Raw genomic sequence first — 225056 nt, forward strand, 5'->3', positions numbered from 1 at the left:
GGCTCGACGGGCAAGCCCAAGGGCGTCGTGATCCCGCACGCCGGGCTGGTGAACCTGTTCCACAGCCACCGCGAGACGCTCTACCGCCCGGCGGTCGCCGCGGCGGGCGGGCGGCGGCTGCGGGTCGGGCACGCGTGGGCGTTCTTCTTCGACGCGTCCTGGCAGCCGCAGCTGTGGCTGCTCGACGGGCACGAGGTGCACGTCGTCGACGACGAAACCCGCCGCGACCCTTCGCGGCTGGCGGCGGTGGTGCGCGAGCGCGGGCTCGACTTCCTCGAGCTGACGCCGTCGCACTTCACGCAGCTGGCCGAGGCGGGCGTGGTCGAGGACGGGCAGTGCGCCCTCGGCGTCGTCGGCGTCGGCGGGGAAGCCGTGTCCCAGACGCTGTGGGAGACGCTGCGGTCGATGCCGGGCACGGCGGCGTACAACCTCTACGGGCCGACCGAGGCCACGGTGGACGCACTGGTCGGCCGGTTCGCCGACGCGGAGTGCCCGGTGGTCGGCCGCCCGGTGCACAACGCCCGCGCGTACGTCCTCGACGGCGGCCTGACGCCGGTCCCGGCCGGGGTGCCCGGCGAGCTCTACCTGGCCGGCGCCGGGCTGGCCCGCGGCTACCACGACCGTCCCGCGCTCACCGCGGACCGGTTCGTCGCCGACCCGTTCGGCCCGCCCGGGGAACGCATGTACCGCACCGGCGACCTCGTGCGCTGGCGGCCGGACGGGCAGCTCGAATACCTCGGGCGCACCGACGACCAGGTCAAGATCCGCGGCTTCCGGATCGAACCCGCGGAGATCGAGACGGCGCTGACCCGGCACGAAGACGTCGCGCAGGCGTTGGTCGTCATGCGTGAGGACCGGGACAAGCGGCTGGTCGCGTACACGACGCCGTCGACCGCGGACCCGGTGCGGCTGCGGGAGTTCGTGGCGCGCTCGCTGCCGGAGTACATGGTGCCCGCGGCGATCGTCCCGCTCGACGCGTTCCCGGTGACGCCCAACGGGAAGCTCGACAAGGCCGCGCTGCCGGTGCCCGAGTACGGAACCCGGGGCCGGGCCCCGGAAACACCCCTGGAGAAGTCCCTCTGCGAGATCTTCGCGGAGGTCCTGGACGTCGCCGCCGTCGGCCCCGACGACGACCTGTTCACCCTCGGGGGGCACTCGATGCTGCTCGTGGTCCTGCGCAACCGGATCACCGAGCGGCTCGGGACGGAACTCCCGATCGCCGAGTTCTTCCGCACCCCCACCGCGGCGGGCCTCGCCGCGCTGCTGACCCGAGACACGGAGTAGACGTGCACCGCACCCTGATGAACGCCAAGATCCACCGCGCCACCGTGACGCAGGCCGACCTGCACTACGTCGGTTCGCTGACCATCGACGCGGACCTGATGGCCGCCGCGGACATCGTCGAAGGCGAGCGGGTCCAGGTCGTCGACATCACCAACGGCGCCCGGCTGGAGACCTACGCCATCACCGGCGAGGCGGGCTCCGGCGTGATCGGCGTCAACGGCGCGGCCGCGCACCTCGTGCATCCCGGCGACCTGGTCATCATCATCACCTACGTCCAGGTCCACGAGGCCGAGCGCGCCGCGCACCGGCCGCGGGTGGTGCACGTGGACGCCGACAACCGGCAGGTCCACCTGGGACACGACCCGGCCGAGCCCGTCCCGGGCGCGGAAGCCCAGTTGTCCGGCCGGAATTGACGCAGGTGGGCGTGGACACAGGTCGGTCGAGGCGGTTGCTTTTGCCAGGCTTCCCTAAATAAGGTGTGCCTATCCTAAAAGCTGGTGAGAGGTTCACATGTCCGTGTTTCAAGGCACTGCCGGGCTCAGCCGGCGTGGATTCCTGATCGGCGCGGGCGGCGTCGCCGCCGCGGCGGCCCTGACCGCGTGCGGCAGCGGCGGCGGCGACGGCAAGCAGGCCGCGTCCGGTCCGTGGGAGTTCACCGACGACCGCGGTCAGAAGGCGGCGCGCGACCAGCGTCCGACGCGGGTGGTGGCCTACGCCAGCTCGGCCGCCGCGCTGTGGGACTACGGCGTCCGCCCGGTCGGCGTGTTCGGCCCGCAGAAGACCGCCGACGGCAAGAAGGAGATCCAGGCCGGCAACATCGACCTGAACTCCGTCACGTCGATCGGCAACGCCTGGGACGACTTCAGCATGGAGAAGTTCGCCGCGCTCAAGCCCGACCTGGTCGTCACCGGCCTGACCGGCACCAAGCCGACGGACCTGTGGGTGCTCAAGGACGACCTCGGCCCCAAGGTGCAGCAGATCGCCCCGATCGTCGCGATCTCCGAGTACAAGGTCACGCTGCCCAAGGTCATCGAGCGCTTCGAGCAGCTCGCCGTCGCCCTCGGCGGCGACGCGAACACCGACGCGATCAGGAAGGGCAAGGACGACTTCAAGAAGGCGTCCGACGACCTCAAGACCGCGATCCAGGGCAAGCCGGGCCTCAAGGTGCTCGTGGTGTCCAGCGACAAGGACAACCTGTACGTCTGCAAGCCGGAGTACTTCGCCGACCTCGCCTACTACCGCGAGCTCGGCCTGGACATCGTCGCCGGCGGCGGCTCGGACGACTACTTCGAGACGCTCAGCTGGGAGCAGGCGGGCAAGTACCCGGCCGACCTGATCCTCACCGACAGCCGCACGTACGCGCTGACGCGCCAGCAGATGGCGCAGTTCCCGACGTGGGCGCAGCTGCCCGCGGTGAAGGCGAACCAGCTCGCCGACTGGTCGACCGAACCCCGGTTCAACCCGGTGCTCGCGGCCCCGGTCCTGCAGCAGCTGACCGAGGTCGTCAAGGGCGCCCGCACGGACATCACCGCCTGAGGAGGCCTGGCATGACCAACCCGTTCGAAGACCCCGACGGCACGTACCTGGTGCTGGTCAACGCGGAGAACCAGCACAGCCTCTGGCCGGCGTCCGCCGACGTCCCGGCGGGCTGGACGGTGGCCTTCGGGCCGTCCGGCCGCCAGGCGTGCCTCGACCACGTGGAAGCGAACTGGACGGACATGCGGCCGAAGTCCCTGGCCGACGCCATGGACGACTGACCCTTCCGGGAAGACGAAGGCGCCGGGAGCCCCTGCGGCTCCCGGCGCTTTTGCTGTGTCGCGGCCAGGGCGCGCGATGCGAGGGACGAGTCTTCGTGAGCGGAGCCGGGCGCGACCGCTGGTCAGGACATCCGCCACCGCGGTGAACGCCTTCCCCACCGCCAGCCGGGTAAATCCGCTGATGTCACGCTCACGGACACCCGGTCCAGGGCCCGGCAAAGTCGGATCGGCACGGCGGTCCGACGGTCCGCACCGTCATGAACGACCCTTTCACCTCGCCAGACGCGGTGAAAGGGTCTTTCATGACGTCCGGTCCCGGGAATCATGGTCGGGTGTCCGGCGACTTGCCGGGACCTTGGACGCCCGGTCCGTCAACGTGGCATTCACGGCCCTCAGGCACGCTGGCCGGACCAGGCCGTCCAGAGCTTCGCGTACTGGCCGCCCGCCGCGACCAGTTCGTCGTGGCTGCCGGTCTCCACGACGGCGCCCGCGTCCAGCACCACGATCCGGTCCGACGCCGCCGCCTGCGTGAGGCGGTGCGCCACCACCAGCGCCGTCCGGCCCTCCAGCGCCGCCGCGGCCGCCGACTCCAGGACCTTCGAACCCGCGCTGCCGGCTTCCGCCGTGGCCTCGTCGAGGATCGCGATCGGCGGGTCGGCCAGCACCAGCCGGACCAGGGCCAGCTGCTGCGCCTGCGTCACCGTCAGCTGGTGGCCGCCTTCGCCGACGACCGTCGCGAGACCGTCCGGAAGCGACGATACCCAGGTCAGCGCGCCCACCTTCGCCAGCGCCTCCCGCAGTTCGGCGTCGGTCGCCGCCGGGCGCGCGAGCCGGAGGTCGTCGGCCAGCGGCCCGGCGAAGACGTGGACTTCCTGGCTGATCAGCGCGACCGTCCGCCGGGTGGCCTCGGGGCCCAGCTCGTCGAGCGGGACGCCGCCGAGGGTGATCGAACCCGTGCCGGGGCGGTGGATGCCGGCGATCAGCTTGGCCAGCGTCGTCTTCCCGGCGCCACTCGCGCCGACCAGCGCCACCCGTTCGCCCGGGGCGACGGCGAGGTCGACGTCGCCGAGCACCGGGTGACCGTCCACATAGGAGTACCCGATGCCCGCCGTCTTCACCGACGCGTCGACCGGCCGGGCCGGCTGCGCGGGCTGGGCTTCGGCGGGCAGGTCGGCGACGCCGATCAGCCGCGCCAGGCTCGCCGCGGCCGCCTGCGCGTCGTCGACGAGCGCGAGCGCGGTCGTGATCGGGCCGAACAGGCTGTGGAAGTACAGCGCCGCCGCGGTCGCCACGCCGACCGTCACCGCGTCCGCGCCGACCAGCAGAAACCCCATCGCCAGCACGGCGGACAGCCCGAGGAACTCGGCGAGGTTGAGCCGCGCGTAGAACCTCGTCACCAGCCGGATTCCGCGCAGGGCCAGCTCGACGGCGCCGTCGGACCGCTGCCGCACCCGCTCCAGGTGCGCATCGGCGAGCCGGAACGCGCGGACGGTCTTCGCGCCGCCGATGGTGTCCAGCAGTTGCTGCTGCTGCGCGCCGACGGCCTCGCGCTGGCTGGCGTACAACGGCTTCGCGCGCGGCACGTACCAGCGCACGGTCCACAGCTGGACCGGCACGGCGACCAGCGCGGCCAGCAGGAACCGCCAGTCGAGCACGGCCAGCGCGCCCAGCGTCAGGACGACCGTCAGCACCGACCGGCCCAGCTCGGGCAGCGCCTGCCGGACGCCTTCGGCGACCACCGAGACGTCGTTGGTCACGCGGGCGGTCAGGTCGCCGGAACCGGCGCGCTCGAGCTGTTCCAGCGGCAGGCCGAGCGCGCGCTCGACGAAGCGTTCGCGCAGCTCGGCCAGGATCGTCTCGCCGAGGCGCGCCACCATCGACACCCCGATGGCGGTCGCGACCGCCTGGGCGAGCGCGACCAGCACCAGGCCGACGACCGGCGTGACGAGGTCGGTGCCCGGGTGGCGCGTCGCGACCAGGTCGACGACCCGGCCGAGCAGGGGAGCGGTGAGCAGACCGATCGCGGTCGCCGCGACGAGCACCGCGGCCGCCGCGGCCGTGCGGCCCTTGGCGCGGCCGAGCAGTTCGCCGACGACGGCGCGGATCCGGCGGCCGTCGGCCACGGGGAGGAGTTCACGGGTCACGAGAGCACCGCCGCCCGGTAGTCGGCCCGGCCCGCCAGGTCGGCGTGGCTGCCTTCACCCGTCACGCGCCCGTCGTCGAGCAGGACGACGCGGTCGGTCGCGGCGAGCAGCGCCGGGCTGGTGGTCACGAGGATGGTCGTGCGGCCGCGCCGCAGCTCCGCCAGTCCCGCGGCGATCCGCGCCTCGGTGACGGTGTCGACCGCGGTCGTCGGGTCGTGCAGCACCAGCACCGGCGCGTCCGCGGCGAGCGCGCGGGCGAGGGCGACCCGCTGGCGCTGGCCGCCGGACAGCGACCGCCCGCGTTCGGTGACGGCGGTCGCGACGCCGTCGGGCAGCGCGCTGGCCACCTCGTCGACGGCGGCCGCGGTCATCGCTTCGGCCGTCCTGGGCCCGGTTTCCACGTTTTCGGCGACGGTTCCGGCGAACAGGTCGGCGTCGTGCGCGGCCACCAGCACCACCTCCCTGACCCGGCTCGGGTCCACAGTGGACAGATCGACGGCGTCGACCGACACCGAGCCGCTCGCGGGGTCGGCGGCGCGGCCGAGGCAGTCGAGGAGGTCCGTCGCGGCGGCCGGGTCGGTGGCGACCACGCCGAGCAGTTCGCCGGGCCGGGCTTCGAACCCGACGTCCCGCAGCGCGCCGCGGGTCAGCGCGGAGAGCTTGACGTGCCCGGCGGCCGGGACCGGCAGCGTGGCGTCCCCGGCGCCGACCGCGGGCGGCGCGTTGAGGACGTCGGCGATGCGCGCGGCCGACGCCCGGCCCTGCGCGAGTTCGCCGTTGACCCACGAGAAGATCGAGAACGGCGTGATCAGGTACTGCGCGAGCCCGACCGCGGCGACCAGGTCGCCGACGCTGATTTCGCCCGCCGCGGCGAGGGTGCCGCCGACGAGCGCGACCAGCGCGATGAAGACGCCGGTCAGCGCGAGCAGCGCGCCGTTGTGCCAGGCCTGCGCGCGGGCCGCCCGGAGGGTCGCCTTGAGCGAGTCCTGGCTGGTCCGGCGGTAGCGGTCGACGGCGGCGCGCTCGGCGCCGACACCCTTGAGCACGCGCAGCCCGGCGACGAGGTCGGTCGCGATGCCCGAGGCGAACGCGGAGCGCTCCTGCTCGGCCTCGCTGCGGCGCTCCAGCGGCTTGCCGATCAGGTGGGCCAAGTAGAGCATCGGCGGCGTGCCGAGCAGTACGAGCAGCCCGAGCGGCAGTGACATGGTGAGCAGCACGACGGCGCTGACCAGCAGCCCGGCCAGCCCGGCGACGGCGAACGGCAGGACGCCGTTGACCGTGCCGACCCGCTTCGCGTCCGAGGTCCCGATGCTGACCAGTTCGCCGGCCAGCGCACTGGAACCCGCGACGCCGCCGGGGTGCAGCACCCGGCGTCCGACGTCGAGCCGGAGTTCGTGGGCCGCGCGCTCCGCGGCGCGCTCGCCGAAGCGGGCGCCGAGGCGGTAGCTGGTCGACAGCGCGGCGAAGAGGACTCCGAGCACTGCGAGCCAGAGCAGGAGCGTGCCCACCGAACCGCCCGCGACGGCCTGGTCGATGACCACGCCGATCACCACCGGCACCAGTGCTTCGCCGCCCTGGTGGCCCGCTGTCAGCAGGGCCGCGAGGGTCACCGATCGTCGTTGCCCGGCGATCGACCGGCGGAGGACTTCCCGTCCCGTCGTGCTCACCCGCGCCTCCCTGTCCGCGTCGTGGATAGGTAAGGCTAGTCTAAGTAAAGAAGTTACGGGAACACGGTCGGCTTCGTCTCATTCCGCGGCTCGGTGGCCGGTTCCCCGAACCGCGCGAGCGCGAGCGCGGCGGCCACGGCGAGCACGAACCCGGCCACGGCGACGACCGCGAACCCCGGCCGCGTGCGGTCGCCGAGCGCGAAGACGCCGATCAGCGACGGGAAGACCGTCTCGCCGAGCACCATCATCGCGGTGGACGTGGTGACGCTCCCGCGTTGCAGCGCGGTGGCGTAGAACAGCATGGCCATCCCGCCCGCGACCGCGACCGTGTAGGTCGCCGGGTCGGTCAGCAGGGCGAGCGGCGCGAGGCTCGGGATGATCCGCCCGGAGATGGCGACGACCCCGAAGCTCAGCCCGGCGACGAGCCCGAGCGCCGGCGTCCGCACCCGGCGGTTCGCCTTCCCCGCTGCGATCCCGGCGCCGGCCAGCACGACGACCGCGCCGATCAGGACCAGCCGGAACCCGAGCCCGACGGGATCGGACCCCTCGCTTTCCGCGGCGGCGCCCAGCAGGGCGAGCCCGGCACAAACGACGGCGACGGCGGCCCATTCGCGCCGCCCGAGCCGCACCCCGAGGAACCGCGCGGCTACGGCGGTGACGGCGAGGCTGGCGGCGAGCGCGGCCTGCACGACGAACAGCGGAAGGACGTGCAGGGCGGCGATCTGCGCGACGAACCCCAGGATGTCCAGTGCGAGCCCCAGCACGAACTTCCACTGGCCGAGCACGCGCACGAGCAGTCTCGGATCGACGCCGCCGTCGCCTCCGGTGTCGGTCGCCCGCGCGGCGACCGCCTGCATCACCGAAGCCACGCCGTACGCGATCGCCGCGCCGAGGGCGCAAAGCAGTCCCCACCACATGGCGATCACTCTATTTTGTCGGACCCGTGGGGTACGTTGCGGTCATGTCGAACACAAGTTCGAAGACGCACCGCCGCTGGCCCGCGAGGCTCGCGGCCGACGAACTGCGCCTCCAGCTGGACTTCCTGCAGTTCCTCCGCGCGACGGCGGTCAACAAGCTGGCGGGCCTGCCTCGTGAGCTGGCGGCGGCGGCCCCGTTGCCCACTTCGCCGCGGCTGAGCGCGTTGGGGGTGGTGAAGCACCTGACGGCGGTGGAGCGCTGGTGGCTGTGCATCGAGGCAGGTGGGGCGGACCTGCCGTCGTTGTGGGCCGGGTCGCCGGACCCGAGCTGGGACGTGGCGGAGTCGGACACACCGGAGTCCGTGGTGGCGGCGTACCGGGCGGAGTGGGGCCGGGCGGAGAAGGCGTTGCGGCGGCTGGGCCCGGACGACCGGACGCGGCGGCGGTCGGAGTTCACGGTCCGCTGGGTGGTGGCCCACGTCGTGCAGGAGACGGCGCGGCACGTGGGGCACCTGGACTTGCTGCGGGAGCTGGCGGACGGGGAGGTGGGTGAGTGAGGGAGGGATGAGCGGACGACAGGGGCGGTGAGGGCCTGGCTGCGGTAGACGAAGGCGGGATCGGCGAGCGCGCCCGCCGATGGGGGTGTGTCCGCCCCTCGGAGGCCGGCCAGTGCGCGGGCGGACGGGGAGCACGTTGAGTGGAGGTCCCTCCCGGGCTTGGTCGTAGCCGGCGCGTGCGATGGCCGGCCGGCGTGCGGGACCGGTCGGTGATGAGCTTGGTCGCCGGTGTACCCGCGGCGGCTGACGTGGTGAACCCTGCCGCGACCCGGAAATCCGCGTGACGGCGTCCCTATCCTGGGTGCGTGGGCGTCGTTGCGGAGTACCGCCGATTTACCGGCCCCCTGGCCCTTCGCGGGTGCCAGCGGGGTTCCGGTGCCACGTCCGCCGTCAGCTCGACCTGACAGCGCGCGGCCGCGAGCAGCGGCCGCCGGAACGCACTGACCTCGCCGGGTGCCCGGGCCAGGGGGAGCCGTCCCTCCACCGAACCCGCTCACCACGGAGGTCCGTCATGCCCGAACCACTCACCCCCGCGCAGCTCGTGCGCGATCTCGCCGTCCGGGATCTCACCGATCCGCGGGCCGGCGCGCACGCCGTTCAGCTCGTCGTCAGCCAGGCCGTCGAGGCCCTCGCCGATCTCTGGCCGACCGCCGTCCGGTGGTGGCCCGGCGATCGCGTCGTCACCATCGCCGACAACTACGACAACCTCGGCTACGACCCCGCCGACGTCACCCGCGACGCCCGCTACACCCGGTACGTCGACCAGGACCACGTCCTCCGCAGCCACTCCAGCGCCATGATCCCCGCCGCGCTCCGGGCGCTGGCCGCGAATCCGGCCGATGACGTCCTGCTCGTCTGCCCGGGTGTCGTCTACCGGCGCGACAGCATCGACCGGCTGCACAGCGGCACCCCGCACCAGCTCGACCTGTGGCGGATCACCCGCGCCCGTGTCACCCGAGCCGATCTCGATTACATGGTCGCCGCGCTCGTCCCGGAGCGGGAGTGGCGGCTCGAACCCCGCCGCCACCCGTACACAGTGGACGGTGCGCAGCTGGACGTCGAGCACGACGGGCGCTGGGTCGAAGTCGCCGAGTGCGGGCTCGCGCACCCCGCCGTGCTCGCGCGGGCGGGGCTCGGGGCCGGGTGGTCCGGGCTCGCGCTCGGCATGGGTCTCGACCGGATGCTGATGCTGCGCAAGGGCATCCCCGACATCCGCCTCCTCCGCTCGGCCGAACCGGCCGTCGCCGCGCAGCTGACCGACCTCACGCCCTACCGGCCGGTGTCCGCGCTGCCGTCCGTGCGCCGGGACCTGTCGATCGCCGTCGACGCCGGCGACCGGGCCGAAGACCTCGGCGATCGCGTCCGCGACGCGCTCGGTGACGACGCCGACATCGTCGAGTCGGTCGAGATCCGGCAGGAGACGCCGTGCGCGCAACTGCCGCCGGCCGCGCTCGCCCGGCTCGGGGCCCACGCCGGGCAGAAGAACCTGCTCGTCCGACTGGTGCTCCGCCCGCTCGGCGCCACCCTGTCCGGCCACGAGGCCAACGTTCTCAGGGACCGCGCGTACGCCGCCCTCCACCAGGGGAGCGGCCACCAGTGGGCGTCAGGCCCGGAGGCCCCGGATGGCAAGGGCGGCGAAGCGCCGTGAAGCCGCGACGTGCGCCGCCGGTGACGTGGCCTGGATGCCGCCGTTCGCCATGAGGACCAGGATCACGTCGTCGAGTTCGACGTCGGGGCGCAGGTAGCCGGCCTCCCGCGCGCGGCGGGTCAGCTCGGCGATGGACTTCACCGCGCGTTCGCGGGCCGCGGCGAAGTCCATCGCGTGCGGGAACACCGCCGTGAAGGCCGCGGTGAAACCCCGGTCGCGGGCGTGCAGCTCGCACAGCTTCGTGAGCACCGAAGTGAAGCCGCGCGCCGGGTCGGGGTCGGCGAGCCCGTCGTCGACGATCGCGTAGCACACGTGCATCTGGTCGGCGAACGCTTCGGTGGCCAGCGCTTCCTTGGTCGGGAAGTGGCGGTACAGGGTCGCCGGGCCGACGTCGGCGCGCCGGGCGATCTCGCGCATCGGCACCGCCAGGCCCTCGGCCGCGAAGATCGCGCGGGCGGCCTCGAGGATGCGTTCGCGGTTGTCCCGGGCGTCGGAGCGCAGGACCTGAGACAAAGCTTCGGTCACTCCCTCACTTTAGCGAACCGGACGGGGGCGTCCGTTAACGTCCGGCGTCGATCATCGACCCCGGAACGACGGAGAAGAACAGTGAAAGCAGTCGCGGTGCAGGCGTTCGGCGAACCCGGCGGGATGGCGGTCGTCGACCTCCCGGTCCCGAGCCCGGCCGGTGGCCAGGTGCTGATCACCACCGAGGCGATCGGCGTCGGCGGCGTCGACGTCCTGATCCGCCGGGGCGCGCTCGCCGCCTACGGCTTCCGGGAAGGGCACGTCCTCGGCGGCGAGATCGCCGGCACGGTGGCCGCGGTCGGCGACGGCGTCGACCAGGCCTGGCTGGGACGCCGAGTCTGGGCGTTCGCCGGCGCCGGCACCGGCGGCGGTTACGCCGAGCAGGCGCTCGCCCCCGCCGAGACGCTCGTCCCGCTGCCGGAGGGGGTGTCGCCCGTCGACGCCGTGACGCTCGGCAGCTCCGGCACGGTCGCGCACTTCGCCCTGCGCCACGCCCAGTTCGCCCCGGGCGAGTCGGTGCTGGTGCGCGGCGCGGCCGGCGGCATCGGGGTCATGGCGGTCCAGCTCGCGGCGCGCGGCGGCGCCGGCGCGATCGCCGTGACGACGTCGTCGCCCGAGCGCGGCGACCGCCTGCGCCAGCTGGGGGCGACCCACGTGTTCGGCCGCGACGGCGAAGGCGCCGAGGGGTACGACGTCATCGTCGACATCGTGGCCGGCCCGGGCCTGCCGTCGTTCTTCGCCAAGCTCAACCCCAACGGGCGCCTGGTGACCGTCGGCGTGATGGGCGGCGACCCACCCGCCGACTTCGGGAAGGAACTGCTGGCGGGGTTCCGGCGGTCGCTGTCCTTCGCGACTTTCAGCGCGGACACCGTGCCGATGGCCGACCGCACCGCCGTCACCGCCGATCTTTTCGCCGGCCGCCTGCGCGCGGTCGTGCACGGGGTGCTGCCGCTGGCGGAAGCAGCGTCGGCGCACCGGACGCTGGACGCCGGCGAGGTATTCGGCCGGTTCGTGCTCACCACGGCGAGCTTCAGCGGCGCACGCGATACCGCAGGTGCGTGACCGACGGCGTCGAGCGCGCGTCGAGCTGATCGAGGCTCAGCGCGGGCACGCCGTCGAACAGCCGGACGCCGGCGCCGAGCGTGTACGGCGAGACGTGCAGCCGCAGCTCGTCGATCAGGCCCGCGGCGAGGTACTGGTTGACGGTCGTCGCGCCGCCGTGGACGGAAATACCGCCGTCGCCGGCGGCTTCCCGCGCCCGATCCATCGCGGCCTCGATGCCGTCGGTGACGAAGTGGAAGGTGGTGCCGCCGGCCATCGGCTGCGGGTCGCGCGGGTGGTGGGTGAGGACGAACACCGGCGCGTGGTACGGCGGTTCGTCGCCCCACCAGCCGGTCCACGGCCGGTCCCACGCGCCCCGCACCGGGCCGAACATGTTGCGCCCCATGATGAACGCCTTGGCGGTGAGCATCCGGTGGAACTCGGCCGGGTGCTCGTCGCGGCCCTCGCCGTACCAGGCGTGCAGCCGGTCGCCCCAGCCGTCGCCGCCGTCGTCGCCGAACGGCCGCTCCTCGCTCTGGCCGTGCCCGGCCGCGTAGCCGTCGACCGTGATCGTGAGGTCGCAGGTCACCAAACCCTGGGTCATCGTCGTGCCTCCCTCGTCGGATGGACACCAGGATGTCCCGGACGTCGCATGCCGTCCAATGCCAATTCCGGCGGCGAAGCATTGATATCGTCGATGAATGCTCAGCCTGGTCCAGCTCAAGGTCCTGGCCGCGGTGGCCCGCCACGGCTCGGTGACCGACGCGGCCCGCGAACTGCACTATTCGCAGCCGTCGGTGAGCCACCACCTGTCCCGCCTGGAGGCGGCGACGGGCGCCCAGCTGCTGCAGCGCGTCGGCCGCGGCATCCGCCTGACGCCGGAAGGCCGCCTGCTGGCCGACCGCGCCGCGGAGATCCTCGGCCGCGTCGACGCGGCGGCCACCGAGCTGGCCGCCCAGGTGGGCCTGCGAACCGGCCGCGTCCGGCTGGCGGCGAACGCGTCGGCGCTGAGCACGCTCGTCCCGAAAGCGGCCGCCACCCTGGCGCGGGACCACCCGGGCCTGGAACTGAGCCTCGTCGACGAGCACCCGGTGGCGGCCCTGGACCTGCTGCGCCGCGGCGACATCGACGTCGCGCTGGTCTTCCAGCACGCCGGTTCGCGGCTCGAGGAGGAGGGTTTCCGCTTCCGCCACCTCACCGACGACCCGATCCACCTGATCAGCCGCCACCCGGCCGACACCCTGGCGAACCACCGCGGCTCCACCTGGATCGGCGGCTGCGAACGCTGCCGAGCCGAACTGGACGCCCTCTGCGCCGCGGCGGGCTTCACCCCGCGCATCGGTTCCCTGAGTGACGACATGGTGGTGGTCCAGTCCCTGGTGGCGGCGGGCCTGGGCGTCGCGACGCTGCCCGGGCTCGCGCTGGAGGCCCACCGCCGCCCGGACATCCACGCGACCGAACTGCCGGGCGTCCACCGCCGCATCCACGCCGCCACGTACGGCGACCCACCGGACCCACCGGCGGTGACGGCGGTCCTGACGGCACTTACCCAGGCGGCGACCGGCGGACCGTAGGGTGTCCGGCATGACTGATCGGCTCTACTTCCGGCAGCTGCTCGCCGGGCGCGACTTCGCCGTTGGCGACCCCGTTGCCACGCAGATGCTGAACTTCGCCTACCTCGTCGGCGATCGCGAAACCGGGGATGCGGTGGTCGTCGATCCCGCCTACGCCGTGCAGGATCTGCTGGACGTGCTCGAGAACGACGGCATGCGGCTGACCGGGGTGCTCGCCACGCACCACCACCCCGACCACGTCGGGGGCGAAATGCTCGGCTTCTCACTCCCCGGGATCGCCGAGCTGCTCGCGATCCGGCAGGTGCCGATCCACGTCAACGGGGCCGAGAGCGAGTGGGTCAAGCGGGTCACCGGGGTGTCCGGGACCGACCTGCGCACGCACGACCACGACGACGTCCTCGAAGTCGGCTCGATCCCGATCCGGTTGCTGCACACGCCCGGGCACACGCCGGGCAGCCAGTGCTTCCTCGTCGAGGACAAGCTCGTCTCCGGGGACACGCTGTTCCTCGAAGGCTGTGGCCGCACCGATTTCCCGGGTGGGGACACCGAAGAGATCTACCGCAGCCTGCAGGCGCTCGCCGGGCTGGCCGGGGATCCCGTCGTCTACCCCGGGCACCGGTACTCCGCCGAGCCGTCGGCCGCGCTGTCCGAAGTGAAGCGCAGCAACTTCGTCTACCGGCCGCGGTCGCTGGACGAATGGAAGGTCATGTTCGGCGGCTGAGCCAAGTCGTTCCACGGGCTGAAACACCGGGCGTTCACGGAGTGGGCGCGGATTGACTTCGCTTCCCGAGGACCGGAAAGTCGGGACCACGCAACCCCGATGTCCCCGTCCCCGGGAGAAATCCGTGTCGATTTCCACCACGGGCGTGCTCCCGCGCGCCCGGCCGGCCGCCGAGCGGCCATCTCGCAAGTCGCGGCGCTTCGACCTGCGGCGCTGGATCAGCCCGGTGGTGCTCGTGGCCGCCTGGCAGCTCGCGAGCGCCACCGGCGTCCTGCCCCCCGACAAGCTCAGTTCACCGTGGACGGTCGTGCAGGCCGGCGTCGAAGTCGCGCGCAGCGGCGAACTCGGTGACGCCTTCGCCGTTTCGCTCGGCCGGGTGGGCGCCGGGTTCGCGCTCGGCGCGATCGCCGGCGTGCTGCTCGGCATCGTGTCCGGGCTGTCCCGCTGGGGCGAAGCGCTGGTCGACCCGCCCGTCCAGATGCTGCGCACGCTGCCCTTCCTCGGCCTGATCCCGCTGTTCATCCTGTGGTTCGGCATCGGCGAGGAAACCAAGATCGTGCTGGTCGCCCTCGGCGTGGCCTTCCCGCTCTACCTGAACGTCCACTCGGGAATCCGCGGCGCCGACCCGAACCTCGTCGAAGCCTCGCGCGCGCTGGGTTTCAGCCGCGCCGAACGGCTCTGGCACGTCATCGTCCCCGGCGCGCTGCCGCAGGCGCTCGTCGGGTTGCGCCAGTCGCTCGGCCTCGCCTGGCTCGCGCTGATCGTCGGCGAGACGGTCAACGCCGACGCCGGCGTCGGCTACCTCATCAACAACGCGCGCGAGTTCCTGCGCACCGACGTCGTGGTCGTCGGTCTCGTCCTGTACGCCCTGCTCGGCCTGGTCACCGACGCGCTGGTCCGGCTGCTCGAACGGAAGGTGCTGCGGTGGCGAACCCGGTAGCCGAGGTCCGCGACCTCACCAAGCGGTTCGGGGACCGGACCGTCCTCAGTGGACTCGACCTGACCGTGGAACGCGGCGAGTTCGTCGCCCTGCTGGGCCGCAGCGGCTCCGGCAAGTCGACGCTCCTGCGCGTCCTCGCCGGACTCGACGGCGACGTCGAGGGCGGAGCGGACGTGACCGGGACCGTCTCGGTCGCGTTCCAGCAGCCGAGACTGCTGCCGTGGCGGAAGGTCTGGCGCAACGTCGTCCTCGGGCTGCGCCAAGACGGCGTCTCGAAATCCCGCAACCGGGCGCTGGCCGAGAAGGCCCTCGCCGAGGTCCAGCTGACCGAGCACGCCGACGACTGGCCGCTCACGCTCTCCGGCGGCGAGGCGCAGCGCGTGTCGCTGGCCCGCGCGCTGGTGCGCGAACCCGACCTGCTGCTGCTCGACGAACCCTTCGGCGCCCTCGACGCGCTCACCCGGATCGCGATGCACGGCCTGGTGCTGGACCTCTGGCGGCGCCACCGCCCGGGCGTGCTGCTGGTGACCCACGACGTCGACGAGGCCCTGCGCCTCGCGGACCGGGTTCTGGTGCTCGACGGTGGCCGGATCGTGGCCACCCACCGCCCGCGCGAGACCGATGACCACGACGACCTCCGCCGCCGTGTGCTGACAGACCTGGGAGTGACCGAAGATGCTGTGGCGTAGGGGAGTCGCGGTCGTCGCGGCCGCGTTCGCGCTGGCCGGGTGCGGCTCGGCGGCCGGTACCGACCAAGCGGCCGTGCCGGGTCCGGTGAGCGCGGCGGACCTGGCGAAGGTGACGCTCAAGGTCGGTGACCAGAAGGGCGGCGTCAAGTCGCTGCTCACCGCGGCCGGGCTGCTGGAGGGGACGCCGTACAAGATCGAATGGGCCACCTTCACCTCGGGCCCGCCGCTGCTGGAGGCCGCGTCGGCCGGCGCGATCGACACCGGCCGCGTCGGCAACACGCCGCCGATCTTCGCGGCCGCGGCGAGGGCGAAGATCAAGGTGATCAGCGTTTCGCGCAGCAACGTCGAGCGGGAAGCCGTCCTCGTCCCGCCGGACTCGGCGCTGCGCGGCGTCGCCGAGCTGAAGGGCAAGACGATCGGCGTCGCCAAGGGCACCTCGGCCCACGGCCAGCTGCTGAACACGCTGCACAACAACGGTCTGTCCACAAAGGACGTCAAGCTGAACTTCCTGCAGCCGGCCGAGGCCTACGCCGCGTTCACCCAGCACACGATCGACGCCTGGGCGATCTGGGACCCCTACACCGCGCAGGCGCAGATCGAGGCGCACGCCCGCGTGCTGGCCGACGGCCGCGGGGCCTCGAACGGCCTCGGGTTCCTGACCGCGGGCACGGCCGCGCTGTCCGACCCCGGCAAGAACTCGGCGCTTCGCGACTTCGCCGTCCGGGTGGTCAAGGCGCAGAAGTGGGCCGACACGCACCGGCGGGAGTGGGCGGCGGCCTGGGCCGAGGAGACCGGGCTGAAGCCCGAAGTGGCGCAGAAGGCCGTCGACGCCGGGCGGGACCTGCCCATCCCGCTGGACGACTCGGTGGTGGCTTCCGAACAACAGCTCGCGGACGCCTTCACCGAGGAGAAGACTCTGCCGGGCAAGGTGGACTTCGCCGCGTTCGCGGACCGGCGGTTCGCCCCTGACCTGGACCAGGCGAGGAGCAACGGATGAGCATCGGTCTGCACTGGTTCCTGCCCACCAGCGGCGACGGCCGCACGATCGTGGAACGCTTCCACGCCAACCGGTCCCAGGGCCCGTCGGCGCAGCGCCAACCGGATCTCGACTACCTCGCGCAGGTCGCCCGCGCCGCCGAGCGGCAGGGCTTCGAAGGGGTGCTGACCCCGACCGGTACGTGGTGCGAGGACGCGTGGCTCACGACGGCCGCGCTGATCCGCGAGACGACCCGGCTGAAGTTCCTGGTCGCGTTCCGCCCCGGCGTCATCTCGCCGACGCTCGCGGCCCAGATGGCGGGGACGTTCCAGCGCCTGTCGGAAGGGCGGGTGCTGCTCAACATCGTCACCGGCGGCGACGCCGTGGAGCAGCGGCGTTTCGGCGACTGGCACGACCACGACGCCCGGTACGCGCGCACCGACGAGTTCCTCACCATCGTGCGCGGGGTCTGGTCCGGGCAGCCGTTCACCTTCGAAGGCGAGCACCTGAAGGTCGAAGGCGCGACGACGCTGGCCGCACCGGACCCGGCGCCGCCGATCTACTTCGGGGGCTCCTCGCCGGCCGCGCTGCCGGTCGCGGCCCGGCACGCCGACGTCTACCTGACCTGGGGTGAGCCGCCCGCGCAGGTCGCGGAGAAGATCGGCAAGGTCCGCGCGCTGGCCGGCGACCGGGCGATCCGGTTCGGCGTCCGGCTGCACACGATCTCGCGCGACACCTCGGCCGAGGCCTGGGCGGAGGCGCAGAAGCTCCTGGACGCGCTGAGCCCGGAGCAGGTCGCCAAGGCGCAGGCGCAGCTGGCCGCGAGCGAGTCGGTCGGGCAGCAGCGGATGGTCGCGCTGCACGGCGGCCGCACCGACGGCGGGGTCCGCGGGCTGGAGATCCACCCGAACCTCTGGGCCGGCGTCGGCCTGGTCCGCGGCGGCGCCGGGACCGCGCTCGTCGGCAGCCACGCCGAGGTCGCGGACCTGATCGAGGAGTACCACAGCGTCGGCGTGAGCGAGTTCGTGCTGTCGGGCTACCCCCACCTCGAGGAGGCGTACTGGTTCGGCGACGGCGTCCGGCCCGAGCTGGCGCGGCGCGGGCTGCTGAAGGAGTACTAGCCCCACCGCGTCGAGGCGTAGACGACGATGTTGTCGCGGTACGAGCGTTTCGCCGCGTCGAAGCTGCCGCCGCAGGTGATGAGCCGCAGTGCGCTGCCCGGCGCGGGGCCGTACACCGCGTCGGTCGGGAACGCGTCCTTCGGGTAGCGCTCGACGGCGTCCACGACGAACCGGGTCTCCTGGCCGTCGGAGCGCGCGACGAACACCTGATCGCCGCCGTGCAGGTCGCGCAGCCGGAAGAACGGTGCCGGGCCGGAGCGGGAGTCGACGTGCGCGGCGATCACCGCCGGGCCGGCGTCACCCGGGACCGGCCCGGCGGCGTACCAGCCGACGTCCTCGAAGCGCGCGGGTGCTTCGAGCTGGTGGTCGGCGCCGAGCCCGAGCGGCACGAGCGCGGGCGCGTCGACGCCGATGGCGGGGATCCGCAGCCGCACCGGGCGGACGTCGGCGGCCGCGGGCAGCGGCAGGGGCCCGGTCGCCGACGGCGACGCGGGTGTGGTCGCGGCCGGGACGACGGGTGGTGGTGCGGCCGGGGCCGTCGAGCAGCCCGCGGCCAGCAGCGCCACGACGAGCAGCGCGCCGAGGTCAGCGCGCACGAGCCGCCCGGCGTCCCCACAGCAGCGCGGCCAGCAACCCGGCCGCCGCCAGCGCCGGCCAGAGCGGGGTGCCGGACGACGGCGCGGTGCCACCGCCCCCGGTCTCGACCCCGAGCTTCGGCGGTTCGGGCAGCGACGCGCCGTCGGAGATGGGGTTCGCCTTCAGCGCCCCGGCGTTCTCGGTGACCAGCAGCGTCGTCGACGAGCCCGCCTTGACGTCGACGTCCGCGGCCGACTTCACCGCGCCGCCGGAGAGCTGCAGCGGCCAGCGCCCTTCCGGAACGTCCACATAGGACGACGTCTGGCCGTAGGCCGCGTCCTTGGCGAGCGTGACGCCCTGCGGCCCGGCCACGGTGACCGGCGCGATCGCCGCCGACCCTTCGACGACCCGGACGCGGCCCTTGCCCGCGGCGGGCGCGCTGAGGTCGTCGTTCACCAGGTCGCCCTTGAGCGTGCCGTCCGGTCCGTTCGCGAACACCAGCAGCGAGTAGGCGCTGCGTTCGGCCACCTCGATGGTCGCCGACAGCGCGGGTGGGGTGCTCGACGCCGCGTCGGCGGGTCGCATCGAGAGCGTGTACTTGCCGGGGTCGAGCGAGGAGTACGGCGTCACGGCGCCGTAGCCCGCCTTGCGGATGACGACCTTCTCGGCCTGCCCGAAGGGGGCGAAGTAGATGTCCACCGGGGGCACCTTAGGCGAGAGGTGACCGACCCGGATCCAGCCGACGCCCGGGCCGGGGGCGGTCGCCGCCCCGGCCGTCACCGGCGTCAGCGCGACGAGCAGGAGGGCCGCGGCGATCAGCCCGCCGGGTCTGAGCGTTCTGGACGTGAGCGTGCGCATGAGTGGTCCTTTCGCCGTCAGGGGGAGGAGAACGGGACCAGCAGCCCCGGGGGTGCGAACAGCGGGTACGTGACGAGCACGCCGTCGGTGGTCTCGGCGACCGAGGACGGGCGGAACAGGTCGCGCTGGCCGGTGTAGAACGCCGCCACGGCGTCCTTGCCCGCCGTCAGGAGGACCCGGCGGCGCGGCTGGCCGGCGGGGTCTTCGCCGGGGACGGCGGGGAACGCCCCCACGCTGACCGGCCGGATCGCGGCGAGCGCGGCCAGCGTGGCGATCAGCCGCGGGTCGACGTGGCCCTCGCGCAGGACCGCGGTGGCGTCCGGGGGCAGGGTGATCCGGGTCGACGCGGCCAGCGCCTCGCCCGCGTGGGTGCGGGCGGACTCCTCCGACGGCGCGGCCGGGTCGGCGGCGGGCAGGCCGAGGCGGGAGACGGTGACCGCGCGGTCGCCGTCACCGAACACCGCCGTCACGTCGGCTTCGGCCAGGGTGATGCCGAGGGCCGGGTAGCGGCCGCGGGGATCGGTCGTGCCGTCCGCGAAGACCGCCCACTCGACCGGCGGGCAGCCGGCCGCGCACGCGGCGGGCGGGACGAGCAGGCCGGTCGGCCAGCCCGCCTTGGCGAGCTCCGCCCAGGCGCCGTCGTCGACCAGCACCCGGGCGCCGGAAGCGTTGGCCCGCAACCACTGCTGGGCTTCGGCGAGTGGCCCGCCGCGGTCGGTCGTCGGCCGCAGCGCCGGGTAGCCGTAGACCCAGCCGGCCGCGACCACGGCGACCAGGACGAGCGACACCAGCGCCGTCCCGGGACCGCGGCCGGGGTTCCAGCGGTGGGCCGGGGCGCGTTGCCACGACGCGGTTTGGACGACCGCGGCCAGCAGCAGCGGGGTCAGCGGCAGCAGCAGCGCGAGCACGCCGGTGTCCGGCACGCCGGGCACGAACAGGGTCGTGACGAGGAGCAGGCCGGACACCGCGAACGGCCGCAACGCGGTCACGGCCAGCGCGGCCACCAGCGCCACGGTCGAGAGCACCGCCCACGCCGGGTCGAGGGCGACCCAGTCGACGATGGCCGGACGGCCGCCGTCGGCGAGGTGCGGCCGGAGGACGGCGGCCGCCGGGCCGAACGCGATGCCCAGCCCGAGGTTGAGCAGCACCGCCACCAGCGCCGCGCGGACGGGCGCGCGCCGCACCAGCAGCCAGCCCGCCGCGGGGAGGAAGACCAGCGCGAGCGGCGAAGTGAGCACGGCCGCGAGCAGGCAGACCGCGGCCAGCGCGTCGTGCCGGATCCGGGCGCCGGGCTTGGTGATGAGCACCAGCGCGCCCAGCGCCCAGACCGCCGCGAGGTGCTCGACGACGACCAGCCGCTGCAGGCCGAGCGCGAGCGGGGACGCCGCGAGCAGCACCACCGCGGCCGCCGCCGCCCACCGCGTCAGGCCGAGCCGGCGCGCCAGGAACCACAGCAGCAGGGCGCCGAGCACCGCGGCGATGAGCACGGCTTCGCGGACCGCCGCGAGCGCCGTCGCCGAGCGCCCGAAGGCGTCGGTGACCATCGTGTAGGCCGAGAGCTGCCACCACCCGAACGGGCTCACCCCGGCGCCGCCCGCGTCGGTGAACGGCGTCAGGTGGCCCAGCGCGTAGGCGTGCGCGATGTTCGCGCCCTCGGCGGCCAGGGCCGGTGCGGGCGCGGCGAGGTACAGCACCCGCAGGCCGCCGGCCAGCGCCAGCAGCGCGAGCACGATGTCGAGCGACAACAACCGGTGCGCGGCGGAGGAACCGGCGGCGGCCGGTCCGGGAAGCGTCGCGGGGGAGCGGCCCGGGTCCGTCGTCCCCCGGCTGTGCTGGGCCATTGGACGGATCGTAGCCGCTTCCGATCACCGGTCCAGCTCGGGACGATTACGTCAGCCGGACGGCCTAGACACGGAGAAAGCGTTGTCCCGCAAGATTATTTCCGACTGTCCCGAGTGGATCCGGAGAGTGTCCGGGTCAACGCGAGTGCGACCGTCCGGACGGCGGGCGCGACCCGTTCGGTCCGCATCCGGTTGGCCCACCCCGAAATCGAAACGGCGGCGACCGCGATCCCGTGCGCGTCCAGCAGCGGGCTGGCCGCGCACACGACGCCGACGCCGGATTCTTCGCGCTCCAGCGCGATGCCGTCCTCGTGGATCCGCGTGAGCTGACGCCGGAGCAGGCCGGGCGCGGTGATCGTCTTGGGGCTCATCCGGGGTAATCCGGCGTCGATCACCTGGTTCACCACGGATTCCGGAGAAAACGCGAGGATCGCCTTGCCGACCCCGGTGGCGTGCGCGGGGAACCGGCCGCCGATGCGCGAGGGCAGGGTCGGCGCGTCCGGGCCGCGCAGGACGTCGAGGTAGACGACTTCGGTGCCTTCGAGGATGGCGAGGTGGACGGTGTTGCGCGTCGCCTCGCGCAGGTCGGCGAGGTACGGGCGGGCCGCCTCGACCAGTCCCCGGCGGGGCGAGGCCAGTTGGCCGATTTCGAACAGCCGCAGCCCGAGCCGCACCGCGCCGTCCTCGCGCTCGAGGAGGCCGGTGCCGGTGAGGTGCCCGACGAGCCGGTGCACCGTCGTCTTCGCCAGCCCGGTCCGGCGGGCCAGTTCGGAGACGCCGAGGGTCTCGTCGCCGGGCCGGAAGGCTTCCAGGAGCGCGGCGAGCCGGGCCGCGACGAGGCCGTCGCCGCTCGCGCCGTCGTTCCGCCCAGCGGTACGCATGGGTTGAGTGTGCCCGATCAGCCGCGCGACTGTCACCAGGTCGGAGGTGAGGTCAGTGGTCGTCGGCGCCGAGCACGAGTTTCACGCAGTGGGCGACGAGCCGCTCGCGCGAGACCTTCAGCGAGCCGTCGAGGTAGGCGATGAAGACGTTGCTCAGCGCGCCGACCAGCCCGACGGCGACCATCTGGCGTTCGGTCTCGTCGCCGTGGGACAGCTGCTCCCCGACGAGCGCGGCGAAGACGGGCAGCAGGTGCAGGCCCCGGCGGGTCAGCGCGGGGTCGGTCAGCGGGGCGAGCAGCAGCACGCGGCCCTGGCGCGGGTCGTCGACGATCAGCTCGACGAACGCGCGCACGGCGTTCTCGGCCCGCAGGACCGGGCTCGGCGCGTCCCGCACCGCGGCCACGAGCGCCAGCCGCGCCTGCTCGCCGACGTGCTCGTACACCGCCGCGACCAGCTCTTCGCGGTCGGCGAAGCTCTCGTAGAAGTAGCGCTCGGTCAGCTTCGCGTGCCGGCACACCGCGCGGACGCTCGTCGCGGCCGATCCCTCGGTGCCCAGCAGCTCGAGACCGGCGGCCACGAGCTGCGCGCGCCGCTGCGCCTTCCGGTCGTCCAGCGTCGTGCCCGCCCAGGTGCGGCCCGGCATGATCACTCCTCGGTTGACTACGTGTGTTGTCAGATCCTAGCCTGACAACAGCCGTAGTCAGTTCGACTCGACGAGGAGTGTGCCGATGACACCGGAACGCTTTGAGGGGGCCCGGGTGGCGAAGCCCCCGGCCCGGGGCGGAGCCCCGGATGTCACGGAGCCACTGGGTCCCGACTCGCTGACGTGGAAGTACTTCGGCGACTGGCGCGGCCTGCTCATCGCCCTGTGGGCCGGGTCGATGCAGAACATGCACCCGGGCCTCGGCGCCGGCGTCGAGCAGCACTCGCGGTTCTTCGAGGAGCGCTGGCAGCGGCTCTTCCGGTCGCTCTACCCGATCGGCGGCGTCGTCTACGACGGCCCGCGCGCCCACGCCACCGCGCTGCAGGTCCGCGGCTACCACGACCGGATCAAGGGCGTCGACGCCCGGGGACGCCGCTACCACGCCCTCGACCCGGACACCTACTACTGGGCGCACTCGACGTTCTTCGTCAGCACCATCCTCATCGCCGACCACTTCATGGGCGGGATCGGCGAGGCCGAGAAGCGGCGGCTGTTCGACGAGCACGTCACGTGGTGGCGGATGTACGACATGACCCTGCGGCCGGTGCCGGAGAGCTGGGAGGACTTCCAGCGCTACTGGAAGCACATGTGCGCCGAGGTCCTGGAGGACAACAAGGCCACGCGGGACGTCCTCGACCTGCGCGGGATCGCGAAACCGCCGTTCCTGCCGTGGCTGCCGGACCCGCTCTGGCGGCCGCTGAGCGCACTGATCGCGCGCAATTTCGTGTGGCTGACCACCGGGCTGTACGACCGCGAGATCCGCGACCTGCTCGGCCTGCGCTGGTCCGAGCGCGACGCGCGCCGGCACCGGCGGGCCGGGAAGCTGATCAACGCCGTGTTCAAGCTCGTCCCGCACGACCGCCGCTACCACCCGCGGGCCCGGGCCGGCTGGCGGCGCGTGCGCGGCGAGGTGGCTCCGGGCGCGCCGGTGGTCGAGACTCCACGGAGGAACCTGCCCCCGCTGTCCGAGCGGGGCAAGCCCGAGCACTACGCGCCGAACGTCTAGGAGGCATTCGTGAAGCTGGGATTCCACGTCGGGTACTGGGGCAGCGGCCCGACCCCGGGCGCGCTGGAGGCCGTGCTCAAGGCCGAGGAGCTCGGCTTCGACTCGGTGTGGACGGCGGAGGCGTACGGCTCGGACGCGTTCACGCCGCTGGCCTGGTACGGCGCCTCGACCAGCCGGATCCGCCTGGGCACGAACATCGTGCAGATGGCCGCGCGCACGCCGACGGCCACGGCGATGAGCGCGATGACGCTCGACCACTTGTCGGGTGGCCGGATGGTGCTCGGGCTCGGCGCGTCCGGCCCGCAGGTCGTCGAAGGCTGGTACGGCCAGCCGTACCCCAAGCCGCTCGCGCGGACCCGGGAGTACGTGGACATCGTCCGGCAGGTGATCGCCCGCGAGGCACCGGTGACCCTGGACGGCGCCCACTTCCAGCTGCCGCTGCGGGGCGGGACGGGCCTCGGCAAGGCGTTGAAGCCGACGGTGCACCCGCTGCGCAAGGAGATCCCGATCCACCTGGCCGCGGAGGGCCCGAAGAACGTCGCGCTGGCGGCGGAGATCGGCGACGGCTGGCTGCCGTTGTTCTTCTCGCCCAAGAGCGACGCCTTCTACCGCGCCGCCCTGGAAGAGGGCTTCGCACGGCCGGGCGCGCGGCACACCCTCGAGACGTTCGAGGTGCCGTGCTCGATCCCGGTGATCGTGCACGACGACGTCGAGGAAGCGGCGTCGTGGATCAAGCCGTCGCTGGCGCTGTACATCGGGGGGATGGGCGCGAAGAGCGTGAACTTCCACCACGACGTCTTCGCGCGGCTGGGCTACGAGGACGTGGCGGACAAGGTGCAGGAGCTGTACCTGGCCGGCCGCAAGGACGAGGCGACGGCCGCGATCCCGACGTCGCTGGTGGAGGACACGTCGCTGATCGGCCCGCCGGCGAAGATCCGCGACGAGCTGCAGGCGTGGGAGGACACGGTGGTGACGCAGCTGCTGCTGCGCGGGGACGCGGCGACCCTGGCGAAGATCGCCGGCGCGCTGGGCTGAACGCCATGGAGGGCACCCGCGTGGCTCTGAAAGCCAGGGCCCCTGCAAGGTCGTGCGCGGTCTGCCCGGCGTCGCGGGTCGTCATGAACGGGTCGTTCGTGTCGCCTGGCGAGGTGAACGACTCGTTCATGACCTTGCGAGCCGTTGTCACCGAAGCAGGAACGCCGCCTTGACTTCGCCGGTGCCCTGCCATGCGGGTGCCCTCCCCTCCACGGCGTTCGGGGTCGGTACTTTCGCCGGGTTGCCCGGTGCACCGGGCTCACGTACGGTCCCCGACTAACGCGAAAGTCGTTCACGTTAGTCGGGAGACCGCATGCGGGTGAGCCGTCGTCACGTCCTGGCCGGAGCTGCCGCGCTCCCGTTCGCCGCCGCGCTCGGCGGGAGAACAGCCGAAGCGGCCACGGCGCTGAAGGTCGGCGTCGGGATCGGGGACGTCACCGGGCCCGCCGCCGAGAACGGCATGATGGGCTACTCCATGCCGCAGCAGCAGACCGCCGGCATCCACCTGCGCACCCGGGCCCGCGCGTTCATCGTCGACGACGGCGCGAACCGGATCGTCTTCGTCACCGCCGAGCTGGGTGCGCTGTTCCAGTCCGTGCACCAGGGCGTCCTGCGGGAGCTCGCGAGGAAGTACGGCGACCGCTACACCGAGCAGAACGTCCTGCTCAACGCCACCCACACCCACTCGGCCTGCGGCGGCGACTCGCACTACGCGGCTTACGACCTGTCGATCCTCGGCTTCCAGCAGCAGACCTACGACGCCGTCGTCGCCGGGATCGTCGACGCCGTCGGCCGGGCCCACGACGACCTCAAGCCCGGCGAGCTGTCCCTCGGCCGCACCGAGCTGACCGACGCCAGCGCCAACCGCTCCCGGGTCGCCTTCGAGCGCAACCCGGACAAGGACCACTTCCCGCTCTCGATCGACCCCGCGGTCACCGTGCTGCGGTTCCGCCAGGGCGGCCGGGACGTCGGCGCGATCACCTGGTTCGCCACCCACGGCACGTCGATGAGCAACGGCAACCACCTGATCAGCAGCGACAACAAGGGCTACGCCGCCTACGCGTGGGAGCACGACCACGCCGGCGTCCGCTACCTCGACGGCCCGCCCGGGTTCGTCGCCGCCTTCGCGCAGACCAACTCCGGCGACATGACGCCGAACCTGAACCTCCGGCCCGGCACGCCCGAGACGGAGTTCGAGAACACCCGCCGGATCGGCGAACTCCAGTTCCAGGCGGCGAAACGCGCGTTCGACGCGGCGGACGAGAAGATCACCGGCGGCGTCGACCACCGGCTGACCTACGTGGACATGTCCGCCGTCGACGTGGCCCCGGAATTGACCCCGGACGGCCGCCCGCACCGCACCTGCACCGCCGCCATCGGCGTTTCGATGCTGGCCGGCAGCACCGAGGACGGCCCCGGCCTGCCGCTGCCCGAAGGCGTCAAGAACCCCTTCGTCGACTGGCTCGGCGGCATCGACGCGCCGATCCCGCGGGCGCTGGCCGACGCGCAGGCGCCGAAGGTCGTCGCCGTGCCGTTCGGCGCGATGAAGCCGTACCCGTGGGCGCCGGAGGTGCTGCCGCTGCAGATCGTCCGGATCGGGCAGCTGCACCTGGTCGCCGGACCCGCCGAGTACACGATCGTCGCCGGGCTGCGGATCCGGAAGACCGTCGCTTCGACGCTCGGCGTGCCGCTCGAGAACGTCCTCATGCAGGGCTACTCGAACGCCTACAGCCAGTACGTGACGACGCCGGAGGAGTACGACTCGCAGCAGTACGAAGGCGCGTCGACGCTCTTCGGCCGCTACACGCTCCCGGCGTACCAGCAGGAGTTCGGGAAGCTCGCCGCCGCGCTGAAGACCGGCGCGCCTGCGCCGCACGGGCCGGTCCCGCGTGACCTGCGCGGCAAGCTCGTCAACTTCCAGCCCGGCGTCGTCTTCGACAGCGCGCCCCTGCTCAAGAGCTTCGGCGACGTCGTGACCGACGCGAAGAGCAGCTACCGGCGGGGCGAGCAGGTCTCGGTCGCGTTCGTGACCGGCCACCCGAAGAACGACCTGCGCCGCGACGGCACGTTCCTGGAGGTCCAGCAGTACGTCGACGGCCGCTGGGTCCGCTACGCCGACGACGGCGACTGGGCCACGAAGTTCCGCTGGACCCGGACCTTCGTAAGCGAGTCCCGCGCCGAAGTCACCTGGGACATCCCCGCGAACACCCCCGTCGGCAAGTACCGGGTGGTCCACTTCGGAGCCTGGAAACACGGGCTCACCGGCGCCATCGCCCAGCTCAGCGGGACCTCCCGCGCCTTCGTCGTCTCCTGAAAGGACCCCGCGTGCGCAGGACCGCCATTCTCGCCGCCGTCGTCATCGCCGCTTTCACCGCCGCACCCGCCCAGGCCGCGGACGCCGCCGTGAGCGTGCTGAGCTTCAACCTCTGGCAGCTCCCGTGGATCGCCAACCCGAACACAGCCGACAAGGAAGCCCGGGCGCAGGCCGCCGAACGGGTCATCCGTGCCGAGGACACCGACGTCGTCGTGCTCGAAGAAGCCTTCAGCGCCCAAGCCGAGGACCTGCGCGGCCGGCTCGTGGACGCCTACCCCTTCCAGACGCCGCTGGTCGGCCAGTCCTGCTCGACGTCGCCGGGCTGGACGTCGGTGAGCGGGAACTGCTCGAACTCGCCGTTCGTCGTCAACGGCGGGGTCACCGTGCTCAGCAAGTACCCGATCACCGAGAAGCACCAGCTCGTCTACCGGAACTCCTACTCCGGCACGGCGGACCACCTGGCGAACAAGGGTGCCGCGCTGGTCCGGATCTTCGCGCACGGCAAGGCGCTCTGGCTCGCGGGCACCCACCTGCAGGCCGACGAAGGACCCGAGACGCTGCCCAAGGCGCACGCCGTCCGGATGGCTCAGCTCGGCGAACTCCGCGACCTGACGGCGGCCCGCGTCCCGGCCGGGGACGCCGTGGCCGTCGCCGGCGACCTCAACATCGAGTACCGGGCCGGGCAGGGCCGCCGCGACGCCGCCGGCCGCACCCAGGCCGAGCAGGGCGAGGCGGCGCTCGGCGGCACGCTGCGGACCACCGGCGCGGGGGAGTACACCTTCGACCCCGCGACCAACCCGGCCGCGGCGAAGTCCGTCCCGGCGACCTACCGCGATTCGCTGGACTACGTCGGCTCGGTGCGACGCGCCGAGGTCGGCCCGGTACGGCTGGTGCATTACGACGGTGGCACGATTCCCTCCGACCACTACCCGGTGCGGGCCGAGATCCACTACTGATCGCAGCATCGGGATCCGCTCTGCGAGGAGGACCATGGCGACGCTGTCCGGCCGGACGAGGTTCCGCTATTCGCTCGGCTCGTTCGTCACGGGGTCCTTCGGCACGGTCCCCGGTCTGGTCCTGGTCAAGTACCTGACCGACACGATGGCCGTGCCCGCGGGCTGGGCCGCCGCGATCGTGTTCGTCCCCAAGGCCTGGGACGTGCTGTTCAACCCGATCGCCGGCCGGCTGTCCGACGCGGACCTGATCAAGACCGGCAGCCGGCGGCGCTTCCTGCTGATCGGCGGCATCGGCGTCGCGATCCTGTTCGCCGCGATGTTCGCCCACCCCGGGTTCGGCAGCCCGCTGCCGGACGCGCTGTACGTGGCGATCGCCTTCGCCGCTTGCGCCACGGCGTACGCGCTGTTCCAGGTGCCGTTCAACGCGCTGCCCGCCGAGCTGACCGAGTCGGCGACCGAACGCACGAAGCTCACCAGCGTCCGGATCGGCGTGCTGGCCGTGACGATCCTGATCTGCGGCGGCGGCGCCCCCGCGATCAGCGCCGGCATCGGCGGGGTCACCGGCTACCGCGTGATGGCCGTGGTGATCGGGCTGATCGTGCTGGCCGCGACGCTGCTGGTGTACTTCGGGCTCAAGGACGCGCCGGTCGGCTCGCTGCGGCCCAACACGGTGAACCTGAGGGAGCTCGTGCGGACGCTGGCCGGCTGGCGGCCGTTCCGCTGGCTGCTCGGCACCTACTTCATCCAGGCGCTGGGCATCGGTACGGTGCTCGCCGCGATCCCGTTCTTCGCCCAGCGCATCCTCGGCAGCGAGGGCTACGGCACGATCCTGTTCGTCATCTTCGTCGGCCCGGCGCTGGTCACCATGCCGCTGTGGCCGCGCCTGGGCGACCGGGTCGGCAAGCTCAACGGCTTCCGCCTGGCCACCGCGGCGTTCGCGATCGGCCTGCTGGGCCTGGTGTTCGCGCAGTCGATCCCGCTGGTCGTGTCGTTCGTGTTCGTGGCGCTCTGCGGGGTCGGGTACGCCGGGATTTCGGTGTTCCCGCTGGCGATCCTGCCCGACCTGATCACCGCCGAGGAGGAGCGCACCGGCGAGACCCGCGCGGGGATCGCGGCCGGCGTGTGGACCGCGGGGGAGACGCTCGGGCTGGCCTTCGGCGGCGGGCTGTGGGCGCTCATCCTGGCGTTCGGCGGGTACGTGTCGAGCACGGACGCGACGACGGCCCAGCCGCACAGCGCGATCGTGGCGATCCTCGTCGGCGCGTCGATCATCCCGGGCGTGCTGATCGCGCTGGCTCTGCCGCTGCTGCGGCGCAAGGTCCTGGAGCCGCGCCATGAACTCGCCTGAGGACGTCCTGGCGGCGCTGCGGGAGCTGCGCGCGGGCGACCTGCCGACGCACGGCGGCCGGACGCTCGCCTACGTCTACGACAGCGGGCTGTCCGAAGTGGACTCCCTCGGTGCGGCCGCGCACGCGCTGGCGTCGTCGGCCAACGGTCTCGACCCGACGGCGTTCCCGAGCCTGCTGCGGATGGAGAACGACCTCGTCGCGGAGGCCGCCGCGTTGCTCGGCGCCGTTCCGGGCGTGGTCGGTTCGGTGACTTCCGGCGGCACGGAGTCGTGCTTGCTGGCGGTTTTGGCGGCCCGCGACGCCCACCCTGAGATCGCTTCGCCGTCTCTGGTGATCCCGACGACCGCGCACGCGGCGTTCCACAAGGCGGCGCACCTGTTCGGGCTGCGCCGGATCGACGTCCCGGTCGACCCGGTGACGTTCCGCGCGGACCCGGCCGCGATGGCGGCGGCGATCGACGACTCGACGGTGCTGGTGGTGGCGAGCGCGCCTTCGTACGCGCACGGCGTCCTGGACCCGATCGCTCCGATCGCCGCGGCGGCTCTGGAACGCGGCGTCCGGATGCACGTCGACGCGTGCATCGGCGGCTGGGTGCTGCCGTACTTCGCCCGCCTCGGCGCGGACGTCCCGCCGTTCGACTTCTGCGTCCCCGGCGTCACGAGCATCTCGGTGGACCTGCACAAGTACGCGTACTGCCCGAAGGGCACGTCCGTGCTGCTGCACGCTTCGGCGGAACTGCGGCGCTCGCACTACTTCGCGAGCGCGTCCTGGCCCGGCTACACGATGCTGAACACGACGATCCAGAGCACGCGTTCGGGCGGCCCGCTGGCAGCGGCGTGGGCGGTGGTCCGCCACCTCGGTCCGGAGGGCTACCTTTCGCTGGCGGCTTCGACGCGTACCGCCGTTTCGCGCATCCGCGAGGGGATCACCGACATCGACGGCCTGCGGATCCTGGGCGACCCGGTGTCGACGCTGATCGCGTTCACCGGCGACGACGGCTTCGACCTGTTCACGGTGGCGGACGAGATGAAGGCCCGCGGCTGGTACGTCCAGCCGCAGTTCGCTCATCTGTCGTCCCCGGCGAACCTGCACCTCACGGTGACGGCGGCGAACCACGGCAGCGAGAAGGAGTTCCTGACCGACCTCGCGGCTTCGGTGGCCGCGGCCCGCGCGGCCGGCCCGGTGCTCGTCGACGCCGCCGTGGCGGAGTTCGTGGCCGCGCTCGACCCGGCAACGCTGACGTCGGAACAGTTCGCGGGCCTCCTGGCGGCGGCGGGCCTCGGCGGCGAGTCGGGCCTGCCGGACCGGATGGCCCCGATCAACGCACTCCTCGCAACGGCACCGGCGCCACTGCGGGAGCGATTGCTGCTGGAATTCCTGGGCGCGCTGTACACACCGTGAGTCACAGATCGAACTTCGATCTCGTCGAGCGAGCACTTCTCGGGAAACCGACAGTACAGGCTCATCGCGGCGAGGCGTTCGAGTGCGTCTTGCTCACGGAGTTCCGCGGGATCGTGAGTTGCCTGGTTCCGAATGCACTGGAAGATGCCGGCACCGAACCCTCGGAGGCCGGCTTGCATGCTCTTGAACTCCTCGTCTTCAGAGTCACCAGGCCACCGCAGGCGTGGCTTCTTGAGCTCCGGTTGCTTTTCGGAGAAGAGTTCCGTTGCGAGCTTGTAGTCGGACAGGTCGCGTCGGCCGACTCTGGCTTGTAGATGCGCGTTGATGCTCGTGGCTGCCGCCTGAACGGCTTCACGGTAGTGGCGGGTGCCCCAAAGGCCGGCTGCCGCATGCCAAACCCACGGGTGAAGCTCACCTGCTGCCAGTTGAGGTCCGGGCACGCCGAGATTGGCTTCAATCTCTTCGGCTTCATCCAGCAAGGCGATAGTCTGAATTGTCAAGGTGAAAGCTTTGTCGTGGGCACTCTGGACGAAATCGTACTCTTGATAGTCCGGGGTTGACGTGCTTCATGATTGCCTTCGCTGCCGGCTCCAGCTTGATGACGGCTTCGTAGGCGTCTTGGTCAAAGCCATGGCCGCTTCGGATAGCGGCTTGATAATTCCTCACGGCTCCCAGGTAGATCTCCAGGCGCTCACGGGCCCAAATCTTGTTCACTGGATGAGCGTAGCAAGCTGCTCTGTCGTATGAGTGAGTGTGAGCGGCATGTCGACGAGAATCGTCAGCTCGGCCGAGGGGAGTGCGTGCCCGCGATATCCCCTCGGCCGAGCCGAATCCCGGAAGATCAGGAGTACCCAACAGAAATCAACGGCATAGCGGCGTTCTACGGCCAGCAACGCAAGCGCAACAGGTCAAATCTCACTGGTTCCGCGAAGCCAGCCCCGCGGGCGCCGATTTCACCGCCGCGTGGATCGCGTCCGCCAGGGCCAGCGCGTCTTCCTCGGTGAGCTCCAGGGCGACCCGGGCCGAAGCGCCCAGCTCGGGGTTGCGGAAGTCGATGTTCACCGTGTGCGCGTACGGCGCGTGGACCGGGTGGTCCACGTACACGGTTCCCTCGCTCAGCCGGAACCAGCCGCGGGCGCCCTTGCCGCTGCCTTCGAGGGCGAACTTCTCGGTCAGGTAAGTGCACATGCGCGGGTCCTCTCAGGCGGTCAGCGTGCGGGAGTAGAAGTCGAGGATGCGTTCCCAGCCGTCCTTCGCGGCTTCCGGGCGGTAGCTCGGGCGGTCGACCGCGAAGAACGCGTGGCCCGCGCCCGCGTACGTGTGGAACTCGTGTTCCTTGCCCAGCTTCTCCAGCTCCGCCGCCAGCACGGCGACCTCGTCCGGGCTCGGGAACTGGTCGTCCGCGCCGAAGATGCCCAGCAGCGGGCACGACAGCTGCGAGGACAGGCCGAGCAGCGGCTTCATCTGCTTCATGGCCTCCGGCGGGTCGTTGACGACGAACGCGCCGTAGCAGTCGACCGCCGCGTCGACGTCCAGCGAACACCCGACGAGGAACGCCTGGCGGCCGCCGGAGCAGTGGCCGATGACGCCGACGCGGCCGTTCGAGTTCTCCAGGGCGCGGAGGTAGTCCGCCGCGCCGGAGACGTCGCCGACCAGGCGGTCGTCCGGGACGCCGCCGGAAGCGCGGACGGCCGCCGCCGCGTCGTCCGGGTCCGCGCACGGGGCTTCGCGCGTGTACAGGTTGGGGCAGAGCGCGTTGTAGCCCTCGACGGCGAAGCGGCGGACCATCTCCTTCGTCGCCGCGTCGTAGCCGGGCATGTGGTGGATCACCACGACCCCGCCGCGCGGGGTGTCGTCGGTCGGTTTGGCCAGGTACGCCTCGAGCTCGTCCCCGCCGTGGCCGGTGATGGTGACGGTCCCGGCGACGATCTCGTCGGTCATCGGTTCTCCTTCGATCCCTCGGGGGTGTGGAAGTAGCGCTTGCCGCGCGAAGCGGAGGCCACGGCGGCGACGACGGCCATCACCGCGGCCGCGGTGAACACGACCACCAGGCCGTGGTGGAACGGGCCGGACACCAGCTGCGGGAAGAACTCCCCGCCGGTGAGGGCCGACCGGTCGGCCGGGGAAAGCCCGGCCAGGACGTCCGGGCCGAGCAGGTGCCCGACCGGGTTGCTGCCGAGGAACGCCGCGAACAGCGTGCTCACCGGCGGCAGCCGGGCGACGCTTTCGGCGACGTTCGCCGGGACGCCGTGGGCCTGCAACCCGCTGGTCAGCGTCTGCGGCAGCGACGACGCGAGCCCGGCGATCATCAGCGAGAAGAACACGCCGATGGACAGCGACGTTCCCGAGTTCTGGAACGTCGCCCGCATGCCGGAGGCGACGCCGCGCTGCTCGGTCGGGACGCTGCTCATGATCGCCGACGTGTTCGGCGCGGAGAACATGCCCTGGCCGATCCCGCTGAGCACGAGCAGCGCGGCGAACAGGGGGTAGGGGAAGTCCACCGGCAACGCCAGGAGCCCGAGGAACGCGGCCGCGACCAGCAGCAGCCCGCCGGTCGAGAACAGCCGGGCCCCGAACCGGTCGGACAGGTAGCCCGACACCGGGCCCGCGATCAGGAACCCGACGGTCAGCGGCAGCATGGAGATGCCCGCCCACAACGGCGTGCGCTCGTAGTCGAAGCCGTGCAGGGGCAGCCAGATCCCCTGCAGCCAGATGATGAGCATGAACTGCATGCCACCACGCGCGACCGAAGTCAGCAACGCGGCGATGTTGCCCGCGGCGAACGCGCGGATCTTGAACAGCCCGAGGTGGAACATCGGCGCCGCCACGCGCGTCTCGATGACGCCGAACAGCAGGAGCAGCAGCACCCCGGCGCCGATTCCGCCGAGCACCCACGGGCTGCCCCAGCCGGTCGCCGCGCCGCCGTAGGGCTGGATGCCGTACGTGATCGCGGCCAGCAGCAACGCGGTCCCGGCGGCGAAGGTGACGTTGCCGCCCCAGTCGACCTTGGCGCGCTGGGGCGTGCCGGCCTCGCGGAGGCTGCGGATCGACCAGATCGTGCCGAGCAGCCCGAACGGGACGCTGACCCAGAACACCGCGCGCCAGTCGATTTCGGCGAGCAGCCCGCCGACGACCAGCCCGAGGAACTGCCCGGCCAGCGCGGTGATCTGGTTGACGCCCAACGCCATCCCGCGCTGCTCGGCCGGGAAGGCGTCGGTGAGGATCGCCGCCGAGTTCGCCGTCAGCATCGACCCGCCGACGGCCTGCACGACCCGCCAGCCGATCAGCCACAGCGCACCGCCGCCGGCGTGGAACGGGTCGAACGACAGCGCCACCGACGCGGCGCTGAACACGACGAAGCCGAGGTTGTACATCTTGACCCGGCCGAACATGTCGCCGAGCCGCCCGAGCGTCACCACCAGCACGGCCTGCACGAGCAGGTAGCCGAGGATCATCCAGAGCAGGTAACCGATGTTGCCCGGCGCGAGCGGGTCGAGGCCGATGCCGCGGAAGATGGCCGGCAAGGAGATGATGACGATCGAGCCGTCGAGCGCCGACATCAGCACGCCGAGCGTGGTGTTCGACAGCGCGACCCACTTGTAGCTCACAGGTGGTCCGCCAGCCGCTCGATGAGGGGGATGGCCGCGATCAGCTCGCGCCGTTCGGCGTCGGTGAACTGCTCGGCCAGCGCGGCCGCCATCTTCCCGGTCGTCGCCGAGCGGCGGTCGGTGAGCAGCTTGACCCCGGCTTCGGTCACCGACATCAGCACCTTGCGGCCGTCGGAGTCGTCCTTGCGCCGTCCGACGAGCCCGCGCTCGACCAGCCCGGCGAGGGTGACGCCCATGGCCTGCGGCTTGACGCGCTCGAGGTCGGCGAGGCAGCCCGGGGTGGCCGGTCCTTCGCGGTCGAGGCGGGACAGCACCGAGCGCTCGGGGAGCGTCAATTCGCCGACGACGTAACCCTGCCGCAGCCGCCGGACCAGCCGCCCGAGGGCGACGCGCAGGTCGGTGCTCGCCTGGAGGAGGTCCTCGTCCGTCACGATCGTCAACCTAAACTGATAAACCTGAGTTGATCAACTCGGACGGAGCGGCCGCTATCGGGTGAGCCGGGAGCTTTCGCCCGGCCTGCCGCGAACGCCCGGGTTAGCGTCCGAAGTGGACACCACCCGGGAGGGGAAGCCGATGTCGATCCCGCACGTCGCACACGCCGGCCACGACCACGTGCACCGCGAGGGCTGCGGCCACCCGGCGCTGCCGCACGGCGACCACGTGGACTACGCCCACGACGGCCACCTGCACCGCGCGCACGACGGCCACTTCGACGAGTGCGAGATCCACGGCCACGTCCCGCACACCGGCCACGAGCACGCCCACGGCGAAGGCTGCGGCCACGTGGCGGTGCCCCACGGCGACCACGTGGACTACCTCCACGACGGGCACCGCCACGCGCCCCACGAAGACCACTACGACGACCACTGAGCCCGGGCCGGCAGACTGCTTACGCTTGGTGCTCGTGGACGTGGACCGGGTCCCACCCCGGGAACGGGTCGGGGCCGGTCGCCTCGCCGAGGCAGTCGCGCAGGGCCGCCAGGAGCGCGTCGCCGGCCAGGCCGACGCCGATGAACACCAGCTCCTGCCGCGGTGCCGCCGCCACGCCCTGCGGCTCGAACCGCGCCACCGCGCCCGCCTGCGACCACAGCCCGGTCACCCCCGGCCGGGACGCCAGCGTGAAGAACCCCTTGGACCGCAGCACGGTCCCGAACTCGCCCGAGTCGAACCGGCGCGTCACGAAGTCCCACAGCGCCGCCGGGTCGAACGCCTCCGAAGCGCGGAAGACCACGCTGGAAATGCCGTACTCCTCGGTCTCCGGCACGTGGTCGCCGTTCAGCTCGGCCACCCAGCCCGGCGCCTCCCGGGCCCGCTCGGCGTCGTACCGCCCGGTCCCGAACACCCGCTCCGGCGGCACCCGCCCGAACTGGCCGGTGACGACGTCCGCGGCGGGGTTGAGCCGCCGCAACGTCGCCACCAGCCGGTCCAGCTCGGTGGCCGGAACCAGGTCGGTCTTGTTCAGCAGCAGGACGTCGGCGAACTCCACCTGGTCGACCAGCAGGTCGCTGACCGTCCGCTCGTCCCCGGAGTACTGGTCCAGCCGGCGCTCCACGAGCGAGTCGCCGGCCGCCAGTTCGCGGGCGAAGTTCGCCGCGTCCACCACCGTCACCATCGTGTCGAGGTGGGCGACGTCCTCCAGGAACGTGAACGTCGCCGCCACCGGCATCGGCTCGGAGATCCCGCTCGACTCGATGAGCACGTGGTCGAAGCGGCCGTCCGCGCACAGCGCCGACACCTCCTCGAGGAGGTCCTCCCGCAGGGTGCAGCAGATGCACCCGTTGGTCAGCTCCACGAGACGCTCCTGCGAGCGCACGAGGCTCGCATCGATGTTGACCTCGCTCATGTCGTTGACGATCACCGCGACCCGCGGCCCCGCCCGGCCGGCGAGGATGCGGTTGAGCAGCGTCGTCTTGCCGGCCCCGAGGAAGCCGGAGAGCACCGTGACCGGAACGCTCACGAGTGGAAGTGCCGCATCAGCCGGCGGGGGACCAGCCGGACCTCGCCGCCGACCTTGATCGGCACCAGGTCCGGCACGGCGGCCTTCCACTGCGCGCGCCGCGATCGCGTGGTGCTGCGGGACTTCTTGCGCTTCGGGACGGCCATCAGCGCGTACCCCGCTTCCCGTAACGGCGGTGGAACTTCTCGACCTGCCCGGCGCTGTCCATGATCCGCTGGGTGCCGGTCCAGAACGGGTGCGACCACGAGCTGATGTCGACCACGACGAGCGGGTAGGTCGCGCCGTCGGTCCACTCGATGGTCTTGTCGGAGGTGATGGTGGAGCGGGTCAGGAACGCGTCGCCGGTGGACGAGTCCTTGAACACCACGGGGTGGTAATCGGGGTGGATACCGGTCTTCATCGGTCTTCCTTTCGGTTCGCCGCGGTCGCGTCGTGGCGCGCCGGGTCGGGTTCGGTGTCCTCGCAAGGCTCTTCGTGCCAGTCGCCGAACGGGTCCGGGTAGTGCTGCCACTCCCCGGGTCCGGCGGCCAGTTCGTCGTCGGTCAGTAGAGCGCCGCGCAGGGCCGCGTCGATCTCGTCGGGCGTTGTCTGGTCCGTCACCACGACGAGCTCCTGCGCCCGGTCGCCGTGCACCGGGTGCCAGCGCAACGACGCCAGGGTGCGGCGCTCGGGGGAGACGTCCGTCCACCCGGGACCGTTCGGCGCCGCGAGCCACGGCCCGGCGTGGCCGATGCCCAGCCCGCCGCCCGCCGACTCGATCCAGAACGCGACGTCGGGCCGGCTGGCCACCCACGCGCGGCCGCGGGTGCGGACGACGCCGTCCAGGAGGACGTCGAGGGCGTCGTGCAGGCGTTCGGGGTGGAACGGCCGCTGCGCGGTGAAGGTGACCAGGCCGATGCCGCAGTCGGCGTGCAACGGCGGCTGGCCGCGCAGCAGCGCCCCGTGCATGTCGGTGACTTCGCCGCGGCGCGCGTCCGAAGGCACGGCGTCGAGGACGCTGTGCCCGTCGATGCGCGAGAGCTCGACGCGCGGGACCGACGGCGCGACCCGGTCGAGCACCGCGGATGCCTTCGCCGCGCTCCACGCGTCGGTGGCCGCGCCGGCCAGCACGAGGACGTCGGCGAACTCGACCTGCGAGAGCGCCACCTGGGCGACCGTGCGCTCGTCTTCCGGGCTGGCCTGCAGGTTCCGCTCGGCCAGGACGTCGTCGCCCGTCGCGTCGGCCAGGAAGGTCGCGCAGTCGACGACCGTGAGCACCGCGCGCAGCTCGACGTCGTCGCTGACCGGGTGGTCGCCGACCAGGACGCTGCGGATCGCCCAGCTGACCGGCTCCGGCTCCATGGCTTCGTCGAGCCGGACGACGATCCGGCGGACCTGCGGCAGCCGCGAGAGGTGGCGCAGCAGCGGGAGCAGGTCCTCGCGCAGCGTGCAGGACACGCAGCCGTGGGCCAGTTCGAGGACGGTCAGCTGGTCGCGCTGCTCCAGCCGCAGCCGGCGGCGGACGACGCCGGAGTGGATCTCACGCAGGTCGTGGTGGACGACGGCCGTGCCGGGCCCGGCCACGCGCAGCAGCTCGGCGAGCTCGGCGTTCGGGCCCGGGGCGAGGCCGCTCACGAGGACGAGCGGGACGCGGGGGTGTGGGGTCACTGGTGCTCCAGGAATACGGGCGGGGTACGGTGCGTAGAGTAGATGAAAACGACAACCACTATCAACTCGGGAGGGTCCGTGTCCGCCGTGTGCCAGGTCACCGGCCGCAAGCCGGGCTACGGCAAGCAGGTTTCGCACTCGCACCGCCGCACTTCGCGGCGCTGGGAGCCGAACCTGCAGAACCGTCGCTACTTCGTGCCCAGTCAAGGCCGCTGGGTGCGGCTGCGCGTCTCCGCCAAGGGCATGAAGACGATCGACAAGCGCGGCATCGAGGCCGTCGTCGCCGAACTGAAGGCAAAGGGAGTGAAGCTGTAATGGCGAAGAGCACCGACGTCCGCCCGATCATCAAGCTGCGGTCCACGGCGGGCACCGGCTACACGTACGTGACCAAGAAGAACCGCCGGAACGACCCCGACCGGATGGTCCTGCGCAAGTACGACCCCGTCGCGCGCAAGCACGTCGAGTTCAAGGAAGAGCGCTGATGGCCAAGAAGTCGAAGATCGCGAAGAACGAGCAGCGGAAGGTGATCGCGGCGCGCTACGTCGAACGCCGCCGCGCGCTCAAGGCCGTCATCGCCTCGCCGTCGGCGTCCCCGGAAGCGAAGGGCGAAGCCGTCGTCGCGCTGCAGAAGCTGCCGCGCGACGCGAGCCCGACGCGCATCCGCAACCGCGACGCCGCCGACGGACGCCCGCGCGGGTACCTGCGGAAGTTCGGGCTGTCGCGGGTGAAGGTGCGCCAGGCCGCGCACAACGGCGAGCTGCCCGGCGTCACGAAGTCGAGCTGGTGAGCCGGATGCCGAAGCCGGAGCGGGGCCGCCCCGCCAAGCGCAAGGTGAACCTGTTGCGCGCCAACCGGGTCACGCACGTCGACTGGAAGGACGTCGACCTGCTGCGGAAGTTCATCTCCGACCGCGGCAAGATCCGCGCCCGCCGGGTGACGGGATTGACGCCGCAGCAACAGAAACAGGTCGCCACGGCGATCAAGAACGCGCGTGAGATGGCCCTGCTGCCGTACCCGGCATCGGGCCGCGCGAGCTGAAATTCGGGTGCGCCCGCCGGGCGGGCGCGCGATCATGGGCGCACGAAAGGGGGCGTCGCACGAGGATGTCCTGACCAGGAGGTCCACGCTTGCACGCCCAGCTCACGGTCACGCCCGCCCGGCTGCCCGAAGTCCTGCTCACCACCGCCGTCGTCCGGCCGGTGTTCCTCTGGGGCGCCCCCGGCATCGGGAAGTCCTCGCTCGTCCGGGATTTCGCCGCCTCGCTCGGGCTCGACTGCGTGTCGCTGCTCGGCACCCAGCTCGCGCCCGAGGACCTCATCGGCGTCCCGCAGATCGTCGACGGCCGCAGCCGCTTCTGCCCGCCGGAGCAGATCGCGCGCGACGAGCCGTACTGCCTGTTCCTCGACGAGCTGAACGCCGCCGCGCCCGACGTCCAGAAGGCGTTCTACTCGCTCATCCTCGACCGCCGGATCGGCTCGTACGAGCTGCCGGCCGGCTCGGTCGTGATCGGCGCCGGCAACCGGGCGACCGACCAGGCACTGGCCCGGCCGATGGCCTCGGCGCTGGTGAACCGCCTGGTGCACGTCCACCTGCGCGCCGCGCCGGGTGACTGGCTCGCGTGGGCGGCGGGCCACGACATCCACCCGTGGGTGATCGAGTACCTCACACAGCGCCCGGACCACCTGTGGAGCCCGCCGCCGAAGACCGAGGAGCCGTTCTCGACGCCGCGGTCGTGGCACATGCTCTCGGACCTGCTCCGCTCCGCCGGCGATCCGGCCGACGACGAGACGATCGCCCTGCTGGCGTACGCGACGCTCACCCCGGCGCACGCGGGCGCGTTCCGCGCGTACCTCAAGGTGGCCCGGCACGCCTTCGACCTGGAGGCGATCCTCAAGGGCGACGCCCGCTGGCCCGCCGAACCCGGCGACCGCGACCTGCTGTACTTCCTCGCCGAGACGTTCCGCGCCCGGCTGGTCAAGGACCTGCCCGCGGACAAACGGCACGCGTCGGCCTCGGTGCGCCAGTTCGCCTTCCGCGCCAAGGGCCTGCTCGTCGAGCTGGCCGAGATCTCGCTCGAAATGGCGCAGCTGGTCATCGCCGACGACGAAGCCGGGCAGCCGCGGCTGCCATCGTGGTTCCTCGTCGAAGCCGCCCGCGACCTCCCGCGGCTGGTCGCGGCCCGGGCATGAGCACCGCTCGCGTCGAAGCCCAGCGCCGTGAGCGCCGCGCCAAGGCGATCGCCGACGGCTGGGCCCTGGCCCGGTCGCACACCGTCCTGGACCACCTCGTGCGGGGAGCGAGCCTCAGCCCGGCGAGCGGCACCGGGGGCTGGGCCGTGGTCACCGACCGCGGTCTCGTCACGCCGAACCGCGGCCGCGACGCCGAACCGGCCGAGTGGGCCTGGGTGTTCGCGCACCTGCTGCTGCACCTCGGCCTCGGCCACCTCGACGAGAACCAGCTCACCGAGGCGGCGGCCGTCAAGCCGGGCCGCGAGGTCGAACCGGTCTACGCCGCCGCGTGCTGCGTGGCCGTGCACCGGTTCGCCGAAGCCGTCCACGTCGGGACGCCGGTGCTGGACCTGCCCGAGCTGCCCGGCACCGACGAGCTCGCGCTGACCCGCGCCTGGCGCGAAACGGGCGTGCCGGCGCCGTTCGCCGATCTGGGCACCGGCCGGCCGTGCCTGGTGCTCGCGGAGCCGATGAGCCGCTGGCAGCTGCAGTACCACGGGAAGCCGGAGCCGTGGACCGAACGGTTCGCCCGCGGCCTGATCGCGTCGGCGACCGAGGCGATGGAACGCGCCGCCGACGCGCGCGGGCAGACCCGGCACCGGCGCGCGCTGGGGGAGTGGGACCGCGCGCTGTCGTGGTTCGTCTCGTCGTTCCCGCTGCTCGGCGCGATGGCCGCCGGGTTCACCCTCGTCGTGGACACCGAAGTCGTGCGTGCCTGGGACATCGCCGTGGCCGCGGTCGACGCCGAGCACGGCGAGATCTACGTCAACCCGAACGCGGCCCTGACCGCCGAGGAGTGGCGGTTCGTGCTCGCCCACGAGATGCTGCACGCCGCGCTGCGGCACGACCGGCGGGCGCTGGGCCGCGAGCCCTACCTGTGGAACGTCGCCTGCGACTACGTGATCAACGGCTGGCTGGTCGCCATGGGCGTCGGCGAACTGCCCGGCGACGGCCTGCACGACCAGCAGCTGACCGGGATGTCGGCGGAGTCGGTGTACGACACGCTGACCACCGACCTCCGCCGGGCCCGCAAACTCCTGACGCTGGGGTCGCGCGAGGCGGGCGACGTGCTGGGCGACTGGCTGTCCGAGCCGGAGGCGGCACAGCGCCGGTCGTCCAAGCGGGGCGCGCGGCCGGTGCCGTGGGGTGACCGCGTCCAGGGCGTCGACCTCGACGAGTTCTACCGCCGGGCGCTCACGCAGGGGCTGGAGTACCACCACGCCCAGGGCCGCGGCCTGCTGCCGCTCGGCCTGGAACAGGAGATCCGCGCGCTCGACCACCCGCCGCTGCCGTGGGACGCGCAGCTCGCCCGCTGGTTCGACGAGCACGTGCGCGCGGAGCTGCCGGTGCGCAGCTACGCGCGGGCGTCCCGCCGCCAGTCGGCGACGCCGGACATCCCGCGCCCGGGTCGTATCCGCCCGGAACGGCTCGACCGGCGCGCGACCTTCGGCGTCGTGCTGGACACGTCCGGGTCGATGAACGCGGAGCTGCTGGGCAAGGCGCTGGGCGCGATCGCGTCGTACGCGCTGGCGAGGGACGTCCCGGCGGCCCGGGTGGTGTTCTGCGACGCGGTCGCCTACGACGCCGGGTACCTCGCCGTGGCGGACATCGCGGGCCGGGTGAAGGTCCGCGGTCGTGGCGGCACGATCCTGCAGCCGGGCGTCGACCTGCTGCAGCGGGCTCCGGACTTCCCGGCCGACGGCCCGATCCTGATCATCACCGACGCCCAGTGCGATCACGTCCGGCCCCGGCGGGAGCACACGTACCTGGTGCCGCGGGGCGCGCGGCTGCCGTTCGTGGCCCGCGGGCCGGTGTTCCGCGTGGCATGACCCACGCCGGGCTGGCGCTGAGGTGAACCGCCAATAAACTCCCGCGCATGGACGACCCGCACTACCTCTCCGGCCTCCAGCTGACCGGCCGCCGCGTTGTCATGTTCGGCGGCGGGTCGGTGGCCCAGCGACGGCTGCCCCGGCTGATCAGCGCGGGTGCCCGCGTCGAACTGGTGTCGCCGCACACGACGCCGTCGGTGCAGGGGATGGTGGACGCGGGCGAGCTGGTCTGGCACGAGCGCCGCTACACCGAGGGCGACCTGCGCGCCGCCTGGTACGCGCTGGCCTGCACCGACGACCCGGAGGTGAACGCGGCGATCTGCGCCGAAGCCGAGCGTGAGCGCGTGTTCTGCGTGCGTGCCGACGAGGGCGAGTCCGGTTCCGCGGTGACGCCGGCGTCCGGCCGCCACGGCGGCCTGCTGTTCGGCGTCCTCTCCGGCGGCGAGCCGCTGCGCTCGGCGGCCGTGCGCGACTCGATGCTCGATGGCCTCCACAACGGCACGATCGAGGACGGCCGTCAGCCCCACCCGGAGGGCACGCTGCCCGGCGTGGCCCTGGTCGGCGGCGGTCCCGGCGACCCCGAGCTGATCACGGTCCGCGGCCGCCGGCTGCTCTCGCGCGCGGACGTCGTGGTGGTCGACCGGCTGGCGCCGCGCGAACTGCTCGACGAACTGGCGCCGGAGGTGGAGATCGTCGACGCGGCGAAGATCCCCTACGGCCGCGCCGCGAGCCAGGACGTCATCAACCGGACGCTCATCGAGAAGGCCAAGGAAGGCAAGTTCGTCGTCCGCCTCAAGGGCGGCGACCCGTACCTGTTCGGCCGCGGCTTCGAAGAGGTCCTCGCCTGCGCGGAGGCCGGCGTCCCGGTCACGATGGTCCCGGGCATCACGAGCGCGTTCGCGGTCCCGGCGGTGGCGGACGTCCCGGTCACCCACCGCGGCGTGGCGCACGAGGTGGTGGTGGTCTCGGGCCACGTGGCCCCGGGCGACGACCGGTCGCTGGTCGACTGGGAGCTGCTGGCCCGCATGCGCGGCACGATCGTGCTGATGATGGGCGTGGAGCGCCTCCCGCAGTTCGCCAAGGCCCTGCTGGACGGCGGCCGCCCGTCGGACACCCCGGTGGCGATCGTCGAGGACGGCACGATGCGGACCCAGCGCACGCTGCGCTCCACATTGGACACGGTGGTCACGGACGCGGCGGCGTCGGGGGTGCGCCCGCCCGCGGTGATCGTGATCGGCCCGGTGGCGGGTCTGGCGCCGGTTCAGTCCGCGTAGCAGCTCGCCGCGAAGTCCCGGATCGCGTCCGACAGCCTGGTCGGGTCGAGCCTCAGCTCGACCGGGCTGCGCGCCTGGACGAACTCCGCCGCCGGCATGTCCACCGCCAGCGTGTCCGCGTCGCCGAAGGGGTGGATCGGGTCGCCCTGGTGGCCGATCACCAGCGCCCGCGTCGTGATCCGGCGGCGGACCGACTTCGGCGGGGCGATCCGGCCGAACAGCACGCCGTGCAGGAGGGCCGCCATCGGGGCCGGGCGTTGCGAGAGCGTGTCCGTCACGACGTCGACCCACTGGTTGCCGTGCGGGACCAGGGAGGCCACCAGCGCCACCGCCTGGACCGTGACCGGCAGGAAGCGGGCCGCCATCAGCAGCGGGGCGAACGTGAACAGGCCCGCGACGATCGCGTTGTCCAGCACCGGCATCTCGACGATCAGGCCGCGGGCGCGCCCGGGCGCCTGCACCGCCACCTCCAGCGAGACGTTCGCGCCGAGGGACGTCCCGCCGATCACCGCCGACTCGACTTCGAGGTGGTCGAGCAGCGCCAGGGTCTGCTCGGCGAACGACGGCATCGAGTACAGCCACGACTCGGTCGGGCGGTCGGAGTCGCCGTGGCCGAGGAGGTCGAGCGTCACCACCCGGAAGCCCGCGCGGGCCAGCCGGCGCGCCAGCGGGGCGTGCATGCGGCGGGTCAGCATGATGCCGTGGGTGAGCACGACGACGCGGTCGCCGCTGCCGAACTCCGTGTACCAGAGCCGGTGGCCCTCGTGGTCGAACGAGCCGGTCAGCTCGATCGGCCGGGACGCGCGCCGCGCGGGCGGGGCCGGGGGCTCGGGCTCGATCAAGGTCGCGCTGCTGGCCGGGCTCATGTCCCACCGTCCTCCCCGCGTCGTGGTCGCCTACGTCCAGGAAAACATCCCCTGACCACGTTGGCACAGTGACTCGCGCGTCAATTGACAACGTGCCAATGGCGGCTCGTCGCGGGCATGGGTCAAGATGACCCCATGACCGCTACTGCTGACAGTCTGCCCGACCTCGTCTCCCTCAAGGTCGACGTCGACGGCCACGTGGCCGAAGTGACGCTCCTCGGTCCGTCCAAGGGCAACGCGATGGGTCCCGACTTCTGGCGCGAGCTGCCGCTGGTGTTCCGCGCGCTCGACGCCGACCCGCAGGTCAGGGCCGTCGTGCTGACCGGCAGTGGCCGGCACTTCTCCTACGGCCTCGACCTGCCGGCGATGATGGGCGACTGGGCGCCGATGCTCGGCGGCGACAGCCTCGCGGGCCCGCGGACGGCCTTCCTCGACCAGGTCCGGTCGCTGCAGGCGGCGGTCAGCTCGATCGCGGAATGCCGCAAACCGGTCGTAGCGGCCGTTTCGGGCTGGTGCATCGGGGGCGGGGTGGACGTCGTCGCCGCCGCGGACATCCGGCTGGCCAGCTCCGACGCCAAGTTCAGCGTCCGCGAAGTGCGCGTCGCGATCGTCGCGGACCTCGGCAGCCTCCAGCGCCTCGCCTCGATCATCGGCGAAGGACACCTGCGGGAGCTGGCCCTGACCGGCAAGGACGTCGACGCCGCACGCGCCGAGAAGATCGGTCTCGTCAACGACGTGTACGAAGACCAGGACGCGCTGCTGAAGGCCGCGCGGGAACTCGCCGCCGAGATCGCTGCGAACCCGCCGCTCGTGGTGCAGGGTACGAAGCAGGTACTGGCGACGAACACCGAGCGCCAGGTCGCCGACGGCCTCCGGTACGTCGCGGCCTGGAACTCGGCGTTCCTGCCCAGCAAGGACCTCGGCGAAGCGGTCCAGGCGTTCATGGAGCGACGCGCGCCGGAGTTCACGGGCGAGTAACTAGGAGGCAGCGTGACCGCTTCGGAAGTCCACCACGCGTTTCGCGTGGCGCGTGACTACCTGCAGGCCCACCGCGAGGACTACGACACGGCCTACCGCGACTTCGCCTGGCCGGAGTTCGACGAGTTCAACTGGGCCATCGACTGGTTCGACGTGGTCGCGCACGACCCCGGCAACTCGCAGCGGTACGCGCTCTGGATCGTCGAGGAGGACGGCACCGAGAACCAGTGGACCTACCCGGAGCTGTCCGGCCGGTCCAACCAGGTCGCGAACTGGCTGCGGAGCCTCGGTGTCCGGCGCGGCGACCGGCTGATCCTCATGCTGGGCAACCAGGGCGAGCTGTGGGAGACCATCCTCGCGGCGATCAAGCTCGGCGCCGTCATCATCCCGGCCTCGACGCTGCTCGGCCCGGCCGACCTGACCGACCGGGGTGGAGCGCGGCGCGGCCAGGCACGTCGTGGTCCGCTCGGCCGACGCGCCGAAGTTCGCGGACGTCGAAGGGGACTACACGCGCATCGCCGTCGGGGAGCCGGTCGAGGGCTGGCAGCAGTACTCGGCCGCGTTCGCCGAGTCGCCGGAGTTCGCCCCGGACGCGCCCACGAAGGCCACCGACCCGCTGCTGCTCTACTTCACCTCCGGCACCACGGCGAAGCCGAAGCTGGTGCAGCACACGCACGTCTCCTACCCCGTCGGGCACCTGTCGACGATGTACTGGATCGGGCTGGAGCCGGGCGACGTCCACCTCAACATCTCCTCGCCGGGGTGGGCGAAGCACGCGTGGAGCAACTTCTTCGCGCCGTTCAACGCCGAGGCGACGGTCTTCCTCTACAACTACAACCGCTTCGACGCGGGCGCGCTGATGGCCCAGATGGACCGCTGCGGCGTGACGAGCTTCTGCGCGCCGCCGACGGTGTGGCGGATGCTCATCCAGGCCGACCTGACGGCGTTGAAGACGCCGCCGAAGAAGGTCGTCGGGGCGGGGGAGCCGCTCAACCCCGAGGTGATCGAGCAGGTCCAGAAGTCGTGGGGCGTCACCATCCGCGACGGCTTCGGGCAGACGGAGAGCAGCGTCCAGATCGCGAACACGCCGGGCCAGGACGTCGTGCCGGGCTCGATGGGCCGCCCGCTGCCGGGGTTCGTGGTGGCGCTGGTCGACCCGGTCAGCGGCGAGCGGGCTTCGGAAGGCGAGATCTGCCTCGACCTGCAGCACCGCCCGGTCGGCCTGATGACCGGCTACGCCGGCGACGACGAGCGCACGTCGGCAGCCTTCGGAGGCGGCTTCTACCACACCGGTGACGTCGGTTCGGTCGACGAACGCGGCTACATCACCTACGTCGGGCGCACGGACGACGTGTTCAAGGCGTCGGACTACCGGATCTCGCCGTTCGAGCTGGAGAGCGTGCTGATCGAGCACGAGGCGGTGGCGGAGGCGGCGGTCGTCCCGGCCCCGGACCCGATCCGGCTCGCGGTGCCGAAGGCGTACGTCGTGCTGGCCACGGGCTTCTCACCGGACGCCGGAACGGCGCGGTCGATCCTGGCCTACTGCCGCGAGCACCTGGCGCCGTACAAGCGGATCCGGCGGCTCGAGTTCGCGGAGCTGCCGAAGACGATCTCGGGCAAGATCCGCCGCGTCGAGCTGCGCGGCCGCGAAAGCGACCCCGCTCGGGGCGCGGGCACCGAGTTCCGCGAAGAGGACTTCCCGGACCTCAAGGCGTGACCGGGAGGGCCCCGGGGCTGGTCGCCCCGGGGCGCTTTCGTCAGCTGCGGGTGCCCTCGACCTGGCGGCCGTCTTCGGTCGAGCACGCCGTCACGGGGTCGTTCGCGCCGCTGCCGCAGGTCCAGTCGTCGAGCACGACCGGGCCGGGGCCGTCGGGCGAGCTCGCCTCGGCCGGGGTCAGCTTCGCGAAGTAGTCGGTCAGCAGCTGGGTGGCCGCGGCGCAGTCGACCTTGCCGTGGGCCACGACCGCCGTCTTCGCGCCGCCGGCACCGGTGACGTCGCCGCACGGGACGCCGGGCGCGGTGGACTCCGCCGCCGCGGCGGCCGCGGGAGCGGGGGACGGCGCCGCGGGGGCCGGGTCACCGCCACCGCACCCGGCCAGTGCGGCGGACGCGGCGACGAGCAGCAAGGGGTACGCGAAAGTCTTCATGGGCCCTTCAGGAGCGGGACGGGTCGACGGGGATCACTCGGACGGCACGACGGCGGCGAAGACCGTCTGCTCGCCCTTGGTGCAGGTGGTGCCGCCTTGCGCGGCGGGCGGCCCGGAGGTGCACAGCCAGCCGTCGACGGTCTCGTTCACCGCGTCGTTCGAGCCCGCGCCCTGGCGGCCGGCGATCTTGCGGTGGAAGTCGCCGACGAGCTCCGTCGCCGCGGCGCAGCTGACGCCGGCGGAGCCGCTGTCGAACACGTAGAGCGTCAACCCGCTGGCGGCGGTCACCGTCCCGCAGGCCCCGGGCACCGACGGCGGCGCCCCGGACGGCTTGGGCGCGGACGGCGCGGCGGAAGAGCTCCCCGCGGCGGGCGGCGGCGGGGGAGTACCGGTGGACGTCGTCGCCGGCGCGGTGCTCGACACCGAGGGTGACGGCGCCGGGGCGGGGGCCGCCTGTTCGGCGGAGCAGGCGGCGAGCACGGGCAGCGCGAGGCAGGCCACGAGCCACGTCTTCGTGGTGGTCGGGTGGGGCACCGCGATCCTTCCTCCCCGGCTGGCTGGCCCGGTCATTCTGGCCCATCCGGGCGAGGCCCCGAGGGGCGACGCGCCCAAGGGTGTGCCGGAGATTACTCCAGCCGGGTGGCGCCCCGGTCCGGTGGCCGTCGGAAGAATGTCCACAATGGACGATTAACATTCCGTTCACGCTCCGAAACCTCAGGCTGCCATCTCGAATCGATCGGTCTAATTCGCGCCGCGCCGGTTAACAAACCGGCCCCGCGTGCCGAAGATCTTGGTGGGAGGCAAGAAGAGCTCCCGTCCCCGATACCCGCCCCGAGCCCGTAGAGAGCCATGAACGCCGACGCTGTGACCAGCACCGAAGATCCGTCCAGTCCGCCGACCGCCCCGTGCACCGTCGTCTGGTGCTGCGGCCGCCCGTACGTCCTCGAGGGACGAGCCGGCCGAGCCCGCTGGATGGGCACCGACTACCGCGGCCGCCCCGAGTCGCTGACCAGCGCGGAGCTGCAGCGCCGCGGCTGGAGCCACCGCCGCGCGAGCTGACCCCCGGCCGGGCCGCCGCGACCGCGGCGGCCCGGCTTCGGAGCCCGGGGTCGCACGGAACGCGGCCGGATCCCGCCGCGGGCCCGCGGGAACGTCATGAACGAGTCGTTCACTACGTCCGGCGCCAGAGGCCACGGCAAAGTCAGGTCAGCGCAGCAGATCCGGTCGCCCGCACGTCGTGAAAGGGCCGTTCACCTCGTCAGACGCCATGAAAGACCCTTTCATGGCATCGCCGCGGCGCCGCACAGACCGCGCGGCCACGACTTTGCCGGAGCCCTGGCGTCCGGCGCGGTGAACGACTCGTTTACGACATCGGGCCCGGCGGGCGCTCGGCGACTCACCACGTCCGCCCGGCCTGGCCGGCACCCGACCGGCACCGCACCACCCGGCGCCGTCACCCCGCCCCGCTGTTTAATGGCCCGGTGAGCACAGCCGCGCCCGAACCCGCCGCTCCGGCGGGCGCCCCCGAGCCGTCCCTGCTGCGGCAGGCGATGAACGTTCCCAACATCCTGTCCCTGCTGCGGCTGGCCGGCGTGCCGGTGTTCCTCTGGCTGCTGCTCGGCCCCGAAGAGGACGGCTGGGCGCTCGCCCTCCTCGTCTTCAGCGCGCTCACCGACTGGCTGGACGGGAAGCTCGCCCGCTGGCTCAACCAGATGTCGCGGCTCGGGCAGCTGCTCGACCCCGCCGCCGACCGGCTGTACATCCTCGCCACCCTCATCGCGTTCCTCGCCCGCGAGATCATCCCCTGGTGGGTGGTCGTGCCGCTGCTGCTGCGCGAAGCCGTCCTCGGCGTGTGCGTCCTGACGCTGCGCCGCCGCGGGTTCGCGCCGCCGGAGGTCACCTACATCGGCAAGGGCGCCACCTTCGTGCTGATGTACGCCTTCCCGTTCCTGCTGCTCGCGCAGGGCGGCTCGGACGTCGCCGCGATCGCTCGGCCGATCGGGTACGCCTTCACGATCTGGGGTGGCGTCCTCTACGTCTGGTCCGGCGTGCTCTACGTCCTCCAGGCGCGCAACGCCCTCCGCGGGGCACGGGAAGCCTGAGCCGGGCCCGGGCCCGGCGGTTGCGCCGTGTGGGTGTAAGACTTCGCCCAGCACGTTTCGCCAGTGAGGGCATGAAAGGGGACCGGCGGTGTCCGCTCCTGAAGAGCTTCGCTACACCGAGGAACACGAGTGGGTCGCCACCCGCGAGGAGACGCTCGTCCGCGTGGGTATCACCGAGTACGCGCAGGACCAGCTCGGTGACGTCGTGTTCGTCGACCTGCCCGAGGTCGGCCGCCAGCTCAGCACGGGCGACGTCTTCGGCGAGGTCGAGTCGACCAAGAGCGTCTCCGAGCTGTTCGCGCCGGTCGACGGCGAGATCGTCGCGGTGAACGACTCGGTCGCCGACTCGCCCGAGCTGATCAACAGCGACCCCTACGGCGAAGGCTGGCTGATCGAGATCCGGCTCGACGACCCGGCGGGTCTGGAAGCGCTGCTCGAAGCCGAGGCCTACGACGCCCTGACCAAGGGCTGAAGCCCGCTCCCACCCGGTCGGACCAGCACTGCGCCGGTTCGGGGAGCCGGGGCTCGGAGAATCGATCAGGCACGGTACGTTGGCAGCTACACGTTCTTGAGTACTAGGCAACACAGCATGTGTGGAGGAGAGCTCAGGTGAGCACGAACGACGGGCCCGGCGGCGTTCCCCCGGAGCAGTCTCCGGAGCGGACCTCTGTCTTCCGGGCCGACTTCCTGGCCGAAGTCGAAGGTCACGAGCCCGCCCCCGCCGCGGAGGCGCCCGTCCAGGGGGTCGACGCCCTCCCGGCGGGTTCGGCGCTGCTGGTCGTGAAGCGCGGGCCCAACGCGGGTTCGCGGTTCCTGCTCGACCGCGACACCACCAGCGCCGGGCGGCACCCGGACAGCGACATCTTCCTGGACGACGTCACGGTCTCCCGCCGGCACGCCGAATTCCGGCGTGAGGGCGGCGAGTTCGTCGTCATCGACGTCGGCAGCCTCAACGGCACCTACGTCAACCGCGAGCCGGTCGACCAGGCCGTCCTCGCCGGGGGCGACGAAGTGCAGATCGGGAAGTTCCGCCTGGTCTTCCTGACCGGCCCGGGGCACGGGGGCCAGGGGGCGCAGTGACGGCGGCCGGACGGCCACAACGCGACGGGTTGAGCATCGGGGCCGTTCTCGCGCAGCTGCGCGGCGACTTCCCCGATGTCACCATCTCCAAGATCCGGTTCCTCGAAGCGGAAGGCCTGGTCACCCCGGGCCGGACGCCTTCGGGCTACCGGCAGTTCGCCGCGGCGGACGTGGAGCGTCTCAGGTTCGTCCTGGCCGCCCAGCGGGACCACTACCTCCCGTTGAAGGTCATCAAGGAACAGCTGGACGCGGCGGACTCGGGTGCCGGGCCCGTCGCGGACCTGCCCCGCCCGCCGCGCCGGCTGGTGCCGATCGACGCACCGGCCGAGAACGTCGGCCTGCCCGTGGCGGACGACTTCACCGCGGGCAGGGAGCTGCGCCTGACCCAGGAGGAACTCCTGGAGCAGGCGGGCATCGACGCCGCCGCGCTGGCCGAGCTGCAGCAGTACGGCCTGGTCCGGCCCGGTCCCGCCGGGTTCTTCGACCCGGACGCGGTGCTGGTGGCGCGGACGGTGCGGGCGATGACCGAATTCGGTATCGAGCCGAGACACCTGCGTGCCTTTCGCGCCGCGGCCGACCGCGAGGTCGGGTTGCTGGAGCAGATCGTGACCCCGGTGTACCGGCATCGTGACCCGGAGGCCAAATCGAGGGCCGACGAAGTGGTGCGCGAGCTGGCGGCACTGTCCGTGACGCTGCACACGCTCCTCGTCAAGGCCGGAATCCGTGGCGTCGCCGGGTGTTGATCACCATCAAGACCGCAACGGGGGAGTGAGATCCTCTTTGCGGTCCCATGTCAATGACTGAATGTTCGGCACCGCATGCCGTACCGTGAAGGCACGGGTTTGCGGCAGGCGAACCGAGAGAGTCCGGACAGCGAGCACAGCGCGCGGATGACGGGTAGCGTCGACAGTGGCGGCGCGAAGCCGTTCCACCGCTGAAGCCCGTGCACGAGAGGGAGGCGAAATCCGATGAGCGAGATGCGCGTCGTCGGGGTGCGGGTCGAGCTGCCCGCGAATCAGCCGATCTTGTTGCTGCGGGAAACCGAGGGCGAACGGTACCTGCCGATCTGGATCGGCTCGGTCGAAGCCACCGCCATCGCTTTGGAGCAGCAGGGAGTCCGCCCGGCCCGCCCGCTCACGCATGACCTGCTGAAAGAGGTCATCGGAGCGCTCGGCCGGGAACTCGAGCAGGTCGTCATCACCGACCTCAAGGAAGGCACGTTCTTCGCGGAACTGGTCTTCGACGGCGACATCCGGGTGTCCGCCCGGCCGAGCGACTCGGTCGCGCTGGCCCTGCGGATCGGGGTCCCCATCCACGCCGTGGACTCGGTGCTGGAAGAGGCCGGCCTGATCATCCCGGACGAGCAGGAGGACGAGGTCGAGAAGTTCCGCGAGTTCCTCGACTCCGTGTCGCCGGAAGACTTCCGCGGAGCGGACACCTGAGTACTTGCCTTGACGCGGACGTCAACGTCTAGCGTCGGGGTATGCGGATCGGAGAGCTTGCGCAGCGCACGGGTGTCACCACCCGTGCGCTGCGTTTTTACGAGGACCAGGGCCTCCTCGCGGCCCGTCGCTCGGCGAACGGCTACCGCGAATACGACGAGGACGACCTCCAGCTGGTCAAGGAGATCCAGACCCTGCAGACGGTCGGGCTGACCCTGGAGGAGACGCGTCCCTTCGTCGAGTGCCTGCGCAGCGGCCACGAAACCGGCGACTCCTGCGCGAATTCGATCGAGGTCTACCGCCGCAAGCTCGAAGAAGCCGACGCGCTCCTGGCCCGCCTCGGCGGCATCCGCGGCGAACTGGCCGCGAAGCTCGCCGGCGCGCTCGCCCGGCAAGCGCCCGACCCGTGTGTCGTGCCCGAATCCCCGCGCCCGTGAAGGAGACCGCTGTGTCCGAAGACGCCACCGTCAGTGCTGTCACCGATGCGACCTTCGCCGAGGTCCTCGGCAGCGACGTTCCCGTGCTCGTCGAGTTCTGGGCCACCTGGTGCGGCCCGTGCCGGATGGTCGGCCCGGTGCTGGCGCAGCTGGCCACCGAGCGGGCCGGCGGACTCGTCGTCCGCAAGATCAACGCGGACGAGAATCCCGAGACGACCCGCTCCTACCAGGTCATGTCGCTGCCGACGATGATGTTGTTCCGGAACGGCGAGCCGGTCGAGACGATCGTCGGCGCGTTCCCGAAGGCCCGCATCGAAGAGCGGCTCGACCGCGTGCTCAAGGCGCCGTCGCTTTGACGAAGGTGTCGGCCACCTCGCGGCCGTACTTCTCCAGGTCCAGCTCCGGGTCGGCGGCGTAGGCCGCGGCGACGCCGTCGATGGCCTGCGCGATCGACATCGCCATCACCTCGGGCGTGAACTCGCCGAACGCGCCTTCGGCCTGGCCCTGCTTGAGCTGGCGGGCCAGGCCGTGCACGCGCAGGTCGTCGACCAGCACCTTCGTCATCACCCAGCCGTCGACGTCGTCGGTGTTGGCGGCCAGCTCGGTCAGCACCCGGACGCATTCCGGGTACGTGCGCAGGAACGCGATCGACGTCTCGATGTGCGCCCGCAGGTAGCCGGGCCGGTCGGCGGGGTCGAGCCCGCCGCCGGTGCGCTCCTTCAGGTAGCCGTTCCTGGTCTCGACGACCGTGCTGAGCACGGCCTGCATCAGGCCGGCCTTGTTCGTGAAGTGGTAGGAGATCAGCCGGGTGCTGCTGAGCCCGGCCCGCTCCTTGATCTTGGCGAACGTGGTCCGGCGGTACCCGAGGTCGGCGAGGACGCCGATGGTCGCGCCGATGATCTGCGCGCGGCGTGCGGCCTCGGTGGGGCTGAGCCCCATCTCGGCCATGATGTCGGTGTTTACTTGCATGAGTAAAAAGTTACTCGGCTGAGTAAAACGCGTCAAGGAGTTTGAACCTGCGCGTACGGGGTACGGCGAACGGCGCAAAGGCTCATCCGACCGTTGAGGCTTGCCGCGCGTCGCGTTGACCGGTGTTCTCCTGACGCTTACCGTCGAAGGAGGTAAATCGCCACGATGTGATTCACGGTCTGGGGCCGGATCGTGGCGGTTGATCTCCGGTGGGTCCCGCTCCTGGGACTCCCCGGCTGTCATTCGCCGGCCGTCCGGTCGGGCGAGGGGAGGCTTGCGTGGTCGAGGCTGGTTCCGAGAAGCAGCCTGTTGGGGTCGCGGGTGGCGAGCAGGGTGAGCTGTTCCCCGACGACTCGCTGCCGGACGAGCTGGTGGGTTACCGCGGCCCGGCCGCGTGCCAGATCGCCGGGATCACCTACCGCCAGCTCGACTACTGGGCCCGGACGAAGCTGGTCGCACCCAGCATCCGCACGGCGCACGGCTCCGGCTCGCAGCGGCTGTACTCGTTCAAGGACATCCTGGTCCTCAAGGTCGTCAAGCGGCTGCTGGACACCGGGGTCTCGCTCCAGAACATCCGGGTCGCCGTCGACCACCTGCGCCTGCGCGGGGTCCGCGACCTGGCCAAGGTGACGCTGTTCTCCGACGGCACCACGGTCTACGAATGCACCTCGCCGGAGGAGATCGTCGATCTGCTCCAAGGCGGCCAAGGCGTCTTCGGCATCGCGGTCAGCGGCGCGATGCAGGAAATCAGCGGGACCATCCACGAATTCCCGGCCGAGCGCGCGGACGGCGGCGTCGTCGAGACGCACGAGCCGGACGAGCTCACCCAGCGCCGCAACGCACGCAAGACCGGTTGATCACCGCTGCGGCGGACGGAGTAAGGTTCTCCCTGCGGTCGACGAATCCGCGCGGGAGAGTCCGAGCCTCATATTGAGCTCGGCGCCGAAGGAGCAAGTCCTCCCCGGAACCTCTCAGGCACCCTGGACCGCGCGGACGAGACGCCTCTGGAAAGCGGGTCGTCAGGACACCACCTGATGGCCCCGCCGACGGTGCAAGCCCGGTTCAACCACGCGGGCGAAACTCTCAGGCGCCCCTCGGGGTACGGACAGAGTGGGGAGGGCCAGGACACCGTCGTCCCGGCCCCGCCCCGCCGTCCCCAGGAGGCCTTCGTGAATCCGTCACTCGCCTCCCTGGAGCAGGGGATCCCGTTCGCCGAGCGGCACCTCGGGTCTGGTCCGGATCAGCTGCGCACGATCCTCGACGTCATCGGCGTCGCCTCCCTCGACGAACTCGCCGAGCACGCCGTTCCCGAGTCGCTGCGCGCGTCCGCCGAACCCCTCGAACTGCCCCCGGCGGCCTCCGAAGCCCAGGCGCTGGCCGAACTGCGCGAGCTGGCCGCCCGCAACCGGCCGACCGCCGCGATGATCGGGCTCGGCTACCACGACACCGTCACCCCGCCCGTGATCCGGCGGAACGTCCTCGAGAACCCGGCCTGGTACACCGCTTACACGCCCTACCAGCCGGAGATTTCCCAAGGGCGGCTCGAAGCGCTGCTCAACTTCCAGACCATGATCGCGGACCTGACCGCGCTCCCGGTCGCGAACGCCTCCCTGCTCGACGAAGCCACCGCGGCCGCCGAAGCGATGACGCTCGTTCGCCGGGCGGGCCGGGCGAAGTCGAACCGGTTCGTCGTCGACCAGGACACCCTGCCCCAGACCCTCGCCGTGCTGCGGACGCGAGCCGAACCGCTGGGCATCGAGCTGGTCGTGGAAGACCTGTCGCAAGGACTCACCGGGCTGGGGCTCGGCGGTGACTTCTTCGGCGTGCTGCTCGCCTACCCCGGCGCGTCGGGTGCCGTGCACGAACTCGACCTGACCATCGCGGAAGCCAAGAAGCACGGCGCCGCGGTGGTCGTCGCCGCGGACCCCCTCGCCTTGACGCTGCTGCGGCCGCCCGGCGAGCTCGGCGCCGACGTCGCCGTCGGGTCGACGCAGCGGTTCGGCGTCCCGCTCGGCTTCGGCGGCCCGCACGCCGCTTACCTCGCGGTGCGGAAGGGGCTGGAGCGACAGCTGCCCGGGCGCCTGGTCGGCGTCGCGAAGGACGCGGATGGCGCGCCCGCGTACCGGCTGGCGCTGCAGACGCGCGAGCAGCACATCCGCCGGGAGAAGGCGACGTCGAACATCTGCACCGCGCAGGTCCTGCTGGCCGTCATGGCATCGATGTACGCCGTGTACCACGGGCCCGACGGCCTGCGCGCGATCGCGTTGCGGGCCCACCGGATGGCCACCGTGCTGGCCGCCGGCCTGGCCGAAGGCGGGGTCGAGGTCGTGCACGGCGAGTTCTTCGACACCCTGACCGCGGCGGTGCCCGGCCGGGCGGACACGGTCGTCGCGGCGGCCCGCGACCTCGGCGTCACGCTGCGCCGGATCGACGGCGACCACGTCGGCGTCGCCTGCGACGAAACGACCACCCGGGAGCGGCTTTCGTTCGTGTGGAAGGCGTTCGGCGTCTCGGTGTCCGATGTGGACGGCCTGGACGCGGACACGGCCGACGCGCTGCCGGCCCCGCTGCGGCGCACGAGCGCGTTCCTCACCCACCCGGTGTTCCACGAGCACCGGTCGGAAACCGCGATGCTGCGGTACCTGCGCCGGCTGTCCGATCAGGACTACGCGCTCGACCGCGGCATGATCCCGCTCGGCTCGTGCACGATGAAGCTCAACGCCACCGCGGAGATGGAGCCGGTCACCTGGCCGGAGTTCGCCGGGTTGCACCCGTTCGCGCCCGCCGAGGACGCCGCCGGCCTCCTCGAGGTCGTCGCCGACCTGAGCGCCTGGCTCGCGCGGATCACCGGCTACGACGCGGTTTCGCTGCAGCCCAACGCCGGGAGCCAGGGCGAGTTCGCGGGCCTGCTGGCGATCCGCGCCTACCACCGCTCGCGCGGCGAGGACGCGCGAGACGTCTGCCTGATCCCGGCCAGCGCGCACGGCACGAACGCGGCGAGCGCGGTGATGGCGGGCATGCGGGTGGTCGTCGTCCGCTGTGACGACGACGGCAACATCGACCTCTCGCACCTCAAGTCCACTGTGGACGAGCACCGCGGCGACCTGGCGGCCATCATGCTGACCTACCCGTCGACGCACGGGGTGTACGAGGACACCGTCGGCGAGGTGTGCGCGGCGGTGCACGACGCGGGTGGGCAGGTGTACGTCGACGGCGCCAACCTGAACGCGCTGATCGGCGTCGCCCAGTACGGCCGGTTCGGCGCCGACGTCTCGCACCTGAACCTGCACAAGACGTTCTGCATCCCGCACGGCGGTGGCGGCCCCGGCGTCGGCCCGATCGGCGTCCGCGCGCACCTGGCGCCCTTCCTGCCGAACCACCCGCTGCAGCCGGCGGCCGGGCCCGGGTCCGGTGTCGGCCCGGTCAGCGCGGCGCCGTGGGGGAGCGCGTCGATCCTGCCCATCTCGTGGGCCTACGTCCGGATGATGGGTGCCGAGGGCCTGCGCCGGGCGACGCTCGTGGCGGTCGCCAACGCGAACTACATCGCCCGCCGGCTCGGCGAGCACTACCCGGTGCTGTACGCGGGCCGCTCGGGTTTCGTGGCCCACGAATGCATCCTGGACCTGCGGCCGCTGACGAAGGCCACGGGCGTGACCGTGGACGACGTCGCGAAGCGGCTGGCGGACTACGGGCTGCACGCGCCGACGATGTCGTTCCCGGTCGCGGGCACGCTGATGGTCGAGCCGACCGAAAGCGAGGACCTGGCCGAGCTGGACCGCTTCTGCGCGGCGATGATCGCGATCCGCGCGGAGATCGACCGCGTGGCGTCGGGGGAGTGGCCGCTGGCGGAGTCCCCGCTGCGGCTGGCCCCGCACACGGCGGGCTGCCTGGCCGGCGACTGGAACCGCCGCTACAGCCGCGAGACGGCGGCGTTCCCGGCGGGCCGGACGACGGCGAAGATCTGGCCCCCGGTCCGCCGCATCGACGGCGCCTCCGGCGACCGCAACCTGATCTGCTCCTGCCCGCCCCCGGAAGCCTTCGCGTGAGTGGTCCCGGACAGGTGGAGCAGCAGCTCGGCGCGGCTGGTGAGGCCGAGCTTGCGGTAGATCTGCTGCAGGTGCTTCTGGACCGTCCGCGGGCTGATGCCGAGCCGCCGGGCGATCTCGCGGTCGGACGCCGCCCGCGCGACCAGAGTGGCCACCTCGTGCTCGCGGGCCGTCAGCTCCGGGGCCGTCCCGGCGACCGGCCGGACCGCCGGCCGCTCGTGGCGGGCGAACGCCTGGGCCAGGTGCGGCGTGAGCAGCTCGACCAGGTCGTGGTCGCGGGCGGAGAACCCGGGCCGCGACCGGCTGAGCGTGAGGACGCATCCGTGCCGGTCGTCGACCTGGACCACGCACAGCAGCTGGTCGACCGTGCCGCGCGGGCGGTGGAAGTCGGTGTAGAACGGCAGCCCGCGCAGCGTCCGGAGGTCGGCCAGCTCGGTCAGCGCGGCCGCCGTACCCAGCCGCAGCGCTCCCGAGCGGTGGGCCGCGAACCCCGGGTGCTGGTGCGCCAGCGCCCGGAACTCCGCGTGGCGCATCAGGTTGTGCTCCGGCCGGTCGGTCACCGTGCCGGTCAGGCGGCGGGTCGTGTGCTCGGTGCTCGTGCACGAGACGACGTCGCAGCCGACCAGTCGGCCCAGTCTCGCCAGCCCCTCGGCCTTCAGCTCGCGCTCCACTTCGAGGGCGCGGTGCAGGCACCGCGCGGTCACTTCACTGCTCGCCCGGAATCCCCCTCGGCTCGTCCGGTCAAGAAAGACCCGGAAGCGCCGAGGGGGATACGAACCGGGTGTTACCGGGCGATCCGGACGTTCAGCGTGGTGTTCGAACCAGCGCTGACCATCGACTGCGCGATGCTGCTGATCCCCGCCGGCGCGCTGTAGGAGTTGTTGTTGCTGTCGTCCTCGTTGTCGAACCGGCGCGAGAACTCCTGGGAGCCGTTCGGGCAGTTCGCGCCCAGCTTGAGCACCGAGTAGGGCCGGAACGAGCCGGACTGCGTGACGCCCCGGAACGCGGCGCCGTCGACCCGGCGGAAGAACAGCTCCGTGTTGCTCGTGCTGCCGACCGCCCCGATGAAGCCGCCGCGCGAGTTGGCGTTGCCCGAGTCCTCGTCGTCCATCCGGATGACGATCGCCTCGGTCCCGGCCGGGCACGACCGGCTCGACGGGATGACGCCGAGGTCGGTCGTCGCCGCCTGGGCGGGCGCGGCCGACACGGTGAGGGCTCCCGCCAGCGAGGCCAGGAGCAGTGCCGGAACGGTGAAGAGTCTTTTCATGGCTGGTTTTCCTCCCCATTGCTGTGTGACCGCTCAAGGACACCAAGCCGGCCGGGCGCGCGGCCATACGCACTTCTGCGTACGCGGGTCCACGGCGTGCGCACAGGAACGGGAGGTAGGTTGACCGCCATGGCGAGTGCGCACGGTCCCGATCGGACGTCCGTGGTCGTGACCGGCGGCAGCGGCTTCATCGGCCGGACCGTCGTGCGCGCCCTCCTCGACCGGGACGTCCCGGTCACCGTCGTGGACCGGGTGCCGTTCCCCGAGGACCTCGACGGGGTCCGCGTGGTGACCGGCGACCTGCGCGAGGCCGCCGTCCGCGAGGAAGCCGTGACCGCCGGGACCGCCGGGATCGTGCACCTGGCGGCGCTGACGTCGGTGCTGAAGTCGGTCGAGCTGCCCGAAGACACCTTCGCCGACAACGTCCTGGTCACCCAGGAACTGCTCGAACTCGCCCGCCGCCGCGAGGTGCCGAAGTTCCTGCTCGCCTCGACCAACGCGGTGATCGGCAACGTCGGCACCGCGACCATCACCCCGGACCTGCCGCTGCGGCCGCTGACGCCCTACGGTGCCACGAAAGCGGCGTGCGAAATGCTGCTCTCGGGTTACGCCGGCGCGTACGGCATGACGACGTGCGCGTTGCGGTTCACCAACGTCTACGGCCCGGGAATGTCCCACAAGGACAGTTTCGTGCCGCGCATGATGCGGGCCGCGCTCACCGGCGGCGGCGTCAAGGTCTACGGCGACGGCCGCCAGCGCCGCGACCTCGTCCACGTCGACGACGTCGTCCGCGCGATCCTCTCGGCCTTCGACAGCGGCCACACCGGCCGCGCGATCGTCGGCGCGGGGCGCTCGGTGTCGGTGCTCGAGATGGTCGAGGCCGTGCGCGAGGTGACCGGCGCCGAGCTGCCCGTCGAGCACGTCGAGGCGCCGGCGGGGGAGATGCCCGCGGTCGTCGTCGACGTCTCGGCCAGCGCGGAGACCATCGGGTACCGCCCCGAAGTCCCGCTGGTCGACGGCCTAGCCACGGCGTGGAAGTACTTCTCGGGCCTCGACCGTCCGAACGCGACACCGTGACGGCGTTCCCGCGCCGCCACTGGCTGCTTCTCCTGCTCCTCGTCCCGGCGATCGTCCTGCGGGTGCTGACCTGGCTGGCCTACCGGCCCGCGCTGCTGTACATCGATTCGTTCCGCTACCTCGACAACCTGCACGCGCTGCGCGCCGACCAGCTCGACCCGATCGGCTACGACCTGGTGCTGCGCCCGGTGCTGGCCGTCGGCGGCCTGGCGTGGGTCGCGGCGGTCCAGCACGCCGGCGGGATCCTCATCGCGATCGGCGTCTACGCGCTGGTGCTGCGGCTCGGTGGCCGCCCGTGGGTCGCCGCGCTCGCCGCGGCGCCGGTGCTGCTCGACGCGTACCAGCTGCAGATCGAGCAGAACATCATGTCCGAGGTGACGTTCGAGGCGGTGCTCCTCGGGCTCCTGTGGCTCCTGCTCGGCCGGGGCGCGCCGGGCTGGAAGCGCGCCGGCGCCGCGGGCCTGCTGCTCGGGTTCGGCGTGCTGACCCGGCTGATCGGCATCTCGCTGGCCCTGCCGCTGCTGGTCTTCCTGGTCGTCGCCGGCGGAGCGTGGCGGCACCGGGCGGGCTGGCGCCGGGCCGGCGTCGCGGTGCTGGGCCTGCTCATCGTGCTCGTGCCGTACTCGGCGCGGGTGCACGCGGAGACCGGCAAGTGGGGGCTGACCGGGCCGTCGGGCAACATGCTCTACGGTCGCACCGCCGCGGTCGCCGACTGCGCGAACCTCGAGCTTTCGGCGGAACTGAAGGTTTTCTGCCCGGCCGAGCCGCGCGAGACCCGGCTCGTCGACAACTACACGCACGCCGATCTCGACCCGAACTGGCCCGGCCCTCTCCCGCCCGGCGCGGACAAGGCCGCGCTGGCCCACGAATTCGCGATCGACGTCCTGAAGGAACAGCCCGGCGACGTCGCCGCGGCGATCTTGGACGACTTCGCCAAGAGCTTCGCTTGGAGCCGCGAGCAGGACCCGACCGACGTGCCCCTCGACCGGTGGCAGTTCCAGCTGTCCTACCCGCAATGGGCCGACCAGTCGCTCATCGACCTGGTCACGCAGCAGAACGACGGCGTCGTGGCGAGTGCCGACCAGCCGCTGGCGAAGGTCCTGCGCGACTACCAGCTGGGCGGCGGGTACGTCTCGGGCGGCGTGCTCGGCCTCGGCGCGCTGCTCGGCCTGCTGACGATCTTCCGGCGCAAGAAGCCCCTGGACCGAGCACGGGCGGGCGCGCTGCTGGCGGCGTCGAGCGGGCTGGTCCTGCTCTTCGCTTCGGCGGTGTTCCAGTTCTCGTGGCGCTACCAGATCCCGGCGCTGGTGCTGTTCCCGGTGGCCGGGGCGCTCGGCTTCACGACGCTGACCTCAGCCAGCCGGAAGCGGCTCGCCGCGTTCCCCGACGACGTCGATTCCGGTGCCCTCGGCGACTTCCGGCGCCGCCACCCGGACGCCGGGTTCGCGCCGCTGACCGTCGTCATCGCCGCCTACAACGAGGCCGGCGGGATCGGCGAGGTCCTGGAGAAGATGCCGGACCGGTGCCTCGGGATGCCGGTGGACGTCCTCGTCGTCGTCGACGGCGGGACCGACGACACGGCCGCGATCGCCGAAGCGCACGGCGCGTACGTCTGCGTGGCGCCGCGCAACCGCGGCCAGGGCGCGGCGCTGCGCCTGGGTTACCACCTGGCGGCGGAGCGTGGCGCCGAGTACGTCGTCACAACCGACGCCGACGGGCAGTACGACAACAGCGAGCTGGAAGCGCTGGTCAGCCCGGTCGTCGAGGGCACCGCGGACTTCGTCACCGGGTCGCGGCGGCTCGGGCACGAAGAGGCCGACAGCCGCGTCCGGTGGCTCGGCGTGCGGGTGTTCGCCGCGCTGGCGTCGGTGCTGACCGCGCGGCGGATCACCGACACGTCGTTCGGCTTCCGCGCGATGCGGGCGGAGCTGGCCTGCGCGGTGCCGCTCAACGAGCCGCAGTACCAGTCGTCGGAGCTGATGCTCGGCGCGACCGCGCGCGGCGCCCGCGTGCTGGAGCTGCCGATGAGCATGCGGCTGCGCAAGGCGGGCAAGAGCAAGAAGGGCGGCAGCCTCGTCTACGGCGCGAACTACGCCCGCGTCATGACCGGGACGTGGTGGCGGGGGTACGTGCTGCGCCGCGGCCGAACACGACCCGGTCGAGCAGCGTGAACTTGAGGACGAACACCAGGGCGTAACTGCCGACGTACGCGCCGTCGACGAGCACGACCCACCAGAAGTGCGGCAGGTCCGCCCGCGCGAGCAGCGAACCGGCCAGCGTCGTCAGCCCGATCGAAACGAGCCCGCCGAGACCGATCACGGCCAGGTACGGCAGCAGCTCGCGCCGGACGCGCGGCCGGCCGGTGCGGCCCCACACCCAGCGGCGGGTGACCAGGAAGTTCAGCACCGCCCCGGCGGCCCACGCCAGCGTGCCGGCGAGCGCGGCGGCCCCGCCGGTGGCGAGGACGGCGAGCAGGACGACCTGGCTGAGCACGGTGGCGGCGAACGACGTCGCGGCCGCGCGGGCCAGCCGGGCCCAGCCGCGGCGGCGCGTCTTCTCCGTTGTGCGGGGCCGCACGCCGTTGGTTACGGTCGTCATGTCCCCATCCTCCCCGCGGGCCGGCCGCCGCGCCGTCCGACCCCCCTACGCATAGGAGATTCACAGCCGATTGCCAGGTCTTCATCAGCAGGTGGTCGATAGCGTCGGGGGGCGTAAACGAGCAGGAAAGGCGGCACAATGCGGGTGCTGGTTCTCGGCGGTGACGGATATCTGGGCTGGCCGACCGCGTTGCACTTATCGGACAAAGGCCACGAGGTGGCCGTTCTCGACAATTTCGCCCGCCGCGGTTACGACGAAGAACTCGGCGTCGAAAGCCTGGTTCCGATCGAATCGCTGAAGGACCGGATCGCGGCCTGGCACGAAGTCTCCGGACGCGAGATCACCAGCTACGAAGGTGACCTGCTGGACGCGGAGTTCCTGTTCGGGGCGGTGCGCGAGTTCGCGCCCGACGCGGTCGTGCACTACGCCGAGCAGCGGTCGGCGCCGTATTCCATGATCGATCGCGAACACGCGGCGTACACGCAGCACAACAACGTGATCGGCAACCTGAACCTGCTCTACGCGATCGCGGAGATCGATCCGGCGATCCACCTGGTCAAACTGGGCACGATGGGCGAATACGGCACGCCGAACATCGACATCGAAGAAGGCTGGCTGGACCTCGAGCACAACGGGCGCAAAGACCGCGTGCTGTTCCCGAAACGACCGGGCTCGTTCTACCACCTGACCAAGGTCCACGATTCGCACAACATCGAATTCACGTGCCGCGCCTGGGGGCTGCGGGCCACGGACCTCAACCAGGGCGTCGTGTACGGGCAGCAGACGCCGCAGACCGCGCTGGACTCCCGGCTGGCCACCCGGTTCGACTACGACGCGGTGTTCGGCACGGTGCTGAACCGGTTCGTCATCCAGGCCGTGCTCGGCCAGCCGCTGACCGTGTACGGCAAGGGCACGCAGACCCGCGGCCTGATCGACATCCGCGACACCGTCGAGTGCATCCGGCTCGCCGTCGAGAACCCGGCCGACGCGGGGGAGTTCCGCGTCTTCAACCAGATGACGGAAAGCCTTTCCGTGGCCGCGATCGCCGAGCTCGTCGCCGACCGGTTCCCCGGCCCGGTGCAGATCGAGCAGCTGGAGAACCCGCGCACCGAGGCGCCGGAGCACTACTACAACGTGAAGCACACCGGGCTGGTCGGGCTGGGGCTGGCGCCGCACCTGCTGTCGGACACGCTGATCGAGTCGATGTTCGACATCGTCGGCGCCAACAAGCACCGGGTGAACCCGGAGAAGCTGCGCCCGACCGTGCGGTGGCGCGGCGCGCTCAGGAGCTAGCGGCGTGCGGGCTCCCCTGCCCGGGAGCCCGCACGCCGTGCGTCGGTTCAGCCCGGCATCTTGTCGAGGAAGCCGTGCACCTTGGCGATCTTCCCCTCCCGGAGTTCGACGACGTCGAACCCGATGGCGACCGGCTCCGCCGCCCCGGGCGCCCCGAGGTACCACTGGAACCGCGCGAGGTCGTGGTGCGCGTCGGGCTCGGCCGGCAGGCTGAAGGCGAGCCCGCCGAACTGCGCCTGCGCCCCGGCGACGAACTGGTCGATCCCGTCGTGCCCGGCGACCGCCCCGAGCGGATCGGTGTAGCCGGCGTCGGCGGTGAAGACGTCGGCGATGAGGGCCCGCCGCTTGTCGCCATCGGTCTCGTTCCAGACGGCGATGTACTGCTCGACGAGGCCACGGACGTCACTCATGGTGGTTCCTTTCGTTGGGGGACAACGGCTTCCGTCGTCCGGCGCTGAGACCCACTCTGACGCCGCGGCGGCGGCCCGTCGATTACGCGGCAGGTAATGCGGTGGCCTTCCGTCGCACGTTTCGCGAGATTCGCCGCGTGGAGGTGATCGATGCCGAGGCGCCGGCGGGAACCGAGGACCCGGCCGAAGAGGAGGTCTGCGGCCTGATGGACCGGCTCACCGGCTGGTGCCACTCGTCGTCCCGGCTGCCATTACCCCCGAAGTAATGGCAGCCACCCCGTGATCGCCGTAGCGTCGCTCGCGTGACGACTACGGTGCAGGCGGCCGCGCGGCAGCGGCCGGTGGGTGAGCTGCTGCGGGAATGGCGGGACCGGCGGCGGATCAGCCAGCTCGACCTCGCGATCTCGGCGGACGTCTCCACCCGCCACCTCAGCTTCGTGGAAACCGGCCGGTCCAAGCCGAGCCGGGATATGGTGCTGCGCCTCGGCGAGCACCTCGAAGTCCCGCTGCGCGAACGCAACCGGCTGCTGCTCGCCGCCGGGTACGCGCCCGCCTACACCGAGAACGCCTTGGGGGACCCCGGGATGGACGCCGTCCGCCACGCCGTCCGGCAGCTGCTCGCCGGGCACGAGCCGTACCCGGCCGCCGTCGTCGACCGGAACTGGGACCTCGTCGACGCCAACGCCAGCATCGGGCTCTTCGTCGCCGGGATCCCGCCCGAGCTGACCACCAACGTGCTGCGCGCGACGCTGCACCCCGACGGCATGGCACCGCACATCCTGAACCTGGGGGAGTGGCGCGCCCACCTGCTCGGCCGGCTGCGGCGCCAGGTCGGCCAGACCGCGGACGCCGGGCTCGCCGAACTCCTGGACGAGCTGCGCGGCTACCCGTGCGACCAGCCGGTGCCCGAGGTGGAGGTCCCTGGACCGGGTGACATCTTCGTGCCGCTGAAGTTCCGCCACGAGGGCACCGACCTCACGTTCTTCAGCACGGTGGCCACGTTCGGCACCCCGCTGGACATCACCGTCGCGGAACTGGTGATCGAGTCGTTCTACCCGGCCGACCCGGCGACGGCGGCGCATCTGCGCGAGCGGGCCGCGTCGGTGGGATGATGGGGAGCACCCGCGCAGCATCCGAAGTGAGGATCACCGGTTGATGGCCGTCCCGCCTTCGCTCGCCCTGTCCGACGGAATCCGCATCCCCCAGCTGTTGTTCGGTGTCTCGGGCCTGTCCGCGGCCGAAACCGGCCGGGCCGTCCGCATCGCTCTCGACACCGGTTACCGCGGGATCGACACCACGCCCGGTACCGAGACGGCGGTCGGCACCGCCCTCGCCACGGCGGACGTGCCCCGCGAAGAACTGTTCGTCAGCGTCAAGGTGCCCGCGCAGGGCTACGACACCGCCCGCCGCGCCGCCGACGAGGCGCTGGCCGCGTTGCAGCTCGAACAGGTGGACCTGTGCCTGCTGGACGGCACGAAGGGCGCCTTCCCCGACACCTGGCGCGCGCTGAGCCGGCTGCGCGCCGACGGCCGCGTCCGTGCGGTCGGCGTGGCCGGGTTCGGGGTCGCCGAGCTGCGCCGGCTGATTGACGCGACCGGGGCGGTCCCCGCCGTCAACCAGGTCGAGCTGCACCCGTGGCTGCAGCAGCTGCCGCTGCGGGAGTTCCACGCCGAGCGGGGCATCGTGACGGCCGCGTCCAGCCCGGCCGCGAACGCCGGGCTGCTGGCCGCCGAGACGGTCACCGCGCTCGCGGCGAAATACGGCAAGACCCCGGCCCAGATCGTGCTCCGGTGGCACCTGCAGGCCGGCACGGTCGCGGTGGCGGCGTCGGCGACCACCACCCGGACCCGCGAGCAGTTCGGGATCTTCGACTTCGAGCTGGCCGACGACGACCTCACCGTGGTGGAAGAGCTCGACAACGGCACGCGCGTCTAGAGCCTGTTTCGATGTGCTGACCAGCCGATCGCTGTGCAGTAACGACGGTTCGGCGTGTCGTGGATCGAATAGACGAGGTCTCCGGTAGATCGATCAACGACCAAGAAGATCGAGAACACCGGAGACCTCGTGGCCAGCCTAACGGCGACGGGCGAGCTGACCTGACCGACGCGCAGTGGGCGATCCTGGAACCACTGCTGCCCGTCGGCAAGAAACCAGGCCGCCCACCCACATGGACAAAGCGCCAGCTTCTGGACGGCATCCGCTGGCGGGTCCGCGTCGGTTCGCCCTGGCGTGACGTTCCACCCGCATACGGTTGCTGGCAAACCGTCTATGGCCTGTTCCGGCGCTGGCAGCGCGCCGGTGTGTGGGCGGTGATCCTGGCCGCGTTGCAAACCCGGGCGGATGCTGCCGGGCTGATCACCTGGGACGTCAGCGTCGATTCCACGATCAACCGGGCCCACCAGCACGCGGCGGGTGCCCGCGTCGAGGGCGACCTGCAGAAAGAACCGCCGGGTGGTGTCGGCGAGCCCGAGCCGGCCGATCACGCGTTGGGCCGGTCGCGGGGTGGTTGGACCACCAAGCTGCACCTGGCCACCGAGCAAGGTCAAAAGCCACTCTCGCTGCTGGTGACCGCGGGGCAGTGAGGTGACTCACCGCAGTTCGAGGCTGTATTGGCCGGGATTCACGTCGCCCGCGCCGGCGGCGGACGGGCCAGGACCCGACCGGATCGGGTTCTGGCGGACAAGGCCTGCAGTTCCCGCGCCAACCGGGCCTACCTGCGGCGGCGCGGGATTGCCTGCACGATTCCCCAGCCCGCCGACCAGATCCGGCATCGCCGCAACCGCGGCCGGGTAGGTGGCCGGCCGCCCGCGTTCGACCCGAAGATCTACAAGCAACGGCATGCGGTCGAGTGCGGCATCAACCGGCTCAAACGCAACCGAGGCGTCGCCACACGGTTCGACAAGCTCGCAGTGCGCTACGAAGCGACCGTGCACGTCGCGGCGATCAACGAGTGGCTACGCCATTGAAACAGGTCCTAGGTGGACTTGATCCCGGCGGCGGCGAAGTCGGCCTGCTGGGCGGGCTGCTCGAGGTACTCGCGGAAGGTCTGGGCGGCGCGCAGCACGGTGTCGTCGATGCCCTGGCCGGAGAGGCCGACGAACGGGTAGTCCGCCGAGCGGGCGTTGGCCACCGACTGCGCGGCGGAGCCGATCATCTCCGGCTTCTTGGTGGTCAGCTCGCTGACCCAGTACGACGACTCGGGCAGCCAGGCGGCGGGCAGCCCGCCGATGGAGTCCAGGTTGGCCCGGCCGACCAGCGCGTCGAGCACCTGCGACGACGGCTTGGCCTCGATCATCACGTGCACGCACTGCCCGTGCACGACGGTGGCCGCCTGGTTCCACCGATCCGCCGCGGCGGTGAGCGGCTTCTGCACGCTCGGCGTGACGACGATCCGCATGTGCGAGGTACCGCCGGAGCAGCTGGCGGCCTGCGCCTCGGCGCGGTTGTTGAGCTCGCTGTCGGCCCAGTTCCACCCGACGATGCCGAGCCCGATCAGCGCGGCGAGCACGAGACAGGCGATCGGCCAGGTGGCGATCCGGCGCCGCGGCGCCTTCTTGCCGACGATCCGGTGCGAGCCGGTGGCCTCGCCCTTCCCGAGCGTCCGGTGCGAGCCGGTGGCTTCACTGCGCTTGGGTGGGGCGGTGTTCTCGCTGGTCTCGGTGCTTTCGGCGCGCCGCTTGGCGCGGGTGGACCCGCCGCGGGTGAGGGTGCGGGCGGAGTCGGCCGGCTCGGTGCGCGTGGCGGCGAGGTAGTCGCCTTCGTCGGGCCGGGTGATGACCTCGGTCCGTTCGGCCGCGCTTTCGGCCTTCCGGGCGGCGCGGGACGAGCCTCGCCGGGTGGTGGTGCGGGGACCGGCGGCCTGGGTTCCGCCGCTCGCTTCGGCGTCGGCGCGGCCGACCGCCGGATAGGCACCGGACGCTTCGCCCCGGCGGGAGGCAGGTTCACGACGTGCGGTGATCGGGTAGTCGCCGGACGCTTCGCCACGACGGGCACCGGACGGTTCGTCGCGACCGACGGCGGGGTACGCGCCGGATCGCTCGCCACGCCCGGTGGCCGGGTACACGTCGGTGACGTCGTTGCGCGCGGAAGCGGGGTAGGCGCCGGAAGCCTCGCCACGGCCCACGGCGGGATCGTTGCGGCCGGCGGCGGGGTAAGCACCGGAGGGGTCGTTGCGTCCGGCGGCCGGGTACGAACCGGAGGCCTCACCGCGGCCCACAGCGGGGTAAGCGCCACTGGCTTCGCCGCGCCCGGCGGCCGGGCGGGCGGCGGTGGGGTCGTTGCGTCCGGCGGCCGGGTAGGTACCGGAGGCCTCGCCACGGCCCACGGCCGGATAGGCGCCGCCGGCTTCGCCGCGCGCGGCGGCGGGGTCGTTCCGGCCGGATGCGGGGTAGGCGGAGGGGTCGTTGCGACCGGCGGCCGGGTACGAACCCGACGCCTCGCCGCGGCCCACGGCCGGGTAAGCGCCGCTCGCCTCACCGCGCCCCGCGACCGGGTACGCACCAGAAGCCTCGCCGCGGCCGGGAGCGCGGGAGCCGGTGGGCCGGCCCGCGATCCCGAAGGCCTCCGAGATGGAGCTGCGCTTGGGCTTCCGGACAGCACCCGAAGCCTCGCTGCGGCCCTCGACCGGGTGTGAACCGGAGCTCTCACCGCGGGGAGTCCCCGGGCGCGAAGTGCGGTCCTGAGGGTGCGGCACCGGCTCCTCGTCCCGGTAGTGTCGCCCCATCGTCATCCTTTCGAGGGTGAGCGCATGACAAGCACGCGCTGCGATGCAACCAAACCGTTATCACCCTAACAGGTGAGTATCGGAGAGAGAATAATCTGACTCACAGTTGCACGTGCCGCGGGTGGTCACCTGACCAGGCGATGGCAATGCGCAATCAGGCGATGACGCACCGGTGCCGCCCGGCGGGCGAACGAAGCCTGGGCGCGGGCGTATTCGGCCCTTCCTTCAGCCGTTTCGATGCGCACCGGCCGGTAGCCGAGCGCGGCCAGGTCGTACGGGCTGGCCCGCATGTCGAGCTCGCGGATCTCCACCGCCAGCTCGAAGCAGTCCGCCACCAGCTCCGCCGGCACGAACGGGTCCAGCTTGTACGCCCACTTGAACAGATCCATGTTCGCGTGCAGGCACCCGGGCTGCTCCGACGAGACCTGCGTCTCCCTCGACGGCGTCAGCTCGTTGCGCGGCCGCGCCGGGTCGGTGAAGAAGCGGAACGCGTCGAAGTGCCCGCAGCGGATGTCGAGCGATTCCACGACGGCGTCGGTGCCGCCCGAACCGAGCCGCAGCGGGACCTGGTTGTGCCGCACCGAATCCGCCGGCTCGCGGTAGACCATCGCCCACTCGTGCAGCCCGAAGCAGCTCAGCCGCGGCGCGCGGGACGCCGTCGCGGTCAGCAGGGCGAGGACGAACTCCGCCGTCTGCGCCTTCCCCGGCGTGAAGCCCGCGGGGTCCAGCACGACGCCGTCGCCGGTGAGGACGTAGCCCTTGCGATCCAGGAAACGCGCCGCCGCGGGCCCGGCGAGCGCCACGCCGGGCCCGGGCTGCCACCGTTCGAGGTGCGACGGCCGGTACGAGTAGTAGGTGAACAGGAAGTCCAGCACCGGGTGCTTCTCGCCGCGCGAACGGCGCTCCTGGTGCGGCCCGGTCCACCGCCGCATCCGCTCGACGTGCGCCGCCTCCCGGGCCAGCCAGTCCGGTTCGGCGAGCACTTCGACGTCGGTCATGCGCCCACGTGCGTGCCGTCGCGGACCGTGCCCACGTACTCCTCCACGAGGTCCTCGAGCGCGACGACGCCGACGGCGCCGCCGCTCGGGTCGAGGGCCCGCGCCAGGTGGCTGCCTTCCTTGCGCATCGCCGAGAGGGCGACGTCGAGGCGGGAGTCGGCGCGCAGCTCGGTGAGCTGGCGCGTCTTGCCGGACGGTACGAGCGTCGCCGGGTCCTGCCCGGCCAGGTCGAGGACGTCCTTGACGTGGATGTAGCCGGTCAGGCGACCGTCGTCGGTGCAGACCGGGAACCGCGAGAACCCGGTGGACGACACCGCCCGCTCGACGTCGCCGAGCGTCGGCGCGCACGGCAGCGTCGTCAGCTCGGCGGTGGGCACCAGCACGTCGGCGACCGTCTTCTGCGTCGAAGACAGCGTCTGCGCGAGCCGCTGGTGCTCGGACTGGTCCAGCAGACCCTCCCGGCGCGACTCGCTGAGCAGCTCGGCCAGCTCGTCGGACGTGTAGGCCGTCTCCAGCTCGTCCTTCGGCTCGACCTTCACCGCGCGCAGCAGCGAGTTCGCGACGAAGTTCAGCAGCCAGATGAACGGGTTGGCCAGCTTGACCCACCCCACGTGCACCGGCACCAGCCACAGCGCGAGCCGCTCGGGCTCGGCGATGGCGAGGTTCTTCGGCACCATCTCGCCGATCAGCACGTGCAGCACGGTGATGAACGCCAGCGCGATGGCGAACGAGACCGCGTGCAGCAGCGCCTCGGGCAGGCCCAGCAGGTCGAAGAACGCCGACAGCCGGTGCGCGATCGCCGGCTCGCCGAGGCGGCCGAGCAGCAGCGAGCAGATGGTGATGCCCAGCTGCGCGCCGGCGAGCATCAGCGAGACGTGCTTGCTCGCGTTGATGACGATCTTCGCGCGTGTCTTTCCCTGCTCCAGCAGCGCTTCCAGCCGGTCGCGCCGCGAGGAGATCAACGTGAACTCCGCGCCGACGAAGAAGGCGTTGGCCAGCAGCAGGACCACGACGAGGGCGATGTTCAGCCAGTCGCTCACGAGACCACCTCGGCCACCGGGGTTTCTTCGGGCACGCGGACCGGGGCCACTTCGACCTCGGCGATGCGCCGCTTGTCCATGGTGGTGACGGTGAGCCGCCAGCCGTCGACGTCCGCGGCGTCACCCTCGGCGGGGATCTTGCCCAGCCGTTCGAGGATCAGCCCGGCGATGGTTTCGTAGTCCCCGTCCGGCATCCGGAACCCGGTGACGTCGGTGACCTCGTCCGGGCGCAGCTGGCCGGACACCAGCCAGCTGTCGCTGCCGACCTGCTGCGAGGCGGGTGCCTCGCGGTCGTCGTGCTCGTCGCGGACGTCGCCGATGATCTCCTCGACGACGTCCTCCAGGGTGACCAGCCCGGCCGTGCCGCCGTACTCGTCGACGACGATCGCCAGCTGGAAGCGGGAGTCGCGCAGGCGGTTGAGCAGGTCGTCGCCGGGCAGCGATTCGGGCACGGTCGGCACCGGCCGCATCACCGAGCCGATCGGCACGGCGGCCCGGTCCGCGGCCGAGACGGCGAACGCCTGCTTGACGTGCACGGCGCCGCGGACGTCGTCGAGGTCCTCGGCGTGCACCGGGAACCGCGAGAACCCGGTGCGGCGCGAGAGCTCGATGAGGTCCTCGACGGTGTCGTCGACGCCGAGCGATTCGAGCTGCACGCGGGGCGTCATCAGCTCCTCCGCGGTGCGTTCGCCGAACCGCAGCGAGCGGTCCAGCAGCTCCGCGGTGGTCGTGTCGAGCGTGCCGCTCTCGGCGCTGGAGCGGACGATCGAGCCCAGCTCCTGCGGCGAGCGCGCGGACCGCAGCTCTTCCTGCGGTTCGACGCCGAACTTGCGCACCAGGAAGTTCGCGCTGTTGTTCATCAGCGTGATGAGCCAGCGGAACAGCGCCGAGAACCGCGAGTGGTAGCCGGCGACGGCGCGCGCGGTCGGCAGCGGCCGCGCGATCGCGAGGTTCTTCGGCACCATCTCGCCGAGGATCATCGACAGCGACGTCGCGATGACGAGGGCGAGCACGATCGACGCGCCCCCGGCGAACGCTTCGGGGAGCCCGACGCCGGTGAGCAGCGGCCGGACGAGCTCGCCGATCAGCGGCTCGGCAAGGTAACCGGTGATCAGCGTGGTGAGCGTGATCGCGACCTGGGCGCCGGAGAGCTGGAACGAGAGCGTCCGGTGCGCCTTCTGGACGGTGAGGGCCCGGCGGTCGCCGACTTGGCGGACGTTGGCGTCGACGGTGCTGCGTTCCAGCGCGGTCAGCGAGAACTCGGCGGCGACGGCGAGCCCGGTGCCGACCGTGAGCAGCACGAAGAGGAGGACGCCGAGGACGGCGAAGAGGATCTGGATCATTCCGCATCCGCCCTGGTGGCGGGGGAAGAACCTATCGAACAGCCGGGTCGGTCACCCGGCCCGGTACTGTCACCGGGTGACTGCGCTGCGCGCACGAAACGGTCACTCCTAGCACTGGATCGGCGTGTACTGCGGATATGCGGACAATCCTAACGTGTCCTTCGCGGTCACCGCTGGCGATATCGGTGTGTCGGACAGCTCAAACTGTCGTCTGGCGGTGCCGCCGCACGGTCTCCTCGACGAGGTCGAGCACCGGCCCCAGGCCGGCGGCGGGCAGGCCCATCGCCAGGTGGGAGACGAGCCCCTCGAGGACGAGCTCGAGGAACGCGGTGAGGACGTCGACGTCGACGTCGTCGCGCAGCTTCCCGGCGTCGCGCTGACGCAGCAGCCGCAGCCGGGTGGCGGTGGTGAGCTGCTCGGACCGCTCGGCCCACCGGCCGCGGAACTCCGGATCGGTGCGCAGCCGCCGGCTCACCTCGAGCCGCGTCCCGAGCCAGTCGGCGGGGTGGTCCCCGCCGGCGAGCAGATCGCGCATCACCTGCACGAGCCCCTGCTCGGCGACGACGTCGGCCATCCGGATGGCGTCATCCTCCGCGAGGGCGAGGAAGAGCGACTCCTTGTCCCGGAAGTGGTGGAAGATGGCCCCGCGCGACAGCCCGGTGGCTTCCTCCAGGCGCCGGACTGTGGCACCTTCGTAGCCGTAGCGCGCGAAGCACACGCGCGAGCCGTCGAGGATCTGGCGCCGGCGTGCGTCGAGGTGATCCTGGCTTACGCGTGGCATCCTGAAATCCTGACACCGCGGACCGGAGTTTCGCAATCCGTACGTACGTACTGTGACCCGGAGTGTCCAGGGAACCGGATCCCCACCCTCATCGTCTGAACGTTGCGGCGATTCGCTGACACGGAGTGAGACGGTTGGCTAGTCTTTGCCACATCACCGTGGGTGAACTGAGGGGAAGGTGCGGGTCGTGATCATCGGCGAAGCCGGACAGGCGGCACAGGCACTGTGGGGCGACGTCTTCGACACCCCAGGCCGCGTGTACGGCGGCGGAGGCGGCGGGGGCGGTCAGTTCCAGCTGGACCCCGAAGAGCTGAAGTCGTTGATCGGCCAGTGGGAAGACGTCTTGGACAAGATCGTCGAGGACGGGAGCAGGATCCGCGAGATCGTCCTCGCGGGCGAGCTCGCGCCCGGCCAGGACCCGGCCAGCGGCAGCTACGCGACCACCACCGGCGACTCGGTCCTCGCGCTCCAGCGGCAGAACGATTCCATGCGCAAGTACGCGCAGGAGTACATCAAGAAGCTCAAGGAAGCCCAGTCGAAGACCGTGGTCACCGACCAGAGCCTGTCCGAAACCTTCAAGGCATAGGCGAGCCGAACTTGTCCCGAAGCAAACTCTGTCTGATCGCCGTCCTGATCGTCGTCTCGGCAGGAGCCGCGACGGCCTGCACCACGACGACGGGTGGTACCGCGTCTCCGTCGCCCACCGGCTCGGCGGTGACGGGCACCACGTCGGCCGATCCCGAAGTGCCGAAGGTCGACGCCGCTCCGCTCGACGTGAGCAAGTACGTCGGCGACACCTGCGCGATCGTTCCGAAGGACGTGCTGAGCTCGTTGCGGTACACCGACGCGGGCGAATTCAAGGCGCAGGGCGACACGGTCTTCACTCAGGCGGGTCCGTCCTGCCTTTGGAAGCTGCGCGGCGAAGGCATCGGTCTTTCCGTGGCACTGGGGACCGGGAGCCGCGACAAAGGTGCCGGCGGCTTGGCCGGTATCTACGCGGGCTACCGCCAGAAGAAGTTCATCAGGTTCCTCGAGCCCGCTCCGGAAGTCGAGGGCTACCCGGCCGTCTACTTCGATGCCCAAGACGAGCGCTCGATGGGCTCGTGCGGGCTCGGCGTGGGCATCGCGGACGACCTCACCTTCGACGTGTACGCGCAGGGGTACCAGGGGCAGGACGATTCCTGCGCCGCGGCCACGCAGGTGGCGTCGAGCGTCATCAAGACACTCAAGGGGGCATGACGGGTGGACGGCAAGCAGATCTACGACAACTTCAGACAGGGCGACACGTCCGGGCTGCAGCGGATGGCCGAGTCCGTCGCGCAGCTCTCCGACGCCTACGCGGAACGCGGCGCGAGCATCAAGGCGCTGCAAACCAGGATGGTGAACGCGTGGACCGGTGACGCGGCCGACGCCGCGAACGCGGGTGCCGGGCCGATGGAACGGGCTTTCCACGACAGTGCCGCGCCGCTCGACGCGACCCGCGCCTCGGTAGACACCCAGGCGGCGGTGTTCCAGGAGTCGAACAACGCGGTCGTGGAGATCCCGCCGAAGCCGGAGAAGCCGAACCCCTGGACCACCGGGCTGAAGGCCGCCATCCCGATCGCCGGGCCGTTCATGGCCAAGGACGACATCGACGACTACCAGGCCGGGATCGCGAAGTACAACGCGGCCAACGAAACCAATGTCCGCGTGATGGATCAGTACAGCAACGTCACCGACAGCACCCGGTCGGCGTTGCCCACCGACTACGGCGTCCTCGAGTCCGACGGCGCCGCCATCGCCGTGAACACGCCCAAGGGGCCCGGCGGCATCAACGAGCCGACCGACAAGAACAAGTGGTATCCCGAAGGCGGGGGCGGTGATCCCGGCAACGGGACCACCGACCACACCTCGACCAGCAGCGTCGACCCGGGCCGCACCGGGGGCCCCGACCAGCCCGGCGGCACCGACCGCCCCGGGGGCACGGACCGCCCTGGGGGAACCGACCGTCCCGGCGGGACCGACCGGCCCGGTGTCAGCACCGACAAGCCCGGCGACGACACGCACACCACCGGCACCGGCCGGCCGCCCACGACCACCACGCGGCCGGGGCAGACCACCGAACGGCCGGGGGGTACGCCGCCCGGGACCGGGGGGATCGAGTTCTACCCCACCGGGACCGGTGGGGGTGGTGGCCAGAACTACTCCAACACCTCCTTCGGGAACGACCCCACGTCCGGCGGCCGCGGGCCGGCCAGTGGCAACGCCGGCAGCCGGCTGCTCGACTCGAACGGACGTCCCATCGGGGGCAGCAGCGGCAGCGGGACCGGTGGTGGCGGGAACGGCGCCGCGGGGGAGCGGGGGCTCGGCAGCGGGCGCGGTTCCGGCATGGGCAGCCTGGGCAACGCGGCCGCGGCGGAGGCCGCCGCCGCGCGGTCGGCGGCCGGCCGGAGCGGGCAGATGGGGCCGATGGGCCCCGGGGGACGGCGCGGCGAGGGTGAGGAAGATGATGAGCACCAGCGGCCGGACTTCCTGATCGAAGCGGACCCGGACGCGATCTTCGGTACCGACCAGCGGACCAGTCCGCCGGTCATCGGCGAGTAGGCGGGTGGACGTGGCAACAGGCCGGGTGGACGTTCCGGTCGAGGCGTTGGCCGCGTTGGCCGAACGCGAACAGGCGGGTCAGCTGCACATCACCCTGCGCCCGGAGCCGATCTGGCTGTCGGACGTGGAGCGCGACGAGGCGGGCAAGCGGATCGACGCCGCGCTGGCGGAGGCCGGGCTCGTCGACGTGCGCGGGCGGGTCACCGTCGACTTCCTCGACTGGCTGCCGCTGCTGGTCAACCCCGCGCGGGAGTGCTACGGCTGGGTCGGTGTCGACGGGCAGACCTACGGCGTGCTCGCCGCGGCGAAGGGGCTGCAGGCGATCCTCGCCGTCTCCGACGGGACCCACATCGGCGTGCAGGAGATCGACCGGAACCGGCTCGCCGAGTCCCTCGTCGAGCAGCTGCCGCCGGTCGGGCCCGGCGGCGGGCACCCGCGTTCGGTCCGGGTCGCCGACCTGGCCGAGGCCGGGCGTCGCGGTCAGGAGGCGTACCCGCTGGCCCCGGCGATCGCCGACGTCGTCAGCCTCGTGCAGCGGCCGGTTTCGGGCAGCGGCGAGCTCTACGTCGGGCGGCGCGACGACGTCGGCCGCCACACCTGCCTGCAGCAGCCGCTGCACTACGCCGACACGGACTGGGGCCGCTACCTCAGCTACACGACCGGCTCCGGCGACGACGCCGTCATCCACATCGGACCGGCGGGGCCGCGTGAGCTGGCCGAAACGCTCGACGAGCTGGCCGGCACCCTCGGCTGAGCGGAAAAGACCGCGCGCGAACTCCTCGTCCCGGCTAATGTGACAGCGCTGTTGCATTCCGAGGTGGAAGGACGCGCCGATGCGGTACCCCGAGATCGAACCGTACGAACACGGCATGCTCGACGTCGGCGACGGGCACGAAATCTACTGGGAGACCTGCGGGAACCCGGACGGCAAGCCCGCGCTGGTCGTGCACGGCGGGCCCGGCTCCGGCTGCTCGGCCGGCGTCCGGCGGTTCTTCGACCCGGCGCGCTACCGGATCGTCCTGGCCGACCAGCGCGGCTGCGGGCGCAGCACCCCGCACGCGGGCGCCCCGGTCGCGGACCTCTCCGCCAACACGACCGGCCACCTGGTGGCGGACTTCGAACGGCTGCGCGCGCACCTCGGGATCGGGAAGTGGCTGCTGTTCGGCGGTTCCTGGGGTTCGGTGCTCAGCCTGGCCTACGCCCTGCGCCACCCCGGCCGGGTCAGCGAAATGGTCCTGATGGGCCTCGCGACCGACCGCCACCTCGAGATCGAGCTGCTCATCCGCGGGCTCGGCGCGTACTTCCCGGATGCCTTCGCGAAGTTCCGCGAAGGAGTGCCGGAAAGCGAGCGCGACGGCGACCTCTCGGCCGCCTACCACCGGCTGCTCATGGACCCCGACCCGGCGATCCACCACAAGGCGGCCGACGACTGGTGCGCCTGGGAAGACGCCATGCTCCCCGGGGTGCCGCCGCACGACGTCTTCGAGGACCCGGCCTACCGGCTCTGCTTCGCCCGGCTCGTCACGCACTACTTCAGCAACCGCGCGTTCCTGCCCGACGGCGAAATCCTGCGCCGGGCCGGCGAGCTGGCGGACATCCCCGCCGTGCTGGCCCAGGGGGTGCTGGACACGAGCAACATCGTCGGCACACCGTGGCTGCTGCACCACGCCTGGCCGGGCAGCGAGCTGGTCATGCTCGACGACGTCGGGCACACGGTGTCGGCCGCGTCGATGCAGGACGTCCTGATCGGCGCGACCGACCGCTTCGCGAACCGTGGCTGACCGCCAGCCGATCTGCGACCACGAACCCCACCTGCTCACCGAGCGCGGGGTCCGGCTGATTTACCGCCGCCATCCGGCACAACCGCCACCAGCCAGCCCATCCCCCGATCGCTGGCCGCTCACGACCACCGACCGGGTTACGCATTGCTCGTCTAGGGGATGAGCAGCTGCGGCTCACCCTCCGGGGCGAGCGCGGCTTCGGTGCGCCGGACCCGGTTGGCCTCGGCCAGCCGGAGCCCGGTGACGCGCAGCGGCAGCCGGTCCATCCGCCACTCGGCCAGCAGGAGGGCGACCTTCGCCTGCATTTCGGTGCGCAGCCGCAGGAACGAGTCGGCCGGGTCGGCGCCGACCTCGCCCAGGAGCAGCCACCACGCCCACGCGGCCGCGCCGGCGTTCGCCACGAAGTCCGGGACCACGGCGACCCCGCGCGCGGACAGCGCCGCTTCCGCTTCCGGGGTCGTCGCCGCGTTGGCCGCTTCGACGACCACCGCCGCCTTGACCAGGTTCTCGTTGTCCGGGCGCAGCGCGTAGGAGATCGCGGCCGGCACGAAGATGTCCGCGTCGATGCCGACGATCGTCTCGCGGGGGAGCGAGCGCACCCCGGCGGGCAGCCGCGACCGGTCGACCTCGCCGAAGCGGTCGCGCAGCTCGAGCAGCGCCGGGACGTCGAGCCCGGCCGGGTCGTGGAGCGTGCCCGCGGCGTCGGCCACCGCGACCACCTTCATCCCGGCTTCGTGAAGGTACCAGGCCGCGCCGCCGCCCATGGTGCCGATGCCCTGGATCGCCACCGTCGTCTCGCGGACGTCCCAGTCCCACGCGGCCGCGACGCCGAGGCACGACTGCGCCACGCCGTAGCCGCCGACGACGTCGCCGAGCAGGAGCCCGCCGGGCACCGGGGCGTTGAGGCCCGCCTGGACGCGGCGCAGGGTACGAGCCGGGTCGGCCGAACGGCGGATCGCGGCGTGGTACGACTGCTCCAGCCCGAGCTCGGCGAACACCTCGTCGATCAGGTGCTGCGGGACGCCGAGGTCCTCCGCCGTCACCCAGTGGGCGTCCAGCCACGGCCGCAGGAACGCGCAGAACCGCTTGAGGACGCCGAACGCGCGCGGGTCCTTCGGGTCGAAGTCGATGCCGCCCTTCGCCCCGCCGACCGGCAGGTTGAAGGTCGCGGTCTTGTTGGCCATGCCCCGGGCGAGGTCCTCCACCTCGGACATCGTGCAGCCCGCCCGCATCCGGGTGCCGCCGGTGGCGACTCCCGAGACCAGGCTGTGCACGACCAGGTAGCCGGTTGCGCCGGTGACGGAATCGGTCCACGTGAGCCGCATCAGCGGTTCGGCGTTGCGCGGGGTCATCAGGCCACCCACCTCCAGGGAAGTCCGGGGCGGCCCGTTCCGGCCGCCTCCACGACTGTGCGCCCGGGGTGGCGGTCCCGTCCATTTAACGAACCTGCACGATCTCGTTTAGGTTTTGTGTATGGAGCTTTCGTTGCACCGCTTGAGGATGCTTCGCGAGCTGCACCGCCGGGGAACCGTGACGGCGGCCGCCGCCGCGCTGCACTACACCGCTTCGGCGGTATCGCAGCAGCTCGCGCAGCTGGAACGCGACGTGGGCGCGAAGCTGTTCGAACGGCTCGGCCGCCGGGTCCAGCTGACCGAGCTGGGCACCCTGCTCACGGAGCACGCGGAAGAGATCCTCGGATCGGTGGAGCGCGCGACACTCGCACTGGAGGAGGCGCAGGAGGCCCGCACGGTCCGGCTGACCGCCGGGGTGTGGGCTTCGGTGGCATCCGGCCTGCTCCCGACGGCGCTGACCGCGCTGGCCGGCGACCACCCCGGCATCGAGGTCCGCACCCGCGAGCTGGCGCCCGAGGACACCGCGGAGGCCGTCCGCGACGGCAGCCTCGACCTGTCGTTCGTCATCGACTACTCCGATTCGCCGATGGCGTGGGACGCCGGGCTGGAACGCGCGGTCGTGGCCGTCGAGCGCCTGCACGCCGCGGTGCCGCGGGGCGCGTTTCCGGCGGGGTCGGCGTCGCTGGACGACCTCGCCGAGCACCCGTGGATCCTGGCCAGCGCGAAGTCGCAGTTCGGCCGCGCGATGCGCACCGCCTGCCAGCGCCACGGGTTCGCCCCCAAGATCAACCACGAGGTCGAGGAGCAGTCGACGGCGATGGCGATGGTGGGCGCCGGGCTGGGCGTCACCCTGGTCTCGGACCTCGGCCTGCGTCTGCTGCGGCCGCCCGGGATCGACGTCGTCACCCTCACCACGCCGTTGCTCCGAACGGTTTCGATCGCCTACCGGCGCACCGCGTTCCGGCGGCCCGCGTTGCACCTGGTGATCGAGGCCGTGCGCGCGTCCGCGGCCGAATTGGGACTGGGCACCGAGTCCGCTTTGCCCTGATCCGGGGGTTCTTACGGAGTGGTGAAACCGTCCTGCGGGGCAAGACGAGCCCTGAATTTGTCGTACCCCGCGTGTAGCGTCCGAAGTCGAGAAGTTCCACCACACGGGACTAGGAAACGGACATGACAGAAGCGTCTACGGTGCACGATTTCCCCGAGAAGTCGGGTAGTGCGTCGAACCAGACCGCGCGGCTCCTCGCGGACCGCGCGGCCGGGGAGGCGTACGTGGCATCGGTGTGCTTCAAGCACGGGCCACCCCGCCTGACCGGCGTGGAGCTGGAGTTCACCGTGCACCACGCCGACGACCCGGCAAGACCGCTCGATCCCGACGTACTCGCCACGGCGCTGGGCCCGCACACCCCGCGGACCCTCCGCCCCGACAGCCCCGCCGTGCCACTCCCGGCCGGCAGCCCGGTCAGCCTCGAACCCGGCTGCCAAGTCGAAATATCCGCGCTTCCCCAGGCCACGCTCCGCGAACTCGACGCGGTCGTCTCGGCCGATCTGCGCCACCTGCGCACTCTCCTCGCCCGCCACGGGCTCGAACTCGGCGAAACCGGCATCGACGCGCACCGCGCGCCGCGTCGGCTCCTGCGCACGCCGCGCTACGCGGCGATGGAACGCCGGTTCGCGCCCATCGGCCCCGGCGGCATCACGATGATGTGCAGCACCGCCGGCCTGCAGGTGTGCGTCGACGCGGGGGAGGCCGACCAGCACGCCTTCCGCTGGGCGGCCGCCCACGCCATGGGGCCGCCCTTGCTGGCCCTCTTCGCCAATTCCCGCGTCCACGCCGGACGCGACACGGGGTTCGCCTCCGCCCGCTGGCTCGCGGTGCACGACACCGAAGCGGTCCGGTCGCGCACCGAACGCGTCGCGGGCGAACCCGCGGCGGAGTGGGCCGCCCGCCTGATGGACACGCCGTTGCTGGTGCTGCCCCGCGGCGACCGGCCGTGGGACGCGCCGGAGGGGCTGACGTTCGCCGACTGGATCGACGGCAAGGGCGCCGGCGCCCTGCTGCCGAAACCCACGTCGGTGGACCTCGACTACCACCTCACGACGATGTTCACCCCCGTCCGCCCGCAGGGGTACCTGGAGATCCGGTACCTCGACGCGCAGCCGCCGGGTGCGTGGCTGCCGCCGGTGGCACTGGTCTCGGCACTGCTCGCCCGCCCGTCCACGGTGGACAAGGTGCTCGACCTGTGCGCGCCGGTCGCGGGCCGGTGGAGCCTGGCGGCGCGGCGTGGCCTGGCCGACCCGGAGCTGGCCGCCGCGGCGGCCGCGCTCGCGGATCTCGGCTGCGCCGAGCTGGGCGCGACCGGGCTGGCGGACGAATCGATCACCGAGATCAGCGAGAGCGTGCAGGGGCGCGTGTCCCGATCGAGGAGCGAAGCATGAGCACAGAGGCAGAAGCACTGGACGACCTGAGCGCGCAGGACCTGCGCGCCCGTGCCGCCGAAGCACTGACGAGGGCGCGGGCGCGCAGCGAGGCGCTGACCGACGCCGTCGACGACGAAGACCTGGTCCGCCAGCACTCCAAGCTGATGTCCCCGCTGGTCTGGGACCTGGCGCACATCGGCGTGCAGGAGGAGCTGTGGCTGGTCCGCGACGTCGGCGGTCGCGAGCCGCTGCGCCCGGACATCGACGACATCTACGACGCCTTCCAGCACGCCAGGGCCGACCGGCCGGAGCTGCCGCTGCTCGGCCCGGCCGAGGCGCGCGCGTACGTGAAGCAGGTTCGCGAAAAGGCGTTCGACGTCCTCGAACGCGTGCCGCTGCAGGGCAGCAAGCTGACCGAGCGGGCGTTCGCGTTCGGCATGATCACCCAGCACGAGCAGCAGCACGACGAGACGATGCTGGCCACCCACCAGCTGCGCAAGGGCGACCCGGTGCTGCACGCGCCGGAGCCGCCGCCCGCCCGCTCCGGCGCGCTGCCGGCCGAGGTGCTGGTCCCGGGCGGCGCGTTCACCATGGGCACGTCGGCCGAGCCGTGGGCGCTGGACAACGAGCGCCCGGCGCACGAGCTCGTCGTCGAGGCGTTCTGGCTGGACACCGTCCCGGTCACCTGCGGGGCGTACGCCGAGTTCCTCGACGGCGGTGGCTACGACGACGAGCGGTGGTGGAGCCCGGCGGGCTGGGCCTACCGGACGGAGCACGGCATCACCGCGCCGCGGTTCTGGAAGCGGGAGCAGGACGGCTGGTGGCGGACCCGGTTCGGCGTCTACGAACGCGTCACGGCCGACGAGCCGGTCGTGCACGTCTCCTACCACGAGGCCGAGGCCTACGCGGCCTGGGCGGGCCGGCGGCTGCCGACCGAAGCGGAGTGGGAGAAGGCGGCGCGGTTCGACCCGGCGACGGGCCGGTCGCGGCGGTTCCCGTGGGGTGACGACGAGCCGTCCGCCGAGCACGCCAACCTCGGCCAGCGGCACCTGCGCCCGGCGCCCGCGGGCGCGTACCCGGCGGGTGCGTCGCCGACCGGCGTGCACCAGCTGATCGGCGACGTCTGGGAGTGGACGAGCACCGACCTGCACGGGTACCCGGGCTTCGTGCCCTTCCCGTACCGGGAGTACTCGGAGGTGTTCTTCGGGCCGGAGTACAAGATCCTGCGCGGTGGCTCGTTCGGCACCGACTCGGCGGCGATCCGGGGCACGTTCCGCAACTGGGACTACCCGATCCGGCGGCAGATCTTCGCCGGCTTCCGCACGGCGCGCGACGCGGCACCCGGCGAGGTGGACTAGGCACCATGTGCAGGCACATCGCCTACCTCGGCGAGCCGGTTCCACCCGCCGAGGTGCTCTTCCGCGCGCCGCATTCGCTGCTGGTGCAGTCCTACGCGCCGGCGGACATGCGCGGCGGCGGCTCGGTGAACGCCGACGGGTTCGGGCTGGGGTGGTACCCCGGCCCGGGCTCGCCGCCGCTGCGCCACCGCCGCTCGACTCCACTGTGGACGGACGAGACGCTGCCGCCGCTGGCGGCGGCGGTGACCACGGGCGCGTTCGTCGCCGCGGTCCGCAACGGCACCACCGGCCTGCCGGTGACCGAGGCGGCCGCGGCGCCGTTCACCGCCGGGCGCTGGCTGTTCAGCCACAACGGCGTCGTCCGCGGCTACCCGGACTCGCTGGCCGGGCCGGCCAAGACGCTGCCGATCACCGAACTGCTGACCTTGGAGGCACCGACGGACTCGGTGGTGCTCTGGGCGCTGCTGCGCGCCCGGCTCGCCGCGGGCGAGGATCCGCTTCGGGCGGTGGCGGAACTGACCGCCGAGGTCGAAGCGGCCGCACCCGGCTCCCGGCTCAACTTCCTGCTCACCGACGGCGAAACGCTGATCGGCACCACCTGGACGCACGCGCTGTCGGTGCTCGAAACGCCGTCCGGCGTGCTGCTGGCTTCCGAACCCTGTGACGGTGACCCGCGCTGGCGGCCCGTCCCCGACCACCACGCCGTGCGCGCCACCGCGGCCGGCGTCGAACTGCTTCCCCTGACCCAGGAGAACCCATGACCGAAGTCGATCTCGACCACCACCGCTCCGGCGACGCCGTCACCGCGGAACTGCGCGCCGACGTCGTCGCCGGCCTCACCGCGGACCGCAAGTGGCTGCCGCCCAAGTGGTTCTACGACGCCGAAGGCAGCGAGCTGTTCGAGAAGATCACCCAGCTGCCGGAGTACTACCCGACCCGCAGCGAACGCGAGGTGCTGGCCGCGCACGCCGCCGACGTCGCGGAGCTGACCGGCGCGCACACGCTCGTCGAGCTGGGTTCGGGCTCGAGCGAGAAGACCCGCCTGCTGCTCGACGCGCTCACCGCGCACGGGACCATGGAGGCGTTCGTCCCGCTCGACGTGTCCGAGTCGGCGCTCGCCGAGGCCGCCGAAGCCATTTCGAAGGACTACCCGGGGCTGACCGTCCGCGGGGTGGTCGGCGACTTCACCCAGCACCTCGGCCTGCTGCCCGGCGGTCAGCCGCGGCTGGTGGCGTTCCTCGGCGGCACCATCGGCAACTTCCTGCCGGCCGAGCGCGCGGCCTTCCTGCGGTCCGTGCGGGAGGTCCTCGGCGAGGGGGAGTGGCTGCTCCTCGGCACCGACCTGGTCAAGGACGCGGGCATCCTCGAACGCGCCTACGACGACGCCGCGGGCGTGACGGCGGAGTTCGACAAGAACGTCCTGCGGGTGATCAACGCCCGCCTCGGCGCGGACTTCGACACCGACGAGTTCGACCACGTCTCGCACTGGGACGCGGAGAACGAGTGGATCGAGATGCGCCTGCTGGCCCGCCGCGCGCTCACCGTCGAGATCCCGGGCGCGGACCTCACGGTGAGCTTCGCCGAGGGCGAGCACATCCGCACGGAGATCTCCGCCAAGTTCCGGCCGTCCGGCGTCGAGGCGGAGCTGGCCGCGGCCGGGTTCGAGCTGGCGCACTGGTGGACCGACTCCCAGCAGCGGTTCGGGGTGAGCCTGGCAAGATCTGTGCGTGGCTAATCCTCTCCGGGCACTCGCCCGGGCTGTCGGCACGAAGCCGTGGCTGATGCGCACGGCCCGCTTCGTCGTGTGGGCGGACAAGAAACTGCACAAGGCGTTCGGCGGCCGGGTGAGCCTCGTGGCGCTCGCCGGGCTGCCGTCGCTGCGCCTCACGACGACGGGCCGCAAGAGCGGGCTGGCGCGCAGCACCAACCTGCTCTACTACCCGCACGGCGACGACTTCGTGCTGACGGCCTCCAACTGGGGCCGCCGGCACGACCCGGCGTGGGCGCTGAACCTGCGCGCGAACCCGAAGGCCGAGGTCGCGCGGGCGGGACGGCCCACGGCGGTCGTGGCGCGGGAGCTGACCGGCGAGGAGTACGCCGCGATGTGGCGGGAGCTGCTGCAGTTCTGGCCGGGGTACGCGATGGAGCAGCAGGAAGCCGGCCGCACGTTGCCGGTTTTCCTGCTGACCGCGGTCGTCGGGTAGGTTCCCACCATCCTTTTGGCCGGTGACGGCTTTCGCCGGTTTGTGCCAGTCTCTCCCGGGTAACGCGCCGTGACGTCTCGGACGCGCGGTGGATGCGTGACCTACGGAGGAGTCGTCTTGCGGAGATCCACCAGGGGCCGGATACGCTCGTTCGCGCTGGCCGGAGCGCTCGTGGCCGGGCTGGGCACGGCCGGGACGGCGGGTACCGCCGCGGCCGCCACCGATGCCGCCGGAGCCGCCGTCAAGCCGGCGGTCGCCGGGGCGACCGCCGCGCCGAATTGGGGCACCTGCTCGGCCGCCACGCTCGCGGGAGTGCCTGCGGACCAGGTCAAGTACTACAGCTGCGCCCGCTACCGGGTGCCCATCGACCACGACAACGCCACGCTCGGCACCATCGACATCGCCCTGCTCAAGCGCGCGGCCCGGACGCCGGACCAGCGGGTCGGTTCGCTGTTCCTCAACCCGGGCGGTCCCGGCGGGTCCGGCCTGCGGATGCCGATCAGCGGCCAGTACTACTTCCAGCCGCAGGTCGTCGACCGGTTCGACCTCATCGGGTTCGACCCGCGCGGGGTCGGGCAGAGCAACCCGCTGCGCTGCTTCACCACCCAGGAAGACGCGGACGAGGTCTTCGGCGCCCAGATCCCGGTACCGCTGTCGCGCACCGAGATCTCCGGGACGCTCGCCAGCTACCGCGACTACGGGCAGTTCTGCAAGAACAACGCGGGTTCGCTGCTCAACCACATGTCCACGAAGGACGTGGTGCGCGACCTCGACACGCTGCGCGCGGCGGTCGGGGACCAGAAGCTGACCTACGTCGGCTTCTCCTACGGCACCCTGATCGGCTCGACCTACACCTCGATGTTCCCGAAGCAGTCGCGGGCCATCGTGATCGACGGCAACGTCGACCCGGCGCTGCGCACCAGCGACGGCGTGCAGTACGACCGCGAACGCGCCCAGGGCTTCGAAATCTCCCTCGACGGCTTCCTCAAGCGGTGCGACCAGGCCGGCGCCAAGTGCGCGTTCAGCGACGGGAACCCGCGGGCGAAGTTCGACGAGGTCCGCGAGTACCTGCGCAAGCAGCCGATCACCCTCCCCGGTGGCGGCACGGTGGACATCAACCAGTTCACCGGCGGCGTTTCGAGCGTCCTGTACTCGCCGTCGGCGTTCCCCGGCCTGGCCGAGGACCTGCAGGCGCTCTACGGCGCCCTCCACCCGACCGGCGCGCAGGCGCAGGCGCTGCAGGCCAAGCCGCTGAAGGCGCTCACCCCCGGCAAGCGGGGCCTGGCCGACCAGAACCCGGACAGCCCGTACACCAGTGACGACTCGTACTTCGCGGTCAACTGCTCGGACAAGCCGTTCAAGATCAAGCAGGACCAGGTGCCGGGCATCGCCGCCCAGTGGGAGCGCGAATCGCGCACCTTCGGCCGCTACCAGGCGTTCGCCGACACGGCGGGCTGCCCGGTGTGGCCGGCGAAGAAGCCGGACGTCTACCGCGGTCCGTGGCGGGCCAAGACCGACGTCCCGGTCGTCGTGGTCGGCAACTACTACGACCCGGCGACGCAGTACAAGTTCGCTCAGCGGATGGCCGCGGAGCTGGGCAACGCGCGGCTGCTGTCGGTCGACGCGTTCGGCCACTGCATCCTCGGTGACGCCCTCGGCGTCGACAAGGCCGTGGCCGACTACCTGACCGACCTCAAGGTGCCGGCGGGCGGCCAGGTGTTCCAGCCGAACGTCCAGCCGTTCGAAACGCCGTAGCGAACCCGGGAAACGGGCCGGGGTGACGTCGTCGCCCCGGCCCGTTTCACGTCCCGAGCAGGCGGTCGAGCAGGTCGGCGGCAGCGGCCTCGGCTTCGGCGGTGCTCGTGGGTTCGCCGGTGCGGGCGGCGAGCAGCGCGACTTCGTTCATCCCGGCGAGCAGCACGTGCGCGAAGAGGTCCACGCGCGCGGCGGGGATCCGGCCGTCGCGCCGCAACGCGGCCTTGATCTTGCCGAGGGTGCGCCGCTCGTCGAGCTGCCGCCAGCGTTGCCAGCCGAGCACGGCGGGCGCGTCGACGAGCAGCACCTGCCGCACCACGGGGTCCGCGGTGCTCCGGATCCACGCCAGGCAGGCGGCGCGCAAGGCGGCCGCCGGCTCGGTCAGGCCCTCGACGGCCCGCGCGCTCTCCGCTTCCACCCGCTCGTAGACGGCGTCCAAGACGGCCGTGAACAGCGCGTCCTTGCCGGGGAAGTGGTGGTAGAGCGCGCCCCGGCTGACGTCGGCGGCCCGCAGGACGGCCTCGATCGACGTCGCGTCGTAGCCGTGTTCGGTGAACAGGTCCGAGGCGACCGCGACGAGGTGCTCGCGGGTCGCCTGACCGCGGTCGATCTTCTTGTTCATGCCGGTGCGCCGCCTCCGTCGTTGACAAACCGACTGTCGGTCTGTCGATACTAGACCGACAGTCGGTCTACTTCCGGAGGGACTCTACCGATGGACCTGCGCACCTGGGAGGACCAGCGCGGACGCGTGTCGACGGCGTCCGGTGAAGTGAGCTACGTCGACGTCGGCGAAGGGCCGGTCACGCTCTTCGTCCACGGCGCCGGGACGAACAACCTGTTGTGGCGCAAGGCGATCGCCGAGCTGGCGGGGGAGCGGCGGTGCGTCGCGCCGGACCTGCCGGGGCACGGCGGCTCACCGGTCACGGCCACGCAGGACCTCAGCCTCAACGGACTCGCCCGCCTCCTCGAAGACTTCTGCGAGTCGCTGGAGCTCGGCGAGCTCGACCTGGTCGCCAACGACACCGGCGGCGCCGTCGCCCAGGTCTTCGCCGTGCACCACGCCGGCCGGCTCCGGACGCTCGCCCTGACCAACTGCGACACGCAGGGCAACCTGCCGCCCGCCGCGTTCCGGCCGATCGTGGAGCTGGCCGAGCGCGGGGAACTCGCGCCGCGGTCGGTCCGGCTCGCCGCGCACCCCGGGCGGATGCGGGCCGGTGCCCTCGGCGGCGGCTACGAGCGGCCGGACGAAGTGCCCGGCGAAGTCCTCGAAGCGTTCGTCCGGCCGGTGTTCGGCACCCTCGAGGCGGCCCGGCAGTTCGAGCGCTTGCTGACCTCGGTCCGCGGCGAGGAGCTGGACGCGATCGAGCCGCTGCTCAAGGCGTTCACGGTGCCGACCCTGCTGGTCTGGGGCACCGGCGACCCGAACTTCGGCGTCGAGTGGGCGCACCGGTTCGCCGAGACCGTCCCGGGCGTCACCGAAGTCGTCGAGGTGCCGGGCGCGAAGCTGTTCTTCCCCGACGAGCGCCCCGCCGACCTCGTGCCGCACCTGCGGCGGCACTGGGCGTAGCGATCATCACAGCGCCGGGTGCGGACTAGGCGCTACAGTGATCCGGTTGATCAAGACGAGCACGGAAGCGAGGTGAGCGGCACATGCCAGCGGACAGTCATCGGACGGCCGGGCGCGCGCTCACCGGGGGTTTCCCGCTGGGCTGAGTCCGGCCGACCCCTGTCCGGCAGTGCGCGCACGCCGGAAAAGAGCCGGATCATGACCATCTTCGAAATGCTGCTGCGCGTGGGCGCCGGCGTCGGCCTGGGTGCCGTCATCGGGGTCGAGCGCCAGTTCCGGGCCCGGCTGGCCGGGCTGCGCACCAACGCGCTGGTCGCCGTCGGGGCGACCCTCTTCGTGCTGCTGTCCGCGCACGGCTTCGGCGGGCTGGCTTCCAGCGGTGACGCCGATCCGACGCGGGTGGCCGCGCAGATCGTCTCGGGCATCGGGTTCCTCGGTGCCGGGGTGATCATGCGCGACGGCCTCAACGTCCGCGGCCTCAACACGGCGGCGACGCTGTGGTGCTCGGCCGCGGTCGGTGCGCTGGCCGGAGCCGGGCTCTACGTCGTCGCGGTGGCCGGAACGGCGGTCGTGGTCGGGGTGAACGTGGTGCTGCGGCCGCTGGGCCGCGTCGTCGACCGCCGCCCGGACGCGGGGGGCGAGACGCCGACGCGGTACGCGTTCCAGGCCGTCACGCGCGACGCGACCGAGGCCCACGTGCGGGCGCTGCTCGTGCAATCGTTGACCCGCACGGACTTCCGGCTGCTGTCGGTGCTGAGCACGGACCGCGAAGACCGCACGGTCGAGGTCCGCGCCGAGCTGGTCGGCGACCAGCGCGACGACGCCCAGATGGAGGCGGCGGTTTCGCGGCTCTCGCTGGAGCCGTCGGTGTCGAGCGTGCGCTGGGAAGCCGTGCCCGCGTAACAGGTGTGGACGAACTCGCGCAGCAGCTCGTCGAGCTGGGCCGGCTGCTCGCGGTTCACCAATGGCCGGGCACCCTCGATCGGCCCCGCGTGCGGGGCCCCGCAGCCGACAAGGGCCGCCACCGCGAAGATGTCTGGCGGGTCGCCCGTCACCAGCGGCGCGCGGTCGCGGACTTCGCCGACCTTTCGGCGGGCGAACGGTGCGGGCCGTTCAGGTCGTGGAACTCCGCCCGCTGATTTCCGGCGAGCCGAAGTCGCCGTCGCCAAGGTCGAGCGTGCGCTGGGAAGCCGTGCCCGCGTAACGGAGAAGGCCTCCCCGCTCACCGAGCGGGGAGGCCTTCTCCGAGCAGAAACCCTTACGCCTGCGTCATCTTCCGCAGCACGTACTGCAGGATGCCGCCGTTGCGGTAGTAGTCCGCCTCACCCGGGGTGTCGATGCGGACGTCCGCGTCGAACTCCACCTTGGTGCCATCATTTTTGGTCGCCGTGACGTGCACCGTGCGGGGCGTGTCGCCGTCGTTCAGCGCCGTGATGCCCGTGATGTCGAACGTCTCGGTGCCGTCCAGGCCGAGCGACGAGGCCGACTCGCCCTGCGGGAACTGCAGCGGGATGACGCCCATGCCGATCAGGTTCGAGCGGTGGATGCGCTCGAATGACTCGGTGATCACCGCGCGCACACCCAGCAGCGACGTGCCCTTGGCCGCCCAGTCACGCGACGAACCGGAGCCGTACTCCTTGCCGCCCAGCACGACCAGGGGAGTGCCCTGCGCCGCGTAGTTCTGGGCCGCGTCGTAGATGAACGCCTGCGGGGCGTCGTCCTGGGTGAAGTCGCGGGTGTAGCCGCCCTGCACGTCGTCCAGGAGCTGGTTGCGCAGCCGGATGTTCGCGAAGGTGCCGCGGATCATCACCTCGTGGTTGCCGCGCCGCGAGCCGTAGGAGTTGAAGTCCTTCTTCTCCACGCCGTGCTCGGTCAGGTACTGCGCGGCCGGGGTGCCCGGCTTGATCGCGCCGGCGGGGGAGATGTGGTCGGTGGTGACCGAGTCGCCCAGCTTCGCCAGCACGCGCGCGCCGGTGATGTCGGTGACCGCGGCCGGCTCCGGCGTCATGCCCTCGAAGTACGGGGGCTTCCGGACGTAGGTGGACTCGGCGTCCCACTCGAAGGTCTTGCCCTCGGGGGTGGGCAGCGACTTCCAGCGCTCGCCGCCGTCGAAGACGTCGGCGTAGTCCTTGGTGAACATCTCCTGCGTGATCGCGTAGTCGATGGTCTCCTGGATCTCCTGCGCCGTCGGCCAGATGTCCTTGAGGAAGACGTCGTTGCCGTGCTCGTCCTGGCCCAGGGGCTGGTTCGCGAAGTCGAAGTCCATCGTCCCGGCCAGCGCGTAGGCGATGACCAGCGGCGGCGACGCGAGGTAGTTCATCTTCACGTCGGGGTTGATCCGGCCTTCGAAGTTCCGGTTGCCCGAGAGCACCGAAACCGCGGTGAGGTCGTTCTCCTGGATCGCCGCGGAGATCTCGTCCGAGAGGGGGCCGGAGTTGCCGATGCACGTGGTGCAGCCGTAGCCGACCAGGTGGTAGCCCAGCTTCTCCAGGTACGGCCACAGGTTGGCCTTGGTGTAGTAGTCGGTGACGACCTGCGAGCCCGGCGCCATCGACGTCTTCACCCACGGCTTGACCGCGAGGCCCTTGTCCACGGCGTTGCGCGCGAGCAGCGCGGCGCCGAGCATGACCGACGGGTTCGAGGTGTTGGTGCACGAGGTGATCGAGGCGATCACCACGGCGCCGTGGTCGAGGACGAACTCGCCGCGGTCCGCCGTCGAGACCTTGACCGGCTTGCTCGGGCGGCCCGACGCGCCGTTCGCGGCGGAGCTGGTGACCGGCGCGGCGTCGTCCTCGGCGAACGACAGCGACGGGGCGTCGCTGGCCGGGAAGGACTCCTCCGAAGCCTCGTCCATCTTGGTGTGCGGCGTGCTGTCCTCGCCGTCCACGTAGTCGTGGATCGACTTGCGGAACGCCGACTTCGCGTCCGACAGCTCGATGCGGTCCTGCGGGCGCTTCGGGCCGGCGATCGACGGGACGACCGTCGAGAGGTCCAGCTCGAGGTACTCGGAGTAGGCCGCCTCGCGCGAGGAGTCGTGCCAGAGGCCCTGCTCCTTGGCGTAGGCCTCGACCAGCGCGACCTGCTCGGCCGAGCGGCCGGTCAGCTTGAGGTAGCGGACGGTCTCCTCGTCGATCGGGAAGATCGCCGCGGTGGAGCCGAACTCCGGGCTCATGTTGCCGATGGTGGCGCGGTTGGCCAGCGGCACCGCGCCGACGCTCTCGCCGTAGAACTCGACGAACTTGCCGACCACGCCGTGGCGGCGCAGCATCTCGGTGATCGTGAGGACGACGTCGGTGGCGGTGACGCCGGCCGGGATCTCCCCGGTCAGCTTGAAGCCGACGACGCGCGGGATGAGCATCGACACCGGCTGGCCCAGCATGGCGGCCTCGGCCTCGATGCCGCCGACGCCCCAGCCCAGCACGCCCAGGCCGTTGACCATGGTGGTGTGCGAGTCGGTGCCGACGCAGGAGTCGGGGTAGGCCTGGCCGTTGCGGGACATGACCGTGCGCGCGAGGTGCTCGATGTTGACCTGGTGCACGATGCCGGTGCCGGGCGGGACGACCTTGAACTCGTCGAAGGCGCCCTGGCCCCAGCGCAGGAACTGGTAGCGCTCGCGGTTGCGCTCGTACTCGATCTCGACGTTGCGCTCGAAGGCGTCGGGGCGGCCGAAGACGTCGATGATGACCGAGTGGTCGATGACCAGTTCGGCGGGGGCGAGCGGGTTGACCTTGTCGGGGTCGCCACCGAGGTCGGTGACCGCCTCGCGCATGGTGGCGAGGTCGACGACGCACGGCACGCCGGTGAAGTCCTGCATGATCACGCGGGCGGGCGTGAACTGGATCTCGATCGACGGGTCGGCGTTGGGGTCCCACGAGCCGAGCGCGCGGATGTGGTCGGCGGTGATGTTCGCGCCGTCTTCGGTGCGCAGCAGGTTCTCGAGCAGGATCTTCAGGCTGTAGGGCAGCCGCTCGGCGCCCTCGACCTTGTTCAGGCGGAACACCTCGTACGAGGCGTCGCCGACCTTCAGCGTGTCTTTGGCGCCGAAGCTGTCCTTGCTGGCAGGTGCGGTCACGTCTAACTCCAGTGGCATGGACTTCCGCGCCGGTGCGGCGGTCGAGTCCCGGGTCAGTTCGGTCGGGTTCGGTGGTGGCGAGTCTTGCGCACCCCCACCGTAGGACCGGATCGGGGATGGCACACCTCGCGGTACCTCAAACAGTACGCGTGTCCTGTTTGGGGGACAAGACGACACGCGGTGTGGGCTGCGCCATCCGTTGCGGGGGTCCCTCAATGAGGGGAATTGGTGCCTACGGTGTGTAAGTTTCCGGTGATGCTTGTGATAGTGGTGTGACTGCAGTGACGCGCGATGTGCGCAGGTGAGCGGAGGTGGGCGGTCGTGGCGGGACGGCGTGGGGGTCCGGGGGTGCCGCGGACCCGCCGGGGACTCACCGTGAGCGCGCTCACCTTGGTGATCTTGTTCGGGGCCGGTGGCACCGGCCTGGCGGCGCCCCCGCCACCGCCGAACCCGAGCGACTCCGACCTGAACAACAGCAAGGCCGACGCCAACGCGAAGGCGGGCGAGGTCGGCCGGCTGACCAACCAGCTGGCCCAGGCCGAGCAGAAGCTGTCGCAGCTGCAGGACGACGTCGAGCTCAAGCAGGAAGAGGCCAACAAGGCCCTGGTCGACCTGCAGTCCGCGCAGGACGCCGCTGCCCAGGCCGAGAACGACGCGAAGGCCGCCCGCACCGAGGCGGACGCGGCGGCCGCGGCGATCGAGAAGGCCCGCACCGACCTCAAGACGTTCGCCGCCGCGAGCTTCCAGCAGGGGAGCACGGTCGGCTCGCTCTCGGCGTACCTGAGCGCCGACAGCCCCAAGGACATGCTGGCCCGCGCGCAGCTGCTCGACGCCGTCGGCGGCGACCGGCTCAACGCCCTCGACCGGCTCCAGCAGGCGCAGACGGCGAAGGCCAACAAGGACTCCGCGGCCCGCAAGGCCGCGGAGATCGCGCAGCAGAAGCAGGACGCCGCCCGCGAGGCCAAGCACTCCGCCGATTCCGCGCAGGCCAGGGCGATCAGCGCGCAGGACAGCCAGGCGACGCAGAACACGCAGCTCGAGAAGAACAAGTCCGACGTCGAACAGCAGCTCTACGCCGCGCAGGCCAAGGTCAGCGGCCTGCAGGGCCAGCGCCAGCGCTACCAGGACTGGCTCGCCCAGAAGCAGCGCGAAGACGAGGAACGCGCCCGCCAGGCCGCGCTCGGTTCGTCCGGTGGTGGCGGTGGCCGCCCGGCGACCAAGCCGGCGTCGGGCCCGGCCGGGTCGTCCATCGAGGCGGTCATCGCGCGGGCGCTGTCCAAGGTCGGCCTGCCCTACGCGTGGGGCGGCGGCAACGCGAGCGGACCGACCCGCGGCATCCGCGACGGCGGCGTCGCCGACCGCTACGGCGACTACAACAAGATCGGCTTCGACTGCTCCGGCCTGATGATCTACGCGTTCGCCGGGGTGACGGGCTTGCCGCACTACAGCGGCTACCAGTACACGGCGGGACGGCGGGTCCCGCTGTCCCAGATGCGCCGCGGGGACATGCTGTTCTACGGCGGCGCGGGCGGCATCCACCACGTCGCGCTGTACCTCGGCGGCGGCCAGATGGTCGAGGCGCCGCAGTCCGGTCTGCGCGTCCGGGTCGCGCCGGTGCGCTACGGCGGGATCATGCCGTACGCGACGCGCCTGATCGGCTGAAACTCGCTCGACGCGGGAGTCTTCCGGGCTTCAGGATCACCACGGTGGACGACGAACTGAACGCGCTGCGCCGCTCGCGGATGCGCTGGAACACGCCCCTGTCCGAACCGCACGCGGAGCTGCTGCTCGACCGGATGGCCCTGCGTGAGGGTCACCTCGTCGACCTCGGCTGCGGCTGGGGTGAGCTGCCGCTGCGGGCCGCCGCGCGGGCGCCCGGCCTGCGCGTGACCGGCGTCGACACCGACGTGACCGGCCTCGACCGCGGCCGGGCCGCCGCCACGACGCGAGGCCTGTCGATCGACTTCACCGAGGCGGACGCCGCGAACTGGGACGTTCCCGTCGAGCGGGCCTTTTGCATCGGCTCCGCTCACGTCTTCGGCTCGACGAAGGCCGCGTTGGCGCGGCTGGCGCAGGTGGTGCCGTCGGGCCGGCTGCTCTACGGCGACGGCTTCTGGGCCGCGCCGCCGAACCCGGCGGCGCTGGAGATCTTCGGCCCGGACACGCTGACGCTGCCGGAGCTGCTCGACGCCGCGGTCGACGCCGGCTGGCGCGTCCGGCACCTCAGCACGGCCGACCAGCTCGAATGGGACGACTTCGAGTCGACCTCGCGGGCCGGTTGGGAGGAGTGGCTGGCGGCGCACCCGGACGACCGGCGGGCGGGCGAGGTCGGGGAGTGGCTCGACCGGCGGCTGCGCGAGTACGTGGGCGTTTACCGGGGTGTGCTCGGCCTGGCCTACCTCGTGCTCACCCGCGCTTGAGCTTGCGCCAGCCGCCGGCCCGGTTGTTCGCGATGATCTGCCGGAACATGGCGGTGAGCGCGGGTGCGTTGATGGTCTCGCCTTCGCGGAAGGCGACGGTCCGCGCGGTCTTGTTGCCGTGCCCGGCGGTGATGATGCCTTCGGGGTCCGGGACGATGCCGCCGTCGTAGACGAAGACGTTGACGTGGTCCTTCGCCGCCAGCAGGGCGCAGACGTTGCCCTCGAGCACGAAGTAGGGCTGCCGGGTGCGCTTGATCGTCTCGACGACGTCGGGGTCCGCCGCGTGAACCAGCTCGCGGACCTCGCGGCAGATCGCCTGCTGCCACTCCGGCAGGGCGTCGATGTAGGCGTCGACGCGGGGCTCGACGGTATACGGCACGCGGTCAGTATGGGCTAGATTCCCCGGATGCGGTACGCGGGGATCGTGGTGGCCGGGGGTTCGGCGCGCAGACTGTCCGGTGTGGACAAGCCGGCCCTGTCGGTGGGCGGGAAGCCGTTGCTCGCCCGCGCGATCCACGCTCTCTCCGGAGCCGAGCGCGTGATCGCCGTCGGCCCGCGGCGGCCCGGCTTCGACGTCGTGTGGACCCGTGAACCGGTCCCGGGCACCGGCCCGGTGGCGGCGCTGGCGGCGGGACTCGCGTTCGTGCCGGCGGAGGTCGACGTGGTCGCGGTGCTGGCCGCCGACCTCCCGGGCGTCCGGCGGTCCACTGTGGACCGCCTGGTCGCGGCTCTCGGTGACGGCGATGGCGCGGTCCTGGTGGACGCGGCGGGATCCCGGCAGTGGCTGCTGGGGGCGTGGCGGGTCCCGGCGTTGCGGGCGGCGTTGCCGGACGAGGTCGAGAACGCGGCGCTGCGGCGGGTGCTGGGTGGGCTGTCGGTGGCGGAGGTCCCGGCGGAACTGGGCGAAGCGGACGACATCGACACGCCCGAGGATCTCGAGCGGCACCGCTGAGAACGGGAACCGGATCAGCTTCACAGATGTCACACCAGGGAAGGTGTTGGCTACTGACGGGGCAACCCGTGTCCGCGTGCCGGACGGACGAACGGCCGGGGGACGCAGTACGGTCGCACCGCGTGATCACCGTCGCGGGGGCGGCGCACGAACTTTCGAGGAGGCAGAGTGACCGAGCCCGGCTACGCCGAGGGCGGGAACGGCCAGCAGGCGACACCGGCGCGGGACGCCCAGTTGCTGGAGCGGACCGTGTTCGAGGTCAAGCGGATCATCGTCGGCCAGGACCGCCTGGTCGAGCGGATGCTGGTCGGCCTGCTGGCCAAGGGCCACCTGCTGCTCGAAGGCGTGCCCGGCGTGGCGAAGACCCTCGCCGTCGAGACGTTCGCGCGGGTCGTCGGCGGCTCGTTCTCCCGCGTCCAGTTCACCCCCGACCTGGTGCCCGCGGACATCCTCGGCACCCGGATCTACCGGCAGGGCGCCGAGCGGTTCGACGTCGAGCTCGGCCCGGTCGTGGCGAACTTCGTGCTCGCCGACGAGATCAACCGCGCGCCCGCCAAGGTCCAGTCCGCGATGCTCGAGGTGATGGCCGAGCGGCACGTGTCGATCGGCGGGCAGACGTTCCCGATGCCCGACCCGTTCCTCGTGCTCGCCACCCAGAACCCGATCGAGAACGAGGGCGTGTACCCGCTGCCGGAAGCGCAGCGTGACCGGTTCCTGTTCAAGATCCAGGTCGAGTACCCCTCCGCCGAGGAGGAGCGCGAGATCATCTACCGGATGGGCGTCACGCCGCCGACCCCGCACGAGGTGCTCAGCCCGGGCGAGCTGGTCCGGCTGCAGGGGGTCGCGGCGCAGGTGTTCGTGCACCACGCCCTCGTCGACTACGTCGTGCGCCTCGTGCTGACCACCCGGACGCCGAACGAGCACGGCCTCGCCGACGTCGCCGGCTGGGTGTCCTACGGTGCTTCGCCGCGGGCGAGCCTCGGCATCATCGCCGCCGCCCGGGCGCTGGCCCTGGTCCGCGGCCGCGACTACGTGCTGCCGCAGGACGTCGTCGACGTCGTGCCGGACGTGCTGCGCCACCGGCTCGTGCTGTCCTACGACGCGCTGGCCGACGGCGTGCCGATCGACCACATCATCACGCGCGTGCTGCAGACCGTGCCGTTGCCGCAGGTCTCGGCCCGGCCGCAGGGCGGGGCCGGACAGGGTGGCCCGGTCCCGGCGGGCGCGCCGGTCAGGTAACCCGGAAATGGCCAAGAAAGAAGACGGCGCCCGCCCTTCGTGGGCGCCGCCGGTGCTGCGCGGCGACCGGCTGGAGGCCGGGCTCCGGACCCTGGAGCTCGACGTCCGCCGCCGGCTCGACGGGCTGCTCCAGGGCAACCACCTCGGCCTCGTGCCGGGGCCGGGCTCCGAGCCCGGCGAAGCGCGGCCGTACCAGCCCGGCGACGACGTGCGCCGGATGGACTGGGCGGTCACCGCCCGCACCACGACCCCGCACATCCGCGAGACCGTGGCCGACCGCGAGCTGGAGACGTGGGTCGTCGCCGACCTGTCGGCGAGCCTCGACTTCGGCACGGCGCTGTGCGAGAAGCGCGACCTGGTGGTCTGCGCGGTCGCGGCGGTCGCGCACCTGACCGGGGGCGGCGGCAACCGGATCGGCGCGCTGGTCTCCACCGGCGCCGACACCGCCCGCATCCCGGCCCGCGGCGGGCTGGCGCACGCGCGCGGTCTGGTGCGGAAGCTGGCCGAGACGCCGCGGGCGGCCGAGGGCACGCGCGGCGACTTCGCCCAGGCGCTGGAGGCGCTGCGCCGCCCGCCGCGCCGCCGTGGCCTGGCCGTGGTGATCTCCGACTTCCTGGGCGACAGCTCGTGGGAGCGGCCGCTGCGGGCGCTGGGCGGGCGCCACGAACTGATCGCGATCGAAGTACTCGACCCGCGCGACGTCGACCTGCCCGAGGTGGGCACCGTCGTGCTGGCCGACCCGGAGACAGGGAAACAGCGCGAAGTGCACGCTTCGGCCTTGCTGCGCAAGGAGTTCGGGGCCGCGGCCCACGCCCACCGCCAGAAGGTGGCGGCCGGCCTGCGGCGCGCGGGTGCGGCCCACCTGACGCTGCGCACGGACGCCGACTGGATCGCCGACATGGTGCGGTTCGTCGTCGCCCGCAAGCGCCGCTGGTCCGGGGGTGTCGCGTGAGGGAGCTTGCGACCGAACCATTCGACGCTGCGCTTTCGGCTCAGGCCGCACCGAGCGCCGGCGAGGTGTGCGCATGAGCCTGACCGGATTCACCGCGCCTTGGTGGTTCCTGCTCCTGATCGCCGTGGCGGCGGTCGCCGTCGGGTACGTGCTCGCGCAGCGGGCGCGGCGGAAGCGGACCATGCGGTTCGCGAACCTCGACCTGCTGGAGCGGGTCGCGCCGAAGAGCCAGGGCTGGGTCCGGCACGTGCCGGCGGTGCTGATCGTGCTGTCGCTGCTGCTGCTGACCGTGGCGCTGGCCGGGCCGACCGCCGAGCAGAAGGTGCCGCGCAACCGGGCCACCGTGATGCTGGTGATCGACGTGTCGCTGTCGATGGAGGCCACCGACGTCGCCCCGACGCGGCTGAAGGCGGCCCAGGACGCGGCGACGCAGTTCGCGCAGAACATGACCCCGGGTATCAACCTGGGCCTGATCTCGTTCGCGGGCACGGCGACGGTACTGGTCAACCCGACCACCGACCGCAACGGCGTGATCAAGGCGATCGAGAACCTGAAACTGGCCCAGTCGACGGCGACCGGCGAGGGCATCTTCGCGGCCCTGCAGTCGGTGGAGAGCTTCTCCACCGTCGTCGGCGGCGCGGACGGGCCGCCGCCCGCCCGGATAGTGCTGATGTCGGACGGAAAGCAGACGGTGCCGGAAGACCTGTACGCGGCCCGCGGCGGCTATACGGCGGCTCAGGCGGCGAAGCAGGCAGGCGTCCCGATTTCGTCGATCTCGTTCGGCACCACGCACGGCTCGGTCGACATCGACGGCAAGGCCCAGCCGGTGAGCGTCGACGACGAGTCGCTGCGCGAGATCGCGCGGCTGTCCGGCGGCGACTTCTACAAGGCGGCCAGCGCCGAAGAGCTGAAGAAGGTCTACGCGGACCTCGGCGAGCAGATCGGCTACGAGATCAAGGACGCCGACGCGAGCAAGCCGTGGCTGGTAGCGGGCACGCTGCTCCTGATGATCGGCGCGGCGGCCAGCCTGTTCTTCGGCCAGAGACTCCCGTGACTCAGGCTCGGCGGACGCCGTACAGGCTTCCGCCGAGCAGGGTCGCCCCGGAGAGGACGCCGCTGACGAACGGCACCCACTCCGTGGCGCTCCCGAGCAGAGCGAGACCGACGACGCCGAGCACGGTGAGCACCGCGCCGACGACCAGGATCGACCGGGTCTTCCACGCCGACGCGAGCGCGACGAAGTGGAGGCCGACGATGGTGGCGATCCAGGCGACGTTCCCCTCCACCGGTGCTTCCAGCAGGCTCAGCTCGAAGAACCCGGCGACCAGCAGCACCACCTCGGCGATGACGACGACCCGGTAGCTGGGCCCGAACACCGGGCGGTCGTCGAGCGTCGGGCGGCCGCCCGCACGGAAGCCGAGGACCACCACCGCCGCGAGGGCGAGGACGGCGAGGGCGCGCAGCACCCAGCCGATCGCCGCCGGCAGCGGGGCGCCGGAGTTGACCAGGACGAACACCGTGCCGAACGCGGCGCCGATGAGCGCCCCCAGGAACTGCTGTCGCATCGGGCGAACCTACCGGACGGCGATCATGACGCTTCGCGGTCACCGTAACGCCGGCGTGGATGGAGGAGACTGTTCCCAGGTACGGCGAACGTGAGGAGACGGGGGTTGGCGGTCGGGGAGCCGGCGCGGCGGGTGTTCCTCAGCCACACCAGTGAGCTGAGCGTGTTTCCGAAGCCGCGATCGTTCGTGGCGGCGGCGAAGGACGCGGTGGCCGCGGCCGGTGACGCGGTGGTGGACATGTCCGCCTTCACCGCCCGCGACGCGACACCGGAGCAGCTCGATCGGGAGATGCTGGCCGAGGCGGACATCTACGTGCTGATCGCGGGTTTCCGCTACGGCACGCCGGTGCGGGGCCGTCCGGAGGTCTCCTACTGCGAGCAAGAGTTCGAGTTCGCCACCGCCGCCGGCATGGAGCGGCTGGTGTTCGTGCTGGCCGAGGACACCGAGGGGCCACCGGCGCTGATCCGGGACCTGGAGCACGGGGCCAAACAGGAAGCATTCCGCAAACGGCTGCCGGACAGCGGTCTCACCATCACCAAGGTGTCCTCGCCCGCCGAACTGGCGACCAAGCTGGAGCGGGCACTGAATCGGGTCCCGCGTTCCCGGCAGGAGTCGAAGCTCGCCGGCCGGATCTCGAACATTCCCGCTCGCACGGCCACCTTCACCGGCCGCGACGACCTGCTGGCCGGGCTGCGGACGGCGTTGTGTTCGGGGCGGCCGGCGGTGGTGCAGGCGCTCAACGGGATGGGTGGGGTCGGCAAGACCACGACCGCGATCGAGTACGCCCATCGCTACGCCGAGGACTACGACGTCGCTTGGTGGATTCCCGCCGAAGACCCGGCCCTCGCCACCAGCCACCTGGTCGATCTCGCCCGGGCGCTGGATCTGGCGACCGAGAAGGACTCGCCCGCGGTCGTACTGGCCCGGTTGCGCGGGGCATTGCAGTCGCGCGGGCGGTGGCTGGTGGTGTTCGACAACGCCGAAGACCCCGCCGCTCTGCGACCGCTGCTGCCCGCCGGGGACGGCCACGTGATCATCACCTCGCGGAACCCCGACTGGGACGACATCGGTGCCGCGTTGCCGGTGCGGGAATTCAGTCGTCCCGAGTCGGTCCGGCTACTTCGAACGCGCTGCCCGCGGCTCACCGCACCTGACGCCGACCGCATCGCCGATGCCCTGGGCGACCTGCCCCTGGCCGTGAACCAGGCAGCGCGCCTGCTGGCTACGAGCAACCTGACCGCCGAGGACTACCTGGAACTGCTCGCTGAGCGCGGCCATGAACTGATGGGCCGCCATGAGAAGCGCAGCAGCTATCCCGTCTCGCTGGCCGCGGCGTGGACGGTGTCTTTCGACCAGCTCGCCCGCGAGAATCCCGCCGCGCTGAACATCCTTACCTTGGTGGCGTGGCTGGCTCCCGAACCGGTGCCGCTCACCCTGCTCACCCATCAGCAGGGCGAGGCCGGGGCTGTTGCGCGGGACGCGCTGGCCTTCGCCGACGTCACGGCCGCCCTGCGCAGCCGAGGGATGGCCGAGGTGACCACCACGACCATCCAGCTCCACCGGGTCCCCGCCGCGCTGCTGCGGGCACGCACCCAGGACGATGTCGTCACCGGGGAGGACCGCGACTCGACCTGGCCGGTTACCGCGGTCCGGCTGCTACACGCTGGTCTGCCCGACAATCCTTGGGCCAACCCGCCGAGCTGGCCGCGCTGGCGAGAACTGCTCCCGCACCTGCTGTTCGTGTGTGACCCTAACCGCGCGTGGCAGCCGGCAGCAGAAGAAGTCGCCTACCTGCTCGGCTACACCGCGTCCTACCTCCAGACGCGTGGGGAACCCGGCGCCGCACTGCCGTTGTTTCAGCGGGCTTACGCCCTTTACAGGGATCGCCTCGGCGAGGACCACCCCCACACCCTCACCGCCGCCAACAACCTTGCCGTCGACCTCGGCAGCTTGGGTGAGCATCAGCAGGCTCGTGAGTTGAACGAAGACACTCTCACTCGCCGTCGGCGCGTCCTGGGGGAGGACGATCCCGGCACCCTCAATTCCGCCAACAACCTTGCCGTCGACCTCAGCACCTTGGGTGAGCATCAGCAGGCTCGTGAGTTGAACGAAGACACTCTCACTCGCCGTCGGCGCGTCCTGGGGGAGGACGATCCCGGCACCCTCAATTCCGCCAACAACCTCGCCGTCGACCTCAGCAACTTGGGCGAGCATCAGCAGGCTCGTGAGTTGAACGAAGACACTCTCACTCGCCGCCGACGCGTCCTCGGCGAAGACGATCCCAGGACCCTCATTGCCGCCGGCAGACTCGCCGTCGACCTCAGGGACCTGGGCGAACTCCAGCAGGCCCGCGAGCTGCACGAAGACACCCTCGCCCGCACCAAACGCGTCGTCGGCGACGACCACCCCGACACCATCATCGCCGCCGGCAACCTCGCGGCCGATCTCCGGGCGCTGGGCGAACACCAGCGGGCCCGCGAGCTGGACGAAGGTACCCTCGCCCGCGCCAAACGTGTCCTCGGTGAGGACCACCCCAACACCATCATCGCCGCCAGCAACCTCGCCGCCGACCTCCGGGCGCTGGGCGAACACCAACGGGCCCGCGAGCTGCACGAAGACGTCCTGGCCCGCCGCAAGCGCGTCCTCGGCGACGAGGACTAGTCAGTACCCGCGAAGCCGTTCTGCCGCCAGGCTTCGTAGACCGTGATCGCCGCCGTGTTGGCCAGGTTCAGCGATCGGCTGGTCGGGAGCATCGGCAGCCGCACGCGGTCGGTCACCTCCGGTGCTTCCTGCACCGAAGCCGGCAGCCCCACCGACTCCGGCCCGAACATCAGGACGTCGCCCGGTCCATACGCGACCTCCGTGTACAACCGCGTCGCCGACGCGCTGAACGCGTACACCTTCGCCGGCAGCAAGGTTTCCCAAGCGGCGGAAAGGGAAGCGTGGACGTGCACCCGGGCGAGGTCGTGGTAGTCGAGCCCGGCGCGGCGCAACTGCTTGTCCTCCAACGTGAACCCGAGCGGCTCGACCAGGTGCAGTTCGCAGCCGGTGTTGGCGGCCAGGCGGATCGCGTTGCCGGTGTTCGGCGGGATTTCGGGGTGGTAGAAGAGAACCCGGAACACGGCTCAGCCCTCGAGCAAGGCCGCGTAGACCTTGCGGACCGCGTCCGGCGGCGGGGCCGGCCGCAGCGTCGCGGGATCGATGAACACGTACCGGAGGGTCGCCGCCTGCAGCAGTGTCTCGCCGCGGTGGATCTCGAAGTCGAAGATCAGCGATGTCGTGCCGAGGTGGTTCAGGTACTGCGAGACGACCAGTTCTTCGTCGTAGCGCGCGGGCGCGCGGAACTTCAGGTTCGCCTCCGCGACCACGACATCGGTGCGGTGGGCCAGGAACTCGTCGTGCGAACCGAACAGCGCCTTCTCCGCCTCGAACGCGCACATGTCCACATAGGCCAGGTAGTGGGCGTTGAAGACGATGCCCTGGCCGTCGCACTCGTGGTAGCGCACGCGCAGCGGCATCCGGACGATCGGTCGGCGGGGTTCGGTCACGAGCCCAATCTAGCGCTCAGCCGTGCAGCGCCCGGTAAGCGGCCGCCGCACCCGGCTGCAGGGGGACCGGCTGCGTGCCGATCAGCGTCCGCACGTCGAGGAACTGCGTTCCGACGGCTTCGGCGGGTACCAGCGCGGTCGCGCGCTCGACGAGCAGCCGGACCACCGCCGCCGCGACGTCGTCGGGCAGGGCGGGGGAGCAGACCAGCAGGTTCGCCACGCCGATCGTGCCCAGCGCGCCGACCCCGCGGTAGGCGCCGTCGGGCACCTGGACCTGGTCGTACACCGGCCCGTACGCGGCGCGCAGCGCGGGCACCACCGGATCCAGCGGCAGCAACGCGATCGGCGTGGTGCGGGTGAGCTCGGCGAGCTTGGGCGTCGGCACGCCGCCGGACCACAACATGGCGTCGATCCGGCGGCCGGCCAGCGCCCGGACGGCGTCGTCGAACAGCAGGTGCCGCGCGTCGACCACGACCCCGGCCTTCGCGAACAGGCGCTCGCCGAGCTGCGCCGCGCCGGAGCCGCCCGCGCCCAGCGACACCGGACGGCCCGCGAGGTCGGCCAGCCGGCGCACCGGCCCGTCGGCGCGGACCACGAGCTGCAGGTAGTTCTCGTAAACGCGGCCGAGCGCGAGCAGCGGCACCTTCGCCCCGAACGGCGCCCCGCCGGTGATGGCCGTCTGGGCGACGTCGGTGAGCGCCAGCCCGAGGTCCGCCTGGCCGTGGCGGACGAGGTCGACGTTCGCGACGCTGGCCTCGGTCGGCACGGCGGTGGCGTGCAGCAGCGGCTCGGCGCGGCTGAGCTCGGCCGCGAGGAGCTCGGCGAAGGCCAGGTAGAAGCCGCCGCGTTCGCCGGCCGCGATGGTGACCGTCCGCTCCGCGCCGCGGTACCCCGACGTCGAACACCCGGCCAGGGCGAGGCCGAGGCCGCCGAGCAGGGCGGTGCGCCGTCCGACGGTCATGGCGCCTCCGGCAGCGTGACGCGGACTTCGAGGCCGTGCGGCTCGGCCTGGCGCAGTTCGAGGACGCCACCGCGGGTGCGCACCTGCTGGTGCGCGATGGCCAGCCCGAGGCCGGTGCCGCGCGGGGCGCCTTCGCCACCCGCGCGCCAGAAGCGTTCGGTGGCCCGTGCGCGATCCTCAGTGGACAGTCCGGGGCCGTCGTCGCGGACGACGAGGGTCGCCGTCTGCGGGCCGGCTTCCCAGTCCGTCGTGATCTTCGCGCGGTGGCCGGCGTAGTGGACGGCGTTGTCGAGCAGCACGTCGAGGATCTGCGCGAGTTCGCCTTCGGGGCAGCGCACGGTGACCGGCTCGTCGTGCCCCGGCGGGGGGACGATCACCGAGCCGGCGTCTTCGGCGGCCGGCCGCCAGGCGTCGACGCGCTCGGCGAGCACGGAAGCGAGGTCGCACGCCTCGTCCGCGCCCCCGGCCGCCACGCGGGTCGCGGTGCTCTCGGCGAGCGCGAGGGCCAGCAGCCCGTCGAGGAGCTTTTCCAGGCGCTCGACCTCGGCGACGGTCGCCCGGTAGGTGGCGCCGTCGCCCTCGACCTGGTGGGCGAGCGAATCGACGCGCAGCCGCAGCGCGGCCATCGGGTTCCGCAGCTGGTGCGAGGCGTCGGCGACCAGCCGGTGCTGCTGGTCGGCGGCCTCGAGGACGGCCTCGGACATCCGGTTGACCTCGGCGGCGAGCGAGCGCAGCTCACGCGGTCCGGCCTTCTCCGGGACGTGCGCGCGGTGCCCGGCGGCGACGGCGAGCACGCCGGTCTCCAGCTCGTGCAACGGCCGCACCATCCACCGCGCGAGCACCACGGCCAGCAGCACGAACAGCACCGCGACCAGCAGCGCGCCGGCGGCGATGGTGCCCCAGCGGGTGGCGACGTCCGCGGCCGCCGCCGTCACCGACGCCCGCAGCACGACCACGCCGGAGACGCGGGTGCCGGTGCCGACCGGGCGGGCGAAGTAGGCGGGGTCCGCCGACCACGGCGATAGACCGTCGACGCGCGGCGCCGGCTCGTTGCGCATGGTCGCTTCGACCAGCGCGTGCACCGCCGGGTCGGCCGCGGTCAGCCCGCCCGCCTGCACCAGCGGGACGCGGCGGGCGTCGACGATGACGACACCTTCGCCGTACAGCTCGGCGTAGCGGGCCGCGTCGGCCGCGAGGGCCGCCGGGTCGCGGGTGTCGACGGCCTGCTGGGCCAGCACGACGAACCGGTCGACGTCGGCGGTGCGGGAGATGACCAGCTGCTGGGTGCGCTGCTCGGCGGTGGCGGTCAGCAGCGGTACGGCGAACGCGGCGACGACGGCGAGCGCGAGGGCCACCAGGACCACCAGCAGCCGGGTGCGCACGGCGTCAGTCCCGGCCGAGCCGGTAGCCGAAGCCGCGGATGGTGGTGAGCAGGCCGGGCCGGTCGAGTTTCGCGCGCAGCCCGGTCAGGTGGACGTCGAGCGAGCGCGAGACGGCGAGGTAGGCGTCACCCCAGACCTCGTCCATCAGCTGCTGGCGGCTGACCGCGGTGCCCGGGCGGGCGGCGAGGACGGCCAGGATCTCGAACTCCTTGGTGGTGAGCCCGGCGTCGTGCCCGGCGACGAGCACCCGGCGCGCACCGAGGTCGATCTCGACGTCCTCGACGCGCACGACGTCCCCGGCGGGGGCTTCGCGGGCGACCGCGCGCCGCACGACGGCGTCCATCCGGGCCAGCAGCTCGGCCAGCCGCACGGGTTTGGTCAGGTAGTCGTCGGCGCCCAGGCGCAGGCCGCGCACGACCGAGCGTTCGTCGCCGCGGGCGGTCAGGACGATGACCGGAACCGGCGACACCGCGCGGATCTTGCGGAGGACGTCGAGCCCGTCGAGGTCGGGCAGCCCCAGGTCGAGCAGGACGAGATCGGCGTCGCGGTGGCGGTGCAGGGCGTCGGCACCGCGGCCGACGCTGGTGACGGGATGACCGCGCGCGTGCAGCGACTCGGCGAGCGCGCCGGCGACACCCGCGTCGTCTTCGACGAGGAGCACGCGCACGGTCATCCCCTTGTCAGCGCTCTTCCAGCTCGGAGGTCTTCGAGGTTTCCCGCATTGTGCCGTAGACGATCAGGGAGACCAGGACACAGCCCGCGACGTACCAGAAGAACACCGTCTCGTGGCCCGCGCTCTTCAGCGCCTGCGCGATGAGCTCGGCGGTGCCGCCGAAGATCGCCACGGTCAGCGCGTAGGGCAGGCCGACGCCGAGCGCGCGGATCTTCGTCGGGAACAGCTCGGCCTTCACGATGGCGTTGATCGAGGTGTACCCGGCGACGATGACCAGCCCGGCCAGCACGAGGAAGAACGCGCCGACGGGGTTGCGGGTCGAGCCCATCACGGTCATCAGCGGGACGGTGAGCAGCGTGCCGCCGATGCCGAAGAACAGCAGCAGCGGGCGGCGGCCGATCCGGTCGGACAGCTTGCCGGCCAGCGGCTGCAGGATCGCCGCGACGAGGATCGCGCAGAACAGCACGATGGTGACCTGCCGCCGCGGGATGTGCGCGGTGTTTTCGAGGAACTTCTGGCTGTAGGTGGCGAAGGTGTAGAAGCCGACCGTGCCGCCGAGGGTCAGGCCGACGACGAGCGCGATCTCCTTGGGGTACTTGGCGAGTTCCCGCAGGGTGCCGCGGCTGCCCTTGTTCTCGCCGGCTTCGCGGACGTAGCTCTCGGACTCGTCCATGCCGCGGCGCAGCCACATGACGGTGAGCGCGGCGAGCGTGCCGACGACGAACGCGATCCGCCAGCCCCACGACGTCAGCTGCTGTTCGGTGAGGATCGCCTGCAGGATCAGCTGGAGGCCGAGCGCGAGGAGCTGACCGCCGTAGAGCGTCACGTACTGGAAGCTGGAGTAGAAGCCGCGTTTGCCGGGAGTGGCCACTTCGGACAGGTAGGTCGCGGAGGTGGAGTACTCGCCGCCGACCGACAGGCCCTGGATCAGCCGCGCGATCAGCAGCAGGATCGGCGCGGCGATCCCGATCGTGTGATAGCTCGGCGTCACGGCGATGAGCAGCGACCCGCCCGCCATGAAGGTCACGGAGAGCACGAGCGCGCTGCGCCGCCCGAACCGGTCGGCGAACCGGCCGAGCATCCACCCGCCCAGCGGCCGCATGAGGAACCCGACCGCGAACACGGCGGCGGTCCCCAGGAACGCGGCCGTGGTGTCGGTGGTGGGGAAGAACGACTTGGCGAAGTAGGTGGTGAAGGCCGCGTAGGCGTACCAGTCGTACCACTCGATCAAGTTGCCGATGGAGCCGCGCAGCACGTTGCCGATCACGCGGTTCTCGCTCACGGCCCCGCCGGCGGTGGGGCTGATCCGGGTTGTCATCGTCGACCTCCTGTGTTGCGACTCACGGTGACGAAGGGGTGAGCGGGCAGCAAGGTCGGCGACGGGTTCCTAACACGGCCTTAGGACGGTCGTGGGGCGGCCAGCTGGCGTGCCGGGCGCGCGCCGCCATGCTCGGCGAACGAGCCGATCCGGTGCCCGGCTTCTTCCAGCCGCGCGTACGTGCCGCGCGGGCCGGTGGCCGCATCCTCGATGGCGGTGTCGCGGTGGAGCCGCGACACCGAGAGCCGGACCACGAGCCCGGCGGCCCGCAGCGCTCGGTCCCGGACGGTGACCTCGGCGATGGCGAGTGAGCCGGCCACCCGCGCACCGGCCGGCTTGAAGCGGACCTCGATGGACCTCGACGGCGTGAAGCCGACCTCCGCGGCGTCGGCGAGGTGGGCGCTGCGGCCGCGTTCCCGGGCTTCGCGGGGCAGCCGTGACCCGGCGGCGCGCGACAACCCCTCCGGCTGAGCCGTCCCGGTGACGCTCTGTGGCCCACATCGCACCCCGCCAAAAGTGAGAGCAAGAACGCATCCGCGCCCCGATCGGCCCCCGCCCGCACGACTTCGTCACGCTCCGTTCATCTACCGACGGGTACTTTCACCGTCCTCTTACGTCCCCGCCCGCCAACGCGAACCCGTGTCGGGTTCGACCCCGGTTGAGCTGCAGACACCCTGCGCGACCCGCGAGCACTGCCGATAGCCTCGTGCCCGACATCTGCGCACGGGCGACGAAGAGGGAGAACACTGTGGGACGGTCGGTCTTGGTCACCGGGGGCAACCGGGGCATCGGGTTGGCGATCGCCCGGGACCTCGCGGAGCAGGGGCACCAGGTCGCCGTCACGCACCGTGGTTCGGGGGCGCCCGAAGGGTTGTTCGGGGTGCAGGCCGACGTGACCGACACCGAGCAGGTCGACGCCGCCTTCAAGCTCGTCGAGGAGCACCAGGGGCCGGTCGAGGTGCTGGTGTCCAACGCCGGGCTGACCGACGACACGCTGCTGATGCGGATGAGCGACGAGCAGTTCGAGCGCGTCATCAACGCCAACCTCACCGGCGCCTACCGGGTCGCGAAGCGCGCCTCGCGCGGGATGCTGCGCGGCAAGTGGGGCCGGTTCGTCTTCATCTCCTCCGTCGTCGGCCTCTCCGGCTCGGCCGGGCAGGCGAACTACGCCGCGTCGAAGGCCGGCCTCGTCGGCTTCGCGCGGTCGCTGGCCCGTGAGCTGGGCTCGCGCAACATCACCTCGAACGTCATCGCGCCCGGTTTCGTGCACACCGACATGACCGACGAGCTGCCCGAGGACCGCAAGAAGGAGATCCTCGCGCAGGTGCCGTCCGGCCGGTACGCCGAGCCGTCGGAGATCGCCGCCGCCGTGCGGTACCTGGCTTCCGACGAGGCCGGCTACGTCAACGGGGCCGTGCTGCCCGTCGACGGCGGCCTCGGCCTCGGCCACTGATTCCCGTTACCCGAACACCAGACCTGGAGGACCCGTGCCCGGACTGCTCGAAGGCAAGCGCCTGCTGATCACCGGCATCATCACCGACGCCTCGCTCGCCTTCCACGCGGCCAAGATCGCGCAGCAGGAGGGCGCGACCGTGGTGCTGACCGGTTTCGGTCGCATGTCGCTGGTCAAGACCATCGCGAAGCGGCTGCCGGAGCCGGCGCCGGTGCTCGAGCTCGACGTCACGAACTCCGAGCACCTCGACAGCCTCGCCGACCGGATCCGCGAGCACGTCGACGGGCTCGACGGCGTGCTGCACTCGATCGGCTTCGCCCCGCAGAGCTGCCTCGGCGCGCCGTTCCTGGACGCGCCGGCCGAGGACGTCAAGACCGCGGTCGACGTCTCCGCGTACTCGTTCATGTCGCTGTCGAAGGCGTGCCTGCCGCTGCTGGGCCGCGGCTCGTCGATCGTCGGCATGGACTTCGACGCCCGCGTCGCGTGGCCGGTCTACAACTGGATGGGCGTCGCGAAGGCCGCGCTCGAATCGGTCAACCGGTACCTGGCCAAGGAACTCGGCCCGCAGGGCATCCGGGTCAACCTGGTCAGCGCGGGCCCGATGAAGACCATGGCCGCGAAGTCGATCCCGGGCTTCTCCGACCTCGAGGACGGCTGGGGCGACCGCGCGCCGCTCGGCTGGGACAGCTCGGACCCGGACCCGACGGCGAAGAGCGTCTGCGCGCTGCTGTCGGACTGGCTCCCCGCCACCACCGGCTCGATGATCATGGTCGACGGCGGGGTCCACGCCCTCGGCATCTGAGCCGTCACACCGCGATCGGCTCGCGGTCGTCGTTCCGCTGGACGACGGCCGCGGCCGTGAGCGCCACCAGGGTCGCCGCGCCGAGCGCCATGCCGGTCCAGGCGACGCTCGGGAAGCCGAGCCCGGCGTCGATCGCGACCCCGCCGAGCCACGGGCCGACGGTGTTGCCCACGTTGAACGCCGCAGTCGTGCCGGCGCCGGTGAGCGTCGGCGCGTCGCCGGACACCTGGTAGGCGCGCACGTTCAACGCCGGGTTGGCGCCGAACCCGGCGACGCCGAAGGCCAGCACGGCCGCGACCGCGACGACCGTGTCGGTGGTCGAGGCCAGCACGGACAACGCCGCCAGCGCGAGGCCGATGCTGCCGTAGAGCGTCGCGAACGGCCGCCGGTCGGAGAGCCGCCCGCCCACCGTGATCCCCAGCAGCGCGCCGACGCCGAACAGCGCCAGGACGCCCGGTACCCACTCCTCGGGGAGGCCGTCGGTCTCGGTCAGCAGCGGCGCGAAGTAGCTGAACGCCGCGAAGACCATCGCCTGGCACAGCGCGACCACGCCGAGCGCGAGCCAGACCCGGCCGCGCCGGTACATGCGCAGTTCGCCGCGGACGCCGCCGGTGCCGCCGGTCGTGTCCGGCACGAGGCTCGCGACGCCGGCCGCCGCGAGCAGCGTCACCACCGCGACCGCCCAGAACGCCGTCCGCCAGCCGGCGTGCTGGCCGAGGAACGTCCCCGCGGGGACGCCGGCGATGTTCGCCACGGTGAGGCCGCCGACCAGGACCGCCATCGCGCGGCCGCGGCGGCCGGCCGGCACGAGCGCGATCGTCGTGGCCGCCGCGACAGCCCAGAACCCCGCGCAGGCGAGCGCCGCCACGACCCGCGTCGCGAACAGGAGCGCATACCCCTCGGCGAGCGCGCCGACGACGTGCGCCACGACGAAGACGGCGAGCATCGCGAGCAGGGTCCGGCGGCGGGGGAGACGCAGTGTGCCGATGGCCAGCAACGGCGCCCCGACGACCATGCCGACCGCGAAGGCGGAGATGAGCAGCCCGGTGTCGGGGATGCTCACGCCCAGGTCGGCGGCCATCCCGGGGAGCAGGCCGGTGATCATGAACTCGGACGTGCCCAGCGCGAACACGCTGAGCCCGAGGACGAAGACGGCCAGGGGCACGGGTCCTCCTTGGTTGTGTATCGATCAGTTCAAAACTGCGGCAAACGAAAAGGAACTCGGTCCGGAACGGGGGTCAGTGCGCGACGATCGAGGCGAGCGCGAGATCGGCGACGGCGTGCATGGCCTCGCGGCTCGTGCCCCGGCGGGCCATCACCCGCAGGCCGGAAATCGTGCTGAGCAGGAACTCCGCCACGTCGGCCGGCGCCAGGCCGTCGCGCAGGCTGCCGTCGAGCACGCCCTCGCGGGCGCATTCGGCGAACATGGCCAGGTTCTGGTCGGTGTCGCTGCGCAGTGCGGCCCCGACCTCGTCGTCCGGCAGGCCGAGTTCGGCGAGGGTGTTGACCACGAGGCAGCCGCGGGGGCGGTCCCGGTCGGCGTCGATGGCGGTGTCGAGCACCGTCGCGAGCCGCTCGGCCGCGGTGCCCGGGCCGTCGAGGATCGCCTTCCGCTTGCCCAGTTCGCGGTTCGTGTAGTGCGTCAGCGAACGCTGGAAGAGCGCCCGCTTGCTGCTGAACGTGTTGTAGACGCTGCTGCGGCCGAGTCCGGTCGCCGTGCACAGGTCCTGGGTCGACGTCGCCTCGTAGCCGTGCTCCCAGAACGCTTCCATCGCGCGCTCGACGGCGGCGGACTCGTCGAACTCCCGTGGCCTGGCCATGGCACCACCGTAGCAGGATTTTGGACCGATCGATTCACAACCGGGCCGGGTCAGCGTGCGGGCCGCCACATCGGCAAGATGGCGGGGTGGGATACGACGCGTTGCTGTGGCTTTCGTTCGGCGGTCCGGAAGGACCCGAGGACGTCATGCCGTTCCTCGAAAACGTCACCAGGGGCCGGGGTGTCCCGCGGGAGCGGCTCCTCGAGGTCGCCGAGCACTACCAGCACTTCGGTGGGGTTTCGCCGATCAACAGGCTGAACCGCGACGCGATGGCCGCGGTCGAGAAGCAGCTTTCGGCCGCCGGGCTGGACCTCCCGGTGCACTTCGGCAACCGCAACTGGCACCCGATGGTCGAGGACACCCTCGCCGAGCTGACGGCGGCCGGGGCGAAGCGGGTCCTGGTGTTCCCCACGAGCGCGTACGGCGGCTATTCGGCGTGCCGCCAGTACGACGAGGACATCGAACGCGCCCGCGCGGCGGTCGGCGACGGCGCGCCCGAACTGGTGAAGCTGCGCCAGTTCTTCGACCACCCGCTGTTCGTCTCGGCGGTCGCCGACGGGGTGCGCGCGGCGCACGCGTCGCTCGGTGACGTCCCCGGCGTCCGCACGGTGTTCACCGCGCACTCGGTACCCGAAAGCGCGGACAAGGCGTCCGGACCGCCCGCGGAAGGCGGCCGCCGGTACTCGCGGCAGATCGCCGAGGCGGCCCGGCTGGTGGCGGCCGAAGCGGGCATCGCCGAGTACGACGTCGTGTGGCAGTCGCGGTCCGGGCCGCCGCAGGTGCCGTGGCTGGAGCCGGACATCGTCGACCACATCGACGCGCTGCACGCCCAGGGGGTCCCCGGGGTCGTCGTCTCGCCGATCGGGTTCGTCTCCGATCATCTCGAGGTGATCTGGGACCTGGACAACGAGGCGGCCGAACGCGCGGCCGAGCACGGCATGGCCTTCGCCCGCGCGGCGACCGCGGGCGGCGACCCGCGCTTCGCCGAGCTGGTGGTCGAGCTGATCCGGGAACACACGAACGACGTGGCGCCGCGCAAGCTGTCGCCGTTCCCGGTGGGCGGCTGCACGGTCAACGGCGCGCCGTGCGCGATCGGCTGCTGCGAACCGGCGAAGCGCCCGGCTCGCTGAGCCGGACCTGCATCAGGTGGGGTGAGCGCGCGAAGCCGTGGCGCTCGTAGGCCGGGATGGCGCGGGTCGACGAGTGCACGGTGACCCGCTCCAGACCCAGTTCCCCGGCCAAGCGCAGGGTCTCGCGGATCAGCAGGCCGCCGAGGCCGCCGTCACGGGCCTCGGGCACGACGTACACCGATTGGACGTCGCCGCACGCCCGTGAGAAGGCCGGCGGGGTGGGCACGCGCGCGGTGATCGCGAGGAACGCCATCCCGAGCACCTCGCCGTCCCGGACGAGGATCAGGCACCGGTGGGTGGCCGCGTTGTCCCGCGCCCATGCGGCGAACTCCCGGACGAACCGGTCGCGGCCTGACGCGGGCAGCCCGTCCTGCTCCGCCACCCACCGCCACCGCAGCGCGGCGACGGCTTCGAACTCTTCGGGGCGGGCGAGACGGACCTCCGGCATAACCGGTCAGGCTTCGCGGGCCGGTTGTTCGGCGAACACCCGCACAGCTTCGTTGACCGCGGCGCACCGGGCCGTGCGGACCGCGTCCGACAGCGGCCGCAGCGCCTGGGCGCGCAACGTCGACGCCGAGGCCGACAATGCGCCGCCCGGGTCGTCCGTGGAAGCGACCACGAGGATCGCCGCGATCTCTTCGGCCCGCTGCAGCACCCGCAGGGCACGCCCGGGCGTGCCGGCCGGCCAGTCGACGTCCGGGCGGGAACGCAGGTGCGCCGACAGCTCCGCGCGCACGCCGGGCCGGTCCGAAGCCACGTCGAGCGACTGCAGGGCGCCCGCGCTGGCCCGGATCGCGTCGGTCAGCCCGTGCTCGGCCTCGGCCAGGCCGAAGTACTCGGGCCGGGCGGGCGAAGCCAGCGAGTAGACGGTCCACCGGACCAGGCCTTCGGCGATCGGCTCCGGCACCAGGCCGAAACCGAGGTCCGCGAGCACCACCGCGTCGCCGGCGCGCACCGCCGCGTCGGTGAACGGACCGCCGCCGCCGAGGCCGCGGACGTCGCCCGGGACCGGCAGGACGAGCTGGAGGGATTTCGCTCCCTGCGAACGCAGCGCCATCAGCAGCTGGACGGGGGTAGCGGCCCGGTTGAAGGCCAGCGGCAGCTGGAACGCCTCGGCGGCGGCCGTGTCGGCGGCCACGACATCGTGGGCTTCACCCCACGCGAGCAGGGCGTCGAGCACATCGTCGGACGCGGCGGCTCCGTTCAGCCACGCGCTGGACCACACCGCGAAAGTCGCACTGGGACGGCACACGACGCCCTATTTTACCGGCTCCGCCCGAACCGGCAGAGCGCGCCCACGCTGGAGTCGCTCCACATCGACGCACCGCCGATCCGGCAGTAGCGTCGAGCGGGTGAACGCTGTTCCAAACGCTCTTCCCCGCACCGCCGGGGCCCTGCGCGCGGCCGGGTACGAGCCGCGCCCGATCGCGCGAGAGATCCACGACAACCTGCTGACCGCCCTCAAGAACGGCGAGGACGCCTGGCCCGGCATCGTCGGGTTCTCGCGCACCGTGCTGCCGCAGCTCGAACGCGCGCTGCTGGCCGGCCACGACGTCGTCCTGCTCGGCGAGCGCGGGCAGGGCAAGACCCGCCTGCTGCGCACCCTCGCCGGCCTGCTCGACGAGTGGACGCCCGTCATCGAAGGCGCCGAGCTGGGCGAACACCCGCTCCAGCCGATCACCCCCGCGTCCCTGCGCCGGGCCGCCGAGCTCGGCGACGACCTACCGGTGGCCTGGCGCCACCGCTCCGAGCGCTACACCGAAAAGCTCGCCACGCCCGACACCTCAGTCGGCGACCTGATCGGCGACGTCGACCCGGTCAAGGTCGCCGAAGGCCGCAGCCTGGGCGACCCCGAGACCATCCACTTCGGCCTGGTCCCGCGCGCCCACCGCGGCATCGTCGCCATCAACGAGCTGCCCGACCTCGCCGAGCGCATCCAGGTCGCGCTGCTCAACGTGATGGAGGAGCGCGACATCCAGGTCCGCGGCTACACGCTGCGGCTGCCGCTGGACGTCCTGCTCGTCGCCACCGCGAACCCCGAGGACTACACCAACCGCGGCCGGATCATCACCCCGCTCAAGGACCGCTTCGGCGCCGAAATCCGCACCCACTACCCCCTGGACGTGGAGTCCGAGATCGCGGTGGTCAAGCAGGAGGCCAACCTCGTCGCGGAAGTCGGCGAGCCGCTGCTCGAGGTGCTGGCCCGGTTCGTCCGGAACCTGCGCGAGTCGACGGTGATCGACCAGCGCTCCGGCGTCTCGGCGCGGTTCGCCGTCGCCGCGGCGGAGACCGTGGCTGCGGCGGCCCTGCGGCGCGCGGCGCTGACCGGCGAAGAGCCGGCCGTGGCGCGGCCGGTCGACCTCGACGCCGTCCCGTCCGTGCTGCGGGGCAAGATCGAGTTCGAGCCGGGCGAGGAGGGCCGCGAGGTCGAGCACCTCGTGCACCTGATGCGCCGCGCGGTCGCCGAGACCGCGCGTGGGCGCTTCGCCGGGCTCGACCTGCGTCCGCTGGCCGACGCCGTCGAGGACGGCCACCTGGTCGCCACCGGCGAGCGCGTCCCGGCCAAGGACGTCCTCGCCGCGCTGCCGGAACTGCCGGTGCTGCACGAGGTCGCCCAGCGGGCCGGCGTCGGCGCCGACGAACCCGCCGGACGGATCGCGGCGGCCGTCGAACTCGCCCTCGAATCGCTGTTCCTGGCCCGGCGGCTCGCCAAGGACTCCGACGACGCGACGACCGTCTACGGCCGATGACCGCGGTCCCGCTCCCCGACGGCTACTCCTACGGCCCGTGGCACGACGGGCCGGACCCGCTCGCGCCGCCGGCCGACCTGCGCGACGCGCTCGACGAGATCGGCCGCGACGTGATGGCCGGGGCGTCGCCGCGGTCCGCGCTGGAGGAACTGCTCCGGCGCGGCACCGAGCGCACGTCCGGCCTGGACGAGCTGACTCGGCGGCTCTGGCAGCGCCGGTCGCAGATCCAGCGCCGCAACAACCTGGACGGCACCCTGCAGGAGGTTCAGCGCCTCCTGCAGGAGGCCCTCGACGCCGAACGCCGGGACCTGTTCCCGGACCCGGACGACGACGCCCGCTTCCGCGAGGCCCAGCTGGACGCGCTCCCGCCGGGCACCGCGGCGGCGGTCAACGAGCTGGCGAACTACGACTGGCGCTCGGAGCAGGGCCGCGAGAACTACCAGCAGATCCGTGACCTGCTCGGCCAGGAGCTGATGGAGTCGCGGTTCCAGGGCATGAAGCAGGCGCTGCAGAACGCCGGGCCCGAGGACGTCGAGCGGATCAACGAGATGCTCGCCGACCTCAACGACCTGCTCGCCGCGCACGCCCAGGGCGCCGACGACATCCAGCAGCGCTTCGACGGCTTCATGGCGAAGCACGGCGAGTTCTTCCCGGAGAACCCGCGCAACGTCGAAGAGCTGATCGACGCGCTGGCCGAGCGGTCCGCGGCCGCCCAGCGGATGCTGAACTCGATGTCGGCCGAGCAGCGGGCCGAGCTCGCCGAGCTGACCCAGCAGGCGTTCGGCGACCCGCGGCTGGCGCAGCAGCTGTCCCAGCTGGACTCCCAGCTGCGCGCGGCGCGCCCGGGCGAGGACTGGACGGGCTCGGAGCGCTTCCGCGGCAAGAACCCGCTGGGCATGGGCGAAGGCGCGCAGGCGATGGCCGACCTGGCGGAGCTGGACGCGCTGGCCGAGCAGCTGGGCCAGTCGTACCCCGGTGCGAGCCTGGACGACGTCGACCTGGAGGCGCTCGAACGCCAGCTCGGCAAGGACGCCGGGGTCGACGCCCGCCGGCTGTCCGAACTGGAGCGTGAGCTGCGCCGCCAGGGCCTGTTCGAACGGGCCGCCGACGGCACGCTCCGGTTGTCGCCCAAGGCGTTGCGGCGCCTGGGCGAGACGGCGTTGTCCGACGTCGTGAACGCGTTGCGCGGCAAGACGGGCGACCGCGATACCGAGTCGGCGGGCGCGGCGGGCGAACCGACCGGCGCGTCGCGGCCGTGGCGGTTCGGGGACATGCAGCCGTGGGACGTCCCCCGCACCATCCGCAACGCCGTGCTGCGCTCGGTTTCGGTGGGGGAGCGCCAGGTCCGCCTGGACGTCGAGGACGTCGAGGTGGTGGAGACCGAGCACCGGTCGCGGGCGGCGGTCGCGCTGCTGGTCGACACGTCGTGGTCGATGGTGCAGGAAGGTCGCTGGCTGCCGATGAAGCGCACGGCGCTGGCACTGCACCAGCTGATCAGCACGCGCTTCCGCAACGACGCGCTGCAGCTGATCACGTTCGGCCGCTACGCGATGCCGGTGGAGCTGCCGGAGCTGATCGGCCTGGAGGGCGCGTGGGAGCAGGGCACGAACGCCCACCACGGCCTCCTGCTGGCCGGGCAGCACCTGCGCCGCCACCCGGACGCGCAGCCGGTGGTGCTGATGGTCACCGACGGCGAGCCGACCGCGCACCTGGAACCGGACGGCGAGGCGGTCTTCGACTACCCGCCCCAGGACCGGACGCTCCACAAGACACTGTCCGAAGTGGACCGGCTGGCGAAGCTGGGCGCGTCGATTTCGGTGTTCCGGCTCGGGGACGACCCGAGGCTGACGTCGTTCGTGGACCTGATCGCGCGGAGGTCGGGTGGCCGCGTGGTGGCCCCGGACCTCGACGGCCTCGGCGCGGCGGTGGTGGGGGACTACCTGCGGACGCGGCGCCGCTGAGGTTCGGGCCCACCGGCCGGCCGCACCTCGACCGAGGTGCGGCCGGCCGGTGGGCTAGGCGCGTGTCTGACAAAAGTTTCGGCTGGTGGCTGGGATGCTGCTGGTCGTGTCGCGGTTTTAGTTGCTCTCGGATGCCCAGTGGGCGTTGATCGAGAATCTTCTTCCGGTCCGTACCGGTAAGCGCAGGCGTCCGTTTTCCGATGCGCGGGCGATGGTCGAAGAATCATCTACCGCTATCGGTGCTGGATCGCCTGGCGCGACGTGCCGGCGGTGTTCGGTCCGTGGCAGACGATCTGGACCTGGCATCGCCGGATGGCCGGCGACGGAACCTGGGACACCGTCCTGCGGCGCCTGCTCACCGACGCCGACGCCGACGGCATGGTCGACTGGTCGGTGTCGGTGGATTCCACGATCGTCCGAGCGCATCAGCACGCCACCAACATCACCCGTCCCACAGGGGCTGGGTCGAACTACACGGATCTGCTGACCGAGCCGCCTGAGCATGCGATCGGCCGTTCCCGCGGCGGGCGTCCACCCGCCTCGACTCGGTCGACTGCCGAGGGCGCGATGTGATCCAACGACGGTTCAACTTGCTCAAACAGTGGCGCGGGGTGGCCACTCGCTACGACAAGCTCGCCATCGTCTATCGGTCAGCGGTCGTCCTCCACGCCGTGGTCACCTGGACAAAGGCACTGTCAGACCTTCCCTAGGCGCGTCGATGACGGCCGGTGCCCGTCCGGTCCTCGCTCGCCCGGCTCAGTGTCCGGGCCGCGCGGGCCGTGTCCTCGTGGCCCCTCGGCAGGTACGCCTCGTGGTCGGCCAGCACCTCCCGGCCGAGTGCGCGAGCCTGCCTGTGCGCGCCCTCGGCCGTCAGCAGGTCGACCGACCGGCGCCGCAGCCGCAGGACCGTGCCCAGCCGAGGACCCGCCTCCGCCGACGGCAGGGCGCGGAAGTGGCGCCACAACGCGGCGGCGTGGCCGGTCAGGTCCGCCGTCTCCTCCGCCGCCACCACGGCGAACGCCCGGTCCAGAGCCGCGGCCATCCGGTCTTCCGCGTGCAGCCGGCCCAGGATCGCGCGGCGGGTCAAGCGGTGCATCGTCACGACCTCGCCGCTGGTGTCGAACTCCGTGAGGGACGCCGACGCCAGACCGGCCAGCGCCGCGTCCACCGCCACCGGGTCCGGGCCCACCCGGTGCACCAGCGCCCGCCGGACGCCCGGCGATCCCAGCACGGCGAGGAGTTCCGCGACGACCGACGCCCGGCCGTCCCGGGCCGCCACCGCTCGCAACGCCGCGATCGTGGTGTCCTCGACGCACGGGGAGTGGTCTTCGCCCGGGTCCCGCTCCAGCGGCGGGGTGCGCGGCAGCCGGTCGAGGTACTCCTCGAAGCCCGACGTCCGGATCACGCCGCCCGCCTGGGCCAGCGCCAGCGGCAGGCCGCCGAGTTCCCGTGCGACTTCGGCCGGGGCGGCGTCCCGGCCCGATCGCGCACGGAGGAAGCCGACCGCTTCGGGCTCGTCGAACGCGGGCACCGGCAGCGTGGGGCCGAGGACTTCGAAGTCCGGCACCGTCGTCGTCACGAGGACGCGGGCGCGGGCGGGCAGCCAGCGGTTGAGCGCGTCCGGGTCGGTCGCGCCGTCGAAGACGACGAGCGCGTCGTCGAGATCGTCGAGCCACGCCAGACCCTCGCGGGCAGCCGCTTCGGCGTCGGGACCACTGGCCAGCGCCGCGAAGGCACGCGCGGGGTCCTCGGCCGGCACCCAGACCACGGGCGAGCGGCCGGCCCGGACGTAGGCGGCGGCGAGGTGCGTCTTGCCCGCCCCGCCGCGGCCGAGCAGGACGCAGAACCGGCCGTCCCGGAACGTCGAGTCGATCTTCGCCAGCAGCGTGCCGCGCGCCACAGCGGAGACCGGTTCGGCGGGAACGGCGCCGGACACGAACCGGGGGCGAGGACGGCGCAGCCGCAGCACCACCGCCGTGACCAGCGCGAGCACGACGATCGCGCCGCCTGCGACGATCACGGTGCTCATCCGGCCAGGCTAACCGCGCGAGCCGCGTGACGAAGGTTGAGGAAGGGTGATGCTTGACCCTCACGTCACGTCAGGCAGCACGGTGGTCTTCGCAAGGGCCGAACGGCCACCGAAAGAGGAGGGGAACGATGGGGCATCCGGTGGGCAAGGTCGCCGCACTGGCCGGGATCACCGTCCGCACGCTGCACCACTACGACGAGATCGGCCTGCTCAGCCCGAGCGGGCGGACCGCGGCGGGGTACCGCAGCTATGCCGACGACGACCTCGACCGGCTGCAGCGCATCCTGTTCTACCGGGAGCTCGGCTTTCCCCTCGAGACGATCGCGACCCTCGTCGACGACCCGGGCACCGACGCCGAAGCGCACCTCAAGCGGCAGCGCGAGCTGCTGGTGGCGCGGATCGGCGAGCTCGGGCGGATGGTCGCGGCCGTCGACCGCGTGATGGAGGCGAGAGCCATGGGCAGCGCGTTGACGCCCGAGGAGAAGTTCGAAGTGTTCGGCGGGTTCCGCGAACCGGACGGCTACGCGGAAGAAGCCGCCCGCCGCTGGGCGCACACCCCCGAGTGGCGGGGTGCCGCCACCCCGTCCAAGGAGGACCTGGCGGCCGGGGAGGCCGCCCGCAAGGACTGGGTGGCGCGGCTCGGCGCCGTCCTGGACGCCGGGGCCGCGCCGGACAGCCCCGAAGCCGGGGAGCTGGCCGAGGCACACCGGGAGATGCTGTCCCGCGTGATGGGCGAGTGCTCCTACGAGACGCAGCGGCGGATCGGTGTGCTGTACACCACCGAGCCGGCGCAGCTGGAGTTCCTGGTCCGGGCCGACGAGCAGCGTCCCGGCGTGGGCGCGTTCGTCCGCGACGCCATCGAAGCGAACGCGGCCCGCCGGGAGGAATGACTCCGCCAGGTGGGGGAGGAGTCCCACCGGACGGGAGGGGGTGCGGGGCAGCGCTTACAGTCGAGGTATGCAGACTTGGTCATCCGTCGACGTGCCCCGCATCCCGGGCACCCCCCGCCCGCTGCGGCTCCACGACACGGCCACCGGGCAGGTCCGCCCGACCGCGCCCGGGGCCACCGCCCGGATGTACGTCTGCGGCATCACGCCCTACGACGCGACGCATCTGGGGCACGCCGCGACGTACCTCGCGTTCGACCTGGTGAACCGCGTGTGGCGCGACAACGGCCACGACGTCCACTACGTGCAGAACGTCACGGACATCGACGAGCCGCTGCTGGAGCGCGCCGCGCGGGACAAGGACGACTGGGTCGTGCTCGGCATGCGCGAGACGGCGCTGTTCCGCGAGGACATGACGGCGCTGCGGGTGGTCCCGCCGCAGCAGTTCGTCGGCGCCGTGGAGAGCATCCCGGAGATCGTCGAGGTCATCGCCAAGCTGCTGGCCAACGGCGCCGCCTACCGGGCCGAAGACCTGGAGTTCCCGGACATCTACTTCGACCACGCGGCGACCGGCCGGTTCGGCTACGAGTCGAACTACGACGAGCCGACCATGGCGAAGTTCTTCGCCGAGCGCGGCGGCGACCCCGACCGCGCCGGCAAGCGCCACCCGCTCGACGCGCTGCTGTGGCGCGTGGCCCGCGAGGGCGAGCCCTCGTGGGAGTCCGAGCTCGGCCCGGGCCGCCCCGGCTGGCACATCGAGTGCAGTGCGATCGCCGTCAACCGGCTGGGCCTCGGGTTCGACCTGCAGGGCGGCGGCTCGGACCTGATCTTCCCGCACCACGAGTACAGCGCGGCGCACGCCGAAGCCGTGGCCAAGGACGGTCAGTTCGCCCGCCACTACGTGCACGCCGGCATGATCGGCCTCGACGGCGAGAAGATGTCGAAATCCCGGGGGAACCTGGTGTTCGTCTCGCGGTTGCGGGCCGACCAGGTCGACCCGGGCGCGATCCGGCTGGCCCTGTTCGCCGGCCACTACCGCGCCGACCGCCCGTGGACGGATTCGCTCCTCACCGACGCCGAGACGAGGCTGGCGCGCTGGCGCGAGGCCGTCTCGCTGGCCACCGGGCCGTCCGCCGCGGACACGATCGTCCGGCTGCGCGACCACCTGTCCGACGACCTGGACACGCCGAAGGCGCTGGCGGCGATCGACGCGTGGGCGAACGAGGCCCTCCGCCGCGACGGCACCGACTCGACGGCTCCCGGCCTGATCCGCATCGCGGTCGACGCCCTCCTCGGCATCGACCTCTGAAACCCGACCAGGGGCCGCACTTTCACGTGAAAGTGCGGCCCCTGAGCGTATAACGACCTATACCGCGGTGGCGGGGTGGCCGTCGGTCAGGTGGAGGCGGTCGCCGGACCAGTCGCGGCGCAGCCAGCGGTCGTGGGACGCGAGGACGACCGCGCCCGGAGCCCTCTCCAGCGCCGAGAACAGTTCTTCCGCCAGGGTCAGCGAAATGTGGTTCGTCGGCTCGTCGAGCAGGAGCACGTCCGGTGGTTCGGCGAGCAGGATCGCCAGCGCCAGCCGCCGCCGCTGGCCGACCGAGAGCGCGCCGACGGGCTGCCGGAGGTCCCGGGACGCCAGCAGGCCGAGCCGGCTCAGCGGGGGAGCGTCCTCGCCGAGCGTGTCCCGGTAGACCCGGGCCGCGGATCGGTGCGGCTCCGCGAAGGCGACGTCCTGCTCCAGCATCCCGACCCGCACGCCGTGTCCGAAGTGGACCGTGCCGGCGGCGGGCGCGAGCCGGCCGGCCAGCACGGACAGCAGCGTCGACTTCCCGGCGCCGTTCCCGCCGGTGACCAGCAGCCGGGCCGACCCCTCGACGTCGAGGTGCGGCAGCCGCAGCCGGCCCGGGACTTCCAGTGCGCGTACGGAAATCGCGGGTCCTTCACCGGCCGCCCGGCCGGTGAGTTCCGCCCGGAACCGCAGTGGCGCCGGGGGTTTGCGCACCTGGTCGCGTTCGAGGTTCTCCAGCCGCTGTTCGGCGTCGCGCACCCGCCGCGAGATCGTCTTCTGGACGCGCGCGCCCTTGAAGTGGTGGATGAACTTGTCGTTGTCCCGCGGGCCGCGGCCGTAGGCGACGTTCCGCGCGGTGACCGCGACGGTCTCCCGAAGCTCCTTCAGCTCCTCCTGTTCTTCGGCGAAGCGCTGCTCCCACCGCGCCCGCTCGGCCTTCTTGTGGCCGAGGTAGTCGGAGTAGCTGCCGCCGTAGCGGACCGCGCCGCCGGCCTGCCGGTCCGCCGCGGCCGGGTCGAGGTCGACGATGTCGGTGCAGACGGCGTCGAGGAACACCCGGTCGTGCGAGGACAGCACGACGATCCCGGTCAGCTCGGCGAGGTGGCGTTCGAGGAACGCCATCGCCGCGTCGTCGAGGTGGTTGGTCGGCTCGTCCAGCAGGAGCGTCTCCGGCTGCCGGACGAGCAGCGCGGCCAGCCCGAGCCGGGACCGCTGCCCGCCCGAGAGCGTGCCGAGCCGCCGGTCCGGTGCGACGCCGCCGAGGCCGAGCCCGTCGCAGACGAGCTTCGCGCGGCGGTCGGCGTCCCAGAGGTCGTGGGCCTGGGCCCACTCCAGGACCCGGCCGTACTCCTCGAGCACACCTTCGTCGTCGGGCCGGTCGGTCATCGCCGCGGTCAGCTCGTCGAGGCGGGCCGACGCGGCCCGGATCTCGGCGAGGGCGTCGTCGAGCACGTCGGCGAACGTCGCCTCCATGGCGAACGGCAGTTCCTGCAGCAGGAACCCGACGTCGGGGCCGCGGAGCACCTCGCCGGAGCGGGGTTCTTCGAGTCCGGCGAGCAGGCGCAGCAGGGTGGACTTGCCGGTGCCGTTCTCGCCGACCAGGCCGAGCCGTTGCCCGGCCGACGCGGTCAGCGAGATGCCGTCGAGCACCACGCGGGTGCCGTAGCCGAAGACGACGTCCTTGGCCTGCAAGGGAAAAAGGGTTGACATTGCGCATCACCGGGCCCGGAGGAAAAGAAGCGGAGATCCCGCCGGGCGTCATGGCACGCGGGAGCGTCAGGCTCGACCGGGTGCCGCCTCGGAAGCGGGATGGGCGCGGTTCAGTTCTTCATAGTGAGAACAAGTTAACGCAACAACCGTAGAGTTAGTCAACGGGTTATGGCCTGCGTCACATCCGGCAGCTCGACGGTCGACCGTTCGGCCGCCGCGGTGCCGTCGGTGAGGAACTCGAGCAACGCCGTCAGCTGGCGGCGGTCGAACCGCGCGAGCCGCTCGCCGACGAACCGGGCCATCGGCGCGTAGAGCTCGGCGAGCTCGGCCATCCGGTCGGGCAGTGGCCGGACGACGAGCCGGCGCCGGTCGGCGGGGTCCGGGGCGCGCTCGGCCAGCCGGTGCAGCGCCATCCGGTCGAGCAGGCGGGTGAACGCGCCGGTCGACATCCCGAGCAGGCCCGCGAGCTCGGTCGGGGAGTCGCTGACGCCGCCGTGGAGCAGGTGCAGGCAGTGCAGCTCGGTCGGGGTGACGCCCATCCGCTCGGCGACCGCGGCGTGGAAGAGCGCGGTCGAGCCCACGAACCGGGGGAGGGCGAGGGCGGCGGCGGTGGCGAGTTCGCGCTGGTCGGGCAACGTCCATCCAAGGTCGGGTCACGGCGCAGTCGCTGCCTGGTGCAGCTGCTGCGCGGCGAACGATAACGCAGCCGGTTGACAAACCCGCAGGCGGGACCAAGTATGAAAGAAGACTTTCGAAACACTTCTTTCAGGAATGGGGCGACCGATGGCCGAGCTGCCGCCGCGCAAGCGGATCGAGGACGTCGAGCTGCTGCGCGCGCTGGCGCACCCGTTGCGGTCGGCGCTGCTCAACCACCTCACCGCGGTCGGTCCGCGCACCGCGAGCGAGTGCGCGGAGGCGGTCGGCTCGACCGCGTCCAACTGCAGCTGGCACCTGCGTCAGCTCGCGCAGTACGGCCTCGTCGAGCGGGCCGACGCCGAAGACGGCCGCGAACGGCCGTGGCGCGCCCGGCAGGTCGGCCTCGAGGTGGGGGAGCTGGCCGACGACCCCGCGCACCGGGCCGCGCAGCTCGGCGTCGTCGGCGCGACGCTGAGCCACGAGCAGGAACTGACCCAGCGGTACCTGGACTCCCTCGACGACCTCGACCCCGCCTGGCGCGCCGCGGCCGGGATGTCGACCTACGCGCTGCGCGTCACGCCCGCGGAGCTGACCCGGCTGACCGAAGCGATCGACGCGCTGGTCCGGCCCTACGTCGGCGCGATCCGGGCCGACGCGCCGGCGGACGCGGCGTCGGTGCACGTCGGCCTGCGCGCGTTCCCGCGCATCGAGCACTCGGGGAAGGCCGAGGTGTGAGACAGCTGCTGGGGGTGCCCGCGTTCGCGCGGCTGTGGGTGGCGGCGTTCTTCGGCGAGACGGCCGAATGGATGCTGCAGGTGGCGCTGCCGGTCTACGTCTTCCAGCGCACCGGCTCCGCCGCGACGACGGCGCTGAGCATCGTGCTCGGCCTGCTGCCCGCGGTGCTGCTGAGCCCGGTCGCCGGCGTCGTCGCCGACCGGTGGAACCGCCGCGCGGTGCTGTTCGGCGTCTGCTGCGGGCTCGCCGTCGTCGCGCTCCCGCTGCTGGCCGAGCCCGGCGTCCCGGTGGTGTACGGCGTGATGGCCGCCCAGGCGGCGCTGGCGTCGGTGTTCGAACCGGCGCGCAACGCGCTGGTGCCGGAGCTGGTCGGGGTCGCCGACGTGACCGGCGCGAACGGCCTGATGAGCGTCAACGGCAGCGTGGCCCGGCTCGCCGGCGGCTGGGCGGGTGGCGCCCTGCTGGGCTTCGGTGGCCTCGCCGACGTCGTCACCGGCTACCTCGCCGTCCTCGTGGTGGCGGCGGCGCTGCTGGCCAAGCCGTTCCGGCGGGTGGCGGCCCCCGCACCCGCCGCCGCGCGCGAACCCGTCGTGCGGGCGTGGCTCGACGGCCTGCGGGAGCTGACGCACAACCGGCGGCTGTGGCGCACCGGGCTTGCGCTGGTGTTCACCTCGCTGGCGCAGGGCATGTTCCTGGTGCTGTTCGTGGTCTACGTCCTGGACGTGCTCGGCGGCAGCGAAGCCGACGCGGGCCTGCTGCGGGGCGTGCAGGCGATCGGCGGGCTGGCCGCCGGGTTCGCGCTCGCGACGGTGGCGCGGCGGGTGGCGCCGGTCCGGCTGCTCGGCTGGGGCTCGCTGCTGCTGGGCGTGCTGTCCGCGGTGATCTGGAACCTCGCCTCGGTGACGACCGCGCTGGGCGTCTACGTCGGCCTGTTCGTCCTCGTAGGCGCGCCGGGGGTGGCCGTCGGCGCCGGGGTGCTGTCGGAGATCCAGAGCGCGGTGGCCCCCGAGCGGGCCGGGCGGGTGCTGAGCACGACGTTCGCCGTGATCGCCACCTTCACGACCGTCGGCGCGCTGCTGGCGGGCACCCTCGTCGCGGCGACCGGGCCCGCGGTGCTGCTCGACGTCCAGGCGGGCGTCTACGTGTTCGCCGGGGTGCTCATGCTGGCCCGGATTCGCAGGTTTCGCGAAGAACCCGTGAGCGCGGTGGCTACGGTGGAGGGGTGCCACACCTCTTCGCCACCAGCGACCTCCACGTGACCCACGAGGGCAACGGCCCGATCCTGGACTCGGTCGTCCCCGAGACGGCGGACGACTGGCTGCTCGTGGCCGGCGACGTCGCCGAGCGCGCGGAAGCCACCATCGGGACGCTGAAGACGCTGCGCGAGCGGTTCGCGAAGGTCGTCTGGGTGCCGGGCAACCACGAACTGTGGACGACGAACAACGACCCGTGCCAGCTGCGCGGCCAGGCCCGCTACGAGTACCTCGTCGAGCAGTGCCGCGAGATCGGCGTCCTGACGCCGGAGGACGAGTACCCCGTCTGGGAGCACGGCGCGAAGCCGCTGACCATCGCGCCGCTGTTCCTGCTCTACGACTACAGCTGGCGGACCCCGGAGGCCGAGGGCAAGTCCCTCGAGGAGGCCCTGCGCCAGGCGCGGGAGGCCGGCGTCGTCTGCACGGACGAGTACTTCCTGCACCCGGACCCGTACCCGAGCCGCCAGGCGTGGTGCGCGGACCGGCTGAAGATCAGCACCGAGCGCCTCGACGCGATCCCCGAGGACCACGGCACGATCCTGATGTCGCACTGGCCCCTGCACCGCCACCCGACGGCCCCGCTGTACTGGCCGGAGTTCGCGCTGTGGTGCGGTTCGACGAAGACCGAGGACTGGCACCTGCGGTACCGCGCGGAGATCGCGGTGTACGGCCACCTGCACATCCCGCGCACGACGGAGGCGGACGGGGTCCGCTTCGAGGAGGTGTCGCTGGGGTACCCGCGCGAGTGGCGCAAGCGGACTCGGGGCGCGGTGCCGATGCGCCGCATCCTCTGGCCCTCCTGAGCCGCGGATCTTCGGGGCTGGTGTCGCGCGTCCGAGGTTCGCCGCCAGTCCGGCGGGATTCCCGGACCGGACGTCATGAAAGCCCCTTTCACCGCGTCTGGCGAGGTGAAAGGGTCTTTCACGACAGTGCGGACCGCCAGACCGGCCGCGCCCGATCCGACTTTGCTGAGGCCCTGACGGTGCGGGCCGCCGAGCCACCGCGCCCGATCCGACTTCGCCGGGCCCGGAGGTTACGGCCGGCGCCCCTGGGCGAGCGCACTGGCTCCGGCCGGTTTCGAACCTCGAACGGCCTGCGAGGCGCTACACGGGCCGGTGTCTGCGGTCGAGTGTCCAGCCGTGACTCGGGCCCCGCTGCCCTCACGACTCCGTGCGGCGCCGTTCCCGCAGTGCCCTGACGCGCCCGCGGCTGGCGCACGCCGGGGACGGGCACCAGCGCCGCCGGCCGCCCGGGTCGGCGAACACCCCTCGGCAGTCCTGCTCCGGACAAGCCCGCAGGTCGTGCCGCAGCGGCCCGGTGAGCCAGTCCGCCGCCTGGTGGGCCAGGCGGGCGAAAGCGGCATCCGCCGTCGGCGGGGCGCTGCGGTGCAAGCGGTCGAGCGCGGCCAGGTGCACCGGCTCCGCCTTCAGGAACCGCGTCAGCGCCCGCACGTCCCCGGCACTCGGCGCGACACCGTCCACCACGCCCAGCGCCAAAGGCCGCAGCACCTCGCGCAGGTCGTGCGCGGTGGCCAGCTCGAAGTCCGTGACCGGGGCCAACGGGGTCAGCTCCGAGCAGGCCAGCCAGTCCCGCAGCCGGGCCGCGGTCGGGAGCCGCTCCACCGGCTGCGGCCCGAAGTGGCGGCCGCGGGTGGCGAGCAGGTTCAGCCACGGTGCGCCCATGTCCAGGCGGAAGTCTTCCGGCACCTCGCCATCGTAACGGGTGAGCCGTTACACTCGGCGTGGTGACTGGGGAACCCAAGGTCCGCACCCTGACCGGCGACATCGATCCGGCCGAACTGGGCGTGACCGACTCGCACGACCACCTCTTCTTCGCCTCGAAACTGCTGCCCGGCGAAGAGCTCGACGACACGGAAGCGGCGCTGGAGCAGCTGCTGACGTTCCGGGCCGCGGGTGGCTCGGCCGTGGTGCAGTGGACGCCGTTCGGGCTCGGCCGACGGACCCGGGAGCTGGCCCAGTTCTCGAAGGAGACCGGGGTGCACGTGGTCGCCGCGACCGGGCTGCACCGGGCCGCGCACTACGCGCCGGTCCTGCTCCACCGGGTGATCGACGACCTGGTCCGGCTCTTCGTCGCCGACCTCGTCGAGGGCACCGGGCCCGCCGACCTGCCGGAAGACCGGCGGACGCGGCACCGCGCGGGGCTGATCAAGGTGGCCGGCGCGTTCCACGCGATCGACGCGCACGCCCGTACGACGCTGACCGCCGCCGCGGTCGCGCACGAAGAAACCGGGGCGCCGATAGCGGTGCACCTCGAACACGGCACCGCCGGGCTCGAGATCGCCGAGCTGCTGTGCGGCACCCTCGGCGTGCCTGCCGACCGGGTGATCCTCGGGCACCTCAACCGCCACCCGGAGCCCAGGATCCAGCGGGAGATCGCCGGAACCGGCGTCTTCCTGGCGTTCGACGGGCCGTCACTGGCGAACCGGGCCACCGACTGGCGGCTCGCGGACTGCCTCGAAGCCCTCGTCGGCGCCGGGCACGGCGGTCAGCTGCTGCTCGGCGGCGACACGACGACCGCCACCGCCCGGCGCGAACCCGGTGGCCTCCCGTACCTGCTCACGACGCTGGCGCCGCGGCTGACCAAGCTGCTCGGCGGCGACGTCGTCACGGCCATGCTGGTGGCGAACCCCGCCCGGGCGTTCGCCACCAGCTGGCGCGGGTGACTCAGCGCAGGCCGAAGCCTTCCTGTCCGCCGCCTCGGCCGCGGCGGCGCAGGTAGCGCTCGAACTCGGCGGCGATCTTGTCGCCGCTGACGTCCTGCTCCGCGACCTCGGTCTGCGCGTCGCCGCGCTCTTCGAGGCTGCGGACGTACTCGCTGATCTCTTCGTCCTCGTCGGCCATCTCGCTGACCGTGCGCTGCCACTCCTCGGCCTGCTCCGGCAGCGCGCCGAGCGGGATCTCGACGTCGAGGATGTCCTCCAGCTTGTGCAGCAGCGCCAGCGTCGCCTTCGGGGACGGCGGGTGCGACACGTAGTGCGGCACCGCGGCCCAGATCGACACGGCCGGGATGCCCGCCTGCACGCAGTAGTCCTGCAGGATCCCGACGATGCCGGTCGGGCCCTGGTAGTTGTTCAGGTCCAGGCCGTAGAGCGACGCCGTGTCCTTGTCGTACGCCGTCCCGGTGACCGGGACCGGCCGGGTGTGCGCGGTGTCGGCGAGCAGCGCGCCGAGCGTCACGACGGTCGCGACGTCGAGCTGCTTGATGTGCTCCAGCAGCTCCGCGCAGAACGCGCGCCAGCGCATGTTCGGCTCGGGTCCCTGGACGAGGACCACGTCGCGGTCGAACCCGTCCGGGCGGCAGACGGAGAGCGTCGTCGTCGGCCAGTCCACCCGTCGAGTGACGCCGTCCACCATCCGGACGGTCGGGCGGCTGACCTGGAAGTCGTAGTAGTCGTCGGGCTCCAGTTCGGCCAGGGGCGTGGCGTCCCAGTTCAGCTGCAGGTGCTCGACCGCCCGGCTGGCCGCGTCACCTGCGTCGTTCCAGCCTTCGAAGGCGACGACCATCAAGGGCCGGGTGGGTTCGGGGCGGTCGCCGGGCGGCCGCGGGGTCTCGTCGACGGGCTCACTCACCGGCCCAGCCTACGACCACCGGCCTTACCCTGTTCAGCATGTCCGACCGCCTGTCGTCGCCGTTTCTCGAAGTCCTGGGCTCGCGCGTCCTGGTGGCCGACGGGGCGATGGGTACTGCGCTGCAGGCCCACGACCTGAGCCTGGACGACTTCGGTGGGCTGGAAGGCTGCAACGAGATCCTCAACGTCACCCGGCCGGACGTCGTCCGGTCCGTGCACCGCGGCTACCTCGAAGCGGGTGCGGACGCGGTCGAGACCAACACTTTCGGGGCGAATTTCGCCAACTTCGCCGAATACGACATCACCGGCCGGATCTTCGAGCTGGCCGAAGCCGGCGCCCGGCTGGCTCGGGAGGCCGCGGACGAGTTCGCGACGCCGGATCGCCCGCGGTTCGTGCTCGGCTCGGTCGGCCCCGGCACGAAGCTCCCGACACTCGGCCACGCGCCGTTCACCACCCTGCGGGACGCCTACCAGGAGCAGGTCCGCGGCCTGCTGGCCGGCGGCGTGGACGCGGTGATCGTCGAGACCACCCAGGACATCCTCCAGACGAAGGCGTCGATCATCGGCGCGAAGCGGGCGATGGCCGCCGACGGCCGACGGGTGCCGGTCCTCGCTTCGATCACCGTCGAAACGACCGGGACCATGCTGCTCGGCACCGAGGTCGGTGCGGCACTGGCCGCGCTCGAGCCGCTCGGCATCGACGTCATCGGGCTCAACTGCGCCACCGGCCCGGCCGAGATGAGCGAGCACCTGCGGCAGCTGGCCAAGCACGCGCGGGTGCCGCTGTCGGTGATGCCCAACGCCGGCCTGCCCGAGCTCGGCCCGGACGGCGCCGTCTACCCGCTCGGCCCGGAAGCGCTGGTCGAGGCGCTGACCGGGTTCGTCCGCGAGTTCGGCGTCGGCCTGGTCGGCGGCTGCTGCGGGACGACCGACGAGCACATCCGGCAGCTCGCGGCCGCGGTCGCGGACACCGCGCCGGTGCCGCGGCGGCCGCGGCCCGAGCCCGGCGTGTCGTCGCTGTACCAGGCGGTGCCGTTCAAGCAGGACGCCAGCGTGCTGATGATCGGCGAGCGGACCAACGCCAACGGCTCGAAGGCGTTCCGCACCGCGATGCTCGAGGGCCGCTGGGACGACTGCGTCGAGATCGCCCGCGAGCAGACCCGCGACGGCGCCCACCTGCTCGACCTCTGCGTCGACTACGTCGGGCGCGACGGCACCGCCGACATGGCCGAGCTCGCCGGGCGGCTCGCCACCGCGTCGACGCTGCCGATCATGCTCGACTCCACCGAGGTCCCGGTGCTGCGCGCCGGGCTGCAGCGGCTCGGCGGCCGCGGCGCGGTCAACTCCGTCAACTACGAGGACGGCGCCGGGCCGGAGTCGCGGTTCACGAAGGTCATGGAGCTGGTCAGCGAGTACGGCGCCGCCGTCGTCGCCCTGACCATCGACGAAGAAGGCCAGGCGCGGACCGCGCGGAAGAAGGCCGACATCGCGACCCGGCTGATCGAGGACATCACCGGGAACTGGGGGCTGCGCACCTCCGACATCATCGTCGACGCCCTCACGTTCACCATCGCCACCGGACAGGAGGAATCGCGCCGCGACGGGGCCGAGACGATCGAAGCGATCCGCGAGATCAAGCGACGCCACCCCGAGGTCCAGACCACGCTCGGCCTGTCCAACATCTCCTTCGGGCTCAACCCCGCCGCGCGGCAGGTGCTGAACTCGGTCTTCCTGCACGAGTGCGTACAGGCGGGGCTGGACACCGCGATCGTGCACGCGTCGAAGATCCTCCCGATGGCGCGGATCCCGGACGACCGCCGCGCGGTCGCCCTCGACCTGATCCACGACCGCCGCCGCGAGGGCTACGACCCGCTGCAGGAGCTGATGGCCCTGTTCGAGGGCGTGAGCGCGGCGTCGTCGAAGGCGTCGCGCGCCGAGGAACTGGCCGCGCTGCCGCTGTTCGAACGCCTGGAACGCCGGATCGTCGACGGCGAGCGCAACGGCCTGGCCGACGACCTCGACGCGGCGCTGGAACAGCGGCCCGCCCTGCAGATCATCAACGACACCCTGCTGTCGGGCATGAAGACCGTCGGCGAGCTGTTCGGGTCCGGGCAGATGCAGCTGCCGTTCGTGCTGCAGTCCGCCGAGGTGATGAAGGCGGCCGTCGCGCACCTCGAGCCGCACATGGAGAAGGAGGACGACGACGCCGGCAAGGGGCGGATCGTGCTGGCCACCGTCCGCGGCGACGTGCACGACATCGGCAAGAACCTCGTCGACATCATCCTGTCCAACAACGGCTACGAGGTCGTCAACCTCGGCATCAAGCAGCCGATCACGACCATCCTGGACGCGGCCGAGGAGCAGGGCGCCGACGCGATCGGGATGTCCGGGCTGCTGGTGAAGTCGACCGTGATCATGAAGGAGAACCTCCAGGAGATGAACTCCCGGGGCGTCTCCGCGCGCTGGCCGGTGCTGCTCGGCGGCGCCGCGCTCACCCGGTCGTACGTGGAGAACGACCTCACGGAGCTCTACCTCGGCGACGTCCGCTACGCGCGGGACGCGTTCGAGGGCCTGCGGCTGATGGACGCGATCATGGCCGCCAAGCGCGGGGAATCGCCGCTGGTGGACACCGGCGCCGAGCAGAAGCGCGTGGAGCGCAAGGAACGGCGTGAGCGCTCCCTGCGGATCGCCGAAGCGCGCAAGGCCCGCAAAGCCGAGGAGGAAGCGCTCGAAGGCCCGCCGCCGGAGCGGTCGGACGTCGCCACCGACGTCCCGCTGCCAGTGCCGCCGTTCTGGGGTTCGCGCGTGGTCAAGGGCATCGCGCTCGCCGACTACGCCGCGATGCTCGACGAACGCGCGACCTTCATGGGGCAGTGGGGGCTCAAGGGCGCCCGCGGCGGCGCCGGGCCGACGTACGACGAGCTCGTCGAGTCCGAAGGACGGCCGCGGCTGCGGTACTGGCTCGACCGGCTGACCGCCGACGGCGTCCTGGCCACCGCGGCCGTCGTCTACGGCTACTTCCCGTGCGTCGCCGAGGGCGACGACCTGGTCGTGCTCACCGAGCCCGAGCCGGACGCGCCCGAGCGGCTGCGGTTCACCTTCCCGCGCCAGCGCCGCGACCGGCGGCTCTGTCTGGCCGACTTCTACCGGCCGCGGGAGGCGGGCGAAGTCGACGTCGTGCCGTTCACCGTCGTGACCATGGGCCAGCCGATCGCGGATTACGCGAACGAGCTGTTCGCCGCGAACGCCTACCGCGACTACCTGGAGGTGCACGGCCTCGGCGTCCAGCTCACCGAGGCACTGGCCGAGTACTGGCACTGCCGCATCCGGGGCGAGCTGACTCTCCCCGGCGGTGTGGCGGTCGCCTCAGACGACCCCGACGACGTCGAGGACTTCTTCAAGCTCGGCTACCGTGGAGCGAGGTTCTCCCTGGGCTATGGCGCCTGTCCCGATCTCGAGGACCGGGCGAAGATCGTCGCGCTCCTCGAGCCGGGCCGCATCGGCGTCAAGCTGTCCGAGGAGTACCAGCTGCACCCCGAGCAGTCGACCGACGCGATCGTCTGCCACCACCCGGAAGCGAAGTACTTCAACACCTGACCCTGGGAGGGGAATCCACTGTGCTGACTGGCGCCTCCGCGGGAAAGAGCACGTCGACGCGGGACGGACTCTTTGCCGTGTTGTGGGACATGGACGGCACTCTGGTCGATTCCGAGAAGCTGTGGGACGTCGCGCTCTACGAGACGGCGGAAGCACTGGGCGGCAAGCTCTCCGAGGAACAGCGGATGACGCTGGTCGGGTCCAACATGGACGACACCGCGCAGTACCTCCTGGAAGTGGTCGGCCGGCCCGTCACCCCCGAAGCGATCGCGGCCACCGGCGACCAGATCCGCCGCCGCACGGCCGGGCTCTTCGACGACGCGCTGCCGTGGCGCCCGGGCGCCCGCGAAGCACTGGCCGCGGTGAAGGCGGCGGGCCTGCGCTCGGCCCTGGTCACCTCGACCGAGCGCGACCTGACCGAGCTGGCGCTGAACACGATCGGCCGCGGCTTCTTCGACGTCACGGTGTGCGGCGACGAGGTCGACGGGCTCAACAAGCCGCACCCGCGCCCGTACCTCAAGGCGGCCGAACTGCTCGGCGTCGACCCGGCGCGGTGCGTCGCGGTCGAGGATTCCCCGCCGGGCACGGCGTCGGCGGTCGCCGCGGGCTGCGCGGTCCTGGTCATCCCCAACGACGTCCCGGTCGAGGCGGGGGAGCGGCGCGTGTTCCGCGACTCGCTGGTGGGTGTCGACGTCCCGGCGCTGGCGGCCCTGCTGGGCTGACCCACGCCCATGTCGCATTTCCGCTAGCCCGCGTCGCCGCGCTCGGCGATGCTGTGACGCGTGCATGAAGACTTCGAACGGTGCGTGCGGGCCGTGCAGGCGAAGGACGCCCGCTTCGACGGGTGGTTCTACACGGCGGTTCTGACGACGAAGATCTACTGCCGGCCCAGCTGTCCCGTCGTGCCGCCCAAGCCGCGGAACATGAGCTTCTACCCGAGCGCGGCGGCCGCCCAGCAGGCCGGGTTCCGCGCCTGCAAGCGCTGCCGCCCCGACGCCAGCCCCGGCTCGCCGCTGTGGAACGAGCGCGCCGACCTGGTGGCGCGGGCGATGCGGCTGATCGCCGACGGCGTTGTGGACACCGAAGGCGTCCGCGGGCTGGCCGCCCGGCTCGGCTACAGCGTCCGGCAGGTCGAGCGCCAGGTGTTCGCCGAGCTCGGCGCCGGCCCGCTGGCGCTGGCGCGGGCCCAGCGCGCGCAGACCGCGCGGATCCTGATCGAGACGACCGCCCTGCCGATGACCGAGCTGGCGCTGGCCGCCGGGTTCGGCAGCATCCGGACGTTCAACGACACCGTGCGCGAGGTGTTCGCCCTCTCGCCGACCGAGCTGCGGCAGCGCGCCAAGGGCAAGCCCGCGGCCGCCGGCGCGCTCGTGCTGCGGCTGCCCTACCGGAAGCCGCTGTACCCGGACAACCTGTTCGGGCACCTCGTGGCGACCGGTGTGCCGGGGGTGGAGGAGTGGCGGGACGGCGCCTACCGCCGGACGCTGCGGCTGCCGCACGGCCCCGGTGTCGTCGCGCTGCGGCCCGAGGACGGCCACATCGCCGCCCGGCTGACCCTGGCCGACCTCCGCGACCTGCCTGCCGCGACGAGCCGCTGCCGCCGCCTGCTCGACCTGGACGCCGACCCGGTCGCCGTCGACGACCAGCTCGCCACCGACCCGCTGCTCGCGCCCCTGGTGGCGGCCGCACCGGGCCGCCGGGTCCCGCGCACGGTCGACGGCGCCGAGTTCGCCGTCCGGGCCGTGCTGGGCCAGCAGGTCTCGACGGCGGCGGCCCGCACCCACGCCGCCCGGCTCGTCGTCGCGCACGGCGAACCGGTCGAGGACCCCGAAGGCGGCCTGACCCACCTGTTCCCGTCGCCGGAGGCGCTGGCTTCGCTGGACCCGGAGACGCTGGCCATGCCCCGCAGCCGCCGTCGCACGCTGCTGGCGCTGGTCGAGGCGCTGACCGGCGGCCTCGACCTCGGCGCGGGCAGCGACTGGGACGCGACCCGGGCCGCGCTGACCGCGCTGCCGGGGTTCGGGCCGTGGACGGTCGAGAGCATCGCGATGCGGGCGCTCGGCGACCCGGACGCGTTCCTCCCCACCGACCTCGGCATCAAGTACGCGGCGGCTGAAGTGCTGGGCCTCGGCGGCCAGGCCGCCGTCGTCGCCCGGTCCGCGGCGTGGCGCCCCTGGCGGGCGTACGCCACCCAGCACCTGTGGGCCACCGGCGACCACGCGATCAACCGGATGCCCGCCGCCTAGGAGATCTCATGCGTTCCCACTCGATCGTCGACAGTCCCTGCGGCCCGCTCACGCTGGTCGCCGAGGGGGGCGCGCTGTGCGGCCTGTACATGGTCGAGCAGCGCCACCGCCCGGACGAGCTGACGTTCGGCACGCACGACCCCGGCGCGGACATCTTCGCCCGCGCCGAAACCGAGCTGAAGGAGTACTTCGCCGGCCAGCGCGAGCGGTTCGAGCTGCCGCTGGCCTTCGTGGGCACGCCGTTCCAGCGGTCGGTCTGGGCGCAGCTGCGCGAGATCCCGTACGGCACCACCACCTCGTACGGCGAGCTGGCCGACCGGCTCGGCAACCCTGGCGCGTCCCGCGCGGTCGGGCTGGCGAACGGCAAGAACCCGATCGGCATCATCGTCCCGTGCCACCGGGTGGTCGGTTCGACCGGCTCGCTCACCGGCTACGGCGGCGGTCTGGAACGCAAGCGGTACCTGCTCGACTTCGAGCGCGGCGCGCTGTTCTGATCCCAGCTCGTGGGAGGCGGCGTCCACTCCCGTGTGAGATGGGCTGCACCCGCGGCGGGGCGGGGCGGCACGTGCGGGCCCGGGGTGGAAGGATCTGCAGATCGTGAAGACCTTCGATGAGCTGTTCGCGGAGCTTGCCGAGCGCGCGCGTTCCCGTCCCGACGGGTCCGGCACCGTCGTCGCCCTCGATGCCGGGGTGCACGCCCAGGGCAAGAAGGTGCTCGAGGAAGCCGGCGAGGTGTGGATCGCCGCCGAGCACGAGTCCGACGACCGCCTCGCCGAGGAGATCTCCCAGCTGCTGTACCGGGTGCAGGTGCTGATGCTCGGCCGCGGTCTGTCGACCGAGGACGTCTACCGCTACCTGTGACTGCCGCTCGATGAACGAGGAGAGAAGCGAAATGCTGCGTGTTGCCGTGCCGAACAAGGGAGCCCTCGCCGCCGCGGCGACGGAGATGCTCGGCGAGGCGGGCTACCGCAAGCGGCATGAGCAGCGCGACCTGACCGTGCTCGACCCGGTGAACGAGGTCGAGTTCTTCTTCCTGCGGCCCAAGGACATCGCCATCTACGTCGGCTCCGGCGAGCTCGACCTCGGCATCACCGGCCGGGACCTCGCGCTCGACTCCGGCGCGCCGGTCGAGGAGGTCCAGGCGCTCGGTTTCGGCGGCTCGACGTTCCGCTACGCCGCCCCGGCGGGCAAGGACTGGAAGCCGGCGGACCTGCACGGCAAGCGGCTCGCGACGTCGTACCCGCGGCTGGTCCGCGACGACCTCGCCCGCCACGGCGTCGAGGCCGAGGTGATCCGCCTCGACGGCGCGGTGGAGATCTCGATCCAGCTCGGCGTCGCCGACGCGATCGCGGACGTGGTCGAGTCCGGGCGTTCGCTGCGCCAGAACAACCTGGTGGCGTTCGGTGACCCGATCTGCGTCTCGGAAGCGGTGCTGCTGCAGCGCAAGGGGACGGGGGAGAGCAAGCCGAAGTCGCAGCTCGCGGCGCGGCTGCGCGGGGTCGTGTTCGCGCAGCAGTACCTGATGCTGGACTACGACTGCCCGCGCACGCTCGTCGAGCGGGCCATCGCCATCACGCCGGGCCTGGAGTCGCCGACGGTCGCCCCGCTGGCCGACGACGACTGGGTCGCCGTGCGCGCGATGGTGTCGCGCAAGGACGTCAACCGGGTCATGGACGAGCTGGCCGAGGTCGGCGCCAAGGCGATCCTGGCGTCCGACATCCGTTCCTGCCGCCTCTGAGCGTCGTGAGTGTTCAGGCGGGTTCTAACCCGCCTGAACACTCACGAGCGCGGCCGGTTGGGCTTCTTCGGGAGCAGGTCGTAGAGGCCCTTGCGGACGCCGTTGTCGTTGACGTTGCGCGCCACCGCGACCTCGGAGATGAAGTCCTCGAAGACGAACTCCTCGTCGGCGGGGACGACGGCCGGGGCCTGGTTCTGCGCCAGGTAGCTGTCGAGGGTGCCCGCGATCTCGCGGAACGACAGCGCCTGCAACGTCTCCGGGGCGTAGGTCGTCACCGGGACGCCGTGCGCCGCCGCTTCGTTCATCACCACGCCGAGCGGCAGGTGCGACAGCATCGGGATGCCGAACTCGTACATCTCCTGCAGCGCCGCGGCCGCGTAGTGCGAGATCGGCCGCCGGTAGAGGCTCGGCACCAGCCCGAACCACGACAGCGGCTGCCGCCCGACGGTCTGCTCGACGTACCGGACCTGGTCGGCCAGCAGCCGCAGTGCGCGGATGCTCGTCTTGTCCGGCTGCACCGGCACGAGGATGCCGTGCGACGCCGCCAGCGCGTTGTTCGTCAGCACGTCGAGCGCCGGCGGGCAGTCGATGATGCAGTGGTCGTAGTTGGCGAACTGGATGACCCGCGCGAGCTGCCAGCCGGGTACGCGGAACGAGTCGAGCCGCCGGATCAGGTCGAACATCCCCGGTGACGTCGGCACGACGTCGAGCGCGCCGCCCTTGCCGAGGTTGCTGCGCGGGTGCGGGACCACCAGGTCCTCGATCGCGCCCTTCCAGGTCTTGGCCAGCGCCTTCGCCAGGCTCGGCCGGTCCGGTGGCACCTCGGCCAGCCCGAGCATCTCGGTCGTCGCGTGGCCCTGCGGGTCGAGGTCGACCAGCAGCACCCGCCGGCCCCGCTCGGCCAGCGCCGCCGCGGTGCCGACGCTCAGAGAGGTCTTGCCGACCCCGCCTTTCTGGTTGACCACCGAGGTGATCTGCATGCCGGAGCGCTCCTCAAGTCGGTCGTTCCGCGAAGGTTATTGGATCCGGGGCCGTTGTGGGTGGCTATCCGCCCCCGGCCTGTCGCGGCCGGACCATCAGCGCCTGCGCGCCGGTCGCCAGCGGGCCGCTCGCGTCGTGCAGGATGCTCGTCGCCGTGCCGGTGCCGTGCCGCCCGACCAGCGTGACCGCGTCCAGGCCGATCCACTCGCCCTCGGGCACCCGCCGCACGTGCACGGTCAGCTCGGAGTTGATGAACCACCACTGCCGCGGGTCGAGGAAGTTGGACACGCCGTTGCCGGAGTCGGCGACGGTGAACAGCCGCTGCAGCCCGCTCGGCTCCTCGCCGTCGACCAGCGGGACCCGCTGCCGGGCCCAGACCGCCGCCGGGCCGGGCACGTCCATGCCGCCGCGGACCGCGCGCCACTCCACCGCGTCGAGGTAGCCGCTCTGCCAGCCCTCCGGCCACGGCGACTCCGTGACGCTGTCCGGCGCCGGCAGCATCGGGCCGCCGTCGGTGGCGATCTCGGCGGTGTCGGAAGTCGCGACCCGCCACGCCGACGCGCGGGCCACGACCCGCTCCGCGCTCGCCAGCTCGGCCTGCAGCAGCTCGACCGACCGGCCGGGGCGCTCCACCCGGGCCCGCACGGTGAGCTCGGCGACCGGGGCCGGCCCGAGGATTTCGACGGTGACCCTGGCCAGTTCGGCCGGGTGCGCGGGTTCGACGGTTTCGAGAGCCCGCACCAGCAGCGCCGACGGCGGCCCGAAGTGCTGCGAATCCGAAGACCACGGGCCGGCGGTGTGCGCGGTCGCGGAGTAGCGGCCTTCGCCGCGCGGGACGTAGAACGCGTCGGCCATCAGTCGGCCCGGTCCAGCGGCGTCTCGTCGCCCGCGTCGGGCTCCGGCCACCCGGGGTACGCGGGCGGCGTGCCGCCGTACTCGGGGCAGTGCGCCTGGTGGTCGCACCAGTTGCACAGCTTGCTCTTGTTGGCGCGGAAGTCGCCGGTCTTGCCCGCCTTGAGGATGGCCTGCCAGATGGCTTCGAGGGTGCGCTCGAAGCGCAGCAGCTCGGCTTCGTCGGGGGTGTAGGCGAGGGACTGGCCGTCGGTCAGGTACATGAGTTTCAGCTGCCGCGGCACGATCCCGCGCAGCCGCCACAGCACCACGGCGTAGAACTTCATCTGGAACATCGCCTTGGCCTCGCCGATTTCCCGTGGCGCGGCACCGGTCTTGTAGTCCACGACCCGGATTTCGCCGGTCGGCGCGACGTCGAGGCGGTCGATGTAGCCGCGCAGCAGGACACCGGAGCCGAGCTCGATCTCGACGTGCAGCTCGCACGCTTCGGGTTCGAGCCGCCGCGGGTCTTCGAGTTCGAAGTAGGCGTCGAGGAGCTTTTCCGCCGAGCGCAGCCAGTCCGCGTGGTCGTCGGGCTTTTCGGTGTCGAACAGCTCGGTCCACTCCGGACGGTCCGCGGACAGGTCCGTCCACGCCGGGCCGAGCAGCTCCCGCGCCTGCGCGGGGACGCGCTCGGCGGCGGGCAGCGCGAACAGCCGCTCCAGCACCGAGTGGACGAGCGTGCCGCGCAGCTGCGCCTTGGTGGGCACCTCGGGCAGCCGGTCGACCGCGCGGAACCGGTAGAGCAGCGGGCACTGTTTGAAGTCACTGGCCCTCGACGGCGACAACGCGGGCCGCCGGCGCACCTGGGTGGCGACGGCGGAGGCTGGGGGTTCCGTGGTGACGGTGTCGGCGTCGGGCATGGGCAGAGCGTAACGCCGGGGTACGACAGTTCCGGCGACCGCAACGCCCGCACCGGCGCCGAGGTGGGGAAAGCGACCCGGCGCCGCGCGCCCGCATGTCATGAAAGGGTCGTTCACCTCGCCAGACGACATGAACGACCCTTTCACGACATCCCCCGCGACGCTGCGGACCGCTCAGGACACGCGGGTGCGACACCATCCGGGCCGGATCACCCGCTCCCCACACCGGGGGCTCTAGGCTCTCCGCATGGCCGCCACCAGTGAACAAGGCACCGGGGGCACCCGGCAGGCCGTCCGCTCGGACGGTGGCCTCGTGCTGTTCCGGGTCGCCGGCGTGCCCGTGCTGCTGGCGCCGTCCTGGTGGATCGGCTCGCTGATCGTCGTAGTGCTCTACGCACCGCTCGTCGGTCGGCTGCTCCCGGATGCCTCGGGGCTGACGTCGTGGCTGCTGGCCGGCGCGTTCGCGGTGCTGCTGGGGCTCTCCGTGCTCGCGCACGAGCTCGGGCACTGCCTGGTCGCGCTGCGGCTGGGGATCCCCGTGCGGCGGCTGCGCCTCTTCCTCCTCGGCGGCCTGTCCGAAGTGGCCCGCACGCCGAAGCGCCCCGGCCAGGAAGGTCTGGTCGCGGCGGCCGGGCCGGTCGTCTCGCTGCTGCTCGGCGGGTTCTGCGGCCTGCTGATGTTCGCCGTGCCGCCGGACGGCGCGGTCTGGCTCCTGGTCGCCGAATGCGCGGTCGCGAACCTCGCCGTCGGCGTGTTCAACCTCCTGCCCGGACTTCCGCTCGACGGCGGGCGGCTGGTCCGCGCCGGGGTCTGGGCGGCCACCGGCATCCGCGCGAAGGGCACCCGCGCCGCGGTCGCCGGCGGGGCGGTCGTGGCCGCCGGGCTGCTCGTCTGGGCGCTCTGGGGCCTGGCCACCGCGAGCCCGGACCGCTGGCTGCGGCTGGGCGTCTGCGTCGTGACGGCGTGGTTCGTGATCCTCGGCGCCCGCTCGGAGTTGGCCGCCGAAGCGCGCCGCACGTGGCCTGAAGGCTTGGTGCTCGGCGAACTCGTCCGGCCGGTGCTGCAGCTGCCCGCCGAAAGCCCGGTGTCGGACGCGCTGGCCGCGTCGGCGGGCCGGGGCGTGGTGCTGGTCCGCGCCGACGGGGTCGCCGCCGGGCTGCTGGACACCGGTGCGGCCGAACGGCTCGCGAGCACCTCGCCGCACGCGCCGGCCGAGCTGGCGGCCGAGCCGATCCGGGCCGAGACCGTGCTCCTGGCGTCGGAGCCGGGGGAGGACGTCGTCGAGCGGGTCCGCGAGACGGCCGCGTGGCAGTTCCTCGTCGTCGACGACGAAGGGCGCCCGGCGGGCGTGCTGCGCCGGGACGACCTGCGGGCCGCGCTGAACCGCCGCACCCGCTGACGCCGCGCCTCGGGCGGCCTGCGAAGATCTGTCGTCGGCCATTCGGGGTACAGGAGGAAGTGTTGTCGGTCAGCGGACCGTTTCGCGCGGGTGATCGGGTGCAGTTGACCGACTCGAAGGGGCGCCACTACACCCTGACGCTGGCCGACGGCGGTGAGTACCACACGCACCGCGGCGGCCTCGCCCACGACGACCTGATCGGCCGTCCCGAGGGCTCGGTGGTCACGTCCGCGGGCGGGTCCACGTACCTCGCGCTGCGCCCGCTCCTGCCGGACTACGTGCTTTCGATGCCGCGCGGCGCGCAGGTCATCTACCCCAAGGACGCCGCGCAGATCGTGATGTGGGGCGACATCTTCCCGGGCGCGCGCGTGCTCGAAGCGGGTGCCGGTTCGGGCGCGCTGACGTGCTCGCTGCTGCGCGCGGTCGGCCCGGCCGGCACCGTGCAGTCCTACGAGATCCGCGACGACCACGCCGTGCACGCCGAGCACAACGTCGTGAAGTTCTTCGGCGAGAAGCCGGCCAACTGGTCGCTCACGGTCGCCGACCTGGCTTCGCACGAGGGCGAGGTCGACCGGGTCGTGCTGGACATGCTGGCGCCGTGGGAGCAGCTGCCGAACGTGGCCGCGCACCTCGTGCCCGGTGGCGTGCTGACCGTCTACGTGGCGACCGTGACGCAGCTTTCCCGGGTCACCGAGTCGCTGCGCGAGCAGCAGTGCTGGACCGAGCCGGAGTCGTGGGAGACGCTGATGCGCCCGTGGCACGTCGTGGGCCTGGCGGTCCGCCCGGACCACCGGATGGTCGCGCACACGGCGTTCCTGCTCACCGCGCGCCGGCTGGCCGACGGCACCGTGTCCCCCCGCGTGTCACGCCGTCCGGCGAAGGGCAAGGGCTAACCCGGCACGCACCACCGGCCGCTCTCCTTGTGCAGGGGGAACGGCGTGTCCTTCGTGCCGCCCACCGCCTCGACGTGCACCTTCGCGGTCGCGGACTCACCGCGCACCTCGGGGGGTTCCGCGAGCGTCGCGGTGACCGGGCCGGCCGCGTCCCACGTCCGTTGCAGCCCGGCGAGGGCCTCGGCGCTCTGCGGGCGGCAGGTCAGCTTGCCGAACGCCGCCGAGTCGTGGCGGACGATCGCCTCGACGATCGCCTTCGCCAGCACCCCGACCGCCGCGGTGTCCATCGCGCTGGGCGAGGGCGACGCCGACGGCCGGGCCGGCCGCGGCGTGCTCGACGGGGCGGGCGGGGCACCGGACGGCGCCACGAGCAGCAGTCCCAGCACCACGCCCGCGCCGGCCACGCCGAGCAGGACCAGCCCGGCGACGAGCGCGCGCTTCACCGACGACGGCGGCTCACGAGCCGTCCGCCTTCACGTTGGACAGGCACCACAGGCCGGATTCCTTCTGCGCCGACATGGTGCCGACCTTGGTCTTGCTGCCGTCGGTGGCGGAGTAGCGCACGGTGGCCTTGTCGCCGGTCTCCTGCGGCTCGCCGGTCAGCTTGACCGTGACCTTCGGGATGTCACCGGTGGTGCCCTCGTAGACGCTGCGGCAGATGACGTCGCCGAGCGCCTTCTCGTCGCTGGCGTTGTAGGCCGTGATCGTCGTGTCGAACAGCTCCTTCGAGCTGGCCTGGCCGGCGGGGGCCGGGCCGCCCGCGGGCTTGCTGCTGCTGGTCGACGGCCGGGTCGGCGAGGTGGCCTTGGGCTTCGAGGCGGACGTCTTGGGCGCCGACGTCGGGGCGGCCGAGCTGCTGCTGGCCGGCGGGGCGGCGGTGGTGGTGTCGTCACCCTTCGTGGCCAGGACGATCGCGGTCACGCCGCCGCCGACCAGGACGACCGCGCCGACCGCGATGCCGACGATGAGCCCGGTTTTCTTCTTCTTGGGTGGGGGCGCGTCGCCGAAGCCGCCGCCCCCGTACTGGTCGTAGCCGCCGAAACCCTGCTGCTGGAGCTGGCCCCACTGGTCCTGCTGGCCGTACTGCGGGTAGCCCTGCTGGGGCTGAGGGCCCGTCTGGGGCGGGTAACCGCCCTGCTGGGGCTGGCCGTACGGATCGGGCTGGCCGAACTGCTGGGTGCCGCCGTAGCCCGGCTGCTGCTGCGGTCCGCTCTGGGGGTAGCCGCCCTGCTGGGGCTGGCCGTAGGGCCCGGGCTGCTGCCCGTAGCCCCCGGGCTGCTGGCCGTAGCCGCCCGGCTGCTGCGGCGGGTAGGTCATGAGTGGTGCCCCCTAGCGTCCTTCGAAGACCCGGCAGACGGTGCCGACGTCGGCCCGATGCTAGCCACCGGGCCCGTCCGCCGCGCGGTTAGGGCGGAACTGGCCGGAAATGCCCGGTGTCCCGCCGGTTGGGCACCGCGGGGACGGGGTACTCCCTGCGTGCTTGCTTCACCCCGGCCCGGAAAGACCCGCGACACACCCGTGCCACGGCACCGAAATGGCCGCTTGCGCTGCGGGAATGTCCGTGCTGGGGAAGGCCGGCGAACCGCGACGCGCCGATCTTGTGATCCGGAAAGGCCTTTTCTTGTCGGTGATCGCCGGTACCGTGGAATGAAAAGCACTCCGAGGAGGTGCCCGATGCATCATGACCTTCCCGGAGGTCGGCGCGAGGAGGCCGACCCTTCAGCAACATCCGGAGCTGGGACGACGGCGGACGAGCAGGCTCGGCAGATCCGTTTTCTCGAGGAAGAAGTGGCGCTGCTGCGCCGCAAACTGACGGACTCGCCACGGCAGAACCGAGTTCTCGAACAACGACTCGCCGAGGCCTCGGAACGGGTGAGCCAGCTCACCGAGCGCAACACCAAACTGGTCGAGACGCTGCGCGAAGCGCGAGGACAGCTCCTCGCTCTCCGTGAAGAGGTCGACCGGCTGGCCCAGCCACCGTCCGGGTACGGCGTCTTCGTCGAGGCGTACGAGGACAACACGGTGGACGTCTTCACCGCGGGCCGGAAGATGCGGGTGTCGGTTTCGCCCGCGGTCGAGATCTCGTCGTTGCGCCGCGGTCAGGCGCTGCGGCTCAACGAGGCCCTCACCGTCGTCGAAGGCGGCGGTTTCGAGCGCACCGGCGAGGTGTGCGCGTTGCGCGAGGTGCTCGCGCCGGACGTCGAGGGCGGCAGCCTTCGCGCGCTGGTGGTCGGGCACGCGGACGAGGAGCGGGTGGTCCTGCTCTCCGATCTGCTGGCGGAGCAGCCGCTCAAGCCGGGCGACTCGCTCCTGGTCGACTCCAAGGCCGGTTACGCGTACGAGCGCGTGCCGAAGGCGGAGGTCGAGGACCTGGTGCTGGAGGAGGTGCCGGACGTCCGCTACGAGGACATCGGTGGCCTCACCCGGCAGATCGAGCAGATCCGGGACGCGGTGGAACTGCCGTTCCTGCACGCGGACCTTTACCAGGAGTACCAGCTGCGGCCCCCGAAGGGTGTCCTGCTCTACGGCCCGCCGGGCTGCGGCAAGACGCTCATCGCCAAGGCCGTGGCGAACTCGCTGGCCAAGAAGGTGGCGGCGGCGCGGGGCGACAACGAGGACGGGAAGTCCTACTTCCTGAACATCAAGGGTCCCGAGCTGCTCAACAAGTTCGTCGGGGAGACCGAGCGGCACATCCGCCTGATCTTCCAGCGGGCGCGGGAAAAGGCCTCCGAGGGCACCCCGGTGATCGTGTTCTTCGACGAGATGGACTCGATCTTCCGGACCCGTGGGTCGGGCGTGTCGTCCGACGTCGAGACCACGATCGTGCCGCAGCTGCTGTCGGAGATCGACGGTGTCGAAGGCCTGGAGAACGTCATCGTCATCGGCGCCTCCAACCGCGAAGACATGATCGACCCGGCGATCCTGCGGCCGGGCCGGCTCGACGTCAAGATCAAGATCGAGCGTCCGGACGCCGAAGGCGCGAAGGACATCTTCTCCAAGTACCTGGCCGAAGGCCTGCCGATCCACGCCGACGACCTCGCCGAGTTCGGCGGGGACCCGAAGGCGACGTTCGACGCGATGATCCAGCACACCGTCGAGCGGATGTACGAGGAGAGCGACGAGAACCGGTTCCTCGAGGTGACCTACGCCAACGGGGACAAGGAAGTCCTGTACTTCCGCGACTTCAACTCGGGCGCGATGATCCAGAACATCGTGGACCGGGCGAAGAAGTCGGCGATCAAGTCGGTGCTGGAGACCCAGCAGCCGGGTCTGCGCGTGCAGCACCTGCTCGACGCGATCGTCGACGAGTTCGCGGAGAACGAGGACCTGCCCAACACCACCAACCCGGACGACTGGGCCCGGATCTCCGGCAAGAAGGGCGAGCGGATCGTCTACATCCGCACGCTCGTCACCGGCAAGAACCAGGATTCGGGGCGGGCGATCGACACCGCCACGAACACCGGTCAGTACCTGTAGGTTCGAGCGCTCGATGGGGCGGCCGCTTCGGCGACCGCCCCATCGGCGTGTCTAGCGGCGGACGAGTTCCGGCTCGGCGGGGCGGCGCACCCGTAGCCGTCCGTGGGCGGCCAGGATGCCCAGCACCACGAGCAGGGCGCCGGCCGGCTGGTTCCAGCTCACCGGTTCGCCCAGCACGAGCACGCCGAGCAGCACCCCGACGACCGGTGTCAGGTACGTGACCGCCGAGGCGTTGGCCGCGCCCCAGGCGGCGATGATGCGGACGTTCCAGACGTAGGCGAGACCCGTGCCGAACACGCCGAGCGCCACCATGCTCGCCACCACCGCGAGGTCCAGGTGCACCGGCGCGGTGGCGATGGCCGGGGCGAGCAGCCCCAAGAGGACGGTCGCGGAGGCGGTCTGCCCGAACGCGACGACGACCGGATCCGTCCCGCGTGGTGAGACGAACCGGCGCATGTACACGAAACAAGCGCCGTAGCAGCTCGTCGCGCCGAGGCAGGCGAGCTGCGCGGTCAGCTGGTGCGAGACGTCGACGCCGTGCCACACGCCGACGATCGTGAGCACCCCGAGGAAGCCGAGCAGCAACCCGGCGACCTTCGGGGGCGTGAACCGCTCTTCAGGCAGCGCCGCGGCCGCCAGCAGCATCGTGATGAGCGGCGTGGTGGCGTTGAAGATACTGGCCAAACCGGACGAAATGTACTGTTCCGCCCACGAGAACAGGAGGAACGGCACCACGCACAGCAGCACCGACACGACCGCGAGGTGGCCCCACAGCACGGGGTCGCGGGGCAGCGGGCGGCGGCGCACGGCCAGCACGAAGGCCAGCGCGAGCGCACCCAGTGCGACGCGGGCGAGCGCCACCTGGGCGGGGGAGAGGCCGCCGAGGCCCACCTTGATGAACAGGAAACTCGCACCCCAGACCACGGCCAGCAGCGCGAACCGCACCGTGACCCCGAAACCCGCCAGTCGCATGGGCGCAGTCAAGCCGGGCAGCGGGTTTCGAAGCCAGCGGTTTTCGGACCTCACCATTGTGTATAACGCCCTATACCGCCGCGGGCAGCAGTGCTTCGGCCAGCCGACGCCAGTGCGGCATCGCGGTGGTGCCCGCTTCGAGGCCGATCACCTGGATGCCGACGTGGTCGGCGCCGGCGTCGAGGTGCGCGCGCAGCTTGCCCATCACCTGCTCCAGGTCGCCCCAGTACACGAGGTCGTCGACGAGCCGGTCGCTGCCGCGGCCGCCGTCGATGTCGGATTCGGAGTAGCCGAGGCGCCGGAACTTCGCGACGTTGTACTCCGAGGTCAGATACGGGTGCAGGTGCGCGCGGGCGAGTTCGCGGGCCTTGGCCGCGTCCGGCTCGAACAGCACGGCGTGCTCGACGCCGAGGAACGGTTCCTCGCCGAGGATTTCGCGTGCCTGGGCCGTGTGCTCGGGTGCCACGTGGTAGGTGTGCGCGCCGGCCGACCGGTCGCGGGCCAGCTCCAGCATCTTCGGGCCGTACGCGGCCAGCAGGCGCCGCGTTCCCGGTGCGGGGACGGCGTCCATGGCGTCGAGGTAGTCGTTCATCGCCCGCAGCGGGCGGGTACCGGGTTTGCCGGCGCCGTAGCCGAGGCCGAGCAGGTGGCGGTCCGGGTAGGCCTCGGCCAGCAGCTGTGCGCCGGCCCGGGTCCAGCGCGGCTCGCGCGACCAGATCTGCGCGATCCCGTTGACCACGGTGAGCCGCTCGGTGACCGACAGCAGGAACCCGGCGTGGGTGAGGGCCTCGCGCCCGTCCCGTTCCGGGACCCAGATCGCCGGCCAGCCGAGTTCTTCGAGCTCCTGCACGGAGTCCCGGATCAGGCTCGCCGGCCGGTCCTCGAAGTCGAACGTCCAGATCCCGTAGCGGCCGAGCCGCATGCCCTCGATAGTACCCATGAATCGAAGTATCGCATATTTACGATGCGACGTGCCGGCGGGAGTCGTCGAACGGACGGGGGAGAGGTCAGAGGGAGTGGCCGAGGGCGGCGACGAATTCGGCGATCCGGGCCTCGTCGCGCTTGTAGTGCGTCCACTTGCCGACGCGCGTCGCCCGGACCAGCCCGGCGCGCTGGAGCGAGGCCATGTAGGCCGACACAGTCGACTGTGCGAGCCCCAGCTTCTCCTGGATGTGGCTCACGCACACACCGACCTCGACCGGGTCGGCGATCGCCCGCTCGACCGGAAAGTGCCGCTCCGGCTCCCGGAGCCACTGCAGGACCTGCAGTCGCACGGGGTTGGCGAGCGCCTTGAAGACGTCGAGCAGGTGCTCGACGCCGGGCTCGGATTCGGTGCGTGTCGTCATGGCTTCCCTCCCACCATACCGGCGTATAACGACCTATACTTCCGGGCCGTGAGCGAAGAAACCGGGCGGCCGCGCGCGCCCATCACCGAATCGGACGTCCTGGCCTGGCTCGAGACGACGGCCGCCGCCGTCGAGGCGGGGGAGGTGGGCGCCCAGGAGCTCATCGACCTGCTCGGGGAGCTCCGGCGCGCGTCGGCCGCCTGCGCGGACGCCTCGGACTGGCTGCTCCTGGCCGCGCGCGAGGGCGGCGCGAGCCTCCGCCAGATCGCTCCCGTCTTCGGCAAGGGCTACGTCCGGGCCCCGGCCGCCCGGCTCGAAAAACTCCACCGCCAGGCGCAGAACTCCGGGCAGTGGCTGGCCATCCTCCGGCACAAGGCCACGGCGTGAACCGCATCGCGCTCGGCCTGGCGGCGCTCGGCAGGCCCGCGTACATCAACCTGGGCCGCGAGGGGGCGCTGCCGCCGGCGCGGGACGTCGAATCGATGCGCGCGGCGACGTTCGAGGTGCTCGACGCCGCCTACGCCGCCGGGGTCCGGCACGTCGACGTCGCCCGGTCCTACGGGCGCTCGGAGGAGTTCCTGGCCGGCTGGCTCACCGAGCGCGGCCACGCCGACGTCGAGATCTCGAGCAAGTGGGGCTACGCCTACGTCGGGCAGTGGCGGCTCGACGCCGAAGTGCACGAGGTGAAGGAGCACTCGGCGGCGCGGTTCGCCGCGCAGTGGGCGGAAACCCTGGCGCTGCTGGGGGAGCGGGTCGGGCTCTACCAGGTCCATTCGCTCACTGTGGACAGTCCACTGTTCACCGACGAACCTTTGGTGGCGGCGCTGGCGGAGCTCGCCGCGAACGGCGTGGCGGTCGGGTTCTCGACGTCCGGGCCGCGGCAGGCGGACGCGATCGAGCGGGCGTTCGCGCTGGAAGTGGCCGGGCGGCCGGTGTTTTCGGCGGTGCAGTCGACGTGGAACCTCCTGGAGCCCTCCGCCGGACGTGCCCTCGAAGCGGCGCGCGCGGCCGGAAACCGGGTCCTGGTCAAGGAAACCCTCGCCAACGGCCGGCTCGCGGTCGAGGCGCCGGCGGTGGTGCGGGAGATCGCCGCGGCGCACGGCACGGGGCCGGACGCGGTCGCCGTGGCCGCGGTGCTGGGCCAGGACTGGGCGGACCGCGCGGTCATCGGCCCGGCGAGCCCGGCCCAGCTGGCGGCGAACCTGCGGGCCACCACGCTTGCCCTGAGCGCCGAGGAGCGAGGCGCGCTCGCGGACCTCGCCGAGGATCCGCAGGAGTACTGGCGACACCGGTCCTCGTTGCAGTGGGACTGAGCGGCTGCACTACCCTTCGCAGGCACGAAACCGACGACAGGAGGCCGGGTGCGTCATCGTCAGGTGGTCGCGTTGGCCGCCGTCGCGCTGGTGGGCCTGACGGCCTGCGAAGGGCCCGATCCGAACAACCTCGAGACGTACTACGACGATCCGGCGCCGACGTCCGCGCCGGTCACGACCGTCGAAACGCCGGTGAGCCCCGCGGAAGCCGTCCCGGTCACGCCGCCCGAAGCCGATCCCGGTCTGCTCGCGGAGCCCGCGCTGCTGTCCGACGCGGACGTCGCGGAGGAAGGTGTGCAACCGGCCTCGAACGAGGTGGCGGGATGTCTGGCGGACGGGCCGTCGGCGGGGAGCCGGACGGCGACCTGGCGCTACCCCAGCGGGTCGGTGCTGAGCCACCGCGTCGTGGTGTTCCCGGACTCCTCGGCCGCCCAGGCTGTCGCGGACAACGAGTGCCCCCCTGGCAAGCTGGTGGGCGTTCCCGCCCAGCCCGGGGTCGAGCGGCAGCAGGCCTGGAGCGACGGCAAGACCTGCACGGTGTTGCTGGCCAAGGGAGCGCTCGTGTCCGAGCTGACGGTCTCGGCGAGCACCGGGACTCGGGCCGTGGACGCGGCCAAGCGCCTGCTGCCCGCCATGACCGCGAAGCTCACCGCTCAGCCGTAGCGGCGGAACCACTCCTGGACGCCTTCGCGGCCGTCGGGGATGAAGGGCAGCGCCGGCGCCGGGTCGTCGATCCAGGCGCGCAGCTCTTCGAGCGGGATCCAGCGGCCTTCGACGATCTCTTCGGCCTGGTGGTGGATCGGGCCGTCCCAGCGGACCTCGAAGGCGAAGTTGTGGCAGCGGTTGCGGCCGTCGTCGTAGACCTTGGTGAACAGCGGAACGGGTTCCACCCCTTGGACGCCGAGCTCTTCGGCGAGCTCGCGGCGGGCGCACTCGGCCGGCGTCTCGCCCGCGGCGACCACGCCGCCGGCCCAGCAGTCCCAAGTGGAGGGGAACACGTCCTTCCCCGGGGTGCGGAGGTGCACGTAAACGGCTTTTCCGTCACCCGAACGGACCAGGACGACGCCGGCGGCGTGCCACAGGCCCTCGGCGCGGACGCGGGCGCGGGTGGTCTCGCCGACCACCGAGCCCGCCTGGTCATAGAGGGCAACGAGTTCGTCACTGCCTGGCATGGGTGCATCGTTCCACTAGGCCGACCCCGTAGGGTGGGGACATGCGGCGGATCATGGGAACCGAAGTCGAGTACGGCATCTCCGTGCCGGGCGACGCGACGGCGAACCCGGTACTCACCTCGACCCAGGTCGTGCTGGCCTACGCGGCCGCGGCCGACATCCCGCGGGCCCGCCGGGCGCGGTGGGACTACGAGGTGGAGAGCCCGCTGCGGGACGCGCGCGGGTTCGACCTGACCGGCCCCGGCGGGCCGGGCCACGACCCGGACGTCGAGGACCTGGGCGCGGCGAACGTCATCCTGACCAACGGGGCGCGGCTGTACGTCGACCACGCGCACCCGGAGTACTCGGCGCCCGAGGTGACGAACGCGCGCGACGCGGTCATCTGGGACAAGGCGGGTGAACGGGTGATGGAGGAGGCCGCGCTGAAGGCGGCGTCCGTCCCCGGCCAGCCACAGCTGCAGCTGTACAAGAACAACGTCGACGGCAAGGGCGCGAGCTACGGCACGCACGAGAACTACCTGATGGCGCGGTCGACGCCGTTCACCGCGGTGATCGCCGGGCTGACGCCGTTCTTCGCGTCGCGGCAGGTCGTGACCGGCTCGGGCCGGGTCGGGATCGGCCAGCAGAGTGAAGAGGCCGGGTTCCAGCTCTCCCAGCGTGCGGACTACATCGAGGTCGAGGTCGGCCTCGAGACCACGCTGAAGCGCGGGATCATCAACACGCGCGACGAGCCGCACGCGGACGCGGACAAGTACCGCCGGCTGCACGTCATCATCGGCGACGCGAACATGTCGGAGTACTCGACGTACCTGAAGGTCGGCACCACGGCGCTGGTGCTGGACCTGATCGAGTCGGGCATCCGCTTCGACGACCTGAAGCTCGACGAGCCGGTCAAGGCCGTGCACCAGATCAGCCACGACCCGACACTGAAGGTCCAGGTCGCGCTGGCGAACGGCAAGAAGTACTCCGGCCTCGACCTCCAGTTCGCCTACCACGAGATCGCCTCGCAGAACCTGGAGCGCATCGACGCCGACCAGGCCTCCAAGGAGGTCCTGCGGGTCTGGGGCGAGGTGCTGGACGCGCTGGCCCGCGACCCGCAGGAGTGCGCGGACCGGCTGGACTGGCCGGCGAAGCTGCGGCTGCTCGAGGGCTACCGCCAGCGCGACAGCCTGGCCTGGGGCGCGCCGCGGCTGCGCCTGGTCGACCTGCAGTACTCCGACGTGCGGCTGGCCAAGGGCCTCTACAACCGCCTGGTGACGCGCGGCTCGATGAAGCGGCTCGTCTCCGAGGAGGAGGTGCTCGCCGCGGTCACGACCCCGCCGTCGGACACCCGGGCGTACTTCCGGGGCCGGGCGCTGGAGAAGTACGCGGCGTCGATCGCGGCCGCGTCGTGGGATTCGGTCATCTTCGACGTGGGCAAGGAGTCACTGGTGCGGATCCCGACCCTGGAGCCGTTGCGGGGGACGAAGGCGCACGTCGGCAAGTTGCTGGACAACGCGGCGACCGCCGAGGAGCTGGTCGAAGCGCTCACCGGTTCGGACTAGGCGGGACGCACCAGCGATCGCGGCGTGACCCCGAATGTCGGGGCCGCTGGGTAGGCTAGGAAACATCAGCCACACCGGGAGGCGAGATGGCCCAGGAAAAGATCGAAAAGCACGGCGGTGGTGACTCCGACGAGGAGTTCGACGACACCGGCGCGGCGGGTCAGGAGCGGCGCGAAAAGCTCGGCGAGGACGTCGACACGATCCTCGACGAGATCGACGACGTGCTCGAAGAGAACGCCGAGGACTTCGTCCGGGCCTACGTGCAGAAGGGCGGCGAGTAGCCGCACCGGGGCACTGCGCCCTTGCCGACCGTTCAGCCGGCGGCCGGGGTTCCGCGTGGCCGTTGGCGCGCGCGGGGCTCCGGCCCGCACAGATGGGACTTTTGAGCACGTATGGACAACACCAGGGGCATCTCGGGTCCCGCGCTGCCTGCCGCGTACTTCTCGTCGGCGACGTCGTCGTTTGCGGACTTCTTGCGGGTACAGGCGCCGGAGCTGCTTCCGGAGCGGCGCGTGACGGGTGGTGTGGCCGATCTGGGCGTGCCGCACGGGACGACGATCGTGGCCTGCACGTTCGCGAGCGGCGTGCTGATCGCGGGTGACCGGCGGGCGACGTCGGGGAACCTGATCGCGAGCCGCGACATCGAGAAGGTGCACGTCACCGACGAGTACTCGGCGGTCGGCATCGCGGGCACGGCGGGGCTGGCCGTGGAAATGGTCCGGCTGTACGCGGTCGAGCTGGCGCACTACGAAAAGATCGAGGGCGTTTCGCTGTCGCTGGACGGCAAGACGAACAAGCTGGCCGGCATGGTCAAGGCGAACCTCGAGATGGCGATGGCCGGGCTGGCCGCGATCCCGCTGTTCGTGGGGTACGACCTCGAGGCCGAGGACGCCAAGCACGCGGGCCGGATCGTCTCGTACGACGCCGCGGGCGGCCGCTACGAGGAGAACGGCGGCTACGCGGGCATCGGCTCGGGTTCGCTGTTCGCGAAGTCGGCGCTGAAGAAGCTGCACGACCCGGACGCCGATGTCGAAGGCGCGGTCCGGGTGGCGGTCGAGGCGCTGTACGACGCGGCGGACGACGACACCGCGTCCGGCGGCCCGGACCTCGTGCGGCGCATCTTCCCGAGCGTCGTGACGATCACCGCGGAGCACGGCGCCGTGCAGCTGCCGGAGTCGGAGACCGCGGCGGTCGCCGAGGCCGTCGTGGCCGGCCGGATCGAGCGCCAGCAGCGCCGGCTCGCCTGACGCGGAGCCGACAGTGAACATGGGAACACCGGAAGACCTGGAGCGCACACCGTGACGATGCCGTTGTATGCCTCTCCCGAGCAGCTGATGCGGGAGCGTTCCGAGCTGGCGCGCAAGGGCATCGCGCGCGGCCGGAGCGTGGTGGTGCTGAAGTACGCGGGCGGCGTGCTGTTCGTGGCGGAGAACCCGTCGGCGACGTTGCACAAGGTGTCCGAGATCTACGACCGCATCGGGTTCGCGGCGGTCGGGCGCTACAGCGAGTTCGAGAACCTGCGTGTGGCGGGCATCCGCCACGCCGACCTCAAGGGCTACCAGTACGACCGGCGCGACGTGAGCGCGCGGGCGCTGGCGAACGCGTACGCGGCGACGCTGGGCAGCATCTTCACCGAGCAGCTGAAGCCGTTCGAGGTCGAGGTCTGCGTCGCGGAGGTCGGCGCGAGCGCGGCGGAGGACCAGCTGTACCGGCTGACCTACGACGGCTCGATCTTCGACGAGCCGCAGTACGTGGTCATGGGCGGGCAGAACGAGAAGATCGCGGCGAAGCTGAAGGAAACCTTCGAAGACGGCCTGGACCTGCAGGCGGCGCTCGGCGTGGCGGTGGCCGCGCTGCGCACGCCGACCCAGCCGTCGACGGCGACGACGTCGTCTTCGTCCGGCTCGTCGACCGCGGCGGCGGCGAACGGCAACGGCGAAGCCGACCCGATCAAGCTGGAGGTGGCGGTCCTGGACCGCGACCGCCCGCGCCGCGCGTTCCGCCGCTTGACCGGCACAGCGCTGGACGCCTTGCTCCCGGTCCCGGACCCGGCGGGCGAGGAGCCGGAGGCGAAGCCGGAAGGCGAGTAACTCAGAAGCACGGAAGCGGGGCGTGGCCGGTGGCCGCGCCCCGCTTCCGCGTTCAGCGGCGGGCGAAGGCGAGCAGGTGGGCGCTCGTGTCGACGAGGTGCGGGTCCCGTTCGGCGATCCGGGCCGCGCGCAGGGCCGGCTCGGCCAGGTCGTCGAAGCGGTCGAGGCCCGCGACGTCGAGCGCGGGCCAGGCGGGGCCTTCGACGCCGAAGACGGCCGTGCCGGTGAACCCCGCGTCCGAGACTTCGCCGTGGAGTTCGGTGGCGGTGTGCCAGTGGGTGGGGACGAACCCGGCGTGGCCGTCGTACGCGCCGGTGGTGATCACCGCCCGGATCGGCTCCTCCCGGTCCGGGGTGAGGGTGCCCGTGGTGGCGGTCTCCAGCAGGGACAGGTAGCGGCTGATGCCCGCGGCCACGAGGAGGCCGCCCGGGCGCAGCACCCGGCGGGCTTCGGCGAGCGCCCGAGCGCGGTCCGCCCGCTCGACGAGGTGGTACAGCGGACCGAGGAGCAGCACGGCGTCGCAGCGGGAACCCGCCACGGGCAGCGCGCGGGCGTCGGCGATCGCGGCGGTGACGCCGGGGTGCCGGCGTGCCTGGCCGGCGTGGGCCGGTACCGGGTCGAGCAGGTGCACCTCGTGCCCGTCGGCGGCCAGCCAGGCCGCGTGGACGCCGGTGCCGCCCCCGGCGTCGAGGACCCGGGCGCGCGGGGGCAGGAAGCGGCGGATCAGCTCCCGGGTGCGGAGGAACTCGAGCCTGCCGTGCGGGGTGCGGGTGAGGCGGCGGGCTTCGTCGGGTCCGGTGGCGTAGTGCGTCGCGAGGTCCATGCTCCAGGGTCCCGGGCGGCGCAACCGGCTTTCACGACGTCGCGGGGGAGGCCCGGAAGTTCTGGTCGGCGAACGCCAGCAGGTACGGCAGCGTCGCCCGCGCCGTGTGCCAGGTGTGGTTGAAGCCGCGCTCGGCGTGCACCACCGCCTCCTGGCCCCTCGCACGCAGGGCGTCCGCGATGCGGCGGGCCGTCGTCACGTCGGTCGGTGCGCCGGTGCCGACCGCCAGCATCACCGAGACCGGCGCGGTGAACTTCATGGTCGGCAGGTAGCGGCGCGGGGTGTTGGCGGCGATCACGGCCTGGTTGCCGGCCAGGATGCCGACCGAGTCGTTGAGGTCGTCGTAGGGCAGGGCGATCACCAGGGTCGCGAACTCGTCGACGTGGTGCAGCCCGATGTTCAGCGCGCCGAAGCCGCCGCCGGACATGCCGCCCAGCGCGCGGTGGCCGCGGTCGGCGAGGGTGCGGTAGTGGTGGTCGACGGCCGGGACCACGGTCGCCGTCAGGTACGTCTCCAGCTGGGGGCCGTTCGGGACGTCGAGGCACTCCCAGTCGGTGCTGGGGACGCCGGCGGTCAGGTCGACGCTGACCACGATCATCGGTTCGATGACGCCGGCCTGCTGCAGCGCCAGGAGCGTCCCGGGCGCGTCGCCGGAGGTGAGCCAGTCGCGGGGGCCGCCGAACGGGTAGCCGTGGATGAGGTAGACGACCGGGTAGCGGCGGGCGGTGTCCTTGTCGTAGCCCGGCGGCAGGACGACGTAGTTGCTGCCCGACGGGACGCCGTGCGCGGGGTCGGGCACGTTCAGCACGTCGACGCGCTGGCCGGCGCCCGTGGTCGCGGTCCCGGTCGCCGTGCTGGGCCGCGGCGCCGACGGGGCTTCCTTGCCGTCGTCGAGCAGGCGCCCGGCCAGGTTCACCGGCCCGGGGCCCCTCTGGAGCAGGCGTGCGAGGTCGTCGGACGTGCGGACGTACCCGACGTAGCTGTTCAGCGCGGTCACCGCGGCGAGCAGCAGGAGCACGCCGAACGCGGTGAACCCCCAGCGCCGCACCCGGCGGCGGTACCAGAGCGCGACGACCACGGCGAGCACGGCGACGGCGGCCGAAGCGAGGGCCAGCCAGATGAACGGTGACTCGAGCGGGCCCAGGTCGCGGGCCCGGGCGGTCACGTCGCCCGGCAGCACCGGATCGGTGGCGGCGCCGTGAAAGGCGCGCGCCACCCCGTGCCCGTCCATCTCGTCCCCGCTCGTCCCCTGGCCACGGGCATGATCGCCCGCATCTCGATCACGAAGCTAGCCAGCGGTGCCTGTGGGTTCGTTGAGAGAAGGTAAAGCGCCGTTAAAGCCGGTAGATGGTGAGCGCGCTCGGGCGGGACCGGAAGCGGAACCGGTTGCCGAGCGGGCCGACTTCGCCGTCGGTGGCGACGCGGCGGTGGCCGTCGAGCAGTTCGACGTCCAGTTCGGGCAGGTCGAGCTCCTGGTAGACGTGGCTGGCGGCCAGCGTGCGCGTGAGCATCGCGGCCAGGAACCGGGCGCGCGAGTACGGCAGGTCGGCGCGCAGGTACCGGATGTCCAGCAGGCCCGTGTCGAGCGCGGGCCGCCGGCTGGGGGCGAACCCCTTCGGCGCGTACGTCCCGTTGCCGACGAAGAGCAGCCACACCTGCGTGAGCTTCCCGTTGAGCCGGACGGTCAGCGGCTTGGCGTGCCGCAGCGTCCGGGTCAGCGCGATCGCCGCCGACGGCCACTTGGGGTGCTTCTCCTGGAGCTTCTCCCGCAGCCGCACCATCTCCGGGTAGCCGCCGAGGCTGGCGGTGTTGACGAACCAGCGATGCGCGGTGTCTCCGTCGCTTTCCTCGATCTCCACCTCGCCGAGGTCGATGCCGACGGCGTTGCCGAGCTCGGTCGCGGCGTCCGCGTCGGGCATGGAGCTGACGCCGACGTCGCGGGCGAAGTGGTTGAGCGTGCCCGCCGGGATCAGGGCGAGCGGCAGGTCGCGTTCGGCGGCGACCGCGGCGACCGCGGCGACGGTGCCGTCGCCGCCCGCGACACCGAGCGCGCGGACCGTCCCGCGGGCGTCGATCTCGCTCTCGAGCTGGGCGATCAGGTCCTGCTCGGGGTCCGGGTAGAGGATCTCGGCCTTCGGCCAGGCGTGCCGGGCGTCCTCGGTCGGGTCCTGGCCGTCGATCCCGGACTTCGGGTTGACCAGCACGAGCATGTCGTCGCCGTCGACCATCTCGGGCGCGTCGGCGTCGTGGGCCGTGCGCGCGGGGACGTCGTCGTGCAGCGGCCACCAGTGCCGGGTGGCCAGGCCCACCCCGGTGCCGATGGCCAGGCCGACGCCGACGTCGGAGGGCCAGTGCACCCCGGTGTGCACCCGCGAGTAGGCGACGGCCAGCGCCAGCGGGGCCACGGCGAGCCCGGCGCGCGGCGACTCCAGCGCCACCGCCGTCGCGAACGCGGCCGCGGACGCCGAGTGCCCGGACGGGAACGACGACGAGGTCGGGCGTTTCCGCAGGCGGCGGTGCATGGGCACTTCTTCCTCGGCGGGGCGGCGGCGCGGGAACAACGGCTTCCCGATGAGGTTCGCGACGGCGCTGGCACCGGCGATCGCGACGACCCCGCGCAGCGCGGCCCGCCTGGTGGGGCCCTTCCGCGCGGCCAGCAGCGCCGCGACGCCCCACCACAGGCGGGACTTGTTCGCCGATCTGGACAGCACCATCAGCGCGTCGTCGGCCTTGGTGGCCGGTAGCGAGGCGCTGCGGTGCATCAGGGCGCGGTCGGTGCGCCCGACCCGCCGGAAGGCCTGGATGAGCTGGTGTGTCAAGGAGTCGCCTTCCCCGGTACGTCAAGAGCAGTGCTCCAATCGTGCCTGAATCGGGGAGTTTTCACCGTCTGTGGCATACCGGGGGCGTGTCGACGCCCGAACGGCGCACCGTCGAAGGGGGTCCAGCGCCTACTCTGGTGGAATGCAGCGGCGGATCTTTGGCATCGAGACCGAGTTCGGGGTCACGTGCACCTTCCACGGACAGCGCAGGCTCTCGCCCGACGAGGTGGCGCGCTACCTCTTCCGGCGGGTCGTGTCCTGGGGACGCTCATCGAACGTCTTCCTGTCGAACGGCTCACGGCTCTACCTGGACGTCGGGTCGCACCCCGAGTACGCGACGGCCGAGTGCGACGACCTCGTCCAGCTGGTCACGCACGACAAGGCCGGGGAGCGCATCCTCGAGGACCTGCTGGTCGACGCCGAACGGCGGCTCGCCGACGAGGGCATCGGCGGCGACATCTTCCTGTTCAAGAACAACACCGACTCCGCGGGCAACTCCTACGGCTGCCACGAGAACTACCTGGTGACCCGCGCGGGTGAGTTCTCCCGGATCGCGGATGTGCTCCTGCCCTTCCTGGTGACCCGGCAGCTCATCTGCGGCGCCGGGAAGGTGCTCCAGACGCCGCGCGGGGCGGTCTACTGCCTCTCCCAGCGTGCGGAACACATCTGGGAGGGCGTCTCGAGCGCGACCACCCGCTCGCGGCCGATCATCAACACCCGCGACGAGCCGCACGCCGACGCCGAGCGCTACCGGCGCCTGCACGTCATCGTCGGCGACTCGAACATGGCCGAGCCGACGACCATGCTCAAGGTCGGCTCGGCGAACCTGGTGCTCGAGATGATCGAGGCCGGCGTCCAGTTCCGCGACTTCACCCTGGACAACCCGATCCGGGCGATCCGCGAGATCAGCCACGACCTCACCGGCCGCCGCCAGGTGCGCCTCGCCGGCGGGCGCGAGGCGTCGGCGCTGGACATCCAGCGCGAATACCACGCCCGGGCCGTCCAGCACCTCAAGGAGAACGGCACGACGCCGGCGAACGAGCGCGTGATCGAGCTGTGGGGCAGGGCGCTCGACGCGGTCGAGCAGCAGGACTTCGGCAAGATCGACACCGAGATCGACTGGGCGATCAAGCACCGGCTGGTCGAGCGCTACCGGCACAAGCACGACCTCGACCTGTCCAGCCCGCGGATCGCGCAGCTCGACCTCGCCTACCATGACATCCGCCGCGGCCGGGGCATCTTCGACCTGCTGCAGCGCAAGGGCCTGGTCCGCCGGGTCACCGACGACGGCGAGATCGAGGCCGCCAAGGACACCCCGCCCCAGACGACCCGCGCGAAGCTGCGCGGCGACTTCATCGCCGCCGCCCAGGCCGCGGGCCGCGACTTCACGGTCGACTGGGTGCACCTGAAGCTGAACGACCAGGCCCAGCGCACGGTCCTGTGCAAGGACCCGTTCCGCTCGGTCGACGAGCGCGTGGAACGCCTGATCAGCTCGCTCTAGTCCGGCGCACCCGCCCGGTGTCCCTACGAAAGTCGCCGGGCGGGTGCGGCAGGATCGCCTCATGCGTGTCGTGCTGCTCGTGCTCGCCCTGCTGGTCTCCGTCGCGGCACCGGCTTCGGCGGGGGAGCACCCGCCGAAGTGGGAGCTGAAACCGACCGGCGTCACCGCTCAGTTCCGCGGCCTCTCCGCGGTCAGCGCCCGCGTCGCGTGGGTCAGCGGGACCCAGGGGACCGTCCTGCGCACCACCGACGGCGGGGCCACCTGGAAGTCCGTCGGGCCGCCCGGCACCGAGACCCTCCAGTTCCGCGACATCGAGGCCTTCGACGCCGACCACGCCGTGACGCTGTCGATCGGTCCCGGCACCGATTCACGCGTCTACCGGACCGACGACGGCGGTGCGCACTGGCGCCTTGCGTTCCAGAACACCGACGCGGCCGCGTTCTACGACTGCCTCGCCTTCTTCGACCCGTGGCGCGGCCTGGCGATGAGCGACCCGGTCGACGGGCACTTCCGCGTGCAGGCCACCTTCGACGGCGGCCGCAGCTGGCGGCAGGTCCCCGACAGCGGCTTCCCGCCCGCCCTGCCCGGCGAGGCGGGCTTCGCGGCCAGCGGTCAGTGCATCACCACCTCGGGGCCGTTCGACGCCTGGCTCGCGACCGGCGGCGGTGCCACCGCCCGCGTCCTGCACTCCGGTGACGGCGGCCGCCACTGGACCGCCTCCGGCACGCCGTTGCCGAGCAGTCCCTCGGCGGGCGTGTTCGCCCTCGCCTTCCGCTCGCTGTCACAGGGGGTCGCGATCGGCGGCGACTTCGCGAGCCCGGACGCGCCCGGCCCGGCCGTCGCGCTGACCCGCGACCGCGGCCGCACCTGGACCACCCCGGGGCAGTACCCCGCCGGGTACCGCTCCGGGCTGGCCTGGCGCGGCGGGACCGTGCTCGCGGTCGGCCCCGGTGGCAGCGACCTCAGCCCCGACGGCGGCCGGCACTGGACCCGGTTCGACGACGGCAGCTTCGACAGCGTCGACTGCGCCGGCGCGGCCTGCTGGGCCAGTGGTGTCCAAGGCCGCGTCGCCCGCCTGAGCCGCTAGAGCACCTGGCCGGTCGGGCGGACCATGATCTCGTTGACGTCGACCGAGGGCGGCTGCTGGAGGGCGTACAGCACCGCGCGGGCGACGTCCCCGGCCGCCAGCATCGGCTTCGTGCGCTGCTCGTCGGTGAGGATGTCGGTGTCGGTGATGCCCGGGTTGATCAGCGTGACCCGGACGCCGGTGCCGACGGCCTCCTCACGGATCGCGCCCGCCATCCCGGTCACCGCCCACTTCGTCGCCGAGTAGAGGCTGGCGTTGCGGATGTAGCGGCCCGCGACCGAGCCGGTGATCAGCAGGTGCCCGGCGGTTCCCTTCAGCGCGGGCAGCACCGCGCGGGCGGTGTAGGCGGCGCCGAGGACGTTGGTGCGCACCATCTCCTCCCACGCCCGCGGATCGGGGTCGTCGTCGCCGAAGAACGACGTCCCGACGCCGATCCCGGCGTTGGCGAAGGCCGCGTCGAGCCGCCCGAACCGCTCGACGGCCCGCGTGACGGCCCCGGAGACGCTCGGCCAGTCGCCGACGTCGGCGCCGAGCGCGAGGGCCCGGTCTTCGCCCAGCTCGGCGGCGAGCGCCGTGACGGACTCGGCCCTGCGCGCCACGAGCGCGACCTTGAACCCGGCTTCGGCGGCCAGCCGCGCGGTGGCGGCGCCGAGCCCGCGCGAGGCACCGGTGATGAGGAGTACGCGATCATCCATGCCGTCCAGGCTAGGGAGTCAGGACGAGCCTGCCACGCACCCCGCCCGCGGCCAGCCGTTCGTGCGCTTCCGGGGCTTTCTCGAGCGGGAGGACGCCGGCGACCCGTGGCCGGAGGGTCGTGGCCAGCCCGGCGAGCCGTTCGCCGTCGGCGCGGATCCACACGGTGCGGACGCGGACGCCGCGCAGCGGGATCGGGGCGGCCCCGGCGGCGAAAGCGACGAACTCGCCGCCGCCCCGGACGGCGTCGAGCGCGTCCAGCCCGAGGAGCGCGGTGTCGAGGACGGCGTCCACCCCGCCGGGGACCAGAGCTCGCACGCGTTCACCGAGGTCCCGGCCGCGCGGGACGAACTCGTCGGCGCCGAACCCCCGGACGATGGCCTCGTCGGCTTCGCCCGCGACGGCGACGACCTGGCGCCCCCGGGCGTGCGCGAGGGCGACGGCGTACCCGCCGACCGCGCCCGCCGCCCCGGTGACCAGCACGGCCCCGGCGCTCTCGACGAGGTCGAGCGCCTGGGCCGCGGTCAGCGCGTTGAGCGGGAGGGTGGCGGCTTCGACGGGGGAGACGCCAGGGGGCGCGAGAGCGACGGCGGAGGCGTCGAGAACGACGTAGTCGGCGTAGGCGCCGAGCGGGAGCGCGATCCGGTCGCGCAGGCCGAGCACGGTGTCCCCGGGCCGGAACCGCGCGCCCGGGCCGGCGGCGTCGACGTCACCCGCGACGTCCCAGCCCAGGCCGAGCACCTCCCGCGGCGGGATCACGCCCGCTGCGGTCAGGATCCCGGCCCGCGTCGCGAGGTCGACCGGGTTGACCGCGGCCGCCGCCACCCGGATCCGCACCTGCCCCGGACCCGGCTCCGGCACCGGGACTTCAGCCACCTCCAGTACCGCCGGGCCACCGAACCGCCGGACCACCACCGCGCGCATCCTCTGCTCCCTCACGATCGGACCTCCTTCCCCGCGACCGTATGGGGAGCTACTCTCCAACGGGAAGTACGCACTCGCAGGTTCCCCCCGTACCAGGAGGTTCGCCCGGTGCCCACGCGCACGGCGGAACAGCGGCGGCACGCCGAAAAGGCCGCCTACGACGCCTACCTCGCCGCCTGCCCGACCCGGAAGCTGCTGGACGAGATCGCCGGCAAGTGGGTCAGCCTGATCCTGGTCGCGCTCGGTGACGGGCCGCAGCGCTACAGCGACCTTTCGCGGCGCATCGCCGGCGTCAGCCAGAAGATGCTCACCCAGACCCTGCGGGTGCTCGAACGCGACGGTCTCGTGCACCGCGAGGTGACGCCTTCGGTTCCCGTCCGCGTCGACTATTCCCTTACGCCACTGGGGGAATCGCTGCGCGCGCTGGTGGCCGGGTTCAAGGACTGGGCGGAGGCGAACTTCGACGCCGTCGACGCCGCGCGCACCGATTACGACGCGCGTACACCGGACCTCACGATCGGGCCGGGCGGCGCGGGCTAGGCTCTACCGGGTGTCCACCGCCCGCGCCGAACGGCTGGTCAACCTCGTGCTGGCCCTCCTGTCCACCCGGCAGTACCTGACCGCCGAGCGGATCCGCGGCATCGTGCCCGGTTACGGCGACGCGGCGAGCGACGAGGCCTACTTCCGGATGTTCGAGCGGGACAAGACCGAGCTCCGCGAACTCGGCATCCCCCTGGAGACCGGCCGCAACTCCGCGTTCGACGCCATCGAGGGCTACCGCATCGCCCGCCGCGACTACGAACTCGGCGAGATCGACCTCGCCCCCGACGAAGCCGCCGCGGTCGCGCTCGCGTCGCGGCTGTGGGACTCGCCGGAGCTGACCGGCCAGGCGCAGGGCGCGCTGGTGAAGCTGCGCGCGGCCGGCCTGGAGGTCGACGACCAGGCGCCCACCGTCGTCGAACCGCGGGTGCGTGCCGAACCGGCGTTCGGGCCGCTGCTGGCCGCGGTCCAGAGCGGGCAGGCCGTGCGCTTCGAATACCGCCGCAGCGGCTCGCCCGAACGCATCATGCGCACGCTCGAGCCGTGGGGCGTGGTGTCGTGGCGGGCCCGCTGGTACGTCGTCGGGCACGACCGCGACCGCGGCGCCACCCGCTGCTTCCGCCTCTCCCGCGTCACCGGCCAGGTCCGCCCGGTCGGCAAGCCCGGCGAGGTGCGCCGCCCCGAGGGCGTCAACCTGCTCAAGCTCGTCACGGCCACCGGCGGCAGCGAACCCGCGCCGGTCACCACCGCCCGGGTCTGGGTCGCCGACGGCCGCGCCGCGGGCGTCCGCCGCCGCGGCACCGTGGTGGGGCGCGCGACCGTCGACGGCGATGAAGGCGACCTGGTCGAGATCGGCCTGCTCTACCCGGAGTCGGCGGCCGACTGGATCAGCGCGCAGGGACCCGACGTCGTCGTCCTCGAACCGGACGTGCTGGCGAAGTCGGTCCAGGACCGGCTGGAAGCCGTCGTCGCCCGGCAGGTGAGCGCGCTGTGAGCGGGTCCACCGACCGGATGCCGAGACTGCTCGCGCTCGTGCCGTACCTGCTGGCGCGCCCCGGCATCCGCATCGACGAGGCGGCGCACGACTTCGACGTCACGCCGAAGCAGCTGCGCAAGGACCTCGAGCTGCTGTGGATGTGCGGGCTGCCCGGCTACGGGCCCGGCGACCTGATCGACCTGTCCTTCGAAGGCGACACGATCGTCGTCACCCACGACGCCGGCATGAACCGCCCGCTGCGGCTCACCGGCGGTGAGGCGACCGCGCTGCTCGTGGCGCTGCGGGCGCTGGCCGAAACGCCGGGCGTGGTCGACGGCGACGCCGTCCGCCGCTCCATCGCCAAGATCGAGGCCGCGGCGGGGCAGGCGCAGCCCGCCGGCGTGGTCGTCGGCGGGGGAGTGCGCGAGGGCGAGAAGACCGCGCGGACCCGCGAGCAGGTCGCCCGGGCCCTGCAGGACGGCCGGGCGCTGCGGATCCGCTACTACACCGCGTCGAAGGACCAGATCACCGAGCGCACGGTCGACCCGATGCGGCTGCTGATCGTCCAGGCGGTCGGCTACCTCGAAGCCTGGTGCCGCCGCGCCGAGGGCGTCCGGCTGTTCCGGCTCGACCGGATCGACGAGCTCACGGTCCTCGGCGAGCCGTCGCGGCCGCCCGCGCACGCCCACCCGACCGACATCTCCGACGGTGTCTTCCGCCAGCGTCCCGATCAGCGGGAGGCGGTGCTGGTCCTCGACCCGGATGCACGCTGGGTAGCCGAGTACTACCCGTGCGAGGAGCTCGACGAGCTCGCGGGCGGCCGGCTGCGGATCCGGATGCGCTACGCCGACCAGTCCTGGATGGTGCGCCTGGTGCTCGGCCAGGGCGGGGAAGTGCTGGTCGAGAGTCCGGCGGACCTCGCGTCCGAAGTCGGCCGCCGCGCCGCCGACGCGGTGGCCCGAGCCCGTCACCTTCCGTCAACCTGTGACCACTAGGCTGGTGCGCGTGCCGTACCTGCCCACCGTCGTGCTCGCCGCGATCGGACTGCTGCTGCTCGTCGTCCTGCTGGTCCGGACCGTGAAGGTCTTGCGTGCCTTCCGGCAGACCGCAAGCATGGTGGCTACGAACACCCAGGACCGGACGGGGATGATCCGCGCCCGGTCGGCCGCGCTGCGCGTCGCTTTCGCGGAGCGCCGCCGGAAACCCGAAAACCAGTAACATCCCTACCAGACGCAGATAGGAGGCCACCATGCTGAACGGATTGCAGCCGTGGCATTTGATCATCTTGGTGCTCGTCGTCGTGCTGCTGTTCGGGGCCAAGCGGCTTCCCGACGCGGCCCGGTCCATCGGCAAGTCCATGAAGATCTTCAAGGCCGAGACCAAGGACCTCACCGGCGACAAGGCCGCGGCGACCGAGGACGCGGAGCCGGTCGAGACGAAGCAGATCCCGGCCAAGCCCGTCGCACCGGCTTCGACCGACCAGCAGGTCGCCGACCTGCAGCGGCAGCTCGACGAGCTGAAGAAGCAGCAGCAGGCCGCCGACCAGCCGCAGAAGAACGCCAGCTGAGCGGCTAGGCCACACCCGGTCCCCGGTCCACGGAGCGCGCCCGAAGCGGCGCGCTCCGGCGGACTCCGACGAGAACGGAACAACCCGTGGCGGAATCCGCCTCCGGAAACGGTGACAGCCGCCGGTCGAAGCGGCGCAAGCGCAGCCGTCGCGTGAACCCCGACGGCACGATGACGCTCATCGAGCACATCTACGAGTTCCGCCGCCGTCTCGGCTTCGCGATGCTCGCGGTCGTGCTCGGCGGGATCCTCGGGTTCATCTGGTTCGGCACCAAGGTCGGCCCGATTCCGTCGCTCGGCGACCTGGTGAAGGACCCGTACTGCGCCATCCCGCCGAACCGGCGGCTCGACAGCGCCGAAGGGTGCCGGCTGCTGCAGACCGTGCCGTTCGAGGCGTTCATGACGCAGCTGAAGGTCGGCATCGCGGCCGGTGCCGTGCTGCTCTCGCCGGCCTGGCTGTACCAGATCTGGGCGTTCATCGCGCCGGGGTTGTACAGCAAGGAGCGCAAGTACGCGCTGACGTTCGTCGGGTTCGCCTCGGTGCTGTTCGCCACGGGCGCCGTGCTCGCCTACATCCTCTTCCCGCACGCCCTGCAGCTGCTGATGGGCTTCGGGCAGGACGCGTTCGTCACCGCGCTCACCGCGGACAAGTACATCTCGTTCCTGCTGTCGCTGCTGATCATCTTCGGGATCAGTTTCGAGCTCCCGCTGCTGGTGGTGATGCTCAACCGCGTCGGCGTGGTCAAGTACGTGCAGCTGAAGAAGTGGCGGCGCGGCATCGTGTTCGCGCTGTTCGTCTTCGCGGCGTTCGCGACCCCCGGTTCCGACCCGTTCTCCATGCTCGGCCTGGCCGGTGCGCTCACCGTGCTGTTCGAGATCGCCGTGCAGATGGCCCGCTTCCACGACCGCAAGCTCGAAAAGTCCCGCGGCGACGAGGGCTGGGACAAGCTGGCCGACGACGAGGCCGCGCCGTTCGACTACACGCCGAGCACCGTCGACGACGAGCCGTCCACGCCGACCGCTTCCGGTGGCCGGTCGAGCACCGACGACGTCACGTAGTGGGGATCCACGCCGCGCTCGCCGTGCACCCGGCCTCGGGGCACGGCGCCGCCGCCCGGATCGCCGACACGGTCGCGGAGCGGCTGCGGGCCGCCGTCGACCGGCTCGACGTGCTGGTCGCCAACTCCGTCGAGGAGTCCCGCGAGCTGATGCGGACCTCCCACGACGCGGGCCTGGACGTGCTGATCGTCCTCGGCGGTGACGGCGCCGCCCACCAGGGCGTCCAGTTCTGCGCCAGCCACGACGTGGCCCTCGGCCTGGTCCCGGCGGGCACCGGCAACGACTTCGCCCGCGCCCTCGGCGTCCCGGCCGAGCCGTTGGCGGCGGTCGACGCGCTGGTGGCGGCCCTGAAATCGGGCGCGCGGCGGCGGCTCGACCTCGGCCGGATCGGCGACACCTGGTTCGCGACCGTCCTGTGCGCCGGCTTCGACGCGAGCGTCAACGAACGCGCCAACCGGATGCGCTGGCCGTCCGGGCCCCGCCGCTACGACCTGGCGATCCTGGCCGAGCTGGCGTCCTTCCGCTCCCGCCCGGTGGTCATCGACACCGGCACCGCGCGGATCGAGCTCGACGCGACCCTGGTCGCGATCGGCAACACGCGCTTCTACGGCGGCGGCGTCCCGATCTGCCCCACGGCCGACCCCGAGGACGGCGTCTTCGACGTGACGATCATCGGCCACGCCACCCGCCGCGGCCTGATGCGGATGCTCCCGGGCCTGCGCACGGGCAAGCACGTCACCCACCCGGCGGTCCGCACGCTGCGCGCCCGCTCGGTCGCCCTGACCGGCAACAGCTGGCCCGCGTACGCCGACGGCGAGCCCCAGGGCACGGTCCCGGTGACGGTCAGCTGCGTCCCGGGCGCCCTGACGGTGCTCGCTTAGGGCCAGTTTCTCGTTGATCGCCGCGACGTGCACAGTCGCCTCGTAGCGAACCGCGAGCTTGTCGAACCGCGTGGCCACGCCCCGGTTGATCTCACACTCGAACGCGTGCCGCTGCTTGTAGATCTGCGGATCGAACGCGGGTGGCCGTCCACCGCCGGCACGGTGATCTTGATCCCGGCCAATACCGCCTCGAACTGCGGCGAATCACCTCGCTGCCCCACGGTCACCAGCAGCGAGAGTGGTTTGTGTCCTTGCTCGGTGGCCAGGTGCAGCTTGGTGGTCCAGCCGCCCCGCGGCCGGCCCAGCGCGTGATCGGCCGGCTCGGGCGCCGGCGGCGTGCTGGGTGGGCCCGGTTGATCGTGGAATCGACGCTGACGTCCCAGATGATCAGCCCGGCGGCATCCGCCCGGGTCTGCAACGCCGCCAGGATCAGCGCCCACACCGGTGCGCTGCCGGCGCCGGAACAGGCCGTAGACGGTTTGCCAGCAGCCGATGCGGGCGGGACGTCACGCCAGGGCGAGCCGACCACGAGGTCCCCGGTGTTCTCGATCTTCTTGGTCGTTGATCGATACAGGCCCTAGCTGTCGTAGCCGCCCGCGCGGGCTACCAGCTGGCGGAAGTGGGCCGGGGTCAGCAGCCGTCCCGTGTCGGCGAAGTACACCCCGCCGCAGCGGTGGCAGAACCAGCCCTGCTCCCACACCTGCTGGGCCGCCGGCACGCCCTTCTGCTGCTTGCGGTGCGCCCGCACGCGGCGGACGTAGAGCCAGACCAGCACGCCCACGGCGAGGTACACCCCGAACGCCGGCAGCGAGAGCACCGCGTAGCCCAGCGCCCGGGCACCCTCCCCGCCGGGCGGCGGGTCGTCGGCCGCCGAGAACGGCAGCAGCAGGAAACAGCCGCCGACCAGCGCCAGCACGATCACGGCCGCCATCAGGCCGCCGCTGCGGCGCGGTGGGGGAAAGGGGTCGAGGGAGCGGGCGACCGCGGTGACCGAGATCCCGCTGACCTGGCTGTGCGTGTAGACGACGCTGTCGCCGGCGGGGACGGCGACCATCGGGCCCTGGCCGCGGTAGAAGGAGTGCCCGCCGTGGTAGACCGCCGGCACGTGCTGCACCTGGTCCAGCTGCCCGCAGCTCGGGCACGGTTCGGTCATCGGGACCTCCTTCCGCCGCTCCGACGCACCCGCCGGCGATCCGGTTCCCGGTGCAGATTCATGTGTATAACGCCCTATACCGCGGGGCACGCCACGCCGTCGGTCACGCGGCGTGCGGAACGACGGGGAGGTGTGAAACCCTGACGAGGTGGCCAGTAGCCCTTCTCCGTCCCCGGCCGAGGCCTATGCGGCCTCCTCGCGCCGTGGGAAGTACCCCCAGCTGACGCGCTTCGCCGCGGAGGCGTCCTTCGAGTTCGACGATTTCCAGATCCGGGGGTGCGAAGCCCTCGAAGGCGGCCACGGTGTGCTGGTCTGCGCGCCCACCGGGGCGGGCAAGACCGTCGTCGGCGAGTTCGCCGTGCACCTGGCGCTGGCCGAGGGCCGCAAGTGCTTCTACACCACGCCGATCAAGGCGCTGTCGAACCAGAAGTACACCGACCTGGTCGCGCGCCACGGCGCCGACGCCGTCGGCCTGCTGACCGGGGACTCCTCGATCAACGGCAACGCCCAGGTGGTCGTGATGACCACCGAGGTGCTGCGGAACATGCTCTACGCCGGCTCCTCGACGATCACCGACCTCGGTTACGTCGTCATGGACGAGGTCCACTACCTCGCCGACCGGTTCCGCGGCGCGGTCTGGGAAGAGGTGATCCTGCACCTGCCCGAGCACGTCCGCGTGGTCGGGCTGTCGGCGACCGTCAGCAACGCCGAGGAGTTCGGCGAGTGGCTGGTCGAGGTGCGCGGCGACACCACGGTCGTCGTCGACGAGCACCGGCCGGTGCCGCTGTGGCAGCACATGCTGGTCGGGAACCGGCTGCTGGACCTTTTCGCCGGCGAAGACGTCCACCTGCCCGGCGCCGAACTGCGGATCAACCCGACCCTGCTGCGCCGCACCGAGGAGATCGGCCGCCAGTACGCGCCGGCCGGGTTCCGCGGGCCGCGCGGGCGCCGGGGTGCGCCGTCGCGGATGCCGCGGTTCCGGCCGCCGTCGCGCGTCGAGGTCGTCGAGCAGCTGGACCGGGCCGGGCTGCTGCCGGCGATCGTGTTCATCTTCTCCCGTGCGGGCTGTGACGCCGCGGTGGCGCAGTGCGTGCGGTCCGGGCTGCGGCTGAACGGTCCCGGCGAGGTCGAGGAGATCCGCCGGGTGATCGACGCGCGGACGTCGGAGCTGCCCGAGGGCGATCTAGGCGTGCTCGGCTACTGGGAGTGGCGGGAAGCGCTTGAGCGCGGCATCGCCGGGCACCACGCCGGGCTGCTGCCGGCGTTCAAGGAGACCGTCGAGGAGCTGTTCGTCCGCGGCTTGGTGAAGGTCGTGTTCGCGACCGAGACCCTGGCGCTGGGGATCAACATGCCGGCGCGCACCGTCGTGCTGGAACGCCTGGTGAAGTACAACGGCGAAGCGCACGTCGACCTGACGCCGGGGGAGTACACGCAGCTGACCGGCCGGGCCGGGCGGCGCGGGATCGACGTCGAGGGCCACGCGGTGGTCGCGTGGCAGCCCGGGGTGGACCCGAAGCAGGTCGCCGGGCTCGCGTCGACCCGGACCTACCCGCTGCGGTCGTCGTTCCGGCCGGGCTACAACATGGCCGTGAACCTGGTCGCGCAGGTCGGCGCGGCCGAGGCGCGGGAGCTGCTGGAGCAGTCGTTCGCGCAGTTCCAGGCCGACCGGTCGGTGGTCGGCACGGCGCGCCGGATCGAGCGGAACAAGGAAGCCCTCAAGGGGTACGCGGCCGCCATCACCGGTGACTTCGACGAGATGCTGGAGTACGTCGAGCTGCGGGCGAAGATCTCGGCGCGGGAGAAGGCGCTGTCGCGGCAGAACACGTCGGCGCGGCGGGCGGGGACCGCGGAGTCGCTGGAGAAGCTGCGCAAGGGGGACGTCATCGCGGTGCCCGCGGGGCGCCGCGCCGGGCTCGCCGTGGTGGTGGACCCGGGGCTGGACCCGATCCGCGAACCGCGTCCGGTCGTGGTGACCGAGGACCGCTGGTCCGGGCCGCTTTCGGTGGCCGACTTCCCGGCGCCGGTCGAGGCGCTGGGGCACATCAAGCTGCCGCGGCACATCGAGCTGCGTTCGCCGAAGACCCGGCGCGACATCGCTTCGACGCTGCGCAACGCCGGGATTTCGTTGCCGGGCAGGCAGAAGCGGCGGTCCGGGGCCAACGAGGACGGCGAGCTGGCCGCGCTGCGGCGGGCCCTGCGCGCCCACCCGGGCCACGGGCTGGCCGAGCGCGAGGCGAACCTGCGCTGGGTCGAGCGGTACCAGCGGCTGACCGCGGAAACCCAGCAGCTGGAACGGAAGGTGGCCGCGACCACGCACTCGCTGGCGCGCGCGTTCGACCGGATCCTGGCGCTGCTGGGTGAGCGCGGGTACCTGGGCCCGGAGTCGGCCGGGGACGGCGAAGACCGCGTCACCGAGCACGGCCGGCGCCTGACCCGGCTCTACAGCGAGTCCGATCTGCTGGCCGCCGAGTGCATCCGGCACGGCGTGTGGCGTGGTCTCGGCCCGGCCGAACTCGCCGCCGTCGTCTCCACGCTGGTGTTCGAGGCGCGCCGGGACACCGCGGGCGAGTCGCGGCTGCCCGGGGGCGCGGTGCCCGAGGCGTGGCAGGAGACGGTGCGGCTGTGGGTGGAGCTGACCGAGGACGAGCGGCGCCACCGGCTCGACCGCACGCGTGAGCCCGACGCCGGGTTCGCGTGGCCGGTCTACCGGTGGGCGCGCGGCGAATCGCTGGAGAAGGTGCTCACGGCGGCCGAGGCGAACGGGCAGGAGCTGTCGGCGGGTGACTTCGTGCGGTGGTCGCGCCAGGTGATCGACCTGCTCGACCAGATCCGGGACGTGCTGGGCAAGGCCGACCCGGTGGGCGCGGCGGCGGCCGACGCGGTGAAGGCGCTGCGCCGTGGTGTCGTGGCCGCGGGCGCCGCGTGAACTCCGTGTTAGGCCTGCTCGGACGGGGCACAACGGTGAGCGTGGGACACGTGTGCTCGGGTCCGACCTGTGGTTGGATCGCGGGGAACACCGTGCGTACGCGGCTTTACGGCGGTTTCGGGGTGGAGAGCCAGTTGAGCGAAGCAGGCGGAGGCAGACGATGAGCACGCCGTATGGCGGCAACGACCCACAGCAGCCCCAGTACGGGCAGCAGCCGGGCGGTGGGTACCCGCCGAGCGGCCCGCAGGAGCAGCCCCAGTGGGGCCAGCAGCAGCCGCCTTCCTACGACCCGAACCAGCAGCAGTGGGGTCAGCCGCAGCAACCCCCGCCCTATGGGCAGCAGCCGGGCGGGTACGGCCAGCAGCAGCCCCCGCAGCAGCCGCAGTGGGGCCAGCAGCCGCCGCCGTACGGGCAGCAGCAGCCGGGTGGCGGGTACCCGCAGAGCGGTCCGCAGGCCCAGCCGCAGTACGGGCAGCAGCCGGGCGGGGCGTACCCGCAGAGCGGGCCCCAGGCGCAGCCGCAGTACGGGCAGCAGCCGGGTCAGTACGACTACGGCCAGCAACAGCAGCAGTACCCCGGCGCGGGCGCGCCGGAGGGCGAGCAGCCGGCGAAGTCCAAGAAGGGCCTGCTGATCGGCGTCGTCGCGCTGGTCGTGGTGCTGGCGGTCGTCGGGGTGCTCGGGTTCGTCGCACCGGGGTTCTTCAAGACGCAGGTCTTCAACAACACCCAGATGCAGACCGACGTGCAGAAGCTGCTCACCGAGACGTACAAGATCGACGGCGTCACCGGCGTGACCTGCCCGGCCGAGCAGAAGGTCGAGGACGGCGCGAAGTTCGACTGCACCGCCACGATCGCGGGCAAGCCGCAGCAGGTGCAGATCACGGTCAAGGGTACGGGCGGGAACTACGAGGTTTCCCCGCCCGCCACCAAGTAGTTCGCGAGGAGTCCGGCCGCCGGGGAATTCCGGTGGCCGGACTTCGTCGTTTCCGGAGATGATCCGGGGATGAGCGACTTCGAGATCCGGACGCTGCGCACGGAAGAGCACCGCGCCGCGAGCGATCTGTTCCGGGACACCGTGCACGTCCGCCCGGCCTCCGACGCGGAGTGGGAGCGCTCCGGTCTGGCCTACCAGCCCGGTGGGGCGATCGGCGCGTTCGACCCGGAGCTCGTCGGCACGGCCCGGTTCTTCGACGCCGAGCTGACCGTTCCGGGTGGGGCGCGGGTGCCGATGGCCGGCGTCACCGGTGTCGGGGTCCGCGCCGACCGGACCCGCCGTGGCGTGCTGCGCGCGCTGATGGCGGCGCAGCTGGAGGAGTTCGCCGCGCGCGGAGTGGTGTGCGCGAACCTGCTGGCTTCCGAAGCCGCCATCTACGGCCGGTTCGGGTACGGCCTGGCGACGCGCAACCGCACTTACCGCGTCGACCGGTCACGGGCCCGGCTGCGGGCCGACGCCCCGGTCGGCGGCGAGATCGAGCTGCTGGACGCCGATCGGGCCTGGGAGCTCCTGCCCGGTGTCTACGACCGCATCGGGCGCCGGCCGGGGATGATGTCCCGGCCCGAGGTGCTGTGGCGCCTCTACGAGGCCCAGTGCCGGCGCCGCAGCGTGCCGATGAAGGCAGTGGTGCACCACGGTCCCGACGGGCCGGACGGGTTCGCGACCTACTTCGTCGAAGGGCTGGAAGCGCACCCGTGGACGAAGGACCTGGAGGTGCCGGACCTGTTCGCCGCCACGCCCGCCGCGTTCGCCGGGCTGTGGCGGTTCCTGCTCGGCGTGGACCTGGTGGACCGGATCGTCGCCGAGGAGCGGCCGCTCGACGAGCCGATCGAACTGCTGCTGGCCGACCACCGCCTGCTGAGCGACGACCGGATCGGCGACGAGCACTGGATCCGGCTCGTCGACGTCCCGAAGGCATTGGCCGCGCGGGAATACGGGGCCGCCGAGCCGGTCGCGGTCGAGGTCACCGATCCGCTGCTGCCGGCCAACAGCGGCACCTACCGGATCACCCCGGACGGCGCCGAGCGCACCGAAGAGCCCGCCGCGCTCCGGCTGGACGTCACCACGCTCGCGATGCTCTACCTCGGCACGTGGAAGGCGTCGGCGCTGGCCGGGGTGGGCCGGATCGAGGTCCGCGACCCCGCCGCGCCGGCCGCCGCGGACGTGCTGTTCGGCACACGATCGGTGCCGTGGAGCGGCTCTCACTTCTAAAACGGGGTGCCGTGGCTGGGGCCGGGCGGCAAGATCGGCGGCATGACCGCCTTCGACGTCCGCCCCATCACCGAGGACGAGCGCCGCGGTGCGTTCGACCTGCTCGGCCGCTCACTGCACAGCAACCGCGTCAGCGACGAGCTGTGGTCCCGCTTCGGGGTTTCGTGGCCGGCCGCGCACAAGTTCGGCGCGTTCGACGGCGACACCATGATCGGGATCGCCAGTTCCTTCGACACCGATCTCACCGTGCCCGGCGGCCGCGCGCTGCCGGCCGCCGCGGTCGACGGAGTCGGGGTCCGCGCCGACCGCACCCGCCGCGGCGTGCTGACCGAGCTGATGCGCGTCCAGCTGGCCGACGTCGCCGCGCGCGGGCTGCCGCTGGCGATCCTGCACGCGAGCGAGCCGACGATCTACGGCCGCTTCGGCTACGGCTCGGCCGCGCTGGGCAAGACGGTCCGGGTGGCGCGGCCCGCCGCCCGGCTGCACGAGCGCGTCCCGCTGCGCGGCGACGTCCGGATGCTGACGCCGGACGAGGCCGTATCGGAGATTTCCGGGCTGTACCGGCGGATCGCGCGCCGCCCGGGCACGATCGCCCGCCCGCCGCTGTGGTGGCCGGTGATGCACGACCGGCTCACCGGCGCGGACGGCGACCACGTCGTGGCCGTCCACAGTGGACCGGGCGGGGACGATGGCTTCGTCGTCTACGAGACCGTGAGCCGCCGTTCCCTGGACACGCCGGACGAGGGCGCGGTGCTGAAGGTCCGCGACCTGCACGCCGACGGTCCGGCCGCGCTGGCGGGTCTCTGGCGGTTCCTGTTGTCGGTCGACCTGGTGTCCGCGGTGCACGCCCGTCACCGCCCGGTGGACGAGCCGCTGCCGGCGATGCTGGCCGACCACCGGCACGCGGCCACCCTCGCCGTCGAGGACGACCTGTGGCTGCGGCCGGTCGACGTCGAGGCGGCGCTGGCGGCCCGGACGTACCGGGCGGCCGGCCCGGTGGTGCTCGCGGTGACCGACCGCCTGCTGCCCGCCAACACCGGCCGCTACGAGATCGGCCCGGAGGGCGCCCGGCGGACCGGGGCCGCCGCGGACCTGACCCTCGACGTCGACAGCCTCGGCATGCTGTACCTGGGGGAGTGGAGCGCCACGGCCCTGGTGCAGGCGGGCCGCGTCGAGGTCGCGGACCCGGCCGCGGTGGCGCGCGCGGACGAGCTGTTCACGACGATTGCCGCACCGTGGTGCGGCACGCACTTCTAGGCGCCGGGGAGGGCCTTGAGGAGCCGCTCGACCGAGTTGCCGAGGTTCCACCGCTCGGCCAGCTCGGCGACCCGCTCGGGGTCGGCCGGCACCGCCGGCACGGTGTCGGGACGGGACTGCTCGACCGGCGCGTCGACCGCGACCCGCACCACGGTGGGCGCGACCGCGAGGTAGCCGGCGGCGTCGGAGAGCCGCAGCCGGGTCTTGAGCGGGACGCGGGAATCCCCGGCCGCCGACGCTTCGAGCAGCGCGTCCAGCGAGCCGAACTGCGTGATCAGCTTGGCCGCGGTCTTCTCGCCGATCCCGGCGACGCCGGGCAGCCCGTCGGAGGGGTCGCCGCGCATCATCGACATGTCCGCGTACGCCGGCCCGGCGGTTTCGAGGGGGAGGCTGTAGCGCTCGGCGATCTCGGCCGGCCCGAGCACCTCGGCCTTGGCCCAGCCCTTGCCGACGTAGATCACCGACGCGGGCGACGGCTCGGCGCGCACCAGCTGGAAGAGGTCGCGGTCGCCGGTGATCACCTCGACCGGGATGGTCTTCTCGCGGGTGGCCAGCGCGCCGATGACGTCGTCGGCCTCGTAGCCTGCCGCTTCCGCGGTCGCGAACCCGAACGCCTCGAGGAGGTCGAGGATGATCGGCACCTGCGGGGTGAGCGTGTCGGGCACCTCTTCGACGTCCGGGCCGCCGCCGGTCTCCTCGGCCACCCGGTGCGCCTTGTAGCTGGGGAGCAGGTCGGTCCGGAACTTCGGCCGCCAGTCCGCGTCCAGGCAGCACACGAGCCGCGCGGGCCGCCGGTCGGTGAGGATCCGCGCGATCGTGTCGGCGAACCCGCGCACGGCGTTGACCTGCGTCCCGTCCGCGGCGCGCATCGAATCGGGCAGGGCGAAGAACGAACGGAAGTACAGGCTCGCGGAGTCGAGCAGGGCAAGGGATCCGGTCACCCGCACAGCCTCCCACGCCCGGCGACCACCCGGTGCGCACGACGCACCCCGCCGCCGTGAAACCCGGAAGGGGCACCCCTCATGACCGTCGCGGCCGCGGGGGAGGGGAGTGGTGGTGCACCGGGCCGGGTGACGCACCTCGCGGCCCGGCATGTCGCGGCCCCAGGCCGTCCGGCCGGTGGTGCGGCCCGGCTAGGCTCGCCCTCATGTCGCGCCGATCCCTCCACACGCCAGCCCCCGACGCCGCCGCCCTCCGCGCTCGCCTGGACCGCGCCCGCACCGCCGCGGCCGCCGCCGGCACCGATGCCCTGCTGATCGCGCCCGGCTCCGACCTGCGGTACCTGCTCGGGCAGGCCGGTGGTTCGTTCGAGCGGCTCACCACCCTCGTCGTCCCCGCCGACGGCACGCCGGCGCTCGTCGTCCCGAAGCTGGAGGCGCCCGGGTACGCCGACGTCCCCACCGACGAGCTCGGCGTCGAGCTGCTCACCTGGGTGGACGGCGACGACCCGTACAAGCTGGTCGCCGACCGGCTCGGCAAGCCCGGCCGCGTCGCGGTCAGCGACTTCACCCCGGCGCTGCACGTGCTGGCGCTGCGGTCCGCGCTCGGCGAGGCCGAGCAGACGCTGGCCGGCCCGGTCGTGCGCGAGCTGCGGATGCGCAAGGACGCCGCCGAGATCGCGTCGCTGCGAGAGGCCGGCGCCGCGATCGACCGCGTGCACGCCCGCGTCCACGAGTGGCTGCGCCCCGGGCGCACCGAGGCCGAGGTCGGCGCCGACATCGCCGCGGCCATCGTCGAGGAGGGGCACGTCCAGGCGGACTTCGTGATCGTCGGCTCGGGTCCGAACGGCGCCAGCCCGCACCACGACGTCTCCGACCGCGTCATCGAGAAGGGTGACGTCGTGGTCGTCGACATCGGCGGCCCGCTGCCGGCCGGCTACAACTCCGACTCCACCCGCACCTACGCCGTCGGCACGCCGCGCGACGCCGACGTGGCCGAGACGTACGCGGTGCTGCAGCGCGCCCAGGCCGCCGCGGTGGCCGCGGTCAAGCCGGGCGTCACCGCCGAGGCCGTCGACGCCGCCGCGCGCGAGGTCATCGCCGAGGCCGGGTTCGGCGAGTACTTCATCCACCGCACCGGCCACGGCATCGGCCTCGACGTGCACGAGGAGCCGTACATCATCGCCGGCAACGCGCTGCCGCTGGAGCCGGGCATGGCCTTCAGCGTCGAGCCGGGCATCTACCAGCCGGACCGCTGGGGCGCCCGGATCGAGGACATCGTCATCGTCACCGAAAACGGCGTCGAGCCGGTCAACAACCAGCCGCACGAGCTCGTCGTGCTGGACGCATGACGGTCGGCGGGCTGGAGCCGCTGGACCAGTCGATCGTCCAGGAGCTCGCGGCCGACGGGCGGCGCAGCTTCACCGACCTCGCCGAGCGGGTCGGGCTGTCGGTGTCGGCGGTGCACCAGCGGGTGCGCCGCCTCGAGCAGCGCGGGGTCATCCTCGGCTACACCGCGCGGCTCGACGGCGAGCAGATCGGCCTGCCCCTGACGGCGCTGATCTCGCTGACGCCCAACGACCCGGGTGCGCCGGACGACTACCCGCAGCGGATCCAGCACATCAAGGAGATCGAGTCGTGCTACTCGGTGGCCGGCGACGAGTCCTACATCCTGCTGGTGCGCGTCCAGTCGCCGCTGGCGCTGGAGGACCTGCTGCGCCGGATCCGCGAGGCCGCGAAGGTGTCGACGAGGACCACGGTGGTGCTCTCTACGCCGTTCGAGGGACGTTCGCCGACGTTCTGACGCCGGTGGTCCGCCCGGTGACCGGAGCACTGGTACGGTAAAAGGTATGGCAACACGTAAGGTCACTCTTTCGCTGGACAGCGGCGCGCTGGAATTCGCCGAACGAGCCGCGAAAGCCCACGGAATCTCGGTCTCGTCCTGGCTGTCGAAGGCGGCCAGGCGCGAGGCGGTTCGCACGGGTTACACCCCGCGGAAGCCGGAGCCGGCCGTCGCGGAATCGGACGAGGCCGAGCGCACCGCGGCGGAAAAGGATCTGCGTGCGCAGGGGTGAAGTCTGGACGTACCACCCCCCGACCGAACCGGCCCGGCAGCGCACGGTCGTGCTGCTGTCCTCGGACGGGGTGAACGAGTCCGAGCGCCCCTGGCTGCTCGGCACCGAACTGCTCGAGCGCGACCCGCAGGACATCCTCGGCGTCGCGATCGACGCGCGCTACTGGGTGTCGACGCTCAACCTGACCAGGCTGTACCGGCCTTGGTTCGACGAGCGGATCGCCGAGATCGACCTGGACGTCCAGGAGCGCATCGACATCGCCCTGCGAGCTGCTCTCGATCTTTGAGTGTATAACGCCCTATACCGCCTGGTGAAATAAAGAGCCGTCCCGGCACCGAACCTGAATACCGGCAAAAGACCGGCAAGGCTCAGCGAGCCACGACCTCCGGGGCCGAGTGCAGTTTCCCGTCGGCACCGGCGAGGCAGGAGGCGTTCCCTTCGCCGGCCGCGATGAACTCCGTGACGCAGCCGGCGATCGCGGCGTGCCCGGCGGCGTTGGGGTGGAACGATTCCTGCAGTGCGTGCCCGGCGCGGTCGGCTCGGCCGAGGTCGGCCAGCTGCAGGGTCAGGCGGGTGAACCACTCGGTCGCCGGGTTGGCGCCGCCGCTGCAGGCTTCGTGCTTGACGCCGGCTTTGGCGAGGTCGAGGAAGCGCGCGCCGGTTTGCCGCGCGGCGGCTTTGAGGCCGGAGGACAGGACGCCGATCCCGGTTTGGGAGATCCAGCGGAGGTCCTCGACGCGGAACGGGCAGCCGTTGAGGCTGCGGAGGTCTTCGGGCAGGTCCGGGCCGATGGGTGCGGCGTAGGACTGCAGGACGAGCTGGTAGTCGGCGGGGACGTAGCCGGCTTGGGCGAGGACCTTCTTGACGTCGGAGACGGCGGTCGCGACCTTGGGCACCATGGCGTCCACTTTGGACTGCCAGGTCTGCTTGAGCGCTTCGCTGCAGGGCGGGCCGCCGGGGTCGAACCAGGCTTTGAAGCATTCGGTGACCTGGTTGGAGAACTTGGGTTCGTCGTTGGCGCCGACGGCGATGACGACGGCGGCGACGCGGTGGTCCTTGACGAGGGTGGCGAGCTGCTGGGCTTGGGAGCCTTCGGTCCACTGCTTGACGTCGCCGAGCGCGACCTGTTCGGCGGGTGCGCCGGAGCAGCCGAGGTTGACGTGGGCGGTGATGCCGGGGACGGTGATCTTGTCGACGAAGGCGTTGGGCGAGCGGTGGCACCAGTTGCCGCCTTGGCCGTTGGTGGTGGCGGTGTACTGGCCGGCGCCTTCGCCGGAGACGGTGCTGTCCCCCATGGCGACGACGGTGAGTGGCCCGGTCCCGGGTGGCCCTTGACGGGGCTGGGGTTGCCCGTTCTTGCTTTCGGAGCCGAAGAAGGCGAAGGAGCCGACCAGCAGGGCCACGCAGGCGAGGACCAGTGCCCCCCAGTACCACCGAAGACGTCGCATCGGCGTCGAGTCTACGGAGGGGGTGCCCGGCTCTCGTGAAGTGGATCAGGCCGTGCCGGGGTAGCTGCGTGGGGCAGCTGCTAACCGGCTTCGGTGAGGTCGGTGGTCGCGGCGAGTTCGACGGCGACGTCGGTGATGGTCCGGATCGCGGGGTTGTCGTTGCCGGGTGACCAGACGAGTTCGGTGCGGGCGAGGTCGCCGTCGAGGGGGATGAAGGTGACGCCGGTGCGGCGGAGGCTGTGAGAGGAGCGGGTCAGGCGGGTGACGCCGACGCCGGCGGCGACGAGGCCGAGGAGTCCTTGGACGGTGGTGGCGCGCTGGACGACGTCCGGGGTGAAGCCGGCGGCGGTGAAGTCGGCGTCGTAGGTGCGGTGCCAGGGTTCCCAGCTGGTGCGCGGGGTCAGTACCCAGGGCTCGGCCGCGAGGTCCGCGAGCTTCAGTGCGGCGCGGCCGGCAAGGGGGTGGCCGGTGGGCAGGACGGCGCAGACCTCTTCGGTGAGCAGGGTTCGCGAGGTGAGGTCGTCGACCAGGGGCGGGCGGGTGAAGGCGAGGTCGAAGCGGCCGTCCCGGAGGCCGTCGACGAGTTCGGCGATGGGTGCTTCGGTGGTCGTCACGGCGAGGCCGGGGAACCGTTCGCGGACGGCGCGGACGATCGGGGGCAGCAGGTAGTTCGCGGTGGTGGTGAGGAAGGCGAGGCGGGCGGTGCCGATTTCGCCGCGGACGGCCCGGCCGAGGGTGGTGACGGCTTCGTCGGCGCGGGTGAGCACCGCGCGGGCTTCGGGGAGGAACAGGGCGCCGACGGCGGTGAGGCGGGTTCCGCGGGGGTCGCGGTCGAAGAGGCGGGCGCCGAGGGTGCGTTCGAGGACGGTGATCTGCTGGGAGAGCGACTGCTGGGCGATGTGGAGGCCGGCGGCGGCGCGGGTGAAGCTGGTTTCGTCGGCGACGGCGACGAAGTAGCGCAGCTGGCGCAGCTCGGGGGGCACAGGTGCTGACTGTAGCCGTGGCAGGAGACCGGTGTTGGCGCCCTGGTGGTGATCGTCCCCAGGATGGGAGGGGAATCCACTGGGAGGAACGCAGAGATGACGAACACCGACGGCCGCGTCTGGCTGATCACCGGGTGCTCGGCCGGGTTCGGCCGGGAGATCGCGCTGGCCGCGCTGGCGGCGGGCGATCGCGTGCTGGCGACCGCGCGCCGGCCGGAGACGTTGGCGGATCTTCAGGAGCGCGGCGGTGACCGGGTCCGGACAGCGGCGCTGGACGTCACCGACGAGGGGCAGGTCGACGCGGCGGTGAAGACGGCGCTGGCCGCGTTCGGCCGGATCGACGTCGTGGTGAACAACGCGGGCAACGGCTCGGTCGGTGCGGTCGAGGAACTGACGATGGGCGAGCTGCGGGGGCTGCTGGACGTGATGTTCTTCGGTGCGGTGGCGGTGACGAAGGCGGTGCTGCCGCACCTGCGGGCGCAGGGTAGCGGCACGGTCGTGCAGATCAGTTCGATGGGCGGTCAGCTGTCGATGCCGGGCTTCGGTGCCTATTGCGCGGCGAAGTACGCGCTGGAGGGTATTTCGGGGGCGCTGGCGGCGGAGGTGGCGCCGTTCGGGGTGCGGGTGCTGATCGTCGAGCCGGGCGCGTTCCGCACCGAGTTCGGCGGGGGCCGCATGCACCGCTCCCGCACGATCGACGCGTACGCGGTGTCGACGTCGGGCACGCGGGAGGCGGTGGAGAGCATGGACGGCACCCAGCCGGGCGATCCGGCGAAGGCCGCGGCGGCGATCGTGCGGGCGGTCGGGAGTGCGGACGCGCCGCTGCACCTCGCGCTGGGCGCGGACGCGGTGGAGGCGATCCGGGCGCAGCACGAGGCGCTCGCGGCGGACTTGGCGGCGTGGGAGGACGTCAGCCGGGCCACCGCGCTCGGGTGACCGGGCCCGGCCGCTCGCGCCGCCGCAGCGGGGTGACGTCCTGGGCCGCCGCGCTCGGTCAGTCCTGGAGCAGGCCGAGGACGTTGCCGTCGGTGTCGGTGAAGGTCGCGACCAGGCGGCCGTTGCCGACGTCCTTCGGCTCGTCCTTGACCTTCGCGCCGGCGGCGGTGACTTCGGCGAGCTTGGCGGCGATGTCGTCGACGTGCCAGTAGGTCACCGGGCCGCTCATGCCCTGCTGGGCGCCGTTGGGGACGAGGCCGATGTGCTGGCCGGCGGTGTCGTAGCCGACGTAGTAGGGCGCGTCGGCCTGGGGTTCGGTGCCGAGCAGGGCGGTGTAGACGGCCTTGGCCGCGGCCAGGTCGGTGACGGGGTGCAGGACGGTCTTGATCCCCTGGGTGGTCATCGTGGTGCTCCTGGAATCGTCGGGTGCGGTACGTCGTCGACGCTATTCCCGGCTCGTTGACCTGCGCTTCTCGATTCCTGATCGATCAGTCGAGCAGTGCGGTGAGGACGCCGTCGAGGAGGCGGACGCGGCGGTCGGCGATGCGGTGGACCTCGTCGTCGTGGGTCGCGACGACGACCGCGGCTCCCTCGGCGGCGCAGCGGCGCAGCAGGCGCAGTACGCGCGGGGTGGAGCCGGCGTCGAGGTGGGCGGTCGGTTCGTCGGTGAGCAGGACCCGGGGGCGGCCGGCGACCGCGCGGGCGAGTGCCACGCGCTGCTGCTGGCCGAAGGAGACCTCGAGGGGGTAGCGGTCGCCGAGGTCGCCGATGCCCAGTTCGTCCAGGAGTTCGGTGACGCGCGCCTGGATGTCGGCGGCGGCCGGGCGGGGGACGTCGGAGCGCAGCCGCAGGGGGAGTGCGACGTTCTCGGCGATGGTCAGTTCATTGGCGAGCCCGAGGGCTTGCGGGAGCACCGCGCAGGTGTGCCACGGGGGCGCGCCGGTGATGGGGACGCCGTCGAGCAGGACGCAGCCGGAGTCGGGGGAGTCGAAGCCGCACAGCAGGGCCAGCAGCGCGCTCTTGCCCGAGCCGGAGCGGCCGGAGACGGTCACGAGTTCGCCGGCGCCGACGCGCAGTTCGAGGCCGCGCAGCACTTCGATGTCGCCGCTGGGGTGGGTGAAGCTGCGGCGCAGGCCCTTGGCTTCCACGAGGGTCATGGCAGCGGTTCCCGTTCTTCGATGCCTTCGAGCGAGCCCTTGTGCAGCCGGGCCACTCGCGCGCCGAGGTCGATGAGGCGGTCGTCGTGGGAGGCGACCAGGACGGCGAAGTCCTGGTCCACCAGGTACCGCAGGGTGTCGAGCACGAGGTCGGCCGAGGCTTCGTCCAGTTGGGACGTCGGTTCGTCGGCGAGGATCACGGTGGAGCGGGCGGCGAGGACGCAGCCGAAGGCGAGCCGTTGCTGCTGGCCGCCGGAGAGCGCGGAGATCTTCCAGTCGCCGGTGCCGTGCAGGCCCAGCTGGCCGAGGATGTCCTCGGCGTTGCAGTCGGTGCCGGCGGCTTCGGCGGCGGCGCGGAGGTTTTCGGCGACCGAGAGGTAGCCGAGGAGGTTGTCGGCGGGGTTCTGGAACACGAGGCCGAGGTGGTGGCGGCGCAGTGCGCGGCGTTCGCGGTGCTTGAGCTTGCGGACGTCGGCGCCCTGGAAGGTCAGGGTGCCGCGGGCGGGTTGTTCGAACAGGCCCAGTACGCGCAGCAGCGTGGACTTGCCGGAGCCCGACGGTCCGGCGAGGACGGTCATCCCGCGGGCGGGGACGTCGATGCTGACGTCGTCGACGCCGGTGACGATCCCGGCGGGGGTCTGGTAGTCCACGCCGATGCCGCGCAGGGAGAAGATCGGTTTTTCAGGCACGGATCAGCTCCGCGGTCCGGGCGGTGCGCACCGAGCGCACCGCGATCCAGCCGGCCAGCGCGACGACGGCCACGCCGATGACGACGACGGTCAGCACGAAGGGCAGCGGGTCGGGTAGTTCGGAGCGGGGTGCGAGGAAGGTCGCGGGGTCGAACCGGGGGACCGACAGGCCGGCCACGGAGATCCCGCAGACGACGCCGACGACGATCGCGAGCCCGCTCAGCGCGCCCAGTTCCATGAGGTGGCTGGCGAGCAGGGTCCGTGGCCGCATGCCCATGCGCAGGACCAGCGCGCCGGCGAGGGCGTTCTGGCGTCGCCGGACTTCGACCGCGACGAGCAGGGCCAGGATGGCGACGATGCCGAGGACCGCGCCGAGCAGCGCGACGAAGGAGAACGTCCAGGACACGACGAAGAACGGCAGGCCGTCGAGCGCGGTTTCGCGGCTGACGCGGTTCGGGATGAACACGCCCGCGGAGCGCAGTGCGCTGGTCGCCTCGGCCATCGGGGCCGTGGTCAGCACGCTCCACTTCGGGACGCTGTCGAGCTGCGCGTGGCTGAGCACCGTGCGGGAGACGACGTAGCCGGGCGAGGTGCCGATCATCGGGAACACCGGCAGGTCGCCGGCGGGGACGGCGTCGGGGAGCCCGTCGGGCAGCTGGGTGGTCTGCCTGGCGGTGTGGCCGACGCGGATGACCGGGGTGCCGCGCGGGTCGGGCTGGGAGATCTTGCGCAGCAGCTCGTCCAGGTCCGCGGTGGGGATCCGGTCGACGGCGGCGCCGCGGGCGAAGGTGGCGGGGTCGACGACGAGCACGACGCTGCCGGTGCCGGTCAGCTCGCCCACGACGGTGCTGGTGCCCGCGAGCGATGCGGGCATGGCGACGTCGCCCATTCCGATCGGGCTGTCGGTGTCGAGGCGGGCGTTGCTGCCGACGAAGACCGCCGACTTGGTGTCGAGCGCCTCTTCCTGACCGTTGGCGATGCCGATCCCGGTGGCGAGGGTGCCCACGGCGAGGGTGCCGATCACGAGCACGCCCGTCACGGGTGCGCGGGCGCCGGCCAGCCGGCGGATCGCCAGCTGCAGCGCCGGGCGTGACCAGAGCCGGGCGCGGTGGGAGGCGTGCAGGGCCAGCCACGCCAGCCGGGCGGTCAGCAGGCCCACGGTGAGCACCACGAACACCGGGTAGGTCAGTGCCAGCGGATCCACCTGGGGTAATGGATTTCCGAGCCGGGATCCGCTGCCGTAGTGGGCGAGGCGGTTCCAGCCGAGCCAGGCCATGCCCGCCGTCGCGAGTTCCCACGGGAAGTACGCCAGCAGCCGGGCCCGGTTGCCCTTGCGTCGTACCCGGCCGAGTTCGAACTCGCGGTGGACGCGGACGGCGACGACGAGGGCCAGCAGCGCCAGGGAGAGCACCAGCGTCCCCGCCGCGACGCCGCCGGCCTGCAGTTCGGCGGCCGGGTCCGGGGTGCCCGGCGGGCCGTAGACGCCGAGCAGCAGCCGGGCCGCGACGGTGCCGGCGGCGCCGCCGGCGAAGATCGGCAGGCCGAGTTCGGCGACGGCGAGCCCGCCGAGGGCGGCCGGGCCGCTGCCGCGGGCGGAGAGCAGCCGCAGCTGGGCGTGGCGGCGCTGGTACCACTGCAGGGCGACGGTGCCGAGGCCGGCGCAGCCGACCAGGACGCTGATCAGGGCGAGCGGCAGGATCGAGACGAACACGTTGTCCTGGGCCTGGCGGGCGATCTGCACCGAGCGTTCGAACGTCGGGACGTCGGCGGCGACGAGGTCGCCGCGGCCCTGGGCGGTCAGGTCGGCGCGGACGTCGGTGACGAGGTCGTGGGAGCGCTGCAGGAGGTCTTCGGCGCCGCTGAGGGTGGTGGGTGGCGGCTCGTAGAACGAGATGTGGAAGTACTGCATCCGGGGCAGGCCGATGGCTTTGACCGCGCTGTCGAACGTCTTCTGGTCGGTGGCGAAGGCGATGGAGTCGATCGGGTCGTTGACCAGCCGGTCGATGACGGCGCCGGACTGCTGCGAGCACCAGAACCGCGGCGGCGGGTCGAGCAGGTCGCCGTAGATGCCGGTCACCGGCGGCAGCGGGATGCCCTGGAGGCTGGGTTTCGCGCCGAGGCCGATGTGCTCGGCGTCGGCGACGACGTTGCCCAGCCACAGCCCGGGTGCGCGGCTGCCCTGCTGCAGGGTCAGGTTGTCCAGCCCGGCCTGGTCGCGGTAGGCGAGGCGGATCTTGTAGTGCGGGTCGCCGTTGAACTCGGTGCCGGGCAGCACGGTCGTGTAGGCGCCGACGACCGGGGTGGTGAAGCCGTGCGCCGGGGCGTGCTGCCGGACGGCCTGGGTGAGGGCCGGGATGTCCTGGACGGCGATGTTGCCCTTGCCGAAGACCGGGCCGTAGCTGTCGGGGCAGGTGATCCCGGTCTGGTAGGTCACCGCCGCGCCGCCGGCTGCGGAGGCCTGCAGGACCGCGGCGGTGCCGAGGAAGCAGGCGAGCAGTGAAGTCACCGCGGCCACGATGAGCGTCAGCGGGCTGGAGAGCGCGGCCTTCGGGGCCGCCCGCCACGGCTTGGTCACTCTGCGTTGTCCAATCTTCCCCCACGTCACCCGCATGGACGCGCACGCTACCGGGACTCCCGAGGTGTTGGAACGTTTTTGTCACGATCGTTAGTCGCGGGACATGGTTACGCTGGGCTCCGATCATGCGGGAAAGGGACTTTTCCGGCCCGGCCCAACCCCGGCGGCCATCCGGCCGGTTTAGTGGTCTAGACCTTGACGTCAGGATTGGTCTGATCCAATCCTGAAGGCGTTCCCCCGTGCACCGCCGCGGCACGGTCCCCGCCGGCTCTGGAGCGCAGATGCGTCGACGCAGATCCTTCCCCCGTATGTCCGTTTTCCTGGCCGCACTGGCGGTTTCGACCGGTTCGCTGGTCACCGCCGCCGGCACCGCCCAGGCCGCCACGCCGCTGCCCACGCACGTGTTCGCGCCCTACTTCGAAGCCTGGACGGGGGAGAGCCCGGCCGCGCTGGCCCAGCAGTCCGGGGCCAAGCACCTCACCATGGCGTTCATCCAGGCCGCCACCAAGGGCTCCTGCACCGTCTATTGGAACGGTGACACCGGGATGCCGATCGCGAACTCGACCTTCGGCTCCGACATCGCCACGATCCGCTCCCGCGGCGGCGACGTCATCCCCTCCTTCGGCGGCTACACCGCCGACAACACCGGCACCGAGATCGCCGACAGCTGCACCAGCGTCGACTCCATCGCCGCGGCCTACGAGTCGGTGATCACCACCTACGACGTCCCGCGGCTCGACATGGACATCGAAGACAACTCGCTGACCAACTCCGCCGGCATCGACCGCCGCAACAAGGCCATCAAGAAGGTCCAGGACTGGGCCGCCGCCAGTGGCCGCTCCCTGCAGATCTCCTACACCCTGCCCACCACCACCCGCGGGCTCGCCGACAGCGGACTAGCCGTGCTGCGCAACGCCGTCTCCAACGGCACCCGCGTCGACGTGGTCAACCTGATGACCTTCGACTACTACGACAACGCCGCCCACCAGATGGCCACCGACACCCAGACCGCCGCCACCGGCCTGGTCTCCCAGCTCGCCGCGCTCTACCCGGGCAAGACGCAGGCGCAGCTGTGGGCGAGCGTCGGGGTCACCGAGATGATCGGCGTCGACGACTTCGGCCCCGCCGAGACCTTCACCACCGCCGACGCCGCCACCGTCTACAACTGGGCCGTCTCCAAGGGCATCAACGAAATCTCCTTCTGGGCGCTGCAGCGCGACAACGGCAGCTGCCCCGGCGGTGCCGCCGCGGACAACTGCTCCGGCATCGCCCAGGACACCTGGTTCTTCAGCCACGCCTTCGAACCCTTCACCGGCGGCACCTCCGTACCCGGCAACGACTTCTCCGTCACCGCGAACCCGGCCTCGGCCGCCCTCGACCCCGGCAAGTCCGCCACCGCCACGATCGGCACCGCGGTGACGTCGGGCTCCGCGCAGCAGGTCGCCCTGTCGGTCACCGGCGCACCCGCCGGCGTCACGGCGTCGGTCAGCCCGGGCTCGGTGACCGCGGGCGGCACCGCGACGCTGTCGGTGAGCACCACGACCGCGGCCGTCCCCGGTGTCTACCCGCTGACCGTCACCGGCGCCGCCACCTCCGGCAGCCACAGCACCACCTTCACCCTCACGGTCAACGGCACCCCGCCCGCCGGCGGCGTCGTCAACGGCGGCTTCGAATCCGGCGCGCTGAGCCCGTGGAGCGCCGCCGGCGACGCCATCGTCGCCACCCCGGCCCACTCGGGCACGAAGGCACTGCAGGTCGTGCCGACGGCCTCGGCCACCGGCGAGGCCGCGCAGAACGTCACCCTCGCCCCCAACCACGCCTACACGCTCAAGGCGTGGGTCCAGGGCAGCTACGCCTACGTCGGCGTCCGCGGCGGGGCCAGCGCGAGCACGTGGACCTCGAGCAGCGGCTGGACCCAGCTGTCGGTGCCCTTCACCACCGGCGCGTCGGGCGCGGTGACGGTCTACGTCCACGGCTGGTACGGCCAAAGTGCCCTCTACGCGGACGACTTCAGCATCAGCTGAGGCGTTCGGCGGTGGCCCGGTTGCGCAAAGCGGAGGTTGGCCGGGCCGCCGCGGGGCGAAAGACTCGCGAGAGGACCTTTCGCCCCGCCAGGAGGACTCGATGCCGCACATCCCGCTCGACCCGGCCCTGCCCGGGATCTCCGCGCTCTTCGCCTACCGGCCGGAGACCGCGGCGCCGCTCGGGCAGCTGGCCGAGGTGCTGCTGCGCGGGCCGAACTCCCTGACCGTCGGCGAACGCGAGCTGATCGCGGCCGTCGTGTCCAACGGCAACGAGTGCCGCTTCTGCACCGGCAGCCACGCCGCCGCGGCCGCCGAGACCCTCGAGGGCGGCCGCGCGGTGGTCGACGCCGCGTGCGGCGGGATCGACGACGCCCCCGTCTCGGCGAAGATCAAGGCACTGCTGTGGATCGCCCTCGCCGTCCGCGAAACCGGGCGTGCGGTCACCGGCGAGCTCGTCGCCGCCGCCCGCGCCGAGGGCGCCACCGACGTCGAAATCCACGACACCGTGCTGATCGCGGCGTCGTTCTGCCTGTTCAACCGGTACGTCGACGGCCTCGGCACGATCGCCCCCGACGACCAGGCCGTCTACGACCAGATCGGCAAGCGCCTGGCCACCGACGGCTACGCCGGCCTAGGGAACTAGCACCACGCGGCCCGGGCGGATCCACGCCCGGGCCGCGTCGTGCAGCGCCACCCGCGCGTAGTCGACCGTGAGGGCACCGGTCATCGCGTGCCCCACCACCGTCAGGAGTGCCTCACGGCGCTGGTCGCCGCTGAGCTCGTTGTTCGTGTACCCCCGGATGCGCAGCGACCGGCTGCGCAGCACGGCCGAGGACACCGGGCACTGCTCACCCGCCGAGCTGCCGAGGTTGACCAGGCGCCCGCCCGGGCGCAGCGCGTGCAGCGCCGCCGCGGCCGGGAGCCCCCACACCGGATCGAGCACGAGGTCCACCGGCGGCCCGGCGCCGAACCGCCGGGCCAGGGGCTCGACGTCGTCGCCGGGTTCGAGCCGCACGGTGGCGTCCGCGCCGAGGCGCCGGGCCTGCTCCAGCGCGGCGTCCGAGCGCGCGCACGCGATGACGTGCCCGGCCCCGGCCACCCGGGCCAGCTGCACCGCCGACTGGCCGACGACCCCGCCGGCGCCGAGCACCAGCACGGTCTCACCCGCGGCGAGCTCACCGGTCGCGGTCAGGCACCGCCACGCCGCCACCGCCGACAGCCCGAGCGCCGCCACCAGCGCGTGGTCCGCCCCGGCCGGCAAGACGACCACGTCCGCGGACGCCACCACGGCGTGCTCGGCCATGCTGCCGTCGCCGGGGAGCATGCCCGCGGCCGTGGCGAACCAGACCGGCGTGCCCGCCGGGTGCATCGGCGCCGGCCGCGTCAGGACACCGACCCCCTGCACCCCCGGCACGTACGGCGTCGCCGGGCGCCCGAAGTAGGACGTGCCGGACGCGCAGAGCAGGTCCAGCGGCGTGATCGGGGCCGCGGTGACGCTGACCGCGACCCCGCCCGGGCCCGGTTCGGGCTCCGGCCGGTCGGTCACCACGGGCGGCTCACCCGCCTCGCGGATCTCCGCGGCGATCACACGGGCTGCAGGACGAAGTCGTACCGGGCCTCGAGCCACGGCTCGGCGCAGTGCCCGCCGTCGGGGGTGGGCCCGGGCTCGCGCGGTTCGAAGGTGACGACCAGCTCCTGCTTGGTGCCGAACACGACATCGCTGTCGAGGTATTCGGCGCCTTCCTGGAACAGGTGCGTGATCAGCGGTTCGTAGCCGGCCGCGTTGATCAGGAAGTGCACGTGGGCGGGCCGGAAGTGGCTGATGTCGGTGCCGCCGATCAGCTCGCCGACCGGGCCGTCCATCGGGATCGAATAGCCCTTGGGCGCGATCGTGCGCAGGCAGTAGGCCCCGTCGGCGCGGCTGGTGTACTTCGCGCGCAGCCGGGCTTCGTCGATGCCGGGGATCTGCGACTCGTACGCGCCTTCCTCGTCGGCCTGCCAGACGTCGAGGACCGCGCCGGTGACGGGGGAGCCGTCCAGCCCGGTGACCGTGCCGGTCACGTAGAGCGGCGTGCCGGGCAGGCCGTCGGACATGTCGCCGCCGAACTCCTTCTCCGGGGAGCCGTCGATGTGGAACGGGCCCAGCACCGTGGCCGGGGTCGCCTTCGCGTCGAAGGCGTGGTTCATCTGCACCACCAGCATGCTCAGGCCCAGCACATCCGAGGCGAGGATGAACTCCTCCCGCTTCTCGTCGCTGATCTGCCCGGTTTCGGTGAGCCACCGCATCGCGGCCATCCACTCGGTCTCGCTCAGCCGCACTTCGCGGGCGAAGGCGTGCAGGTGGCGCACGAGTGCGGAGAGCAGCTCCGCCGTGCGCGGGTCGTGCGCGCTCGCCCAGCGCGCCGCGGCGAGCTCGGTGATGTTGTCTTCGGTGACGAGCTGCATCGGCGTTCCTCTCAGGGTTCCGGGTCCGGCGGCACCGGCCGGTTGTTCAGGTCGACCGACAGGAAGATGTCGTTGGCGACGGGGTGGCGCAGTTCCTCGGCGAGCTGGCCGATCAGCCCGGCGGTCCGGGCCAGCAGCGCGAACCCGCGCAGCAGCTCCAGCGGCAGCCCGAGGTCGGCGAGCGCGGCCCCGCAGACGCCCGCGCCGTTGAGCGGCAGCGTCTTCCCCAGCACCTGGGGGTGCACCCGCCCGATCGCGGCGAAGAGCTCCAGATGCGGGCCGCGCAGGCCCTCCTCGTCGGCGATCGCGAACAGCCGCCGGGTGCGGGGGTCGCCGTCCTTGTGCACGTGGTGCCCGAGGCCGGGGACGAACTTCTTCGCCGCACGCTGCTTTTCCACCGTCTCGAGCGCGAGCGCGTCCCAGCCCGCTTCGTCGGCGGGCGCTTCGGCGCCGGTGAGCACGTCGTGCAGGAACCGGCCGCAGTCCTCCGTGACGCCGAGGAAGCGCGACCCGCCGCCCAGCAGCCCGGCAGCGAGCGCGCCCTGGACCGAGTCGGGCGCCGACAAGTAGGTCAGCCGGGTGACGATCGCGGTGGGAGTGAAACCGTGGTCGGCCAGCGCGGCCAGGACCGCTTCGAAGACCCGCGTCTCCCCCGGGGACGGACGTCGCTGCGTCGCCAGCCAGAAGGCGAGCTCGCCGAAGCCGACCGAGCCCATCACGTCCTCGGCGAGGTCCTGGCCGAGCAGCGTGATCTTGTCCTTCGTGGACGAACCCAGCGCCGTTTCGTAGCCCGGGTCAGGCATCGCGGTCCTCCGTCAGCCAGGCGCGCAGCTCCGCGCCGTGTTCGTCGAGCTCCGGCGGTGGCAGCCGGTAGGCGGCGGGCGTCGCGGAGAACCGGATCGGGTGGCGCGTGGTCGGGACGGCGCGATCGCCTTCACCAACCTCGACGACGGGGTCGAGCCCGAACCGTTCGGCCATCGCGAACCCGCCGTCGATGGTGTTGATCGGTCCACACGGGACACCGACCTCCGTCAGCGCCTCGAACCAGTCCACCGCGCCCCGGGTTTTCAGCCGCTCGACGAGCAGCGGCCGGAGCTCTTCGCGGTTCTTCGTGCGGTCGGCGTTGCGGGCGAACCGCGGATCGCCCGGGACGTCCGGCAGGTCCAGGACCTCGCACAGCCGGCGGAACTGCCCGTCGTTGGCCGCGGCGACGATCAGGTCGGCGTCCGCGGTGGGCAGCGGCTCGTAGGGGAAGACGCTGGGGTGGGCGTTGCCCATCCGGAACGGGACCACGCCGCCCGCGGCGTAGGCGGAACTGTGGTTGACCAGCCCGGTCAGCGCCGAGGACAGCAGGTTGACCTCGACGTGCTGGCCCTCGCCGGTGGCGTCGCGGTGGCGCAGCGCGGCGAGGATGCCGATCACCGCGTGGTTGCCGGCCATCACGTCGAACACCGAGATCCCCGCCCGGTACGGCGGGCCGTCCGGATCGCCGGTCAGGCTCATCAGCCCCGAGATCGCCTGCACCATCAGGTCGTAGCCGGGCACGTGCTTGCCTTCGCCCGAGCCGAACCCGCTGATCGAGGCGTAGACGGTGCCCGGGTTGGCCGCTTTGACGGTGTCGTAGTCCAGGCCGTACTTGGCCAGCCCGCCGGGCTTGAAGTTCTCGATCACCACGTCCGCGCGGGTGGCCAGCTCGCGGCCGAGGGCGGCGTCGGCTTCGTCGCGCAGGTCCAGCGCGAGGGAGCGCTTCCCGCGGTTGACGCCGAGGTAGTAGGTGGAGACGTCCCCGCGCACCGGCGGCATCCACGTGCGCGTCTCGTCGCCCTGCGGTCCTTCGACCTTGACGACGTCGGCGCCCAGATCGGCCAGCAGCATCGTGGCGTACGGGCCGGCGAGCACCCGCGAGAAGTCCGCGACCAGCAGCCCGGACAGCGGGCCCTCGGGTCGATCCACGCAACGCCTCCGCATCTGTCCGTCTGACGGACTAGTGTCCGCAGTCTGCTCCCGTGCGGGAGCGCGGTCAAGGCGCGGCGGGAACGGTGACGTGCGGGACGGTGTCCAGGCGCGCGAAGTCCGCGCTGATCTCCCCGGCGGTCTGCAGCAGCAGCGGCAGGTGGTGCTCCAGCAGCTTCTCGACCGGGGTCTCCGCGGCGTGGCAGTTGACGTTCACCCCGGCGATCACCCGCCCGGAGCCGTCGCGCAGCGGCGCGGCCACCGACCGGATGCCCGGCGCGAGCTGCTCGTCGGTCAGCGCCCAGCCCCGCGCCCGGACCTCGCGCAGCTCGGCGTCGCGTTCGGCGCGCTCGGGCCGCCACCGCGGGACCAGCCCGGACCGGGTCGGCTCGGCCAGCACCGCCTCCAGCTCGTCCGGCGGCAGCGCGGCGAGCTGGACCTTGCCCAGCGACGTCGGCAGCGCCGGGAAGCGGGTGCCGATCTGCACGGTGAGCGCGACGATCTTCGGCACCGCGACCCGGGCGACGTAGACGATGTCGGAGCCGTCGAGCTGGGCGATCGAGCACGACTCGTTCGTGCGCGCGACCAGGCGTTCCAGGTGCGGGCGGGCGACGTCCCACAGGCCGGTCGAGCGGACGTAGGCGACGCCGAGGTCGAGCACGCGCGGGGTGAGCGCGTAGTCGCGCCCGTCGGTGCGGACGTAGCCGAGCTCCGCCAGGGTGAGCAGGATCCGCCGGGCGGTCGGGCGGGCCAGGCCGGCGGCCGCGGCGACCTCGGCGAGGGTCATCGCCGGGCGGCCCGGCCGGAACGCCGTGATCACCTCGAGCCCGCGGGCCAGTGCCTCGATGAAGTCGGGACCGGTTCCCTCGCGTGGCATGGCGCCACCTCCCTCTCCGATGGTCCTGACCGCAGCGTAGCGGCGGGCATTGACACCGGCTCGGCACTGGACGAAAGTGGCGGCACCCACCCGATGTCCGTCTGGCGGACGAGTGTACGCAAATGGAGGCCGTGATGAGCGGATCGATCGTCCTGCGGGGTGGGACGGTGCTGGCCGACGCCCACCGGGTGCTGCCCGGCGAAGACGTCCTCGTCACCGGCGACCGGATCGCCGCCATCGGCCCCGCGCTGGAGGTCCCCGCGGGCACCGAGGAGATCGACGCGACCGGCGGGCTGGTCATGCCGGGGATGATCGACACCCACCGGCACCTCTGGCAGACGGCCATGCGCGGCTACGGCGCCGACTGGACCCTCACGCAGTACTTCGTCTGGTACTACCTCGAATGGGGCAAGGTGTTCCGCCCCGAGGACATCTACGCGGGCAACCTGCTCGGCGCGTGGGAAGCGCTCGAAGCGGGCGTCACGACCACAGTGGACTGGTCACACGGCCTGCAGACCACCCAGCACGCCGACGCGGCGGCCGACGCGCTCGAAGCCGTGCCCGGCCGGTTCGTGCTGGCCTACGGCAACATCCAGGACGCACCGGCGACGTGGACCGGCACGCCCGAGTTCCGCGACTTCGTCGCCCGCCGCACCGGCGGCGACCTCGGCTTCCAGCTCGCGTTCGACGTCACCGGCGACCCGGCGTTCCCGGAGAAACCGGCGTTCGAGGTGGCGCGCGAGCTCGGCGTCCCGGTCACCACGCACGCGGGCGTGTGGGGCGCGACCGGCGACGACGGCATCCGGCTGATGCACGACAACGGGTTCATGACCCCGGAGACGATCTACGTCCACGGCGCCTCGCTGTCGGCGGATTCCTACCACCGCATCGCCGCGACCGGCGGCTCGGTGTCGGTGTCGACGGAAAGCGAGCAGAGCGCCGGCCAGGGCTACCCGCCCACCTGGGCCCTGCGCCAACACGGCATCCCGGTGTCGCTGTCGATGGACACGTCGGTCTGGTGGAGCGGCGACCTGTTCTCCGCGATGCGCGCGACCCTGGGCGCCGACCGTTCCCGCGAGCACCTGGAAGCCCACGCGAAGGGCGAAACGGTGACGCACGCGGCCCTGCGCGCGGAGCAGGTCGTCGACTGGGCCACCCTCGGCGGCGCGGCCGCATTGGGGCGTTCGGACCTGGGCACGCTGGAGGTCGGCAAGAAGGCCGACGTGGTCCTGCTGAAGAACGACCACTCGCCGACGTCGTTCCCCCTGCTCAACCCGTACGGCCACGTGGCGTTCCAGGCCCAGCGCGGCGACGTCCACACGGTCCTGGTCGACGGCCGCGTCGTGAAGCGCGACGGCCGCCTGGTGGGCGTGGACCTCCCGGCCCTGCGCCGGCGGGTGGAGGCAACGGTCGAGCACCTGCGGTCCCAGCTGGGGGAGGAGGCGTGGCGGCAGGGGATGAACCCGGATGTCCCGGAGACGAAGATCCTGGACAACCCGTACACGTACACGACCTACCAGAGCGACACCACCCACGGCGGCTGAGCCGTCGCGGGTACGGTGCCCGCGTGGTCCAGGTGTTCATCCAGCCGTCCTACGGCACCCCGGAAGCCCGCCGCTACGGTGCGGCCACCCTCGACCGGCCGGTCCCGTTCCGCGACGCCCCCGCCCAAGCCCGGACGCGGCTGGAAGAGCTCCACCCGGACGGCCGCGCCCGCTTCTGGGGCGCCACCGAGAAGCACGACAAGCGGATGGCCACCGTGCGGACCGGCGACGTCGTCCTGCTCACCGGGGGCAAGCACGTGCGCGCGGCCGCGGAGGTCGGGCACAGCTTCCGCGACCCGGCGTTCGCCCGGCGGCTGTGGCGGCCCGATCCCGGCAAGTGCGTGTGGAGCAACGTCTACAGCCTGCGCCGCTACCGGGTGGTCGACGTCCCGAACGAAGCGATCTGGGCACTGCCCGGCTTCACCACCGGCGACAACTTCATGGGCCTGCGGTTCCTCGACGCCGAAAAATCGGCCGCGGTGCTGGCCCTGCTGGGCTGAGCGGGCCGGGTCCGCCCTCGCGGACCCGGCCCGGCGGTTCAGCCGCGGTCGCTGTCGCGGTGGTGGTGGTAGCCGTAGTCGTCGGTGGCGTCGGCGACCGACGACACCGAGTGCACGACGGCCCCTTCGTCACCGGCGGCCGCGTACCAGTTGGCGTAGGCGGCGTACTGCGGCACGGCGAGGGCGTGGACGCCCTCCGACACGGCACCGTCCGGCCCGGCCGACAGGTTTTCCGCCTCGTAGGCGGCGTGGTGGTCACCGGCGTGGCTGGCGACGTGCGAGGAGGTGGCCCCGTCCATGTCGGCCGACTGCGTCTCCGTTGCGTAGCTGACGTCGGCGGCGGGCGCCTCCGGCTCGGGGTCCGGGTGGTGCGCGACGGGGTGGGAGGCGTGGTGCGCCGCCGGGTGGTGCGTGGCCGGGTGGGACTCCTGGTGCGCTACCGGGTGCGAGTCGTGGTGGACCACGGCCGGCGTCTCGTCGTCGGCCCAGTCGTCGTCGTCCGACCAGTCGTCCGCGTCGGTGCCGGACGTCTCACCGTGGATCACGGCGGCCCCGCCGATCCCGGCGACGGCGGTGTCGGTCTCCGACCAGTGGTGACCCCACCAGTCGGAGCCCTCCTCGGTCTCGGTCGTGCCCGCACCACCGATGCCGGCCCAGGTGGCCGAGCTTTCGGCACTCCAGGAATCGTGCGGCCAGTCGAGCGGGTGCGCACTCGAAGGACCGGCGATCACGAGGGAAAGCGGCAGCGCGAATGCGCCGGCGAGCGCCAGTCGTCGCAATGTGGACATGATTTCTCGGGGTTCCTTTCCGGGTACGGCGACCGGGCGCTTTCGGGGCCCCGGCCGCCGGGGCAGCACATCTGTCCGGAAAGGACACTACCGACGCCTTGGCCGGGTTGACCTGCGCGAATACCCGATCGGTGCGCAGGAACCGCCGAGCGGAGGACAACGGCGGGAAGGCGTCGGACGAGCATAGGACGTGCGCGGGGAATCGGACATCGTGAATGGCGTGAAATCACTCGCTCAGGTGGCTCGGTGTTTATCTTCGAAATGGACTGAGAAACGCTCGACGCGCCGACGTCACGAACGAGGTCCGGTGCTGAGCCGGCTGACGAGCTGGATGCGGGATCGGACGTCGAGTTTCCGGAACGCGCGGCTCAGGTGCGCCTCGACCGTCTTCTCCGTGACGTAGAGCCGTTCGGCGATCTGGCGGTTGGTCAGCGCGTCGGCCGCCAGCTGGGCGACCCGGCGCTCCGACGGGGTCAACGCGCTGACACCCGTGACGCGCAGCCGCGGCGGACGGCCGCCTTTCGTCGTGAGACCGGCTGTCAACCGGTCGGCCAGCGGGTGCGCCTGGCACTCCAGGGCCAGCTCGGCGGCACGCCGGATGGTCGCGCGGGCCGTGCTCCGGTCGCCGCCGCGCATGTGCAGCTGCCCGAGGTCGGCCAGGGTGTGCGCGTGCTCCAGCCGGCCGGGTCCGGTGCGCAGCAGCTCGACGGCCTCCTCGAGGTAGCGGCGCGCGTCCGTGGGCCTGGCCAGCCGGGCCGAGGCGCGGAGCGCGACCGCGATGTGACGCGGAACGGCGAAGCCACGGGCGAGCCGGAGCTGCTCGCCGATCAGCGCCGAGGCCTCGGCGGGCCGCTCGGCCAGCAGGTGGGCCCGGGCCGCCAGCAACCGCCACGGCACGTCCCACAGCTCGCCGGCACCCCACCGCTCGTACGACTCCCGGCAGAGCGCCGCGTCGGCCAGCGCGCGGACGTGGTCTCCCTGAGCCAGCCGGAGCCGGATCCGCGAACCCAGCAGCCACAGGTGCGCCGAGGAGTGCGGGGAGCGGTCGCCGCCGAGTACCCCGGCCGCGAGCACGGCCGCGGCGTCCGAGGTCCGGTCGTGCTCGAGGTGCACGTCGGCCGCGGTCGCCTCCAGCAGTGGCAGGCCGATGTTCGGTGGTGGCGCGGCCGCCGTACCGAGCTCGAGGTGCTCGGCCGCCTGCGCCAGGTCGCCGCGGAGGAACGCGATCCGGGCCAGGTAGCCGCGGACGATGCCGATCGGCAGCAGCAGACCGCGGTCCACGGCGGTGTCCAGCGCCCGCTGCATCCGCCGGTCGGCCTCGTCGAGCTGATCGGTCACCAGCAGCGTGTGCACGGCTGCCCAGAGCCCGCACCGCTCGGGCGTCAGCACCTCGCCCGCCAGTGCGGACCTGGCGAAGGCCAGCGCCTCGCCGACCGGGCGGCCGGCGAGCACGGCCTCCAAGGCCGCTTGGGAGTCCAGGACCGCCTGCGGCCGGCCGGTCCGGCGGCCGAAGGAGTCCAGCCGGTGTAGCAGTTCCGCCCGCCCGCCCAGGTCGGCCCGTGCCATCCCGATGAGCTCCGCCTCGACCTCCAGCACCAGCCCGGGATCCTCGGCGTCGGCCAGGTCCGCCAATGCCCGCACGAGCAGCGGAACCGCCTCCCGCGGCTCACCGCAGGCGTTGCGGAACCGGGCGTAGCTGTACGCGCACAAGACTCGTTGCCGGCCGCCGTCGGCCAGGGCCAGCGCTTCCCGGAGGTGGCCGTCGGCTTCGGCGAGGGCCAGGTGGTGCGCGCGGCAGTTGCCCAGCTGCCGGCTCACCTCCGCGCGCTGCGCCGGCAGCGGTGGTTCGGCGCGTGCCCGGTCGAGGAACACCGCCGCGTTCTCCGGCGCCCCGTGCCGGAAGGCCTGGTCGGCCGCGGCCGCCAGCAGCCCGACGCGGCCGGGCACCCCGGCCGGCGTGGTCCGCAGCAGGTGGGCGGCGACCCGGGTGACCGGCCGGCCCGCCTCGAGCAGCACCCGCGCGGCCCGTTCGTGCTCTTGCCCGAGTTCCGGCACCGGGATCAACGCGTGCGCGACATCGCGCACGACCGCGTGGACGAAGGCGGGCGGATCGGCCCGGTCGAAGATCCCTTCACGCGTCAGGCGGCGCGCGGCGGCGACCACCTCCGGCGCCGGCACGCCGGCCAGCCCGGCCACCTCGGCGAGCGCCGCGTCGTCGCCCAGCACCGCGACGGCCCGGGCCACCGCGCGCACCGGCGGAGGCTGCCGGCGCAACCGTGCCGTCACGTACCACCGGATCGCGTCAGGACCGGCCGCGGCGACGGCGGCGGCTCCTTCGGCGGTGGGCCGGACGCCGTCGGTGGCCAGGACGCGCAGCAGTTCCCGGACGAAGAGCGGGTTCCCGCCGGTGAGGGCGTGGCAGGCGGCGCAGAACTCCTCGTGCGCGGCCGGGCCCAGCTCGCGGCGGACCAGCTCCGCGACCGCGCGGCCGCTCAGGTTCCGGGGACGCAGGAGCGTCAGCTCGTCCGTGGCGAGGAGGTCGTCGGCCAGCCCGTCTTCGCCGTGGTCGGCGGACCTCGTCGTGACCACCACCAGCGCGGCGCAGGAGTCGAGCCGGCGGGCCAGGAAACCCAGGAACCGGAGGGACGGGAGATCGGCCCAGTGCACGTCGTCCACCAGCAGGACCGGCGTGGCCCGCTCGGCCAAGGTGACCAGCAGCCAGTACAAGCCGTTCAGCACCGCGTACGACGCGCCCGGGGCGATGGTCTGGTCCGCGGCGCCGAACAGGCCTTCGGCGTTCCCCGCCGCACCGCCGAACAGCCGGGCGCGCTCGGGTCCCGCCGCGGGGAGCACGGGCTCGAAGAGCTGGCGCACCACCCCGAAAGCGAACTCGCGCTCGAGTTCCGCGGCGCGCGCGGACAGCACCGTGCACCCCCGGTCCGCCGCCAGCCGGCGAACTTCCTTCAGCAGCGCCGTCTTCCCCGCACCGGCGCCACCGTCGAGGACGACCACCCCGCCCTGGCCGGCACCGAGGCGGGCGAGCGACCTTTCCAGTGCACGTACTTCGGCGTCCCGTTCGACGAGCTCCGTCACCGGAGACCCACTCCGATCTGCGGCCGCCCGGACCCACGCGTTTCGTGGTCAGGCAGGGATTTTCACCCTAGCAGTCGGCACTCGGCCGGCGGAGCTTCCGGACTCATCGACGCGCTCGCACCCGGCTCGCCAGCAGCTCCCCGACGTACCGTCCCGCGGCCACCGCCATGGCCCTGGCGGCGGACTGGGCGGGGCGGTCCGCCGTCCCGGCGCCGTGCCGCCCGAGGGCGACCCGGCCGAGCACCGTTCCGCCGTCGCCGAACACGAAGTGCTCGCCGTGGCCCGTGGCGGACAACGGCACGCCGAATCGGCCGAGCAGCTCGCCGTCGGTGTGGAGGGAGCCGAGCAAGGCAGCCGAGGGGAGGAGGGGCCCGAACTCGACGTCGGTGTCCGGCGCGAAGTGCCAGCCCGGCCGCTTTCGCGTGGCCGGCGCCGTCACCCGCCGGACGACGTCCTCGGCGTCGCCGCGCACGCGCAGCTCGACGTCCAGCACGGCGACCGCCGGGACGTCTCCGAGCAGTTCGACGTCGTGCAGGCACAGGGTGAACGGCTCCTCGGGATCGGCGTCCGGACGCCAGCCCGTCGCGCAGTTCCGCCGGAACAGCCGGCCGTACCTTCGCACCAGCTCCGTCTCGAGCGCGGACGCGTGCGGGTCCCATTCGCCGTCGCGCAGGTAGTACCCGGGGCCGGGGATCTCCGGACGTCCGGCGCCGTCGGCCGCCCGGGCCGCCTCACCGATCCCGGACAGGTCGAGGCGCCCCAGGATGTCGAGCAGGTCCGCGTGCGGATCGGCGACCTGTTCGCGGACGTCGTCCAGCGCGCGGTCCATCGCCGCGACCACGGCGAGGGTGGCGGCGACGTCGTGGAAGGGATCCGCCGACTCGGCGTCGACGGTGACGAACGTGCCCGGGCCACCGACGTAGTAGGCGGCGTGCCCGCGGTCCCCGGTGGCGACCACGAGGTCGTGGACCAGCTCGTCCGGCCGGTCCGGGGCCGGTTCGTGCGCCGTCACCTCCCGGACGGTCACCGGTTCGCCGCCGACGGTGGCCAGCTCGGCTCCGACGGCGAGCGAGCCGATGCCGTCGGCGATCATCGTCGGCACGGCGTCCGCGAGGTTCCACGGGTCGACCGCGCACCGCCGGGGCCCGGGGCCGTCGGCCGCGCGGAACGGGTGCCCCGAAGTCGCGAAGACGTTCAGCCCGTTCACCGAGTACAGCGGCCGGCCGAGCCGGGCGGGCCGCTCGGTCAGCACGACCGTTCCGGTGCCGCCGCCGGACCGCACCTCGTCCCCGATCCGGACGTCTTCGATCGGCTTCACCGAGCCGTCGGCCATCAGCACGCCGGTGCCCGCGCCGAGGCAGCTGCTCGGCTGCGGCCGGTACCGGGCGAGCGGACCCCACAGGCACAGGCTGAGCGAATAGCCGTTCGTCACCCCCTGGTGTTCGCGCACCGGGGGCATCGGCGGCTTGGACGCGTACGACGACGTCACCAGCTCCGGCAGGCCGGCGGTCAGGCTCCCCGCCGTCGCCGGCTCGACGTCCGCCCCGGAAAGCGGCCGGTACCAGGTGGTGTAGCCGCCGTTCCACCAGTTCCCCTCGGCGACCTCGCCCGGCACGATCAGCCCCCGGGCCCGCAGCGCCCGGATCTCGGCGTCGACGTCCGGGCACGCCAGGGCCCCGAGGACCACCCAGAGGGTGTACAGGAACCACACCGCCGCGTTCGTGCTGTCGCCGCCGGTGCCGATGGCGCCGTTGAGGTTCGCGACCAGGGTGTCGTCGGCCAGCAGGCGAACGAGCTGTGCGCGGGCCTCGGCGAGCTGCCCGGCGGCCGTCAGGGCCCGCAGCGCCGACGCCGTCGGCTCGTAGGCGGTCTGCACGGTCACGAGGTAGCTCGCGGTCAGCGCGGGCCGGAACTGGCTGTCCATGGCCGCCAGTTCCCCGGCCAGCTTGCCCGTGTCCAGCGGGATCCCCGCGGCCCGGCGGGCGGCGTCGGTGAGCACGGCCAGTGCGTACGCCCGCCACCACGGCTGGTCGAGCCCGCGGGACCGCACCGCGGTGGTGACCGCCGTCGCGGCGGCGGTCACCATCCGCTTCGGGAAGAACGCGTCCGCGTACCCGGCGAACGGGCCTTCGTAGGAATAGGAGATGTAGTAGCCCGAGCCGTTCTCGGCCGGCTGGGCCGCGATCCGCTCGTTGGGCAGGGCGAGCTGGAGCACCGCGCTCAGCGCACCGCGGTGGGCCGCTTCGGCTTCCGGGTGGCCGTAGCCGGGCAGCGACTCCAGCAGCAGCCGCAGGTCCGGCAGCAATCCGGGAACGGGCCGCGCTTCCGGCGCGGAACCGGTGACGAACCCGGTCAACCGGGCCTGCAGCCGCTGCTGGGAATTCATCGGCGCCTCAGCCGGCCGGGGTGAGCACGGTGGCCGGCGTTCCGACGACGACGTCGAAGGACGTCGACGTGCCCCCGCAGGGGTTGCTCGCCGTGATGCTGCTGCGGGTCCGCGACTCGCCGGCCGCCGGCTTGCCGTTGGGTTTGATGGCGCCGGTCTTGTCGTCGAACCGGAGGAACTCCGGCAGCGGGTCACCGCCGTGGCGGAACTTCATCGGCGTGCTCGGCAGGACCGCGAACCCCGGACCGAAGGTCTGCTGCTCCGACGGCGTGCTGCCGGGCGGGAAGGTCAGGTCGGGCATGGTCATGAAGTTGGGGGCCATCCCCGCCATGGTGAGGGTGAAGACCGATCCCGGCGTGGGCACGATGTCGGGCGACGGCGTGAACTGGTCGGTCACCACGAGCCCGCTTTCCCGGCGCGCCAGCCACAGGAAGGTCTTCCCCATCGCGGGCTGGTAGTGCCCGTCGCTGTCGACCGTCGCCGGCACCAGCTTGATGTCGAGCGAGACGAGGAACTTCTCGTCCCCGGTCAGCCGGGCAGGCCCCCACGGCTGACCGATCCAGGTCTGGCACACCACCACGACCGGCGACGAGTCCCGGGGCTCGTCGGGAGCGGGCAGCTTCGGCTGGAACGAGACCGACCGGTCGTCCATCAGGCTGAGGTAGCGCACGACCGGTGGCTTCGCGGGATCCGGCCGCAGCACGGTGAAGATGGTGCTCAACCCGGACGCGTCGGTGGTCACCTGCCACACGCAGTCGGGCAGCGAAGTGCCGGCACCGTACCGGATCGTGCCGTCCGGGTTCGCCTGCACCACGTCGCCGTCCACGGTCAGGGTGCTGCCGACCATCAGCAGGCTGCCCCGGTCCGGGTTCCGGTACGGAACGGCGTAGTCGAGGCTGCCCTTCTTCTGCCCGACCCGGAACCCCGCCGGCGCCGCGTAGCCGTTGACGAAGTTCTCGATCTCGTCGGGTACCTGCTTGAACAGCTCGTAGAGCATCAGGCCGACGCCGGCGAGCGCGGCGAGGACCGCCAGCGGCCCGGCGAGCGCGAACATCGCCGCGAGTGTCCCCGCGGCCGCGATCATGCCCCCGGCGACCAGCCACTCGCCCGCCATCGCGAGCAGCATCAGCGACCCGCTGACGATGTTCAGCACGTCCGAAGCGACCGCGAGACCGGACTCCCCTTCGGCCAGGTGCACGATGCTCACGACGATCCCGGCCAGGATGAAGAGGGGGCCGACCCGGGTCGCGACGAACTCGTCGAGGTTCGCTCCGAACACCTTCGACACGAGCGACGCCTCCTCGGCCGTGGCGGTCGTCTCGGTCACCAGGACGGCCGTGAGGTTGGCGTCACCGCTGGTGACCAGCTTGCCGACGGTGCCCTCGATGTCCCCGATCCAGCGGGCCGTCGAGTTCCCGATCTTGACCAGTCCCTGCTCCAGCGGCCCGGCCTCGCCCTTCACGACGATGCTCCCCACGGCCGCGATCCGCTGGGACGCCGTCATCCCCTTCACGCTGAAGATCGCGTAGAGGCGGACGCCCCGCTTGGCCACCGCCGAGACGATCTGCAGTCCCAGCTGGACGGTGTCGATCACGAGGGTGGCCCGCTGGGTCTTGCTCAGCTGGTCCCAGCTCTTGAAGGCGCTGAACAGGTTGAACACGGCCAGCCCGGTGATCCCGCCGATCAGGGCCGACCCGAACAGCTCCCCGACCGACGCCAGCCTCGGGAACTTGCCGGAGAACCACGTGAGCCACTGCCCGGCGATGTAGGGCAGCGCCAGGGTGTCCTGGACGGTCCCGGAGATCGCCAGCAGCGCCTCGATCGAGTCGTGCAGCAGGCGGTCGGCCTGCTCCTCCTGCAGGATCGCGCCGATCGACCGGGCGGCCTCGGCGATCTGCGCGTCCTCGTTGTGCACGTTGCCCTCGACGAACGCCTGCAGGTACTCCTTGACGAGGTCGAAGCTCACGGCCTCGCCGAGGAACCCGAACATGCTGGGCAGGATGTTGGTGGCCAGGAAGGTGTTGATGGTGCTCACGTACCGCTGGGCGAAGAAGCCCGAGGGGTCCAGCGCGGTCAGCACGGCCACGTTCTGCTGGAACAGCCGGGTCAGGCCGGTGCCGTCGCCGGACCCGGTGTTGACCGACATCTGCAGCGAGATGTTCGCGAGGATGCCCGGCGCCACGTTGTAGCTGTAGAAGGCGAACGCCCAGTAGAGGCGGTTGGTCTTCGCGTACTGCCCGGCGTTGCGGACTTCGGCGATGAGGTCGGCGTGGAGGTCGCCGGTGGCGGCCGGGCCGGCGACGACGTTCGCCTTGATGTCGGCGATGTCGGCCTTCACCGCGGCGTCGATCGTGGCCTCGTAGGTCTTGGCGTTGGTGATCTGGTCGGCGAGGTAGTCGGCGGTCATCGGGCAGTGCTTCTGCCATTCGACGCCGAACAGCCGCTGCCCGTGGGCGTGGTAGACCGGCGACGTGGCCATCCCGGTCTTCAGCCAGGTCATCGCGCGCGGGCCGTTGAGGTAGCGGCAGTGGTCCTCCGAGCCGTCGGCCAGGCCGTAGGTCAGCACGGCCGTCGCGAGGGACTGGTACCACTTCGCCGGTTCGTCCACGCCCGTGACCGCGCTGCCGGCCACCTCGGCGAGTTCCCCGGTCAGGGCCGGCTGGGGGACGCCGGGGAACAGCCGCCCCCACAGGTCGCCCGGGATGCAGCTGTTCATGATGGTGCTGAGGCTGTCGTTGACCCCGGCCTGCACGACGTCGCTCCAGGCGCCGGTCCCGTCCTTGACGAACGGCGTCATCGCGAGCAGGCCGTAGATGTCGGCGTTCTTGGCGGCGGCGGCCTGCTCGGCGGCCATGCGGTGCAGCTGCGGGTGCAGGTCCCGGTGCAATGAGATCGCCGCCAGGGCGTCCTCGGTGCTCAACCGGACCGCCCCGTCGAGCGAGGCGCCGTCGGCCCGCAGGCGCCCGTCGGCCGGCAGGCCGGTCCGCCGCTGGTGCTCCGGGTCGAGGTCGTGCCACACCAGTTCGTCGCCGAGCACGGCGGCACCGGTAACCGGCTCACCGGCGATGACCAGCCGGCCGTCGAAGACCCCGAACGGCGCCGTGTCGGCACTGGTCCGGTAGTAGCCGGTGACCTTCGGAGCGGCCCGCACCCCGCGGAAGCCCACGAGCGTGCCCTTGGGCGCGACGCCGTCGATCTCGAGGACCCCGGTGATGCCGAGCGCCGCCGAGTCCTCCTCCGCTTGCAGCCACCAGGGGTACACGGTGTCCGGCCCGGTGGGCTGGCGCGGTCCCTTGTCCGGCAGGGGGGCGATCGAGGACTTGAAGGTCAGCCGCCAAACGGGCGGGGCGTCATGCGTGTCGAGCTGGATGCCCGCGGTGAAGGCGTCCGGCTCCCACGGGAGGGCGCCGGTCTCGTTGTCTTCGAACGCGAAGGTGAACTCGGGCGGCTGAAGGGGGCCGCCGGGGGTGACGGTGTAGGTCAGCTGCAGCCGCTTCGCCACCCATCGAGCGTTTTCCCAGGCCGTCGACTTCGGGTCCCAGAGCAGGCCGATGGCCGCGCCGCCGGAGGTCTCGTAGCTCGCCCCGCAGTCGAGGGCGACGTCGCAGAGGAACCCCGCCCGGGCCCCGGCCATCACCGAGCAGAGGTCGTCTTCGGAACCGACGGCGCCGTGCGCGCCGGTTCCGTCGTGGCTCAGCCGCAGGTGGCCACCGCCGAAGGCGCCCCGCCAGGTCAGCACCCGGTCGTGCTCGTCGTAGCTCCAGGCGTCCCGCGGGACAGGCAGGTGGTCCAGGAAGAGCTGCTCCTCCCCGGCGGCCTCGACCATGGTGACGCGCGCCGGGATCGGCCGCTGCGAATTGCCGAAGGTGTCCATGCGGGTCACCACGTAGTCGTGGTGGTGCCGGCGTCCGTTGTCCTGCTGGGCCCGGTCCGTGCTCGACGTCATCGTCATTTCCCCTCCCGACGGCTCGGCCGCGGGCCACCGCCCGCACCGAAGCGTTTGCTGACGACCGGCGGTCTCCCACCACCGGCGTCGACGACCCGCCCGACGTTATGGACGTGCCGGCACGCGCACGTCAGGGAAATCCCTACAAGAACCCCGCATCCACCGGAGGGGACGGCTTCGTACGTACGGGTCGCTGTTCGGCTGGGGCGGGGAGGAAGGTGCTGTCCGTATTCGCGGTATCGCAACGGGAGCGACCGTCAAGATCGGTGCGATGTCCACAATAGACTCTCCGGGCCGCGTCAATGCTGACCAGCCAAATCGTCAGGAATGGGCCGGAGAGGTGCTGCCTGCACCCCTCCGGCCCATTCCTTGGACGGTGACGCCCCGATGTCAGCCCTGGCTTGCCCACCACTTCCGGCCGGCTTCGGGCAGGGTCGAGATCGGGTCGTAGTACGGGTAGCGGCGCTGCAACGCCTCCGGGTCGTCCAGCTCGATCCCGGTCCGGTAGTTCTTGGTCCAGTACGAGATCCCCAGCTCCCGGTCGTAGTCGGCCAGCTGGTGCACCCACCGCTTCCCCACATAAGGCACGTCGCACACGATGCGCGGCGTCGCGTACCCCGGCAGGTAGCCCATGATCGAATGCTGCAGCTCCTGCGCCTCGTGCACCGAAACCCGCCAGTGCTCGGCGTTCGGGATCATGTCGCACATGTAGAAGTAGTACGGCAGGATGTTCGCCTCGCCCTGCAGCGCGAAGCACAGGTCCAGCAGCTGCGCCGGCGTCGCGTTGACCCCGCGCATCAGCACGCCCTGGTTGCGCACGTCCCGGACACCCACGTTCAACGCCGTCTGCGCCGCCTCCGCCACCAGCGGGGTCACCGACTGGGCGTGGTTGACGTGCGTGTGGATCGCCAGGTTGACGCCGCGGCGCTGTGCGGTCACGGCGACGCGCTCCAGGCCCTCGACGACCTTCGGCTGGAGCCAGTGCTGGGGGAGGGCCGCCAGTGCCTTGGTCGCCAGGCGGATGTCGCGGACCGTGTCGATGTCCATCAGGCGCATCAGGAACGACTCCAGCTGCGGCCACGGGACGTTGGCCACGTCGCCGCCCGACACCACCACGTCGCGGACGCCTGGGGTCTTCTTCAGGTACGCGATCATCGCGTCCTGGCGGTCGACCGGCTTGAGGGTCAGCTTGTGCTTCTCGACCGTGTCCGTCGAGTTGCCGACCAGGTCCATCCGGGTGCAGTGGCCGCAGTACTGGGGGCAGGTCGAGATCATCTCGGCCAGCACCTTGGTCGGGTAGCGGTGGGTCAGGCCCTCCACGACCCACATCTCCGCTTCGTGCAGCGAGTCGCGCTCCGAATGGGGGTGGCTCGCCCAGACCGGGTCACGGTCGCTGCGCACCGGGAGCATGTAGCGGCGGATCGGGTCGGCGTAGAACGCCTCGGTGACCTTCGCCGGGTCGGTGCCCGCCGTGGGCGCCATCGTGTTGAGCATCTGCGGCGGCAGCAGCATCGACATCGTCGCCATCTCGCGCTGGTCGGCGAGCAGGTCGTCGTAGAAGCGCTCCTCGAGCAGGTCGCCCATCAGGGCGCGCAGCTGCTTGGCGTTGCGGACGCAGTGCACCCGCTGCCACTGCGCGTCACGCCACTCGGCCTCGGTCACGTCGTGCCAGCCGGGGAAGCGGCGCCAGTCGGGTTCCACCAGCTCGGCGCGGGCGTACTCGTAGGGCTGGTCGAAGGCGGCGGCAGGCGTCACAGGTTCCTGGATCGCAGTCACTTGTACTCCTAGTCGTCGGGAACGCGTGAAAATATCCTGTCATAACGTTCTCACGGAGTAAATCTTCCTGCCTGCTGGCATGTCTTCCCCCAGGTGCAGTAGGCCCGGCGACCAGGGGGAGACTCGGGGGCGTGACGGACGAACACACGACGCTCCTGCTCGGCGGGCGCATCTACACCCCCGCCGGCCCGGACGCCACGGCCATGGCGGTCACCGGCGGCACCGTGGTCTGGGTCGGCCAGGACGCCCCGGCCCGCGCCCTCCACGAAAACGCCGAGATCGTCGACCTCCAGGGCGCCTTCGTCGCCCCTGCCTTCGTCGACGCCCACGTCCACGCCACCGCCACCGGACTGCACCTGACCGGCCTCGACCTCACCGGCGTCCGCGACCGCGCCGAGCTGCTCGGCCGGGTCCGCGCTGCCGTCACCCCGGGCCAGGTCCTGCTCGCCCACGGCTGGGACGAGTCCGCCTGGACCGACCCGCGCCTGCCCAGCCGCGCCGAGCTCGACGACGCCGCCGCCGGCGCGCCCGTCTACCTCAGCCGCGTCGATGTCCACTCCGCGCTCGTGTCCACCGCGCTGGTCGAGCTCGCCCCGGCCGCCCGCGCCGCCGACGGCTGGTCGCCCGACGGCCCGCTGACCCGCGCCGCCCACCACGCCGTCCGCGCGGCCGTACGCGCCGCCATCACGCCCGGGCAGCGCGAACGCGCCCAGCGCGCGTTCCTCGCCGAAGCCGCGAAGCAGGGCATCGTCAGCGTCCACGAATGCGCCGGCCCCGACATCTCCGGCGCCGACGACCTGACCGCCCTCCTCGACCTCGCCGGCCCGGACACCCCCGAGGTCGTCGGCTACTGGGGCGAGCTCGGCGCGGTGGACACCGCCAAGGCACTCGGCGCCCGCGGCCTCGCCGGTGACCTCTTCGTCGACGGTGCCCTCGGCTCCCACACCGCCGCCCTGAGCGCCCCGTACGCCGACCACACCGGCGCCGGCACGCTCTACCTCGACGCCCACCGCATCGGCGAGCACCTGGCCGCGTGCACCGAAGCCGGGCTGCAGGCCGGCTTCCACGTCATCGGCGACGCCGCCGTCGCCGAAGTGGTCGAAGGCTTCCGGCTCGCCGAGAAGGAGGTCGGGCAGCGCGCGCTCGCCGCCCGCCACCACCGCCTCGAGCACGTCGAGATGGTGACCACCGAGCAGGCGAAACTGCTGGCCGGCTGGGGCGCGGTCGCCTCGGTGCAGCCGCTGTTCGACGCGCTCTGGGGCGGCCCGGAAGGCATGTACGCCGACCGCCTCGGCCCCGATCGCGCCGCCGGGCTCAACCCCTTCTCCGCACTGGCCGCCGAAGGTGTGCTGCTGGCCTTCGGCTCCGACGCGCCGGTGACACCGCTCGACCCGTGGGGGAGCGTCCGCGCGGGCGCCTACCACCGGACGCCGGGCGCGGGCCTGTCGCCGCGGGCGGCGTTCACCGCCCACACCCGCGCCGGGCACCGCGCGGCCGGCGTCAACGACGGCGTCACCGGCAGCCTCGTCCCGGGCGCGCCGGCGCACTACGCGATCTGGGACACCACCGACCTCGTCGTGGCCACCCCGGACAGCCGCGTGCAGCGCTGGTCCACCGACCCGCGCGCGGGTGTGCCGCCGCTGCCGAGGCTCGAACCGGACGCCGACCTCCCGCGCTGCCTGCGGACGGTCCGCGCGGGTGCGGTCCTCCACGACGCCATCACCTAGAGTTCTCAGTCGTGGCAGTCACCGTGGCGGACCCCGAACCGGGCGCCCCGCACCAACCCCCGCGAACCCGGCGGTTCCCCCGCGCGTGGCTCCTGCGGCTGGCCGGGGCCCTGGTGTCCGGCTTCGCCTACTACCTGAGTTTCGCCCCGCGCCCGCTGTGGTGGCTCGCGCCGCTGGCGTTCGCCGGGTTCGCCCTCGTGCTGCGCGGGCGCAGCTTCCGCGGCGCGTTCGGCTACGGCTTCGCGTTCGGGTTCGTCTTCTTCCTGCCGCTGCTGACGTGGCTGCTGGACTTCCTCGGCCCGGACTTCGGCCCGTGGCCGTGGCTGGGCCTGTCGTTCGCGCTGGCGCTCTACTACGGCCTCGCGGGCGGTCTGATCACCCTCGTGGCGCGCCTGCCGCCGGCGCCGCTGTGGGGCGCGCTGGTGTTCATCGCGCTGGAGACCCCGCGCGCCTGGTTCCCCTTCGGCGGCTTCCCCTGGGGCCGGGTCGCGTTCAGCCAGCCCGAAGGCGCCTTCCTGCCGCTCGCCTCGATCGGCGGCGCCCCGCTGGTCGGCCTCGCCGTCGTCTTCACCGGCTTCTGCCTGGCCGCGCTCGCCACCCGCCTGTGGGAGACGCGCGAGGTCACCCGCCCGGCCGTCTTCGCCGCGCTCGGCACCGTGCTGCCGGTCCTCGCCGGGCTCGCGCTGTGGCCGGCGATCGGCACCGGCGCCCAGGACGGCGAACGCACCATCGCGACCGTCCAGGGCAACGCCCCCGACATCGGCCTCGCCCTGCAGGGTGAGCGGGTGCTGCTGCGGCGCAACACCATCGCCGAGAGCCAGCGGCTGCTCGACGCCGTCCGCGCCGGGAAAGTCCCCAAGCCGGACCTGGTGCTGTGGCCGGAGAGCGCCACCACCGTCACCGGCCCCGACCCGCAGGTCGACCAGCTCGTCGCCAACTTCGGCGTCCCCGCCCTGATCGGCGCGCTCTACGAGCTGCCCGACGGGCACATCCAGAACTCCGTGATCGCCTGGGACCCGCACACCGGGCCCGGGCAGCGCTACGCGAAGCAGCAGCTGGTGCCCTTCGGCGAGTACGTGCCGGCCCGCAAGCTCGCCGAGCTCGTCACGCCGTTCCTCGACGCCGAGACCGTCGACATGCTCCCCGGCGACGGCGCCAACCAGACGCTGGCCGTCGCGGGCACCAAGGTCGGCGTGTTCGTCTGCTACGAGGCCGCGTTCGACTACCCGGCCCGCGACGCGGTGCGCGACGGCGCCGAGGTGCTCGTGGTGCCGACGAACAACGCCTGGTACGGCGAGAGCGAGATGAGCGTGCAGCAGCTGGCCATGTCCCGGCTGCGGGCGGTCGAGCACGGCCGGGCGGTCGTGGTGTCCGCCGTCTCAGGGGTGAGCGCGATCGTCGCGCCCGACGGGACGGTGACCAGCTCAACGGGCCTTTTCACCGCGGATTCCCTGGTCGGGCGCGTCCCGCTCCGGACGCAGACTACGCTGTCGGATCGACTCGGTGCGTGGACGGAGTACGGGCTGCTGGCACTGGCGATCGCCGGGGTGGCCGGCGGGCTCGTACTCCGTTTTCGCACCCGGCGCGCGAGCGCCGGCACGGCAGCAGGGGAAGCGGCGGACTGACCGCCGCGGATATCGGAGGAGCACGGATGTCGCAGGCGCCGCGGGGGGCCCGGGAAATCGATCCGGTGCTGGTGGTGATCCCGACGTACAACGAACGGGAAAACCTCGGCCCGATCCTGGATCGCTTGCACAAGGTACTCCCGGACGTGCACGTGCTCGTGGTGGACGACGGCAGCCCGGACGGCACCGGCGAGCTGGCCGACGAGCGCGCGGCCGCGAACGACCACGTCCACGTGCTGCACCGCACCGAAAAGGCCGGCCTCGGCGCCGCCTACATCGCCGGGTTCCGCTGGGGCCTGGCACGCGAGTACAACACGATCGTCGAGATGGACGCCGACGGCTCGCACGCGCCGGAGGACCTGCCGCGCCTGCTGGACGCCGTCGGGGACGCCGACCTGGCGATCGGCTCCCGGTACGTGCCGGGCGGCGCCGTGGTGAACTGGCCGCTCAACCGCCAGGTCCTCTCCCGCGGCGCGAACGTCTACTCGCAGCTCGCGCTGGGCATGCGCGTGCGGGACATCACCGCCGGGTTCCGCGCCTACCGCCGTCCGGTGCTGGAGAAGCTGGCCCTCGACGAGGTCAACTCGCACGGCTACTGCTTCCAGATCGACCTGACCGTGCGCACGGCCGACGCGGGCTTCGAGATCGTCGAGGTGCCGATCACGTTCACCGAGCGCGAGATCGGCGAGTCGAAGATGAGCGGCTCGATCATCCGCGAGGCGTTCCTGCGGGTGGCGAAGTGGGGCGTGGAGCGGCGCTGGCACCAGGTGCGGCGGCTGGTCAAGCGCGGCTGAGCCGCGCGGTCACGAGCCACGTCCGGGCCCCGAGGAGCACGCCTTCGGGGGTTTCGTGCGCGGCGAAGGCGTCCCGCAGGCGCGTCACGGCGTGTTCGTCGCCGTCGGGGAGCAGCTGCTTGACGTCGAGCAGGCCAAGCGCGAACTCGGTCGCCGTGGCGGCGTCCGGGCCGTAGCAGACCGGTTCGCGCAGTGCGGTGAACTCGACGCCGGTGAAGCCGGCGCCTTCGAGCAGCGCCCGGGTGCGGCCGGGGTCGCCGAGGGAGAAGTGCGGCCCGGGCGGCGGTGGCTCGGCGCCCGGGGCCAGCGCGTCGCGCAGCAGCGAGTACCACTCGTTGCGGTCGCGGTCCTGCCACACGAGCAGCACCAGGCGGCCGCCGGGACGCAGCGCGCGGGCGAGGTTGGCGAAGGCCGCGGGCGGGTCGGGGAAGAACATCGCGCCGAACCGGGACAGCACGACGTCGAACGCGGCCGCCGGGAACGGGTGCGTCTGGACGTAGGCGACCTCGAACGCCGCGCCGCCGAGCTCGCGGGCCTTGGCGATGGCCGGCGCGGAGAGGTCGACGCCGAGCGCGTTCGCGCCCGCCGCGGCGGCTTCACGCGTGGACTCACCGGTGCCGCAGCCGACGTCGAGGACGTCTTCGCCGGGCCGGACGGCGGCCACCGCCCGGAACCGCTCGTTGTGCCTGCGGACCTCCTCGTCGAAGATCGCCGCGAACCGGGCCCGGTGTGCACTCACGTCGTCTTCTCCCGTTCTGGGCCATCATGGGGCCGATGACGACCATCGTGGCCTTCCACGCCCACGCTGACGACCCCGTGCTGCTCAGCGGCGGCACCCTGGCCCGGGCCGCGGCCGACGGGCACCGGGTGGTGGTCGTCGTGGCCACCGACGGCATGGTCGCCGAGCACCCGACACCCCGCTGGGGTGAGCTGGAGGCCGCGGCGGCCATCCTCGGCGTGCGGCGCGTCGTGCACCTGGGGTACGCCGACAGCGGGCACGGGCCGGAGCTGTACCCGGACCCACCCGGCCGGCAGCGCTTCGCCCGCGCGGACACCGAGGAAGCCGCGCACCGGCTCGCGGCCCTGCTGCACGAGGAGCGGGCCGACCTGCTGCTCGGCTACGACGCCCACGGCGGCTACGGCCACCCCGACCACGTCAAGGTGCACGAAGTGGCGCGGCGGGCGGCCCGGCTGACCGGGACCCGGCTGCTGGAGGCCACGCTGCCCCGCGACTTCGCGCTGCGGTTCGTCCGGGTGCTGCGGGCGCTGCGGATCCCGTTCCGGTACGACGCCGAGGCGCTCGAGCACGCCTACAGCCCGGGTGCGGCCGTCACCCACCGCTTCGACGTCCGGCGCTTCGCCGGGCGCAAGCAGGCGGCGCTCGCCGCGCACGTGTCCGACGTCCGCGGTCCCGGGCGGCTCTCGGCGGTGCTGCGGCTGCTCGTGTGGCTGCCGGCACCGCTGTTCGCGGTGGTCGCGGGCCGTGAGTGGTTCGCCGAGGTCACGCCCGCAGGATCGGCACCCCGAGGTCTGCAAGTTCCTGCACGTTCTGGTCGGCGGAGTCGGTGATCACACCGGCGACGTCGGCGAAGGGCAGGACGGGGAACCGCGACGCCGCGCCGATCTTCTCGGCGTTGGCCAGGACGTAGGTGTCGGCCGCGCGGCGGGCCAGGGTGCGTTTCATCGCGGCTTCGTCGGCGTCGCCGGTGGTGAGCCCGGCCTCGGGGTGCACGCCGGTCACGCCGAGCAGGAAGACGTCGGCGCTGATCGCCTGGGCGGCCTCGGCCGCGGCGGCGCCGCAGGTGACGGCGGAGTGCCGGAACAGCCGCCCGCCGAGCAGGAAGACCTCGACGCCGGGGTGCTCGAGCAGCGCGACGGCGACGGTCGGGCTGTGGGTGACGACGGTGGCCTCGAGGTCGCGGGGGAGGGCGTTGGCGACGGCGAGGGTGGTGGTGCCGCCGTCGAGGATGACGGTCGACCCGGGCCGGACCAGCCCGGCGGCGACCGCGGCGACCCGGTCCTTGCCGGCCACGGCGATGGCGGTGCGGCCGGCGTAGTCGGCGAGCGCGGGGGAGACGGGCAGCGCCCCGCCGTAGACACGCTGGCACAGCCCGGCCGCGGCCAGGTCGCGCAGGTCCCGCCGGATGCTGTCCTCGGAGACCCCGAGCTCGGCCGCGACGTCCTTCGCCAGCACCTTGCCCTCACCCGCCAGCCGGGCGAGCAGCAGTTCACGGCGTTCCCCGACCAGCATGCACGGTCCTCCTTGTTTCTTCCGAGTCATGCACATTATGGTCGCGACATGACCTCTTCGACAAGCCCGGCCCGCAACCCGCGCGTCCGGGTCACCGACGTCGAGCTGCTGTCCTCGGCCTGGTACGTCCTGCGCCGCACGACGTTCGACTTCCAGCACCGCGACGGCCGCTGGACGACCGAGCAGCGCGAGACCTACGACCGCGGCAACGGCGCCACGGTGCTGCTGTACGACCCGGCGGGCGGCACGGTGCTGCTCACCCGCCAGTTCCGCTACCCGGTCTACGTCAACGACCACCCGGACGGCATGTTCCTGGAGACGGCCGCGGGCCTGCTGGACACCGACGACCCGGAGACGGCGATCCGCCGCGAGGCCCAGGAGGAGACGGGCGTCCGCATCGGCGCGCTGGAGCACGTGTTCGACGTCTACACGAGCCCGGGCTCGGTCACCGAGCGCCTGCACTGCTACGCGGCCCCGTACGACCCGGCCGACCGCGGCGCGGGTGGCGGGATCGCGGCGGAGGGGGAGGACATCGAGGTGGTGGAGCTGCGGTTCGAGGACGCGCTGAAGATGATCGGCACGGGGGAGATCGCCGACGCGAAGACGATCATGCTCCTGCAGTGGGCGGCACTGGCCGGCCCGTTCAGCGCGAGCGGGTCCCGGCGGCGAGCAACGTCATGAAAGGGTCGTTCACCTCGCCGGACGCGGTGAAAGGGTCGTTCATGACATCCGGGCCCGGCGCGCTGAGGTCCGGGTAGGTGAAAGGCCCCCGCGGGGGGAGGTCGCGGGGGCCTTTCCGTCGTGGTGGTCGCGGTTGCTACGGGCTGAACGGGACTACGCGGACCGGGAGGTCCGGCGACCCTTCAGCTCGGCGAGACGTTCGTTGAGCAGGTCCTCGAGCTCGGGGATCGTGCGCCGTTCCAGCAGCATGTCCCAGTGGGTGCGCGGCGGCTTGACCTTCTTCTGCTCGGGCTGCCCACCGTCGACGATCTCCGATTCGCTGCCGTGCAGGCGGCACTCCCAGACCGTCGGGATCTCGGCGTCGTCGGAGAACGGCACCTCGAACTCGTGGTTCTTCGGGCATGCGTAACGCACGGTGCGGCGTGGAGCGAGGTCGTGGTTGCGGTCGGTCTCGTAGCTGACCGCTCCCAGCCGGCTTCCACGAAGAACACGGTCGGCCATAGTGGGGTCCTTTCAGTCAGCTCCGGGGTGGAGCCAGGGTGATGCTCACCCTATGCAACGACTCAGGGCCCCCGGGGATTCCCGGGAGACCATGTCGTTGCTCACGATGAGCTGCGTCACCCGCCGGCATCAGCTTCCTCTAGTAGGAGGCGTTTCGCGCTCCGGCGTGACGTCAATACGGCCTTCTTAGTGCTGATATCCCCCGGATGGGCTACTGGGGCCTGACTCAGGTCAACCGTAACTGACCGTGATGAGCAGTAACCGGCCCCAAGTCACCCGATCGAAAGTGGCGGCGACACAATACCTGATAACGCACCGTAGCGAATTCGGCCTCAAATCGTGCTGAAGCTGAAGTTTCAACTACGGATTGTTCGGTATCTGCCACCACGACGGTATCGCCTTCCCGCACGACCTCGCCGTCGACCACCCTCGCGTTGAACCGCCCGGGCAGCCCGCACCAGCACAGCACCTCCACCTGGACCGGCTGCAGCTCGTCCGCCAATTCGAACAGACGAGCGGCTCCCGGGAACAGCCGGCTCCGGAAGTCCGTCGCGATCCCGAAGCAGTACACGTCGATCTCGACCTCGTCGGCCAGCTCCGCCAGCTGGTCGACCTGGGCGGGGGAGAGGAACTGCGCCTCGTCCACCACCACGTAGTCCACGTGCTGCCCGCGCGCCCACTCCTGCCGGACCAGGTCCCGCACGTCGGTCTCTTCGACGACCTCCACCGCCTGCCGCGTCAGCCCGATCCGGCTCGAGATCTGCGGCGCGCCCGAACGGTCGTGGCGCACCAGGATCAGGCCACGCCGCCCCTGCCGGGCGTGGTTGTGGTCGATCTGCAGCGCGAGCGTCGACTTCCCGCAGTCCATCGGCCCGTAGCAGAACTTCAGCCTGCCCACCGGCGGCGTCCCGCGGCGCGAACCGGCCGCGGGGACCGACGACAGGGCGTCCGTGGGGTCGGGGCCGGCGGCCCGGTCGTTCACAAAGGTCACGACCGTCGACCCTATCGGGGCCTAGAGCACCTCCGGCGGGGTGTTGCCCGCCGCCACGATCGCCCGCCGCACCGGCACCAGCCACACCAGCACCAGACCCGCCGCGAAGAAGATCACCAGCGCCACGATGGCCAGCCGGAACGACCCCGTCGCCTGCCCGACCCCGGCGAACACCAGCGGCCCCAGCCACGACGTCCCGCGCTCGCCCACGACGTAGAGCGAGTAGTACTGGGCGTCCTTGCCCGCCGGGATCATCTGGCTGAACAACGACCGCGACAGCGCGTTCGTTCCCCCCAGCACCAGCCCGATCCCCACCGCCACCGCGAGGAACTGCAGCATCTGCTTCGGCTGCACGAAGTACGCCCCGGCCAGCACCACGACCCACAGCACGAGGCTGCCCAGGATCGTCCGCTTCGCCCCGATCCGCCGCGCCACCAGCCCGTGCAGCGTCCCGCCCAGGTACGCCACGAACTGGATCACCAGGATCGTCATGATCAGCACGCTGTTGCCGAAGCCCAGCTCGTCCTTGCCGTACTGCGCCGACACCGTGACCACCGTGTTGATGCCGTCGGTGAAGACCAGGTAGCTGCCCAGGAAGGCCAGCGTCAACGGGTACGCCTTCGCCGACACCAGCGTCTGCCGCAGCTCCGCGAAGCCCGCCCGCAGCACCGTCCGGCCCGGCACGACGTCGACCGGGGTGTGCCGGCGGGGGAGCCGGCGCACCGCCGGGATCGTGAACGCCGCCCACCACAGCCCCGAGGTCAGGAAACAGATCTGCACCGCCATGCCCTCGCTGACCCCGAACGTGGCGTGCCCGAGGTAGAACCCCAGCTGCAGCGCCAGCGCCAGCCCGCCACCCAGGTACCCGAACGCCCAGCCCTTCGCCGAGATGTCGTCCCGCTCGTCCGGGCTCCCGATGTCCACCAGGAACGAGTAGTAGACGACCAGCGAACCGCCGTAACCGATGTTCGCGATGATGAACAGCACCACGCCCAGCTGCCAGTCCGACCCCGCGAGGAAGAACATCGCCGCCGCGGCCGCCGCACCCAGGAACGCGAACCCGCCCAGGATCCGCCGCTTGTTGTGACTGCGGTCGGCCACCGCACCCGCGATCGGCAGGACCAGCACCTGCACCACCGTCGCCACCGACAGCAGGTAGCCCCACACCGAACCGGCGGGGAAGTGCAGCCCGAACAACGTCACGTCGCAGTTGTGCAGCGTGTCCGCCTTGCCCGCCGCGTTCAGGCAAGCGCGGTCCCCATTAAGGGTGAAGTTCGTCTTCGCGTCCGCCGCCGCGATCTCGCTCATGGACAACGCGCCGAACACCGTCGTCGACGACGAATAGAACGGCGAATTCGCCCAGTCGTAGAAATACCAGCCCCAGCGCTCGCGCTTGGTCGAGCGCGTCCCGGCCAGCGTCATCCACGGCTCCTTCGAATCAAGAACTTCCAGGTCAGCGCGGAGACTACTGGGAGGTAGCGACGACGCTCACAGCACCGCCGAAACCGTGTCCGGTTTGTCGCATCGCGCGCATCCGCCACTTCCGGGGCAATCACGGTCCCGCCGTCACCGCGTGTCGCGAACAGATGTGAACGGTGTTTCATGTGAGACTGAGGCGCGCAGTGTGTCCCTTGTGGTCAGTGGGGCACACTCCTACTGTGCTCCCATGATCCAGATCCGGAGACGCACCGTCGCGAGAGTCCTGCTCCTCGCCTTCGCCGCCATGGGTCTGCAGCTGACCATCCCCGCCGTCGCCTCCGCGGACCCCGCGCCGACCGCCTGGGCCAAGCTCCGCATGTGCGAATCCAGCGGCCGCTACGCCACCAACACCGGCAACGGCTACTACGGCGCCTACCAGTTCGACCTGCCCACCTGGCGCAGCGTCGGCGGCACCGGCCGCCCCGACCAGGCCGCACCCGCCGAACAGGACTACCGCGCCCTCTACCTCTACCGCATGCGCGGCTGGCAACCCTGGCAGTGCGCCGGCATGCTCAAGCTCGCCGGCGACGCCGACGCCCGCAGCAAGCGCGTCCCCACCTACGCCGACTCCGCCTACATCGGTGGCGGCCCCGCACCCCAGCCCACCCCGCCGCCCCCCGGCGGCCCGATGCCCGCCTGGCCCGGCGTCGTCTACTCCTACGGCGACTGCGCCGCCCCGCTCAAGGCCTTCCAGCTCCGCATGAACGCCTACGGCTACGGCTTCACCGGCACCGGCTGCTACTACGACAAGACCCGCACCGCCGTCCTCGACCTCCAACGCGCCAACGGCATCAAGGACAGCGGCCTCCTCGGCCCCAAGACCTGGACCGCCGCCTGGCAGGGCAAAGCACCCCGCTGACCCCCTCGTGAGTGGTCAGGGCGGTCAGAACCGCCCCAACCACTCACGAGCCCTGCGACCGCTGCCACGCACCCCGCTCGATCAGCACCTCGCGCAGCAGGTCCGGCCGGTCCGTCACGATCCCGTGCACCCCCAGGTCCAGCAGCATCCGCATCTCCGCCGGATCGTCGATCGTCCACGTGTGCACCTCGATCCCGGACCGACCCGCGATCGACACGAACGCCTTGTCCACCACCCGCAACGCACCCTGCCGCACCGGCACCTGCGCCATCGCCCCCAGCACCAGCCGGCCCAGGGGGAGCAGCGGCAGCTTCCCCCGCGCCCACAACGCGAACGCCGACCGCGGCCCCATCGCCGTCACCAGCTTCGGCCCCGCCAGCTTCCGCAACCGCATCAAACGCGCGTCCGAAAACGCCGCCGCCGCCACCCGGTCATGCGCACCCGTCCGCTCCAGCACCCGCACGAACGGCTCCACCGCCCGATCCACCTTCACGTCGATGTTGAACCGCGCGTCCGGGAGCTCCTCCAGCACTTCCTCCAACCGCGACAACGGCACCTTCCCATCGACCTTGACGCCCTTCAGCTGCTCCCACGTCTGCGCCGCGATCGCCCCGGCACCATCGGTCGTCCGGTCCAGGTTCGCGTCGTGGTGCACCACCACCACACCGTCCGCCGTCGCGTGCACGTCCGTCTCGAGGTACCGGTACCCCTCCGCGCACGCCCGCTGGAACGCCGGCAGCGAATTCTCCAACCCGTCCAGCTCATCGAGGTGCCACCCCCGGTGCGCGAAGGCGCGGGGGAGCGGATCGGCCAGGTACGGGAACGACGGCTGCATCCCCCAAGTGTGCACTTCCGCCATGACCCCGGCATGACCCGGCGATGGCCAGCTAGGGTCTCCCGGGTGAGGGAAGCCGCCGAACTGACCCAGCTCGAACCCGTCCCGGCCCGCCGCGGCGCCCCCAAGCACTGCGGCTGGTGCGGCCGCCGCCTCCCGGAAGCCGGCAACGTCGGCCGACGGCGCCGCTACTGCGGCCAATCCTGCCGCCAGCGCGCCTACGAACGCCGCACCGCACTCCAGCGAAGCGGACTGCCCGAAGACGCCGTCGTGCTCTCCGACACCGAGATCGCCGCCCTCCAGGACCGCCTCTTCCAGCTCCGCTGCGCCGCCGAAGACATCGTCACCGCCGTCGACGACGGAGCGGACGCCCGCGAACTACGCGGACTCGCCGACGAAATCGCCCGCGCCGCCAAGGACCTCGAACAACTCCGCTGACCCCTCACGACCCCGCGCCCAACCCGTCCAGGGCCCGGTACGTCCGGTTGCTCGCCGCCGCCGCACGCTGCTCACGACCCGTCGCCTCGATGTAGTTCTGGCTCGTCGCCAAGCTCGCGTGCCCCAGCAACGCCATGATCTCCGACGCCGTCGCCCCGTCCTCTGCCAACCGCGTCGCGAACGTGTGCCGCAACGCGTGCAAGTTCGCCCCCGCCGGCACCCGGTCGTGCAACCCCGCACCCCGGTAACACGACTTCACCAGGTACTCCAGCGCACCCCGCCCGATCGGCTCACCCGCCCGGTCCAGCAGCAACGGCGAACCAGGGGAGGACCGCACGTTCGGGAACCGCACCCGGCACGACTCCCGGTACCGCTCGATCAGCTCCGCCAGCACCGGCTGCACCGGGATCGACCGATCCCGGCTGCCCTTGCCCTTCACGTGCAACCGCAGCTCACCCGCACGCCCCACCAGCGACCGCGACGTCAGCGCCCGCATCTCCGCCGCCCGCAACCCCGCCACCAGCCCCAGCGCGATCACCAGCACGTCCCGCTCCGGCCACGGATCCCGCGCGCGCCGCGACCCGGCGGCGGCCGCCGACAGCAGCTGCTCCGGGGTTTCCTCACCCCGCAACGGCTTCGGCGTCAACGCCGGCGTCCGCGGCCGCGCCACCGCACCCATCGGGTTGCCCGGCAGCAAGCCGTCGGCCACGCAGAACGTCAGGAACTGGTTCCACGTCGACCACGCCCGCAGCACCGAGCTCTTCGCGTGCCCGTCCGCGAACGCGCCGAACGCCGACCGCAGCGCCGGTCCGGTCAGCTCGGCCACCTCCAGGTCCTCGGCGGGGCGGCCGAGCTCCGAAACCAGGAGAGTGGTGATCCCGGCGAGGTCCCGCCGGTAGGCGTCGGTGGTGTGCGGCGAGTCCTTGCGCGGCCGGCGGGCGGCGAAGAAGGCTTGCTGTGCCTCGGAAAGCCTCATGTGGATCTTGTACCGCACAGCACCGACAATTCCGGTGCCCGGGTCCCCCGACATTTCATGCATAATTGCCATTATGCATGAAATGTCGGTTTAGCCCGGAGTGGCCCCCTGGGGGATCCGGGTCTTTCGCGAAGGCGATTTCAGGCCCCGAATCGCCTCTCGATGTCCACGACGGGGATGCGCACGTATGTTCGAGTACCCGGCCGGCCGTGGGTCGCCTCAGGAGGCCGGATGACCCGAGGCGACCCACGACGACGTTTTGCGTCGTCGACCTGACATCTCCGGAGACCCACTTGACCCTAGAGTTTCGTCACCGTGACGTTTTGGGGTCGAGTGGCAGGACATCGGCTCTGCGGCTCCAGGGGATGCTCCTGCGACCCCCAGAAGGCGCCTTCAGGGTTGCGTGGCGCCTGACGCGGGAGAACGGCGGACCGTAAACCTCAGGAGAAGCCGTCCTGGCGAAGCGAACACACCACCGCCGGGCCCCGGCTTTGGCACCCCTCCTGGCTTCCCGTCGCAGCGTGTCCCTAAGTGCCGATAATGTACATTATGTCAAGTAACGTCAGTGCCAGTCGCTGATCATGACGTCCCGTGGTGCCGGGGCGCCCTCCCCGGTCTCCACGAGCTGCTTGAGGCTCATCAGGTAGATCGCCCACTTCGTGCTGCAGTGGTGCATGAACTCGACAGCCTCGCGCCAGCCCTCGTGCTTGAAGAGGACGATCGTGTAGTCGTCGCGCTGCTCCAGGTCCCAGCGGATCGTCGTGCCGATCCACTCGGGCGGGCCGTCGACGACCTCCCAGCGGACGAGCCGGGCCGGGTCGAGCTCGATGACCTTCATGTCGAAGCCGCCCGGGATGAAGCGGAACGCGATGACGTCGCCGACGCCGGTCTCCCCTTCGGTCTTCTCGGTCCACCAGCCGGCGAGGCCGTCGATCGTGGTGAGCGCTTCGTAGACCTTGTCCGGCGTGGCGTTCTGGACGCCGATGCGGTGCAGGATGTCCATTTCTACTGCTTCTTCCGTTCGATGGTTTCGGCGATGTGCCTGATGCGGCGGAGCCGGGCGTCCCAGGCGTTGCCGACGTCGGTGAGCTGCGCGACGGCGCGGGCGAGCTGGGTTTCGTCGACGCGGAACTGCTTTTCGCGTCCTTCGGCCTGTGCGTGCACGAGGCCGACGCGGTCGAGGATGGCGAGGTGCTTGGCGACGGCCTGGCGGGTCACCGGGAGGTGCTCGCTGAGGCTGGTCGCGGTCCCCCGGCCTTCGGTGAGCAGGAGGTCGAGCATGCGGCGGCGGGTGGGGTCGCCGATGGCCGACCAGAGGTCGTCGTCCACGGTGGTGCTCACCGGGTGGCCCCCACCTCGGCGGCGCGGGCGGGCAGGCGGGGCAGGAAGTGGTCCCAGCCGCTTTCGTGGTCGGCGTATTCGGCGGCGATCTTGGCTTCGTCCCAGCCGCGTTCGCGGAAGCCGGTTTCGGTCATCCGCAGGCGGGTGCCGGTGGCGGTGGGTTCGAGTTCGAAGACGACGAGGAAGGAGTTGCCGGGTGCGGCGGTCTCCCCCTCGGCGTGGGTCCAGCGGAAGGAGAAGAGCTTCGGCGGGATGGCGTCGACGACGGTGAAGCGGACTTGCTGGCCGTCGAAGGCGATGTGGCCTTCTCCCCCGGGTTCGACGGGGTAGTCGGCTTCGTCGGGCCACCATTCGCGGACGTGTTCGGGGTTGCTGACGACGTCGAAGACGACGTCGGGGGTGGCGTCGATGTGGAGTTCGCGTTCGAGGGTGCCGTGGTCCATGTCCGCTCCTTTGTGCAACGTTTGGTTGCGTGTCACGTTAGCTCGCGGGGCGCGGATGTGCAACCTTCAGTTGCGTTGAGGTCGTGCTGCACCCAGGCGACGTCGTGCCAGGCGCCGTGCTTCCAGCCGACGCGGCGGTAGACGCCCGCCGGCTCGAAGCCGAGGGTGCGGTGCAGTCCGGCGCTCGCTTCGTTCGGCAGGGTCATGCCGGCGAAGGCGCGGTGGAACCCGCGCTCGCGCAGCCGTTCGAACAGCTCCTCGTACAGGGCGCGCCCGGCGCCGGTGCGGCGGCGGCCGCGTTCGAGGTAGATGCTCGTTTCGCAGGACCACCGGTAGGCGGCGCGGGCGGCGAACGGGGTGGCGTAGGCGTAGCCGGCGATGTGGTCGTCGTCTTCGAGGACGAGCCAGGCGTGGGCCGCGGTGATGCGGCGGGCCATTTCGGTGGTGTCGGGCGCTTCGGTTTCGAAGGAGATGACGGTGTCGGTGACGTAGGGCGCGTAGATGGCCGCACAGGCGGGGGCGTCGGCGGTGGTGGCATCGCGAATCATGGCTCATATGGTAGCCAGAATGGGTCGTATAGTATCCTCGGTTATGACCGATCCCCTGTCCGCCCGCTTAGCGGCCACCGTGCACGCCACCCGCACGTCCCGCGGTCTTTCGGCCGCGGCGCTCGCCGACCGCTCGGGGGTGTCGCGCGCGATGATCGGCAAGATCGAGCGGGGCGACGTCCAGCCGACGGCGGCGTTGCTGGCGAAGCTGTCGGACGCGCTGGGCCTGACGCTCTCGGAGCTGATCGCCCGAGCCGAGGGCGACGAGCGGCGGCTGGTGCGGGCGGCGGACCAGCCGGTGTGGGTGGACCCGGAAACCGGCTACCGCCGCCGCGCCGTCTCCCCCGCCGCCGGCCGGCCGCTGGAGCTGGTGGAGGTCGAACTGCCCCCCGGCGCCGAGGTGGCGATGGCGGCGGGGACGTACGCGTTCCTGCACCAGCAGATCTGGGTGCTGGCCGGGCAGCTGCGGTTCCACGAGGGTGCGCAAGTGCACGAGCTGGCGGCCGGGGACTGCCTGCAGCTGGGCGCGCCGTCGGACTGCGTGTTCGCGAACCCGGGTGCGCTCCCCTGCCGGTACCTGGTGGCGTTGCTCAAGCACGCCACCTGACGGTGATCGGTCAGGTGGCGTCGACGCCGGTGAGTTCGGCCGACAGCGCCCACAGGCGGGCGGCTTCGCTCGGGTCGATGGCGTAGTCGCGGACACCCACCCGGAGGCCGACGTCGGTCACGCCGTCGCCCTCGGGGGCGAGTCCGGCGATGTCGCAGTCTTCGAGGTAGACGCCGCCGTGGCCGTCGAGCTGGGGTGAGGTCGCGGCCCAGACCTGGGTGGCCGCGCCGGCTTCGGGGGTCTTGAAGTAGCCGCTGGGGACGCCGTTTTCGTCGACCCAGCCCTGGGCGACGCGCTCCTCCTGCGGGATGTGGCGGGCGAGGTTGGTCAGGATCGAGCCGGGGTGCAGGGCGAAGGCGCGTACTCCGCGGTCGCGGCCGAACCGGTCGAGGTGGACGGCGAAGAGGATGTTGGCCGTCTTGGCCTGGCCGTAGGCGAGCCACTTGTCGTAGCCGGTCTCGAAGTGGGGGTCGGCCCAGCGGACGGGTGAGAAGTGGTGGCCGCGGGAGGAGACGGAGACGACGCGTGCGCCGTCGGTGATGGCCGGCCAGAGGCGGTTGACCAGGGCGAAGTGGCCGAGGTGGTTGGTGGCGAACTGGGCTTCCCAGCCGGGCCCGACCCGGGTTTCGGGGCAGGCCATGATGCCGGCGCTGTCGATGACGACGTCGAGGCGGCGGCCGGTGTCGAGGAAGCGGTCGGCGAAGGCGCGGACGCTGTCGAGGTCGCCGAGGTCCAGTTCATCGACCTCCGCGAGGCCTTCGAGCGCGGCTTCGGCGGTGGCGCGGCGGCGGGCGGGGACGACGACGTGGGCGCCGGCGTTCGCGAGGGCGCGGGTGGTTTCGAGGCCGATGCCGGAGTAGCCGCCGGTGACGAGGGCGAGCTTGCCGGTGAGGTCGATGCCGTCGAGGACTTCGGCCGCGGTGCTGGTGGCGCCGAAGCCGGAACCGATCTTGTGCTGCGGGGTGGTCATGGTTTCGACGGTAGGAGCTGGAGTGCGCTCCAGCGCAAGCACGCGGGAGGATCTCGTGGAGTGGGTGCTGGTGCTGAGGTGCGGCGGTTCCGGGAAGCCGGTGTTCGCGCGGCGGCTCGGTGTGTTGATCGCGGCGCCGCGACGGATCCTGGACGGCGACCTCGGACCGTACGACGTCCTGGAGGTGCGGCTGGCGGCGGACACAGCGGTGGTGCTGAACCCTTCGCCGGCGCGGTGTGCGTGGCGCGCGCTGCGCCGGGGACGTGAGCGCTGGGACTTCGGGCGGTGGCTGCTGATCTACCGGTGGCGGCACCTTGCGGAACTGCGGCGGGCGCTGCCGGCGTCCGATGTGGACGTCGTCGAGCTGCGCTCGCCTCGCGCGGTGGCTGCTTCCTCGGCCGCGTTGACTGAAGCAGTGAATCAGTGCTTCACTTCTTGACGTGCCCTACCGCCGCACCCCCAAGGTGCAGGAACGCCTGGATGCCCAGCGCGAGACGATCGTCGCCGCGGCGACCGAGCAGCTCGCCGAGCACGGCTACGGCGGGTGCTCCGTTGCCGCCGTCGCCGAGCGCGCCGGGGTCGCCGTCGGCAGCGTCTACAAGCACTTCCCCACCAAGGCCGACCTGGTCGTGCACGTGTTCCGGCAGGTCGTGACCCGCGAGGTGGAGGCCGTGCGGGCCGCGTCCGCGCGGCCGGGTGAGCCCGCCGAGCGGGTGCTGGCCGTGTTCGAGACCTTCGCCCAGCGCGCGCTCAAGGCGCCCCGGCAGGCCTACGCGCTGCTCGCCGAGCCGGTCGACGCGCTGATCGACGCCGAGCGGCTCGAGTTCCGGCGGGCGTTCACCGAGGTCGTCGCCGAGCACGTCGCCGCCGGGGTGAAGCAGGGCGCGCTGCCGCCGCAGGACGGCCGGCTGACCGCCGCCGCGCTGGTCGGGGCCGCCGCCGAAGTTCTCATCGGTCCGTTGACCAGCGGTAACGCCGGTGACGTCGCCGAGCTCCGCACGTTCGTCGTCCGCGCTCTAGGAGGTTCCGATGCCCGCCACGCATGAGGTCACCAACCAGGTCCCGCCCCTGGCCGGCCACGACGCCGGGGACGACCCCGCGCTGCTCGAAGGGCTGGAGCGGGCGGGCGCGGGCTGGGCCGCGGCCGAGGTGCACGAGCTGGGCCGGCTGGCCGGGAGCGAGCAGGTCCAGGAGTGGAGCCGGCTGGTCAACGAGAACGAGCCGGTGCTGCGCACCCACGACCGCTACGGCAACCGGATCGACGAGGTGGAATTCCACCCGCACTGGCACGACCTGATGACCGTCGCGGTGAGCCACGGCCTGCACGGCACGCCGTGGCAGGACCCGCGCGAAGGCGTGCACGCGGCCCGCGCGGCGAAGTTCTACGTCTGGGGCCAGGCCGAGGCCGGGCACAGCTGCCCGATTTCGATGACCTACGCCGCGATCCCGGCGCTGCGCGCCAACCCCGAGCTCGCCGCGCGGTACGAGCCGCTTCTGGCCGCGACCGAGTACGACTTCGGGCTGCGCGAGCCGGGCACCAAGCGCGGCCTGATCGCGGGCATGTCGATGACCGAGAAGCAGGGCGGCTCCGACGTCCGGGCCAACACGACCACCGCGACCCCGAGCGCCGACGGCAGCTACACCCTCGTCGGGCACAAGTGGTTCACCTCCGCGCCGATGTCGGACATGTTCCTGACGCTGGCGCAGGCGCCGGGCGGGCTGTCGTGCTTCCTGCTCCCCCGCGTCCTGCCCGACGGTTCGCGCAACCCGATCCGGCTGCAGCGGCTGAAGGACAAGCTGGGCAACCGGTCGAACGCGTCCTCGGAGATCGAGTACGACGACGCCGTCGGCTGGCTGGTCGGCGAAGAGGGCCGCGGGGTCCGCACGATCATCGAGATGGTCAACAACACCCGGCTCGACTGTACGCTGGGCAGCGCGTCCGGGATGCGGCTGGGCGCCGTGCGCGCGGTCCACCACGCGACCCACCGGCACGCCTTCGGCAAGGCGCTCGTCGACCAGCCGCTGATGGCCAACGTGCTGGCCGACCTGGTGGTCGAGTCCGAAGCCGCGACGACGGTGGCGATGCGGCTGGCCGCGGCGGGCGACCGGACCGGCGACCCGCAGGAGCAGGCGTTCCGGCGGCTCGGGCTGGCG

Annotated in this window: 223 protein-coding genes, 4 pseudogenes and 1 riboswitch (2 of these 228 running past the window's edge); of the genes and pseudogenes, 129 read left to right on the forward strand and 98 right to left on the reverse strand. The window is 72.2% G+C overall.

Annotation, left to right across the window (positions count from 1 at the left end; translation table 11 throughout):
- From MUY14_RS12370 to MUY14_RS12385, 4 genes are all read left to right on the forward strand, one after another.
- A protein-coding gene (locus MUY14_RS12370) for a non-ribosomal peptide synthetase (protein WP_247023122.1) crosses the window boundary here: on the forward strand, positions 1–1284 show its end. Its footprint begins 16842 nt before the window's first position; 1284 of the gene's 18126 nt are visible here — the last part of the coding sequence; its start codon lies beyond the left edge, outside the window; its stop codon occupies positions 1282–1284.
- A 2-nt stretch (positions 1285–1286) separates the two neighbouring features.
- The gene (gene panD, locus MUY14_RS12375; protein ID WP_247023123.1) at positions 1287–1697 is read left to right on the forward strand and encodes an aspartate 1-decarboxylase; all 411 of its coding nucleotides are present in this window, start codon (positions 1287–1289) and stop codon (positions 1695–1697) included.
- Between the two features lie 97 nt (positions 1698–1794).
- On the forward strand, positions 1795–2820 hold the full coding sequence (locus MUY14_RS12380; protein ID WP_247023124.1) for an ABC transporter substrate-binding protein: 1026 nt from the start codon (positions 1795–1797) through the stop codon (positions 2818–2820).
- Positions 2821–2831: 11 nt separating this feature from the next.
- Complete coding sequence (locus tag MUY14_RS12385; RefSeq protein ID WP_247023125.1) at positions 2832–3041, forward strand: MbtH family protein; 210 nt, start codon at positions 2832–2834, stop codon at positions 3039–3041.
- A gap of 392 nt (positions 3042–3433) precedes the next feature.
- Here MUY14_RS12385 and MUY14_RS12390 read toward each other — a convergent pair whose 3' ends face one another.
- From MUY14_RS12390 to MUY14_RS12400, 3 genes are read right to left on the reverse strand one after another with little or no spacing between them, the layout of a single operon-like run.
- A complete protein-coding gene (locus tag MUY14_RS12390; protein WP_247023126.1) occupies positions 3434–5185 on the reverse strand; it encodes an ABC transporter ATP-binding protein in 1752 nt (583 codons plus the stop codon).
- Positions 5182–6852: an ABC transporter ATP-binding protein gene (locus tag MUY14_RS12395; RefSeq protein WP_247023127.1), complete on the reverse strand. Its 1671-nt coding sequence runs from the start codon at positions 6850–6852 to the stop codon at positions 5182–5184. The genes MUY14_RS12390 and MUY14_RS12395 overlap by 4 nt, the downstream gene beginning before the upstream one ends.
- Before the next feature lie 53 nt (positions 6853–6905).
- A complete protein-coding gene (locus tag MUY14_RS12400) occupies positions 6906–7769 on the reverse strand; it encodes a hypothetical protein (RefSeq protein WP_247023128.1) in 864 nt (287 codons plus the stop codon).
- 44 nt (positions 7770–7813) lie between these two features.
- Between MUY14_RS12400 and MUY14_RS12405 the strand changes: the two genes are divergently transcribed.
- Positions 7814–8326 (forward strand): DinB family protein, encoded by a 513-nt coding sequence (locus MUY14_RS12405; RefSeq protein WP_247023129.1) that lies wholly within the window; start codon positions 7814–7816, stop codon positions 8324–8326.
- Between the two features lie 511 nt (positions 8327–8837).
- A complete protein-coding gene (locus tag MUY14_RS12410; protein ID WP_247023130.1) occupies positions 8838–9974 on the forward strand; it encodes a hypothetical protein in 1137 nt (378 codons plus the stop codon).
- Here MUY14_RS12410 and MUY14_RS12415 read toward each other — a convergent pair.
- Positions 9930–10499 (reverse strand): TetR/AcrR family transcriptional regulator, encoded by a 570-nt coding sequence (locus tag MUY14_RS12415; protein WP_247023131.1) that lies wholly within the window; start codon positions 10497–10499, stop codon positions 9930–9932. The genes MUY14_RS12410 and MUY14_RS12415 overlap by 45 nt on opposite strands.
- A gap of 81 nt (positions 10500–10580) precedes the next feature.
- Here MUY14_RS12415 and MUY14_RS12420 point away from each other — a divergent pair, with 81 nt between their 5' ends.
- On the forward strand, positions 10581–11561 hold the full coding sequence (locus MUY14_RS12420; RefSeq protein ID WP_247023132.1) for a zinc-binding dehydrogenase: 981 nt from the start codon (positions 10581–10583) through the stop codon (positions 11559–11561).
- Here MUY14_RS12420 and MUY14_RS12425 read toward each other — a convergent pair.
- Entirely contained in the window at positions 11530–12144 is a 615-nt protein-coding gene (locus tag MUY14_RS12425; protein ID WP_247023133.1) for a dihydrofolate reductase family protein, read from the reverse strand. The two genes, MUY14_RS12420 and MUY14_RS12425, sit on opposite strands and share 32 nt — an antisense overlap.
- Before the next feature lie 97 nt (positions 12145–12241).
- Here MUY14_RS12425 and MUY14_RS12430 point away from each other — a divergent pair, with 97 nt between their 5' ends.
- The 6 genes from MUY14_RS12430 (at position 12242) to MUY14_RS12455 (ending at position 17561) form a co-directional block, all read left to right on the forward strand.
- Positions 12242–13114: a LysR family transcriptional regulator gene (locus MUY14_RS12430; RefSeq protein ID WP_247023134.1), complete on the forward strand. Its 873-nt coding sequence runs from the start codon at positions 12242–12244 to the stop codon at positions 13112–13114.
- 10 nt (positions 13115–13124) lie between these two features.
- On the forward strand, positions 13125–13835 hold the full coding sequence (locus tag MUY14_RS12435; protein ID WP_247023135.1) for an MBL fold metallo-hydrolase: 711 nt from the start codon (positions 13125–13127) through the stop codon (positions 13833–13835).
- Positions 13836–13959: 124 nt separating this feature from the next.
- Positions 13960–14775 (forward strand): ABC transporter permease, encoded by an 816-nt coding sequence (locus MUY14_RS12440; protein WP_247023136.1) that lies wholly within the window; start codon positions 13960–13962, stop codon positions 14773–14775.
- A complete protein-coding gene (locus tag MUY14_RS12445) occupies positions 14760–15464 on the forward strand; it encodes an ABC transporter ATP-binding protein (protein WP_247023137.1) in 705 nt (234 codons plus the stop codon). Before MUY14_RS12440 ends, MUY14_RS12445 begins: the two co-directional genes overlap by 16 nt.
- Positions 15451–16461, forward strand: coding sequence for an ABC transporter substrate-binding protein (locus tag MUY14_RS12450; protein WP_247023138.1), 1011 nt, complete (start codon positions 15451–15453; stop codon positions 16459–16461). Before MUY14_RS12445 ends, MUY14_RS12450 begins: the two co-directional genes overlap by 14 nt.
- Positions 16458–17561, forward strand: a complete 1104-nt coding sequence (locus tag MUY14_RS12455) for an LLM class flavin-dependent oxidoreductase (protein ID WP_247023139.1) — start codon at positions 16458–16460, stop codon at positions 17559–17561. Before MUY14_RS12450 ends, MUY14_RS12455 begins: the two co-directional genes overlap by 4 nt.
- On the opposite strand, the gene MUY14_RS12460 is transcribed toward MUY14_RS12455, so the two are convergent.
- From MUY14_RS12460 to MUY14_RS12480, 5 genes are all read right to left on the reverse strand, one after another.
- Positions 17558–18157 carry a class F sortase gene (locus MUY14_RS12460; RefSeq protein ID WP_247023140.1) on the reverse strand — a complete coding sequence of 200 codons (600 nt, stop codon included), beginning with the start codon at positions 18155–18157 and terminating at the stop codon, positions 17558–17560. The two genes, MUY14_RS12455 and MUY14_RS12460, sit on opposite strands and share 4 nt — an antisense overlap.
- On the reverse strand, positions 18147–18995 hold the full coding sequence (locus MUY14_RS12465; RefSeq protein ID WP_247023141.1) for a DUF4397 domain-containing protein: 849 nt from the start codon (positions 18993–18995) through the stop codon (positions 18147–18149). The genes MUY14_RS12460 and MUY14_RS12465 overlap by 11 nt, the downstream gene beginning before the upstream one ends.
- Positions 18996–19012: 17 nt before the next feature.
- Positions 19013–20836, reverse strand: a complete 1824-nt coding sequence (locus tag MUY14_RS12470; RefSeq protein ID WP_247023142.1) for a glycosyl transferase — start codon at positions 20834–20836, stop codon at positions 19013–19015.
- A gap of 95 nt (positions 20837–20931) precedes the next feature.
- A complete protein-coding gene (locus MUY14_RS12475) occupies positions 20932–21717 on the reverse strand; it encodes an IclR family transcriptional regulator (protein WP_247023143.1) in 786 nt (261 codons plus the stop codon).
- 52 nt (positions 21718–21769) lie between these two features.
- Entirely contained in the window at positions 21770–22360 is a 591-nt protein-coding gene (locus tag MUY14_RS12480; RefSeq protein ID WP_247023144.1) for a TetR/AcrR family transcriptional regulator, read from the reverse strand.
- Between the two features lie 115 nt (positions 22361–22475).
- On the opposite strand from MUY14_RS12480, the gene MUY14_RS12485 reads away from it, so the two are divergent.
- From MUY14_RS12485 to MUY14_RS12510, 6 genes are all read left to right on the forward strand, one after another.
- Complete coding sequence (locus tag MUY14_RS12485; RefSeq protein ID WP_247023145.1) at positions 22476–23426, forward strand: oxygenase MpaB family protein; 951 nt, start codon at positions 22476–22478, stop codon at positions 23424–23426.
- A gap of 9 nt (positions 23427–23435) precedes the next feature.
- Positions 23436–24461 carry an LLM class F420-dependent oxidoreductase gene (locus MUY14_RS12490; RefSeq protein ID WP_247023146.1) on the forward strand — a complete coding sequence of 342 codons (1026 nt, stop codon included), beginning with the start codon at positions 23436–23438 and terminating at the stop codon, positions 24459–24461.
- Positions 24462–24774: 313 nt separating this feature from the next.
- Positions 24775–26775, forward strand: coding sequence for a neutral/alkaline ceramidase (locus MUY14_RS12495; RefSeq protein ID WP_247023147.1), 2001 nt, complete (start codon positions 24775–24777; stop codon positions 26773–26775).
- 11 nt (positions 26776–26786) lie between these two features.
- Positions 26787–27731 carry a sphingomyelin phosphodiesterase gene (locus MUY14_RS12500; RefSeq protein ID WP_247023148.1) on the forward strand — a complete coding sequence of 315 codons (945 nt, stop codon included), beginning with the start codon at positions 26787–26789 and terminating at the stop codon, positions 27729–27731.
- Between the two features lie 34 nt (positions 27732–27765).
- Positions 27766–29079 (forward strand): MFS transporter, encoded by a 1314-nt coding sequence (locus MUY14_RS12505; protein WP_247023149.1) that lies wholly within the window; start codon positions 27766–27768, stop codon positions 29077–29079.
- On the forward strand, positions 29066–30481 hold the full coding sequence (locus MUY14_RS12510; protein ID WP_247023150.1) for an aminotransferase class V-fold PLP-dependent enzyme: 1416 nt from the start codon (positions 29066–29068) through the stop codon (positions 30479–30481). The genes MUY14_RS12505 and MUY14_RS12510 overlap by 14 nt, the downstream gene beginning before the upstream one ends.
- A gap of 59 nt (positions 30482–30540) precedes the next feature.
- On the opposite strand, the pseudogene MUY14_RS47275 reads toward MUY14_RS12510, so the two are convergent.
- The 6 genes and pseudogenes from MUY14_RS47275 to MUY14_RS12535 form a co-directional block, all read right to left on the reverse strand.
- Positions 30541–30921, reverse strand: a pseudogene (locus MUY14_RS47275) (TIGR02391 family protein); the annotation flags it as partial.
- A gap of 28 nt (positions 30922–30949) precedes the next feature.
- On the reverse strand, positions 30950–31195 hold the full coding sequence (locus tag MUY14_RS12515; RefSeq protein ID WP_247023151.1) for a hypothetical protein: 246 nt from the start codon (positions 31193–31195) through the stop codon (positions 30950–30952).
- A gap of 201 nt (positions 31196–31396) precedes the next feature.
- On the reverse strand, positions 31397–31669 hold the full coding sequence (locus tag MUY14_RS12520; RefSeq protein ID WP_247023152.1) for a DUF6295 family protein: 273 nt from the start codon (positions 31667–31669) through the stop codon (positions 31397–31399).
- 12 nt (positions 31670–31681) lie between these two features.
- Entirely contained in the window at positions 31682–32422 is a 741-nt protein-coding gene (locus MUY14_RS12525; protein ID WP_247023153.1) for a dienelactone hydrolase family protein, read from the reverse strand.
- On the reverse strand, positions 32419–34089 hold the full coding sequence (locus MUY14_RS12530) for an MFS transporter (protein ID WP_247023154.1): 1671 nt from the start codon (positions 34087–34089) through the stop codon (positions 32419–32421). Before MUY14_RS12530 ends, MUY14_RS12525 begins: the two co-directional genes overlap by 4 nt.
- Positions 34086–34520, reverse strand: a complete 435-nt coding sequence (locus MUY14_RS12535; RefSeq protein WP_247023155.1) for a MarR family winged helix-turn-helix transcriptional regulator — start codon at positions 34518–34520, stop codon at positions 34086–34088. Before MUY14_RS12535 ends, MUY14_RS12530 begins: the two co-directional genes overlap by 4 nt.
- A 142-nt stretch (positions 34521–34662) precedes the next feature.
- Here MUY14_RS12535 and MUY14_RS12540 point away from each other — a divergent pair, with 142 nt between their 5' ends.
- Positions 34663–34959, forward strand: a complete 297-nt coding sequence (locus tag MUY14_RS12540; RefSeq protein WP_247023156.1) for a hypothetical protein — start codon at positions 34663–34665, stop codon at positions 34957–34959.
- Between the two features lie 19 nt (positions 34960–34978).
- Here the strand turns inward: MUY14_RS12540 and MUY14_RS12545 are convergent, their stop codons facing one another.
- The 4 genes from MUY14_RS12545 to mrf are packed head-to-tail and all read right to left on the reverse strand — an operon-like array spanning position 34979 to position 37693.
- Positions 34979–36046: a GTP-binding protein gene (locus MUY14_RS12545; protein ID WP_247023157.1), complete on the reverse strand. Its 1068-nt coding sequence runs from the start codon at positions 36044–36046 to the stop codon at positions 34979–34981.
- Positions 36043–36192 carry a 50S ribosomal protein L32 gene (rpmF, locus tag MUY14_RS12550; protein ID WP_247023158.1) on the reverse strand — a complete coding sequence of 50 codons (150 nt, stop codon included), beginning with the start codon at positions 36190–36192 and terminating at the stop codon, positions 36043–36045. The genes MUY14_RS12545 and rpmF overlap by 4 nt, the downstream gene beginning before the upstream one ends.
- Positions 36192–36446 (reverse strand): type B 50S ribosomal protein L31, encoded by a 255-nt coding sequence (locus MUY14_RS12555; protein ID WP_247023159.1) that lies wholly within the window; start codon positions 36444–36446, stop codon positions 36192–36194. Before MUY14_RS12555 ends, rpmF begins: the two co-directional genes overlap by 1 nt.
- Complete coding sequence (gene mrf / locus MUY14_RS12560; RefSeq protein ID WP_247023160.1) at positions 36443–37693, reverse strand: ribosome hibernation factor-recruiting GTPase MRF; 1251 nt, start codon at positions 37691–37693, stop codon at positions 36443–36445. The genes MUY14_RS12555 and mrf overlap by 4 nt, the downstream gene beginning before the upstream one ends.
- Before the next feature lie 78 nt (positions 37694–37771).
- On the opposite strand from mrf, the gene rpmB reads away from it, so the two are divergent.
- The 7 genes from rpmB (at position 37772) to cobA (ending at position 43024) form a co-directional block, all read left to right on the forward strand.
- Positions 37772–38008: a 50S ribosomal protein L28 gene (rpmB, locus tag MUY14_RS12565; RefSeq protein ID WP_247023161.1), complete on the forward strand. Its 237-nt coding sequence runs from the start codon at positions 37772–37774 to the stop codon at positions 38006–38008.
- The gene (rpmG, locus tag MUY14_RS12570; RefSeq protein ID WP_003091682.1) at positions 38008–38175 is read left to right on the forward strand and encodes a 50S ribosomal protein L33; all 168 of its coding nucleotides are present in this window, start codon (positions 38008–38010) and stop codon (positions 38173–38175) included. The genes rpmB and rpmG overlap by 1 nt, the downstream gene beginning before the upstream one ends.
- Complete coding sequence (gene rpsN / locus MUY14_RS12575) at positions 38175–38480, forward strand: 30S ribosomal protein S14 (protein ID WP_247023162.1); 306 nt, start codon at positions 38175–38177, stop codon at positions 38478–38480. The genes rpmG and rpsN overlap by 1 nt, the downstream gene beginning before the upstream one ends.
- 5 nt (positions 38481–38485) lie before the next feature.
- Entirely contained in the window at positions 38486–38731 is a 246-nt protein-coding gene (rpsR, locus tag MUY14_RS12580; RefSeq protein ID WP_247023163.1) for a 30S ribosomal protein S18, read from the forward strand.
- Between the two features lie 89 nt (positions 38732–38820).
- Positions 38821–39882, forward strand: coding sequence for an ATP-binding protein (locus MUY14_RS12585; protein ID WP_247023164.1), 1062 nt, complete (start codon positions 38821–38823; stop codon positions 39880–39882).
- Positions 39879–41750 carry a DUF2201 family putative metallopeptidase gene (locus tag MUY14_RS12590; protein ID WP_247023165.1) on the forward strand — a complete coding sequence of 624 codons (1872 nt, stop codon included), beginning with the start codon at positions 39879–39881 and terminating at the stop codon, positions 41748–41750. The genes MUY14_RS12585 and MUY14_RS12590 overlap by 4 nt, the downstream gene beginning before the upstream one ends.
- 47 nt (positions 41751–41797) lie before the next feature.
- The gene (cobA, locus tag MUY14_RS12595) at positions 41798–43024 is read left to right on the forward strand and encodes a uroporphyrinogen-III C-methyltransferase (protein WP_247023166.1); all 1227 of its coding nucleotides are present in this window, start codon (positions 41798–41800) and stop codon (positions 43022–43024) included.
- Here the strand turns inward: cobA and MUY14_RS12600 are convergent.
- A complete protein-coding gene (locus tag MUY14_RS12600; RefSeq protein ID WP_247023167.1) occupies positions 43012–43890 on the reverse strand; it encodes an alpha/beta fold hydrolase in 879 nt (292 codons plus the stop codon). The genes cobA and MUY14_RS12600 overlap by 13 nt on opposite strands.
- A gap of 135 nt (positions 43891–44025) precedes the next feature.
- Here MUY14_RS12600 and MUY14_RS12605 point away from each other — a divergent pair, with 135 nt between their 5' ends.
- Positions 44026–44868, forward strand: coding sequence for a crotonase/enoyl-CoA hydratase family protein (locus MUY14_RS12605; protein WP_247023168.1), 843 nt, complete (start codon positions 44026–44028; stop codon positions 44866–44868).
- A 12-nt stretch (positions 44869–44880) separates the two neighbouring features.
- Positions 44881–46585 (forward strand): annotated as a pseudogene (locus MUY14_RS12610) (AMP-binding protein).
- A 40-nt stretch (positions 46586–46625) separates the two neighbouring features.
- On the opposite strand, the gene MUY14_RS12615 reads toward MUY14_RS12610, so the two are convergent.
- Together MUY14_RS12615 and MUY14_RS12620 are read right to left on the reverse strand one after the other, a co-directional pair.
- On the reverse strand, positions 46626–47015 hold the full coding sequence (locus MUY14_RS12615) for a hypothetical protein (protein ID WP_247023169.1): 390 nt from the start codon (positions 47013–47015) through the stop codon (positions 46626–46628).
- A gap of 33 nt (positions 47016–47048) precedes the next feature.
- Positions 47049–47549: a hypothetical protein gene (locus MUY14_RS12620; protein ID WP_247023170.1), complete on the reverse strand. Its 501-nt coding sequence runs from the start codon at positions 47547–47549 to the stop codon at positions 47049–47051.
- A 315-nt stretch (positions 47550–47864) separates the two neighbouring features.
- Between MUY14_RS12620 and MUY14_RS12625 the strand changes: the two genes are divergently transcribed.
- From MUY14_RS12625 to trxA, 8 genes are all read left to right on the forward strand, one after another.
- The gene (locus tag MUY14_RS12625; RefSeq protein ID WP_247023171.1) at positions 47865–48074 is read left to right on the forward strand and encodes a hypothetical protein; all 210 of its coding nucleotides are present in this window, start codon (positions 47865–47867) and stop codon (positions 48072–48074) included.
- Between the two features lie 422 nt (positions 48075–48496).
- Complete coding sequence (locus MUY14_RS12630; protein ID WP_247023172.1) at positions 48497–49117, forward strand: CDP-alcohol phosphatidyltransferase family protein; 621 nt, start codon at positions 48497–48499, stop codon at positions 49115–49117.
- Positions 49118–49205: 88 nt separating this feature from the next.
- On the forward strand, positions 49206–49589 hold the full coding sequence (gene gcvH / locus MUY14_RS12635; protein WP_247023173.1) for a glycine cleavage system protein GcvH: 384 nt from the start codon (positions 49206–49208) through the stop codon (positions 49587–49589).
- A 137-nt stretch (positions 49590–49726) separates the two neighbouring features.
- On the forward strand, positions 49727–50197 hold the full coding sequence (garA, locus tag MUY14_RS12640; protein WP_086864865.1) for a glycogen accumulation regulator GarA: 471 nt from the start codon (positions 49727–49729) through the stop codon (positions 50195–50197).
- The gene (locus tag MUY14_RS12645; RefSeq protein ID WP_247023174.1) at positions 50194–50940 is read left to right on the forward strand and encodes a MerR family transcriptional regulator; all 747 of its coding nucleotides are present in this window, start codon (positions 50194–50196) and stop codon (positions 50938–50940) included. Before garA ends, MUY14_RS12645 begins: the two co-directional genes overlap by 4 nt.
- A gap of 225 nt (positions 50941–51165) precedes the next feature.
- Positions 51166–51639 carry a bifunctional nuclease family protein gene (locus tag MUY14_RS12650; protein ID WP_004559569.1) on the forward strand — a complete coding sequence of 158 codons (474 nt, stop codon included), beginning with the start codon at positions 51166–51168 and terminating at the stop codon, positions 51637–51639.
- Between the two features lie 41 nt (positions 51640–51680).
- Positions 51681–52076 carry a MerR family transcriptional regulator gene (locus tag MUY14_RS12655; RefSeq protein ID WP_247023175.1) on the forward strand — a complete coding sequence of 132 codons (396 nt, stop codon included), beginning with the start codon at positions 51681–51683 and terminating at the stop codon, positions 52074–52076.
- An 11-nt stretch (positions 52077–52087) separates the two neighbouring features.
- Positions 52088–52432: a thioredoxin gene (trxA, locus tag MUY14_RS12660; RefSeq protein WP_247023176.1), complete on the forward strand. Its 345-nt coding sequence runs from the start codon at positions 52088–52090 to the stop codon at positions 52430–52432.
- On the opposite strand, the gene MUY14_RS12665 is transcribed toward trxA, so the two are convergent.
- Entirely contained in the window at positions 52413–53045 is a 633-nt protein-coding gene (locus tag MUY14_RS12665) for a TetR/AcrR family transcriptional regulator (RefSeq protein WP_247023177.1), read from the reverse strand. The genes trxA and MUY14_RS12665 overlap by 20 nt on opposite strands.
- Positions 53046–53323: 278 nt before the next feature.
- Between MUY14_RS12665 and MUY14_RS12670 the strand changes: the two genes are divergently transcribed.
- A complete protein-coding gene (locus MUY14_RS12670) occupies positions 53324–53902 on the forward strand; it encodes a MerR family transcriptional regulator (RefSeq protein WP_281506288.1) in 579 nt (192 codons plus the stop codon).
- 42 nt (positions 53903–53944) lie between these two features.
- Positions 53945–54043, forward strand: a riboswitch (glycine riboswitch).
- Positions 54044–54214: 171 nt separating this feature from the next.
- On the forward strand, positions 54215–57091 hold the full coding sequence (gcvP, locus tag MUY14_RS12675) for an aminomethyl-transferring glycine dehydrogenase (protein ID WP_247023178.1): 2877 nt from the start codon (positions 54215–54217) through the stop codon (positions 57089–57091).
- A 29-nt stretch (positions 57092–57120) separates the two neighbouring features.
- Here the strand turns inward: gcvP and MUY14_RS12680 are convergent.
- Positions 57121–57624: pseudogene (locus tag MUY14_RS12680) on the reverse strand (LuxR C-terminal-related transcriptional regulator); the annotation flags it as partial.
- 251 nt (positions 57625–57875) lie between these two features.
- Complete coding sequence (locus MUY14_RS12685) at positions 57876–58358, reverse strand: hypothetical protein (protein ID WP_247023179.1); 483 nt, start codon at positions 58356–58358, stop codon at positions 57876–57878.
- 129 nt (positions 58359–58487) lie between these two features.
- Here MUY14_RS12685 and MUY14_RS12690 point away from each other — a divergent pair, with 129 nt between their 5' ends.
- On the forward strand, positions 58488–59435 hold the full coding sequence (locus MUY14_RS12690; RefSeq protein ID WP_247023180.1) for an NAD(P)-dependent oxidoreductase: 948 nt from the start codon (positions 58488–58490) through the stop codon (positions 59433–59435).
- On the forward strand, positions 59432–61606 hold the full coding sequence (locus MUY14_RS12695) for a glycosyltransferase family 2 protein (RefSeq protein WP_247023181.1): 2175 nt from the start codon (positions 59432–59434) through the stop codon (positions 61604–61606). The genes MUY14_RS12690 and MUY14_RS12695 overlap by 4 nt, the downstream gene beginning before the upstream one ends.
- Here MUY14_RS12695 and MUY14_RS12700 read toward each other — a convergent pair.
- A complete protein-coding gene (locus tag MUY14_RS12700) occupies positions 61536–62033 on the reverse strand; it encodes a GtrA family protein (protein WP_247023182.1) in 498 nt (165 codons plus the stop codon). The two genes, MUY14_RS12695 and MUY14_RS12700, sit on opposite strands and share 71 nt — an antisense overlap.
- Before the next feature lie 138 nt (positions 62034–62171).
- Here MUY14_RS12700 and MUY14_RS12705 point away from each other — a divergent pair, with 138 nt between their 5' ends.
- On the forward strand, positions 62172–63326 hold the full coding sequence (locus MUY14_RS12705; RefSeq protein WP_247023183.1) for an NAD-dependent epimerase/dehydratase family protein: 1155 nt from the start codon (positions 62172–62174) through the stop codon (positions 63324–63326).
- A gap of 47 nt (positions 63327–63373) precedes the next feature.
- On the opposite strand, the gene MUY14_RS12710 is transcribed toward MUY14_RS12705, so the two are convergent.
- The gene (locus tag MUY14_RS12710; RefSeq protein WP_247023184.1) at positions 63374–63736 is read right to left on the reverse strand and encodes a nuclear transport factor 2 family protein; all 363 of its coding nucleotides are present in this window, start codon (positions 63734–63736) and stop codon (positions 63374–63376) included.
- 137 nt (positions 63737–63873) lie between these two features.
- Between MUY14_RS12710 and MUY14_RS46860 the strand changes: the two genes are divergently transcribed.
- From MUY14_RS46860 to MUY14_RS12725, 4 genes and pseudogenes are all read left to right on the forward strand, one after another.
- Positions 63874–64002 (forward strand): hypothetical protein, encoded by a 129-nt coding sequence (locus MUY14_RS46860; RefSeq protein WP_281506289.1) that lies wholly within the window; start codon positions 63874–63876, stop codon positions 64000–64002.
- Between the two features lie 36 nt (positions 64003–64038).
- Positions 64039–64848: a helix-turn-helix domain-containing protein gene (locus tag MUY14_RS12715; protein WP_247023185.1), complete on the forward strand. Its 810-nt coding sequence runs from the start codon at positions 64039–64041 to the stop codon at positions 64846–64848.
- A 43-nt stretch (positions 64849–64891) separates the two neighbouring features.
- Positions 64892–65671, forward strand: a complete 780-nt coding sequence (locus tag MUY14_RS12720) for an aldo/keto reductase (RefSeq protein ID WP_247023186.1) — start codon at positions 64892–64894, stop codon at positions 65669–65671.
- 92 nt (positions 65672–65763) lie between these two features.
- A pseudogene (locus tag MUY14_RS12725) lies at positions 65764–66702 on the forward strand (IS5 family transposase).
- Between the two features lie 8 nt (positions 66703–66710).
- Here MUY14_RS12725 and MUY14_RS12730 read toward each other — a convergent pair.
- The 5 genes from MUY14_RS12730 to MUY14_RS12750 all read right to left on the reverse strand — a co-directional run bounded on the left by MUY14_RS12730 (position 66711) and on the right by MUY14_RS12750 (position 72621).
- A complete protein-coding gene (locus MUY14_RS12730; RefSeq protein ID WP_247023187.1) occupies positions 66711–68465 on the reverse strand; it encodes a hypothetical protein in 1755 nt (584 codons plus the stop codon).
- 119 nt (positions 68466–68584) lie between these two features.
- Complete coding sequence (locus MUY14_RS12735) at positions 68585–69457, reverse strand: 3-methyladenine DNA glycosylase (RefSeq protein ID WP_247023188.1); 873 nt, start codon at positions 69455–69457, stop codon at positions 68585–68587.
- The gene (locus MUY14_RS12740) at positions 69454–70497 is read right to left on the reverse strand and encodes a hemolysin family protein (RefSeq protein WP_247023189.1); all 1044 of its coding nucleotides are present in this window, start codon (positions 70495–70497) and stop codon (positions 69454–69456) included. Before MUY14_RS12740 ends, MUY14_RS12735 begins: the two co-directional genes overlap by 4 nt.
- Positions 70494–71840, reverse strand: a complete 1347-nt coding sequence (locus MUY14_RS12745) for a hemolysin family protein (RefSeq protein WP_247023190.1) — start codon at positions 71838–71840, stop codon at positions 70494–70496. Before MUY14_RS12745 ends, MUY14_RS12740 begins: the two co-directional genes overlap by 4 nt.
- Before the next feature lie 199 nt (positions 71841–72039).
- On the reverse strand, positions 72040–72621 hold the full coding sequence (locus tag MUY14_RS12750) for a TetR/AcrR family transcriptional regulator (protein ID WP_247023191.1): 582 nt from the start codon (positions 72619–72621) through the stop codon (positions 72040–72042).
- A 187-nt stretch (positions 72622–72808) separates the two neighbouring features.
- Between MUY14_RS12750 and MUY14_RS12755 the strand changes: the two genes are divergently transcribed.
- The 5 genes from MUY14_RS12755 (at position 72809) to pip (ending at position 76985) form a co-directional block, all read left to right on the forward strand.
- Positions 72809–73207, forward strand: a complete 399-nt coding sequence (locus tag MUY14_RS12755; RefSeq protein WP_247023192.1) for a hypothetical protein — start codon at positions 72809–72811, stop codon at positions 73205–73207.
- Positions 73208–73218: 11 nt separating this feature from the next.
- The gene (locus MUY14_RS12760; protein ID WP_247023193.1) at positions 73219–73860 is read left to right on the forward strand and encodes a DUF3558 domain-containing protein; all 642 of its coding nucleotides are present in this window, start codon (positions 73219–73221) and stop codon (positions 73858–73860) included.
- A 3-nt stretch (positions 73861–73863) separates the two neighbouring features.
- Positions 73864–75204, forward strand: a complete 1341-nt coding sequence (locus tag MUY14_RS12765) for a hypothetical protein (RefSeq protein WP_247023194.1) — start codon at positions 73864–73866, stop codon at positions 75202–75204.
- Between the two features lie 25 nt (positions 75205–75229).
- Positions 75230–75958: an ESX secretion-associated protein EspG gene (locus tag MUY14_RS12770; RefSeq protein ID WP_247025119.1), complete on the forward strand. Its 729-nt coding sequence runs from the start codon at positions 75230–75232 to the stop codon at positions 75956–75958.
- 79 nt (positions 75959–76037) lie between these two features.
- Positions 76038–76985, forward strand: a complete 948-nt coding sequence (gene pip, locus MUY14_RS12775; protein ID WP_247023195.1) for a prolyl aminopeptidase — start codon at positions 76038–76040, stop codon at positions 76983–76985.
- Between the two features lie 152 nt (positions 76986–77137).
- On the opposite strand, the gene MUY14_RS12780 is transcribed toward pip, so the two are convergent.
- Positions 77138–78337, reverse strand: coding sequence for a Glu/Leu/Phe/Val dehydrogenase dimerization domain-containing protein (locus MUY14_RS12780; RefSeq protein ID WP_247023196.1), 1200 nt, complete (start codon positions 78335–78337; stop codon positions 77138–77140).
- Between the two features lie 121 nt (positions 78338–78458).
- Here MUY14_RS12780 and MUY14_RS12785 point away from each other — a divergent pair, with 121 nt between their 5' ends.
- The 7 genes from MUY14_RS12785 (at position 78459) to MUY14_RS12815 (ending at position 86075) form a co-directional block, all read left to right on the forward strand.
- On the forward strand, positions 78459–79385 hold the full coding sequence (locus tag MUY14_RS12785; protein WP_247023197.1) for a LysR family transcriptional regulator: 927 nt from the start codon (positions 78459–78461) through the stop codon (positions 79383–79385).
- Positions 79386–79507: 122 nt separating this feature from the next.
- Positions 79508–80776, forward strand: coding sequence for a glutamate-cysteine ligase family protein (locus tag MUY14_RS12790; RefSeq protein WP_247023198.1), 1269 nt, complete (start codon positions 79508–79510; stop codon positions 80774–80776).
- Complete coding sequence (gene egtB, locus MUY14_RS12795; protein WP_247023199.1) at positions 80773–82116, forward strand: ergothioneine biosynthesis protein EgtB; 1344 nt, start codon at positions 80773–80775, stop codon at positions 82114–82116. Before MUY14_RS12790 ends, egtB begins: the two co-directional genes overlap by 4 nt.
- Positions 82117–82121: 5 nt before the next feature.
- Entirely contained in the window at positions 82122–82877 is a 756-nt protein-coding gene (egtC, locus tag MUY14_RS12800) for an ergothioneine biosynthesis protein EgtC (protein ID WP_247023200.1), read from the forward strand.
- The gene (egtD, locus tag MUY14_RS12805; protein ID WP_247023201.1) at positions 82874–83851 is read left to right on the forward strand and encodes an L-histidine N(alpha)-methyltransferase; all 978 of its coding nucleotides are present in this window, start codon (positions 82874–82876) and stop codon (positions 83849–83851) included. The genes egtC and egtD overlap by 4 nt, the downstream gene beginning before the upstream one ends.
- A 46-nt stretch (positions 83852–83897) precedes the next feature.
- Complete coding sequence (locus tag MUY14_RS12810; RefSeq protein ID WP_247025120.1) at positions 83898–84320, forward strand: nitroreductase family deazaflavin-dependent oxidoreductase; 423 nt, start codon at positions 83898–83900, stop codon at positions 84318–84320.
- A 141-nt stretch (positions 84321–84461) separates the two neighbouring features.
- A complete protein-coding gene (locus MUY14_RS12815) occupies positions 84462–86075 on the forward strand; it encodes an alpha/beta hydrolase (protein WP_247025121.1) in 1614 nt (537 codons plus the stop codon).
- 46 nt (positions 86076–86121) lie between these two features.
- Here the strand turns inward: MUY14_RS12815 and MUY14_RS12820 are convergent, their stop codons facing one another.
- Entirely contained in the window at positions 86122–86697 is a 576-nt protein-coding gene (locus MUY14_RS12820; RefSeq protein ID WP_247023202.1) for a TetR/AcrR family transcriptional regulator, read from the reverse strand.
- 90 nt (positions 86698–86787) lie between these two features.
- Between MUY14_RS12820 and MUY14_RS12825 the strand changes: the two genes are divergently transcribed.
- The 3 genes from MUY14_RS12825 (at position 86788) to MUY14_RS12835 (ending at position 88781) form a co-directional block, all read left to right on the forward strand.
- Positions 86788–87642 carry an alpha/beta fold hydrolase gene (locus tag MUY14_RS12825; protein WP_247023203.1) on the forward strand — a complete coding sequence of 285 codons (855 nt, stop codon included), beginning with the start codon at positions 86788–86790 and terminating at the stop codon, positions 87640–87642.
- Positions 87643–87840: 198 nt separating this feature from the next.
- Entirely contained in the window at positions 87841–88545 is a 705-nt protein-coding gene (locus MUY14_RS12830; protein WP_247023204.1) for an MgtC/SapB family protein, read from the forward strand.
- A gap of 5 nt (positions 88546–88550) precedes the next feature.
- Entirely contained in the window at positions 88551–88781 is a 231-nt protein-coding gene (locus MUY14_RS12835; protein ID WP_247023205.1) for a hypothetical protein, read from the forward strand.
- A 119-nt stretch (positions 88782–88900) separates the two neighbouring features.
- On the opposite strand, the gene MUY14_RS12840 is transcribed toward MUY14_RS12835, so the two are convergent.
- Positions 88901–91714 (reverse strand): aconitate hydratase, encoded by a 2814-nt coding sequence (locus tag MUY14_RS12840; RefSeq protein WP_247023206.1) that lies wholly within the window; start codon positions 91712–91714, stop codon positions 88901–88903.
- A gap of 291 nt (positions 91715–92005) precedes the next feature.
- Between MUY14_RS12840 and MUY14_RS12845 the strand changes: the two genes are divergently transcribed.
- Together MUY14_RS12845 and MUY14_RS12850 are read left to right on the forward strand one after the other, a co-directional pair.
- The gene (locus tag MUY14_RS12845) at positions 92006–93376 is read left to right on the forward strand and encodes an NlpC/P60 family protein (protein ID WP_396126790.1); all 1371 of its coding nucleotides are present in this window, start codon (positions 92006–92008) and stop codon (positions 93374–93376) included.
- Positions 93377–93420: 44 nt separating this feature from the next.
- A complete protein-coding gene (locus MUY14_RS12850; protein ID WP_247023208.1) occupies positions 93421–94134 on the forward strand; it encodes a cyclopropane-fatty-acyl-phospholipid synthase family protein in 714 nt (237 codons plus the stop codon).
- Here MUY14_RS12850 and MUY14_RS12855 read toward each other — a convergent pair.
- Positions 94121–94513 (reverse strand): DUF1801 domain-containing protein, encoded by a 393-nt coding sequence (locus MUY14_RS12855; RefSeq protein ID WP_247023209.1) that lies wholly within the window; start codon positions 94511–94513, stop codon positions 94121–94123. The genes MUY14_RS12850 and MUY14_RS12855 overlap by 14 nt on opposite strands.
- Positions 94514–94540: 27 nt before the next feature.
- Between MUY14_RS12855 and MUY14_RS12860 the strand changes: the two genes are divergently transcribed.
- The 4 genes from MUY14_RS12860 (at position 94541) to MUY14_RS12875 (ending at position 98331) form a co-directional block, all read left to right on the forward strand.
- Positions 94541–95086, forward strand: coding sequence for a molybdenum cofactor guanylyltransferase (locus tag MUY14_RS12860; RefSeq protein ID WP_247023210.1), 546 nt, complete (start codon positions 94541–94543; stop codon positions 95084–95086).
- Between the two features lie 168 nt (positions 95087–95254).
- Positions 95255–96325 (forward strand): MoxR family ATPase, encoded by a 1071-nt coding sequence (locus MUY14_RS12865; protein ID WP_247023211.1) that lies wholly within the window; start codon positions 95255–95257, stop codon positions 96323–96325.
- Between the two features lie 7 nt (positions 96326–96332).
- On the forward strand, positions 96333–97277 hold the full coding sequence (locus MUY14_RS12870) for a DUF58 domain-containing protein (RefSeq protein ID WP_247023212.1): 945 nt from the start codon (positions 96333–96335) through the stop codon (positions 97275–97277).
- 73 nt (positions 97278–97350) lie between these two features.
- Positions 97351–98331 (forward strand): VWA domain-containing protein, encoded by a 981-nt coding sequence (locus MUY14_RS12875; RefSeq protein WP_247023213.1) that lies wholly within the window; start codon positions 97351–97353, stop codon positions 98329–98331.
- Between the two features lies 1 nt (position 98332).
- Here the strand turns inward: MUY14_RS12875 and MUY14_RS12880 are convergent, their stop codons facing one another.
- Positions 98333–98842 (reverse strand): hypothetical protein, encoded by a 510-nt coding sequence (locus MUY14_RS12880; protein ID WP_247023214.1) that lies wholly within the window; start codon positions 98840–98842, stop codon positions 98333–98335.
- Positions 98843–98947: 105 nt separating this feature from the next.
- On the opposite strand from MUY14_RS12880, the gene fxsT reads away from it, so the two are divergent.
- Positions 98948–101503: an FxSxx-COOH system tetratricopeptide repeat protein gene (gene fxsT / locus MUY14_RS12885; RefSeq protein WP_247023215.1), complete on the forward strand. Its 2556-nt coding sequence runs from the start codon at positions 98948–98950 to the stop codon at positions 101501–101503.
- On the opposite strand, the gene MUY14_RS12890 is transcribed toward fxsT, so the two are convergent.
- From MUY14_RS12890 to MUY14_RS12920, 7 genes are all read right to left on the reverse strand, one after another.
- Positions 101500–101964, reverse strand: coding sequence for a tRNA (cytidine(34)-2'-O)-methyltransferase (locus MUY14_RS12890; protein WP_247023216.1), 465 nt, complete (start codon positions 101962–101964; stop codon positions 101500–101502). The two genes, fxsT and MUY14_RS12890, sit on opposite strands and share 4 nt — an antisense overlap.
- 3 nt (positions 101965–101967) lie before the next feature.
- Entirely contained in the window at positions 101968–102390 is a 423-nt protein-coding gene (locus MUY14_RS12895) for a thioesterase family protein (protein WP_247023217.1), read from the reverse strand.
- A gap of 16 nt (positions 102391–102406) precedes the next feature.
- Positions 102407–103351: a TAXI family TRAP transporter solute-binding subunit gene (locus MUY14_RS12900; protein WP_247023218.1), complete on the reverse strand. Its 945-nt coding sequence runs from the start codon at positions 103349–103351 to the stop codon at positions 102407–102409.
- A complete protein-coding gene (locus MUY14_RS12905; protein ID WP_247023219.1) occupies positions 103348–104733 on the reverse strand; it encodes a HAMP domain-containing sensor histidine kinase in 1386 nt (461 codons plus the stop codon). Before MUY14_RS12905 ends, MUY14_RS12900 begins: the two co-directional genes overlap by 4 nt.
- A gap of 4 nt (positions 104734–104737) precedes the next feature.
- The gene (locus tag MUY14_RS12910; protein WP_247023220.1) at positions 104738–105406 is read right to left on the reverse strand and encodes a response regulator transcription factor; all 669 of its coding nucleotides are present in this window, start codon (positions 105404–105406) and stop codon (positions 104738–104740) included.
- Between the two features lie 7 nt (positions 105407–105413).
- Entirely contained in the window at positions 105414–106724 is a 1311-nt protein-coding gene (locus MUY14_RS12915) for an MFS transporter (protein ID WP_247023221.1), read from the reverse strand.
- An 80-nt stretch (positions 106725–106804) separates the two neighbouring features.
- Entirely contained in the window at positions 106805–107230 is a 426-nt protein-coding gene (locus tag MUY14_RS12920) for a hypothetical protein (RefSeq protein ID WP_247023222.1), read from the reverse strand.
- A 242-nt stretch (positions 107231–107472) separates the two neighbouring features.
- Between MUY14_RS12920 and fabG the strand changes: the two genes are divergently transcribed.
- Positions 107473–108177: a beta-ketoacyl-ACP reductase gene (gene fabG, locus MUY14_RS12925; RefSeq protein ID WP_247023223.1), complete on the forward strand. Its 705-nt coding sequence runs from the start codon at positions 107473–107475 to the stop codon at positions 108175–108177.
- 34 nt (positions 108178–108211) lie between these two features.
- Complete coding sequence (gene fabI / locus MUY14_RS12930; RefSeq protein WP_247023224.1) at positions 108212–108979, forward strand: enoyl-ACP reductase FabI; 768 nt, start codon at positions 108212–108214, stop codon at positions 108977–108979.
- Between the two features lie 4 nt (positions 108980–108983).
- Here fabI and MUY14_RS12935 read toward each other — a convergent pair whose 3' ends face one another.
- Together MUY14_RS12935 and MUY14_RS12940 are read right to left on the reverse strand one after the other, a co-directional pair.
- A complete protein-coding gene (locus tag MUY14_RS12935) occupies positions 108984–110144 on the reverse strand; it encodes a Cmx/CmrA family chloramphenicol efflux MFS transporter (protein ID WP_247023225.1) in 1161 nt (386 codons plus the stop codon).
- Positions 110145–110217: 73 nt separating this feature from the next.
- A complete protein-coding gene (locus tag MUY14_RS12940; protein ID WP_247023226.1) occupies positions 110218–110799 on the reverse strand; it encodes a TetR/AcrR family transcriptional regulator in 582 nt (193 codons plus the stop codon).
- A gap of 86 nt (positions 110800–110885) precedes the next feature.
- Here MUY14_RS12940 and MUY14_RS12945 point away from each other — a divergent pair, with 86 nt between their 5' ends.
- The gene (locus tag MUY14_RS12945) at positions 110886–111929 is read left to right on the forward strand and encodes a ferrochelatase (RefSeq protein WP_247023227.1); all 1044 of its coding nucleotides are present in this window, start codon (positions 110886–110888) and stop codon (positions 111927–111929) included.
- On the opposite strand, the gene MUY14_RS12950 is transcribed toward MUY14_RS12945, so the two are convergent.
- The gene (locus tag MUY14_RS12950) at positions 111871–112377 is read right to left on the reverse strand and encodes a GNAT family N-acetyltransferase (protein WP_247023228.1); all 507 of its coding nucleotides are present in this window, start codon (positions 112375–112377) and stop codon (positions 111871–111873) included. The two genes, MUY14_RS12945 and MUY14_RS12950, sit on opposite strands and share 59 nt — an antisense overlap.
- Before the next feature lie 6 nt (positions 112378–112383).
- A complete protein-coding gene (locus tag MUY14_RS12955) occupies positions 112384–113181 on the reverse strand; it encodes a hypothetical protein (RefSeq protein WP_247023229.1) in 798 nt (265 codons plus the stop codon).
- 100 nt (positions 113182–113281) lie between these two features.
- On the opposite strand from MUY14_RS12955, the gene MUY14_RS12960 reads away from it, so the two are divergent.
- From MUY14_RS12960 to MUY14_RS47280, 3 genes are all read left to right on the forward strand, one after another.
- Positions 113282–114679 (forward strand): ATP-binding protein, encoded by a 1398-nt coding sequence (locus tag MUY14_RS12960; protein WP_247023230.1) that lies wholly within the window; start codon positions 113282–113284, stop codon positions 114677–114679.
- On the forward strand, positions 114676–116640 hold the full coding sequence (locus tag MUY14_RS12965) for a VWA domain-containing protein (protein ID WP_247023231.1): 1965 nt from the start codon (positions 114676–114678) through the stop codon (positions 116638–116640). Before MUY14_RS12960 ends, MUY14_RS12965 begins: the two co-directional genes overlap by 4 nt.
- 225 nt (positions 116641–116865) lie before the next feature.
- The gene (locus MUY14_RS47280; protein WP_396126846.1) at positions 116866–117213 is read left to right on the forward strand and encodes a hypothetical protein; all 348 of its coding nucleotides are present in this window, start codon (positions 116866–116868) and stop codon (positions 117211–117213) included.
- A gap of 133 nt (positions 117214–117346) precedes the next feature.
- Here MUY14_RS47280 and MUY14_RS12975 read toward each other — a convergent pair whose 3' ends face one another.
- On the reverse strand, positions 117347–118669 hold the full coding sequence (locus tag MUY14_RS12975; protein WP_247023232.1) for a hypothetical protein: 1323 nt from the start codon (positions 118667–118669) through the stop codon (positions 117347–117349).
- A gap of 128 nt (positions 118670–118797) precedes the next feature.
- Here MUY14_RS12975 and MUY14_RS12980 point away from each other — a divergent pair, with 128 nt between their 5' ends.
- Positions 118798–119559, forward strand: a complete 762-nt coding sequence (locus MUY14_RS12980; RefSeq protein WP_247023233.1) for a MerR family transcriptional regulator — start codon at positions 118798–118800, stop codon at positions 119557–119559.
- Between the two features lie 67 nt (positions 119560–119626).
- The gene (gene mshC, locus MUY14_RS12985; RefSeq protein WP_247023234.1) at positions 119627–120865 is read left to right on the forward strand and encodes a cysteine--1-D-myo-inosityl 2-amino-2-deoxy-alpha-D-glucopyranoside ligase; all 1239 of its coding nucleotides are present in this window, start codon (positions 119627–119629) and stop codon (positions 120863–120865) included.
- Between the two features lie 57 nt (positions 120866–120922).
- On the opposite strand, the gene MUY14_RS12990 is transcribed toward mshC, so the two are convergent.
- The gene (locus tag MUY14_RS12990) at positions 120923–122557 is read right to left on the reverse strand and encodes an ABC-F family ATP-binding cassette domain-containing protein (RefSeq protein ID WP_247023235.1); all 1635 of its coding nucleotides are present in this window, start codon (positions 122555–122557) and stop codon (positions 120923–120925) included.
- Between the two features lie 158 nt (positions 122558–122715).
- Entirely contained in the window at positions 122716–123192 is a 477-nt protein-coding gene (locus tag MUY14_RS12995) for a MarR family winged helix-turn-helix transcriptional regulator (RefSeq protein ID WP_247023236.1), read from the reverse strand.
- 148 nt (positions 123193–123340) lie between these two features.
- Between MUY14_RS12995 and MUY14_RS13000 the strand changes: the two genes are divergently transcribed.
- Genes MUY14_RS13000 through MUY14_RS13010 form a run of 3 tightly spaced genes read left to right on the forward strand, consistent with a single transcriptional unit; the run spans position 123341 to position 125984 of the window.
- On the forward strand, positions 123341–123928 hold the full coding sequence (locus MUY14_RS13000; RefSeq protein WP_247023237.1) for a helix-turn-helix transcriptional regulator: 588 nt from the start codon (positions 123341–123343) through the stop codon (positions 123926–123928).
- On the forward strand, positions 123925–125187 hold the full coding sequence (locus MUY14_RS13005; RefSeq protein ID WP_247023238.1) for an MFS transporter: 1263 nt from the start codon (positions 123925–123927) through the stop codon (positions 125185–125187). Before MUY14_RS13000 ends, MUY14_RS13005 begins: the two co-directional genes overlap by 4 nt.
- Entirely contained in the window at positions 125151–125984 is an 834-nt protein-coding gene (locus MUY14_RS13010) for a metallophosphoesterase (protein ID WP_247023239.1), read from the forward strand. The genes MUY14_RS13005 and MUY14_RS13010 overlap by 37 nt, the downstream gene beginning before the upstream one ends.
- A gap of 357 nt (positions 125985–126341) precedes the next feature.
- Here MUY14_RS13010 and MUY14_RS13015 read toward each other — a convergent pair whose 3' ends face one another.
- A complete protein-coding gene (locus MUY14_RS13015; RefSeq protein WP_247023240.1) occupies positions 126342–126887 on the reverse strand; it encodes an ABATE domain-containing protein in 546 nt (181 codons plus the stop codon).
- Between the two features lie 38 nt (positions 126888–126925).
- On the opposite strand from MUY14_RS13015, the gene MUY14_RS13020 reads away from it, so the two are divergent.
- Positions 126926–127864, forward strand: a complete 939-nt coding sequence (locus MUY14_RS13020; protein WP_247023241.1) for a phosphotriesterase — start codon at positions 126926–126928, stop codon at positions 127862–127864.
- A gap of 1 nt (position 127865) precedes the next feature.
- Here the strand turns inward: MUY14_RS13020 and MUY14_RS13025 are convergent, their stop codons facing one another.
- Positions 127866–128771, reverse strand: coding sequence for a PAC2 family protein (locus MUY14_RS13025; protein ID WP_247023242.1), 906 nt, complete (start codon positions 128769–128771; stop codon positions 127866–127868).
- A gap of 38 nt (positions 128772–128809) precedes the next feature.
- Between MUY14_RS13025 and metH the strand changes: the two genes are divergently transcribed.
- The 6 genes from metH to hisG all read left to right on the forward strand — a co-directional run bounded on the left by metH (position 128810) and on the right by hisG (position 136351).
- Positions 128810–132367 carry a methionine synthase gene (gene metH / locus MUY14_RS13030; RefSeq protein WP_247023243.1) on the forward strand — a complete coding sequence of 1186 codons (3558 nt, stop codon included), beginning with the start codon at positions 128810–128812 and terminating at the stop codon, positions 132365–132367.
- 77 nt (positions 132368–132444) lie between these two features.
- A complete protein-coding gene (locus tag MUY14_RS13035; protein ID WP_281506290.1) occupies positions 132445–133089 on the forward strand; it encodes an HAD family phosphatase in 645 nt (214 codons plus the stop codon).
- A 60-nt stretch (positions 133090–133149) separates the two neighbouring features.
- Positions 133150–134613, forward strand: coding sequence for an AlkA N-terminal domain-containing protein (locus tag MUY14_RS13040; RefSeq protein WP_247023245.1), 1464 nt, complete (start codon positions 133150–133152; stop codon positions 134611–134613).
- A gap of 8 nt (positions 134614–134621) precedes the next feature.
- Positions 134622–135107, forward strand: a complete 486-nt coding sequence (locus MUY14_RS13045; protein WP_247023246.1) for a methylated-DNA--[protein]-cysteine S-methyltransferase — start codon at positions 134622–134624, stop codon at positions 135105–135107.
- A gap of 103 nt (positions 135108–135210) precedes the next feature.
- Positions 135211–135474 (forward strand): phosphoribosyl-ATP diphosphatase, encoded by a 264-nt coding sequence (locus MUY14_RS13050; RefSeq protein WP_247023247.1) that lies wholly within the window; start codon positions 135211–135213, stop codon positions 135472–135474.
- 31 nt (positions 135475–135505) lie between these two features.
- Positions 135506–136351 carry an ATP phosphoribosyltransferase gene (hisG, locus tag MUY14_RS13055; RefSeq protein ID WP_247023248.1) on the forward strand — a complete coding sequence of 282 codons (846 nt, stop codon included), beginning with the start codon at positions 135506–135508 and terminating at the stop codon, positions 136349–136351.
- Between the two features lie 41 nt (positions 136352–136392).
- Here the strand turns inward: hisG and MUY14_RS13060 are convergent, their stop codons facing one another.
- The 3 genes from MUY14_RS13060 to MUY14_RS13070 form a co-directional block, all read right to left on the reverse strand.
- Complete coding sequence (locus MUY14_RS13060) at positions 136393–137331, reverse strand: ParA family protein (protein WP_247023249.1); 939 nt, start codon at positions 137329–137331, stop codon at positions 136393–136395.
- 64 nt (positions 137332–137395) lie between these two features.
- On the reverse strand, positions 137396–138187 hold the full coding sequence (locus tag MUY14_RS13065; RefSeq protein WP_247023250.1) for a thioesterase family protein: 792 nt from the start codon (positions 138185–138187) through the stop codon (positions 137396–137398).
- On the reverse strand, positions 138187–139086 hold the full coding sequence (locus tag MUY14_RS13070) for a RecB family exonuclease (RefSeq protein WP_247023251.1): 900 nt from the start codon (positions 139084–139086) through the stop codon (positions 138187–138189). Before MUY14_RS13070 ends, MUY14_RS13065 begins: the two co-directional genes overlap by 1 nt.
- Before the next feature lie 247 nt (positions 139087–139333).
- On the opposite strand from MUY14_RS13070, the gene MUY14_RS13075 reads away from it, so the two are divergent.
- On the forward strand, positions 139334–140485 hold the full coding sequence (locus tag MUY14_RS13075; RefSeq protein WP_247023252.1) for a M50 family metallopeptidase: 1152 nt from the start codon (positions 139334–139336) through the stop codon (positions 140483–140485).
- A gap of 62 nt (positions 140486–140547) precedes the next feature.
- Positions 140548–141378: a tRNA (adenine-N1)-methyltransferase gene (locus MUY14_RS13080; protein WP_247023253.1), complete on the forward strand. Its 831-nt coding sequence runs from the start codon at positions 140548–140550 to the stop codon at positions 141376–141378.
- Here the strand turns inward: MUY14_RS13080 and MUY14_RS13085 are convergent.
- Both MUY14_RS13085 and MUY14_RS13090 read right to left on the reverse strand, forming a co-directional pair.
- On the reverse strand, positions 141375–141821 hold the full coding sequence (locus MUY14_RS13085; protein WP_247023254.1) for a hypothetical protein: 447 nt from the start codon (positions 141819–141821) through the stop codon (positions 141375–141377). The two genes, MUY14_RS13080 and MUY14_RS13085, sit on opposite strands and share 4 nt — an antisense overlap.
- A 13-nt stretch (positions 141822–141834) precedes the next feature.
- On the reverse strand, positions 141835–142695 hold the full coding sequence (locus MUY14_RS13090; RefSeq protein WP_247023255.1) for a hypothetical protein: 861 nt from the start codon (positions 142693–142695) through the stop codon (positions 141835–141837).
- A gap of 357 nt (positions 142696–143052) precedes the next feature.
- Between MUY14_RS13090 and arc the strand changes: the two genes are divergently transcribed.
- On the forward strand, positions 143053–144855 hold the full coding sequence (gene arc, locus MUY14_RS13095) for a proteasome ATPase (RefSeq protein ID WP_247023256.1): 1803 nt from the start codon (positions 143053–143055) through the stop codon (positions 144853–144855).
- A gap of 51 nt (positions 144856–144906) precedes the next feature.
- On the opposite strand, the gene MUY14_RS13100 is transcribed toward arc, so the two are convergent.
- The 3 genes from MUY14_RS13100 to MUY14_RS13110 all read right to left on the reverse strand — a co-directional run bounded on the left by MUY14_RS13100 (position 144907) and on the right by MUY14_RS13110 (position 147173).
- A complete protein-coding gene (locus tag MUY14_RS13100; RefSeq protein ID WP_247023257.1) occupies positions 144907–145827 on the reverse strand; it encodes a DMT family transporter in 921 nt (306 codons plus the stop codon).
- Positions 145828–145897: 70 nt separating this feature from the next.
- Positions 145898–146767 (reverse strand): TIGR03620 family F420-dependent LLM class oxidoreductase, encoded by an 870-nt coding sequence (locus MUY14_RS13105; protein ID WP_396126796.1) that lies wholly within the window; start codon positions 146765–146767, stop codon positions 145898–145900.
- Between the two features lie 67 nt (positions 146768–146834).
- Complete coding sequence (locus MUY14_RS13110; RefSeq protein ID WP_247023258.1) at positions 146835–147173, reverse strand: helix-turn-helix transcriptional regulator; 339 nt, start codon at positions 147171–147173, stop codon at positions 146835–146837.
- 48 nt (positions 147174–147221) lie between these two features.
- Here MUY14_RS13110 and MUY14_RS13115 point away from each other — a divergent pair, with 48 nt between their 5' ends.
- From MUY14_RS13115 to MUY14_RS13125, 3 genes are all read left to right on the forward strand, one after another.
- A complete protein-coding gene (locus MUY14_RS13115; protein ID WP_247023259.1) occupies positions 147222–147560 on the forward strand; it encodes a hypothetical protein in 339 nt (112 codons plus the stop codon).
- Positions 147557–148486: an aldo/keto reductase gene (locus MUY14_RS13120; protein ID WP_247023260.1), complete on the forward strand. Its 930-nt coding sequence runs from the start codon at positions 147557–147559 to the stop codon at positions 148484–148486. Before MUY14_RS13115 ends, MUY14_RS13120 begins: the two co-directional genes overlap by 4 nt.
- Positions 148487–148549: 63 nt before the next feature.
- Entirely contained in the window at positions 148550–149149 is a 600-nt protein-coding gene (locus MUY14_RS13125) for a hypothetical protein (protein ID WP_396126847.1), read from the forward strand.
- Here the strand turns inward: MUY14_RS13125 and MUY14_RS13130 are convergent.
- Complete coding sequence (locus tag MUY14_RS13130; protein WP_247023262.1) at positions 149140–149658, reverse strand: NUDIX domain-containing protein; 519 nt, start codon at positions 149656–149658, stop codon at positions 149140–149142. The genes MUY14_RS13125 and MUY14_RS13130 overlap by 10 nt on opposite strands.
- A gap of 41 nt (positions 149659–149699) precedes the next feature.
- Here MUY14_RS13130 and dop point away from each other — a divergent pair, with 41 nt between their 5' ends.
- The 4 genes from dop to prcA all read left to right on the forward strand — a co-directional run bounded on the left by dop (position 149700) and on the right by prcA (position 153292).
- Positions 149700–151202, forward strand: coding sequence for a depupylase/deamidase Dop (gene dop, locus MUY14_RS13135; protein ID WP_247023263.1), 1503 nt, complete (start codon positions 149700–149702; stop codon positions 151200–151202).
- 86 nt (positions 151203–151288) lie between these two features.
- The gene (locus MUY14_RS13140) at positions 151289–151483 is read left to right on the forward strand and encodes a ubiquitin-like protein Pup (RefSeq protein WP_013226725.1); all 195 of its coding nucleotides are present in this window, start codon (positions 151289–151291) and stop codon (positions 151481–151483) included.
- Positions 151484–151594: 111 nt separating this feature from the next.
- Positions 151595–152449: a proteasome subunit beta gene (gene prcB / locus MUY14_RS13145; protein ID WP_247023264.1), complete on the forward strand. Its 855-nt coding sequence runs from the start codon at positions 151595–151597 to the stop codon at positions 152447–152449.
- A 51-nt stretch (positions 152450–152500) separates the two neighbouring features.
- A complete protein-coding gene (gene prcA / locus MUY14_RS13150) occupies positions 152501–153292 on the forward strand; it encodes a proteasome subunit alpha (RefSeq protein WP_247023265.1) in 792 nt (263 codons plus the stop codon).
- Positions 153293–153344: 52 nt separating this feature from the next.
- Here the strand turns inward: prcA and MUY14_RS13155 are convergent, their stop codons facing one another.
- The 3 genes from MUY14_RS13155 to MUY14_RS13165 all read right to left on the reverse strand — a co-directional run bounded on the left by MUY14_RS13155 (position 153345) and on the right by MUY14_RS13165 (position 156877).
- Entirely contained in the window at positions 153345–154115 is a 771-nt protein-coding gene (locus MUY14_RS13155; protein WP_247023266.1) for a bifunctional 2-polyprenyl-6-hydroxyphenol methylase/3-demethylubiquinol 3-O-methyltransferase UbiG, read from the reverse strand.
- A gap of 31 nt (positions 154116–154146) precedes the next feature.
- Complete coding sequence (locus tag MUY14_RS13160) at positions 154147–155346, reverse strand: esterase family protein (protein ID WP_247023267.1); 1200 nt, start codon at positions 155344–155346, stop codon at positions 154147–154149.
- A gap of 103 nt (positions 155347–155449) precedes the next feature.
- On the reverse strand, positions 155450–156877 hold the full coding sequence (locus MUY14_RS13165; protein WP_396126848.1) for a bifunctional phosphatase PAP2/diacylglycerol kinase family protein: 1428 nt from the start codon (positions 156875–156877) through the stop codon (positions 155450–155452).
- A 199-nt stretch (positions 156878–157076) separates the two neighbouring features.
- Between MUY14_RS13165 and pafA the strand changes: the two genes are divergently transcribed.
- Together pafA and MUY14_RS13175 are read left to right on the forward strand one after the other, a co-directional pair.
- Positions 157077–158435 carry a Pup--protein ligase gene (gene pafA, locus MUY14_RS13170; protein ID WP_247023269.1) on the forward strand — a complete coding sequence of 453 codons (1359 nt, stop codon included), beginning with the start codon at positions 157077–157079 and terminating at the stop codon, positions 158433–158435.
- A gap of 61 nt (positions 158436–158496) precedes the next feature.
- Positions 158497–159522: an oxidoreductase gene (locus tag MUY14_RS13175; protein WP_247023270.1), complete on the forward strand. Its 1026-nt coding sequence runs from the start codon at positions 158497–158499 to the stop codon at positions 159520–159522.
- Here the strand turns inward: MUY14_RS13175 and MUY14_RS13180 are convergent.
- Both MUY14_RS13180 and MUY14_RS13185 read right to left on the reverse strand, forming a co-directional pair.
- Complete coding sequence (locus tag MUY14_RS13180; protein WP_247023271.1) at positions 159519–160217, reverse strand: SDR family oxidoreductase; 699 nt, start codon at positions 160215–160217, stop codon at positions 159519–159521. The two genes, MUY14_RS13175 and MUY14_RS13180, sit on opposite strands and share 4 nt — an antisense overlap.
- A gap of 10 nt (positions 160218–160227) precedes the next feature.
- Positions 160228–161139: an NADP-dependent oxidoreductase gene (locus MUY14_RS13185; protein WP_247025123.1), complete on the reverse strand. Its 912-nt coding sequence runs from the start codon at positions 161137–161139 to the stop codon at positions 160228–160230.
- A gap of 108 nt (positions 161140–161247) precedes the next feature.
- Here MUY14_RS13185 and MUY14_RS13190 point away from each other — a divergent pair, with 108 nt between their 5' ends.
- The 7 genes from MUY14_RS13190 (at position 161248) to MUY14_RS13220 (ending at position 166161) form a co-directional block, all read left to right on the forward strand.
- Complete coding sequence (locus MUY14_RS13190; RefSeq protein WP_247023272.1) at positions 161248–161679, forward strand: helix-turn-helix domain-containing protein; 432 nt, start codon at positions 161248–161250, stop codon at positions 161677–161679.
- A 10-nt stretch (positions 161680–161689) separates the two neighbouring features.
- Positions 161690–162673 carry a YafY family protein gene (locus MUY14_RS13195; RefSeq protein WP_247023273.1) on the forward strand — a complete coding sequence of 328 codons (984 nt, stop codon included), beginning with the start codon at positions 161690–161692 and terminating at the stop codon, positions 162671–162673.
- A complete protein-coding gene (locus MUY14_RS13200; protein WP_247023274.1) occupies positions 162670–163650 on the forward strand; it encodes a YafY family protein in 981 nt (326 codons plus the stop codon). The genes MUY14_RS13195 and MUY14_RS13200 overlap by 4 nt, the downstream gene beginning before the upstream one ends.
- Before the next feature lie 10 nt (positions 163651–163660).
- Positions 163661–163873 carry a bacteriophage holin gene (locus tag MUY14_RS13205; RefSeq protein WP_247025124.1) on the forward strand — a complete coding sequence of 71 codons (213 nt, stop codon included), beginning with the start codon at positions 163661–163663 and terminating at the stop codon, positions 163871–163873.
- Between the two features lie 31 nt (positions 163874–163904).
- On the forward strand, positions 163905–164222 hold the full coding sequence (gene tatA, locus MUY14_RS13210) for a Sec-independent protein translocase subunit TatA (protein ID WP_247023275.1): 318 nt from the start codon (positions 163905–163907) through the stop codon (positions 164220–164222).
- A gap of 86 nt (positions 164223–164308) precedes the next feature.
- Positions 164309–165280 carry a twin-arginine translocase subunit TatC gene (gene tatC / locus MUY14_RS13215; RefSeq protein WP_247023276.1) on the forward strand — a complete coding sequence of 324 codons (972 nt, stop codon included), beginning with the start codon at positions 164309–164311 and terminating at the stop codon, positions 165278–165280.
- Positions 165280–166161: a diacylglycerol kinase family protein gene (locus MUY14_RS13220; protein ID WP_247023277.1), complete on the forward strand. Its 882-nt coding sequence runs from the start codon at positions 165280–165282 to the stop codon at positions 166159–166161. The genes tatC and MUY14_RS13220 overlap by 1 nt, the downstream gene beginning before the upstream one ends.
- 577 nt (positions 166162–166738) lie before the next feature.
- Here MUY14_RS13220 and MUY14_RS13225 read toward each other — a convergent pair.
- Complete coding sequence (locus MUY14_RS13225; RefSeq protein WP_247023278.1) at positions 166739–167314, reverse strand: hypothetical protein; 576 nt, start codon at positions 167312–167314, stop codon at positions 166739–166741.
- A 148-nt stretch (positions 167315–167462) separates the two neighbouring features.
- On the opposite strand from MUY14_RS13225, the gene MUY14_RS13230 reads away from it, so the two are divergent.
- The 4 genes from MUY14_RS13230 (at position 167463) to MUY14_RS13245 (ending at position 173703) form a co-directional block, all read left to right on the forward strand.
- Positions 167463–170240 carry an RNA helicase gene (locus MUY14_RS13230; protein ID WP_247023279.1) on the forward strand — a complete coding sequence of 926 codons (2778 nt, stop codon included), beginning with the start codon at positions 167463–167465 and terminating at the stop codon, positions 170238–170240.
- Between the two features lie 160 nt (positions 170241–170400).
- A complete protein-coding gene (locus tag MUY14_RS13235) occupies positions 170401–171174 on the forward strand; it encodes a DUF4333 domain-containing protein (RefSeq protein ID WP_247023280.1) in 774 nt (257 codons plus the stop codon).
- A 69-nt stretch (positions 171175–171243) separates the two neighbouring features.
- Complete coding sequence (locus tag MUY14_RS13240; protein WP_247023281.1) at positions 171244–172446, forward strand: GNAT family N-acetyltransferase; 1203 nt, start codon at positions 171244–171246, stop codon at positions 172444–172446.
- A 42-nt stretch (positions 172447–172488) separates the two neighbouring features.
- Positions 172489–173703 (forward strand): GNAT family N-acetyltransferase, encoded by a 1215-nt coding sequence (locus MUY14_RS13245; protein WP_247023282.1) that lies wholly within the window; start codon positions 172489–172491, stop codon positions 173701–173703.
- On the opposite strand, the gene MUY14_RS13250 is transcribed toward MUY14_RS13245, so the two are convergent.
- Positions 173700–174644, reverse strand: a complete 945-nt coding sequence (locus MUY14_RS13250) for a 5'-3' exonuclease (RefSeq protein WP_247023283.1) — start codon at positions 174642–174644, stop codon at positions 173700–173702. The two genes, MUY14_RS13245 and MUY14_RS13250, sit on opposite strands and share 4 nt — an antisense overlap.
- 206 nt (positions 174645–174850) lie before the next feature.
- Here MUY14_RS13250 and MUY14_RS13255 point away from each other — a divergent pair, with 206 nt between their 5' ends.
- From MUY14_RS13255 to MUY14_RS13270, 4 genes are read left to right on the forward strand one after another with little or no spacing between them, the layout of a single operon-like run.
- Positions 174851–175993 (forward strand): Xaa-Pro peptidase family protein, encoded by a 1143-nt coding sequence (locus MUY14_RS13255; RefSeq protein WP_247023284.1) that lies wholly within the window; start codon positions 174851–174853, stop codon positions 175991–175993.
- The gene (locus MUY14_RS13260) at positions 175990–176445 is read left to right on the forward strand and encodes an Lrp/AsnC family transcriptional regulator (RefSeq protein WP_247023285.1); all 456 of its coding nucleotides are present in this window, start codon (positions 175990–175992) and stop codon (positions 176443–176445) included. Before MUY14_RS13255 ends, MUY14_RS13260 begins: the two co-directional genes overlap by 4 nt.
- A 46-nt stretch (positions 176446–176491) precedes the next feature.
- Positions 176492–176716 (forward strand): hypothetical protein, encoded by a 225-nt coding sequence (locus tag MUY14_RS13265; protein WP_086858801.1) that lies wholly within the window; start codon positions 176492–176494, stop codon positions 176714–176716.
- Entirely contained in the window at positions 176703–177002 is a 300-nt protein-coding gene (locus MUY14_RS13270) for a hypothetical protein (protein WP_247023286.1), read from the forward strand. Before MUY14_RS13265 ends, MUY14_RS13270 begins: the two co-directional genes overlap by 14 nt.
- A gap of 82 nt (positions 177003–177084) precedes the next feature.
- Here MUY14_RS13270 and MUY14_RS13275 read toward each other — a convergent pair whose 3' ends face one another.
- Together MUY14_RS13275 and MUY14_RS13280 are read right to left on the reverse strand one after the other, a co-directional pair.
- On the reverse strand, positions 177085–178164 hold the full coding sequence (locus tag MUY14_RS13275) for a GDSL-type esterase/lipase family protein (protein WP_247023287.1): 1080 nt from the start codon (positions 178162–178164) through the stop codon (positions 177085–177087).
- 80 nt (positions 178165–178244) lie between these two features.
- Positions 178245–179147 (reverse strand): LysR family transcriptional regulator, encoded by a 903-nt coding sequence (locus MUY14_RS13280; RefSeq protein ID WP_247023288.1) that lies wholly within the window; start codon positions 179145–179147, stop codon positions 178245–178247.
- Positions 179148–179243: 96 nt separating this feature from the next.
- Between MUY14_RS13280 and MUY14_RS13285 the strand changes: the two genes are divergently transcribed.
- Complete coding sequence (locus tag MUY14_RS13285) at positions 179244–180083, forward strand: oxidoreductase (protein ID WP_247023289.1); 840 nt, start codon at positions 179244–179246, stop codon at positions 180081–180083.
- A 58-nt stretch (positions 180084–180141) separates the two neighbouring features.
- On the opposite strand, the gene MUY14_RS13290 is transcribed toward MUY14_RS13285, so the two are convergent.
- The 4 genes from MUY14_RS13290 to MUY14_RS13305 form a co-directional block, all read right to left on the reverse strand.
- Positions 180142–180486, reverse strand: coding sequence for a VOC family protein (locus tag MUY14_RS13290; RefSeq protein WP_247023290.1), 345 nt, complete (start codon positions 180484–180486; stop codon positions 180142–180144).
- An 85-nt stretch (positions 180487–180571) separates the two neighbouring features.
- Positions 180572–181240, reverse strand: coding sequence for an ABC transporter ATP-binding protein (locus MUY14_RS13295; RefSeq protein WP_247023291.1), 669 nt, complete (start codon positions 181238–181240; stop codon positions 180572–180574).
- A complete protein-coding gene (locus MUY14_RS13300) occupies positions 181237–181929 on the reverse strand; it encodes an ABC transporter ATP-binding protein (RefSeq protein ID WP_247023292.1) in 693 nt (230 codons plus the stop codon). Before MUY14_RS13300 ends, MUY14_RS13295 begins: the two co-directional genes overlap by 4 nt.
- Positions 181922–184504, reverse strand: coding sequence for an FtsX-like permease family protein (locus tag MUY14_RS13305; RefSeq protein ID WP_247023293.1), 2583 nt, complete (start codon positions 184502–184504; stop codon positions 181922–181924). The genes MUY14_RS13300 and MUY14_RS13305 overlap by 8 nt, the downstream gene beginning before the upstream one ends.
- A gap of 308 nt (positions 184505–184812) precedes the next feature.
- Here MUY14_RS13305 and MUY14_RS13310 point away from each other — a divergent pair, with 308 nt between their 5' ends.
- Both MUY14_RS13310 and MUY14_RS13315 read left to right on the forward strand, forming a co-directional pair.
- Positions 184813–186528: a glycosyl hydrolase family 18 protein gene (locus MUY14_RS13310; protein ID WP_247023294.1), complete on the forward strand. Its 1716-nt coding sequence runs from the start codon at positions 184813–184815 to the stop codon at positions 186526–186528.
- Between the two features lie 100 nt (positions 186529–186628).
- Positions 186629–187171 (forward strand): carboxymuconolactone decarboxylase family protein, encoded by a 543-nt coding sequence (locus tag MUY14_RS13315; RefSeq protein WP_247023295.1) that lies wholly within the window; start codon positions 186629–186631, stop codon positions 187169–187171.
- On the opposite strand, the gene MUY14_RS13320 is transcribed toward MUY14_RS13315, so the two are convergent.
- From MUY14_RS13320 to MUY14_RS13340, 5 genes are all read right to left on the reverse strand, one after another.
- Positions 187160–188116 carry a zinc-binding alcohol dehydrogenase family protein gene (locus MUY14_RS13320; RefSeq protein WP_247023296.1) on the reverse strand — a complete coding sequence of 319 codons (957 nt, stop codon included), beginning with the start codon at positions 188114–188116 and terminating at the stop codon, positions 187160–187162. The genes MUY14_RS13315 and MUY14_RS13320 overlap by 12 nt on opposite strands.
- Positions 188113–188973, reverse strand: a complete 861-nt coding sequence (locus tag MUY14_RS13325; RefSeq protein WP_247023297.1) for a dioxygenase — start codon at positions 188971–188973, stop codon at positions 188113–188115. The genes MUY14_RS13320 and MUY14_RS13325 overlap by 4 nt, the downstream gene beginning before the upstream one ends.
- An 11-nt stretch (positions 188974–188984) precedes the next feature.
- Positions 188985–189776, reverse strand: coding sequence for a citryl-CoA lyase (locus MUY14_RS13330; RefSeq protein ID WP_247023298.1), 792 nt, complete (start codon positions 189774–189776; stop codon positions 188985–188987).
- A complete protein-coding gene (locus MUY14_RS13335) occupies positions 189769–190926 on the reverse strand; it encodes a CaiB/BaiF CoA-transferase family protein (RefSeq protein WP_247023299.1) in 1158 nt (385 codons plus the stop codon). Before MUY14_RS13335 ends, MUY14_RS13330 begins: the two co-directional genes overlap by 8 nt.
- Positions 190927–190993: 67 nt before the next feature.
- Positions 190994–191803: an IclR family transcriptional regulator C-terminal domain-containing protein gene (locus tag MUY14_RS13340; protein WP_247023300.1), complete on the reverse strand. Its 810-nt coding sequence runs from the start codon at positions 191801–191803 to the stop codon at positions 190994–190996.
- Between the two features lie 134 nt (positions 191804–191937).
- Between MUY14_RS13340 and MUY14_RS13345 the strand changes: the two genes are divergently transcribed.
- The gene (locus MUY14_RS13345) at positions 191938–193347 is read left to right on the forward strand and encodes an amidohydrolase family protein (protein WP_247023301.1); all 1410 of its coding nucleotides are present in this window, start codon (positions 191938–191940) and stop codon (positions 193345–193347) included.
- A gap of 23 nt (positions 193348–193370) precedes the next feature.
- Positions 193371–193847 (forward strand): hypothetical protein, encoded by a 477-nt coding sequence (locus tag MUY14_RS13350; protein ID WP_247023302.1) that lies wholly within the window; start codon positions 193371–193373, stop codon positions 193845–193847.
- A 38-nt stretch (positions 193848–193885) separates the two neighbouring features.
- Here the strand turns inward: MUY14_RS13350 and MUY14_RS13355 are convergent, their stop codons facing one another.
- The 5 genes from MUY14_RS13355 to MUY14_RS13375 form a co-directional block, all read right to left on the reverse strand.
- Positions 193886–194635 (reverse strand): hypothetical protein, encoded by a 750-nt coding sequence (locus MUY14_RS13355; RefSeq protein ID WP_247023303.1) that lies wholly within the window; start codon positions 194633–194635, stop codon positions 193886–193888.
- 291 nt (positions 194636–194926) lie between these two features.
- The gene (locus MUY14_RS13360) at positions 194927–197728 is read right to left on the reverse strand and encodes an AAA family ATPase (protein WP_247023304.1); all 2802 of its coding nucleotides are present in this window, start codon (positions 197726–197728) and stop codon (positions 194927–194929) included.
- A 103-nt stretch (positions 197729–197831) separates the two neighbouring features.
- Positions 197832–200114: a Hint domain-containing protein gene (locus MUY14_RS13365; RefSeq protein ID WP_247023305.1), complete on the reverse strand. Its 2283-nt coding sequence runs from the start codon at positions 200112–200114 to the stop codon at positions 197832–197834.
- A gap of 7 nt (positions 200115–200121) precedes the next feature.
- Positions 200122–204060, reverse strand: coding sequence for a hypothetical protein (locus MUY14_RS13370; protein WP_247023306.1), 3939 nt, complete (start codon positions 204058–204060; stop codon positions 200122–200124).
- Positions 204061–204450: 390 nt separating this feature from the next.
- Positions 204451–205836, reverse strand: coding sequence for a KamA family radical SAM protein (locus MUY14_RS13375; RefSeq protein WP_247023307.1), 1386 nt, complete (start codon positions 205834–205836; stop codon positions 204451–204453).
- Between the two features lie 131 nt (positions 205837–205967).
- Here MUY14_RS13375 and MUY14_RS13380 point away from each other — a divergent pair, with 131 nt between their 5' ends.
- Genes MUY14_RS13380 through MUY14_RS13390 form a run of 3 tightly spaced genes read left to right on the forward strand, consistent with a single transcriptional unit; the run spans position 205968 to position 209982 of the window.
- On the forward strand, positions 205968–207563 hold the full coding sequence (locus tag MUY14_RS13380; RefSeq protein ID WP_247023308.1) for an amidohydrolase: 1596 nt from the start codon (positions 205968–205970) through the stop codon (positions 207561–207563).
- An 11-nt stretch (positions 207564–207574) separates the two neighbouring features.
- Entirely contained in the window at positions 207575–209188 is a 1614-nt protein-coding gene (lnt, locus tag MUY14_RS13385; protein ID WP_247023309.1) for an apolipoprotein N-acyltransferase, read from the forward strand.
- Positions 209189–209214: 26 nt separating this feature from the next.
- Positions 209215–209982 carry a polyprenol monophosphomannose synthase gene (locus tag MUY14_RS13390; RefSeq protein ID WP_247023310.1) on the forward strand — a complete coding sequence of 256 codons (768 nt, stop codon included), beginning with the start codon at positions 209215–209217 and terminating at the stop codon, positions 209980–209982.
- Here the strand turns inward: MUY14_RS13390 and MUY14_RS13395 are convergent.
- A complete protein-coding gene (locus MUY14_RS13395) occupies positions 209969–210721 on the reverse strand; it encodes a class I SAM-dependent methyltransferase (RefSeq protein ID WP_247023311.1) in 753 nt (250 codons plus the stop codon). The genes MUY14_RS13390 and MUY14_RS13395 overlap by 14 nt on opposite strands.
- 35 nt (positions 210722–210756) lie before the next feature.
- Between MUY14_RS13395 and MUY14_RS13400 the strand changes: the two genes are divergently transcribed.
- Positions 210757–211551: a PIG-L deacetylase family protein gene (locus MUY14_RS13400; RefSeq protein ID WP_247023312.1), complete on the forward strand. Its 795-nt coding sequence runs from the start codon at positions 210757–210759 to the stop codon at positions 211549–211551.
- On the opposite strand, the gene MUY14_RS13405 is transcribed toward MUY14_RS13400, so the two are convergent.
- Positions 211484–212233, reverse strand: a complete 750-nt coding sequence (locus MUY14_RS13405) for a DeoR/GlpR family DNA-binding transcription regulator (RefSeq protein ID WP_247023313.1) — start codon at positions 212231–212233, stop codon at positions 211484–211486. The genes MUY14_RS13400 and MUY14_RS13405 overlap by 68 nt on opposite strands.
- Before the next feature lie 48 nt (positions 212234–212281).
- Between MUY14_RS13405 and MUY14_RS13410 the strand changes: the two genes are divergently transcribed.
- Positions 212282–212914 (forward strand): NUDIX domain-containing protein, encoded by a 633-nt coding sequence (locus MUY14_RS13410; RefSeq protein WP_247023314.1) that lies wholly within the window; start codon positions 212282–212284, stop codon positions 212912–212914.
- 153 nt (positions 212915–213067) lie between these two features.
- On the opposite strand, the gene MUY14_RS13415 is transcribed toward MUY14_RS13410, so the two are convergent.
- From MUY14_RS13415 to MUY14_RS13425, 3 genes are all read right to left on the reverse strand, one after another.
- Complete coding sequence (locus MUY14_RS13415) at positions 213068–213415, reverse strand: RNA polymerase-binding protein RbpA (protein ID WP_003081521.1); 348 nt, start codon at positions 213413–213415, stop codon at positions 213068–213070.
- 226 nt (positions 213416–213641) lie between these two features.
- Positions 213642–214406, reverse strand: coding sequence for a thymidine kinase (locus tag MUY14_RS13420; protein WP_247023315.1), 765 nt, complete (start codon positions 214404–214406; stop codon positions 213642–213644).
- 21 nt (positions 214407–214427) lie between these two features.
- Entirely contained in the window at positions 214428–215828 is a 1401-nt protein-coding gene (locus MUY14_RS13425; RefSeq protein ID WP_247023316.1) for an MFS transporter, read from the reverse strand.
- Positions 215829–216072: 244 nt separating this feature from the next.
- Between MUY14_RS13425 and MUY14_RS13430 the strand changes: the two genes are divergently transcribed.
- Positions 216073–216744, forward strand: a complete 672-nt coding sequence (locus MUY14_RS13430; protein WP_247023317.1) for a transglycosylase family protein — start codon at positions 216073–216075, stop codon at positions 216742–216744.
- Between the two features lie 43 nt (positions 216745–216787).
- On the opposite strand, the gene MUY14_RS13435 is transcribed toward MUY14_RS13430, so the two are convergent.
- Positions 216788–217579 (reverse strand): glycerophosphodiester phosphodiesterase, encoded by a 792-nt coding sequence (locus MUY14_RS13435; protein ID WP_247023318.1) that lies wholly within the window; start codon positions 217577–217579, stop codon positions 216788–216790.
- Positions 217580–217645: 66 nt separating this feature from the next.
- Between MUY14_RS13435 and MUY14_RS13440 the strand changes: the two genes are divergently transcribed.
- Positions 217646–218017, forward strand: coding sequence for a hypothetical protein (locus tag MUY14_RS13440; protein WP_247023319.1), 372 nt, complete (start codon positions 217646–217648; stop codon positions 218015–218017).
- 4 nt (positions 218018–218021) lie between these two features.
- Here the strand turns inward: MUY14_RS13440 and MUY14_RS13445 are convergent, their stop codons facing one another.
- The 5 genes from MUY14_RS13445 to MUY14_RS13465 form a co-directional block, all read right to left on the reverse strand.
- Complete coding sequence (locus MUY14_RS13445; protein WP_247023320.1) at positions 218022–219011, reverse strand: tyrosine-type recombinase/integrase; 990 nt, start codon at positions 219009–219011, stop codon at positions 218022–218024.
- A gap of 544 nt (positions 219012–219555) precedes the next feature.
- Complete coding sequence (locus tag MUY14_RS13450; protein ID WP_247023321.1) at positions 219556–219996, reverse strand: SRPBCC domain-containing protein; 441 nt, start codon at positions 219994–219996, stop codon at positions 219556–219558.
- Positions 219997–219998: 2 nt separating this feature from the next.
- Complete coding sequence (locus tag MUY14_RS13455; RefSeq protein ID WP_247023322.1) at positions 219999–220334, reverse strand: metalloregulator ArsR/SmtB family transcription factor; 336 nt, start codon at positions 220332–220334, stop codon at positions 219999–220001.
- Positions 220331–220777, reverse strand: coding sequence for an SRPBCC domain-containing protein (locus tag MUY14_RS13460; RefSeq protein WP_247023323.1), 447 nt, complete (start codon positions 220775–220777; stop codon positions 220331–220333). The genes MUY14_RS13455 and MUY14_RS13460 overlap by 4 nt, the downstream gene beginning before the upstream one ends.
- Before the next feature lie 32 nt (positions 220778–220809).
- Positions 220810–221325 (reverse strand): GNAT family N-acetyltransferase, encoded by a 516-nt coding sequence (locus MUY14_RS13465; protein WP_247023324.1) that lies wholly within the window; start codon positions 221323–221325, stop codon positions 220810–220812.
- A gap of 43 nt (positions 221326–221368) precedes the next feature.
- Between MUY14_RS13465 and MUY14_RS13470 the strand changes: the two genes are divergently transcribed.
- Positions 221369–221932, forward strand: coding sequence for an XRE family transcriptional regulator (locus tag MUY14_RS13470; RefSeq protein WP_247023325.1), 564 nt, complete (start codon positions 221369–221371; stop codon positions 221930–221932).
- A gap of 10 nt (positions 221933–221942) precedes the next feature.
- Here the strand turns inward: MUY14_RS13470 and MUY14_RS13475 are convergent, their stop codons facing one another.
- Positions 221943–222902: an SDR family NAD(P)-dependent oxidoreductase gene (locus MUY14_RS13475; RefSeq protein WP_247023326.1), complete on the reverse strand. Its 960-nt coding sequence runs from the start codon at positions 222900–222902 to the stop codon at positions 221943–221945.
- 22 nt (positions 222903–222924) lie between these two features.
- Here MUY14_RS13475 and MUY14_RS13480 point away from each other — a divergent pair, with 22 nt between their 5' ends.
- The 3 genes in view from MUY14_RS13480 to MUY14_RS13490 are tightly spaced (at most 1 nt apart) and all read left to right on the forward strand, a layout consistent with a single transcriptional unit that may run on beyond the window.
- The gene (locus tag MUY14_RS13480; RefSeq protein ID WP_247023327.1) at positions 222925–223341 is read left to right on the forward strand and encodes a hypothetical protein; all 417 of its coding nucleotides are present in this window, start codon (positions 222925–222927) and stop codon (positions 223339–223341) included.
- A gap of 1 nt (position 223342) precedes the next feature.
- Positions 223343–223948, forward strand: coding sequence for a TetR/AcrR family transcriptional regulator (locus MUY14_RS13485; RefSeq protein ID WP_247023328.1), 606 nt, complete (start codon positions 223343–223345; stop codon positions 223946–223948).
- Positions 223932–225056, forward strand: the 5' portion of a protein-coding gene (locus MUY14_RS13490) for an acyl-CoA dehydrogenase family protein (RefSeq protein ID WP_247023329.1). Its footprint extends 498 nt past the window's final position; the window shows 1125 of its 1623 coding nt (coding positions 1–1125); the start codon lies at positions 223932–223934; the stop codon falls past the right edge of the window. The genes MUY14_RS13485 and MUY14_RS13490 overlap by 17 nt, the downstream gene beginning before the upstream one ends.

This window comes from Amycolatopsis sp. FBCC-B4732 (assembly GCF_023008405.1).
Classification (GTDB): domain Bacteria; phylum Actinomycetota; class Actinomycetes; order Mycobacteriales; family Pseudonocardiaceae; genus Amycolatopsis; species Amycolatopsis pretoriensis_A.

Coding starts and splice junctions, on each gene's coding strand:
- MUY14_RS12380 (WP_247023124.1), top strand. CDS start 1,795: ATGTCCGTGTTTCAAGGCACTGCCGGGCTCAGCCGGCGTGGATTCCTG.
- MUY14_RS12385 (WP_247023125.1), top strand. CDS start 2,832: ATGACCAACCCGTTCGAAGACCCCGACGGCACGTACCTGGTGCTGGTC.
- MUY14_RS12400 (WP_247023128.1), bottom strand. CDS start 7,769: ATGTGGTGGGGACTGCTTTGCGCCCTCGGCGCGGCGATCGCGTACGGC.
- MUY14_RS12405 (WP_247023129.1), top strand. CDS start 7,814: ATGTCGAACACAAGTTCGAAGACGCACCGCCGCTGGCCCGCGAGGCTC.
- MUY14_RS12410 (WP_247023130.1), top strand. CDS start 8,838: ATGCCCGAACCACTCACCCCCGCGCAGCTCGTGCGCGATCTCGCCGTC.
- MUY14_RS12425 (WP_247023133.1), bottom strand. CDS start 12,144: ATGACCCAGGGTTTGGTGACCTGCGACCTCACGATCACGGTCGACGGC.
- MUY14_RS12430 (WP_247023134.1), top strand. CDS start 12,242: ATGCTCAGCCTGGTCCAGCTCAAGGTCCTGGCCGCGGTGGCCCGCCAC.
- MUY14_RS12435 (WP_247023135.1), top strand. CDS start 13,125: ATGACTGATCGGCTCTACTTCCGGCAGCTGCTCGCCGGGCGCGACTTC.
- MUY14_RS12450 (WP_247023138.1), top strand. CDS start 15,451: ATGCTGTGGCGTAGGGGAGTCGCGGTCGTCGCGGCCGCGTTCGCGCTG.
- MUY14_RS12455 (WP_247023139.1), top strand. CDS start 16,458: ATGAGCATCGGTCTGCACTGGTTCCTGCCCACCAGCGGCGACGGCCGC.
- MUY14_RS12465 (WP_247023141.1), bottom strand. CDS start 18,995: ATGCGCACGCTCACGTCCAGAACGCTCAGACCCGGCGGGCTGATCGCC.
- MUY14_RS12470 (WP_247023142.1), bottom strand. CDS start 20,836: ATGGCCCAGCACAGCCGGGGGACGACGGACCCGGGCCGCTCCCCCGCG.
- MUY14_RS12475 (WP_247023143.1), bottom strand. CDS start 21,717: ATGCGTACCGCTGGGCGGAACGACGGCGCGAGCGGCGACGGCCTCGTC.
- MUY14_RS12480 (WP_247023144.1), bottom strand. CDS start 22,360: ATGCCGGGCCGCACCTGGGCGGGCACGACGCTGGACGACCGGAAGGCG.
- MUY14_RS12495 (WP_247023147.1), top strand. CDS start 24,775: ATGCGGGTGAGCCGTCGTCACGTCCTGGCCGGAGCTGCCGCGCTCCCG.
- MUY14_RS12505 (WP_247023149.1), top strand. CDS start 27,766: ATGGCGACGCTGTCCGGCCGGACGAGGTTCCGCTATTCGCTCGGCTCG.
- MUY14_RS12510 (WP_247023150.1), top strand. CDS start 29,066: ATGAACTCGCCTGAGGACGTCCTGGCGGCGCTGCGGGAGCTGCGCGCG.
- MUY14_RS12520 (WP_247023152.1), bottom strand. CDS start 31,669: ATGTGCACTTACCTGACCGAGAAGTTCGCCCTCGAAGGCAGCGGCAAG.
- MUY14_RS12525 (WP_247023153.1), bottom strand. CDS start 32,422: ATGACCGACGAGATCGTCGCCGGGACCGTCACCATCACCGGCCACGGC.
- MUY14_RS12540 (WP_247023156.1), top strand. CDS start 34,663: ATGTCGATCCCGCACGTCGCACACGCCGGCCACGACCACGTGCACCGC.
- rpmF (WP_247023158.1), bottom strand. CDS start 36,192: ATGGCCGTCCCGAAGCGCAAGAAGTCCCGCAGCACCACGCGATCGCGG.
- MUY14_RS12555 (WP_247023159.1), bottom strand. CDS start 36,446: ATGAAGACCGGTATCCACCCCGATTACCACCCCGTGGTGTTCAAGGAC.
- rpmG (WP_003091682.1), top strand. CDS start 38,008: ATGGCGAAGAGCACCGACGTCCGCCCGATCATCAAGCTGCGGTCCACG.
- rpsN (WP_247023162.1), top strand. CDS start 38,175: ATGGCCAAGAAGTCGAAGATCGCGAAGAACGAGCAGCGGAAGGTGATC.
- rpsR (WP_247023163.1), top strand. CDS start 38,486: ATGCCGAAGCCGGAGCGGGGCCGCCCCGCCAAGCGCAAGGTGAACCTG.
- MUY14_RS12590 (WP_247023165.1), top strand. CDS start 39,879: ATGAGCACCGCTCGCGTCGAAGCCCAGCGCCGTGAGCGCCGCGCCAAG.
- cobA (WP_247023166.1), top strand. CDS start 41,798: ATGGACGACCCGCACTACCTCTCCGGCCTCCAGCTGACCGGCCGCCGC.
- MUY14_RS12600 (WP_247023167.1), bottom strand. CDS start 43,890: ATGAGCCCGGCCAGCAGCGCGACCTTGATCGAGCCCGAGCCCCCGGCC.
- MUY14_RS12605 (WP_247023168.1), top strand. CDS start 44,026: ATGACCGCTACTGCTGACAGTCTGCCCGACCTCGTCTCCCTCAAGGTC.
- MUY14_RS12615 (WP_247023169.1), bottom strand. CDS start 47,015: ATGAAGACTTTCGCGTACCCCTTGCTGCTCGTCGCCGCGTCCGCCGCA.
- MUY14_RS12625 (WP_247023171.1), top strand. CDS start 47,865: ATGAACGCCGACGCTGTGACCAGCACCGAAGATCCGTCCAGTCCGCCG.
- MUY14_RS12650 (WP_004559569.1), top strand. CDS start 51,166: ATGAGCGAGATGCGCGTCGTCGGGGTGCGGGTCGAGCTGCCCGCGAAT.
- MUY14_RS12655 (WP_247023175.1), top strand. CDS start 51,681: ATGCGGATCGGAGAGCTTGCGCAGCGCACGGGTGTCACCACCCGTGCG.
- MUY14_RS12665 (WP_247023177.1), bottom strand. CDS start 53,045: ATGCAAGTAAACACCGACATCATGGCCGAGATGGGGCTCAGCCCCACC.
- MUY14_RS12685 (WP_247023179.1), bottom strand. CDS start 58,358: ATGAAAAGACTCTTCACCGTTCCGGCACTGCTCCTGGCCTCGCTGGCG.
- MUY14_RS12690 (WP_247023180.1), top strand. CDS start 58,488: ATGGCGAGTGCGCACGGTCCCGATCGGACGTCCGTGGTCGTGACCGGC.
- MUY14_RS12700 (WP_247023182.1), bottom strand. CDS start 62,033: ATGACGACCGTAACCAACGGCGTGCGGCCCCGCACAACGGAGAAGACG.
- MUY14_RS12705 (WP_247023183.1), top strand. CDS start 62,172: ATGCGGGTGCTGGTTCTCGGCGGTGACGGATATCTGGGCTGGCCGACC.
- MUY14_RS12710 (WP_247023184.1), bottom strand. CDS start 63,736: ATGAGTGACGTCCGTGGCCTCGTCGAGCAGTACATCGCCGTCTGGAAC.
- MUY14_RS12720 (WP_247023186.1), top strand. CDS start 64,892: ATGGCCGTCCCGCCTTCGCTCGCCCTGTCCGACGGAATCCGCATCCCC.
- MUY14_RS12730 (WP_247023187.1), bottom strand. CDS start 68,465: ATGACGATGGGGCGACACTACCGGGACGAGGAGCCGGTGCCGCACCCT.
- MUY14_RS12735 (WP_247023188.1), bottom strand. CDS start 69,457: ATGACCGACGTCGAAGTGCTCGCCGAACCGGACTGGCTGGCCCGGGAG.
- MUY14_RS12745 (WP_247023190.1), bottom strand. CDS start 71,840: ATGATCCAGATCCTCTTCGCCGTCCTCGGCGTCCTCCTCTTCGTGCTG.
- MUY14_RS12750 (WP_247023191.1), bottom strand. CDS start 72,621: ATGCCACGCGTAAGCCAGGATCACCTCGACGCACGCCGGCGCCAGATC.
- pip (WP_247023195.1), top strand. CDS start 76,038: ATGCGGTACCCCGAGATCGAACCGTACGAACACGGCATGCTCGACGTC.
- MUY14_RS12780 (WP_247023196.1), bottom strand. CDS start 78,337: ATGACCCCGCGCAACGCCGAACCGCTGATGCGGCTCACGTGGACCGAT.
- MUY14_RS12785 (WP_247023197.1), top strand. CDS start 78,459: ATGGAGCTTTCGTTGCACCGCTTGAGGATGCTTCGCGAGCTGCACCGC.
- MUY14_RS12790 (WP_247023198.1), top strand. CDS start 79,508: ATGACAGAAGCGTCTACGGTGCACGATTTCCCCGAGAAGTCGGGTAGT.
- egtB (WP_247023199.1), top strand. CDS start 80,773: ATGAGCACAGAGGCAGAAGCACTGGACGACCTGAGCGCGCAGGACCTG.
- egtC (WP_247023200.1), top strand. CDS start 82,122: ATGTGCAGGCACATCGCCTACCTCGGCGAGCCGGTTCCACCCGCCGAG.
- egtD (WP_247023201.1), top strand. CDS start 82,874: ATGACCGAAGTCGATCTCGACCACCACCGCTCCGGCGACGCCGTCACC.
- MUY14_RS12810 (WP_247025120.1), top strand. CDS start 83,898: ATGCGCACGGCCCGCTTCGTCGTGTGGGCGGACAAGAAACTGCACAAG.
- MUY14_RS12820 (WP_247023202.1), bottom strand. CDS start 86,697: ATGAACAAGAAGATCGACCGCGGTCAGGCGACCCGCGAGCACCTCGTC.
- MUY14_RS12825 (WP_247023203.1), top strand. CDS start 86,788: ATGGACCTGCGCACCTGGGAGGACCAGCGCGGACGCGTGTCGACGGCG.
- MUY14_RS12830 (WP_247023204.1), top strand. CDS start 87,841: ATGACCATCTTCGAAATGCTGCTGCGCGTGGGCGCCGGCGTCGGCCTG.
- MUY14_RS12845 (WP_396126790.1), top strand. CDS start 92,006: ATGTGCGCAGGTGAGCGGAGGTGGGCGGTCGTGGCGGGACGGCGTGGG.
- MUY14_RS12860 (WP_247023210.1), top strand. CDS start 94,541: ATGCGGTACGCGGGGATCGTGGTGGCCGGGGGTTCGGCGCGCAGACTG.
- MUY14_RS12870 (WP_247023212.1), top strand. CDS start 96,333: ATGGCCAAGAAAGAAGACGGCGCCCGCCCTTCGTGGGCGCCGCCGGTG.
- MUY14_RS12875 (WP_247023213.1), top strand. CDS start 97,351: ATGAGCCTGACCGGATTCACCGCGCCTTGGTGGTTCCTGCTCCTGATC.
- MUY14_RS12880 (WP_247023214.1), bottom strand. CDS start 98,842: ATGCGACAGCAGTTCCTGGGGGCGCTCATCGGCGCCGCGTTCGGCACG.
- MUY14_RS12900 (WP_247023218.1), bottom strand. CDS start 103,351: ATGACCGTCGGACGGCGCACCGCCCTGCTCGGCGGCCTCGGCCTCGCC.
- MUY14_RS12910 (WP_247023220.1), bottom strand. CDS start 105,406: ATGACCGTGCGCGTGCTCCTCGTCGAAGACGACGCGGGTGTCGCCGGC.
- MUY14_RS12915 (WP_247023221.1), bottom strand. CDS start 106,724: ATGACAACCCGGATCAGCCCCACCGCCGGCGGGGCCGTGAGCGAGAAC.
- MUY14_RS12940 (WP_247023226.1), bottom strand. CDS start 110,799: ATGGCCAGGCCACGGGAGTTCGACGAGTCCGCCGCCGTCGAGCGCGCG.
- MUY14_RS12950 (WP_247023228.1), bottom strand. CDS start 112,377: ATGCCGGAGGTCCGTCTCGCCCGCCCCGAAGAGTTCGAAGCCGTCGCC.
- MUY14_RS12965 (WP_247023231.1), top strand. CDS start 114,676: ATGACCGCGGTCCCGCTCCCCGACGGCTACTCCTACGGCCCGTGGCAC.
- MUY14_RS12975 (WP_247023232.1), bottom strand. CDS start 118,669: ATGAGCACCGTGATCGTCGCAGGCGGCGCGATCGTCGTGCTCGCGCTG.
- MUY14_RS12980 (WP_247023233.1), top strand. CDS start 118,798: ATGGGGCATCCGGTGGGCAAGGTCGCCGCACTGGCCGGGATCACCGTC.
- mshC (WP_247023234.1), top strand. CDS start 119,627: ATGCAGACTTGGTCATCCGTCGACGTGCCCCGCATCCCGGGCACCCCC.
- MUY14_RS12990 (WP_247023235.1), bottom strand. CDS start 122,557: ATGTCAACCCTTTTTCCCTTGCAGGCCAAGGACGTCGTCTTCGGCTAC.
- MUY14_RS13000 (WP_247023237.1), top strand. CDS start 123,341: ATGGCCGAGCTGCCGCCGCGCAAGCGGATCGAGGACGTCGAGCTGCTG.
- metH (WP_247023243.1), top strand. CDS start 128,810: ATGTCCGACCGCCTGTCGTCGCCGTTTCTCGAAGTCCTGGGCTCGCGC.
- MUY14_RS13045 (WP_247023246.1), top strand. CDS start 134,622: ATGCGTTCCCACTCGATCGTCGACAGTCCCTGCGGCCCGCTCACGCTG.
- hisG (WP_247023248.1), top strand. CDS start 135,506: ATGCTGCGTGTTGCCGTGCCGAACAAGGGAGCCCTCGCCGCCGCGGCG.
- MUY14_RS13060 (WP_247023249.1), bottom strand. CDS start 137,331: ATGCAGATCACCTCGGTGGTCAACCAGAAAGGCGGGGTCGGCAAGACC.
- MUY14_RS13065 (WP_247023250.1), bottom strand. CDS start 138,187: ATGGCCGACGCGTTCTACGTCCCGCGCGGCGAAGGCCGCTACTCCGCG.
- MUY14_RS13070 (WP_247023251.1), bottom strand. CDS start 139,086: ATGCCCGACGCCGACACCGTCACCACGGAACCCCCAGCCTCCGCCGTC.
- MUY14_RS13075 (WP_247023252.1), top strand. CDS start 139,334: ATGGCCGCCACCAGTGAACAAGGCACCGGGGGCACCCGGCAGGCCGTC.
- MUY14_RS13090 (WP_247023255.1), bottom strand. CDS start 142,695: ATGACCTACCCGCCGCAGCAGCCGGGCGGCTACGGCCAGCAGCCCGGG.
- arc (WP_247023256.1), top strand. CDS start 143,053: ATGCATCATGACCTTCCCGGAGGTCGGCGCGAGGAGGCCGACCCTTCA.
- MUY14_RS13100 (WP_247023257.1), bottom strand. CDS start 145,827: ATGCGACTGGCGGGTTTCGGGGTCACGGTGCGGTTCGCGCTGCTGGCC.
- MUY14_RS13105 (WP_396126796.1), bottom strand. CDS start 146,767: ATGGGTACTATCGAGGGCATGCGGCTCGGCCGCTACGGGATCTGGACG.
- MUY14_RS13110 (WP_247023258.1), bottom strand. CDS start 147,173: ATGACGACACGCACCGAATCCGAGCCCGGCGTCGAGCACCTGCTCGAC.
- MUY14_RS13130 (WP_247023262.1), bottom strand. CDS start 149,658: ATGCCAGGCAGTGACGAACTCGTTGCCCTCTATGACCAGGCGGGCTCG.
- dop (WP_247023263.1), top strand. CDS start 149,700: ATGCGGCGGATCATGGGAACCGAAGTCGAGTACGGCATCTCCGTGCCG.
- MUY14_RS13140 (WP_013226725.1), top strand. CDS start 151,289: ATGGCCCAGGAAAAGATCGAAAAGCACGGCGGTGGTGACTCCGACGAG.
- prcB (WP_247023264.1), top strand. CDS start 151,595: ATGGACAACACCAGGGGCATCTCGGGTCCCGCGCTGCCTGCCGCGTAC.
- MUY14_RS13155 (WP_247023266.1), bottom strand. CDS start 154,115: ATGGACCTCGCGACGCACTACGCCACCGGACCCGACGAAGCCCGCCGC.
- MUY14_RS13160 (WP_247023267.1), bottom strand. CDS start 155,346: ATGGACGGGCACGGGGTGGCGCGCGCCTTTCACGGCGCCGCCACCGAT.
- MUY14_RS13165 (WP_396126848.1), bottom strand. CDS start 156,877: ATGCACCGCAGCGCCTCGCTACCGGCCACCAAGGCCGACGACGCGCTG.
- pafA (WP_247023269.1), top strand. CDS start 157,077: ATGCAGCGGCGGATCTTTGGCATCGAGACCGAGTTCGGGGTCACGTGC.
- MUY14_RS13175 (WP_247023270.1), top strand. CDS start 158,497: ATGCGTGTCGTGCTGCTCGTGCTCGCCCTGCTGGTCTCCGTCGCGGCA.
- MUY14_RS13180 (WP_247023271.1), bottom strand. CDS start 160,217: ATGGATGATCGCGTACTCCTCATCACCGGTGCCTCGCGCGGGCTCGGC.
- MUY14_RS13185 (WP_247025123.1), bottom strand. CDS start 161,139: ATGCGCGCGGTGGTGGTCCGGCGGTTCGGTGGCCCGGCGGTACTGGAG.
- tatA (WP_247023275.1), top strand. CDS start 163,905: ATGCTGAACGGATTGCAGCCGTGGCATTTGATCATCTTGGTGCTCGTC.
- MUY14_RS13225 (WP_247023278.1), bottom strand. CDS start 167,314: ATGACCGAACCGTGCCCGAGCTGCGGGCAGCTGGACCAGGTGCAGCAC.
- MUY14_RS13235 (WP_247023280.1), top strand. CDS start 170,401: ATGAGCACGCCGTATGGCGGCAACGACCCACAGCAGCCCCAGTACGGG.
- MUY14_RS13240 (WP_247023281.1), top strand. CDS start 171,244: ATGAGCGACTTCGAGATCCGGACGCTGCGCACGGAAGAGCACCGCGCC.
- MUY14_RS13245 (WP_247023282.1), top strand. CDS start 172,489: ATGACCGCCTTCGACGTCCGCCCCATCACCGAGGACGAGCGCCGCGGT.
- MUY14_RS13255 (WP_247023284.1), top strand. CDS start 174,851: ATGTCGCGCCGATCCCTCCACACGCCAGCCCCCGACGCCGCCGCCCTC.
- MUY14_RS13260 (WP_247023285.1), top strand. CDS start 175,990: ATGACGGTCGGCGGGCTGGAGCCGCTGGACCAGTCGATCGTCCAGGAG.
- MUY14_RS13265 (WP_086858801.1), top strand. CDS start 176,492: ATGGCAACACGTAAGGTCACTCTTTCGCTGGACAGCGGCGCGCTGGAA.
- MUY14_RS13275 (WP_247023287.1), bottom strand. CDS start 178,164: ATGCGACGTCTTCGGTGGTACTGGGGGGCACTGGTCCTCGCCTGCGTG.
- MUY14_RS13285 (WP_247023289.1), top strand. CDS start 179,244: ATGACGAACACCGACGGCCGCGTCTGGCTGATCACCGGGTGCTCGGCC.
- MUY14_RS13290 (WP_247023290.1), bottom strand. CDS start 180,486: ATGACCACCCAGGGGATCAAGACCGTCCTGCACCCCGTCACCGACCTG.
- MUY14_RS13295 (WP_247023291.1), bottom strand. CDS start 181,240: ATGACCCTCGTGGAAGCCAAGGGCCTGCGCCGCAGCTTCACCCACCCC.
- MUY14_RS13310 (WP_247023294.1), top strand. CDS start 184,813: ATGTCCGTTTTCCTGGCCGCACTGGCGGTTTCGACCGGTTCGCTGGTC.
- MUY14_RS13315 (WP_247023295.1), top strand. CDS start 186,629: ATGCCGCACATCCCGCTCGACCCGGCCCTGCCCGGGATCTCCGCGCTC.
- MUY14_RS13325 (WP_247023297.1), bottom strand. CDS start 188,973: ATGCAGCTCGTCACCGAAGACAACATCACCGAGCTCGCCGCGGCGCGC.
- MUY14_RS13330 (WP_247023298.1), bottom strand. CDS start 189,776: ATGCCTGACCCGGGCTACGAAACGGCGCTGGGTTCGTCCACGAAGGAC.
- MUY14_RS13340 (WP_247023300.1), bottom strand. CDS start 191,803: ATGCCACGCGAGGGAACCGGTCCCGACTTCATCGAGGCACTGGCCCGC.
- MUY14_RS13345 (WP_247023301.1), top strand. CDS start 191,938: ATGAGCGGATCGATCGTCCTGCGGGGTGGGACGGTGCTGGCCGACGCC.
- MUY14_RS13355 (WP_247023303.1), bottom strand. CDS start 194,635: ATGTCCACATTGCGACGACTGGCGCTCGCCGGCGCATTCGCGCTGCCG.
- MUY14_RS13365 (WP_247023305.1), bottom strand. CDS start 200,114: ATGAATTCCCAGCAGCGGCTGCAGGCCCGGTTGACCGGGTTCGTCACC.
- MUY14_RS13370 (WP_247023306.1), bottom strand. CDS start 204,060: ATGACGTCGAGCACGGACCGGGCCCAGCAGGACAACGGACGCCGGCAC.
- MUY14_RS13390 (WP_247023310.1), top strand. CDS start 209,215: ATGTCGCAGGCGCCGCGGGGGGCCCGGGAAATCGATCCGGTGCTGGTG.
- MUY14_RS13400 (WP_247023312.1), top strand. CDS start 210,757: ATGACGACCATCGTGGCCTTCCACGCCCACGCTGACGACCCCGTGCTG.
- MUY14_RS13405 (WP_247023313.1), bottom strand. CDS start 212,233: ATGCTGGTCGGGGAACGCCGTGAACTGCTGCTCGCCCGGCTGGCGGGT.
- MUY14_RS13410 (WP_247023314.1), top strand. CDS start 212,282: ATGACCTCTTCGACAAGCCCGGCCCGCAACCCGCGCGTCCGGGTCACC.
- MUY14_RS13415 (WP_003081521.1), bottom strand. CDS start 213,415: ATGGCCGACCGTGTTCTTCGTGGAAGCCGGCTGGGAGCGGTCAGCTAC.
- MUY14_RS13425 (WP_247023316.1), bottom strand. CDS start 215,828: ATGACGCTGGCCGGGACGCGCTCGACCAAGCGCGAGCGCTGGGGCTGG.
- MUY14_RS13430 (WP_247023317.1), top strand. CDS start 216,073: ATGATCCAGATCCGGAGACGCACCGTCGCGAGAGTCCTGCTCCTCGCC.
- MUY14_RS13435 (WP_247023318.1), bottom strand. CDS start 217,579: ATGCAGCCGTCGTTCCCGTACCTGGCCGATCCGCTCCCCCGCGCCTTC.
- MUY14_RS13450 (WP_247023321.1), bottom strand. CDS start 219,996: ATGGACATCCTGCACCGCATCGGCGTCCAGAACGCCACGCCGGACAAG.
- MUY14_RS13460 (WP_247023323.1), bottom strand. CDS start 220,777: ATGGACCACGGCACCCTCGAACGCGAACTCCACATCGACGCCACCCCC.
- MUY14_RS13465 (WP_247023324.1), bottom strand. CDS start 221,325: ATGATTCGCGATGCCACCACCGCCGACGCCCCCGCCTGTGCGGCCATC.
- MUY14_RS13470 (WP_247023325.1), top strand. CDS start 221,369: ATGACCGATCCCCTGTCCGCCCGCTTAGCGGCCACCGTGCACGCCACC.
- MUY14_RS13475 (WP_247023326.1), bottom strand. CDS start 222,902: ATGACCACCCCGCAGCACAAGATCGGTTCCGGCTTCGGCGCCACCAGC.